The organism is Fictibacillus nanhaiensis (assembly GCF_023715445.1).
In the GTDB taxonomy this organism is placed as follows: domain Bacteria; phylum Bacillota; class Bacilli; order Bacillales; family Fictibacillaceae; genus Fictibacillus; species Fictibacillus nanhaiensis_D.
The window spans coordinates 115,344-346,029 of the sequence record NZ_JAMBOD010000001.1 but is presented as its reverse complement, the minus strand read 5'-3'; the positions used below and the strand labels follow the sequence as shown (position 1 = coordinate 346,029).

Below are 230,686 nucleotides of genomic sequence, written 5' to 3'. Positions count from 1 at the left end.
AATCATCGAATAAATGATAAATGAGATCTTTTCTTGGGCTACCACTTACCTATTAGTAAATTAATATTTGGATGTAAAAAAAATACAACATGTCGGAAACAACGCAAAAAGGGGATAATCATTTTTTAATAATAAAACCCCTTGCTTTAGAAAGGGGCTTTTTGGTTTGTTTTTACTTTTCATCTCTTCTTCTTAATCCGAGTAATCCTGCTAATCCGATTAACCCTATCCATCCTAAATCCATATCATTATCCTCTTGGTCATTCGTAGCAGCAACATTTCTTGGGACATTATTAGTATCAGTAAAGTTATCATCATTATCTGCTGCATCTCTTACAGTATTATCGCCTGCTAAATTGTCATTATTATTTTCAGCATTATTCCCTACATTACATCCGAATAATAACCCTAAAGAAAGGATAATTGCTGAAATCATTGTTAGTTTCGTTCTTTTCATGGGAAACCTCCTTATATTTATATAACAAATAATCTCCCAAAAATGCCTTTTTTATACAAGCTTTTTTGGATTTTTTGTTTTAGTTAATGCCATAATAATGGAGGTCAGAATCATTTTGTATTCCTTTATCGAAGGGGGGTGTTAGTGTGAATGGAAATATGGGAAGGATTTTACCAATTGTAGCTTCTGTAGGAGTCGGTATAGCTGCATATCAAATGATGAGCCGTAATGGTGGAAATATGAGTAAGATGCTGCCTATTGCTTCAAACATGATGGGTATGACCGGGACATCTGGCCTTACTGATCAAAATCAGCAACAACAAAATCAATAAGAAAAACCCTCTTCTTTATGAACTGTCACCCGAATATTGGACACTTTTAAAAAAGTACCTTGTTCGGGTTTTTGTGTTCTTGTGCATCAAATCAAACGAGGAGTACGGGGATTAAAAATGTCCAACAGCAAAACCAATAGATCCACTCTAATATGAGCTGCCAAGTCAGGGAGCTTTTTTAAAATTAAGGGGCAGGGGTCTTATCTTTATTGCTCTCATATTACTAGCCTCTTTGGTTTTAGTTGACTATAACCTAAAGTAATCAAAAATCGGATACTTGTTGGGAATAGGGAAACGCTTTATGATATGCCTCCCAAAGACTTATGAAGATAAATAATAGGTTCGGAAATTGATTTTCGTTTTTTCGAACCTTTACACGTATTTTTTACCAAATAATACACACAATAAATCCAGTTGTAATTAGCTGTGTGTGCTATTTACACCCTTTGAAATCATGTAAAAAGTGGGTGCTTTTATTGCAATATTCACCTAGAGTTTATCACGCCTTAGTTCGACCTAAATTGATTACAAAAATATATATTGAGCAAAATATTCAACGACACTTTGACTTTTCGAACAAAACCGTATTGGATTTTGGATCTGGAACAGGGGCAAATTGTACCTTGTTTTCACCGGATCATTATTTGGGGATAGATCCAGATCAGAAGAGAATTGATTTTGCCCAACGAATGTATCCCTCACACCGTTTTCAGGCTTTTATCGGAAATAAACTTCCGGCAAAAAATTGTAGCTTTGATGTTATCTTAATCATTGCTGTCCTCCATCATATTTCACCGGATGCCATCCCAGATTATGTAAAGGAGTTTAGAAGAGTATTAAAACCAGATGGAAAAATAATTATCATTGAACCGTGTTTGTTTAAAAAGTCGCCTTTATGTAATTGGTTCATGCAGTGGTATGATGCAGGTGATTACATTCGAAGGGAAGAGGATTATTTGAATTACTTCGCTAAAGAAAATTTTAAATGCAACGTGTTGAAACGATTTAAAAAATGTTTTTTATATAATGAGTTATATTTTACAGCCCTTCCTTAATTGGCGAGCTTAAAACTGTGAACGTAATCTTCAGATGCGAATGCGGAGCAAGCTTATTTTATGAAAATTGTGGAGTAATGAAAAATACTGAGAATTGCTCTTATTTAATATAGGGATTCCCGTAACGATAATATTTCCTAAACCTTCTTTTTTAAGTAATTACGCTCTAGATCTTTTTAGATATGTCTTAGTCTGATCTAGTATGTATAAACGAGATATTTACTGTTCATATTAAGGGCAATATATTTGTGGTAGGAGTGATTAATTATGATAAAAGGATCTATTCTTATATTGGAATTTTTCTTTTTTTCTGTAATTTTTAACTGATTATTAGCTGAAATTAATACCATGAAGGTTATTGAAATAACAATAAATATAATTTTACTGAGAAAGGTGTCCTAAAAGTTATGATTGGGATGATACAAGGGATTATTACAACAATATCCAATATGATCACGGCATTGATTGAATTTGAATACGAAGAGGCTTTAGAAGAAATGGAGAGAGAGAATTAATGTTTAAAACAAAACCCCTTATTTCAACTGATGAAATAAGGGGTTTTTTACTTTCCAAGTTTATCACTTTACATGTAATGCACATGGTTCTATTCTAATTCGGACTGGAGTTTGTCCCATCATCTCCCCATCCCCATGGATCATCAATGGAGTTGGCGAGTGAATTTCTATTTCTTTTCCTTTCATAATCTTAACAGAAGGAGACGATATATGCATTCCTTTAAAAACTAATGGAAAAATACGTAAAAATTCAAACTTAGTCATTCCTTGAACAATACATATATCAAATAAACCATCGTTACTTTTTGCCTTCGGGCATATAATCATTCCTCCACCATAAAAAGGTAAATTAGCAACCGCGATCAGCCACACCTTTTGGAAGTTATAAAGTTTATTATCAATAACTATGGAGAGGTCTGTTGGGCTATATTGGAATAATACCTTCATTGCACTAATAATGTATGACAAATGACCCATCCGGACAAGATTAAATATTTTTTTTTGAATAGAATTATTTACTACATGAGCTACTTTCCCATCGAATCCAATTCCTGTCACTGTACCAAAGTACGTGGAGTCAATTAATCCAATATCGATCATTTGCGGTTCATCGTTTAAAATCCGGTCCAAAGCTTTATCAGGATTCAATGATATACCAAGTCCTCGAGAAAAATCATTTCCTGAACCAGCAGGTATGATTCCTAAAGGAATATTGTTCCCAATCAATCCGTTTATCACTTCATGGATGGTTCCATCACCGCCGACAACTACGATTACATTTACTTTTTCCTTGCTTATCAGTTCCTGAACGATTGATGTCGCATGTTTTGGTTTTTGAGTAAAACGAACACAGTAATTTACGTTCTTTTCCTGCAGCCTTTTTTCAATTTGATTCCAAACTCTTAGGGCTCTTCCATTACCCGAAATTTTATTAACGATAAAACAATTCAAAAACCTCACCTATCCATTAATTAATAACAAAATTATAGCCTTCCTTACAACTGAATATACATCTATTTATGGGACGTTTAAGTAGAGCTAAAAACATTAAAATGTTGCGGTAAAACATTAAAATCCAAGCTGCTTACATGTGCTTGATCTCCATCCAGATTGAGCGCGAGGGACTCTGGCATCTCGAAGCAACCTGAATGTATTTTCGTATGTTGGATCATGGATGGATTGTCTGTAATGTTTAGTATTGTTGCAAATAAAGAAAAAAACAGGTGTAGTCGATTGGTTTTTTTACAGGTAAGAAGATGGAAATTGCCATCGCTATTTGAAGTATTCTTGATTAGTTGCTCGAAAGGACCGACTGAGTTCCCATTCATGATCAAAAAAAACGAGAGATCTGAAATTGTTTCATGAGGGGAGACATTAATTGAAATCGTATCTAATTGTTTTGTTAAAAAGAGTGTTTTTAGAAAATAAAACCCATATGCCCATTCCCCGAATAGGGATTTTAATGAGGGAGAAGTATTATAAGTAATATCCGAAAGCCAACCCCCTGCAGCGATATTAGAGAAATAGCGATTACCAATCTTACCGATATCAATTGATTTAGTTTTACATCTTTCTATAATGGCCAGATTTTGATCTATATTGTTAGTCATACCTATGTATTTTGCAAATTCATTACTCGTCCCGAACGGAAATACTCCTACAGTCGGTCTGTATTCTTCTTCCGCCAAATATTGAATGGATTGGTTTACCGTTCCGTCACCTCCCGCAATAAAGATTGCATCCCATCTGTTTTGACACGCTCTTTTAATTGGGTTATTACTATTATCGAACATCCTCTCTTCATAAATCGTTATTTGATAACCGATGTCTGAAAGCTTTTTCAGTAACATTGGGAATGCTTTATGGGTTGTTTTTCTCCCGCAATAGGGGTTGTAAATCATTAAAGCCTGTTTGTTCTTGTTACTCATCATTAAAACTCCTGTTATAAATTTAGTCTTCCACTTCGATTAAGGCGTTGTTTAGGTGAACGCTCTCCAGATCAATGACAGTAAATCGAAACCCTTACCCAATGAAAAAGTGATATAGCATCGTTAACGATTCTTCTAGATTACATGTTTACTAATCAATTTATTCTTCTCCATTCAATAGGATTTCCACATTTATCAAAAACATGAATAGTAAGGAAATTTTTAGGAAAGATTATATTTGTAAATTGTTAAAGGAAATAGGTGATAAGTGTTGAGAGTTTTGCAATTCAATTATAAGTTGCCCCGATATATCTTCACCAAAATGGCAGGGAAATTTTTCCCATCTGTTCATTGGAATTCAAGTTTCTCCTGTTTACAATTTATGGAACGTTCGGAGCCTGATCTTCCGAATGAAAATTGGGTTAAAGTTAAGGTGAAATATGGCGGCATTTGCGGGAGTGATCTTAATCTCCTGTTTTTAAATGATAGCCCTGCTACCTCTCCATTCGTTTCTTTTCCCTTTACGATCGGCCATGAAATTGTAGGGGAAATTATGGAAGCGGGTTTACAAGCTAATGAGTTTAATAAGGGAGATCGAGTTGTCATAGATCCTATTTTATCGTGTGAATCGAGAGGTATTGAAAAACCTTGCCCACCATGCATGAAAGGGAATTTTAGTCTGTGTGTTAACAAAGCGAATGGGGATTTGTCTCCGGGCTTGTTAATAGGTGCCTGTCGTGACACCGGTGGCGGATGGAGTTCGTATATTGTGGCTCATAAAAGCCAGATTTTTAGACTACCTAATGAAGTAAATGATCTCAATGGTGTAATGGTAGAGCCTTTTAGTTGTGCATTACATTGCGTTTTAAGAAATCCTCCTAATAAGGACGATACTGTTCTTGTTATTGGAAGCGGAGTGATTGGTCTATGCGTTATTGCCGCTATTAGAGCGTTAGAAATTCCTTGTAAAATTGTTGCTTTGGTTAAGCATAAAACGCAAGCTGAGTTAGCCTCTAAATATGGAGCAGATAAAATAATACTGCTTCAAAAATCATCATATGTGGATGAACTTGCAAAATCTCTTAATGCACAGGTACTAAAACCACTTTTTGGTTCTGAGGTAATACAAGGAGGAGCAGATATAGTATATGAATGTGTCGGAAAAACACGAAGTATAAACGATGCCCTTCGTTTTACTAAAAATGGGGGGAGAGTCGTTTTACTAGGTCTGGCTGGCATTATGAACGGAATAGATTGGACAACCGTATGGCTTAATGAGTTAGAGGTGAAAGGAAGCTTTGCATACAGTACAGAGCGATATAATGGGAAAACCACACGGACATTTAATATAGCCATTGAATTAATGCGTCTAGGAAAAGTCGATTTATCACCATTGGTAACTCACCAATTTCCAATAGAGGATTATCAAAATGCGCTTAATACCGCTTCAAATAAAAAATATCGTGGTGCGATTAAAGTTGTTTTTGAACCTAACAGACAATATAAAAAGAAGACTGGAGGAATACATAAATGAAGAACTTTACAATATCTAGTTTTGAAAAAAGTCCTTTCTTGTCGTGGTATACCGATGGGTTAAAGGAAAAGTTCACAACGGAAGGATACGAGTATTGCGATGAAACAATCGATGATATCAGGATTGTATTTAATGTAATTACACAAGAAAAGCCTCGTCCGTTCCGTAGAAAAGCTCAAGCGACTTTTGTAGTTTCTATACTAGAGTTTAATAAGGAACCGGAAAATGTTTTTGAGACTGCTTATCCATATCTTATTAGAACTTTAGCAAACCATTTAATCTTTATTGTAAATAATGAAGAAAAAACAGATGTATATTTTATTACTCCTGAACAGGGATTTTATAAATTAAGCTATCAAAAAGAACAACAGGAGGAATTTTTCAATAAGATTTATCAAAGGTTAGAACCGGTAGCCTCAGCTCAGTTAGTTATTGACAATCATTTTATAGATGATCTAGATCAAAACTTATGGAACGGAAACAATATCACACAAAAGATGTTCATTGCAGGAAAAAAATTGGACGAAATGAACTTGTTGCCAGCACCTTTTCCACTTGAAAAGTATTTGTCATCCCGTGATATGCGTCAGTTAAAAAAGTTATACGGAATAGGTGGGCTCAGTTATGGGAATCTAAGCAGCCGACATGATGAAAAAACCTTTTGGATGAGTGCGAGTGGTGTCAACAAAGCTAATATGCGAGTAGTTGGCCAAGATATATTATATATCAATGGGTTTAATCCGGAAAAAAATGCAATGGAAATAAAGGTTCCTCCACGTATTTCTCCAAAAAGAGCGTCAGTTGATGCGATTGAACATTGGATGATTTATAAAGAACATCCTAAAGTTGGAGCAATTGTCCATATTCATGCATGGATAGATGGCGTAAAAGCAACCGAAATTAACTACCCTTGCGGCACGATTCAATTAGCGGAAACAGTGGCAGACCTCGTACGAAATGCTGATGATCCATCAAGGGCAATAATCGGACTTAAGAATCACGGTCTAACGATTACAGGCCGTAATTTGGATGATATATTTGACCGAATCGATGGACAGGTCATGTCTCAGGTACCAAGTGCATAAGAAAATTCATGTAAAAATTGTAAGTTAGGAGTAAAAATATGGAAAATATGATCGAACCGATCGATAGGGTTGTAATCGCTCTTGGTCCTATCCAAATTTACTGGTACGGTGTAATTATCATGTCAGGTGCCTTTATTGGTCTGTTGATCGCTACCCGTGAAAGCGAACGACTTTATCTGCCAAGAGAAACATTTGTTGATCTTGTCTTTTTTGCGATTCCTATATCAATCATCTTTGCCCGTGTTTATTACGTGATTTTTAAATGGGAATATTATTCTGCTCACCCCAATCAGATACTTGCAATCTGGGAAGGCGGACTGGCTATGCACGGCGTTCTAATAGGGGCGATATTAACGATAATAGTGTTTGCGAAGGTTCGGGAAATTTCGTTCTGGAAAATTACTGACATTCTAGCGCCTAGCCTGATCCTGGGTCAGGCAATTGGGCGCTGGGGAAATTTTATCAATCAGGAAGCCCATGGGGGACCGGTATCGCGGGGATTTCTCGAAGACCTGTTTCTGCCTGAATTTATTATAAACCAGATGTATATAGAAGGAACTTATTATCATCCGACGTTTTTATATGAGTCTCTTTGGAACTTTGGCGGATTTATCGTGTTGATGTCACTTCGACGAACTAATTTAAGACGTGGTGAGTTGTTTTTAACATACATCATCTACTACTCGTTTGGTCGTTTCTTTATAGAAGGAATGAGAACTGATAGCTTAATGCTTACGGAAAATTTGAGGATAGCTCAAGTCATTTCTATCGTATTAATCCTAGTAGCGATCCAGATAATCTGGTACCGTCGAAAGAAAGGTTATGCCAATATACGCTACTTAGACAATGGTATGTAAAAAATAGAGGCAAGTTTGGTTTACACCTAAGCATAGGGTTAATCCCGATTGTTTTCACTTATTCTTCTGTAGTGATTCAACTCAAATAAATGTCTTTTTCAATTGCAATTCTTACGGCACCAAAATAAAAATTTTTATCAATACTATGAACATCTCTTTAGAAAATTACCATAGTTCAATATACCAACCTGTGAAGTTGTATGAAACCCGTTATTATTTCTAATACTCTAAGTAAAAAACTTCTCAATAGGAGTGAAAAAGTGATTAAAAATAAAAGTAAAAGCACAAGAATTCACCTTTTTTTGCTACTAGTTGTTACCGCTGTTTTTATATGGTCTGTTATCAAACCAACAGGAGGATACTCGTCTTGGGCAACAGAGGCTATTCCTGCTATTGTCGGGATAATTATCGTTATTGTAACTTACAATAAATTTCGCCTCACAACACTTTCTTATATGATTATTTTAATTCTAACGATTGTTATGTTGGTCGGTGGTCATTACACATACACAAGGGTACCCATTTTTAATTGGATAAAAGATAATTTTGATTTAAACCGAAATCACTATGATCGATTTGGCCATCTCTTAAAAGGGATGATTACAATTGTGATAAGGGAAATATTATTGCGTAAAACTCAACTAACCAAAGGATCTTGGCTTTTTTCCATTGTTATTAGTATTTCACTTGCAATCGCTGCAATGTACGAAATCATTGAATTTTTATTTGTGAAAATAACACAGGGAGGAAAAACAGCTGAAAATTTTTTAGGTATGCAAGGCGATCAATGGGATTCACAATGGGATATGTTACTAGCACTAATTGGATCGATTCTTGCATTGATATTCCTTTCAAAACTACACGACAGATTCTTAAAGAACGAAATCAACAAAAAATGAATAAATTTGCGTTTTTCTTTTTTATTACATTTTCATAGTAAGGTTCTATTAAGGAGTATGGTCCTACAAGCTACAACACTTTAGTGGTAAAAACATTAACCAACACCTTGTATCGTCCATTCAAAAGTCGGTCTACTAAACCCAGTGTCAGCATTTCCAAAATCATTTTATTTCTTACATACCGTACTAAATGTTGGTTACATTAAAAATAAGTGGAGGTGAAGAAAATGGAAGATAAAAAAGATAAAATTCAGGAAAACGTACGAACACAGCTCGGTGGCATGGGTCTATATGGCACAACCAGCAATGAGGAAGTAGCAGGTTACCGGGCATCGGGAGATATTGAAAATGCCGGTCAGCTCGATAAGGGGTTTCAAAAAGAACCGGGTAATGAGGGTGAAACTGCATCTTTCTCTATTAAACAGCAAAAGGAAAATGAGTAATAAGGTAACTTGCTTTCTAATTGCTCTTTAGTGCGTTTCTCTCAAAGCTTTAGGGTATATATAAATGTTCTTCTTTATTGTATAGGCATCTAACTGTAGCATCTTTTTTTATACTCTCATAAAGTTGTTTTGTTTACTCCGTTTCATAAATTACTGATTCCGTCCATGGGAAGAAAAAGTCCATATCAGGGTGGACGATGAGCATACGTTAGAGATCGGTCTAGCACCTGTATTTGGTTTAATATAAACACTCAAAGATGTGTTGGCAAATAGGGAGTACTTAGCGAATAAGGATAGTGATGAGGTTCAAAAAAGGATTATTGAAAAAAGAGCAATCGAAAAATCGGCTGCTCTTTTTTTGTAGTTCAAGTTTAATTTACTCTTCAGCCATCAATTCTAATCTCGTAACTCCTTTGCCCTTATTCTTCATTTTTAGTAACACCATCCTTCCAATTTCAGTTGTTTCCTTTACATGCGTCCCGCCGCACGCTTGTTCGTCAATGTCACCGATTTTCACAAGGCGGATCTCTTTAACCGATTCAGGAATCAGGTTAACGACTGTTTTAATAGAGCCTGAAATGGATTCGGCTACATCTCTTGGAACTAGTCTTACAGATACAGGATGATTGTGTTCAACTTCCTCGTTCGCTTCCTCTATCATTTTTTCAATTTCTTCAGTCTTTAACTCCGTAATATTCGTTAAGTCAATACGTGCGCGATCTTGATAGATCTGGTTACCTGTGCAAAGGGATTCAAAGTGTTTAAAACATACAGAGCCTAATACGTGAAGCATCGAATGATGACGCATCAGGCCTTTTCTCCGTTTCCAGTCTATTTCTGCTGAGACTGGCCCAATCGAAAGTCCTGAAGAATCGTTTACATAATGTATGATCTCTCCTTGTTCTTTCTTAACTCTTAAAACCTCAGCAGTTGTATCACCTTGAATCAGCCAACCGATATCATGCTCCTGGCCGCCGCCAGTAGGATAAAAAACTGTTTGATCAAGAACTACTTTTTCATCAATAATACTAACAATCTGTGCTTCGCATCTTGTTTGGTAACTATCACTTAAATAAAGTTCCCTTGTCAATCAAATCATCCTCTCTATCAAGTTAAGCTTTATGACCCAATTATAGACAAAATGAATAAAAATTACAAAAAATTTTAAAAATTACAAAAAATTGTTGAAATGTCTGAAAATTATGACATAATTAAATTATTCAAATAAAAAAGGAGGATGAATGAATGCCTATAGAAGAAAAAATTAAGAGTCTCGGAATTTCTTGGCCACAACAGATTCCCCAGCCAATGGCAAATTATGTGACAGTTCGTAGGAGTGGAAATCTCTTATTTCTTTCAGGTGCAGGTCCTTTTGTGAATGGTAAAGCGGTCTATGTTGGTAGAGTCGGAAATGAAATCTCTACTGAAGACGCCTACGATGCAGCTAGAATTTGCGCTATCAATCTATTAAGCGTTATTCAAGGAGAGGTTGGGAGCCTAGATAACATCAAACTAGTTAAACTATTAGGTTTTGTGAGTAGTGCTGATGATTATTATCAACAACCAGAAGTGATAAACGGAGCATCAGATTTCCTTGTAGAAGTTCTCGGGGAGAATGGGAAGCATGCCCGTTCTGCTATCGGGACGAGCGTGTTGCCTTTCAACATTCCAGTCGAAATCGAGCTGATAGCAGAAATAAAAGAATAGGAGGTTATCTTATGTTTGTTACGTTAAAACAAATCGAACAAGCTAGAGCAAATCTCAGAGGTATTATTATTCCAACTCCATTGCTCGATTCAAGAACTTTTTCAAGCCTCTCCGGAAATGAAATCTATCTAAAAACGGAGAACCTTCAAAAGACGGGATCCTTTAAGATACGCGGAGCTTATAACAAAATGGCCAGTCTGACAGAGGCAGAACAAGCTAGGGGAGTAGTTGCTTTTTCGGCAGGGAACCATGGAGCGGGAACAGCGTATGCAGCTAAAGCCTTGGGAATCAGCGCAACTGTCGTCATGCCTGAAAATCCGGTTTTAAGCAAAAAAAATGCGATCCTGCATTATGGAGCAAAAACGATTGAACATGGCACAACATCAATAGACGTACATAAAAAAGCATTGCAGATTCAAGAAGATGAAGGACGTGTGATGATCCATCCTTATGATGATGAATTTATCATTGCGGGACAAGGCACGATTGGATTAGAAATTTTCGAAGATTTACCGGATATTGATGCGATAGTTATCCCCGTAAGCGGAGGCGGTCTTATTTCTGGAATTGCGGCTGCGTTAAAAGAATTAAAACCAACCGTTAAGGTTATCGGGGTTAATACAGAAGGTGCAACCGCAATGTATACATCCCTTCAGCATAACTGCCCAGTTGAGATAGAAAAGGTAAATACCATTGCTGATGGTTTGATGTGTAAGAAACCTGGTGAACTCACCTTTGCTCATACGCAACGCTATGTGGATGACCTTGTATTAGTTTCAGAGAAAGAAATTGCAGATTGTGTTTCAGTGCTTGCTGAACGAGCCAAGCTGGTTGTTGAGCCATCAGGTGCGGCCGCACTCGCCGCAATTATAAACGGACACATCCATTTACGTAATAAAAAGGTAGCTGTTATGGTCTCCGGTGGAAATATCAGTTTTGAACTCTATCAGAAACTAATAAGAGAGTATAACGAGCGAAATTATAAAACAAGTGAGGGTGTTAAATAATGTATAAATTAACGAACATCCGAATTTTAACGTGTAATGGAGAAGAAATCGAGGTTGGCGAAGTCCTTTTTAACGAGGATGTCATTATCGATGTGGGTAAGCAGGTAAGTATGGAAGATCCTAAAATTAAAATAATTGATGGTTCGGGCATGACCGTGCTGCCGGGATTGATTGATTCTCACGTTCATTTAGGTATGGATGCTTCACCAGATCCATTTGCAAGTATGAAAGATGAAGGACCAGTAGAAATTGCTTTAAAAGCGGTCCAGCAAGGGCATGAGTTTTTAAAAGCAGGAATTACATCAGTTCGTAACCTTGGAACGAGAGATAATGTAGATATTTCTTATAGAGATAGCGTAGAAGCAGGTCAAATCGAGGGACCGAGGGTATTTGCAGCTGGACGGCCTATCGTTATGACAGGTGGCCATGGTCATGTGATGGCTATTGAGGCAGACGGATGTGATGAAGCAAGAAAAGCAGCTCGTACACAGCTTAAAGCAGGTGCGGACCTGTTAAAAGTCATGGCGACTGGGGGTGTATTAACCAAAGGAAATGAACCGGGAGCCACACAGTTTACTGAAGAAGAGATGCGTTGTATTTGTCAGGAAGCCGCTAATGTTTCAAAAACGACGGCTGCTCATACAATTGGAACAGAAGGAATAAAAAACGCCATCAGAGCTGGTGTAACAACGATTGAACATGCGTATCTTCTTGATGAAGAAGCTGTCGATCTTATGTTGCAAAAGGGAACATTCCTGGTACCAACTCTTTTAGCTCCTCGTTTAATTTTAGATAAAGACGGTGCGGTACCTAAATACATGATCGGTAAGGTAAAAAAGATTATTGATGATCACAAAGTAAGTTTTCAGATGGCTTATCAAAACGGAGTGCCTATTGCAGCAGGTACTGATGCAGGAACACCTTTTAATGTTCCAGGTCTACTTGTAGATGAACTCCAGCTGATGGTTGAATACGGGATGAAGCCGCATGAAGCTCTTTACTCTGCTACCTTTGGAGCAGCCAAAGCTGTAAGAATGGAAGGTGAAATAGGTTCAATTGACATTGGGAAAGCCGCTGACCTCATAATTGTAAATGGTAATCCGATTGAAGATATAGAACAGCTTCGTCACCCAGTATATGTATTTTCAAGAGGACGTCTTGTGCACGAAAAAACCTCTCACATTAATACACACCACGAATTGAAAGTATAGTACATCTTCTAAGTTTTCTTACCTTTTTTCACCTTCAATACAAAGCTTAAAAACATTAAAAAATATAACAAACAAACCTTACCCTTGGCTTGTACAATTCAACCATAAAAGGAGTGAGAAAAATGAAGCAATCCTATTCTATTGAACAGGTGAGGAGCAAGTTTCCTGCTTTAAACAGATTAGATGCAGAGAAACCTGTCATTTATTTTGATGGGCCTGGTGGAACTCAGATGGCCGAACATGCTATAGAATCCATGTATCGATACATCACGAACGGGATGGCAAATCTTCATGGAACTTTTTATACGAGTGTTGATACGGATAAAGTCATGGACGAAGCGCGGCAGGCTGTAGCAGACCTTCTTGGATGCGCGGCAAATGAAGTTGCGTTTGGTGCAAACATGACAACCCTAGCCTTTTCTATTGCTAGAAGTCTTACTAGTTTTATAGAAAAGGGAGACGAAATAGTTGTTACAGAACTTGATCACAGGGCAAATGTTGACCCATGGCTGACTCTTGCAAGAGATAAAGGCGCAATTGTTAAATATATTGAACTCGATGAGAAGTCTTATACCTTAAAAATGGACCAGTTGGATGAAGTGATTACATCTAGAACGAAACTAGTAGCTGTCGGGTTATCGTCTAACGTTACTGGAACGGTAACGGATGTAAGTGCAATAGTACAGAGGGCAAAAGAAGTGAACTCGCTTGTTGTAATCGATGGGGTTCATGCTGTTCCCCATTTGCCCATTGATTTCTATGAATTAGGCTGTGACATTCTACTTTGTTCAGCCTACAAATTCTTTGGTCCACATGTTGGCCTCGCGGTAATAGAGCAATCGCTTTTTGAAAAGCTTCAAGTCTATAAATTAGAACCAGCACCGGTTAATACTCCTTATAAATTGGAGACTGGAACACAAAACCATGAGGGAATAGCTGCCGTAATTGGTGCTATTACATTTATAGAAGAACTTGGCCATGGTGAGTCCAGGCGTGAAAGAATTTTGTCTGGGATGAGCTTTATTGAAAAGTATGAGAATGAGCTTTCAAATGATATTGAAAACTTTTTGAGTAATTTATCTGAAGTTCAATTATATCGGGCACCTACAGGTAGGAGAACACCAACCTTTGCATTTACCATCAAAGATCAGAATTCTAGAGAGGTAACAGAGTGGCTAGCCAAAAAATACAACATGTGTGTAGCCGATGGTGATTTCTATGCATCTACGATGGCGGAAAAGTTCAACGTATATGCAAGTAGCGGCTGGATTCGGATTGGACTAGCTCCGTACAACACGATAGAAGAGGTTCAACTGTTTAAAAAAGGTTTACAAGCGTTTATCGAACAGCATAAAAAAAACGCAATAGTTTAAGGAAGACTATCAACTAAGATAAAGAGAAAAACGGGGGCAAAATCATATGAAACAAGTAGTTACAGACATTCCTTCTGCATTGGAAAATTATCTTCTCATCGCAGAAGGAATAGCTAAAACATTTGGAAGCTATTGTGAGGTGGTGGTACATGACTTAAGGAACGTTTCCTCATCAATCGTTGCTATTTACAACGGACATGTAACTGGCAGAGAGGTCGGATCACCTGTTACCGATCTTGGACTGACTTTTCTTCGAAAGAGAAAAAACGAAAACCTACTATTAAATTATCCGAACAATGGAATCAAAGGTAAAAAAATCAAGTCCACATCGGTCATGATCCGAGATGAAGAAGGAGTAGTCATTGGCTGTCTCTGTATTAACATCGATATCACACTTCTTTCGATGGCAGGAGCCATCATAAATGACTTAATGCATGTAGAAGAAAAGAATGAAGAGGAATCGTTTCCGATTAACGTAAGTGATTTAGAGAATCAGATCATTGAAAAGGCTACTCGGCAAATCGGAAAACCTATTTCTTTAATGGACAAGAATGAACGAATGGAATTTATACACATGCTGGACGAAATGGGTCTATTCCTCATTAAGGGAACTATCCAAAACATAGCCAAACTATTAGACGTATCAAAATTCACCATTTATAACTATCTTGAAAAAAAACCTTAAAATTAGGGAGGGGATTCTTTTGGAGGCACCTAGATTGCAAGTTGAGAAGAAGCCAAAGAAGGGACTATTTTATCGGTTGTTAGATTGGGTAGAAATAAACGGAAACAAGTTACCTGACGTTTTAACCTTATTCGTTATTTTTACTGCAATCATTTTGGTTGTCTCTATGATTGCTGGTCTTTCTGGATGGAGTGCAATCAATCCCGCAACTAAGGAAAAAATAGTGGCTATTAACTTATTAAATGAAGAAGGAATCAAACGTATCCTCTCTGAGATGGTAAAAAACTTTGTTAACTTTCCTCCGCTAGGCCTTGTACTTGTGGTCATGCTTGGAGTAGGACTTGCGGAATCTACAGGTCTCATTTCAGCGTTTATGAGAAAAGTCGTTTTATCAGCTCCAAGTAAATTGATCCTACCGATCATTGTATTGATCGGGATTGTCGGAAATGCTGCAGCTGATGCAGCTTTAATCGTGCTACCCCCTGTTGCAGCAATGATCTTTCTCGCATTAAAAAGAAACCCGATCGCCGGGCTCTGTGCTGCTTATGCTGCTGTTGCAGGTGGATTCAGCGCCAACCTAATAATTAATCTACTTGATGCTATGCTTGCTGGTTTTACTGAATCCAGTGCACAAATCATAGATCCTGCCTACAAAGCAAACCCTGCTATGAACTATTACTTCCTGTTTGCCTCAACATTTGTTCTATTACCGGTAGCCGTATTTGTAACAACAAAAATCGTTGAACCTCGTCTAGGAACTTACAACAGTCAACAGGCATTAGATGAAGAAGGTAAGACGGAACTTACTACAGTGGAAAAAAGAGGACTAAGATGGGCCGCAATCTCGCTTGGGATTTTTGTAGCGATCATACTCGCTGTGACTGTTCCGTCAAACGCTATGCTCCGCCATCCTGAAACGGATTCTATCATTGTATCACCGTTCATGGATTCTCTCGTACCCATCATGTTTTTGTTCTTCTTTATCCCAGCCCTCGCGTATGGTGTTGGAGCAAAAACAATAAAATCTGACAAGGATGTGGCAGAACAACTCAGCAAAGCCATGTCAGGGATGGGATACTACATCGTCTTAGCTTTTATTGCTGCTCAAATGATCACCTATTTTGCCTGGAGCAATCTGGGTTCCATTATCGCCATTAAGGGTGCAGAGGCACTACAGTCGATAGGAATGGTAGGTTTACCGCTTTTAATTTGTTTCATACTCTTTACAGCCCTGGTTAATTTACTAATTGCAAGTTCATCGGCAAAATGGGCGATTTTAGGGCCTGTTTTTGTTCCGATGTTTATGATTCTAGGCTATAGTCCTGCATTTACACAGATCGCATACCGAATTGGCGACTCTATCACCAATACCATAACACCAATGCTCGCATACTTTGCCATATTGTTATCCTTTGCCAAAAAGTTTGATAAAAATATGGGGGTCGGCACATTAATCTCATCCCTACTTCCATATACCATCGCGTTCGGAATTTTCTGGATCGTACTGTTCTCCATCTGGTACCTATTAGGGCTACCATTGGGGCCAGGTGCGTATATCAAATTGTAAACGAACTGCTTCAAAGGAGGTATGGGATGAAGACAAAAATAAAAAATGTTCACCTGTTTGACGGGATGAAGCTTCATAAAGATAAAACGACGATAATATTTGACGAAAAAGAAATTCTAGCTATCGGTGATGTGAATAGTCTGTCAGTGGATATGGAGATCGACGGGGAAGGATTAACTTGTCTTCCTGGTTTAATGGACTGTCATGTTCACCTGACGATGGACGGAGTCGCAGATCCATTCTGTGAACTCATATCTGATTCTGAAGCGGATGGTTCTTTTAGGGCCGTCCGTAATGCTCAAAATCAGCTTTATTCTGGGGTCATCACCGTCCGGAACGTTGGAGCCAATCATAATATTGACATTGCCCTAAGAAATGCCATTGAAAAAGGGATAATTGAAGGACCCAGGATACTAGCTAGTGGAAAGCCGATCGTTATGACAGGAGGTCACGGTTATCCTATGGCTATTGAAGCAGATGGTGTAGACGAAGTAAGAAAAGCTGCCAGAACACAGTTAAAAGCTGGTGCAGATTTGCTGAAGTTAATGGCCACAGGCGGTGTGATGACAGATGGTGTTGATCCGAATTCACCACAATTAAGCGAAGAAGAACTCCGTTGTGCTTGTACAGAAGCTTCCAATGCAGGAAAAACGACAGCTGCCCACGCACAAGGTCTTGCAGGAATAAAAAATGCCATTCGGGCCGGAATCACGACAATAGAACATGGGATTTACTTAGATGATGAAGCGATTGAAATGATGGTCGAAAAAGGGACCTATCTAGTTCCAACACTTGCAGCTCCCTATTTTATCGACAAACATGGATTAGAAGAAGGGGTTCCTGTTCATGCCGTAAAAAAGAATCAGGAAGTAATGGAACACCATAAACAAAGCTTCCGCAGAGCAATCGAAGCAGGTGTAAAAATAGTTGCTGGAACAGACGCCGGAACACCATTTAATCGACATGGAGACTTTCCAACAGAGCTAGAACTGATGGTGGAGTATGGAATGAGTCCGATAGAGGCGTTTCGTTCTGCGACCATTATTCCAGCACAAGCTATGAAAATTTCAGATAAAACAGGCTCATTAGAAGAATGCAAACTTGCTGATCTTGTACTCGTTAAAGGAAACCCCTTTGAAAATATGTCTGACGTTAGAAATGTCGTTTATGTATTTAAGGAAGGTAAGTGTGTCCTATCCAGTAATAAAAAAATCCTAACATTCCATTAAAGGAGTTGAGAATTATGGAAAAACTGTTTTCATTACTGAAACAAAACTACGATGAAATGGTAGGGATTCGGAGGCATCTCCATCAAAATCCCGAGCTTTCTTTTGAAGAGGTGGAAACACCAAAGTATATTGCCGCGTACCATGAGAGGTTAGGGCATGAGGTTCGGACAGGCGTTGGGGGAAGAGGCGTTGTTGCCACATTAAGAGGCAGTAAACCTGGTAAAACTGTAGCACTTAGGGCGGATTTTGACGCACTTCCTATCCAGGAAGAAAATGAGGTTCCGTACAAATCCAAAATAGATGGAGTAATGCATGCGTGTGGTCATGATGGACATACTGCGACATTGCTAGTTTTAGCAAAAGTACTGAATCAAATGAGAGAAGAACTGGAAGGGACGATCGTTTTCATCCATCAACATGCTGAAGAACTTGCTCCGGGTGGTGCAATTGCAATGGTAGAGGATGGTTGTCTGGATGGTGTAGACGTTATCTTCGGTACACACCTTTGGGCGACCAGCCCAGTAGGGGAAATTGGATATAGAACCGGTCCCACCCTAGCAGCGGCCGACCGTTTTCACATTACGGTAAAGGGTAAGGGAGGCCATGGGGCGCAGCCTCATCTTACAAAGGATAGCGTTGTAATTGCTTCGCAACTCGTCGTGAACTTACAGCAAATCGTAAGCCGCCGTGTTGATCCCCTTGATTCAGCAGTAATCTCTATCGGTTCTTTTGAAGCTAAGAATGCCTTTAACGTCATTGCGGATACGGTGGAACTAACAGGGACGGTTAGAACATTCAGGGAAGAAGTTAGAACTAAGGTTGAAAGTGAAATAAAAAGGGTTACCAAGGGAACTTGCCTCGCTGCAGATGCTGAATTCTCTTATCAGTTCATAAGGGGGTATCCACCAATGGTGAATCATAAAGAAGAGACTGAATTTGTAGCTAAACTTGCACCTGCTGTTCCTGGCGTAACGGAAACACTGGAAATGCAGCCACAAATGGGCGGCGAGGATTTTGCTTATTACCTTGAAAAAGTGCCGGGAACCTTCTTTATATCCGGTGCAAAGATTGCAGCACGTGAAGAGACATTCCCTCATCATCATCCTAAGTTCGATATAGATGAAAAGGGATTGTTGATCGCAGCAAACGTCCTGGGAGCATCAACTTTAACTTATTTGAAAAATGGAGGAGTCCGTATTCCTGATAAGGAAAAAGCGGGGTTAGTTTAATTCTGTTTTTATGATAAGCAACTGAGATATAGATGTAGTACAAAATTAAACATTGGAGGAAGTCAAAATGAAAACCCATGAATACTTGCTTGAACAGATGAACTGGCCAACGGTTAAAGAAAAAATTGAAGCTGGGATGGATACAGTAATTGTTTGTACAGCATCCGTTGAGCAACATGGTTATCACTTATCTGAACTGACGGATACAGTTATCGGTCAGGCAACGGGGCTTCTTGTAGCAGAAAAGCTAGGTAACGCATTGGTTGCCCCAGTTATTCGTCCAGGCCTGTCAGAACACCATATTCCAATGGCCGGAAGTTTAACGCTTCGTCCAGAAATATACCGTGGGATAATAGAGGATTATGTAACAAGCTATAAAAAACACGGCTTTAAAAAGGTTATTATTTTCTCCTCTCATGGAGGAAACTTTACTGAAAATGAGAAGATCGTTAAGAACCTTCGAGAGATGCATCCTGAGGTGCAATTTAGCAGTGGATTGACTTTAAGGCAGTTGCTTGATCTCATGGCACAATTTGAGAAGAAGTATGGACTAGTTGAAGGAAGCACCGGGCACGGAGGAGCAATGGAAACATCTGTAATGCTTCATATTGCCCCTGAACAAGTGGAGATGGACAAAGCAACACCAGGATATATCGGCCAAATGACTGATGACGTTTTAGATAACTTGTTTAGAAATGGAATAGTCGGTATTACAGAAGTTGGTATTTTAGGCGATCCGAGGCAGGCAAAAGCAGAATGGGGAGAATACTTCTTAGAGCTTTTATCTGACGAAATCGTAAAAGTGGTTCATCAAGATTTTTATAGTTTTTCATAAGAAGGATTGTTATGTAGCGAGTATAGAACATGCTATTCTATATTCGCTATTTGATTTTAAAAGAGCTTTATTCATTAGATCATAATAAGCGGAATGAAAACTACCAGCCGAACATGAATGATGGGAAGGATCCGATCATGTTCGAGATGACCTTCGATAAAAAAGAACCATTGATTATAAGTTCTCCATTTATTACGACAAACTCAACTTTTACTTCTACCCAGATGCAACGAATCTGATAGATAAGAATAACCACCTTTTTAACTAAGTATGCATCCATTTGATAATCAGGCTATAGGAGTTGTAGAAAATTTCTCGTTAGAGGGAAATTATTCTATAGTGAGAGCAACATTATATTGAAGTTAATAAATGTTAATTGGTTATGAAATAGCACAAGGGCGATTCTCATGAAATACATCGATACGATTCTTTCTTAAAGAAGGAGAAGTGCACTTTTTTATTGAAGTAGATGTCAGTTGTTAAAGTAAGGTTTGATTAAAAAAGGGTTAAGGGGAAAATGATTCAATGATAAGGAAATTAAGCAATGGTGATAAAGAAAATTTGTATCATCTACTAAAACAAAAACCTTCCGAAAATCTATTCATTCTGTGGGGAATCAAAGCATTTGGGTTTGATAATGAGTTACAAACATTATGGGGAGATTATAATGAATCCAATGAATTAAGAGGGATCCTTTACAAGTATAAGGATAAATATGCTCCTTTTGGTATTGGTGATTTTGACATTGAGGGATTCGTTTCCATTATCTCGAAAGATAAAAATGCCAATACTCTAGTTGGTATTGAAAGTATAGCAGATAAAGTAAAACGCTACTTGGTGAAACCCGTAAAAAACAGCCGTAGTTACTTATATGCCGAACTGAAAAGTACTGAGCCAAGAAACTTTCAAAAGAATGCAGAGGTCTCTCTGGCTACTGAAACAGATGTTAACAAATTAGTTGTGTTATATAAGAAAGTGCCAGAGTTTGAAGGAGATAATCATAATCCAGAAGTAATTGCCCAAAACATCACAAAAGGTTGGTCCAGAAATTACGTTATTGAAAGCGATGGCGAATACGTATCATCCGCTTCAACGGTTTGTGAAAATAGTCTCTCCGCGATGATTTCTGCTGTATGTACATTAACATCTCATAAGAAAAAAAGGTACGCTACTAAATGCTTGGAGAATTTAATTTTCGATCTTCAAATGGAAGGAAAAACACTTTGTCTTTTTTATGATAATGAAGAGGCAGGAAGAATATATAAACGATTAGGATTTAAAGATATAGAAAAATGGAATGTATCTACTTTATAATTTTATCTTCTTCAACAAAATCGGGTGCGTTAATCTAAAAAAGGATTAATGCTCTTTTTTATTGAATTTATTTAACAAACGCAGAAAACTCGTTGAAGAAGGATTTTGTAATTTTTGATAAGTTGTAGCTCGGTATCTTATATGTGGAAAGGATAAAATAAGATGAAACAAATGTTAGATACAATAAATTCATTTTGTCTTCACTCTATTTATTTTTATCGTCTTATGGAAAGTAATGGCTGTATTATGGGAAGCTTTGGTGCCGTGGAATTACAAAACTGACCTATTAGGATTTTTTGTAGTAATACCATTACTAATAACAGCGGCATTTATTTTATCAAGCTTGTCTTTTAAAGTCATAAAGGGATCTAAATGATATCAGTTTTTTAAAGTACTTATTGTATTATCGGGTGCATTTCTTAAAGATGAGAATTGCATAACTATTTTATGAATGAATAAATCATTAAAACTGGAGGTTAAACGTATGCCAAAGGTTGGCGTATTTGCAGCAATTTTTGATGAAAATGGAAGAATATTATTAACTAAAATAAAGTACGGGTCAGGGAATTGGACAATACCAGGTGGGCATCTTGAAAAGAATGAATCACCAATAGAAGGAGTAAAAAGAGAAGTTTACGAAGAGACAGGCTATATCGTTGAAATTAACAATTTAATATCCGTTTATTCATCTCCTTCGAAGGATGATTTAGTTCTTCTCTTCAAAGTAGCTATAGTTGGTCAAGACAGTTTGGAACCGAATAACGAAATCGAAAAGATTGCGTTTTTTGAAAGAACAGAATTACCATCACAACTTCACCCTTGGAATATCAAAAGGATTAAAGATGCCTTTAATAATGTAACAAGTAACATACATATTTTTAACTAGTAGGATTTACTCCACAATCGGGTGTGATTGCCGTATAAGACGACCGCAGTTAAAATTACTCAAGAAAAGTAGCAGGATAGTTGAAGAAGGATTTTTATATGAATTGGAAGAATCGTTGCTATATTAAGTAATAAATTTACAGGGGTGACTTTATGAAAATTAGACTTATAAAGGCGATAGAAGAAGATGCAAAAGATATTTTTGATATACAAGTTAAAGCATTCAAACCTTTATTAGAAGTATATAAGGATTACGACACTAATCCTGCTAATGAAAATATTGAGAGGGTAATTACAAGGATAAATAGACCTGATGGTGCATTCTATAAAATTCACATTGATGATGTCTTGGTAGGTGCTATTTGCGTTTTTTGGAAAGAGCAAACACAATTGTGGATAAGCCCTATGTTTATTTTACCTGAACACCAAGGGAAAGGAATTGCTCAGAAAGCAATAACTTTAGTCGAGGAACTTTTCCCACACGCTACTTCTTGGGAATTAAGAACAATTTCAGAAGAAAAACGTAACTGTTATTTATATGAGAAATTGGGATACAAAGCAACAGTTGAAAAACGAATTTTAAATGAAAATACTACACTTGTCCATTATAAAAAAGTTTGCTAAAACTTATTCAAATAACGGGTACATTTCTGTAGGAAGAAATGTGCCTTTTTTTATATTAAGGACCAGTTAGTAGAATAAGACTTGCAAGATGTGATCCTTCTAATTTATTGTTGTTATACTTTAATTGAGGAGTGGTTACATGATACTGGAAGCTGTTATGCTACAAGTTAAACAAGGGATGGAAGAAGAATATGAAGCAGCCTTTTGTAAGGCTTCTAAGTTTATTTCATCAATGAAAGGTTACATATCTCACGAACTACAACGAATTGTGGAATAAAGATTTTTATGGGAAATGGGGGTAAGAAAAAATGTCTAAAATAGTTCTTAAAAAGATTAACTCTGAAAACTGGCGAGAAGCTCTTGGACTTTCCGTGTATGTTGATCAACAAAAATTTGTTGCAGCTGTTACACCGCCTGTTGCTATTGCTCTAGCTAAAGCCTACATTAGACCAGATGGTAAAATAATCGACCCCTATGGGATTTACAATCAAAACATAATGATTGGTTTTTTTAATCTGCATTTTACACCTGATAGTAAAGAAGACTATTGGATATTCCATTTTTTTATCGATAAAAAGTTTCAAAGAAATGGGTTGGGTTCTGACTCCATAAAAGAATTGATTAGGCATCTTAAGCATACTCACCCTTCATGCAATCGACTTCGATTAACTGTTCACCCTGAAAACGTAGCAGGAAAGGTATTTTATAGTAAACTTGGATTTATCGATGATAACACCCTTACATTTGGCGAACCAACATATTCCATAGACATTTAAATTGAAAATAGGAGATGGTTGTTTAGCGAACGGGTGCCTTTCTTTAATAAAAGGGAATAAATTTTCATACTTTCCTTTATTTTTTACAAAGGAAAATCGTTATTTAAAACGAAAGGTAATTACAGGCTATTACAATGAATAATGGGGGAAAACTATGAAGGTCCTTATATTAGGAGGTACTCGTTTTCTGGGAAAAGCTTTGGTAGAAGAAGCATTAAAAAGAGGGCATGAAATCACTTTATTTATTCGCGGCACAAATAAAAATACGTTTCCTGAGGTAGAGCAGCTAATCGGCAATAGGGATAATGATGTAACACAGCTGGAAAACCGGAAATGGGAAGTTGTAATGGATACATGCGGATTTGCTCCTCATCAAATTAAAAAAATCGCAGCTGTACTTGGGGATAACATCGAACATTATACATACATCTCAAGCATCTCTGTTTATAAAGATTGATTCCGCTCAATATTGCGGAAGACTATCATTTACAATCAATGCCGCCGGAAAATATATTGAAAGACGTTGAGGAAGGGAAAATTTCTCCTTATGAGTTTTACGGCGCGTTGAAAAAACTATGTGAAGCAGAGGCGGAGAAGCATTGGCCAGGGCGTGTTTTGCAGATAAGAGCTGGGGTACTCGTCGGACCATTTGACTATTCGGATCGGCTATCATACTGGTTACAGCGTGTAATACAAGGCGGAAAAATATTGGTTCCGGGACGTTCAGATCGTCCTGTTCAATTGATTGACGTAAAAGATATCGCAACATGGGCCTTCGATATGGCGGAAACCAGAAAAGCAGGTACCTTCAATGTAACAGGACCGGATTATGAATTGACTATAGAAGAGCTATTGAACACCTGTAAAGCTGTCACGAACGGTAATGCCGAATTTGTATGGGCAGATGAACAATTTGTATTGAATCATAAAATACAACCATGGAACGAAATGCCATTTTGGATTCCTGAACACTTTCCGTTAGAAGGAGAATCAGAGCCATGGAAAGGTGCTTCTTTCTTTTGTGTAGAAAAAGCTGTTAACGCTGGTCTTTCCTTCCGGCCGCTTGAAGAAACTATAAATGATGTATATCAATGGGAGAAAACGAGACAGGATTCAGAACGAACAAAGGGGATATCGAGAGAAAGAGAGCAGGAGCTGCTAGAGACTTGGTCCCAAAAAGAGAAAAAGGAGACATTGTAATTAGGTTATTATGGGTGATTCCTCCATGCCAATCAAACCAAGGAAAATTTATATACTTAATCATATAATCTTCAACGATCGGATGCATTTCTTTAAGAAAGGAATGTGCTCTTTTTTATTGAACTAATAAAGGCCTGGCACTTAGTTTAAAAAAAGGAGATAACTATGTTAACGAAACAACAACTTCAAGATATAAAAAAACTACAAAAAGAATGCGAGACTCATGATAATTTACAGCTGAAACTTAACTGGGATATGCTAGAGAACCGCGAATCTTATCAACTAGACTTTCTTCATTATGAAAAAGACGAACTTGTCGCGTTTTTAGGTTTGTATCCTTTTGGATCTACAGTCGAAGTTTGCGGCATGGTGAAACCAAGTGAACGACGGAAGGGATACTTCCATCTGTTGTTCCAAAAAGGAATGGAAACAACTAAACAAAGCCAATACAAAAAAATCTTATTGAATACACCAGCGGGATCAAATGCAGCAAAAGATTTTTTGTATAAACTAGGTGCTAATTATACATTTTCAGAACATCAAATGGTGTGGCAAGAAAAATCCTTAGAACCAGTAGAGGGTCTAACACTTCGACAAGCAAAAGTAGATGATTTAGACATGCGTATACGTTTATCCGTTGAAGTATTCGGAATGACCCAAGAAGATGCCCAATCGATTGAACGTTCGTTCGACAAAGAGGGAAACACCGATAGGTTAATGATCGATGTTAACGGAAAAACAGTAGGGAAAATTCGTGTGTCACGAAAAGATGGGCAAGCTTGGATATATGGGTTTTCCATTTTACCAGAGCATCAAGGTAAAGGAATCGGTAGGAAAGTGTTACGCCGAGTGATAAAAGATCAACGTTCAGCTGGGCATTCGGTACACCTAGAAGTTGAAACGAAAAATGACCATGCCCTTGGATTATATAAAGCAGTAGGATTCAAAGTTGTACACTCACAGGATTATTATACGTATTTACTTAAAACAAGTAAGCCTGATGCAGAGAAGTTTTGATAGATAATCTTCTGATGTAAAAGAATAAGACTTTTCTTCATCTTCAAATTAGGTGCATTTCTTCAAAAAGGAGAGCTGCACCTTTTAATTTAATACAGGGCAGGTTAATGGATTAAATTCTCAAGATTCTTTATTATTAAAACTAGGAAAAAATTGGGGGGCTTAGAAATGATAATTAAAAATTAATAGGAATATGGATTAATAGAATTAATAATGTTCAAGCATATTCCTATTTCTTAAACCAAAAGAAAATTTTTTTAATATGGATAAATCGGAGGAATAGCTATGAACAAAAAATTACAAGAGATAGTAAAAGATATTTCAAATAAGGTTAATTTTTCAGGTTCAGTTTTTGTGGAAGATAAGGATAATCATTTATTATTCAATGAAAACTTTGGCTATGCTAATCGTTCAGAACAGATAGAAAATATTTCATCGACTCGTTATGGTATTGCATCCGGCTGTAAACTCTTCACTGCCATAGCAATATGCCAACTGGTGGAAAAAGGTAAAGTTTCTTTTGATTCTAAATTGAGTGATTGCATGAAACATCATTTTAAGCACTTTGATGAGAGGGTAACAATCCATCATCTGCTGACTCATACCTCGGGAATACCAGATTACTTTGATGAGGAAGTTATGGAAGACTATGAGGAGTTATGGGTAAATCATCCAATGTATCATATTAGAAAATTAAGTGATTTCTTACCTTTGTTTCAAAATCAACCTATGAAATCCCAAGTAGGTGAGAGGTTTCACTACAATAATGCGGGTTATATTCTGTTAGGGTTAATTGTTGAACAGTTAACTGGAATGGCTTTCTCTGATTACGTTCAAGAACATATTTTTGGTAAAGCGAATATGACAGAATCCGGATATTTTTCATTTGATGCGCTCCCTTCTAATACTGCATTAGGCTATATAGACAACCCAGATGGGACTTGGAAAACAAATATCTATTCTTTACCTGTAAAAGGTGGTTCTGACGGTGGTGCATTTGTGACAGTAAAAGATTTGGCTAAGTTATGGTATTCACTTATAAATAATCAACTTATAAATGAAACCTACACAAATGAACTTTTATCGCCTCATACACACGTCAATGTAAGTGGTTACTATGGGTATGGTATATGGATTAAGAAAAACGAAGATAGGAGTGTCTTAAAATATCATATAATGGGTTATGATCCTGGAGTTAGCTTTCATTCGGCTTATTATCCTGATCTATCCATAAAAGTTGTTGTTTGTTCTAATAAGTCCACTGGAGCATTTGATATAATGAGTGGGATAGAAGAAGAATTGACAAAAACAAGACTTTATAAATAAAAAACTTGAAGAACCTTGCTTTTACCGCAAGGTTCTTTTTTCTATTGAGCAAAATTGAGAGAAGTGCCTTTTTTTTAAGTAAAAGACTACTTGCTTGAACACATGAACTGGCCAACGGTTAAAGAAAAAATTGAAGCTGGATGGATACAGTAATTATTTGTACAGCATCCGAAAGAGAAGGACTTAAAAAGAAATTGAATACCAAACTTCAAAGAAGAAATTAACCGACGTGGATTAAAACCTGTTATTAATTAATGTATTGGTCACCTTTCTCCCCCTAGGAAGGTGGCCATCTTACTTTATTAATAAAAAATAATACAAAAACTAAAAAGTAAACTGATATAACAGCATTTTGGCATAATTTATAAATAAAAAAGTAAAATTTGTGTCCATACACAAGGTAAAAGAATTAATTAACATCCAAAAAATGTAAAGACCCTTCTTTTTTATTTTTTAAGTGATTCCGATCAAGGGAATCATTAAAGTCAAAACGAACTTGGTATTAATCTGTTGTTCATCGTGTCTCTGCATTCCGGTTCTTATTACATCATATTTGACGAAGGGCATCATGTTTTTGATTATTTCGCTATTACCACTCATTATTTGATAAGTAGCCTATCAACTCCGGTTGAAGCGATAACCTGTAAGATTTTATTCATGTTTGTTTCAACATCACCCCCTTAAAAAATTCAGTTCCTCCCTGCCTTATTAATTTTCTAAAACAAAATGAACTATTTAAGGTGATTATAACTAAAACATGCGTACAATGTTCCTCTAGCCCTATCAATTTTTAACGGAATATTTTTAATATAATCAGGAGAGGATAACATTAATTGTCAGATACTACTCTTAAAACGGGAAGCTGCTACTAATGTTTACGAGGTGTGCATTTTGAAAAAATGGTTCGATCGAAAAATTAAGGGTAATCAAAAATCATCATCTGATGAGGAAACGGTATCTTTTCAAGGTCTAATTAAAAAATGCAGGGAATCTAAGGATTTTATAACGTTTCAACAAGGTGACAACTTTCCTTTTATCATTTCCTATTTTAAAACTCTTGTAAATCCTGATTTTGTGCATCGAGAAGTTTTAGACCCCATATCCAAGTATCCCATAAACACGTTAGATGAATTAAAAAATTTGCTTCCAGTAGAAAGTATTGTTATTACAAAGGATGTTAAACAAATACAAGACAAGCTGCTTACTGGATTTATACTCATTCAAGAAAAGAAGGATCCTTCAATGTGCGCCCTTGTTCCAGCGGTGGCGATTGAAAAACGTCAGATCTCAATCCCTGAGACTGAGTTTAGTGTGGTTGGACCAAAAGAGGCTTTCGTTGAGAACTTGGATATAAACCTAAACATGGTCCGCAAACGCATCCCAATTCCTGATTTACACATTAAGGAAATAATCGTTGGAAAGTTATCCAAGACACGTGTATCTGTTATGTATATCCATGGTATTGCTAACGAGGAGAATATAAAAACCGTCATCCAGCGTATTAGGGATATTGAGTTTGATCAATTAATCGATGCCTCCTTCATCACTCAAATGATGACAGATAATCAACATTCTCCCTTTCCTCAACTGATAGATACAGAAAGACCAGACCGGGTAGCTAGTGTACTATCAGAAGGAAAGATAGCTATTTTTGTGGATGGGTCCCCTCAAGTTTTAACTGGCCCAACTACTTTACCTGAGTTCTTTTCTGCATTTGAGGATTATTTTCTTACTTGGCATCTTGCCTCTGCTTTCCGGATTATTCGTTTGGGCGCCGTTATGTTTTCGGTCTTATCGACACCACTTTATGTTGCTATTTTGACTTACCATTATGAGATGATTCCAAAGGATTTATTGAGCCCTTTGATTGCTTCAAGAAGCGGCATTCCATTCCCTCCGATTCTAGAGGCCATCATTCTCGAAGTGACGATTGAATTGCTTAGGGAAGCAGGAGCCAGACTTCCTACAAAAGTCGGTCAGACCATCGGTATCGTAGGAGGTATCGTTATCGGAACAGCCGCTGTAGAGGCTGGATTAACAAGTAATGTATTGTTGATAATTGTAGCATTAGCTGCATTAGCTTCTTTCACAACTCCAGTCTATCAAATGAGTAACTCCATTCGATTAATCCGCTTTCCATTTATTTTAAGTGCCCAAATTTTAGGTATGTTAGGCGTAATGGTATGCTTAGGATTCTTTTTCTCTCATTTATTAAAACTTACATCCTTAGGTAGGCCCTATATCGCACCAATCTATCCTCTGAGAATCATGGATTTAAAAGACTCCCTTTTTAGGTTGCCTCTAGATAGACAGGGGAATAGGCCGATGCAGCTCAGAACTGGCGATCCAAATCGTTTTAATTCAAAAAGGGCCGAATTGAAACGGAAAGCTAAAGTTGATATAGAAGATTGATCGATATAGGAAGGTGAACAAAATGCTGCCACTACCAAAAGAACATAGACAGGTATCACCTTACTTTACTTTTTATTTAATACATTCTATGCAAAAAGGAGTGTCTATTCTAGGTTTTGAGCGATATATCATGAAAGATGCCGGATATGACTCCTGGATTTCCATTATTATCTCTGGACTATCGATCAACCTCCTTTTATGGATATCATATTCCATACTAAATAAAGGAAAGAATGACATAGTAGCCATCCATGCGAATCTATTCGGAAAATGGATCGGCGGTGTATTAAGTTTATATTTTATTGTGTATTTTCTACTTATGGTTACCACATCTTTAAGAACCTATATTGAAGTTATCCAAATCTGGATGTTTTCAAATGTACATACTTGGTATTTAGCAATAATTTTTTTGTTATTAGCCTATTCCTTTACGGTAGGGGGGTTCCGAGTAATAACAGGAATCTGTTTTTTTTCTGTAATCATAGGAATTATTCTCGTGTTCTTGGTGTGGTTTCCGTTAAAGGAAGCGGAGGATTTCACAAACATATTACCTATTCTAGGTCACGCCACGTTCAAAGATTTATTGGTTGCTTCTAAAACGATGTCATTAGGTTACTTGGGCTTTGAAGTTCTGTTTATGTATTATCCGTTTATAAAACAGCCTGAGAGATCTCAAAAATGGGCTCACTTTGGAGTATTGTATTCCATTTTTCTGTATCTGCTTACTGCAGTGGTAGCTTTTTCCTATTACAGTGAAGAGCAGTTAGCCCGTACGATCTGGTCAACGTTAACTCTTTGGAAGATTGTTGATTTACCTTTTGTGGAACGTTTTGAGTATGCTGGTATCTCTATTTGGTTATTCATCGTCATTTCTGATATCTGTTTAGGGTTATGGGCAGCAAGCCGCGGACTGAAACAACTATTTTCAATAAAACAGAAACAATGGTTAGTCATCATCATACTTATTACATTTATTGCCACTATACAGTTTACTGACAGGAAAGAAGTTGACTTGTTAAACATGTTCACTAATGAAATAGGGTTTTATACCATTTATGTTTATATTCCAATCTTGTACATTCTTCAAACCATCATATATAAAGTAAGGAAGAAACGTTATGGGAATTAAATGGTCACTTATTTTCATCCTTTTTTTGTTTACTACCGGCTGTTACACTAAACCTCGTGTACTAGAAGATATTCAGCTAATTACGGCTATCGGCTATGATTATGTAAGCAAAGATAAGATAAAGGGTATAGCAAACATTCCAATTACTCCATTGGCCGAAGATATTCCACCAAAAAATGAAGTCATATCAGGAGAAGGACACACAAGTAAAAATATTCGGCAAATCCTTCAGGCAAAATCACCCAGACCTTTACTAAGCGGAAGGACAGAAGTCGTTCTATTTAATAAGAAAGTTGCACAACAAGGAGTGATTGAAGTAATTGACGGATTGGAGAGGGACCCATCAATAGGTAGGGATATATATCTTGGTGTTGTGAACGGAAATGTGGAGGAAATGTTAAAAGAACAATATTCCGTATCAGAATTTAGTTCTAAATATATTTCGGAGTTGCTTAAACAGAACATGGACAAAAATATACCAAAAACAAATTTTCATCATTTTCTTTATTATTTTTATGGGAAAGGTATGGATCCATATATGCCAATCCTGCAAAAAAAGGAGAAATTTATCAATATTAAGGGTATAGCTCTGTTCAAGGAGGATAAATTCGTCGACTCCATCTCCCTTAAGCAAAGCTTTATCATGAAAATGTTGAGTGAAGGTTTTCAAGATGGGACTTATGAAACAAAATTACCGGATGGGAAGTTTGTGACGGTTCAAAATATGGCTTCAAAAGTAAAATACACCATTCTTGAAAATAACGGAAATCCAAGAATAAACATTTACATTCGCATCAATGGAAAAGTGAATGAAGCTCAGCGTATATCTACGATAGAAGGAAATGTTATCAATATGATTGAGAACCATGTTTCATCTTCATTGACAAAAGAAGGAAAAATATTACTCGAACATTTTCAAAACCTTCAAATTGATCCACTAGGCTTAGGTCATAAAGCATCCAATCAAATAAGGCACTTTGATATTAAAGAATGGGAGGACAAGTATCAGCAAATACCTATTCATGTAAAAATAAGAGTGAAAATTTCCAATACGGGGATTATAGACTAAAAAGATTAAAAAAAACGGTTCATTAGAAATGCTGATAATTATCTTATTTATTTTCATCTGTAATAATTTGATTAGTTTTTTTGGGCCGCCCTCTTTGCTGTTGAAGGGGGGAAACATAACCCGAACATAGATTACATAATTCTTCAATCGAAAAGGTGATGCATCTACATCAAGTCAGCATCACCTTTTTTCCATTTCTGATACATTTGAATTTCTTCTTTTTTCCTAAGGCTGTTTTCGTATAGATTGTTGTTTTCTTGACCAAGCGTTTTTTAACCTTTTCTAGCAAGTTATACTTACACTAAAATTCAAGATTTTTTTGAGATTAATAGATTGTGTTTTTCTATATGAAATTCCTCTTCGGTAAGGTAGCCCTGTTCTTTTAATTTTGCTAGTTTTTCGAGTTGATCAGCGTTATTTGTGTTAGACATTCTAGATTCTGGAGTAATCAAAACCAAGATTTGATTTTGACCTGTACGCTCAAGTATACGGTATCCTTGATCTGCGGCTGTTGCAATCCCCTTATGGTTTGGTTTGCAATAACTACCTGCCTTGCATGTACCGTCATCCCGAACTAGTAGTTTTCCTAGTAGACCAACCGCCACCCATTCGGGTCTTTTGGACCGTGGAATATATTCCTTAGACGCGTCCCATTTAGGGTTCAATACCGGCCTAAGCTCTATCCGTTGCGGCACGATCAAATTGCCTCCAGCATCTGATGTTGAAGGAACGGTTATCGTTTCGTACAAAATTTCTCCCCATTCCGAAGTTAAGAACTTGTGCTTCCATCTTAACTCTCCGCTATCGGCCAAGAAAGCCGGCTTTGCACTTGTGATTCCTAATATATAATCGTCTTGACCGTTCGCTATGCGCACCTTATTCGTTTCCAACGTGACGAAGTAGCCGAAATCGATCGTATTCCCATCTGTAGTTTCGAACATTTCTGCATAATCTGCTGCCGGGGTGGTTACCGTTCCATCAATTTTGATGTTGCCGTTGCTTAATATTTTTGCGGCCAAACCGGGAGTCGAGGCATCCGTGCCATTAGCAAGATACCACGAATACGGCAGCTCGTTTGCAGCACCGAATTGACCCATGACATGAACCCCTTCCAAAAAGTTTGCATCCGTCGATTGCCCCTCCGTGTGGGAGAAAAATCCTGATGCAACCGTGTTTACTCCCTCCGCGTGAGAAGTAAATCCGCTGGCAATGTTAAGCGCGCCTTCGGCATGAGAGTTTTGACCAAGCGCTTGAGTCTGATTTCCTTCTGCATGGGAAAGATCGCCAGAAGCAACAGTGCGCTGCCCCTCCGCATGGGCAAAAATGCCGCTGGCTACTGTCAAGTTTCCTTCCGCGTGAGAAGCTCTTCCACTGGCTTCCGTCTGGTCGCCTTCTGCATGCGAAGATTCTCCTAGAGCCATCGTTCCCTGTCCTTCCGCATGAGAAACGAGGCCAGTAGCGGCCGTATTTTCGCCCTCTGCATGGGACGCAATGCCCGCGGCTATCGTCAGATTTCCTTCCGCATGAGAGGCAAATCCACTCGCTATCGTGCTGGCTCCTTCGGAATGGGAATATAAGCCGGTTGCTTTTGTTTGTCCTCCTTCTGCATGAGAGGCGGGGGCATTAGCCTCTGTGCCATATCCCTCGGCATGTGAAGCAGACCCATTCGCTGTTGACTGGAAACCTTCAGAATGGGATGCTCCTTCATTGGCTTGGGTTTGGTTTCCCTCGGCATGAGAGGCAAATCCACTCGCTATCGTACTGGCTCCTTCGGCATGGGAATATAAGCCGTTTGTTTTTGTTTGTCCACCTTCGGCATGAGAGGCGGCGGAATTAGCTTGTGTGCCATATCCCTCGGCATGTGAAGCAGACCCATTCGCCGTTGACTGGAAACCTTCAGAATGGGATGCTCCTTCATTGGCTTGTGTTTGGTTCCCCTCGGCATGAGAGGCAAATCCACTCGCTATCGTGTTGGATCCTTCGGCTTCTGAGCAAGCTCCAATTGGATTTTGATTACATCCGTTTGACATTTTTAATCTCTTCCTTTTTAAATTTATAAGATAAATAAAAACTCGTTTGTTACGAGTTCTACCATTTAAATGAATAAACGTAAACAACGCCTCTTAAATTTCATGTTATTTTACCTCTACTACCACGAATAGAGAGAAGCCAATTAAACATAAAATGAGTACCTTGCCCTAGCTTGGAAATAACCAAGAATCACTAGAGTACAGTAAAATTGCAAAATCAGATGATCGTTGTTTATAATAGTCTGTTATCCGCCATTCAGTAGTAGGAAAGTTTCCTATTAATTAAGTTATGTTTAAATAAAACATTGGTATAGACAAACTCATCAGCTTAAAGGGTTCTAGTGTAAGAATCTAAGATACTCAGACATGCTATTACTAAGGGAGTTTCCAAGTTTTTCATTACTTTATCTTTAATAACAGTCAGTTAGAAGAGAAATTTGGATTTAATTGAAGCATATTAATTAACGAAAATTTCACAAAAAAGAAATTGTTGGGAGTGATTATTGATTTTAAGGATGAGAATTAAATTTATGCATCATTGAGTGCATTTCTTCAAAAAGGAGGTATGATATGGGTTGCCTTTTAGTCAAGAACAGAGTACAAAATAAAAAGCACCCCAAGGGATGCTAATAACTACACACGTTGTATTTCTTTAAATATTTTAGTTTCACAAAAGTCAATCCCTTGTGCTGTAATCTTAATTAATAAACTTTGGTTAAGTCTTTTTACTTTAATTAATCCTTTTTGATCAAGATAATCGTAAGCAAGGTTTTCCCCAGGAGCTTTTTTTAATTCATCACTGTTAGTTCGATATTCACTACCAATATTAGTAAAGTGATAATCATACAAATCGAACAATATTTTTTCTCTTAGTGCAATTCGTTCTTCTATAGTTTCTATCAAATCATTTCCCCCTTTCACCAATTAAATTCAACTAAAGGAAACAATTACCTTTAAATAAGTCTTGAATAAAGTGTAGCAATAACTAAAAACCAAATAATTTTATAGAAAGCGTAGTTTAGCAGTAGGACACTCAGCATCGCTTTTTTTTAATGAATAATTTATTTAAGTCACAATGTGAAGCATATATGATGCTGTATCTTTTATATTTCAAACATTACCATTTGACAATGCCGAATCATTTCTTGTAATAGGTCATGATCTCTAAGGACAGTCCAAGATATTTCATAATCCCCTGTACTTTCCTTAGCCCTACCTCGATAGTTTTTCTTACCATCTGAAGCAATATAAACATCCCAGATCCAACTTTTTGTAACTTTATCATCTTCGCACGTATCTATTTCAATTAAGTAATGGCTCTCTACTGGATATACTCTATGTGCCAAAGTTCCACCTCCTTCCGCCTTACTAATTTAGGCAACAGGAACAATTTCCTGTAAACAAAAATAGCAACCAATTCAGCTGCCGTTTTAAATGGTTTGCTTTATATCATATTAGCAACTTATAAACAAAATGCCCTGCTTTATTCTGCCATTTTCTGCCGCCTTTTGAGCTAATGGGTTCATTACTTTAAGATCAACTGCCATTGTTCATTTTTTTCTCTAGAATATGGCAGCATCCCTGTAATAGTCATTTCATAATCTGGTGCATTTCTTCAATAAGAAGAAATGCTGTAAATAAAGGTCAAAACTAATAATTATATGGTAAAATATAGTAAAAATGAAGGGTTATGGTTAATGAAAAAAATCCTTGCAATCCTTTTTATCTTTTTATTAACTGCCTGTAATGGGAATGATGCAGTAGATCAATTAAAAGAAAATCACCCAGAAATAAAAGAAGTGGCAGAAAAATTTCCTAAAAGTATTCAAAAAAATTAGCGGCTCCTACTGTATTGCCCTTTGAACCAAAAAACGTTGTTTTAACTTATGCTGGTGATATGCCAGGTAACCCAAAGAGAGATATTATTCATACTGAATTTATTTATGGAGATGGAGTAGGAGTTAATCTTCACATCACCAGTTATCATAATAAAAATACTACTTGGTCAACTGATGATAAAGAAATGAAAACCGTTAAGTTAAAGGACGGCACTAAGGCCTTGATAGAGCGTGATGCCGAATATGTTAATTCGGTGGAAAAAAGGTGGGATTTATTACTCGATTATGCTAATAAAATCGCCAAAAATTCAGAATGAATATACGATTAATGACGTTCTTAAAACTGCTAATTCAATAGAGTATTAATATAGAATAAAAAGGGAGAACTTCAACAATCGGGTGCGATTTTGGAAGAAGCTTTAGAGAAGTTTGTTTAACTAAAGGGTGGGCGGTATGAAAAAGCTGATAATTTTATTTTGTATTTTAGGATTATTTTTGATCGGATGTAACATTTCAGAGGAATTTGAACAGACACCATCTCATCCTCTGTTCTCGAGTGATAAGAATTATTATTCACTTCTGGTGGTCAATGAAGCAGGTAGATATGATCTTGGTCATGAATGGAAAGAAAAAAATAAAATCAATAATGTCAAAACAATTCACGGCAGAAGCTCATTAGATGATACTAATAATGATTATAAATTTCTTGAGTTAGAAAATTCCCCTGCATTTGTTCTATTCGGTACTAACGATATTGTATTCAAAACCTACAACGAAAACGAGTTAATAGAGTTTCTAAAAACTCAAGATCCTAAGTGATTTTTTATTCTGCAATCGGGTGCATTTCTTCAAGAAGGAGAAGTGCATTTATTATTAAAGTAAAGATAGATAGGTTGAGAAGGGGACTGAATGAAATGTCTTACCATATTAGGGTACGAGCTGGTGCGGTAATTATTGATAACAATAAAATTTTATTAACTGAATATAACGACCCAAAAAGAGGAGTAGTTTATGATTTACCTGCAGGCGGAATTGAACCAAATGAATCAATAGTTGAAGCAGTAATAAGAGAAGCAAAAGAAGAAGCAAGTATAGATATAGAGGTAGGTCCATTAGCCTTTGTATATGAGTATGCACCCCATCTTAACTCGGAAAAGTTCGGAAATACTCACACCTTGGTTATGATGTTTGATTGCACCCTGAAAAGGGGTTCTATTCCTAAGCTACCTCTTAAACCAGATCCTAACCAAACTGGTGTTAAGTGGTTCCCGATATCCGAGTTAGAAAATGTGCAGCTTTACGCCAATATTGGTAAGCAAATAAAGGATTATACATTAAAAAAAAGAAATATTGAATTACTAGAAGAACATAAATTACTGGTAGGCATTACTTAAAATGAAAAAATATTCATAAACTAGTGAGCGGCATAATTGTATTTAAGTTATTCCACAAACGAGTGCAGAATTCCAAGGGAAACTTAAAACTTATATGCAACGTAAAAATATGAACAATATGTAATTTTAATAATTGTGAGTTCTATTCAACAATCGGGTGCTTATCTGTAATGGAAAGTGCTTTTTTTAATTTATAATTGATAGTCAAAATACCTTTTTAAACTAGCTTTTCCTTTACTAGTAATTTTAACAGCCCGAGTAGAAGGAATATGAGTGATCCATTGATTATCAAAAAAATGACTAGCCAGTGCACTCCCGAGTGTACCTGCTAAGTGGTGCTGTCTTTCACTCCAATCTAAGCAAACTCGTGAAAATGAGCGTCGTTTCTTTCTTAATAAAGACAAGTTTAATCCTAAATCAGAAAAAAATAGTTTTCCACTTTCTGTCACTTCAAACTGTTCCTCAGTTTTTATCAAGTATCCATTTTTGACCATAGATTCTGTTAAACCTACTCCTAATTTTCCAGCTAAATGATCATAACAAGTTCTAGCTTTACATAATGCTGTTGTTTGTACATTTTGTTTAAATGATCTTATTTCAATCGGCCGTGAGATGGTGAGGAAAGACTCTAATAATTGTGCGACCTCTTGATTCGCCAAATGATAATAATGAAAACGTCCATGTTTTTCCATCTTAATCACTTTGCTTTTACTTAGTTTGGTCAAATGAAAACTGGCAGTTTGAGGTTTGATTTTTGCTAGGAGAGCCAATTCACTAGCTGTATGAAATCTGCCATCTAAAAGGCTGATTAATATTTCTGCTCTGGATGGATCGGCTAATAGAGAAGCTATTTCTGCGATATTAGGATTTCCATTCATAAATAATTCACCTCTTTATTTGTATTCCATATTTCGATGATACTTTAAATATCTGGGATATACAATGAACACATAAAGGAATTATTAATCCTCGAATAAAAGGAGAAAAGGAATTATGGAAATTAGTCAAAATGCAGGTGGATCACATGAATAAATATATTTTTGGATTATTAGTAATAGTAACAACGGCGTTAATGGGATCTTCGTTTGCTATAGGGAAAATGGGATTAGTCTATTCATCGCCTCTTTTATTGGCAGCATATCGATTCTCACTAGCTGGGGTGATAATGGCATTAATTGTAAGGATACTAAAGAGAGCTCATCCTAAAACAACTATTTCGTGGATCAGGATATTTATTATTGGTTTTTTTCAAACAACAGGGGTTATGGGCTGTATTTTCATGAGTTTAAGAACCATCACGGCAGGTGAATCTTCTATTCTCACTTTTTTGAATCCTCTATTGGTAGTAGTTTTAGGTACGGTATTTTTAAAAATAAAATATAATAATATTCAGTGGTTGGGTGTTATTTTAGGTTTTGTAGGTGTATTTATTACAATGGGTGGTCATCTGGAATTAAGAATAGGTACATTATTTGGATTTGTCTCAGCAATATCTTGGGCTGTCGGGACAATACTTGCAAAAACGTGGGGACAACAATTTGACACATGGGTCTTAACCGCTTATCAAATGCTATTTGGGGGCTTAGTCCTTTTTGGTTGCAGTTTTCTTTTTGAAAATCCAGCTTTAATTTTCACTTTTAATTTTTTGTTCATTCTATTATGGCTGGTTATTATGTCCTCTATAGTCCAGTTTGCTGTTTGGTACTATCTCTTACAAAAAGGTGACCCAGGCAGGACAAGTGCTTATTTATTTTTAGCTCCGTTTTTTGGTGTTGTTTCGGGTTGGCTCATACTCGAGGAGCGCTTAGAGTCGTACATAATACTTGGTGGGTTGTTTATCGTTGGGGGTATTCTTTTAGTTAACGGAAATTTCTATAGAAAAAGATCTGTAAAAGATAATATTACTTTTTAAGTTGTCTTGTTGTTTTTAGGTTAAATTTCATCCTGCATTTCCATAGAACTCTCTAACACGAGCCAAGTCGGTTGTAATGAGTTATTCCACATCCATAAAAGGTCTTGTCACCGAAGTTGGCGGACTGATGACCCACGGAGCGGTTATTGCACGTGAAAATGGCTTACCAGCAGTTGTCGGGAGGGAAATGCTACCAAACTGATAAGAGACGGGCAACGAATTCGCGTGCATGGAACAGAAGGGTATATCGAAATATTGTAATTGCTGAATACCTTACAGTATAAAAAGCGTCCCATTGGGGCGTTTTTTTATTGATATGAGGAATTTGACAAGACAAAAAAACTGTCAGTCACAGAACAGTGCAATATTATAACTGCTCTATTAAGCGGGGATCGATCCAAAACATACCACTATTATTATAACCAAGTAGTATTCAATACAGGGATTCGGTATTATTTATTCGATGTTGTTTCAAAGGTAGAGGACGGTATTGCACTTGCAAAAGAACAACTGCAAACTCAGCGTGGATTACGCCATCTCGCGAAGTGGAAAAATAGTATCTTAATAGCTGATCAATCTAATTAATAAGGCTAGCTGTTGTTTCTAAAATGGGAATAGCAGCTAGTTTTGTTGTTTTATCCAGGTTAACATATGTAGTTGATGATCTTTATTAAGATAATCATCGGCAGTTATATTTTTTAATAAAAGACGCTTTTCTTGGTCCGATAGAGTTGATTGCTTAATAAGTGTTCTTGCCTCAAATAGAAAATCCAGGTAATTTTCATAACTGTCATCAAAATAGTGTTCTAAGTGTTTTTTTATTTTCTTAGCAAGGATAGGACTTGCCCCATTTGTTGATATGGCGATCGATAATTTTCCACGTCTTAGTTGGATAGGAAATTGGACATTTCCAAGTTCAGCATCAGCCGCTGCATTAACTAATGCCTGTTTAGGGGCAGAGTGGACGACTGTTTGGTTTACTTCTTGGTTATTGGTTGCAACGATGATCAAAAAAGCATCGTTAAGATCTTCAGGGGAGCACTTCTTTTGTTTCCATTGAATTCGTTTTTGTTTATATAGTTCTTCAATCGCAGTTGTTACCTCAGGACTAACCACAACAATGAACACACTTGCTTCCAGAAGAGAAGCTATTCGCCGTTGGGCAACTTTACCGCCGCCCACAATAACCACTTTCTTTCCTGTTAGATCTATCATAAGAGGAATCGAAACCATATTTTGAACACCTCAGTCATTGGGTCAGTTTCTTTAGCGAAAGAAATGAAACATACGAATATTGTATAGTTTAGATTTATTGTCTTCAATGTTTGAGACCAAGTACTTGAGAATTATTTACTATGAAGATGATGATAACACAAAAAAATTTTTAGAAAAAATGCAAAAAATGCGAATTCTTTAAAGTGTTTACCATTTGCAGCGTGGCTATTGTGGACTCAATAGGGTCTGAAATTTTTAATATTGATAATCGATAATTAATAAGGGTCTTCTATTATTCTACGAACATCCCAGACAGCCCTTCTTTTTGAATAAGGCCTATTTTTCAACGGGCATTTTTCCATCTATTTTGCAAGAATGGAATATAATAAACGGAAAAGGAGGATTGCAATATGGAGAAAAGAGTTCAGTTTGACTTTGAAATTGAATTTACCAATGGTGGAGGAATTCAAGGACAGGAATTCCGATTGGATATCGAGGGAGACCAAATATCTTACCAAGAGCTCGCTGACTATATCGTCCAAGATATGAGATTGCTGATGGTCGGCAAGGTTAGAATACTGAACAAACAGATTATTACAGAAAAACATAAACGCAGTCCCATCCATAAACAGTCGGAGAAAGAGACCTATTTAGATTTAAGCCATACGATCGAAAATTGCCTCGTCACTTATAAAGGGTTGCCTGCTCCCATTATTTGCGATTATTTAAGCAGAGAAGAATCAAGGAAACGATATCAAGAAGGTACTGAGTTTCAGATCGGCAAAATTGAAATGGTTACCAACACCGGTACTTATTTGGATTGTCCTTATCATCGATACAGCGATGGCAAGGATCTGTCACAAATGAATCTATCAAACTTTGTGGATCTAGACGGAATTGTAATCCGTGTTAACCATAGAAAGACGCTTGCGGTTGATGCTGAGTTTTTCAAAGATAAAGAAATCAGAGGCAGAGCTGTTCTTGTGAATACAGGCTGGGATGAGCATTGGAACAGTGAGTCGTATTTTGAAAATCACCCTTATCTGACGGAAGCTGCCGCACAATATCTCATCGATTGCGGTGTAAAACTAGTAGGCATCGACTCTATGAACATAGACGATACAAAGGGGAAAGCAAGACCCGTTCATTCGCTGCTTCTTGGTAAAGAAATACCGATCGTTGAGCATTTATGCAGCCTTCGCCTGCTTCCAGATGAAGGCTTTACCTTCACAGCCCTCCCGCCGAAGTTTAAAGGAGTAGGTACGTTTACGGTGAGGGCAATGGCCAAGATCCTATAAATTATTCTTATAGTAATTGAACTAAAGTAGCAGGATTGTGTGATAAGAAACTTACCAACAAGTGAAAGTCAAATTCATTTTGGAGGGATCGACATGAACCAAAACAACGCAATAAACAAAATCGCAACCCAAGTAGGTGAACGCGAGATTGTAATCACACGTGTATTTGATGCTCCACGCGATCTTGTGTTTGATGCTTGGACGAAAGAGGAGCACCTGTCGAAGTGGTGGGGACCTCGAGGTTTTACGACGACTTTTCAAAAGTTTGATATGAAACCGGGCGGTACATGGCAGTTTATCATGCACGGTCCTGATGGCGTTGATTATCCCAACACCAACGTCTTTATCGAGGTCGTTAAACCCGAGCGAATCGTCATCAAACATGCTGTGTTTCCCTATTTTTTGGCGACAGCAGTCTTTGAAAATCTGGATGGTAAGACTAAACTCACTTATAGCACAGTTTTTGAAGAAAATGCCGCTGTATTCGATAAGGTGAAAACATATGCCGTCCCAGGTGCCGAACAGACCATGGATCGTCTTGAGGAGCATCTGGCAAGTATGTCTTAAAAAACCAAAAGTATTTATCCGGTTATACTGTTTCACGTCATCATAAACTCGGGGATGGCTTTTTATAGTTGGATTATTTGAACTGCTGGAAAAACATTTTAACAATCGGGTGCTAGAGTTAAAGATCGCAAGCTGTTATTAAAGCAGCAGGTTACTTAGTTACTATTACATTTACAGAAATGAAAGAGTCTTGATGTTTGTTCTTGAACTAAAGGGAGCAATTGCAGTATAAGTTATCGTACTTTAATTATTCCAGAAAAAATGGCAGCATTCCAATAATGAGTTATTCCACAAGCGGGTGGTTTATGAAAACACCACAGTCTTCTTAATAATATTAAGGAATTACCCTTTTTATATATTCCTATATAACCTTGATTGCTTCATCTATAATAAGTGGTAAAAAGTAAGGGAGCTTTTAATATGAAAGATCAAATTGACGAACTTACACTACTATTATTGTATTTAACATCGTTTACAGATGATTATAGTTTAGGAGAAGGAAAGAGGAGTTGGAAAGGATATCCTTTTGAATCTTTGAATGAATTAAATAAGAATAAGTACATTGATGGAAGCAAACGCTCAAAATCTGTTCATTTAACTGAGGATGGTATTAAACAAGCTCAAGAACTGATGAAGAAATATAATATAGTAGAAAATAAATGAAAAAACTATCATGACCCCATAAATGGCAGCATTCTTGTAATGAGTTATTCTACAATCGGGTGCATTTCTTCAAGTTGGAGAAATGTTTTTTTAAGGAATTTTCTCCTGTAACAAAATGCTTTTAAGTGAATAAGATGGTATTGAAAAAGATTTATGGATTTTTTTCATTACCTGCAGACTATATCCATTTAGGTTGTTAAATCCCATTTATAATAAAATTATTACAAAAAATTGGGACGAGTTTTAATAAGTTGATATCAATTAGAGTGTGAAAGAAGAAAGATAAAGTCACGATAATGAATTTGTACCCTATTATTAAATTATTGGAAGAAATTTTTTTAAACTTCGAGGGTTTTCACACATTATCATTTAAATATTATGATGCACTTTAATGACAAAACATTTGATACTAATTGAATAGTCTTATAGGAATTTATTTATTGAAAGGGCTTATTTATGGGTTCAAAACGAAAGTTATGTCAAGAATTTGCAAGAATATTAAAAGGAGAAGGATCTATTACTCCAGAAGGGGTATGCTTGGTACAAAGATTCCGTAATATCGATTTTTGTATTCTTGGACGTGAAACGCAATCACCGCTAGTTAACCCACAATTCTTTACATTTGAAGGTTTAGATAGACGTGGTAATGCATTAAATTTAGGAGAAACTGTTCTTTTGGAAGAAGAAGTTAATCCATTGTTAACTGAACTCCGAAAAAGGGATATTATAGTTACATCAGTTCATAATCACTGGTTATTTGAAGAACCACGAGCAATGTATATGCATTTTGAATCAGTGGAACCGCCATTAGATTTTGCTAGGAAAGTAAGAGCGTCATTTAAAAAGGCATTATGTATCTAGGCTTTTATATCAGGAGAATATTCTCCTGATATTTTTTATGCGCGTTAAATGATTCGATATGAATCGTTATAAATCGTAACTAACTTTTTAAAAAGTATAGAGTGTCAAGGCCGGTTATAACTTCACCAAAATGTCCGGTTTAAAAATCCCCAGAAGGAGTTCTTACGAACCCTTCTGTTTTTCTTTCTGTAACTTCTTTTCTTTCATCCGGTAACTTTCTCCGTTTAAGTTAAATATGCGTGAGTGATGTAAGAGTCGATCTAACATGGCAGTCGCAATAACTGGGTCCCCGATGATATCCCCCCATTCACCAAATGATTTGTTGGATGTAAGAATTATTGATCCTCTTTCGTAACGCCGTGCAATCACTTGAAACAAGTAATGAGCACTTTGATTATCAAGTTTCATATAACCCATCTCGTCAATAATTAGCAGGCTTGGTTTTACAAAAGACCGAAGCTTCTTTTCTAGCTTTTGATCAAGGTCTGCTTTCCTCAATTGAGATACAAGATCATGAGCTGAAATAAAATATGTTTTGTATCCATGAGAAATCGCATGTAGCCCGATTGAAACGGCTAGATGTGTTTTTCCAATTCCGGGTGGGCCTAAGAAGATAGGATTCTCATGGTTCTTTAAGAAAGACAAAGTCATTAATTCCTTTACTCGCCGTTCATCAATAGAGGGCTGAACCGTAAAATCAAATTCATCTAGTGTTTTTCGGAACGGAAGTTTCGAAAGCTTAATAAGTGTTTTAGTTGTTCTTTGATGTCTTTCAATGACTTCTGCCTCTAAAAGGCTGAAGAGAAACGAAGAATATGGTACATTATTTTTAGCTGCTTGATCGGCAATCGCTGACCATTGTTCAGCGATGACAGACAAGTTAAGCTTTCGGCAATACTCATTCATGTTTTCGTTCATGATTCACCTCTCACGAGGTCGTCATAAACGGAAAGAGAACGAGTGTTAACCGGTATTGTGGGAACAGAATGCGGGGCGGCAACCACGGCACTCTGTTTCTTTTTTATTTGGTCTGCTAAAGAAATAACAGATGCAGATGTTTGTATGGCCGTAATTTCTTCTCCTTGATAATAAAAACGCATCACTCCTGATAGCGATTCTTTCACTAGAATTTCTTTTACTGCAAATTCTTTTGGAAGCAGCCATTTATGACCTTTATAAGACAATGTACTATCAAAATGTGTTTTCCGATAAACACGATAACTTGTATCATAATCAAGCTTTTGAAGAGAACCCAGCTTTTCTTCAGACCAACGCTCTTGTGGTGAAATCGCGGTTGTATCATTCTTTTTACGATTGCCAATCCGGTCTAACCAACGTTCTACCTGACAATTTAAATCTTCGATTGAATCAAAAGTGGTTCCGACATAAAAATTGTTCGTTATATACTGAATGGCTCGTTCCACCTTTCCTTTCGTTTTAGCCCGATAGGGCCTACAAGCTTTTGGAATAAAATCGTAGTAAGCTGCGAACTCGGCAAACCTAGCATTCCATTTCACAAGTCCTTGGTCTCGTCCATCTGTTACTGTGCGCATATTATCAAACAGCACTTTCTGAGGAACACCGCCGAAATATTTAAAGCTATTCATCAAACACTGTAGGACATGCTCTTGATCTTGTGATATTGTAAACTCCGCATATTTCATTCTGGAATAGCCTAGTGTTGCGACAAACATGGACAGCTTAATTCGTTCACCACCGAGAATGATTTCCCCAATCTCTTTCCAGTCCACTTGCATTTGTTCACCTGGTAACGTTTCATAACGTACCGAATACTTTTTTCTCTCCTTATCTCTAAAGGGTTTTATGTAGTCCTTCAAAATAGTCTTTCCGCCGGTATATCCTAACTGTCTAATTTCGTCTAATAAACGTTCACCATTATAAACACCATCCTCCAACATTCTTTGATGAAGATACTCTTTATAAGGATCTAGTTTGCTTTTTGACTTTTTGCGTTTTTGCTTCGAAGGAGCTGCAGAGGCGTTTACGTACTTCCTCACTGTTCCACGATCAAGCTCTAGTTCTCTAGCAATTGATGAAATAGACATTCCTCTTTTAAACATATCTTTGATCATAAAAAAATCCCCTCTGGTAATCATGAACCATAGCTCCTCTCAAACCTATGGTTCTATTTTAGATGGGGATTTTTATTCGGCTATATTGGTGATTTTAACATCGGCTTTAACATAGAGATACTTATTTTATTTTTAGGTATCTTTACATAAAAAGAAAATCAAGCTATTACTATTTTTAAATTAAAGGGTGGAATCTTATGATGAGTTATTCCACAAACGGGTGCGATGGTTGAATAAGTATGATCTGTAATTTCAGTTACAATTCCACCCACCAAACCACCCACATTTTACCCAAGAAAGTATCAACATTGATATATTTTAATACAAACATAAATTTTAAAAATATTGATTTTAAAGGGTTCTAGCACATATTTTTGCTTAAAAAACACGTGGTATATGTTTAGAACTCAAGTTCATCCTAGGGACATGATAATACAAGAGAACTATTTACACTAATGGACTTATCTAACTTCGTTTAACAAGATTGATTTGAGTTATAAGATTGACAGGATAAAAGTCACCCATTTTATAATACTAATTTCTTGTAATACTGAATTAGCCCCAACAACGGCCAAATATAATCATAACTATGATAACGAATATAAAACGATCCAGGCAGACCGGCTCCGGTTGGGTAGTTGGTTTTTTTATCGTTCATCAGCCATTCAGCTGCTCGTTCCATTTTAGGTGTTGGCTGATCAGAAATAGTGTTCAGTGTATTTAATGCCCACGCTGTTTGAGAAGGAGTAGTTTCCTTCAACCCTATAAATCTTCTCTTTTTGTCACTCTCACATGATTCTCCCCAACCGCCATCTTCATTTTGCACACTTAATAACCACTGTTTTGCTTTTTGGATTCTTTTGTTCTGAGGATTAACCCCACATGCCATCAATCCTGTAACTGCTGCCCATGTTCCATACAAATAACATACACCCCAGCGGCCATACCAAGAACCATCTTGCTCCTGATTCGCCCATAGCCAGTTCACTCCTTTTTTTACAGAAGGATGATCCTGCTTCAGCCCGTGAAACTTACCTAGGAACTCTAACGTTCTTCCTGTTAAGTCAGGAGTTGATGGATCAATCAAGGCATCTTTCGCATGTTTTATGGGGAGACTGCCAATCAAGTAACGATTCGTGTTTTTCTCAAAAGCAGCCCATCCGCCATCATCGTTCTGCATGGATAGAAGCCAGGAAAGTCCGCGTTCATAACTTGATTGATAGAGAGAATGAGAGTGATAGAGATGTGCCATTGTTCGAAGGGCTGCTTGTGTATCATCAATATCTGGGTGGATGGTGTTGCCTGCTGAGAATCCCCAGCCGCCAGGTGCAACATGTGGATTATGAACAGACCAATCTCCGTATCTTGTATGTTGCTGTGTTAATAGAAACTGTGCTCCTTTTACAATAGAGGGATTATTGATTGGTACTCCTGCTTCAAGCAACGTATATAAAATAAGGGATGTGTCCCAAGTGGTGGAAGGGGAATTCTGCAGATGCAGTGTTCCATCGACATCACAAAACATTTTTATCAAGCCATTTAACGCATTTTGGATAACGGTTGAATGACGATCATACCCTGATGTAAGAAGACCATAGATCATATAGATGGTCGTCAAGCTGTAGCTTAACAGCGTACCGTCGGGTTCAGTGTGTTTTTTGATATAAGATAATATATTTTCTTTCTTTGTATGAAGATAGGAATCCCTAATGTTTAAGATGGAAAATAGGTTCACCCAGTCATCTAACTGTGAACCATCTTCTCCATCGATGTGAAAGTAACTGATATCTGGCGTGTATTTTGAAGTTAGCTTTCTCTTGTCATTTAACATTAATAATACAGGGGCAAAATGTGCTCTTGCATAGCTGCTGATATCATATTGGTTTATGGGTGCAGTTAGTGGCAGTGAAAAAAGGATAGCGGGATCTATTGGAACATCAGGCCACTCGTACAATCCGTTCATCGCAAGAAAGACCTTATTAATAAGATCCGCTTCTTTTAATCCGCCATTTTTTATAATAAATGGTTTCGCTGATTTAAGCCTTTCATCATTTGGTTTAAAATATTGGGAATAGAGAAGAGCAGTATACGCTTGTATCGTTGCTGAAAGGTTAGCAGGTTCCTCGTCAGGATAAACACGCCACAGTCCGTCTTCTGATTGTTGTGAAAGGATGCGTTCCGTAAATTGCTTAATCAGCTTTTCGTTTCTATATTCTATGGTCCTTAATAGTATGAGCATATACGCATCCGTAATCAGTGAGTTTTCAAAGCAAAAACGCCATGTTCCATCCGGTTTTTGCAGGGAGAGCAGTTCATTGCACCGTCTATTGATTTCGTTTCCAAGTTTCCGCATGTCCATATCGATCACCGCACTTTATCCATAGTGATTACAGTGTATGAAGATAAATGGTTATCCTATGAACAGGGAAGGTGAATCGCTGTTATTTTTAATAAAATAACGTTAAAATCTCTGTAACAGTAAAGTTTTTGTCATTGGAGGAATGTATGTTGAGCAAGAAAGAAGTTGCAACATTTGCTGGCGGTTGTTTTTGGTGTATGGTTAAACCATTTGATGAGCTGCCTGGCATTCACGGCATCGTATCTGGTTACACAGGTGGACATGTAGAGAATCCAACTTACGAACAAATCAAAACGGGTGAAACAGGACACCGTGAAGCGGTTCAGATTACGTATGATCCTGATGTTTTCCCGTATCAAAAGTTATTAGATTTATATTGGCCGCAAATTGATCCGACAGATGATGAGGGACAGTTTATCGACAGAGGGAGCCAGTACCGCACAGCCATCTTTTATCATACTGAGGAACAAAAGGAATTAGCTGAAAAATCACGTCAGAAGGTAGAAGAGAGTGGCCGTTTTAACAAACCGATCGTAACAGAGATCTTGCCAGCAAGTGATTTTTATATGGCGGAAGAGTATCACCAGGATTTCTATAAAAAGAATCCGAAAGCTTATAAAGAAGAACGTGTGACTTCGGGTAGAGACAAGTTTATAAACGAAAACTGGAAAGATAGATAATTTATTTACGATAATTATATTATGTTAACTCATAAATAGAGACTTGTTTTTAAGTCTCTTTTTTAATGCAAAAAGATGATACCGTAAACTTACAATAAAAACCTAAAGAGGTGACAACAATTAAAACTTATATAGCTTTGTTAAGAGAGATTAACATTGGCGGCCACAATAAGATTAAGATGGATGAACTGAGGCAAATGTGTGAGAGTTTGGGATACGAAAGTGTAACTACGTACATACAGAGTGGAAGCATCATATTTCAATCCAACAAGAATGCTGAAGAAATCGGAAGACAAATTGAGAAAGAGATTGAAGTTGTATTTGGATTTATTGTAACTGTAGTATTGAGGACCTTAGACGACTTTCAACAAATCATCAATAATTGTCCATATGATCCAAATGGTTTTAAAGAAGGAGAAAGCCTGCATGTGTCATTTTTATCTGAAGCTCCTCCATCAGAAAAGGTTCAACAGTTGGAGAATTATGATGGTGGTGTAAACGTGTTTTATCTAAATGATAAAGATCTTTTTTTATATTTAAGACAAAGCATTCGGCATTCTAAGTTAGCTGTCATGGGAGGCACCTTTTTTAATTAAGTTAAAGTTAAGTTCAATAAGAAAAGAAATAAAAATGATTAAGCGAACAGTATATGAGCATGTATTAAAACTTACAAACCCCTGACACCCTGGTGTTAGGGGTTTTCTTTTACCCTAGAATGTTAATTAAATTGTTTACGAACACGGGTTAAATTCTTTTTGATCTCTGTTTTTGTTAAGATTCAAATCGGACATGTCAGCTTAATTGATAACATCAGGGGAGATGGGGATTTAATCTGGAATATAACCTTTTTCCACCAAGTAATTTACTATCTGGTCAACGGATTCTTTTATTGACTGTTTATCGGATTCGATGATTATTTCCGGCTTATCGGGTTCTTCATATGGAGATGATATACCTGTGAAACCAGGAATTTCCCCAGCTTTCGCTTTTTTATAAAGTCCTTTTGGATCGCGCTTTTCGCACTCATCAAGGGAACATTTTATATATACTTCAATAAATTCTTCTCCTTCGAGAAGACTTCTAGCAATTTTTCGATCTTGACGAAAAGGGGAGATAAAAGCTGTAATTACAATCATGCCTGCGTCTACAAAGAGTTTTGAGATTTCTCCGATTCTCCGAATATTTTCTTTTCGATCTCCCGGACTAAAGCCAAGATCTTGATTGATACCATGGCGAATATTGTCTCCATCCAATAAATAAGTCCTCAAACCTTTCTCATAAAGGCTTTTTTCAACAGCGTTTGCTATCGTAGATTTACCTGCACCAGAAAGACCAGTGAACCAAAGTACTGCACTTTTATGACGGTTTAACTTTCTTCTTTCATCTTTCGTCACAGCAGTACGATGCCAAATAATGTTTATATGAGGTCCCACTATTTTTATCTCCTTTTTATTTATTTTGTAAAGACAATTTCATGCCTTTAATCAGCACGTCCGCGACTTCAGGCCGACTAAACTCAGGAGGTGGTGCCTCTCCATTCCTCAGCATTTCCCTTACTTTTGTACCAGAAAGAATTACCTGGTCATTGATACTATGAGGGCATGTTTTTGTTGAAGCCATATTTCCGCATTTCGTGCAAAAAAAACTGTGTTCAAAAAATAACGGGATAATTCCTAATTCTTCTTTGGTAAAATTATTAAAAATAAGTTGAGAATCGTAAGTTCCATAGAAATTGCCAACCCCAGCATGATCCCTGCCAACTATAAAATGTGTACAACCATAATTTTTTCGTACTATGGCGTGAAAGACCGCTTCTCTTGGACCTGCGTAACGCATTGCTGCAGGAAACACCACAAGAAGTACTCGCTCCTTTGGATAATAATTCTTAAGTAAGACTTGGTAGCTTTCCATCCGAATATCAGCAGGAATGTCATCTGCCTTTGTTTCGCCGACAAGAGGGTTAAGTAATAGTCCATCAACAATTTCCAGAGCTGATTTTTGAATGTATTCATGTGCACGATGAACGGGATTCCGTGTTTGAAAGCCGACAATTGTATTCCAGCCCAGCATCTTAAAGGATTTCCTCGTTTCTTCTGGATCGTGGTAAAATTCAATAAATTCCTTCTTTGTTGGGCGTTTTACAAGTGTAATGGGTCCAGCAATGTAAATTTCTGGCCGTTGCCAGAGTTTTTTCACACCAGGGTGAGCGAGATCTGTTGTTTGATATACTTTCTCAGCCTCCACTTGTTTATTAGGACGATATTTTTCTTCTACTGTCAATATTCCATATACGGTTCCTCCATGAACAAGTTTTACTTTCTCGCCTTCGATTAGGGCAGAGGCTTTACATTCTGAGACAGGAAGCGTTATTGGAATACTCCATACGTGACCAGTACATAACCGCATTTCATTTAATACACATTGGTAATCTTTTTCTCCAAGAAAGCCTGTAATTGGACTGTAGGCACCAATTGCAATTAATTCAAGATCGGATAAAGCGAAAAGGTCCATCTCGATTTCGTTTTCAATCGATGAAAAATCATAGTCTGTGTTCACCTGGTTAACCAATGTCCCTCCATGAGGCTCATTCATGATAACAGCACTCCTTATTTGTTTGGTGAATTGAGGTGCAAACCGCACTCGGTTTTAATCAACCCGGTCCATCGTCCTGAGCGTAGATCACTTCCATCATTAACAGGCAGTGTACAATGCTTGCAACCAATGCTTGGGTATCCTTGTTTGTGCAGAGAATTGTATGGTAATTGGTGCAGCATGATATAGTCCCATACTTCTTCCCAACTCCAATGAATAAGCGGACAGATTTTAATTGATAAAAATCGATCATCTTTATTGATAAATTGCATGTTTGCGCGAGTCGGTGATTGATCTTTTCTTAAACCGGTCATCCAAGCTTTTTTACTAGATAATACGTTCCCGAGCGGTTGGATTTTTCGAATATTGCAGCATAAATCCGGATTCATCTTCCATAATGCATCCCCGTGTTTAGCTGTTTGCTCATCAAGCGAAAGTGAAGGTTGAATCAATTCAATACGGAGAGCGGGATACTTTTGTTTCACACGTTCAATTAATTCATACGTTTCTTTGAAATGAACTTTTGTATCTAGAAAGATAACGTTTGCATCAGGCTTTACTTTGCTTATTAGGTCAAGGAGAACAATCCCTTCTGCACCAAAACTGCAGGCATAGACTAATTCACTTTTAAAGGTTTGAAATGCCCATTTAATAATATCTAATGAGTCACTTCCTCTGAGAGTGTTATTTATTCTTGCGTAGTCTTTATCCATAAGATTTTTGTATGAAAATTCAGTCATACTCATCCCTCCTTTTTTTATTAGTAATACTGGATAATTATTCTCGGTTTTTATTATATTAAAGGTACATTCCTTAGGTTCCACCATAAGCTTGTAAGCTTCATAATAGAGATAAGATTCGGACCAATAATAAGGCAAGATAAAAAAATGCTAGGGGAACAAAAAATCGAAGCGGATAGATACCTCTTCGATTTTTCTTTATTTTCAGGTTATAAAAGTTTGAAACCACTGAAGAGAATTACCAGTGCGACAGCGGCACGTAGTGGTTTTGTCTTTACTTTGGCAGACAAAGTACTACCAATTATTACACCAGGTATCGAGCCTGTCAGCAGGTTTATTACAAGTGGATAATCGATATTGCCGGCGGATAAATAGAGCATGCCAGCCACTGTAACTAACAAAAATGCATGTGCAATGTCTGTACCAACCAACTCCGAGCCCTTTAATTGGTACAGGTAAAGCATCGCGACTGCAAACAAAGAGCCAGATCCAATGGAAGTAAGCCCTACAATAAACCCAAATAATATACCGATCAAAATAGTAAGTCCTTTTTTTTGTTTAATTGGTGTTAATTGAATACGGTTTGGCCTTAACTTATTATCGAAAAATATCCGAACAATGATCGATAAGGAAACTAAAATCAGAACATACCCGAGTGCATTTTTTATGATTTGATCTTGATTTAGAAAACTGTCATTAAAGTGATTCAGCAGGCCGATAGCTATAGCGGCACTAGGAATACTGCCAATAGCAAGGTATTTCACTAATTTGAAATTAATCGTCTTTTGTCTCCAATGCTGAATGGCGCCAAAAAATTTAGTAATCGAATTGTAAACGAGATCAGTACCTACTGCAATTGACGGATTAATTCCTGCAACGATCAAAATAGGAGTCAAAAGAGCAGCTCCTCCTACCCCTGTTAAACCTACCAAAAAACCAACGAAAAACCCCATTATTATCATATCTATACTCATCATTCCCAACTCACTTACTTTTGTTTTTAATATCTTGTGCGGTTTTCTTTTACCAAAAGGGAGAATCAAGATTGGAACATAAAGTTGCTCACTTCAGGGGATTACAGTATTGATACTATGCCTAATCATTGAAAAGGGTGTATACATACACGGGGTGATGGAAGAAGGGGGGAGAAATTGATAAGAAAGGGAAGTATACATGAGTGATATGGCACTTACATTGGTTTTGTATTTTTTATGCTTTATATAGCCACTATAAGTACTATTAAGGATTTTAATACGACGGACGTTTACATTCCTGAAAGGAGTTTTTAATTTTGATATTCTTACAACCAGAGTTTTGCAATTCACAAGGAGAAATCATAAACATTGTTGACACCAACGGGAAAGCTGTAGGGTACATTGCCTACATGTATAAAGGTGAAAATGACCTTTATATCATGGGTCAGTTGGATAATGAAGGAGAAAAGCAGAATTTTATTGATGTCACATCAAAATTTATTGACGGTCTAAAAAAATCCATTCTTGGAAACGGGGAGAAAGAGCCGAATTTATTTCTCCATCTTGGCGGAGAGGTAATTGCTATGGATAACGGAGAAGAAGAAAACAGTTAATATAGATATGGATAGAACCTCTTAATTCGGTTATGCATACGATGTTTCGTAGACAATTACCCATAGGGAGGGACTATTTTGTGAACTATCCCCAAAACGACTGGCATCCACATCTTATTGATCCATCAGGAGAAAGGGCAAATAGATCAGAAGAACTTGGTTTAACGATGTTAATTGATAAAGGAATAAGTATAGGTTTATTTGAAGAAATCCTACAGCTTGCAGGTCAATATATTGATTATATAAAACTCGGTTTTGGAACAACCATGCTGTATCCAATGGAACTATTACAAAAAAAAATTCGGTTGGCCAAAAAAGCGAATGTAATCGTATATCCTGGTGGAACATTATTTGAAATAGCTTTTCATAAGGGTTTAATAAAAGAGTATTTCTCTTTTTTGAAAAAAGTTGGGTTTGATCATATTGAAATTTCAGACGGTACGATCGATATGCCTTCAAGCAAACGGCGAAAGTGTATTCTCGAGGCTGTTAATCAAGGGTTTACTGTCATAACCGAACACGGTAAAAAAGCAACTGGCAGTCAAATTGAAGTGAAAGAATTAAAGCGGACTCTTTATTCCGATCTTGAATGTGGTGCTTCTTACATGATTGTGGAAGGAAGGGAATCGGGTGAAGATGTGGGTATCTATAATAGCAAAGGAATAATTGATAAAGAATTTCTTCATGAAATCGAAAAAATGATTCCCATGCATATGAGAAACTATCTGATATGGGAAGCTCCGCAAAAACAACAACAAAACGATTTAATTCATTTTTGGGGAAGAAACGTAAATTTGGGGAATATCCATTTTGAAGACGCCTTTAATCTTGAATGCTTAAGAAGGGGGCTTAGATTCGATACTTTCTTAACAGACAGACCCGGATCTATTTTACAGACTGATTAATTAGTTATGAAAACTGGAGGAGAAATGCACTCCAGTTTTTTTAATGATAGACAGTCCCATCCCATCGATAATAATCCAATTTGTCCATATCCAGCAATGCTCCTATGCCCATTCCATCTGGTATGGTTACCGTACCGTTAGTTGGCTTAACCGAAAGAAGTGAAGTAAACGGATTATCCATCACATCCCATTCAACAGGCTCGATATTGTCATTATCCATTTTACTCCATGGAGGCAGGCAAGCTTGGACTAATAGAGCATATAGTCTTGAAAGTGGACCGTCAAATGTATGAGGGGAGCTCTGTATGCCAAAAGCCCGGGATAGATGAATGGTTTCTCGATATCCATCTATTGGCGGTTGATTTTAGATTTTCTCCCCCTGCGACCCGAATTGACAAATTGGTACGTAATAGTCTATAGTCTTCCAACCGGTCCATCGGTATTGGTTCCTCGATCCATAACATATTTGGCCACTTCCTAAAATAACGATCCCATTCACGTGCTGTTGCAGCATCATAACTTTGATTCGCATCAAGTGCAAGTTGAACTTTTTCTTCCAACATGCTCTGGACTGATTGGATGTGAGCCAAATCCACCTGCAGCCTTTTTCCGCCAATTTTAACCTTTATCTTATTAAATCCACTGCATATCGCTTGATCAATTAATTTCAAAGAATGGTTTATCCAGTCTTCCTTTTCCGTATATGATTGAAATGAAGCATAGACGGGAATCGAATCTCTCAGCTTCCCTCCCCATAGATCGCAAACCGAAAGCCCTGCTGATTTTGCAACAATTTCTGTAAGTGCCATGCTGATTCCAGAGGCCGATCTTTTGTTCCATTTTTTTATAGTGGTTACAATCTGAATCCTGTCTGTCGCTTTTTTCCCTAGCAGATAGGGAATGATACGATCATGAAACCCCTTTTCTAGCGTTGGCAGCCAATCGGCACATTCTCCCCATCCTTCTATTCCAGAATCTGTCGTAATTTTAAATAAAAAACATGAACGATATTTTTTATATCCGTTTGCATCACCATATGGAACAGGAAGTTTATACAGCAACGGAAAGGTTTCTACATTTTTAATTTTCAAATGAGTTGCCTGCCTTTCTTCATTTACACAAACATAGTCGGTAAGAACCACATTTTCATGTATTTATTTAGGGGACAATCGAATAAAAGAGCTAAAAAGTATAAAGGACCATTCTTAATGGAGTAAATTTTTTTATGTAATCAAAATTAGGTTGTGAAAAAAATTAGCATGTATTCATTGTTTTGAATCAAAAAATGAGTTAAAGGAAAAGGTAATTAAGAAAATGAAAATTAATTTGGAGGAAGTAAAATGAAAAAACAGGGAACTGTTGCCATGATTGCTATAGCTTTTATACCAATGGTAATGGTACTAGGAAATTCTATGCTGGTCCCAGTACTTCCCACCATGAAAACAAAATTGGATTTATCTCAATTTCAAGTAAGCCTAATCATTACGGTGTTTTCTCTAGCTGCAGGTTTGATCATTCCTTTAGTTGGATATTTATCCGATCGATTTGGTCGTAAGTGGATCATTGTTGGTTCACTTGTGATTTATGGAATCGGGGGAATCGTTTCAGGATTATCAGCTTGGTTAATGGATAATTCCTACATGATGATTCTATTGGGACGGATTATTCAAGGAATTGGAGCAGCGGGTACGGCACCGATTGCTATGGCTCTGATCGGCGATTTATATTCAGGGGCGCAAGAAAGTAAAGCCCTTGGTATCATCGAGTCTTCCAACGGGGTAGGAAAGATCTTATCGCCGATTATTGGATCTGCCATCGCTCTTATTACGTGGTTTGCGGTATTTTTCACCTTTCCAATTCTTTGTTTTGCAACGGCTATCTTTATTTGGTTTGGTGTGAAGGAAAAGAAAAAAGAGAAAGGAAAAGCTCTTCCTGAATATCTCGGGGCGTTGAAGCAGATATTCATAGATAAAGGGAAATGGCTGATTCCTGCATTTTTTGTAGGTTCAGTAGGCTTATTTATTCTTTTTGGTGTTTTATTTTATATGTCAGATATTTTGGAACAGAGATTTAAAATTGACGGTATTATTAAAGGGTGTATTCTAGCCATTCCATTATTGGGAATGGTGGTCACAGCTTATATTACCGGTTCTAAAATAAAACAGAACAAACCATTAATCCGCAAGTTAATGGTCATAGGATTATTTATATTAACAGGGTCAATGATCGTTGTATCTTTCTTTCAACAAATATATCTTTTGATTGGTCTTTTAACTTTGGGCAGTGTTGGAACAGGTCTATTGCTGCCTTGTTTAAACACAATGATTACTGGAGCCGTTGAAAAAGCAGAAAGAGGTATGATCACCTCTCTATATGGAAGTGTTCGTTTTCTTGGTGTAGCTTTCGGACCGCCTCTGTTTAGTTGGTTAATGAGCATTTCACATAAGACAGTTTTTTTAACCATGGCTGCTTTAAGCTTGGTCACCTTAATTTTAGCCTTTATTTTAATTAGACCAGAAAAGAGTAATGGAAGTAAAACAGAAAAAAAGCAACAATTGGGAACTTTATTTAAAAAAAGAGAGAAAGTGCCAACTTCCTGACACTAGAAAATTTTTGATACTACGTAAATTATTTTCATTAATAAAGCGGTAATTGCGGCTGCCATTAGAGGGCCGACCGGAATTCCACGCAAAAAGACAATCCCGATGATGGAACCGACTACCAGTCCGACAACCATATGTGGTTCAACACGAAGCATTTCCAATCCTTTCCCGTTCATATAAGTAGCAAGCGCTCCTCCTGCCAGGGCGACAGCTCCTGAAAGTGTAGTAAGGAGGAGTAAAATATCTTTCCCGCTAATCTTTCCGCTTGCAAATGGTACTAAAACAGAAATTGTTAAAAACAAAAGGCCTAGCTCTAATCCCCGCCTTTCCAACATTGGAAAGAAACGTTCCAGTGAAGACAGTTTCAACACCATCAAGAAGCTAGCAGCTGTGGCAATTATCGGTGAGCGGCCGACTAAACCTATGATTATAAGAATTACAAGTGATAATTCACCTGAAGACATATTCAATGATATTCAACCCCTGTCCAATTTCTACTCTAAAGGTTTATGTGTCCGACAATGAAAGTATTCTATTTCCTTTCAATATAGGAACAATTTGAGATATGTCTGTCTGGCCGCAATATCGAATATCTTCTTCAAATTGGTTCTGAAGCAGCCTTTTACCGGTAGTGGTTGTAAAAAGGAGTTGAGGCAATTTATTTGCAAGCTGAAGAAAGCTGGCTTCCATTGCATCTGAAAAATCACAGGTTACGATGGAAGATGCCTGTTTTTTTACTAAATGAATCATCATGCCGGCTGCAAGTCCATCCTCAAAAGAAAATTCATTTCGTGTCCCTGCACAATAAATTGTAATATCACTATTTTGAACCAATGCTTCTTTTATACAAGCGGATGCATTGAGAAAACAACCAATTAACAGCCTGTCTGCTTGAGCAGCTTTTTCCATTGCTTGAGTACCATTTGTAGTTAATAAAACAAGATGTTTTCCTGTATGTTTTTTTGTCTTAAGAATTGTAGGTGAATTATTGTAGTCGAATCCTTTAATTTTTTTACAATGCCATTCCCCTGCTAAAATAGTATTTAAAGAGCGTAAAGCAAGTGCCTCCTCGGCCTTCTTAACAGGGATAATGGATTTGATGCCGGAGTCAAAAGCTGCAACGATTGTACTTGATGCTCTTAGTACATCAATTACGATCACCGTCCGACCTTTTACATGTTCAGGTTTGATCTCTCCAACTGTTGATATCGTTTTAACTTGCATACGCAAATTCCTCTCCTTTAAGACTCTTAAGGTTAAGAACTAATGTTTACATACTCTACAAAAAATTAGACGTGCAAGTCCTTTTTAGAATATATTCGGTTATAACTATTTAAAAACCCTTATTTTAGTTCTCGAAGAAATAGATAAAAAAATTTGTCCTATAAGAGGATTTGTTAAACGTTGATAGATATTTTACAAATTATTGAATGGATAGGAATTGATGAATGCTTTTAAGCATTTTGTTTAAACTACTAACTATTAAATAAAAAAATGTAGGTGTGATTATGCCAGGGAAAGAGTTTTTAGCTGCATCGGATTTAAACATTATTATTACAGCGATCCTCATTGGAACTTTCGCTCGTATAATAACTTTAAAAGAGGATTTCCGCCAGTATCCAAGTTATCCAAATGGCTATTTAATTCATTTAATAACTGGATTTGTTTCTGCGTCATTAGGATCAGTAGCTCTTCCCGCACTGTTAAGTAAAAACTTTATAGCAGTAACCTTTTTATCATTAGCTATCCAGCAATTCCGAGATGTTCGTAAAATGGAAAAAGAAAGTTTGATGGACTTAGAAGAAACGGAATATACATACAGAGGAAAAGCTTATATTGATGGCATCGCTAAAACATTCGAAGCAAGAAATTATTTTTCATTAGTAGTAGCCTTAGTTACATCTATAACAATCAAAATTGTCCCATTTAAAGGATGGGTTGGAATAATAATAGGGATTGCAGTCGGTCTTCTGTTACTGTTTTTGTTAGTTAGAATATCAAAAGGAAAAACAATTGGTGATATTGCTCAAGTTAAAACCGGTAAAATTGAAGTTAAGGGATCTGAACTTTTTGTAGATGGAATGTTTATCACTAATCAATTGGGAAGTGACCAAGCACAAAAGCTATTTAAAGAAGAAGGAATGGCGGTTGTAATTACTCCAAATGAAAATCATTTTCGTATCAACCTAGAAAACTTTGGTCAACGTCAAGCAGTTCTTTTTGAAGCAACTAGAACGTTGGGTTTAAAACGTTATCATTTTACAAGGAGAGACTTTGAAAATGGAAAAGTAGTCGTTGCTCTTGTCCCCATAAAAAAAGATATGGATGCTTTCATTGAAGTTGTAAAAAAATGTCCATTACTAGAAAGTGTCAAAAAGCCAAATTCCGTCATGAAAACAAATCTGAAAGGAAGATAAAAATATGGGAAGAGAGTCAAAGATAAATCCAAAATATGACATTCTTGCTGTTATTACGCTTAATAAGGATCGTGTTCTTTCCGGAAAACCTCTTACATTATTAGCACAGAACGAAGAGGAGCAAAAGGAAATGACAGCTGATATTGCAAAAGCATTAAAAGCGGAAATCGTCAGAATGAAAACAAATGACTTTCTTATCATTAGAGAATAGGCAAGAGAATAACAAAAAAGTAAAAAGTGGGTGCTTTTATTACAATATTCACCTAGAATTTATCACGCATTAGTTCCACCTAAATTAATAACAAAAATATATATTGAGCAAAATATTCTACAACACTTTGATTTTTGGACAAAACCGTACTGGAACGTGTAATGTTCAGATGCTGTTCCTTTTTCTTAACATAGAGCAAGCCGTTATTTTCAACAAGAGCATACTGCACTTCATCTAATGAGAAGATATCTTTTTGCCGAAGCTGTTGATTTAAATAATCAAGCGTGTGCCGCATCTTTTTCATGTTGTGCTCTAAAATTTTTCCGTTTTCGATGACGACAGTTGGATCGCCCGCAACAAGCTTTCGGGCTTTTTTGCTTTTCAAAGAAATAAAGGCAGATATGTAGATAAGGAACACGAAAATCGTCAATACAATAAAAATATAGCGGGTTTCAATTTCGATAGCGAAAGCAAGGTTTGCAGTGACCGAACCAAGCGTAACAAAAGCAATTAAATCAAAAATTGTCATCCTGGAGACCGTATGCTTGCCAAGAATTCTTGCGGCTATAAAAAGAGAAGAAAAGACGATGATTGACCTCATAACCACTTCAACATACGGATTCAAAAATATCACATCCATAACAGACTAGGTAAGATCTCTATTATACTTTTTGTCCAATTCGCTTACTATTTAGACGTTGTAATATACATTGACAAAGTGAAAAGACAACGTTCAGAATAAAGCTTGAGCGCCGTAAATATTTATTTATTTTTCTTATACTGATTCAACACATGGACCATGCCTTCTTCGATCAGTTCGTTTGCGGGGCGATCCAGTTTTTTTGCTAAAAGCTTAATCTCTTTATAGAGAGATTGGCTAAGTGTTGTATTCACATTTTTGCGGTCAGGGTTTTTTGAACGTATTTGACTTGTGTACATTTTTTTACCTCCACTAGTATTAAGGAGTTGATTTCTTTTGGAAAATGCCTTACTACACGGTGTTATTTTAGCGTTTGGACTTATATTGCCGTTAGGGGTACAGAATGTTTTTATTTTTAACCAAGGAGCACAGCAGCCAAACTTTTTGCGCAGTATACCAGCTGTTGCTACTGCAGGAGTGTGTGATACTCTATTAATCCTTTTAGCGGTCTCAGGTGTATCTGCATTGATTTCTACATTACATTCTCTAAAACTAGCGATCATGGTTGCCGGTATTCTGTTTTTATTGTATATGGGGTGGACCATCTGGTCTAGCAAAACTCATACACAAGCTTCGACAGAAAGTATGACGCCGAAAAAGCAGGTGATGTTTGCTGCTACAGTTTCTTTGTTAAACCCGCATGCCATTTTAGATACAATTGGTGTGATCGGAACTAGTTCAATTGTTTATACAGGAACGGAAAAGCTGGTCTTTACGTTATCATGTATCTCAGTGTCATGGATTTGGTTTCTAGGTCTTACCCTGACTGGGAGATTAGTAGGGAAAATAGACACTGCAGGTAAGGTGCAGAATCTGATCAACAAAGTGTCTGCCTTGATTATATGGTTCATAACCCTCTACCTATTTTTTGTTACGTTTAAGGTTTTTTAGTCTATTTAGCATGGTCATAAATGATAGGTATAAACCTTACTGCTTATTTTTACAAGATAAGCCGAATTGTTAAATCCTTCCTTTGACTCTATGTTTATTTTTAGAATTTTGAAATAATTTACATAGAAACTCACTAATTTAATGGGAGGTACTTATGAACAGAAAATTTGTCTTAAGCGTTGGTTTAGCTGCAGCTCTAACTCTTGGAAGCCTCGGGTCACTCGTTTTAGCTCATGATGAACTAGGATCAGACATCATAGAAAAGGGAACAGGTCCTGGTTATGAAGCCATTGAATCAACCATTGAAGGGTCCGAGAGTTTTAATTGGAAAGAGGTCGCGGCCGTTCAAATTAAGGAAAAAGACGGCAAACTGAATAGTACAGCAGACGTTTATGTACATAAAGGCTTTGCATACACGGGAACACATACAAAAAGCGGCGGTGAAGGCGGTGTACGTGTATGGGATTTGAAAGATCCAGCAAACCCGAAAGAAGTAGCAGCATTTGCTGATGATATTCCGGGAACTTGGCAGGAAAAAGTAATCGTAAAACGTGTAAACACATCACATTTTAAAGGTGACCTTGCTGTTGTCAGTGTTCAGCAGCTGGATACCCACAATCCTGATTCTGTCGGGGGGTTCCTTCTTTATGATGTAACAAATCCATACCAGCCTAAAAAGCTAGGATTTTGGGCTCTCGACAAGAAGGTAAGAGGAACACATGAACTATATTTAACGGTACAAGGCGGCAAGCCGCTTGTTCTGACTGCTAATCCATATGCTGATTATTACACGCATGGTGAAGAAAAGGACTTTCAGCTTGTTGATGTAAGTAATCCTGCAGATCCAAAAACCCTTTATCAGTTTGATCCACGGTCATTGCCTGAGGTGCCGGAGGACTTTGACGGTTATAACTGGACAGATGAACATGGTAAGAACAGAGCTGTTTTCAATCACAGCACAATGGCTGATGTAAATGGTACAACAGCTTATCTGTCATTTTGGGATCTTGGAACCATTGTTTTAGACATCAATCATCCTGAGAATCCAACATATTTAGGCAGAACAAAGTTTGCAGATTATCAGCAAGGTTCTGCTCACTCAGCAGCTCTTGCTAAAGGCGGTAATGTGCTGATTGAAACACGTGAAGTGTATAATCCGACAAAAGAAGGCTATGAACAGGCTTATGGGTACACACGTATTTTTGATATAAAGGACAAGACAAACCCTAAGTTATTAAGTGAGTTTAGAACAGAGCTTGTAGATGATGTTCAGTATGGATTAACTTTTGCAAACACGGTTCATGATCCGAAGGTACAAGGTAATACACTCTACCTTTCTCACTATGGCGGTGGTGTCCGCTCTGTTGATATCTCAGACCCTAGCAACCCCGTAGAGATCGGGAAGTATATCCCAGAAAGATCAAACATCTGGGGTGTTGATGTAGCTGGTGACTATGTATACGCATCAGATATGGGGACTGGATTGAAAGTTCTTCAGCAAATGGATGGGGAAGAATAGAGTTATTTGAATAGAAAGAAACAATAAACCCTAAAAGTGAGACTTGAGAAAAAACACCTTTTATGCCGTATAGTTAAACGCTATACATAAGAGGTGTTTTTTATGGGGAAAAGAGTGCAATACCCTAGGGAAGTTAAGTAGGAAGTTTTAAAAATGAGAAGTGTGGCTACAAATCTGCCAAGTGATTCCGAAGTTGAATATAGAATAGATCTCAAAGTTCAACTTGGAAGAGATGGTCCAAAAAGACGAAACTATTCTATCTTTGTCGAAAAATAATGAAAATAATTCATTTATTATGTTATATTATGAGTAAAACTAATATAAAGAGGGATGAATTTGTCGATAGGCAAATATGAAATATATCATACAGTAGTAGAACTTGGTAGCTTAACAAAAGCAAGTGAATCGTTAAATATATCCCAATCTGGAGTAAGTCATGCCATTTCCAGCTTGGAAAAAGAGCTGGGACTTTCCTTATTAACACGTAACAAAGCAGGTATCAGGCTAACCGTAAACGGTGAACGAATGTTGTTATATATTAGGGAGATTCTATATTTAAACGAAAAAATGCTTCAGGAGGCTGGGGAAATAAGAGGACTAGAAATAGGGACTGTTAGGATCGGTACATTTTCATCAATTTCTGTTGAATGGCTTCCCGGAATATTGAAAAAATTCATGGATCAATATCCGCATATAAAAGTAGACGTTGTGGAGGGGAAACAGGAGGAAATCTCTATGTGGATTTCTCAGGGGATTGTAGATTTCGGTTTTTTACTGCTGCCTGCTGCAGATATGGAGGTTCTCCATTTAAAGCGAGAAGCGTTTAGCTGTGTTGTGCCGGAAACCCACCATCTTGGTGCTGAAAATTCTATAAAGCCAAATGCACTGAAGGATGAGAAGTTGATTCTTCAAAATTCTACCCTTAAAATCATACATAATATTTTGAAATCAAATAAAATTTATCCAGAAATTGCTTTTCATTTGGATGATGAACAGGCTGTTATCTCGATGGTAAAAAACTCCCTTGGTGTAGCCATCCTGCCAGACATCGCTTTACATAATCTTCCTAATGGGTTAAAAAAAATACCCCTTTCAGATGATCGAGCAATATCCTCTATCGGTATTGGTTCGATGTCCTTTAAAAATCTTTCGCCAGCTGCCGAAAAATTTATAGCAGTATCGACCTTATGGTTAAACGAACATTTCACATGATTCAGGTAATTATGACCTTTTCATATCATATATATTACAACTCAAGTGAATTTGGTATTTATTGGAAGGGAAAAAACAGGTGGATAAGAAATAAATGAAAACTCATAAAATTTAATGAGAAGAGATGGCACATTGGACAAGAATATTAGATGTTATTTTGAAAAATTGAATGCTGCAGATCGGAAAGTTCAATATGAAACTTATAATCACAGGTAATTTGGGCTTATGAGGTAAGAGATGTTATAATCACATAAATTCTTCTCCTCATCACATAATTTAACATTATTTTACATTTGGTGAAGCTCAGAGCATAAACGAATATGCTCTGAGCTTCTTTCATTGTTATAGCCCACTAGGAGAAAGTGCGATCGCTTTTAATGCATGGTCAAGATCATAAATAAGATCGTCTACTGTCTCAATACCGATTGACAGACGGATTAATTCAGGTGAAACTCCTGATTTTCTTTGTTCTTCCTCTGATAATTGCTGATGCGTTGTGCTCGCAGGATGGATGATCAATGACTTAGAATCTCCTACGTTAGCCAGGTGAGAGAAGATGCTCACATTTTCGATTAATTTTTTGCCTTCTTCTACGCCGCCTTTAACACCGAACGTAAGAATGGCTCCAGCTCCTTTAGGCAGGTATTTTTGTGCAAGCTCATAATATGGACTGCTAGGAAGTCCTGCATAGTTTACCCAGTCCACAGAAGGGTGACTTTCCAAGAACTGTGCTACCTTAAGGGTATTTTCTACGTGTCTTTCCAAGCGCAGTGATAATGTTTCTAAACCTTGAATAAACAGGAATGCGTTGAACGGTGCGATCGATGATCCCAAATCACGAAGCAGCTGGACACGAGCTTTTAAAATATAAGCTAGCGGGCCGAATGCTTCTGTATACACGATTCCTTTGTAGCTTGGATCTGGTTCCGTTAAACCTGGGAACTTACCGTTGTTCCAGTCGAATTTACCAGAATCAATAATAACACCACCAACAGATGTACCATGACCGCCTATAAATTTGGTTGCGGAGTGAACAACGATATCAGCGCCATGTTCGATTGGGCGGCAAAGGTAAGGAGTTGCAAGTGTATTATCAACAATAAGGGGAACTCCCGCTTCATGAGCAATATCAGCAATAGCTGAAATGTCTGCTACATCAATCTTTGGATTCCCGATTGTTTCAACGTAAACCGCTTTTGTTTTTTCCGTAATCGCATCTTTAAACGATTGGAGATTATCGATGTCAGCAAACTGTGTTTGAATCCCGAGTTTTGGTAAAGTGACAGAGAAGAGATTGTATGTTCCGCCATATAGAGAAGTGGAGGCAACGATTTCATCACCTGAACCTGCAATATTGAAAATGGCATTTGTAATCGCTGCTTGACCTGATGCCAGAGCAAGTGCTCCCACACCGCCTTCTAACTTAGCGATGGTCTGTTCAAATGCATCTTGTGTAGGGTTCATCAAACGTGTGTAGATGTTCCCGAATTCTTTTAAGGCAAAAAGGTTTGCAGCATGTTCAGTACTGTTAAACTGGTACGAAGTAGTTTGATAAATTGGAACGGCACGTGCTCCAGTTGCGGGATCAACCTTTTGTCCTTCATGCAATGAAATCGTCTCAAACCCGTATTGTCTTTCTTGGCTTCTTTCGTTTTGTTCGCTCATTTTCAAATCTCTCCTCAACGTTTAAATTTTTTGTCATCCAATATGAATTTCAGATCAACTTATCCATTAAAGAAAACTTGGCTGACAATCCTTTTGCGTCAGCTTTAGTTGCACGTATACTATCGACCTAAACTTGTTGCGAAGTCGAAAATCATCGTGCTCTGATAGTGCAAAAAAGACCTCTTCCAAAAGAAGAGGTCCCGATGATTTCACACGATCGAAGTCTCATCTTTCAGAACGTTAGCTGTTCTGCTGAAATTAGCACCATGCATCTCTGCTGGTTGCCGGGCTTCATAGGGTCAGTCCCTCCGCCTCTCTGGATAAGAAGATTGAATATTGAATTAAGGATTATAATACATAGCTTGTAATCAATAGTCAACTGAATTTTTTAAAAATTTCGGATTTTTATTTTCGGCATCACTTTTTTCCGGATAGCTTTTTACTGTATAGATGATACCTACTGCCCAAAATGCTGCAAGAACAAAATAAATGGAAAACATAACGTTTGATGACAAACCAATAGTCAAAAGCAGCGTCCTCGTATTGGTTATGATGATGAGTCCTCCAACTAAAACCCCTAGAACGTGTGAAGGAATCAATCGGACGAGCCATGCCGCAATGGGAGCTGCAACAATACCGCCAGCCATCAATGCACCAACCCAAAGCCATTCGATTTGCTCCCAGCCTAGTGAAATAAAAAATCCAACCGAAGCTGAAACGGCTACGGCAAATTCACTTGTATCCACAGATCCTATGACTTTTCTAGTTTTCATATCCTTTGTCATAAGGACAGGTGTTGTTACAGGACCCCAACCGCCGCCGCCTGTAGCATCCAGAAATCCTGCCAGTAGACCAAGAGGCATAAGCTGTTTATTTGTAAAAGATTTTTCAGCGGGTGCCTTCTTTTTTTCTCCGAGTTTATAGAGAAAACGATACAAAATATAGATTCCAAGAATAATAAGAAATAGAGAAACATATGGCTTCACAATATCTCCGGGAAGGCTGCTTAAGAAACAAGCTCCCAAAAAAGCACCGATCGAACCAGGCAGAATTAAGCGGAGAACCACCTGTCGATCAACGTTTCCAAACTTAATATGGGAAACTCCGGATGCGGCTGTCGTCACAACTTCAGCAAGGTGGACGGAGGCGGATGCAGCTGCAGGCGCAATCCCTGCAACTAAGAGCAGAGAAGTCGAAGTGACTCCATATGCCATTCCGAGTGAGCCGTCGATCAGCTGTGCCATGAGTCCAATAAGCGCTAGTACTATTAACTTTTTCATCAAATTCCTCCTCAAAATAAAAAGGCCCTTAACAAGTCGTGTTAAGAGCCTTCGGTTTTTCCGATCAGCGATACGGATGAAATTTTAGTTATTACTATATGTTCCAAAAAGACAAATTGTCAACTGCTGGTTTAAATTTTTCAGAAAAAAATAAAAATAAAAAAATTAGGGCTTGATATCCTTTTCAGATGTGATATGATTTTTAAAAATTAAACTCTTATCCAGAGTGGTGAAGGGATCTGGCCCGATGAAACCCGGCAACCTGCGATTCGTAAGGTGCTAACTCCAGCAGAATGTTTTTACATTTTGGAAGATAAGGTAATACGTTTACCTCCACTATCTTTCCGAAATGGGAAGGTTTTTTTATTTTTTTTAGAGATAATTTTAAAAGAGGGAGGCCAGTGGAGTGGCGAACGAAAACAGTGATAACGATTTTCTTCCTCAGCTTCAAAAAATGCTGAGCAACATCAAATTTGGATCCATAACTTTAATCGTGCAAGATGGAAAAGTCATTCAACTTGAAAAAAACGAGAAGGTAAGAATTAAATAGCGCTGACTAGAAAACTAGAGGCGGTTTTAACGAATAGGGCTTGTTCCTAAAACGTTAAAGCCGCTTTTTTGTACTATCAGAAATATAACTTGTTAGGAGCAAGGTGAGAATCGACGGTGTTACAAGTTAAAGTCGATAGTATAAGTGCACTAGGCTAATGCATATACGTCAACCAAGTTTTCTTTTATTGGCGAAAAGGAGGTAACAGATTGCTGACCTATGAAACGTGGGATAACAAAATTCGAGAGTTTAATAGTGATAACCCCACAAAAGGCGCATTAGATGTCCTGAAATGGGCTTATGAAACGTATGGCGACGAGCTCGTATATGCGTGCAGCTTTGGGATCGAAGGAAGTGTTTTGGTTGATCTTGTTTCCCAAGTAAAACCAGATGCTCAAGTAGTCTTTTTAGATACACAGCTGCATTTTCAGGAAACATATGACGTGATTGAAGCTGCAAAGAACAGGTATCCACCATTGCGAATCAAGTTGAAGACCCCGGATTTAACACTTGAGGAACAGGCAAGAAAGCATGGCGAAGGACTGTGGAAGGTGAATTCGAATCTGTGCTGCAGCATCAGAAAAATAATTCCATTAGAAGAAGAGCTTGGCGGCGTAAAAGCCTGGCTTTCAGGATTACGCCGTGAACAGTCGCCTACAAGGCAAAACACGCAGTTTATTAACAAAGATGAGCGTTTCCAAAGTATTAAAATTTGCCCGCTCATTCACTGGACGTGGAAAGACATTTGGCGATATGCCCATAAACATAATCTGCCGTATAACATACTGCACGACAACGGTTATCCAAGTATCGGCTGTGAACCTTGCACACAAGCAGCTATTAACTCAGATGATCTTCGTTCCGGCCGCTGGTCAGGAACTGGAAAACTTGAATGCGGCCTTCATGAAGGCTAAGAACAAATAGGAGGAGAGAAACGATATGACATCTATAAAGCCACACGGAGGAACATTAATCAATCAGTTTTACCCAGATACACCTTATGATCACATTCAAAAAGAAATAGAGCTTGATGCAACAGCACTTAGTGATCTTGAATTAATTGCCATCGGAGCATACAGTCCCTTAACCGGCTTTTTAAACCAAGCAGACTATCAATCGGTTGTAGATCATATTAGGCTGAGTGATGGAACGGTTTGGAGCCTCCCGATCACCTTGCCAGTGACTCATGTAACAGCACAATCTCTAAGTACAGGAGAAGAAGTTCGGCTAACGTATAAGGGCGAGACATACGGAATCTTACAGGTTGGCGATATCTATTTTCCTGATAAGCAAAGTGAAGCAGAGAAAGTCTATAAAACTTCTGACATAGAGCATCCAGGTGTGAAAAAGCTGCTTGAGCGTCCGACGGTTTATGTTGGCGGAGACATAACACTCGTTAAACGGCAGGAAAAGAAATCATTTAAAGACTATCACCTTGATCCGAGTGAAACCAGAAAGAAGTTTAGCAGTTTAGGATGGAAAACAATTGTCGGTTTTCAAACGAGAAATCCCGTTCACCGTGCCCATGAATATATTCAAAAAACAGCGCTTGAGACGGTTGATGGTCTCTTTTTAAACCCGCTTGTCGGGGAGACAAAATCTGATGATATACCAGCAGATGTCCGGATGGAAAGCTATCACGTCCTTCTAGAAAACTATTATCCGAGTGACCGTGTATTCCTTGCTGTATTTCCTGCAGCCATGCGCTATGCAGGACCGCGCGAAGCCATTTTCCATGCACTTGTGAGAAAGAACTTCGGCTGCACACATTTTATTGTTGGCCGGGATCATGCAGGTGTAGGCAATTATTACGGGACGTATGAAGCTCAGGAGATCTTTTCACAGTTTACAGCAGATGAGATCGGGATAATTACACTTTTCTTTGAGCACAGCTTTTATTGCAGCGAATGTGAAGCCATGGCTTCTTCTAAAACGTGTCCGCACCCGAGTGAACATCATGTCATTTTGTCTGGAACAAAGGTACGGGAACTTCTAAGGAAAGGGGAATTGCCCCCAAGTACATTCAGCCGTAAAGAAGTAGTTGAAGTGTTGATAAGAGGGTTGAGAAACCATGAAGAAAAAACAGAAGAAGGAGATACAAATGAGCAAACAGCACAATATCGTCTGGCACGATAGTTCCATTACGAAAGAAGATCGGCGAAAGCAAAACAATCATTCGAGCTTTGTTCTTTGGTTCACAGGACTGTCGGGATCAGGAAAATCCACTATAGCCAATGCACTTGCAAAAGAACTCTATGAAAGGAACATCCGAAATTATGTGCTCGATGGGGACAACATCCGAAATGGATTGAACCGTGATCTATCTTTTTCAGATGAAGACCGGACAGAAAACATCCGCAGGATTTCAGAAGTTTCCAAACTGTTTGTTGATAACGGAACGGTGGTTCTGACAGCCTTCATCTCTCCATTTTTACAGGATCGTGAGAAGGCAAAAGAAATTGTTTCAGAAGAAGAATTCATTGAGATTTTTGTATCCTGTCCCATTGAAGAATGTGAAAAGCGGGATCCGAAAGGACTGTACAGCAAAGCACGCAAAGGAGAGATTCCTGATTTCACTGGAATCGATTCCCCATACGAGGAACCGGTATCACCAGCTCTTACCATCCATACAAACGATCAAAGTATTTCTGAGTGTGTAGATGTGATTTTAACCTATTTGCAAAGCAGAAATCTGATTTAAGAAAAGGAGACGAAAACGAATGGCATATGAAAAAGCGTGGGCAGATAATCCAAAGATCAATAAAACCGAACAGAAAAAGCTTGTCAAAGATGGTCTGAAAATATTTGAAGATATCCCTCATTACGCCAAAAATGGCTTCGACTCCATTCCAAAAGAGGAGTGGGACAGTTTTAAGTGGGCAGGTCTGTACCTCCAGCGTCCGAAAGAAGACGGCTACTTTATGATGAGGGTGAATGTTCCATCTGGCATTTTAAGCTACGAGCAAGTAAAAACTCTTGCTTTAATTTGTAAAGATTACGGAAGAGGCGTATTTGATATTACAACCCGTCAGGCGATCCAGTTTCATTGGCTGACCATTGAACAAATTCCGGATATTTTCCAGAGACTAGAAGCCGTCGGGTTATCAAGTGCAGGAGCTTGCGGCGATATTACACGTAACATCATGGGAAATCCCATTGCAGGCATAGATCCGCATGAACTGTTTGATACCTCAGAGATTGTAAAAGAAGTGTATGAGTTCTTTCAGCATAATGAAGATTTCTCAAACCTTCCTAGAAAATACAAAATGTCAATCAGTTCTAACGTAAATAACAGTGCACATGCAGAGATAAATTGTGTTGCTTTTACTCCAGCATATAAAGAAGCTGATGATCAAGAGATTCCAGGCTTTCACATCAAGATTGGAGGCGGTTTATCATCTAGACCGTTCTTAGCACAACCGCTCGATGTATTTATCGAACCGTATCAAGTAAAAGAAGCGGCGATTGCCATTACTACTATTTTCCGTGATTACGGCTACAGGGAAAAACGCCATCTTGCGCGTCTTAAATTCTTGATGGCAGACTGGGGTCCAGAAAAATTCAAAGAGAAGCTCTTAGAATATACAGGACCGCTCCCTTCAAAGGGCAGAGATGCACTTCAAGGCTGGAACGGCGGTTACTTCTATGGTGTTCACCCTCAAAAACAAAAAGGATTAAGCTATATTGGCTTTAATGTACCTGTCGGACGATTAAATGCGGATGAAGTGCTTAAGCTTGCGGAAATTGCTAAGAACCACGGGAATGGTGAAATCCGAACGGTTAATTCTCAAAATCTAATCATTCCTAACGTGAAACACGAAAACGTTGAGCCGCTGCTGCAAGAAGATATCTTTAAACGAATCACGACTCAGCCTCTTTCATTTATCGGGCATTCAATTTCCTGCACTGGCATTGAATACTGCAACTTGGCACTCGTTGAAACAAAAGAAAGAATGCGCGATATTGCTGAAAACCTGGATCAGCGGATCAAGCTTGATGTTCCAGTAAGGATCCATATGGTTGGCTGCCCAAATTCTTGCGGACAGCGTCAGATCGCAGATATCGGCCTGCAAGGCGTACTGTTAAAAACAAAAGAAAAAAAGATGGTGCAAGCCTTTGAGATCTATGTTGGCGGAACACTTGATGATGGCGGTAAATTTAATGAAAAACTAAAAGGAAAGTTTCATGCTGATCTTCTTGATGAAGTTCTGGTTCGTTTTCTGAATCATTTTAAAGAAACGAAGCTTCCGCTAGAAACATTTTTCAATTATATCAACAGAGTTGGTCTTGAACCGCTTCAAATAGAGCTGGATCAAATCTCGGAACAATTAGAAGAAAAAGTTTCGTAAAAGGAGGTCATTCTATGTATTTATACCGTTTTGAAGTGATCTTAAATTCAGAGGTTATACCCGTGGTAATAGCCGCTTCAGAGGATGAACAGGCATTTCAACTGGTAGATGTTGAGCTTGAGAAGTATTTCTTAAAACAGCCTGATGTTGAGGAGATTTCACTTTACGAAAAGAAAAAAATCCGCAGCGGAAACGGGTTTGTACTACATGAACGGGAAACCATACTAAATCCTTAAGGAGTGATAATAATGGGAAAAGTATATCTTGTCGGAGCCGGTCCTGGTGATCCAGGGTTAATTACTGTAAAGGGCTTACGCTGCATACAGGAAGCAGACGTGATTTTATATGATCGATTAGTTAATAAAGAGCTTTTATCTCATGCAAGACCAGAATGCGACCTTATCTATTGCGGCAAACTGCCAAACTACCATTCAATGAAACAAGAAACGATCAACAGCTTTTTAGTAAAACATGCGCAAAAAGGCAAAACCGTAACACGTCTTAAAGGAGGAGATCCGTTCGTGTTCGGAAGAGGCGGAGAGGAAGCAGAAACCCTTTCAAAGAGCCGTATTTCATTTGAGGTAATTCCTGGCATAACTTCAGGAATAGCTGCACCTGCCTACGCCGGTATTCCGGTTACACATCGAAACATCGCTTCAAGTTACGCGATTGTCACTGGCCACAGAAAAAAGGGCGAAGAAGAGGAGTTGAAATGGGACAGCTTAGCAAAGGGTATTGATACGTTAGCTATCTACATGGGGGTTGGCAACCTTCCGTATATCTGTGAACAGCTGACGAAACACGGAAAAAGCAAAGACACTCCTGTCGCCCTTGTCCAATGGGGATCGTTAGAAAATCAGCGAACCGTAACGGGTACATTAGAAACCATTGAAGGAATTATATTTCGTGAAGGAATTGAAAATCCAAGCATGATTGTTGTTGGAGAAGTGGTGCGTCTACGGGATGAACTTAAATGGTTTGAACAGCTGCATGAAGAACCGGCTAAACTTGCTGCCATAAGCGGGGCGTTTTAGATGAAAGCATTGCTTTTTATCTGTCATGGCACACGGCTTCAAAAAGGGCGGATCGAAGCAGAACACTTCGTGAAGCAATGCATGGCTTCAGTTGATGTACCGATAAAAGAGATCTGTTTTTTAGAGCTAGCTGAACCGTCCATTTCACAAGGATTTAAAGCATGTATACAAAAAGGGGCAACGAGCATCTCTGTTGTTCCCGTGTTTTTATTGTCAGCCAATCATGTGAAAATAGACATACCAAAAGAACTTCAACTTTTGCAGAGCCAGCATCCTGAAATTGAAGTCATAAAAGGCCGCGCTTTCGGTGTACATGAAGCCATTTCCCACCTATTGTGGGAAAAGATCACGAAACGAGTTGCTAGTTTAAGTGAAAACACAAACATCTTGCTGGTTGGAAGAGGAAGCACAGATCCCGATGTAAAGCGGGATCTAGAGAAAATTGCATCTAATCTTCAGCAGCATTATGGCATCCCAAGTATCCAAGCTTGTTTTCTTACCGGTGCAGCTCCAAGCTTTGAAGAAGCACTCTGGAACAGCCAAAAATCATACGATCAAGTAATTGTTGTCCCTTATCTTTTGTTTTCAGGCCTTTTAATAAATGGAATGAAACTAACGATTAAACGGTATCTAGAGCAGTCTGCGCAAGATGTCGCACTATGCGATACACTCGGACTTCATCCTATCTTAAAAGACGTATTACTGACTCGTATAAAAGAAACACTCCACACAAAAGAATTTGCGATATTTTAAAAAAGTGAGGGATTTTATGTACCCCATACATGTAGACCTATTCGGGACGTATATAAACAGGCATTAAAGAACAGAACAGAACGTAAACTAGTTATGGAACCAATAATTGAATAAAACCCTTATCAAGAGAGGTTGAGGGAGCGGCCCTATGAAACCTCAGCAACCAGCAGCGTAAAGCTGAAAAGGTGCTAATTCCTGCGAGTTCATCCACGGACTTGTGAAGATAAGAAGACAAAACGCTGAAAAAAGTCTTCTTTATAGAAGGCTTTTTCTTTTTAATAAGGAGGCTATTATGACCATAGTAAGTGACTTAATGCAAAACAAAATACTGATCGGCGACGGTGCAATGGGAACTTTGCTATATTCCTATGGTTCTGACTTCTGTTATGAGGAACTGAATCTATCGCAGCCTGAACAGATCTATAATATCCACCTGGCTTACTTGGATGCCGGTGCTGATATTATTCAAACAAATACGTATGCAGCAAGCTATTCAAAACTCGAAAGATATGGCCTCCAAGATCAAGTAAAAGAGATCAACACAGCAGCTGTTCAAATTGCGAGAAAAGCTGCAAAGAACGAATATGTTGTGGGAACCATTGGGGGAATCCGCGGTATTAAACCTAACAGCATCTCACTTGATGAAATAAAGCGCAGTTTTCGTGAACAGCTTTATTGCTTACTCATGGAAAACGTAGATGGCATCCAGCTTGAAACCTATTATGATCTTGAAGAATTAGAGACCGTTTTAGAGATTGCAAGAAAAGAAACTTCACTGCCTATCATTGCTCAAGTCTCTCTTCAGGAAACCGGATTTATGCAGGACCGCACCCCCATTTCAGAAGCTTTGTTACGATTGGAGGAAATTGGGGCAGATGTTGTCGGATTAAACTGCCGCTTAGGACCGTATCACATGCTGATGACGTTAGAGGAAGTGCCGATACCAAAACGTGCCTTTCTGTCCGCTTTTCCTAATGCTTCACTGCCTTCCTATTCAGATGGAAAGTTTCAATATGAGAGTGATGCGGATTATTTTAAAGAATGTGCTCACTTATTCAGACAACAAGGTGTCCGGCTATTAGGAGGCTGCTGCGGCACGACGCCTGCCCATATCAGGGCTTTTTCCAGTGAACTGAAAAACTTAGAACCCGTGACAGAGAAAGAAGTAAAACAAAGAAAAAGAGAGATTATTATTCCATCAGCTTCAAAATCTAAATATGTTCCACTTAGTGAAGAAGTAAAAAAGAAACAATCGATCATTGTTGAATTAGATCCGCCTCGCAAGTTAGATACATCGCGCTTTATGGAAGGGGCAAAAGCATTAAAAGAAGCAGGAATAGACGCATTAACTCTTGCTGATAATTCACTTGCATCCCCAAGAGTGTGCAATTCAGCATTGGGGTCCATTGTGCAGTCACAATTGAACCTCCGCCCACTTGTTCATATTACGTGTCGTGACAGAAACTTAATTGGCCTTCAGTCACATTTGATGGGTCTTCATACACATGGAATACGCGAAATACTTGCTGTAACTGGTGATCCGGCAAGTGTCGGAGATTTCCCGGGAGCTTCGTCTGTATACGATGTAACGTCATTTGAACTGATCAAGCTGATTAAGCAATTCAATCATGGGTTATCGTTATCGGGGAAAGAACTAGGTGAGAAAACATCGTTTAATGTTGGAGCAGCTTTTAACCCGAACATCCGGTCCATTGATAAGGCCGTTGAACGGTTAGAGAAGAAGATCGAATATGGTGCAGATTATTTTATTAGCCAGCCCGTGTTTTCAGAAGAAAAGCTTCTTGAGACGTTTGAGGCAACCAAGCATCTGGATAAACCGATCTATATCGGCATCATGCCGTTAACTTCTTCACGAAATGCTGAATTTCTGCACCATGAAGTACCAGGAATTAAACTTTCAGACTCCGTTCGTGACCGTATGAGCAAATTTAAAGACGATCCAAAACAAGCATGCAAAGAAGGACTAGCGATATCAAAGTCACTGCTGGATGCTGCTATGGATCTTTTTAACGGTATTTATCTTATCACACCATTTATGCGTTACGAACTAACAGCTGAACTAGCACAATATGCACGCGCCAACGACCCGTCGTTATTAGTCAGGAGGTCACAGAATGCATAAACCATTAATTGCAGAACAGCTGAAAAAGAAAATATTAATCATGGATGGCGCCATGGGGACGATGCTCCAGGATGCTGAACTTACACCAGAAGATTTTGGCGGTGAGGAATACGACGGGTGTAACGAGTATTTAAATGTGACAGCACCTTCTGTTATTGAATCCATTCACATAACATATTTAAAAGCTGGCGCAGATATTATTGAAACGAATACCTTTGGCGGAACCAATCTAGTACTAGATGAGTATAATCTTGGTGCACAGGCTTACGAGATTAATAAGCTTGGAGCCGAGATTGCAAGAAAAGCAACTGATGCCATATCTACTAATGAATGGCCGCGGTATGTAGCTGGCTCAATGGGACCCACAACGAAAACGCTTAGTGTAACTGGCGGAACAACGTTTGATGCGTTACGGGAAGCGTATGCAGAACAAGCAAGAGGACTTATCGATGGCGGTGCAGATCTTTTACTAATAGAAACCAGCCAGGATATGCTGAATGTAAAAGCCGGATTCTTGGGGATCGAGCAAGCTATTGAGCAGACAGGAAAAAGAATTCCCCTCATGGTTTCAGGAACGATTGAACCAATGGGAACAACACTTGCCGGCCAATCCATTGAAGCATTTTATATTTCGCTAAAACATATGAAACCATTGTCTGTTGGGTTAAACTGTGCGACTGGTCCTGAATTCATGCAAGATCATATCCGTTCCCTTTCTGATCTATCGACAACTGCAGTAAGCTGCTACCCGAATGCAGGTCTGCCGGATGAAGAAGGAAATTATCACGAGACACCTGAATCACTTGCAGCTAAACTATCTGGATTTGCAGAGAAAGGCTGGCTGAATATTGTGGGAGGCTGCTGCGGTACAACACCAGATCATATAGAAGCGCTTGCAAACGTAATGAAGAATTATTCACCTCGTTCGCTACAAACGAATGAGACGCACATGGTATCAGGAATAGAACCCTTTATTTATGATGACCCGACTTTACGGCCTATCATGGTAGGAGAGCGGACAAATGTAATTGGCTCACGAAAATTTAAGAGGCTTATTGCGGACAAGAAGTTTGAGGAAGCAGCTGAAATCGCAAGAGCTCAAGTAAAAGGCGGCGCACATGTACTGGATGTCTGTTTGGCTGATCCAGATCGCGATGAATTAAACGATATGGAAGAGTTTATGAAGGAAGCGGTTAAGAAAGTAAAGATTCCTTTTGTAATCGACTCTACCGACGAAGCCGTCTTAGAACTTGCCTTAAAATACTCACAAGGAAAAGCCATCATCAATTCTATTAACCTTGAAGACGGTGAGGAACGCTTTGAAAAGGTGATTCCGCTTTTACATAAATATGGAGCGGCCATAGTTGTAGGTACCATTGATGAAAAAGGAATGGGTGTGTCCGCAGAACGAAAGCTTGAAATTGCAAAAAGATCGTATGAGCTCCTAGTGGAAAAGTATAACGTTTCACCTTCTGATATCATATTTGACCCGCTCGTGTTTCCTGTAGGAACCGGTGATGAGCAGTATATCGGATCAGCGAACGCAACGGTCGAAGGAATCCAGCTCATTAAAGAAACTTTCCCGGAATGTCTCACGATTTTAGGAGTCAGCAACGTGTCATTCGGACTGCCTCCTGTTGGGCGTGAAGTACTGAATGCCGTGTATCTCTATCACTGCACACAAGCGGGACTAGATTATGCCATTGTTAATACAGAGAAACTCGAACGCTTTGCTTCCATCTCTAAAGATGAGATCGGCATGGCAGAAAATCTATTATTTAAAACAACAGATGAGGCATTGGCAGTCTTTACGGAATTTTATCGAGGAAAAAAGAAAGAAACAAAATCGCAGCTTCCTGACATGACGCTAGAAAAGCGGCTGCAATATTACATTTTAGAAGGTACGAAAGAAGGGTTAATCCCTGATTTAGAATTGGCGTTAAAACAGTATCCAGCACCTCTAAAAATTATAAACGGACCACTTATGGATGGCATGAAGGAAGTAGGAAGACTCTTTAACGAAAATCAGCTTATCGTTGCTGAAGTCCTTCAAAGTGCAGAAGTAATGAAAGCTTCCGTTTCCTTTTTAGAGCCATACATGGAGAGCGACGATACCTCATCGACGAAAGGAAAGGTTCTCCTTGCAACCGTTAAAGGCGATGTTCATGATATAGGAAAAAACTTGGTAGACATCATCTTAAGCAACAACGGATTCCAAGTTATAGATTTAGGAATTAAAGTCACACCGCTGGAATTGATTGAAGCTGTAAAGAAAAACAAGCCTGATATTATCGGGCTGTCCGGGTTGCTTGTTAAATCCGCTCAGCAAATGGTACTAACTGCTCATGACATGCGTGAAGCAAGCATTTCGACACCCATCTTAGTTGGAGGAGCCGCTTTATCGAGGAAATTTACGGATACGAAAATCTCTAAGGAATACGAAGGTATGGTACTGTATGCGAAAGATGCTATGGAAGGACTTTCACTAGCGAATCAGCTTCAATCGCCTGAAGATCACGATAAGCTTTCAACCGAATTTAATGAAAGAAAGAAATCAATAGCGCTGGATTCAGGCAGTTTTGATGGCGGTTCGGCTGCCGTAGCTACAGCAGTTAAAGTAAGATCAAAAGTATCTCAAATCGCTCCAGTATTTATTCCAAAAGATACAAAAAGGCATATCTTAAGAAATTATTCACTTTCACACATCCAGCCGTACATCAATTTACAGATGCTTTTAGGTCACCACCTTGGCATCAAAGGTAAAATATCCAGGCTATTAGATGAAAAAGACGAAAAAACACTTCAGATCAAATCGGTTGTGGATACTTTACTAAGTGAGGCAAAAGAAAAAGACTTAATCAATCCGTCGGCGATGTATCAGTTCTTTCCTGCTCAATCAGATGATGACAGTGTCCTTATATATGATCCTATAGACCATAAAACGGTAATAGAGCGATTTGATTTTCCAAGACAAAGTAAAGAGCCTTATCTTTGTATAGCGGATTACCTTAAGTCCAAAGAGAGCGGGGAAATGGATTATGTCGGATTCTTTTCTGTCACTGCAGGAACTGGTATACGTGAACTCGCTGCTGATATGAAGGAGCAAGGACGTTTCTTAGAAAGTCATGCACTGCAGGCTTTAGCGCTTGAAACAGCAGAAGGTTTTGCAGAGCTTGTTCATCAGCAGATGCGTGATCGCTGGGGATTTCCTGACTCTGTAGATTTTTCAATGCGTGAACGGTTTTCCGCACGGTACCAGGGGCAACGTTTTTCATTTGGCTATCCAGCATGTCCAGAACTTGAAGATCAGCAAAAGTTATTTAAACTGATTCAACCTGAAGATATCGGTATACAACTAACAGATGGCTGCATGATGGAACCAGAAGCCTCTGTGTCTGCTATCGTATTTGCGCATCCAGAAGCGAGATATTTCAACGTCTTAAGTTAGTGGGATAAAAGCGAAAAGCACCTTCACAGGGTGCTTTTTTGTATTTTAAAATAATTAAATACTTGTTTTTTGGAAGAAAGCTTCATGAGCTGTTCTAGGTTCTGCAAACCATTCAGCTATTGAATCAGCTTGTTCTTGACTCGCGACACCGCTTAATAACAATTGAACAACATGCTCTGGAAGTGGCTGAGTCATTGCGTTTGTCCATTCAGTAACTTCTTTAACATATGTTTTTGTTCTATTCCAATATGTTTCTCCTAGGCTTTCATCCCATTTGTCATGCTTAAAATCAATCAGTGTTTCATATAGCTTTTCTGCACAATAGGATGAGAGATTACTGCCCTGACCAGTGATAGGATCATTAAGAAATACACTGTCACCGCATCCTACAACGATTTTCTTATTATAAGTTATATAAGGGATACGAATTTCCGGCTTAATTGCAACTTGAAGGAAGGCATTTTGATCAGTCAAAGCGAATTTCTCAATATCCATTCGTGTGTGTATATCAGGGAAAAATGTTTGAACAGATTGTTTCATTTGCTCTGTGAATTCAATTGAATCCTTAACTCCTTTAAACATATCTAAATCTTTATTTGGCACAGCCATAATGAAAAGGATCGTGACAGGACCTTGTTCTGTAATAGCAGGTATTTCAAACATTTCGCCGATTTCAGGAAGTACTGTTACATTTACACCTAGCGGGTCATTAGGTTTAATACCAAAAAAGTAACCTACAAAACATTTTCTTTGGGGTAAATCAAAAGGAGAAAGTTCTTTTTCTAAAGGGAAAGGGAAGAGAGGACCTGATTTTCCTATACAGTCAATCACTAGATCATAATCATTTATTAACTTCTCTAAGTCGTCAGTGGTTACTTTTAACTGATGAAAAGTAACTCCTTTCGATTCAAGATCGTCCATACACATGGAAAAGTAGAGGCGCTGATCTACAGACAATGCATCTTCTTTTAACATGCCAGTAAATAATTTTTGAGTCCCAATTGTTATATGAATGCTTTTTAGTGGATTACTATCATCCCATTTTGGCAATTGGAATCGGCTTTCTCGTGACCTTGTTGGACCAAAATGAACTTGTGTAGACATAACCCGACCTGCTCGAATTTTTTCCGCCGAACTAGCGTGTATAACCGTAACATCGAATCTTCCTTGAGTGCATAAGCAAGCTGCAAACCAGATGTACCACTTCCAACAATACATATTTGCTTTTTCAATATTAATCGCTCCTAACACTAAAGTTATTTGACGCTTTTTAGTCTAATTTTAAAACTGTTTATTGTAAATGCGACGAATTATGTAAAATGACTATAGGTAAATCAACACCTTATTTTAAAGAAAGAAGGTAAGCGGTTATGATGAAACAGACAGAGCATGATCTTCTGCATTTAATATCTTGTGGAAAAGGAAAATATGGCGTTTCGATATATCATTTCGAAACAGAAGAAGAGTTTGTACATAATCCAGATGAAGAATTCTATGCGGCAAGCATTATCAAAATCCCCATCATGGCAGCTGTATTTGCACAAGTGAACGAGGGAAAACGTTCATTATCTGATAAAATTCAAGTACGTTCAGAAGATATCGTGTCAGGTGACGGTATTTTAAAGAATCTAACGCCAGGAACGGAATGGACGATTTATGATCTAGTGGTACTGATGATCATTGAAAGTGATAATACAGCCACAAATCTTTTAATCGATATGGTTGGATTAGAGAACATTCAGCTATACATGACAGTTTGGGGTTTTAAACAAAGCCAGTTTCGCCATAAACTGCAGATTAAACCATCGAGGAAACATAATGAATCAAATTTAATAACAGCAAAGGAAATGAATCATTTTCTTAGGAATGTTGCTATGGGTAATATTGTTTCTATGAGTACATGCCGTAAAATGATAGAAATTATGAAACAACAAAAAATGAATGATTTGCTGCCAAGGCTTCTTCCTGAAAACAACGGAATGATCGGAGTGATTCCGATTTGGGAAATGGCTCATAAAACGGGGTATATACCCGGTGTTGAGCATAATGTGGGATTGCTTTATTTGCCCGGGCAAACCTTTGCTATATCAGTTTTAAGTAAAAACGTACCTAATCGATATGAGCCAAAACGTATCATGGGGGAACTAGGATTTTTGCTGTATGAAAGAGCTATCAAATAAGGTATATAAATAAGAAAATACACTTTAACATATGGTACTATCTTTTATAAGAATATAAGAGTCTTACGTTCTTGCTGGCATTAATTAAAAGATGCCGCCAAGCATAATACATACGGATAGGTAACATAGGAGGCTATCATGCCAAAAACCAAGTACGTAGAAATTTATGATGATTTAAAACAGAAAATCGAACAGAATATCTATGAGTATCAGCAATTGCTTCCTTCAGAGAATACACTCGTGAAGGAGTATGAATGCTCGCGGAATACGGTACGGAGAGCAATCGGGAATCTTGTGAATGAAGGGTATGTGCAAACAAAGCATGGGCAGGGAGCCCGCGTGATTTATCAGGATTTCAAACAGAATGAATACATGTTTGGGGAGACGGAAACGTTCAAGCAGTTTGCCCTCCGAAATCAAAAAAAGCACCAGACGAAGGTTGTCGTGTTTGAGGAATTGACTGTGGATGAGGCGATTCATAAACATACCATGCTTCCGATCGGGGTAGAAGTGTATCATCTGCAACGTATCCGTTATCTTGAAGAAAATCCGGTGATCATGGACTATAACTATTTCCGAAAGGATATCGTGAAGGGGCTGACGGTCGATATCGCGGAGGATTCAATCTATGAATTTCTTGAAAAACAATTGAACCAAAGAGCGGTTACGGCAAAAAGAAAAATGGTCGTAGAAAGAACAACGGAAGTGGACGAAAAATACTTAAAGTTAGATGGATTTAATAGCGTAGTGGTTGTAACAAGCCACATCTTTAATGGTGACGGGGTGATGTTCGAGCACACCCAATCCAGGCATACGCCAGGGAATTTTGTCTTTTTTGATCAGACACAAAGGAAATAGAAAAAGTGTACGAGAACCGGTCTCGTACACTTTTTTTGATTAATAAGCTAGTTTTGCTGCTAAATGGATAAATACACTAGACGTCCACGTATGGGCCAGGTCCCGTAAACCCTCACCGGTTTCTGCGTGGAAATTTTCCGCGAAGCCCCCGTGCTTGCAAAGCTCGAGGAATTTCTCAGTTACTTCAGTTGCTAATTGTTGTTCTCCGCATTCTTCAAATGCTTCTACAAACAGGAGGGTGGTAGGAGCCCAAATCGGTCCTCTCCAGTAGGCATCCTCTTCATAAAGAGGACTGTCGATCGCTTCTGAAGCAATTCCCCATTTTGTTAAATACCGGTCGCTGCTTAGAGTATGGATGATTTTTTTTCGAGTAGGATCTGGCAGTTTGTTTGCCAGAATGATAGATACCAGTGGCAGACAGCCTTGACTCTGAATCACTTTGCCGTCTCTAGTAAAACGGGCTACAGGGAGGTCATCAATCAGGAAGTACTCGCAGAATTTCTGTGTGTATCGATTGGCTTCCTTTTCCCAGTACGTCTTATCTTGCCCACGATCCAATTTACCAGCCACCACCGCAAGCATGTCCATCGATTTAATCAGGAATGCTGTCAAATCCGGCGAATCGATGATATTAGCATCTCTGAACACAGTGCTGTTGTCCTGTCCGGAATCATTTCCGTGATGGTATTCGCAAATGCCGTCACCATTGAAATCCTTGTATTGAAGATAGAAATCAACATGCCTCTTAATTTGAGAGTAAATCGTTTCCAATTGTTCGGTAGACAACGTCATTTTTTCCATCATTTTTAACACGAATAAGCCTTGTACAGGAGGTTTGGAGAAATTCCAGCGGATGGTCGAATCACTGATGGATCCGGGTATTTGTCCTTTTTCGTCCTGGTGATCGAATAAAAGCTGGATTTGATCCCATGCAAGCTTATCATCAACGCCAGCTAGTGACAATCCGTTAAAAGCATTGTCCCAGCTCCATACGCCCGGGAAATTGGCGTTAGACATATACAAGGCTTTTCTTTTCAAGAGACCTTGTTCATTCACGATACAGGACCAGTTAAGATAAGCGGCTTCTCTCAAGGTCTGCTGGTATCTTTCCGGAACGACAGGCTGCTTTGATAAGAATTCAAGGAAATGATTCGTGCTTTTACGCAGAGCGTTTTCAAACGAGTATTCTCTTCTTTCCGGAACAGCCCCGTGTGTAGGGACATCTTCGATGACACACAGGAAGTCTTGTTTCCCTTTATTTTGGGTAATGTGTATACTGGACAGATTATCGGCCTTATTCGTACTGCCTGTCGTGTCCATGAATACATTCTGCTGCAGGCTGACTGAGCCGTTGGGTGCAAAGATCATATACTTGGTGAGATTCTTGTAGCTGTTGACGAGGCAGAATTCTTCACCGGTATTTCCTAATAGATAGTTATACTCAAAGTTAAAGACCGGCTGGGTATCGAGGGTAAGCCCCACGTTTTCTCCGCTGCCTTTTACAAAAATTCTCTCTGCATCTTCAAAACAAAGGTGTAAATCCCCGCCATCGAACGTAAGCGAGATCTGAAATTCATCAGCTTTATAGGTGTAGTTAACAGGAGTCCCGTTCACTGTAGGGATGATCTTGAGCGCATTCTGATGCTGCTTGGATTTACCCCGTACAGAATTGATATAGATCCCGTTTTTCTCAGGGATTTCGCTCTCTTGGTATGTGAGGGCCATATAGGAACCAAAGTGGCTCATCGGCGTGATTCTTATATCCAAATTCAACACTCCTTTTCACAATTTTCTTGACAACTATTCATAACAATCTATACTGTACTATAACGAACTTGTTTAAACAAGTTAGAAAAAAATGAAAGCGATTAAATAAGGAGGTCATGAAGGTGGGTTTTAAAGAGAATGTTTCTGACATTATAAAAAATATCGGAGGCTCGGAAAACGTCAGTAATGCATCGCATTGTGTGACGAGACTCCGCTTGTTGTTAGTTGATGAGAGTTTGGTAGACAAAGATGCTTTAGAGGAAAATGAATTAGTTAAAGGTACGTTTTCCGTGAGTGGTCAGTTTCAAGTGATTATAGGTCCCGGTACCGTTGATAAAGTATACAAAGAGTTTGTAAAACAGACTGGAGCAGATGAAGTTTCGAAAGATGAGATGAAAAAGATTTCGGCTGAAAAGGGGAATGTCCTGCAAAAGGGTGTCCGGGTCTTAGCGGATATCTTCATTCCGATCCTGCCGGCGATCGTTGCTGCCGGGTTACTGTTAGGATTAAATAACATGCTTGCAAATCCTGGGATCTTTTATGATGAAAAATCACTGCTCGATGTACACACGGGTTGGACAGGCTTTGCTGAATTTATCAATGTCATTGCGAACACAGCGTTTACGTTCCTGCCTGTGCTTATCGCCTGGTCTGCTGCAAAGAAATTCGGAGGAAGCCCATTATTGGGTATCGTGCTGGGTCTATTATTAGTGCATCCTTCGTTAATGTCTGCATATGCGTATGCAGAGAATCCAGGGGATGTTGAGTATTGGAGCTTATTTGGCTGGGACATTGCGAGGATCGGTTACCAAGGACAAGTTCTTCCTGTTATTTTTGCCACATGGATCTTAACTTGGTCTGAAAAGCAATTAAAGCGATTCATTCCAGATAATCTACAAATGCTATTTTTGGCACCGCTTGCATTGGTTTTCGCGGGGCTTTTGACTTTCGGAGTTATAGGACCCATTACGATGGCAGGTTCAAACTGGATTACAGACGGGATTCTTTATCTGTTTGAAGTATCTCCTGCATTTGCCGGCGGCGTGTATGGACTTATCTCAGGACCGCTTGTTATCACAGGAATGCACCACATTTTCTTAGGTGTAAATCTGCAAATGGCCGGTACACTTGGCTACGTCACTTTATGGCCAATCGGGGAAACGGTTACACTTGCTCAGGGTGCTGCAGCATTGACGATGTTCTTTATCCTAAAGCAAAACCAAAAATTAAGAGGTGTTTCATTAACTGCGACGCTATCTGCATGGCTCGGGGTAACTGAACCAGCTATTTACGGGATCAACCTCCGCTTCAGATATCCGTTCATCGCCGTAATGGTAGGAAGTGCAATCGGTAGTGCTTACCTGGCGGCTCAAGGAGTGAAAGCAACATCTGTAGGAGTAGGTGGGATATTATCATTCCTATCGGTTTATCCAGAACACTGGAGCTTCTACTTCATTGGAATGGCCATCACATTTATCATTACCGTTGGATTAACGTTCGGATTCTTTAAAAGCAATTTATTTAAAGTGAGTAAAACAGTAGATAAGAAGTCTGAGGTTAAGGCAGATGCTTCGGTAAAATCCGAGAAAGCATCATTACAGTCGTAGGACGGTATATTTTAAAATAATAAGAGCAGAAACTTGCCCACTTAAAGAACCCTTATAAAAATAGGGGTTCTTTGTTTACGAGGAAATTTTCGGAACGATTCCGATTTGAATAGTGCATAAAACAGGTAATTTATCAGGTGATGTATTTAATGTAGGGTTTGTAGCATGGTTGAGTTTTATGTTAATAGAGAACTGATCGCAGCTCTTATTCAAGGGAATGACTTTGGAAGTTCAAAGAATAAATGCATTTAAATAAATAAAAACTTCTGTTGCGGGCTACAGTTCAGGCAACAGAAGTTTTTATATTAGTATATATTAGCTTTTATTAACAAACAGAGTCATTTGATTTCGGGTTTTTTAATCCGAATAGAGGACGGATGAATAAGGCTAAGAAGGTTCCTGCCATAGCCATGATTCCCCAAACCCAGCCGTGAAGACTGAATGAAGCAATTCCACTGAAATAGGCACCGATGTTACAGCCAAATGCCAAGCGTGCACCATAACCCATCAACAATCCACCGATAATAGAAGCCCCAGCAATACCTGGTTTGATTTTTCCTGGTTTAAATGTTCCTTGGAAAGCAGCAGATATAAATGCACCTAAAATAATTCCAAAGTTCATTACGCTCGTCGCATCGGTTAGCACGCTTTTTGATAAAGCATCACCTTTGCTGCCTGCGAAATAACCCCAGCTTGATACATCAACTCCAGTTGCCATTAATGCTTTTGAGCCCCAGAGAGCAAATGCTGAAGTAATGCCCCAAGGACTTCCTTTAACAGCTAAAGTTAAAGCGTTCAGCAACGCTAAAACAATTGCTGCTGTAAACAGTGGCCATGAACCACGCAATACCTTTTTCCAACCAACAGTAGTTGGCAGAGGTTTCATCATTGGCGGATTTTTCTTTTTAGCAATTTGTAGAGTGATCCAATAGACCAAACCAAACAATGCAAACTGAAATACCCATGCACCCAGGTAACCAAATCCAGGAATCTGGTTAAATGCGATAGGTGGAAGGGAAGGTAACCCCATCCAAAACGTGAAGTGATATGCACCAATCACTGAACCCACTATAAATGAAATCAAGGTTAGAATCATTGATGACGATCCGCCACCTAAAGAATACAGCGTTCCAGAGGCACAGCCGTTTCCAAGCTGCATGCCGATTCCGAAGAGAAAAGCACCAAATAAAATGCTGATTCCTACTGGAGACACGTTTCCTTCAGGGGCTGCTCCTGTAAAACTAAATCCTGTACTTAAAATTACGGCAAACAATGTAGATGCAACTGCAAGCATTACCATATGTGCTTGAAGCCCTTGAACATTACCAACGGATACTAGCCGGCGAAATGCTGAAGTAAAACCAAATCGAGCATATAGCAACGCATTTCCAAGCAAAATACCAATAATAAAAAGAATTCCCTGAGTCCAATTAGCTGTATTAACGATTAAAAATAATAATAGCAATGCCGCGAGAATTCCTAATGTAGCCCATGGCTTTTGCAAAGGACTTAATTCAGTGACAACCGTAGTAGGCTGGTGTTTCCGTTGTGTAGAGATCTGTGTATTAACTGATGAATGCGCCAAACTAACCCTCCTAATCCTATAAATATTATCGGAATTAAAAAGCATTATACTACGAATGGTATTCAAAATAAAGGATATAGGTGCATGTTTTTTTGCGGTAAATTAATAAGTTTTGATTTAAGCGCTGACAAAGGATTGGAACAGTTTAAATATATTTGAAGAATCAAAAAGATAAATAAAAAAATGAAAAATCAAGAAATGCAGATATAAATTTAATTTAAATACAAATCATATAGAAGTCTAAATTCCAGCTAAGATATTTGATTACGGATGATAAATAAAAATAGATTTCACAATTAGATACAATATGAATTGAAATTCACGACAAATTTCATTTCGTCTCACTATCCTAAGTAATCTTTGGTTTTGAGATATCCTTTATTTTATTTTACATAGCTTCCGAGAATATATATTATGTTAACTAAAAAGAAACACAATTTCTTAATCTTAATTGACATATCTTTACCTCCTCCTCCGCAAGTCTAAAAGGGCGACCTTGGGAAGGTCTTGAAGATCCTTATGAGGTCGCCAAAAATTAGATTTTTGTGTTTTTCTTTTTCGCACGATTAGCAAGTTCGGATACAGGTTCTTTGCTGAATTCAACATCAGGGCTCATGCCCTGTGGATTTACACTCGATGCCTTTCGACCCTTTCCAGTGCTCTTTTTTGCCATATTTTTCACCCCCTGTATCTATAGGATTTGCCATAGAGTATATTTATATTTTACATAATTCTGTCTGCCTATATTTCAAAATATTGGATCCCATATCTCCTTCGATACTTTTTTATTCCTTCCTTATTTAATTTGAATAACAAAGATTATTTCTGGTTACATTCCCTTTACTTCCATAAAAAAAGTGCACTTCTCCTTCGTAAAGAGAAATGCACGCCAAAATAAAATGATTGTCTCCTATTTTTGACCAATCGCTTCATTGGCCTCTTGATATTTCTGATTAGCTAATTTATTCATCTCAGAGATATAGTCTTCAATCTTTATTTCACCTTCTACAGAAGCTTCCAGAATGCCATGAATATTAGCATTTGGAGTATCCTTAACTTTCACCCCTGTAGGAGCTTCCCATCTCGAGTGTACATATCCAGGAACTGCTTTTACTGGTTCGATAACGGCATTTTCTATGTTTTCATATGCAGTACGTATTCCGGGAAGATCTTGAATTTCAAAGTAAGCATCCAGTACATCTTTATCGGTAGTAACGGGTACACCATTTAATACTTTGCCTTCTTCTGTAGCAATGTCTATACGTTTCAAGTATCCTTCTTTTCCAAAAGTCATCCACTTTGTAAACAAATAGGCTTCTTCTGCATGTTTAGTCGTTTTTGAGATTCCCATATAATCATTCGCCACAACAGTTCTCCCACCAGGAATACCAATAAAATCATAATCAAAATCAAGATTCTCCTCGTAGGAAGAGAGTGCCCATGTTCCATCCCATATTAACCCCAAGCCGCCGGAGGCCCAAACTTCACCAGGGTGAGTTCCATTAAAGTTGCTTTTTTGTTCGTCTGTTAAAGATTCATAGGAATGATTATTCGTAACAATGTTCTTAGCTACATTCAAGCCATTAATGAATTCAGTGCTGTCTAAGTGATATCCTTCCTCAGTGTATGTATACCAACCGAGGGTTTCACTTACTGCAGCCGGATACCAGTCAAGAATAGCTAATGGATTATTGAGGCCCACCTGTCCTTTACTGATATTCGTAATGTTTTTAACAGAATCAACAAACTCATCAATACTTACACCATTTTCTGGCACATCTAAATTCGCTTCGTTGAATAAATCTTTGTTGACATAATACCCCAAGAACTGTTGTCCTGCTGGTAATGCGTAAATCGTATCTCCGTAAGTTGCAGATTCTCGAACCACTTCAGGTACTTTTGCAAAATCTTCATCATCCCTTGCTAGATCGGTAACATCTAATAGCCAGTCATTTGCTATACCTGGAGGAATCTGTGAAAGCATAAACACATCAGGCATCTCATTTGCACTTGCAGCAGCTGCTAATCCATCGTTCCATTTATCGTTTGGGATCGACTCCACAATCTTTACTTTAATGTTCGGATATTTTTTTTCAAATTCTTTAATCATCAACCTCTCGATGTTTTGTTCTTCTTTAGTACCTAAACCCCAGCTTGCAAAAGAAATGGTAACTTTTTCGGTGTCTCCATCATCGCCTTTTTTACCTTCATTTGATCCATTGCAACCGAAAAGCATCACGATTACCAAAAGTGCCAGTAAAGACATTAATCGTTTCATCAACTACACCTCATTTCGTTATCAACTCTTTTATCCATTAGCCAAACCCTCATGCTCCAGGTTGTAATCGTTTACAATTTCTTGTTGATAAGATAGATTCCTAGGTTTTAACACTTGAGATTTTGAATGAGCCATAACTTCTTCAGCCGTTACCTCTCTCTCTAAGTGATCTGACAAATAAATCCCTTCACTGATCAGCATGGTCTGAAGAGCAATTTCTGCTGTTGGCAACAAATCAACCCTGCCCTGAAGTGCCGCGATCCAATGATGTTGAGAAGAATCATAGGCATCTGTATTTTCTCTCAGTTGATGCCATCTATAGTCCGCTCCCCCTAGATCAAAGGCTGCGTCCATATCCATATCGCCGATAGTTGTATGGTAGCTTAATGGCGTATTTTCCCCATTCACCTGTCCATGAAAAGAGATTCCGCCTTTATTTCCAACCATACTGCTGCCTCCAAAGCCGTTCAGATGGATCGCCCACGATTCAATAATGTCGAGTGTGAGTCCACCTTCAAACCTTACGAAGCCTAAACCAAGTTCTTCTACATTAAATCCACTGATCTCTCTGCGTTTTTCATCCATATCCATTTCCTGATACGTTTTACCCGTGATGGTCTTCACTTTCGGTAAATTCATCAGATATAACAGTTGAGAAATACGATATACGCCCATGTCAAAAAGTGCTCCGCCGGAAGCGATTTCCTTTTGATTGAAATCTTTCGTTCCGTATCCGTCTACGAAAGGTCTTCCGCGACGTCTGAATCCTGTGGAACGAGCATGATACAATTTCCCCAGCTTCCCTTCATCAATTAAAACTTTAGCTGCTTTCGTTTCTAAAGCGTAAAGGAAGCTCAATTGAATATGCAGTTTTTTCCCGCATTCTTTTGCTGTATCTACCATCCGCTTACCGTCCAAGTACGAACCGGCGATCGGTTTTTCACAGTACACGTGTTTACCAGCCTGCAATGCAGCAATGGTAATCGGTGCATGAAGGTTATTATGCAGGCAGACATCGACCGCATCAATATCTTCTCGTTGGAGCATCTCGCGGAAATCTGTGTAAGTATCGGGAATGTTGTATTTCTCAGCAACCTGTTTCAGTTCGACTTCGTCAATATCACATGCCGCCACTACTTCTGCGCCGTCCAATTTTGCATATTCATCTAAATGAACTTTGCCTATGATTCCAACACCAATGATCCCAATCCGAATTTTTTTCATACGGTTATACCCCAACTTCTTTCAGCTTGTTTGTTTGCATGTTTTTCCATGTGTTACGTGCTGTTGCTAGCTGCCATGCGACTTGGCTGTGTTCATTTACTCCCGAGTGATGTTCGATCCCAAGGTATCCTTGGTAGCCGACATCCTGCAAGATCTTCAGTTTGTCTTCACAATCCGGAATCACCCATGCAGCTAAATGGGTATGAAACGCATATTTCGCACAAAGGCGATCCCCATTTTCTTTGTCTACGTCCCAATTATCAAAATGCAGAAGAATTCCGAAAGAAGGATGATCGACTGCCTCGTAAACTTTTTTAATATTTTCAGGTACCCTGGAAGCTCCCCAATGATTTTCGGGACCGATCTTAAAACCGCAATCATGCGCAATTTTTGCATATTCTTGATAGCGTTTCACTGTATATTCAAATTGTTCTTCCGTCATCTCCAGATCTCTTCCGCCCATATCGATACGAACGGTACGAGCCCCCAGTATTTCTGCAGCACGCAAATTTTTCAGTGCATTTTGATACCACTTCTCCTTGGCTTCTGGGTTGGGATCCCATACTTCAGCACAATCCACGCACAGGTTAGCAAGATCCATTTCCTTTTCATCCATCGCTTCTTTTACTTTTTTCAAGTAATCCACATCAAAACTGGTTAGCATCATATTCCAAATATCTGCAGAGTTAAGATGATACCGATATTTAACACTTTCCAGATAACCAAAGACATCCATTTTCCCTTGATTCATTAATCCGTTGAATGAATACGAAGCAACTGTATATTTCATGTAACCCCTCCAAATTTAGTGATACTTCATCGCATGATCATGTTTGGATAATTCATTACTAATAGTGTAAATATTTCAGGAACAAATCTTTTCTCTAAACGTTCAAATCAGTAAAATGTACAACTAAACCCTTATATTCATCAGCCTCTCTTTCTATTAAACATTAGCATTTTTCTGATTATTTTGATAATATCAGGAGAAAGGTGATCGTGGAATATACAAAACCGTTCAGATTTGTATATTTCACCAATAAAATTTAAAAAGAGGATGAAATGATGAATATTCAAGGGGTTTATCATGATGTCAATCCAAAATGGAGCATCGGAAAAGATCGAGGGTGTGCTACGCTCGTTTATGTATCTCAAGGGAAAGTCATTTATTGGATTAATGAAGAATACGTGGAATTGGAAAAAGGAGAAATACTTTATATCCCTTCTAGCATTGATCGCGCGTGGGAAAACCATCCAGAGGAATCGCACCAAAAATATACAGTTGTGTTTCTGTGGGAGGATCGATCTCTGGAAAACACGTTGCACTTTACAAAGCATAACGAGATTTACCGGTATAAGACGTCCAATTCCCCTTATTATGAACAACGATTTTCAACACTCTTTACCCAGTTATTGTGGAAGAAACCCTATTTTGAACTAATGTCCAAATATGTCTTATCCGAACTGTTAACCCAAATTGCTCAAGAGTCCTCTGAACAAAGGGCTTCTCCGGCCAAAGAACGGATCGCACGGGAGATTCAGAAATATCTTTTGCATAATTTCCGAAGTAACGTAACGATTGAAGAATTGGCTGCATTAGCAGGTGTAACGCCAAATTACGTATCCGTATTATTTAAAGAAGTAGTTGGGAACACCCCCATCCAGTACTTGCATCAAATCCGGATCAATTCGGCTCTAAATCTACTAAAAAACACGCAGATGTCTATTAGCGAAATAGCAGAATACCTTGGATACTGTGACCAATCTTATTTTAATAGAATGTTTAAAAAATGGATGGGAGTAGCACCGAGCCATATTGTTTAAAAACGAAAAATATCCAACACAGATAATACCCGGTGAGTCATTTCCCTTAAGGTTACTTTTGTATGTTTACATCAGTTGGAAATCAGTTAAAAAAAACGCATGACATTTTTTTGTGTCATGCGTTTTTGATAAGTCGAGATGTATTATTTCCGCTTTTCAAAGTTATCGTTTAACATCTTACATATTTGCGTTTGAAACCAAGCTTCCCTTTATCTACTTCCTTTTGAATACTTTCGGAAGCGAGTAGGAAACTGCTTTTTTTCTTGTCCCGTTTGACTTCTACTTTGCCTACTGCCTTTGCGGTCTCGACCGCCTTATCATGGAGCGGCAAATATGAAACCCCCACTGTGTATATAAAATTATTCATAGCTGATTTTGTTCGATCAGGAGAATCGTGAATCGTTTTTTGCACCTGATCAAGCATACTGGCAATCTTGCTTGCGTTAAATTCAACATCCGGACGATTACCCAAAAGCCAGCAGTAGCAACTCCAGCCCGCTGACATTCTCAGCTCTTCACCGCTAGCGATCCATTTATCGGCAACGACTTGTGCAATATCTGTTTCAGCTAAAGTAACTGCAACCACAAAATCGGACAACATGTAAAAATATGCCGTATCCATCCAACGCTCAAAATCCGCCTCAGTCATTGCTTTTGGGTCCGCAATTATGCCAGCAAAGTACATTGCGTCGTAGTTGCCTGTCGCGTAAAGCTGCTCAGCCAAAGGTTGATTTTTTTTGATTTTCTTGGCGATTGGCTTCATATGGCCTGTAGCCACGCCAAAAAGCGGCTCGTGCGCGCCATTGGATTCGTAAATTTTCTTAGTTCGTTCCTTGCCGAGAGCTTCAAGCTCTTGCATAACCATTTGTACATTCATGTTTCTACACTTCCTTCTTTACGGACGCTATTCATCATAAGTTTAACCCATTATACTAATTTCATAAAATAGATCTCCTATTATTCCCAACGGTTAATCCTATCAGACTATATACATTGAATAATCTACTTCACCTGAAATATGTTTTAAGCCATTTTCGCATAATTCCATGGCCATTAAATTCTCTTCTGAAGGGGGTGTATTATTCTTGGATGCATATATGCCAAATTCTGTTGAAGTTCTAAAACCAAAGCGTCGATAAAAACGAAAATCACCCTCAACAATAACTCCTTTAAATCCAAGATCAGCAGCAAATTTCAAACCTTCTTTTAACATATGTTCTCCAACCCCCTTACGCTGTCTATGAATGGCCACTGAAACAGGGGAAAGCATTAACACTTCATTTTCAAAATTTTTACTAATCGGGAATTTCGAAAGGACAAAATGACCAATAATCTCCCCTTCTTCCTCTACTACTAAATCTAGCTCTGGAATATAATATTGGTTATCTCTGATTTTTTTTAGCCAAGCCTTTTCAAATTCTCCATCAGAATAACTAGTGTTTTTAAATACTTCATATACTAAAACCTCAGTATCATCATATTCTCCTTTTTTTGCAGCTCTTATTTTCATTCCTATTCCTCCAATGAATGAAGAAAGCAATAGCTTTTCTTCTTAAGTAAACCTACACTTTACTTCAATAAAAAGATGCACTTCTCTTCTTCAAGAAATGCACCCAATTGTTCTGAATTTGAATTTTATTGGATTCTTTACCTATGCTTTATTGGAAGTTTCGCTGTATTTTTTAAAATTGTCCAGAAACGCCTGCCAGCCTGCTTCCTGCATTTCAACGGGATTGGTAGCTTCTGCTTCAAATGTCTCAATTACTCTAGTGTCGTTTTCTTGGGTTATAAAAGAAATCGTAACTTTTCTTCCATCATCAAGAGTGTAAGAAATAAACTCGTTTATTCTTACATCATCATAAACTCCGCCAAAATCAAATCCAAAGCTACCATCCTTAGCTTCCATTCTCGTAAGAAATCTCCCGCCAACCCTTAAATCATTTTCGGCATTTGGCGCATGCCAATCATCCGAAGCAAAACTCCACTTTGTTATATGCTGTGGCTCTGTCCAATATTTCCAAACTTCTGCAACCGGTTTATGAACTGTGGTTTCTACTGTTAGGGTTACTTTATTACTTGTCTCCATGTAAATGATCCACCTCTCAATAATATTATTTTTACTAGATTTCTATGGAAAAACGGGCGAATGCTCCTGGGTGTCATGTTAAAATTATTTATTCGAATTGCATATATGAATCAATCCTCCTCTCCTGCTAACTAACCTACCGTTTACTTCAAGAAAGAAGTGCACTTCTCCTTCTTGAAGAAATGCACGCTATTTTCAAGAAAAGTGTACCTTTCAGCAAAAATCCAAAGGGTACACTTTTGTGTGCAGTATTTTTCTACTCATGGACTAATCATTTAATCCCTTTCCATCTAGAATTTCCTGCAAATATTTTCAACCCTTGACTCTCGAGTCTTAGATTGTTTAGGTTTAGAAAAATAAAGAATGTAAGCTCGTTGCCGTCCCGGCGTCAATGCTTCAAAAGCAGTTTTCAAGTTAGGGATTTCATCGAATTTATTTTGAAGTTCTTCAGGAACTATGAATTCTGTATGCTTTTTTAAATCCACTTTCAAACCGGCCTTTTCAACTTCAATGGCTTCATGAATATAGTCTTTCAAGATAGATTCCATCTCAACGATTTCTTGAACATTGGTGAACCGAATCTGGCGTGCCGCCTGAACATAGTAATGCCAATATGATGTATAAAAATCCGTATTTTCAAAGGAAGATGTGGCAGGTAAAACAATGTCTGCGTATCTTGCCGTTTCTGTTAAAAATAAATCATGGACGACAGTAAACAGGTCCTCCCGTTTCAATCCTCTTCGTACTTTATTGCCAGCTGGCGCAACAACGGCTGGATTAGTGCCATATACATAGAGCGATTTTACTGGGGGATCTAGATTCATCAAGGCTTCTCCCAATAGATTCATATTAATCATCCGCGTTTTTTTATTTTTTAACAAATCAGGCCGCTGTAAATTAGCCGTATGGTGTGCCAGGTAAGCAGAATTCCCTTTGATTGCCCCTCCTCCTTTTACTAGCCATTGTCCTGTTAGAGCGGGAAGGCAGGAAATCGTTCTCACAAACATACCGCCATTGTCGTGATGCTGCGGACCATTTCCAATCCGAATAAACGCAGGTGAAGTTTTACCATACATCCTAGCAAGTTGAACAATATCCTCCACCGGTATGCCAGTAATGCCCGATACGGTAACAGGGTCATACTGCACAACATGTTCACTCAGCTCTTCATGACCAACTGTATATTTCTCCAGAAATGAGGAATCCACCATGTTCTCGGCAAATAAAATATGCATCAGTCCTAAAGCCAGAGCGGAATCAGTCCCCGGTAAAATGGGAATAAACCAGTCTGCTAATCTAGCAGTTTTGTTTTTATGGACATCAATCACAATGATTTTAGCCCCATTTTGTTTCCGGGCTTGTTGGGCAAGGGCTACTTGGTGCATGTTGGTACTTACAGCATTAATCCCCCAAAAAATAAACAGCTTAGTGTGGATGGTATCCTCAGGATCGGTTCCATAACTGCCGCCCATTGTATATTTATAACCGACAGCTCCGGCTGAATTACAGATACTCCTGTCGAGCTGAGAGGCTCCTAAACGATTGAAGAAGCGGCGGTCCATACCTTCAGCACTGAGGTTTCCCATATTTCCATAAAAGCTGTAGGGAAGAATACTTTCCGCTCCATCACTTTGTAGCAGTTCCTTCCAGCGGGTGGTAATCGTTCTAATAGCTTCCTTCCAGCTTATTCGGATAAATTCCCCTTCTCCTTTCGTACCAATACGCTTCATAGGATATTTTAGCCGCTTTTCATCATTGAGTCGCTCAGTCATATTTCGAACCTTGTTGCAAATAAACCCCTTAGTGACCGGATGATTTAAGTCACCCTCGACCTTGATAATTTTTCCGTTCTTTTTATGAAGGAGCAACCCGCATTGATCCGGGCAGTCAAGTGAACAAACTGAAGGGAAAATACCATTTGGACTATCCACAAAAGAGTGCATAGTCTATCTCCTTTCCATTGAGGCAGCAAATAATTCCATATTTCATAATTTTACTGACTCCCTAATTTGAGGTAAATCCTTATTCCACAATCTTTCTACTTTTCTAAAGTAAACGGAGAACATCCACTTTATCCTGCAATCGCACCCGTTTGTGGAATAACTCATTATAAGAATGTTGCCCTTTAACTAAGTAAAGAACAGTTGCTAAAGCCTTTTAATGTTCAATTCTTACGACCTATTGCAGAAGATCAACAATATTAATAAGATTAACACAATTGCTTTAACTTTTTTCTATTCTTTATTCCTCTAACTTGTACCAAACCTTTTAGCTGCTCTGACACGAGCACGCTCAGCTTCGACCTCACGATTGCGAGGTTCTGCACTGGTTTCCAGAGTGTCTAATAAATTCTTAGTAATCATTGCTACTTCATTGACTGCGTGATTAAACGCATCCTCGTTCGCCTTTGAAGGCTTGTTATAGCCCGTTATCTTTCTGACGTACTGAATAGCTGCTGCATGAATCTCTTCATCGGTAGCTGGTGGGTCGAAATTAAATAATGTTTTAATGTTTCGGCACATAAATTTCTCCTTTTTGTTTTCTTATCCTGCATTCCATTCCACAAGGAATCCTTACAATCCTTTTCTATAAAGGAATTCTAATTTTTTTAGAAGCAGAAAGTGTTCTAAACTACAACAAAGATGTTAATTTAAATGCTCCTGGTTGATAGTCTTAAAACCCATAGAATAAGTAATAAAGACGCTTTTCCTATTTCAGAAATGCATCCGTTTGCTTAAAATAAGGAGTTCCAATGAAATTAAATTATCTTATGTAAGGTTAGCCACTTTTCAAATTGTTTTACTCCGAAATCATAATTAAGGTCCTTGTCGTGGATCGAAAAAATCTTTGTTCCAATTCCCTTTAATGTTAATTCATTTTCTTGGGTAGTATTTTTAATCCCATATTGTTTAAAATCAAAGAAGATATCCCATACATCTTCTGATAGTCTCTTGTACGCAACAGACTCATAATCTAAGTTATTTTCGTAATAACCTAAATGCAGATGATATTTATCGTCATATACTATTTCCATTTAGTACCACTTTCATTAACCCTTCCTTGTTCTACTAAAGCACCCGTTTTGTTGAACAAGCAAACTGTTCCTTGATACTGAATATAATCGGTTTCTGAATTATTCTAACTTTTGATAATTCCATAAACCCAGTTGTCCTTTTGCTGGAATTGGATTATCCAAGACATTCACATTAGATAATAACCAACCATATCTACCTTTATTAAAATCACCAAGTTGATATTCATTTCCTGAAGCAATGTGATATTCATTACCTAATACAGCCGAAATTCCTTTATCTTCACTAACCTCAAAGCAACCTTCGAGATTACAAGTAGCAAGTATCATTCCTGTTGGTAAGTCGTCTAAGATGACTATTCCGTGTTTATTCAATGTTTGTACTATGTGTACTCTTTTAGAAGCAGAACGGTCTATTTTCTTGCTTGAATGTATAGCTAAACTCCCTTTATACTTTGTTCTCCAAGACCTAGTTTCAAACTTCTTTTCACCAAGAACAATAAGCGTCGCCCAGGGTTGTATAATTGAAATTACTTTCACAAAAAATCCCTCCCTCCCCTACGTCTGGAAGTATAACAACTTATACTTGTTTTTCTTCTTCAAGTATCCTGCTACGTTTGTTTAATAAGTTCCATAAGAAAAAGCGTTAATCCTTCTTAGATCAACGCACCCTTTGATGGAATGAGATTTAAATGTCGCGTACAGTTATATAAAGAACAATCCCATTTGTCTTCTATATTACTTAAAATAGTAATTGATGTATTATCAATATAAGTCTGCTGGAATTTCTGAGGAAGTAACTTTTGTAAGGTTAATCCGATTAAAGCACCGTGGCTGACTACCAATATTCGTTTACCTTTATATGTACAAACTATATCTTTTAAAAAGTCTATTCCTCTGTTAGATACGTCTTCAAAGTTTTCCATTCCAAGTTCTAAATTACGCCATTCCCTACCCCACTGTTTGACTCTTTGTTCTTCCGTAGTGCCTTCAATCTCCCCGCAATTTATTTCTCTTACCCTTTCATCAATATGACTAATGGGCAAGCCTATTTTACTTCCAATAATTTTCGCAGTTTCAAATGCCCTAGATAAGTCACTCGTAATAATCATATCCCACTGTTCTTCAAGAGATAGCCTATCTCCGATGTTTGTGGCTTGTTTTCTGCCAATCTCATTTAAAGGAATATCACTTACTCCTTGAGCCTTACCTAAGGAGTTCCATTCAGTTATTCCGTGCCGAATTAGTCCTATGGTAGTCATTCTCCCACTCTTTTCTTAATATCTAGTTCTTCAGCTATCCTGCTACGTTTGTTCAATAAGTTCCATAAAAATGGCGTTAATCCGACCCGATTGTTGAAGAAGTATGAATTAGTACCATTCTTAATTCGATATTAGCTGGTTTTGTTGAAGAAGAAAGCTGCCAAACATACAGCTTCCTATTGTTTATCAATTTTTCACCAGAATATTAGCTTGAAACCAAGCTCTGAGCTTTTCGGCAAACACTAAACGTTCAGTGGGTTCACTTAAACTCCCATGAGTCAGGTAAAGATTATCCTCGAAATATCTTGGGTATACATGCAGGTGGTAATGCCAAACATCCTGACTTCCACCTGGCTCATTATGCTGCCTTGTTGAAATCCCATCACATTTATAACACTCTTTAAGTGCGAAGGATACTTGCTGGGATAACTTATGTATTCTAGTGGCTATCTCTATAGGTAAATCGAATATATTTTCATAATGGGTTCGGTATAATTATCACATGACCTTTATTATTCGGCCACCATAATGTTGCAATAAAAGCCGTTACGTAATCGTCCTTATATATAATGTCTTTCTGCTTAGTCTGAACTAACTTATTTTCTTGATCCTCTTTCCCTTTAACAGCTAAACAAAAAGGACATGTGTAATTAGATGGCATATGTTTATACACTTTTTTTCTCTCCTAAAAGTAGATTCTTAATAAGCTTTCGACAGTAGATAGCAACCTTCTTTTATAAGAACTATTAATTCTAAGGAAAGAGAACATCCCCTTCTTAAAAAGATGCACCAGTTAGTTCAACAAAACTTCATAGCATTTTGCTAAATACTTTTAAGAATCCTTTATATAAAAAGATTTTAAAATGAGAAACTGTTATTGAATCTTTTACAATTATATCTTTATGTTTTAAAAAACTTTTAATTTGTTTTCTTCTATTCGGAATCATTAGCAAAGGTAAATTGTTAGGGTTAAACCACTCCACTTTTTCTGTTTCAGGTCCATCCTTTATTGGCGAACCGCCTATTACTTCTCCTAAGAATAAATGTTGCATATCGTCGTATTGAGGTTGATAATATTCTCCTATTTTTCGATTAATCGAAATAATATACCCAGTTTCCTCTTCCGTTTCTCTTATAGCACAATTTTCTAACGGTTCTTCCTTTTCACATGTTCCGCCAGGTAAATCCCAGATTGGATAATCTTTTCTCTTTGCTAATAATATATGACCATCTTTATTGATAACTACCGTAAAACAGCCCGACGTTTTTGCCATAATAGTTATTTCTCCTTTAAACTGTATACCGCAAATAAAATAAAATCTGATAAACTATGTTCTTAACATGTATTTATTAATAATATATTGTGCCTTTTCTACTAAATTAGGTGGAAGATCGTTTAAAGAGAAGAATTTCAAATGTAAGCTCTCCCATCTTTGATAACTAACTCTCCATTTATGGATGAAGTAGTATAAACCGCAGTAATGCCAAATATTTCATCACCATTAGGATATTTGTGGCATTCTTTTTCTCCAGATAAAATGTCAATAAAATTTAAGTCACTAGCCCATAATCCTGTCTCTTCATACAACTCTCTCGCAGCTGTTTCTTCTAAAGTTTCTCCAAACTCCATAACTCCTCCTGGGAAACCCCACTTATTAATATCGGACCGCTGTTGGAGTAACACTTTTCTCTTGTCGTTAATCACAACAACAGTTGCTCCAGCTACCATAAGGGGTTGAGTACCGATAAGCTTTCTCATGTTTTTATGTATTCACCCATAAAATACTCCTTCATTTAATAAATTCTCTTTATAAAATACCATATTTGCCCATTTTAATATATATGTGTTATTCCACAATCTGGCCCATTTGTTGAGTAAACACTGCTTAATACCATTTATTTCGTAACACAATCTTTGTGTCTAAAGAAAAGACACTTAACTTTTAACAGTTAAGCGTCCGATAGATGGGAACCATGACAAATTATTTTGGGGAAAAATAACGGTTAATACATTTGTCTTCAAAAACTTTTTATTAGTTCGTAGCACCTTGTTTAATTTTCAAGCTCATTTCTTGAGGAACGGATCTTTTTATAAATAATGAAACTATCCATGCGATGACCACTAGTCCAAACGCGAGTAAGAATGCGCTTTTCATTCCAGTAATCATCGCTAGAATTTGTAATGTAGCCCCATCTTCCTTAATCAGCGTATTTTCCATAAAACGAGTAGAACTATTGGTCATGATTGATACAAGCAATGCCGTACCGACAGCACCAGCTACCTGCTGAAGCGTACTGATTATAGCCGTTCCGTGGGGATATAACGGTGGCGGCAGTTGATTCAAAGCGTTGGTCATAATCGGCATCATGACCATTGAAATTCCTAACATTAACAGCGTATTGAAAATCATAATCTTGATATATGGTGTCGTCAATGTGATGAATGCAAATTGCCATAACGTATTTGCGACCAATCCTAATCCAATAAGTGCAAGCCACTTGGCACCAAATTTATCAAATAAGCGGCCAGTAATCGGCGACATGATCCCCATGACAATACCGCCTGGCAACATGACCAATCCTGCTTCCAACGGACTGTACCCTAACGCATTTTGGAGAAAAATCGGCAATAACATCATGGCTGAAAACATCGCCATCATGATAATCATCATGATTAATGTTGACATTCTAAAAATGTTGTATTTAAACGTCCTTAAATCTAGTAAAGGTTGTGTAATCGCTAATTGCCTCCAGGTAAACAGCACTAAAGATACAATCCCGATTGCAATGGGAAGTAAAACATCATTGTTCGACCAGCCCCCATGTCCTTCACCAGAACTGCTGAATCCGTACACAATTCCTCCGAAACCTAATGTTGAAAGTAGAAGCGAGATCAGATCAATTTTCGGATTAGTCGTCTCCGTAACGTTTTTAAGTTTTGTATAGGCAAATACAATAACAAACAGTGCAATCGGCAGAACTCCGTAAAAGAGAACACGCCAGCTGAAATGCTCTACAATGATCCCTGATAAAGTGGGTCCAATCGCGGGGGCAAACGTAATGACAATGCCAATTGTCCCCATCGCCGAACCTCTTTTTTCAAAAGGAACGATAGAAAATACCACATTTGTTAATAGAGGAAAGAGCAGTCCGGTACCCGCCGCTTGAAGCAGCCTTCCGATTAATAGCACCTCAATCCCTGGAGCAATAGCTGCTACAAATGTCCCCATGGTAAACAAGAACATTGCTCCGAGAAATAAGCTTCTTGTTGTAAACCGCTGAATAAGATAAGCAGTGACCGGTATCAGAACACCAATCACAAGCAGGTACCCAGTAGTTAGCCATTGGGCGGTACTCGGTGTAATTCCGAAGTCATCCATAATTTTTGACAATGCTACGTTGAGTAGCGTTTCATTTAAAATGGCTACAAACACACCTAGAATCATAATCATAACCAACAAAAAGTTGCCTCTGTTCCCGAATGTCCCACCATTTTGAGTCGATTCATCTTGATTTTTCAATTTTTTCTCCCTTCGTTCAAATGGTGTGCAATTTCTCTTGCAGCCCTTTGAAAATAGATTTACTAATTACTTTGTCTACAATTGAAATGCAACTTTTTACTGAGTTAGTGAAGCATAAAACAAGCATAAACAGAACAAACATTCGCATTAATACTACCATATTCATAAAGAATCTGCCACTTTTATAGAAAGAATTAATTCTGGTACAAAATTCACAAAAAAGCCCACCTTTTGAAGAAGATATTTTTCACTTATCCTCTAGGTTACCTAAAAACGGCATTTTAAAAACTGCTCAGCTTTTAAGCATTTTACTCCACAATATGGCCCGTTTATGAAATAAAAAAGAGAGCTGCTATCAGCCCTCTGAATCTTCAACAATCTCACCCGATTGTTGAATTAGAGTTAAATCATTTTTTATCGTCCTTTTGCACATCTTTTATTGTTTTCGCCATTGCACAAACAATGATGACAAATACAACAAAACCGAAAAATAATATGCTTATTATCATTTCAGACATTTTTTCACCTCTTAGCTTTAGGAAAAAGCTGCAGATAATGTAGAGATAAAATCATTTAACCAAGCTACACAAGATAAAGCTATTCGCTATGCTAGAACCTGTTATGATCATCTCGCTGGTCAGTTAGGTGTAAAAATTACAGATTCTTTACTCCCTTACTAAATGAACCGCTATATCCTTCCCTTTCAAAGAACTGATGAGCTCTTTGACGTGTTGAATTACTCAGAAGCATAATCCTATGACAATCTATTGTTTTACAATAATCCTCAACATATTGTAAAAGTTTTTGACCAACATTCCTACTTCGAAAATTTTCGTGAACAATTATATTCTCGACTACTCCAAACGGTCTTATGCCGTGCAATGCCTGTAAACATATGTTTAGTGTAAGGGTTCCTATTATTTCTCCTTCTTCCTCATATACAAGCAAAAAGTTGTAATGGTCCCGTCTTATTTTATCAATTTGTTCTTCAAGAACATTCATTTTCTTACTATTTGGTACTAACATTTTATAGAGTTTTAAAATTTGAGCTTTATCAGTTCTTTTTGCTTCACGAATCAATTTGAATAACCTCCTTTTTGGTTTTATCAGGATATTGATTACTTATTACGACATTTGCTTTAGGTATTCATCTCATTATAATTAAAGGAGTATTTATTCCTCGGAATCTAAAAGTTAAACACTCCCTCCTTTGTTCAATAAAAAGATGCATTTCTCCTTCTTGAAGAAATGCACCCGATCGTTGAATAATCCTCTATTTTTTCCCTTGTTGATCCATCAGCTAGTGTTCTCTGTTTTTCCTTACTTTTTAGATGGCAGATTTATCGTAAAGCATGTTCCTTTATTTAACTCGCTCTTAATCATAATTTGTCCGCCCATTTGCTTCACGATTTGATGGCATACGGTTAACCCTAGGCCAGTTCCTTTTTCCTTTGTTGAGTAATACGGGCTGCCTAGTTTTTTCATTTGGTTTTCTGTCATACCTACACCGTTATCTTTAATTAGAATGGATACGAAGCCATTGGAATTTTTTGCAGCCGATATCCAGATTTCCCCTTCGCTTTTAATCGCTTCAATCGCATTTTTGATGATGTTAATTAACACTTGTTGAATTTCTAGTTTGAGCCCCTCGATTTCGAGAGATGATTCCACCTGCTGTGTAATATGAATGCTGTTCAGAATGGCGTACGAATGCATCACATCAATCGATTGTTGAATGACGGAAGTTAAATCAATGGTTTCATATTGATCGGTTTGCGGCTTTGCGAGAGCTAAATATTGATTAATGATTTCCTGTGCCCGGTCTAATTCCTCAATCGAGATACTAATGTACAAATGCTGTTCTTGGGTTAAATTTTCTTTTTGCATTAATTGCATAAACCCCCGGACAGATGTCATCGGATTACGGATTTCATGTGCAACCGAAGCAGCCAGCTGGCTGACGACATTCATTTTTTCCGTTCGGATCAGCTCTTGTTTCATTTCAATTTGCTCATTCATGTTTTCAATTAAATATACAATTGCAATCAAGGTTGCCAAAACAATAAGAGAAGAGCTTAGTTCAAAAAAGGTTTGCCGATGGTCTCCTTTTAACTGAAGAAAGATCCCTCTTGTGATCGGAATCATCATGTAAAAAAAGCTGATCAGTATGACTTTACCTTTTATTCGATACCGGTGAAACATATTGGTTACAGGGAGTAACAATAGACAAAACACTGTATAATTGCCTAATAGGATCAACATCCTCTGGTCTGTAAAGTAACCGGTTACAAGCAGTGCCAAAAAGGCTGCGAATCCCGCCCTTTTGCCTCCGTATAAAAAGGATAGGATGATAGCGACTGCTTTAAAGTCATACTTATAGATTTCGGAATAAAGGACTGGCTGGCTCATTGTAAAAACTAAAATAATCAGCATGAACAGAAAAAATTTCGAACGAATTTTTTTCCGTTTCTCTTCTCTTTCTTTAAAAAAGACTTGATAGATAAGGATTGTAAAAAGAATGAAGACCACGTGCAAGCACATGCTTTGGATAGACTCCCACATACCGTTCCCTACTTCCTAGTTTTACATGCCTATCAAGATTTTCGACAAAATTTAGAAATATCCTTGTCCATAAAACTAAAATTATAGGTATTTATATCTATTATTTTGTATGTTAGTCTTTTTTTGAAAACTTGGCGGACACCGTGCCTTTTCGTAGCCCTAGTTGCACTATAATTTAATATTTTTATCATCACTTCTATACCAAGGATAATGTCGTTGCAAGAGATAACAATCTTCCGTACATTTACATATTATCATCATGTTTTTTGAGGTATTGATCATTTAAGGGTTATCGAAGGGTAATCTTTAAAAAACTACAAAATTTCCTTATCCAATTGAGTAGAGGCTGCCCTCTACTTAATCTTTATACCAAAATTTATTTGGTTTTTCCTATGATAACCAGATCAACTTTTGCTTCCGTCTTTATATTCAAGTCTGGATAAACCTCACGCCATTTCATCTCTTTCCATTTATCATATGATAGGTGATTTCGTATCATCCTGCCTATTCCTATAGGGTCTGCCTGATGTATTTGCATTTTGTGGAACAGCTTTTTTGCATGAATATTTAAATAATTTTCAACCTGTTTTTCTAGTCTTTTTTGATTCTCTGGATCGCTTAAATCCATTGTTCCTGTATATTCAAGTACACTTCCTTTTAAATCTAACGACAATTCGACTCTCATATCCTGGCTATTCTTTATGTTAACTTTAACATCATTGTTAGAGTTAATACCACTTAACATAAGCTGACTATTTTCTCCTGATTCTCTATCCTTAATACTCAAGATTAAACCGCCATTTTTGATGTCTCCACTTAAATAATTTAAGATTTGTGTTTCTCTTAATGATAAACATTTTACATATTGATCATCTTTAAAAATCCCTGCTCCTCTAAGTTGAATAATTCGATCATCATAAGAAAAAACTGGCAAAACGGGGTCGATGCCATCGTCATAATAATCTCGAAAAAACCGAAATTTACTAGTATTTAAAATTTTATTTTCAGCTCCTACTTTTTCTAAGAACGTATAAAGATATTCTGCATTATCTGGAACATCTGGCATCTGCGTAGTAAGGAGTTTATCTCCTTTTCCCTGTACAAGAACAAATTTAGAGCGCGTTCCGACTTCTGGATCCCTTGTAAAATTGTCAACGAAATGAATAAGCCCTTTTTTTGCTAATTCCTCCCCAAAGAGAATTGTACCTTGCCCACCAACGAGCTTTAAATTTGTTAAATTTTGAAGTTTAAAGAAAGAGTCTTTAGTTGATTTTCCATTAACTGTTAGAGTCTTCGTATCAAACATTCCTTCTTTAGAAACAGTTGGAAAAAGAACCGTTGTTTTTATTGGATATTGGTCATTTTCCGACACATCAAAAGAAACAGATTGAAGGATGGCTAATTCCTCAATAATATTTTCGTCCCCACACCCTGCCAACAAAAAACACATTACGATCAATACACCAATTCTAATTTGCATCACTGTTCCCTCTGTTCATCAGGTTTTGAAAATATAGGATGCATAACACAAAGAGTGGTAATAACCAAGCTATACCAATGGCAAAATAACTAATTCGATCTAACCACTTTTCGACATCAAACAACGTTTCGGGAATTAACGAAATGAAAATACCAACAGTCAATATGATGAGCATCCAGTAATTTGGTTTAAGCCGAGAATTAATATTTCTACAAATTTGTTGAGCTCCCCAGTAATATATCACGATGGTTAATATCACCCTGAAGGCTAAAAAGGAAAAAATGAGGTTTTCAACTCTTGCAAGGAATGGTATCTCTATATATTCAAGCATCGTAATTACTGGGTAAATATCATTTAATAATTGATTGAAGCTAAAAAAGCCATAGCCTAAAAAGGTAATTATGCAATAGATAGACATGTTCATTAAATTTCCAATAAAAATTGACTTAGTCCATTTCTTTTCAACCATATGGAAAAACAGGATGGAAATCTCAAAGCCTAAAAAAGCTGAATATACATGAACTGATCCTATCATGAAATCTGTATTACCCTTAAGATAGAAAGTGGTAAAACGGGTGAAATCAAATTCGGGAATAAGATAAATGAATAAAAAGATCATCCATATCGTTAAGATAAAAAATAGCACTGATGCCTTCGATATATGGTAGATTCCTCCTTTTAATAAGAGAAAACAAAGATATGTAATTAATACAATAAAAAGCGTGACAGGAACTCCAGGAAAAAAAAACATTTTTATTATGAGGATGTACATCTTCATCACCATGCTTGCCATCCCGATCCAGGTCCCAATAATAAACAAATAAACAGGAAGCATTACCCATTTGGGTATCATTGTCTCAATAATTTCGAAGATTGATTTTCCTTTTCCCATCTTATAAATTATTGCAATTAACATAATATTTATGTTAACCAGTACATAAATGAAAATCAGTCCTAGCCAACCATTTGTTCCGTAAGATTCTGCGGTTAGTCTTGGTAAACTAAACAAGACAATTTGATTTTGTATCATATAGATTAGAATTGATATCTGAATTGAATGAAGTCGCTCTTTCATGGTAGGGTACCACCTATTAATTTTCTCTTTCACCTTCGTTTTGCAACTTCTTAGATAGTACTGGCTGTTTTTTTATCTTATAAAATGGTCCTCTCACAATACTATCTAACCAATCTTTGAAAAAGGTTGGTGAAATCGGCATTAAATAAGGTGAATTTAAATTTGTTAGCCCTGATAAGTGAATGGATAATAGACCTAACGTAAACACAATTCCTATATTTCCTAAAAAACCTGCCATAATGATAAACAAAAAACGTACCATTCTTATAGAAGAACTCATAATATAGTTTGGGACAACGAAAGAAGCAATGGCAGAAACAGCTACTACAATAATTAAGATGTTACTGGTAATACCCGCCTCAACCGCAGCTTGGCCAATAACAATACCACCTACAATTCCGATTGTTTGACCGATCTTAGTAGGCAGTCTTGCACCAGCCTCTCTTAATAGTTCAATAACTAATTCTAAAAATATGGCTTCAATAAGAGGCGGGAAAGGTACTTTACTCCGAGATTGCATAATACTTTGAAGTAAGGATTGTGGGACCATTTCGTAATGATACGTAGTAATAGAAACATAAAAGGCTGTGAATACAAGCGTTAATATTAAGGCTATGTATCTCAGAATCCTTAATCCAGTTCCAAGGATCCAACGCTGATTATAGTCATCAGGTGACTTAAAAAAATCAAAAAAACTAGAAGGTGTACAAAAAATGTTAGGACTATCATCAACAAGTCCAATTATTTTTCCGTCATATAGCTTTGCCACAGCTACATCTGGCCTTTCAGTAGTATAAAATTGAGGAAATGGAGAATTTGGATGATCATCTAGTATTTGAATCAATACATTAGAATCAGTTATGGAATCAATCTTAATTGCTTGAATTCTTTTTTTTAGATCATTAACTGAATGAGGATCTGCAATACCCTCAATATAGATCAAGAGAACTTTTGTTTTTGAAATCTCCCCAACAGATAATTTGACCATTCTTAAACGAGAACTTCTAACTCTCCTTCTAATTAAGGAAACGTTTGTTTTTATGGCTTCATTAAAGGAATCATGGGGTCCATTGATCACAGTTTCAGTTGCCGACTCTGTAATGGATCGTTCCTCTAATCCTGACACATTAATTAGATATGCATCCTGTCCAACGAACATTGCTACATAACCATCTAATAAGCCATTTATTATTTCCTGTTGACTATATACAGGCTTACACAGTGACTGCTGGAAAAACTCTTCAAGATTATTTACTGACGTTTTTCTTAATGGTGCTAGTATTTCCCATTCCAATTTTTGGGAATCCACTAATGAATCAAAATAAATAATGTGAATATGCTCCTGAAAAAATGAACGCTGGACCAGATCAAAACTGTCCTCTATTTCTGCAAGTGTTTTTTGATAAGAAGCTTTTTCATAGCTTTGCAATTTCAGGGCAGAATGTTGATTGACATCTTCTGTATCATTTGATAAGAACATCTTTTTGACAATTGTCCGAAAGAGACCCATTCCAGTACCTTCTTTATAACTAATTTATTTTGTATTCTTTACTGGTTCTTCCACAATTAATCGGATATCTGATACTTTTACATAATTCGGTAATAATTTTTGTAGAATGCAGAAGATGGATGGAGTATTTTGATTGTTAAGGGAACCACCCGATTATGGTATAATTCATCACACGACTACTCTCATAATCCTATTATCCCGAACATGCGTTCTAGCATGTTATTTTAAGCACTAAATCCTTTCCATAAAATTAAAAGCGCCTCAATTGAGACGCTTTAAACGCGAGTAAAAAGAAAACCATTAACTCATCTGTTGTTTGTTACTCTCACTGTACTGTTTCCTTTTTCATAATAAAAAAGAGCCAAATTTTTGGCTCTCTTTGCATTTAATTTAAATCAATCTTATAAATGCCAAATCCTTTAGCATCAACCTTATTCAAGTAAGTAATTTTACCGTCTTCCGTTACATAGTTTTGGCCGTTCGGTGAAGAAACAAATGTTATGTTTGTATCTCCCTCGATTGGTGCAAGCGACCAGTTGTTATCAGCAGTCGGAGTAATCTCTTTTACTTCTGAAATATAGTCCATTAAAATTTGACGGTTTTCATCTGCAGAATCAACGACATATTCACTGCCCTTTACTCCTGGAAAGTTTCCTCCGCCTCCAGCACGGTAGTTATTTGTTACGACAATGAAATCTTGATCAGGATCAACCAGTTGTCCATTATAAGTAAGGTTAATAATACGATTGCTGCCTGGGTTTTTCAAGGCACCCGTTGTATCGTATCTAGCTGGTTGTGTTACATCAATTTGATAGTTGACTCCATCAATAACATCAAAGTTATATACGGCAAATGAAGGATTAAGCAGCTCTTGTTCTGAAGTCTTACTAGGATCAATTTGATTAAACTTACCTGCAGACATTTCAAGCCATTCTTTTACTACTGAACCTTTCACTTTAATAGCTTTCAGGGTATTGTCATAAAGGTATAAATCGCCGGCACTTCTGATTGTCAGGTCACCTTTTTGAATTTCAGTATATTCATCTACGCCGTTTCTTCCCGCTTTAAAAGGAGCACCGACTGAAAGAATTGGAAGATCTTTATACTCTGGTTTGTTTAGCGAAATGTACTTTTCAACATACCATTTCTGAGCATTTGTTACGACTTGTACGGATGGATCATCTTGTACAAGTGCAAAAAAGCTGTGAATGTCATCTGTTGTGGTCCCAATAGGTGTATTTACGTATTTGATTGTTTTTTCATGAACTGCCGTTACAGCTTCTGAAACTTCTTCATCGGCTTGAACTTTCTCTACGTTTCTTACAGACGATTGTGAAGATGTTACTTCCCACTTACCTTTAACTTTTTCTAGCGTTAAGTCGATCAATCCTAGTGAACCTCCGCCATATCCAGCTTGAACAGCTGGAACGCCGTTAATCGTACCTTTTTTGTTATCTACACCTGGAAGTACTTTCCCGCTTGAATCCTTAAATAATGCATCTAGGCTCTTTTCATCTGCAGCAGGAAACACTTTATGTGTATGTGAGAACGTAATGGCGTCTATACCTTTTACCTTACTTAGCCCGTATACGACATCTTCTGTGTTCGCACTGCTTCCATTAAAACCAGAGTGAGCTTGAGCGATAATGATATCCGTTCTCTCTTCTTTCATTTGAGGAATGAACTTTTCTGCAGATTCAATAATGCTTTTTGTGATTACTTCTCCCTCAAGGTGAGATTTATCCCATTCATTAATCTGTGGAGGAACAAAACCAATATAACCAATCTTGATTACTTTTGTTTTCCCGCTTTCATCAGTTACTTTTTTATTTACAATTTTGTATGGCGTATATTTGTTTACATCGTTTGTCGGATCATTGTCATGGTCATCAACATAAACATTAGCGTTTACAAACGGAAAGTTAGCATCGTCGTAAGTTTCATCTAAATAGTCCAGACCATAGTTGAATTCATGATTTCCTAGAGTAGCCATATCATAGTCCATTAGGTTCATTGCAGCAATTGCTGGGTGAACTTCCCCATCTTTAAGGGGTTCAATCTTTGCTTTATATGTACCAAGCGGTGTACCTTGAATAAGGTCTCCGTTATCTACTAAAACACTATTCTTGCTATACTTTAATTCCTCACGCGCTTGTTTTACAAGAGTAGCTGTCTTAGCAAGTCCTACTTTTTCTAAAGTTACGTTTTTATAATAATCAAAGTTAAGGAGATTTGTATGAATGTCTGTAGTTTCCATGATGCGAAGGTTTACTGTTGATGTATGTTGAACTGGCTTTTTTGCTAATACATTCTCGGCTAATGATACCGATATCAGACTTAAAGCTAATGAGATAGATACAATCTTTTTATGATTTTTATTCATAATCTCTAACCCCTTTTTATGATTTGAGTCTGAATCTTCAGACCCAAAGTAATAATACCATTTCACCTTTCTTACTAATATCATCCAATTTTACTATCAATTGTATTTCTACTTCATTTTAACGATGAAAAAAGTCCTGAATACAAGGACTTTTTAAATCTAATAATTATGTATTTTCTATTCTTATATTTTGCATGGACTTGCCCCATTTTGCCAGGGATTCTAAGGAAGGTATTAGGTCTTCTCCCGCTTTCGTTAGTGAATATTCTACTCTCGGTGGAATCTCCATGTACTGCTTACGCACAACTAATCCTTGATTCTCCATTTCTTTTAAGGATGAAGACAATACCATATTGGTTATGCCATCTACTCTTCGTTTCAATTCGTTATAGCGCAGCGTTTTGTCTTGCCATAATGCCCAAATAATAGGTAACCGCCATTTGCTGCCGATTAAGGTTAATGCAAATGTGAGCGGGCAATCTTCTTTTCTTCCATACTTCGTTACTTCACTATTCATGGAACTCCCCTTTTACTCAGTTTTTACTGACTTACTCATAAATTACTGCATACTTGTTTTCGTTTTATAATGTAATAAAATTATACCGTAAATACTTTTGGTTGAGGCGGTTTAAATACAAAGGAGTGAACAGGATGAATTTGCAATTTGAAATCGTACCTGATGATAGGATCGGATGCTGCAGAGATCTTTGTAATGAACTTATGGTTTTTCAAAAATCCAAAGCATACATAAAACCTGAACTGTTTGACAGCATGAATTTTAATACACGTTTGGTACCGTCCGTTCAGAAAGCTATTCACAATTATATAGTAGTTGTTAAAGATAAGGATGAGATAGTAGCTTATGTATATTCCAATATTTCTCCAAAAGAAACGTATTCCAACGAGTTCGCTACCTTTTTTGATATGTCTTCTGTAAGTAAAGACAATGTTGGCTGCCTATCACAGTTCTATATTAAAGAGGGTTATCGTCAATATGGGATTGGTTCGAAGCTTTTTACCATGTCGATGGAGTGGCTTAATGGATTTACTGATGTTGAAGATTACTTCATTTATGTATCCAATGGGAATATTGATGCGTTAGAATTCTATAAACATAAAGGATTCAATGTCAGTCATGATATATTAGATGGTTTCATTACGGTTTTACGCAACAAAAAGTTATGAAATAATTTGGGAGCATTTAAAATGGCGTACTGCTGCACAAAGTACGCCTTATATAGTTTGCTTATGGTATATTATTCATTAACACTGTTCCTTTTACGATAAAAAGGAATATATATAATGAAGGAGGTTGTTATTATGGCTAAGACAAAAGCAAAGAAATTAAGAGAAAAAAGAATTCGTGAAGGTAAACGTAATCCAAGTGCCGATCGAAGTACTTTCGCTGATTCAGAAATGTACAAATGGATGGCTGCAAGGAGAACCAAAACAAAAAAGGATAAATTGAATCAAGTCAAACACAAAGAACGGTTATCAGGAGCTGGATACAGCGTTGGTAGTGACCGTTCTTTTTTATTTGTCTAAAATACATAAACTTCTTTTTTTCCTTCTCTTCCCTATTTCCTTGTTGACCTGAAAAAATCGCTTCTTCTTAAAATCTTCCATTAATAGGTTTATGCCGTTACAAGCCTTCCTTTTTTTACATAAGGATAACTACTTGATAAAAACAGAAAGGCGATTCTATGAAAATTCTTTTTCTTGAAAGTCATCCTATGTGGATTTACGGTTTACCTAATGGTTTGAAGGAGATTGGACACACGGTCATTATTTCAGGTCCTGTAAGCAAAGAGAATATTTTAGATATGATCTCTAAATATAAACCTGATTTGATTCTCTCAATGGGTTGGACACCAGAACATTCAAGGGAGAAACAACCTTGGATACGTGATGCCGCTAGATCAGCTAATATACCATTGGTGTACTGGTCTACAGAGGACCCGCTTCACACCAAAAATTTCACTTTACCGTTAATAATTACAATGCAGCCTGATTTTGTGTTTACGGTCACTCCATCTCTGTTTGAAACTTATGAGAAATTAGGGATAAAAGCAGCACACCTGGATTTTGGATATCATCCAGTCGTTCATTACAATACCGAACCCTACAGTAAATACAGCGCAAATATTGCAGTAGTTGCAAATGCTTATCCTGAATTTCTAGAGAAAAATCCTGATGTTTTCCGTTCTGAGTCATTTAAAAATTTGATATTGCCTCTAGTAAAGGAAAATATTAGAGTTGATTTTTGGGGGAAACATTGGGAAAGGTTAGGTGATCAATTAGGTGTACCTATCCCTTCTGATTGGATTCATGGATATCTTAACTACAAAAAAGCTCGTAAAGTATATAGTTCATCCAAAATTGTTATTGGTCTGCAAAATTGTACAGACCAATTATCTCAGAGAACATTTGAAGTGCTCGGTTCAGGGGGTTGTTTACTGACATCTGACACAGAAGCTGTTCGAGAAAAGTTTGTATCAGGCCGGGACTTAATCGTATCTTCCTCACCAAAGGAAACAATTGAAAAAATAAAATATTATTTAAAAAACCTTAAACAAAGAGAAATTATTAGAAGGAATGGGATGACTGCAATAAAACCACACTCCTATTATTATAGAGCGAAAGAAATGATTAATGTGTTGATTGACAGAGGCATTATAAGCGCTCAATCAGCTTCAGAGGGTAAAGGAGAGCTGATTAATTACACAGATGTACTTGAGAAAAAATACAATCTTCATTATGTAAATCTGGGAGATACATTGGGTCAGATATCAGTAAAGTATGAAATCCCTTTGAAAAAGATAATGAAGATTAATAAGTTTACGTCAGATAGAATTTATGCAGGACAAATTATAAAAATTAGTAAAAAGTAAGAACAGACCATTATACGGTCTGTTCTTTTTATTTGAGTATAAAACGATGTTAACTACAATTTCTTTATTTTCATTTTAAGCAGATTTTGATTATTAATTATTCCTGGATCATGAGGGGAATATTTTAAAGCAATTTCATTATGTTTATAAGCCTTTGTAAAATCCCCCATTTTGTAGTAACAAACCGATAGTTTTAAATGTGGAAGCCAAGTCCATGAGGGTACATGGTAAAATCCCATACAACTTTTATCCCAACTAAGCTTAGAAGCATATTCGTACCAATAGATAGCCTTATTCATCTGATTTTTTTCCATGTATAAGTTCCCCAGTCTACAGCAAAGGTCTGCACGAGGATTATCATAGTCAAATGATTTATAGAGCGTGGCTATTTCTTTTTTTTCCTCACCTAAATGATGATAACAATCGGCCAGTTTTCCACAAGAGATAATTTTATCTTCCTTCCATCCTTCTTTGTTGTTTAGAAATAAGGTGTAGTAGAAAATAGCCTTATGAAAATTTTTATGACGGCAAAGTTCATTTGCATAGTAAAAGAGATCTCTAGGCGAAAATGCTTCTCCCTTTTCTAATTGTTTCTCATAAATTAATAGATTTCGTTTAGTGTTGTCAGTTCGGTTTTTTAAATGATGAATATTAATATTACTATGCAACACAGGACCATTTACTTCTAAATATTCATGAACAGCACCACTCCATTTAAACTTACACCTGGATTTAACTAATCTATTTCTTTTGATTATGAATGAAGGATAATCAAATTTATCCCGATTCACTAAATAGTTCATTAAAACAGAATTAATTGATGGATTTAGACTTGTTTTTAGCTGCTTTAACAGCTTCCTGTTTTGTTCATCTACAACATCGTCAGCATCCAGCCACATTGTATACTGTTTTGTAGCTAATTCAAAAGAGTAATTACGGGCAGCACTAAAATTATCCACCCATTTATAATCATATATTTTATCCGTAAATTGACTAGCTATTTCCTTAGTTTGATCAACAGAACCTGTATCCACTATTATTATCTCATCCATTAAGTCGTGTATTGAAGTTAAGCATCTAGCGATGGAATTCTCTTCATTTTTTACAATCATACATAAACTTATGGTGATCAAGCACGATACTCCTTTCAAATATTAATCAATACGTGTAAGAGTCATTGTGAGACTAGAATTATTTGAGGCAAAACATAATTCTTTGGCAGGCTAAGTTTAGGATTACCCTTTAAAACAAATGCTGGTTTGATATTAGTTTCTTCGAATAAATCTTCTAATGAAACGTTTCTAGGAATTTCGGATGATTCGTCTTCTACACGAGATATATTATCTCCGGTTGGCACATATATCCCATAATACTCATAGTCCCCTGTAGGTATATAACCGCCCGTATATACATAATCCCCGGTTGGTACATAATAGCCGTCTTGTTCATTATTTTCAGTTGGCACATATGCTCCGGTTGGCATATAATCCCCCGTGGGAACATAAACGTCATACAATTGATAGTCTCCAGTTGGCTCGTAGCCACCGGTCGGAATGTAATTACCAGTTGGATTATAATTTCTTTTGATTTCTGCTTTCTTCTCTTTCTTATTTTTCTTACTAACCACTTATTCACTTCCTAAATCATTGAGCTTGTTTACATTATTAACATATGAGATTAATAAAAAATTGTGTCGTAAAAATTTGTAGAGTACAAGGATTATTACATTCGCTCATCGTGTTGATTAAATAAAAAAACGTCCCTTTAATAGGAACGTTTAATCACAATTTATACGGTTTGTTGTGAGTTTACAGTTTCTCTACTGCTTTTTTGAATTTGAGGAACTGTAATTTTTTTAGTTCTTGCGTTAAACAGCAGATTCAGTACAATGGCCATTAAGCTGCCTGATACAATGCCGTTCTCTGTTAGAATTTGAACACTTGCTGGAAGCTTGCTGAACAGTTCTGGTTCCACTGTTACCCCTAACCCCATGCCTACAGAACAAGCGATGATCAGTAGGTTTTCTTGCTTAGCAAGGTTTACTTCACTCAGCATTTTAATTCCGGAGGCAAATACCATTCCAAACATAGCAACCATTGCACCACCCATTACTGGTGTTGGAATAAGTGTTGTCAGTGCAGCGACCTTTGGTATAAAACCTAAAAACACGAGCATTCCGCCTGCAACATAGATCACTTGTTTTGTTTTTACACCAGATAACTGGACGAGTCCGACATTCTGCGAATAGGTTGTATATGGAAAAGCGTTAAATATTCCACCAAGGATTATGGCAAGACCTTCCCCTCGGTAGCCTTTAGTTAAGTCCTTTGGTGTTAAATCCCGATCACAAATCTTACCGAGCGCCATAAATACACCTGTAGATTCTATTAAACTTACGATCGCAACAAGGATCATTGTTATAATTGCGCTGATTTCAAATGTAGGTACTCCAAAATAGAATGGTTTAGGCATGTGCACCCATGATGCTTCCATTACCGGAGCAAAATCTACTAAGCCGATAGCAGCGGCGACAATAGTACCGCCGATCAAGCCGATTAGAATAGACACAGCACGAATAAATCCTTTTGAAAACCGGTAAAGCAGCAGGATGAACCCTAGAACCCCAAAGGAAAGAAGAAGATTTTGAGGTGATCCAAAGTTTTGACTCCCGGCTCCGCCTGCCATGTCTTTGATAGCGACTGGAATTAATGTGATCCCGATAATTGTTACGACGGAACCTGTTACGATTGGCGGAAACAGTTTAAGAATCTTACCGAATGCACCGGCAAACAGTACGACGAACAGTCCTGCTGCAATGATTGCCCCGTAGATTGCACCCATCCCATATTGTCCGCCGATTGCAATCATAGGTCCTACTGCTGTAAATGTACAGCCCAGAACAACAGGCAACCCAACTCCAAAGAAGCGGTTATTCCAGACCTGCAGAAGTGTTGCTAGACCACATGTTAATAGATCGATCGCAACTAAATAAGAAAGCTGTTCTGGTGACAGTTTAAGTGCACCGCCTACAATGAGCGGAACAATAATTGCACCGGCATACATAGCGAGAACATGCTGTATTCCAAGTGAAAACACTTTTCCTTTTTTCATGATGACAATACCTCACTTTTTAGAAATGTGATACCTTCAGGGCTCATCTCGCTGATTCTTGCGATAGATTCGACCCTGTAGCCTTTATCTATAAGCTTTTGTCGTCCATCCTGGAATGACTTCTCAATCACAATACCGAACCCGCAGATATGTGCTCCTGCTTTGTTTACTAGCTCAGCAAGTCCGAGAGCCGCTTCTCCATGAGCTAAGAAATCATCAATGATTAATACTCTTTCACCCGCTTGAAGGAACTTGCTTGCAGCTGAAATCTCATTTTCAACTTGTTTCGTGAAAGAATAAACTTTTGAAGTGAGCAGACCGTCTGTTAACGTTAACGATTTCTTTTTACGTGCGAACACAACTGGAACGTCCAATTCCAGACCAGCAAAAACAGCTGGAGCTATCCCAGAAGATTCAATTGTTAAAATTTTTGTTATCTTTTCCGTTTTATAACGGTTCGCAATCTCACACCCGATTTGTTGCATGAACAAAGGGTCAATCTGATGGTTTAAAAAGGAATCAACCTTTAACACAGTTGGAGATAATATAACTCCCTCTTCACATATTTTCTTTTCTAAAAAATTCATGGGTTCCACCTCTTTGTCAAATATGAAAAACAAAAAAACGGAGGACGCTTCTCTCAATATGAGTGAAGCAATCCTCCGGTATATAAACGGAATAAAAACAACCCAATCCACCCTTTGAAAAAAGAATGTTGGAAATGTTTGCGTCACTCGTAGTCAAACCCATTTACGGGGGCTTGGTAGAAACTTGCAGGCCCTATCCCTGCGATTATACGAGCTTATGAAGTTAAACCAAATTATACGGCAAACATATATAAAAGGGAACCCTTTATTTGTCTATTTAAAATTAGAATGCTTTTTGATTGTGTCAAACACTCTCTTTCCTATGAGCGCATATCCCTTTTCATTAGGATGCAGATTATCTGCGAAAAAGTCATTTTTGTTTTTATGAATAAATAGGTCATTTGTATGGATAAAAGCTGCGTTTTCATGATCTTTCGTAACTTGAATGGTTGCCTGATTCCACTCTACTACAGCTTTATTTACTGTATTCATATCGCTATGTTTTACCTTTGGATTATAAATACCTAAAATATAAATGGTTTTGGATGGATTCTTTTCCTGGACCTTTTTAATAATTTGTTCTAAATTGTCTTTATAAATTTCTTGATTTGTTTGCAGCTCTTCCTTATCAAACTTGGTAAAACGATCTGTACTTTTAATAAAGTCATTCGTTCCAATATTAATTAGGATAAAATCAGAGTTTTTTGCTGTTTCAACGATTTCTTTATTCTTTAATCTTTTAAGTAAGTTAGTGCTCGTGTCGTTTGGCACACCATAATCATTTACTACGAGTCTTTTTCCTGTTTCATTTTCATATCTATCTTGTACATCACCGATATAGCCATTATCGTTTATATCTCCTAAACCGTATGCTAATGAATCTCCGAGTGCTGTTACTTCCGTTTCATCTTTACTAAAGGATTTAACTAATAGAGCACCAACTAATAATACACTTAAACAAACCACAAAAATGACAGAGGTCTTCTTCAAGGATCTTCCACCGACTTTCTTGTTGATATTCTAAGTATGCTTCAGACGGGTAAATTTTTTTGACCATCCTAACACTATTTTGTAATCATACCTTTTTTACGTGGATTTAAAACAAAAAAGAACCTTTGCAAGAAAGGTTCACCTTCACAACAATCACAGGTAGAATAAAAAAACAGCTGAAGAATTTTCTTCAGCTGTAAAAAATTTTTGGTTCAACTTATTGGTTCAACTGTTTAGATACTAAGTTTGCAACCAGGATATACCTCTCTGGTGATGAACCTATAAAGTCAAACGGGTAACACGTTGATACAGTTAGAGTTGCACGGGGTTTTGGTACAATCACGGTTCTGTCATTTTGGTCGACGATCCGGACGTTTTTTACTTTGTACGTAAACGTTCCTGCTTCTGTTTCAACTACTAATAAGTCACCTTTCCCAACTTCTCCGAGTTTACGAAACACGGTGTCCCTGTGCCCGGATAATACGGAATTGTCATTTTCACCAGGCAAAACGCTTTTTGAATAGTGTCCTACCCCTTTTTTCAACTCTTCTTCGTCAGTTCCATGAAAAATAGGAAGTGATGCCCCTAACTTAGGGATGATAAGTTCTCCTATATTTTCACCTGCTTTAGGACGAACAGGGTACAAAACCTCATTCATTCTTTCTAGATTCTTTTCATTAATAGCAGGTTTAGATTGATAATCATCTGATTTTACCTGCTCAGTTTTAAAAATTAGATAGCCTTTAACAAACTTATAGGCATTTGTGGTGCTAAACCATATTCCAAATAAGATAAATACAACAGAGAATGTAAGAAGAATGAACCGAAATTTGCTTCTTTTGTTTTCTGTATTTTTCATTATCTAGATGCCTTTTACTCGGAAACGTCTGTATAAAAGCATTCCAACTACTGCAATTACTGCACCAGCGAGAGTATTACCGACGTGATTAGTTGCTGTTTTTGGAAGTTCTCCGCCTTTGATTGTTTTTACTGGCGGTTTAGCTGCTGTTGGTAATTCAGTAACAATTTTCTCTGCTTCTTGGATGTCTTTTCCTGTTTCTTGAATAAGTTCAGATCCAAACATTTCTGCTGTTAATCGTAGATCAGCAAGCAATTCTCCGTTTGTGTTATAGATCTCCATAACTAAGTCATTGCCGTTTGTTGAGTCCATTGTCATTAATGTTTCTAATGAAACGGGCTGCTTCACACCATCAACAACAAGGTAATATTTTGTTTCAATTTGCAAGAGCTGTTTCATTTCTGTAAAAATAGCAAGCATCTCCGCAATCTGTTCAGCAGATAGTTCATCAGCTGTTTCAAACTCTTCAAAAGCCATCATTCTCTCGCCTAACTGCATCATACTGTCAAGAAAAGCTGGATCTTCCCAATTTAATGTTTCAAAATGTGCAAAAAGCTTTTCCATCTCTTCATCAGTTAGATCAATTTCAGTAAAAAGATCTGCAAATTCATCTTCAATATAATCATCACCATTAATATAAAAATCAACAGCCCATTGAAGATCTTCAATGTACTCATAATTTTCAATTGAATCATCATTTTTCTTTAATAATTCTTCTAGTGCTTCTACTGATTCGAGGCCATACTCTTCAAGAAGCTGCTGAAGATTTTCATCATCAATTGGTGTTCCTACCCACCCGTTTAAATAAAAATCAACAGATGATTGAAGATCTTCATTAAATACGAAGTAAGGACTGTCTAGAACATCTTGTCCTTCTTCAATGTCACCCCATTCAATGAGTAATTCGTTTAATTCTTCTCGGCTTAAATCAAATTTCTTTAAAACAGATTGTACGCCCTCTTCAGAAAGAGGTACGCCAAGTTCATCCACAGAATTAAAATCTTCTAAGTACCATTCTTTACTTTCAATAAAATCGATAAAATCTTGTTTTTCCCAGCCGATCTCTTCTAAGTATGCTTCAAATTCTTGATCATTTGGCTCGATAGCTAAAGCTGAAACTGGTAAAATTCCTAAGCTTAGACTAAGAGCTAATAGCAATGTGATTAAGTGTTTCATCCCTGACCCCCAAAGGTAAAATAGTATAATTTCTAGAAAATTATACTTCCGAAATTTTGTTTTGAATACAGGTTTTATTTCCCAATATCTATATGAGTTAGATAAATGTACCTTTTTTAATTTACCTTCAAATAATTATATTTGTTCACGATTTCTTCATTGTAAAAAAATGATATCTTGTATAGGATATAAGTAACTTCTTTTAATTTAGTGAATATAAAATCTTTGAGGTGAACAATGGGTAAACAAAAAAAGAAAAATACGAACATAAAAATGACTAAGAAAAAAACTAGCTCTTCACATGTTTGGCTTTTTTTGATAATAGGAATAGTTACTATTGGACTTGCTGTATTCATGTTAACGGGCAACTTCAATAAAGATTCCGGTCAAAGTGAGCTTTCCTATAAGAATCAGCCCTATTTAGGGGAAGACGATGCACCTGTCAGTATTATAGAGTTCGGCGATTATAAATGTCCGATCTGCAAAGACTTTAACGAATCTTTCTTTCCTCTGATCGATCAGGAACTTATTCAGACTGGTAAAGTTAAGTTTTATTTTTTAAACTATCCATTTATAAGTGTTGATTCAGAAAGATCAGCCCTATATGGTGAAACGGTTTATAAAGAAATAGGAAACGATACGTTTTGGAAGTTTCATAAACTGCTTTATGAAAAGCAGCCTGAGGATCAAAGTCAAGAGCGTAAAGATGTCTTTACTGAGAAGTTCTTAGAAGATACATTAAAAGAAGTAACGAGTGATGAAAACGTTAAAAAGGTAAGCGGTAAATATAAAGCTAATGCAAGTGAAAAAGCAGTTGAAACCGACGAGGCTCTTGTGAATGACTTAGGAGTCACTGGCACACCTACACTTTTTGTTAACGGGAAAAAATTTGAAGGAAATACATTCGGTGATCTGCAAAAAATGGTTGAGGAAGCTGCAAAGGAGAATAAAGGTGATAAGTAAACCTTTATTGTTTGCCTGGTTATCTGCAATAGCTGCATCTTTGGGAAGTCTGTATTTTAGTGAAGTGCTGCAATTTATTCCGTGTACCTTATGCTGGTATCAGCGTATCCTTATGTATCCGATGATCATTCTCTTAGGGATTGCCTTTTACCACCAAGATGATAAAATCACTCGCTACGTGCTGCCGATTTCTATTCTCGGGATTATTATTTCTGGTTATCACTATGCTCTTCAAAAAATTCCTGCACTGAAAGCTTTTGAAATGTGTGCTTCAGGGGTGCCATGTTCTGGAGAATATATTAACTGGCTTGGTTTTATTACGATCCCGCTGCTCTCATTCATAGCTTTTGTTATCATTACAATGTGCATGTTATTGATCAGGAAGCAACCAAATTAAAAGGTTGCTTCTTTTTTTGTATAGAAAAAGCAGACCATTTTTCTTCATGGTCTGCTTCTTATTACTCGCCTAAATCAACATTGTGATAGACTTGCTGAACATCTTCAAGATCCTCTAATGCATCGATAAGCTTTTCAAATTGTACTTGTGCATCTACAGGTAGTGTCATTTCATTTTGGGCAAGCATCGTAAGCTCTGCTACCGTAAATTCAGTTACGCCAGCATTTTTAAATGCCTCTTGGACAGCATGAAATTGATCTGGTTCTGCATAAACAATAACCGTTTCGTCTTCTTCAATGACATCACGTACATCTAAATCAGCTTCCATCAATAATTCAAGTACTTCATCAGCAGTTTTACCTTCAAGTCCGATCACTGCTGTTGCATCAAACATATAAGCAACTGCGCCAGAGACTCCCATGTTCCCTCCGTTTTTATTAAATGCTGAACGGACTTCTGCTACCGTTCGGTTAACATTATTGGTTAGCGTATCAACGATTACCATAGAACCACTTGGTCCGAACCCTTCATAGCGAAGCTCGTCATAGTTTTCTTCTGAGCCGCCTTTTGCTTTTTCAATAGCACGGTCAATGATTGTCTTCGGTACACTATATGTTTTTGCACGTTCAAGTACTACTTTTAAAGACTGATTTGATTCTGGATCAGGTTCACCCTGTTTTGCAGCTACATAAATCTCGCGTCCGAATTTAGCATAAATACGACTTGTATTTGCGTCTTTTGATGCCTTTTTCTCTTTAATGTTATTCCACTTTCGACCCATTCTTTTCACTCTCTTTCAACTTTGAATCTATAACCGTTATTATACATGAAACGTATTCGGTGTTACGAATTTTATAACTAAATAAAAAGCAATCTCTGCTTAAAGGAGATTGCTTTGATTTCATTTAAATTCGATATCTATAAATTCTTTCTGGTCTGCCGACACCTCCATACGTGATATCTGCTGATACTTTTTCTTCAGAGACTAAGTATTCTAAATATCTTCTCGCGGTTGTACGGCTTGCTCCGATCAGCTGCCCGAGGTCTTCTGCTGTGTAACCAATATTGTTTTTGGTCAGAATAGATATGACTTTTTCTAAAGTAATACGGTCAATACCTTTTGGCAGATATGTTGTTTCACTCTCTGTTTTTTCTCTTTTTAATATGGAATCAATTATGTTTTGGTTTACTTCACTAGAAGCAGCTAGTTGCTGAATAGATAACTTATATTCATTAAAATTAAGTAAAGTCTCTTTGAATCTTTGAAAGATAACGGGTTTTACGATGTAATCAAAAATACCATCATCTAATGCATTTTTTAAAGTTTCAACTTCTGTTGCTGCGGTCACCATAATTACTTCGATTCCACGAAATTCACTCCGTATCCACCTTAATAGGTCCAAACCATTCATATCAGGAAAATAGATATCTAAAATAACCAAATCAGGTTTAAGTATGGTTATTTGTTCTTTAGCTTCTTCTTCATTAAGAGCAATGCCGCAAACTGAAAAACCATCAACCTTTTCAATGAATTTTCGGTTGATCTCGGCAATTCGAATGTCATCTTCAACAATAAATACTTCCCAGGAACGCATGATGTTGTATACCTCTATTCTTTCGGGATAATAACTGTGAAAAGGGTAGTATTTGATTTTGTTCTTTCATAGAAAAGTTCACCATTTAACTGTTCCACTGACTGTTTAATTAAATATAAACCATAGCCGCGGTCTTTCCCTTTTGTCGAGTATCCCTTTTGGTATAACTTATTAGCGATAGAGAACGGAATTCCTTCCCCATTATCTTCAACTTCTATTAAAAGCTGTTTTCCTGTATCTGATAGACAAATCTTAACTTCACTTTCATAGCCATTTTTTTTAACAGCAGCTTCCATTGCATTATCTACTAGATTTCCGATTATGGTTATAAGTAATTGTCTGTCTGCTGTTTCAGGAATATCTTTAAATGTACTGGCGGGATCAATTAGAAAAGTGACTTTAAGCTCTTTTGAACGATTGAATTTACCGATTAACAAACCTCCAATATAGGGGTCAGAAATTTGTTTCATAATAAACTGAGTAAAGTTCCTTTGTACATTTGATTCTTTTGTTATTACATCGAGAGCTTCCTGATAAGAGCCCAACTGAATTAATCCGGAAATTAAATACAATTTATTTGAGAATTCATGAGTCTGTGCCCGAAGCCCTTCACTGTATCCTTTTACTTGTGCTAATTCTTCATTTAGTCTATACAGTTCGTTTTTGTTCCTGAAAGTTGCAACTGCACCCAATACATTGCCGTTGTAATCCATTATAGGAACTCTATTTGCTACAACGTTGCTTTTTCCGAGTTTCATTTGCTCATCAAACTCACTCTTGCCTGTTGAAATGACGTCTATTAATCTTGAGTTTGGTATGGTTTTTAAAATATTCGTTCCTATTAAATTCGCTGTATCCATTTCAAGCATTTCCAGAGCGGTATGATTAACCATGGTTATATCACCGTCACGGTTAATGGCAATTACACCTTCTCTAATGGCTTCAAGAATAGCACTTTTTTCTTTGTATAACAATCCGATCTCTTTTGGTTCCAAACCATGTGTTGCTCTTTTTACTCCTTTTGCGATTAATGTGGATCCAATAATCCCTATTAGAAGAGTGAATATCCCAATAAGTAAAATCTTTAATTTATACGGCCAGATAATTTCATTTATACTGGTTGTCAAGAAACCAACTGAAACTAATCCAATGATTTCCTTATTATCGTTTATTATGGGAGATTTACCTCTAACAGCTGGACCAAGAGAGCCGATCGCCTCCGTAATGCTAGGTTCTCCCGACAACGCAATTTCGTTATCCCCGCCTACCATCTTTTTCCCAATGCGTTTTGGAATGGGATGTGAATACCGGATTCCATCCTTATTCCCAACAACGACATACTGTGCACCTGTTTTCTTCCTAATTTCCTCAGCATAAGGCTGTATCCATTGTGAAGGATCTTCTTTTTCGAATGCTTCTATTACGAATGGATTGCTGCTTACCGTATTCGCAACACTCAGCGCTCTTTTCCCAATCTGGTCCTTTATTGTATCCACGAACATGACTTGGAAAAGAACGGCCAAAAGAACTACCACTAGAAAGATGAGGGAGCAGCTGATGGCGATTAATTTTGTTTGAAGTTTCATAGTTTCCCCCTGAAAATAGAAAAGACTTTCTCAAATTAGAAAGTCTTCTCTTCCATGCTTGTATTATCCTTCTACATTAATAACAACATTTTTTCCCTTTAACCGGAGTAAGAAAGGTACTAATATCCATAATACAGAACAAACAAGAAAAATCGCTGAGAGAGGGTTCTCAATAAATACCATGAAATCTCCATTAGATGTAGTTAGTGCGCGTCTCATGTTATTTTCGATCATTGGTCCTAAAACAAGTCCAAGTACAAGTGGTGCAAGCGGATAATCGTTTTTCGCTAAAAGATAGCCTGCTAATCCAAAGCCAATCAGTAAATAAAGATCAAAAGTTGTTACTTGAACGGCATAAACTCCGAAAACAGATATAGCAATAATAATTGGCAGTAGATATTTTGGAGGTGTTTCAATTATCTTTGCAAATACTTTAACGAGAGGCATGTTTAAAATTAATAGCATCAAATTCCCTATAAACATACTCGCAATAAGTCCCCAAGCTACATCAGGATGGTCACTGAATAATAACGGACCAGGCTGTACATTGTACATGATAAGTGCACCCATAAGGATAGCGGTTGTACCCGATCCGGGAATGCCAAGAGTTAATAGTGGAATCATAGCTCCGCCTGAAGCTGCGTTGTTAGCCGACTCAGGTGCTGCAACTCCTGCAATTGCACCTTTCCCAAATTTCTTTGGATTTTTGCTCAATTTCTTTTCTGCAATATAAGAAAAGAAAGAAGCTAACGTTGCTCCTGCACCAGGCAGGACACCAATGAAAAAACCAAGAATCGATCCACGAGCAATAGGTCCTGCACTCTCTTTGAAATCTGTTCTAGAAGGAATGACTCTCCCGACTTTCGCAACTCTTTCTTGGTCATCTTCTTTATGAAGTATGGTTTTGAAAACTTCCCCTAGTGCAAACAAACCGACGGCGACTGTTAAAAATTCCAGACCTCCAAAAAGCACAGGAATCTCATACGTAAAACGAGCGACCCCAGAAACGGCATCGATACCAATCGTAGCCAGAAGCAGTCCTGTCACAGTCATCATCCAAGCTTTTGTGATTGATCCCCCTGCAAGACCACTAACAGCAGCCAAGCCTAAGAGCATAAGGGAAAAATATTCTGCCGGTCCGAACTTTAATGCCATTTCAGAAAGAGGATTTGCGAGCAATGCCAATCCGATAATTGATACAATTCCTGCTGCAAAGGAACCGATGGCTGCAATCGAGAGCGCTGCTCCTGCACGGCCTTGTTTTGCCATTTGATACCCGTCGAGTGTTGTTACAACGGACGAAGACTCACCTGGTGTATTAAGCAGTATGGAAGTAGTTGAACCTCCATACATAGCTCCATAATACACACCAGCTAATAGAATAATAGAACTCGTAGCTGCTGCTGATGGTTCCATTCCGCTCGTTAACGTTGCGGTAACAGGTATGAGCAGAGCCACACCGCTCATCGGACCAATACCAGGCAGCACTCCGACTGCTGTTCCAATTAAAACACCAATAAAGGCAAAGAATAAGTTTTCAGGTTGTATAGCTGTTTGAAAACCTTGCATTAGAAAATCCATAACGCCCATACCTTTTCCTCCTAACTAAACCATACAGGCAGCCCTGGCAAAGAGCCTTTTAATACGACAACAAATAAGTAGTAAACACAGAATGAAAAAGCAGCTGCAATCAAGCTGTTTTTAATCCAGCTTCCCTTTTCCATAGCCTGAAATGAAACCAAAAGAAAAACGAATGTACTGATCAGATAGCCGATCGTTTCTATGAAAGCAGCATATAAAAGACTAGCAGTCAGGATAATTAAAAAACGTTTCATCATTAATTTTTCACGTGTATTGTTTTTGTTTTGAGCGGTTTTGAATGACTCAATAAACAGTTTTACACTTAATAGGATAAGAATAAGTCCTAGTAAAAAGGGAAAAACATTCGGACCTACTTCACTGCCATATGCACTATTGGCAATATTCCTGCTTTCAAATAAAAAAGTGGCTCCAATTAAAGCGAATAATACACTCGCATAACGGTCAAAACTCCCTGTTTGCATTAAATCAACTCCTTTGTAGCACAGCATTTAATAAAAATGGAGAAGTAGTTTTACTCCTCCATTTGCAGACTATTTGTTCATCCCTAATGACTTTAATAGATCTTCAACTTGTTTTTCCTGTTCTTCTAAAAATGAAGTAAACTCTTCGGCATCTTTAAATTCTGATTCCCAGCCGTTTCGTTCAAGCTCTGCTTGCCATTCTTTGCTTTCATCAAGGTCTTTCAGTGTCTTAGTCCAAAAATCTTTTGCGCTATCAGACATTTCCTTTGGTCCAAAGATACCTCTCCAGATGGTGAAATCAGCGTCAATTCCTTCTTCTTTAAAAGTTGGGACGTCAGCTAAGTCACCTTTTAATCTTTCCGTTGCAGAAACGCCAAGTACTTTAACTTTTCCGGCTTTTAAAAATTCTCCAACTGCTGAAGCATCAGTTGCGATGTAATCTGCATTTCCGCCTAGTAATGCGGCGATCGCTTCGCCCCCACCATCATAGGAAACGTATTTTACTGATTTTGGATCGACTCCTGATTTATAAGCAGGAAGAACAGCCACAAGGTGGTCCATTGATCCAGGAGCAGATCCGCCTGCTGCAGTTACTGATTTTGGATCTTTTTTCACAGCTTCCATCAGTTCTTTTAAACTGTTATATTTTGAATCTTCTTTTACTACGATCGCTCCAAAATCCTTCGTTAATTGAGCAAGCGGCGTAGTGTTTTTATAGCCATATGGACTGTTTCCTTCTTTCTTAAGGTTATTGATTAATATTGGAGGTGAATTAACATACAGTTTATAGTCATCCTTTTTATGCTGTGTAGCGTATTCAGCTAGATAAACGGCTCCACCACCTCCTGGTTTGTTTTCAACTGTCATGGTTTGGTCAACTAGTTTTGTTTCCCCAAGCACTTTAGTTAGTGACCGAGCAGTCAAATCCCATCCACCTCCGGCACCAGATGGAGCGACGACTGCAATTGACTTTTTGGGATAATCTGAATCACCTGTTTTGCTGCTTGATCCGGATGTACTGCATGCTGCGAGTGATGGTATTAACAGACCGGCTAACAGCCAATTTTTCCAGTTTCCTTTTTTCATATGTATCCTCCTTTTTGGTAGCGCTTTCATTTAATCTTTTTATAATCCTAACACGCAAATTTTCAAAAAGAAGTTTAACCAAATAATGAACTTTTTGTTCATAAAGTTCATGGGAATTATGAAAGACCTCTGATAAAAATTCAGAGGTCTAAGCTATTTTCATATTTTATTTTTTAATATTTCTTCCGTAAAAAATCTCATCGATTTCTGATTGAATACGCTCTGTTATTTCATTGATACTTTTTGAATCTAATGTATTTTTTGTGTAACCGAATAGATAATTATTTAAATCAAATTCCTTTAAACGGCATTTTGTGTGGAAGATATTCTCCTGATAAATATTAGTGTCTATCATGTCATACATATTTTTGATATCATCCGAAAGATAATTCTGAATGGAATTAATATCATGATCGATAAACAGTTTGTGACCTTTAATGTCTCTCGTAAAACCTCTTACACGATAATCCATCGTAACAATGTCGGTATCAAAAGAATTGATAAGATGGTTTAAGGCTTTAAGCGGAGATATTTCTCCACACGTTGAAACATCGATATCTGCCCTGAAGGTACTAATCCCTTCTTCTGGATGAAATTCTGGGTAGGTATGAACGGTCAAATGACTTTTATCTAACTGCATCACCACCGATTCAGGCATCGCAGTTGCTGAATCATCATACGAATCTGTAGGCACCTCAACTACAGGTCCTTCCGAAACAAGAAGTGTAACGCTCGCCCCTTGAGGGACATAGTCTTGTTTCGCTACATTTAAGACATGCGCGCCAATCGTATCTGAAACGGTCTGAAGTATATTTGTCAATCTCTCAGCGTTATATTGTTCGTCGATATATTCTATATAAGCTTCCCGTTCTTCCCTTGTTTTCGTATAACAAACATCATACATATTAAAACTTAATGACTTTGTCAGGTTATTGAAACCATGTAAAGTAATTCGTTGATCTGGTGAGATTGTCATAGTGATTGATTCCCCTTATGATTTTCAATATTTTAAAAGTAAATATATTTATGATACCCATTAACTTAGGTTGAAAAACGGTAGATATAATTCCCCTCTATACAAAAGAGGACAAACCGCTGATGGTTCATCCTCCATTAAGACATTTATGCTAGATGATTTTATTAAAAATTTCGTTAAGCCATATTGGATCTTCTTGTATAGAAAGTTTATCACAGAGAGATCTGTGCAATCTCTTGAATTCAGGAATGATTGAATGTAATACCGACAAAATTTGAGTTGGGGTTCGATCACTATTCCAGCTTTCCAATCGAGATATTTGCCATTCTTCGAAGTGACTTCTTTTTCCTTCGTATGTAGACCATACCCCCATTTGATTGGGAAGCCTGTCTTTCTCCATATCCCATCCGGCAGCAATAGACCACCTGAGCATATTAAGAGAACTTAAAGCGTAATACAACTCTCCCCGTTTTATTCTTCTGTACACTTCATGTATGTGAGCAAAAAACTTGCCGCGCCAGATTTCAAATTCTTCTTCACTTAATTGATAGGTTAATTTCTGAGAGGCTTTCCAGACACTATTGACAATGTTATATGGATCATAAACAATTTTTGTTTCTTGTTTTAAGTATAAGGAGGGTATTAAATGTTCTTTCATATAATAAAAGGAATCAACTTTAACAAAATCAATATAATGAGCTACTGAATGTGCTGCCCATGGGAAATCCTCGTAAAAGAGAACTTCTCCCCACCTTTTTGCGCGTTCCTTTTTGTTGATTCTATACTCTTCAAAGTGTTCATCATTTACTACAATTCGAAGATCCAAGTCTGAAAAAAGATCTGCATTTCCCTTTGCAATGGAACCTCCATAAAAGAACGCAAGCACATTTGGATCATTTGATAAGTCTTTAAAAATAGCTTCACTCCGTTTTTGCAATACTAACGGAAGATTTAAATCTCTTTTCTCATACTTAACTCCAAATCCCACACATAATGTCGACAACTCCTTCATTTCTTCTCTTCCTTAGGTTTTATTCAATAAAAGGCTCTTATTTCCTTTTCTGCTTCTATTACTAAAAGAAAATATCATTTACTTTATAATCAAAACGGCAATCCAGCAGTACAAGCAGGAAAAAATTAAAGCTTTTATAGAAAAAATAAGGACTCATAAAAAAGAAGCTGGAGTGAGTGAACTCCAGCTTCTTCTTTTTTATGATTTTTGTAATTCAGTTTGCACCATTGGTGTTTTTTTCATAAGAGGTACCATGGTTAAGATACCAACTGCAAAAAGAAGCGCAGCTCCTTCAAACATGAAGATTAATGAGAATGTTTCTTTGAGCCAGCCGCTGATAGACATTGTAAGTACCATTGCTCCCATAAATAAAGGATTAAGTATACCATTTACACGTCCGATGAATTTTGATTCGGTTCCTTGCAAAATTAGTGTATTGATACCAATATGAATGCATGGCATAAACAAGCCGCTAATGAATTCTGCAGTAAGAGTAAGCCAGAATTCTGTAGAAATACCCATAATGAAAAATCCTAAAGAACTTGCTCCCAACCCTAAAGACAGTAAAATTTGAGGCTTTATTTTACTTGCCATCCCTATTGTTAAGCCCCCACCAAGAATCATCCCCGTTCCGAATGCTGCCATCAGCCATTGAAGCTGTTCTTTTGGAAGTCCTAACTGCTCAGTCACTAAAAAAACAGTTAGCGGCTGTGTTAAACCTAATGCCAGACCAGCTACAGCAAAACACGCACCAAGTAAGGTTAACGTCCGTTTGCTTAACACATAACTAAAACCTTCCTTCATTTCATGCCAGATGGAAGATTTCTCTTCTTGCCTTTCAACCTCTTCATCTGGAGGCAATAAAGTTAGAATAACAGCCGATAAGATAAAAGCTACTCCCATAATACCTATTGCGGCATTTATGCCAAATTGCTGATACACATACGTACCTATGATTGGTCCAAGAATCATAAATACTGCAAACAGCGTCTGATACAAGGACATTCCCAGTTGAACCATCTCTTCTGGTACATGAATCTTAAACAGTTTCATTCCTGATGGCTGTGAAAACTGTGACAAAATAGATGAAACTAGGGTCGCAAAAAAGATGATCTTCCAGCTTCCGAACAATAAAGTCAGTAAAACAGCAAAGATGGAAACTGCACTCAGCAAGTCACACCATATCATTGTTTTTTTCGGTTTCCATCGATCAGCAAATGTACCTCCTAAAAAAGAGAATAAAAAGATCGGTGCAAATTCTGCAACAGAGATCAATGATACAGCGATTGGATTCTCATTCGTTTTCTCAATTACATACAAAAGAATGGAGTAGTTACGAACCCAAATACCAATTTGAAGAAAAAATACTGAAAATAATATAGTCCGTATAACCTTATTCTTAAAAAGCATACCCATGGTAATTTTGGGTTTTACCTGTTCCCCGCTCAAAATAATTCCCCCTAAAAACTAATTAACTATCCATTGTTATTTCCATTCTCCAAACCATTGATTCCATTTCTTTTTGATCATATCTTTCAACGGCGGTGACTCCATTCCTTTTTGCTTCTTAAACTCATTAAAACTAGCAAAACCGATAAGCAGAATGCCAGTTAAGAGCAAATACACCCACCATGGCATATTGCCCCAATACGGTCTCGTTTGAATTAAGACATTTAGGAGCAAAACGATCATGCCTGTAAAAAAATAGCTTATTTGTCTGGAGATAAAACCATAGATAATACTTATAAATGAAAGTGTACCAAGAATGATCGCATCCATTACTTGATAGCTTTGCATGGCATCAATCATTAATAGGGCTGCAATGATTCCGAGTATTGAAGATTGAACGGAGTTTGCTGTCTTTTCAGGTACTCTCCATGTTTTTCTTGTAATCACATAACTTAAGAGAATCCAAGGCAGCACGTTCAGCTCAGTTTGGATCAATACAGGGATTTCGAATTGATTGATGAAAGAATAATAGGCAAACAAGACGAAAAAGCATGATATGGTTTGCAGCACATTTTTTCCCAACGTGATTTCTGATAATCTTTTAGACTGCACATAAAAAAGGATTGCAAGTAATGAAAGTCCTGCTGTTGATAGGATTCCTTGTGAATAATTAAACCCTGCAGCCACATAAATAATTCCGAATACAGCAAACAAATCGACATTATACTTATGCGTTTTGGTGTATAGCTTGTTATAATATAGCATTCCGGCCACAGAAATAAGGAATCCAGCTATAAACCAAATGAATGCTTTTATTTCTGATTGAACCCTATAAACCAAGAACAGCTCTTCCAGATCAATCATTAAATAAATGAGAAGCACAGCCGAGGCATATTTCCAGTATCCTTTCAAAGATTGATAGAAAAGAATAAAACCGATAAGCAATCCTGCGTGAATGAATAAGTATGGCCGGTTTATTCCCCAGTTTAAAATATATTCACCCAGGAAAAACAGTGAAAATGGAACTGTATATATAATAATTCTGTCTTTCCAATGCGGCTTTAAAAGGAAATATAACCCTGCAAGTATCACACTAAATATAACTGGTCCTTCATTTGTGAGCCATTCGAAAATAAAATAATGAAAAGCTATAGCAAGCATTGTTAATCCTGCATAGAAGTGGAATCTAATTTCATATTCCTTAAACGCACGAAGCATATACATTCCATAAAGGATAGCTATACATACATATGGCAGTACTGCTTGAGATACTAAAATTGAAAAACCAATGGTTAAAAACAAGAAAAAGTGAGATACAGCTTTAACTGGATATTCACTTTTGGCATCAAAGCGTTTTAAGAACTCTCCGCTTACAAATAATACGTAAGCTATTCCTATAAAAATATAAGGCGAACTTTTATCTGTTAACGAGAACCCAAATAAGTCTGCAGTATAAAATATAGAAAAAAATAATCCGAACTGAATTCCTGAATATCCAGCTTTTACTTTAAAGTGCTGTGTGGCGAACCATAATGATACTATCAAAAGAAGTGAAGATAACAGTTTAACCCAAGTAAAGCTACCATCGAAAGAAGCAACTAAGAAATTAACAATGGCAGAAATAGTCGCAATTGAAATAAAAGCAACGGAAAGTATCTCTACATTCCTTTTCCAAATATGCAAACCAAGTAATACGATGCTTCCTAAAGTCATGGATAAAGAAAGTTTCGGCTCCTGCAAAAATGCCATACCTGTATAAAACAACGCACTAAAAATAAAAACGGAAGCCAACCACGCAGAAATTCGTTTATTTTCCCCTTTTTCAATCATCAAATGTCGAAGCGCCAAACCTGTCAGAATCAAGGATATAATACTTGCCTGTAAGGAACGTTCGGTTAAAGAGGTTATTAAAAAGCTTAAAAGTATACCCCCTCCCCCAACGAACAGACTGGACCTGTGCAGCGGTTTAAGACATTGCCCGATTCCATAAGACAAAGCGGCAGATATCCCAATTGCTAAGCCCAAATATTCTCTATAGGAGATCCCCATTAAGTGATACATTTCCATAAATGTACAGACTAAATAAAAAGGTGCCAAGTATTTAAAAAACGAAAATAAAGTCAGATAACATAAATAAATAAAATTACCAGCAAGAACTAAGTAACCTAATAAAAGCCAAACGCTTCCCTCTCCTGCAGATAATAAAACTCCGTTAACTGTAATAAATAAGAAGGCCAATACAGAAATTGCTCCATTTGCCAATTGATAATAAGTATTCAAGCGTTTATCTGAAAACTTCCCAATGATTAATAAAACAATTGGAATCATGACAACTAACAATAAACTGTAATCTGTCAAAACAGAATGCTGTACGAGCTGGAATAATCCATACGTAATGAATCCAATAAATAATAGCTCGTATTCTTTTCTCTGATTAACCATCCTCATAGCCAAATAAAGAATGGCTGTCAGGATAATATTGAAGCTTTGATAAAACTGATTATCAAATAAAACAAGGATTAAAACAGTTGATAGAATCAGGTTTGCTTGGATAAAGACGGGTAAGGTTTTAAGAAATATATTTTGCTGTTTTGATCGATTTACCTGATAAAGAGCAATATATCCGGCATTCCCAAATGCGTAAGCAAAATAAAAAGCATGCTTTGTTAAACCGACAGCTAATAATACATAGGCATACCCTATTGAACCGGCTATAAAAGTAAACCAGCTAAACAGCTTTGACTGAAAATAGAGGCCAAACCAAAAATAGACCGCAACACACAGAACGGTTGAAAGTACCCCCAGAACATATCTTCCTTCCCCATAAAAACTGAGCCAGCTGCCGAATAATTCGAAATACCCAGCAGACAGAATGGTTATAGGGATGAATAACGCAAATAAAACAAAAAATGTAAAAGCTGTTTTTCTTATCTTCAGCACTTTTTCAGAAAGTGCTCCCAATCCTCCGAACAAAATAGCGATTCCGCCAACAAGCATCGTTTTAGTAAGTGAACTGAATACTTCCCAATTACTTGTTGCAAGTGTTAAACCCCCTAATAAAAGAAGGATGACTCCAGCCGCCATTAATGATGTAATGTTCCGTTCTCTTTTCTGTTCAGGTGTTAATTCAATTTTAGGCTTCGGCTGAGCTAAAGATTTTATTTGTTTTGGCTGGATTATTTCTTGTTTTACTGGTTCAGCTTTTATCAATGTTTTCTTTACTTTCCGATCATCTACATATCTGTGATACCCTTCGATTACTGTCAGGTAGTCTTTTTCTTTTAAATACCCGCCTTTTTTCAGCTCATTTAAGTCCCTTACAAATCTGAGCTCATCCATTATGTATCCCCCCTATTAACACCTCTGTTGAATGTATGTATGAAAAAGAAAAGAGATAACACCGGTTATCTCCTCTGAATTATCAATCGCGATAGTAATAATTTTACAGTAATTGAAAAATGGTGTCACTATATACTATTTTAATTTCCTGTAATGATTTTGAATTTATGAGGTTTTGTGAATACTGTTAGGGTTTAGTTACAGAAATAGGAGGCGAATAAATGGAGCGGATTTATTCAATAGACTTTATCAAGTTTTTTGCCATACTTGCTGTGGTCGTTTTACATATATTTCCGTTAGATGGTTTTACTGGCTATTTTATTATTGATAATATTGCCAGGTTCGCTGTACCCTTTTTCTTTGCTGCTTCGGGTTATTTTTTTGCACAAAAAATGATACAAAAGAATGCCTCGTTTATCTATCTAAAAAGCTATGTAATTAAGTTGATGAAGATCTATTTTGTTTGGCTGATCTTTTATACGATTTATGATGTTCTTTTTGTTTTTCTTAAGGGAAATGAGGTTCAGGAAAGTCTAATTAAATACTTTGATAAATTTACGTTATTAAACTTATTATATTACGGCAAAGGAACTAGCGGCTATCAGCTATGGTTCTTAACCGCATTAATATGGAGCACTGTCATCATTTATGTATTCTTTAGAATGAAAAAAATAAATCTGCTATTCGCCATAAGCATCGTCCTAAACTTACTCGGTCTTTTAGGTCAGGCATATACAATGTTCTTCGACTTACCAGTAAGTACTACACGTGATGCTCTCTTCTTTGGTTTGTTTTATACAACATTAGGAGTAAGCTTTGCTGTTAACAAGCATTTTAATAAACTAAGAAAAATAAGCGGTATAACCTATCTCGGTTTAGCGATTATCTGTTCCTTAATTCAAGTAATGGAAGGATATCTCTTAGACAAAGTTTTGGACGGCAGTCATGGTGAATACTTTTTCTCAACGATTCTGGTTACTGCTTTTCTATTCTTCTTTGCCCTGAATAATAAAAAGATCGGCAAAGGATTGTGGATTACAAAAGTGGGCGGGAACGCGCTTGGCATCTATATTATCCATGTGTTTTTCTTGGACCTGATTAATAACGCACTAAAATATTTAGATGTAAAACAGCTGCTAACTGAGAATTTCATCTGGAATGTTTTTTATACTATTTTTATTTTCATTATTTCGTATTATACTTATCATTTTCTTCAACAAATGAAATCGGAAATAAAGGAATGACCAGTAAAGCATAAGTTGACTTCATAACTCTCACCTCTTCCCCTTCCCGACATATTCTGTATTACATTACGAAAGGGCTAAATACCCATTTCACAGGGGAGGTATTTAAATGGGCGTTGAACTTACAGCGCTGCATTGGATTTATGTAGTTTTTATTGGTGTAATTATAGGTTTTATGGTTAAGAGACGGGATACAACACTGATCTGCATCGTTGGTATCTTTTTAATTGCAATCACTGCTACCGGCTCTTTAAGCGGTTCCATAAGCAGTATATTTAATAGTTTCATTTATGCCATTACCGAGCTTCTCCCTACTATCCTCGTAATATCCATTATTGTTGCCATGAGCAGAACGTTAACTACAACAGGCATTAATGACGTAATGATCTCACCATTTTCAAAGCTTATTCGAACGCCAGCCCTTGCTTATTGGACGATTGGAATATTGATGATGGTGATTTCCTGGTTTTTCTGGCCGTCTCCTGCTGTTGCCTTAATGGGTGCTGTTCTGCTTCCTGTCGCCATCCGCGTAGGTTTGCCGGCACTTGGTGTTGCAATGGCTATGAACCTATTTGGTCATGGTATTGCGTTATCTGGTGACTTTATTATTCAAGCCGCACCTAAATTAACAGCTGATGCAGCAGGACTTCCGGTTAGTGAAGTAATCAGTGCCAGCATTCCGCTTGTTTTTGTGATGGGGTTAGTAACGACAGTAGCAGCTTTCTATTTTTTAAGAAGAGATTTAAAATCTGGTAAGCTTACTGCTTCAACGGGAGTAACAGATGAGTCAGTAAAAGAATCGCCTTCTGAACACAAAGTGAATCTTCTTACAAACAGTCAAAAGCGATTCTTTGCTCTATTGATCCCTATTATGTTTGCACTGGATGTTGCGGCAATGTCTATTCTGAAGCTTCAGGGCGGAGATGCAACTGCATTAATTGGTGGTACTTCTGTATTTATACTTTTACTGATCACAATGGTCAGCCATAAAAATAAAGGGCTTGAAAAAACAACTTCTTATATGATTGATGGCTTTCAGTTTGGATTCAAAGTTTTTGGTCCTGTCATACCGATTGCCGCATTCTTTTATTTAGGTGATTCTGGCTTTACCAAAATTATTGGTGAGTTCTTGCCAAAGACATCACATGGTATAGTAAATGATTTAGGCTTGGCTTTGGCTTCAGTCGTTCCTTTAAGCAAAGAGATTGGAGCTGTTACTTTAACAGCTGTGGGTGCGATTACTGGTCTTGATGGCTCAGGATTCTCAGGAATTTCACTGGCTGGTTCTGTTGCAAATATCTTTGGTACGGCAATCGGTGCGGGAGCGGCTACTCTTACAGCGTTAGGTCAGATTGCTGCAATTTGGGTTGGTGGAGGAACTTTGGTGCCATGGGCATTAATTCCTGCGGCTGCAATTTGCGGTGTAGATCCCTTTGAGCTAGCAAGAAGAAACTTAAAGCCCGTGACTATCGGTTTAGTTGTTACAACCATTGTAGCCATCTTTTTAATTTGATAAGAAGAGGAGTGCAGTTAATCTCTGCACTCCTTCTTTGTATAATCATGTATATTTCATTAATTCCTTGCGGGCAAATTCAAAGAAATTCAGTGTATCTTCCTTTGTTTGAAAACCTGCTTGTGCAGTTTTGTCATTTCCTCCACCTTTTCCATCAAAAGTTCCCAAGTTTTCTTTCAAAAACTTACCGCATGAAACGGTTTTTGTTCCGTTATGAACCACAATTGTCTTATTTTCCAAAGCTGAAGCAAATAAAATAAACAAATTATGTTCATGTGCCATCTTAATAGCGAGATCTTTTAATTCATCAAACGGCTTGTCCTCAAAGACATAAGAAAGAAAATCATCTTCTTTCTTTAAAAGAAGATCTTTTGCAAGGAAAGAGTAATTTTCTTCCCTCATCTTTACTAATTCCGTTTCAAGCTTTTTCTTTTCCTCTTCCCATTTTTCAAGACGATCCAGGACTTGGCTTCGTCCAGTGTTAAATTTTGCAGAAATTTTGCCTAAAATTTGCTGGCTTTCATTAATATGCTGAAGGGCACGAGTTCCGCATTTGAAATACAGCCTTACAATACCTTTTTGCTTTTCGGTTTTAAATAATTTAATAATTCCAATCTCACCGGTTCTTGAAACATGAGTACCACCGCAAGCATTATATTCAATACCTTCAATCTCCACGATTCTAATATCCTCTGTTACCTTTGGCATTTTAAGCAGAGGAAGCTCTTTTACTTCTTCTTTGGTTACAAAAAAGGTATGTATGTTTCTGTTATTATAGATTTCTTCGTTTACCGTTTGTTCAATGTTGTTCAATTGCATTTGACTAAGTTCAGGAATCTCAAGATCAATGGTTACATAATCCTGGCCAAGATGAAAGCTCACTGTCTTAGCATCGAATAATGAATAACATACCGCTGACAATAAATGTTGTCCGCTGTGATGCTGCATGTGATCGAATCTTCTTTTCCAGTTTAATGTACAGGAAGCTTTTGAAGTTTCGGGAAGCCTCTCAATCTTATGCACAACTACTCCATCTTCAGTAAAGACATCCAAAACATCAATTCCGTTTATCGTTCCCCTGTCATTAGGCTGTCCACCGCCCGTTGGATAGAAAGCAGTCTTCTCTAAAATGACATAATATTGCTTTTCCTTAATAAACGAATCCTTTATTTTCGTTTCCCATTCCTTTGTATAGGGTGAAGTATAGTATATTTTTTCTGTCATGAATAACCCATCCTCTTCTAAGTCTCTATAATCAGTGTAAACCATCTGGATTAGAAAATAAAAAAAGAGATAACAAATCGTTATCCCTTTTTATGAGTATCCGCTATAACTCTTACTGTTTCATGCCTGTAAAAATGTGAATGGCGTCTCTTAAAAATTCTGCTGTTCCGGGCTGTTCTTTATCATAATAAGCCGTAAATCTTTTATCATCTACATACATTTGTGCAAGCCCTGCATGTGCCTCCTTGCTGTATTCACTCCAGTAATAGGTCAGCCATTGTTTATGCAGATCAGCTGCTTTTTGAGCGAGATCGCTTGATGGGTCACCTGTTTTGTACGCTTCTGCAAGAACAGAATGTAATTCTTCCGCAAGTCTTGTTACTTCATCATGTTGTTCCTGAGTCATATTTAAAACTTTCTGGTTAGAATTGTTTATGGCGTTATCCCCATATTTTTTACGGATTTCTTTGCCGTATTTTTGCTCATTATCTTCCACCATTTTTTGCTTGAAACCTTCAAATTTCTCTTTATCAGTCATCGTAATTCTCCCTTCGTTAGAAGCAATCGTCATTTCCACATTGGCGATTAACCTGTCTAACTGTGATCGTTTGTCGAGGAGCTGTTCACGGTGTTCGCTTAGAGCTTTTGCAGCATTAAAAGAAGGAGAGTTTACTAAATCTTTTATTTTGTCTAAATGGAGCCCTAGTTCTTTGTAAAATAAGATCTGCTGAAGTTTATCGACTTCTGCCTGTCCATAGATGCGATATCCGGATGAGTTGATTCTTGCCGGCTTAAGAATTCCAATCTCATCATAATAACGCAATGTTCTGGTACTGACTCCAGCCAGCATGCCCAGCTTTTGTACGGTATATTCCATGTGATCACCTCCTGACAATTTCACTCTACACCTTTACGCTGCGTAAAGGTCAATAGTTATTTGTATTAAAAATTAAAAAACACTTTGATCTTCTCAAAGTGTTTTAGTTATCAGTCTTTATTTTGTATTTAATTTTGGTTCGTAAACAAGCATTGAAGAGTTGTCATCATCCGGTATAGCATATAATTGTAATGCTTGATCTGTATTTTCTACATATACAGGATTACGTGTAACGGTATGTCCCTGGGTTGAAAAAAGTGAAATTGGGAGTTCGTGTTCAATTTTCATTGTTTTCTTATTTAATAAAGCTAGTCCGCCTAATTCATATTTTGCTGATTCGGTTCCAGGCTGCGGAAGTTCTGTGATTCCGCTGCAAGTCATATTCTCTTTCCCTGCATCTTCGCAATCCTGATAATCGATGAAGTGACTTGGATTCTTGGTTTTGCTTACTACTTTCCCTTTTTGGTCAAACTCGTAAAATGTTCTTGAACCCCAGCTAACAGCCTTGAGGTTTCCTTTATTACCGTCCCGTAAAATTCCACCGATATGATCATCCGTTCTAAACATTTCCTGCGATTTCATCGTTTCAGGATCCACTTTATAAATGATGGATTCACTGTCTGGTCGATATTCGGCAACGGATACCCAAATAGACTCTCCATCGAAAGCAATGCCTCCAGGATGGTACATATTCCCTTCCCCAAGTTCAATATCTTTTAAAAGCTTCCCTTCATGATTGAAAACGAAAAGGTGGCCGACTCCTTTCCCTGGAGTTCGGTCATAACCGTCACGAGGCTGCTCATATTTTACAGGTTTTTCAATGATTTCGACAGAAGACATGTAGAATAAATCTCCTATTTTTGTCATGCCTTGTGGATGGTAGGTGTTAAACTCTAAATCAATCTTTTCCTTCTCTTCCCAAGCTGTATTACGGGAAAGCTGCTTAAATTTTTCTTCAAATTGTTTTCCGTCTGAACTTGATTGTAGAACATCTGGATTTGCAAATGCTGTGGTAACTGATCCAATAGTAGCAGCAGCGGCTAGTGTAAGCATTATTTTTTTCATTAATATCCTCCTCAGATTCTTAAAGCCTCTTGATGTATCTTCTTTACCTTACTAAACTGTTATTAAGCCAAAGTAAAAGGACCTTTGTAATTATGTAAAAAAACAATTACATATTCCGTATACGATTTAATTTGGAAAATAAAAACCACCCGTGAGAACGGGTGGTTTTCTCTGCGGCTGGAAGCCTTTGTTACTGGCCATGCCCTAAAGGGCTTCTGAAGGGTTCGCCAGGTGCACTACTTCTACGGGCCAGACCTCAAAGGCCTCCTGGTTACTTCCGTTGTTTTTTCTTTACCTCTTCGCCTGTGAATGGATCAATATATTCCATCATGCTTATTTGTTCTGCGACTACATCATCTTGAATTTGATTTCGAATATATTCTTCTATCACTTTTTTGTTTCTGCCTACTGTATCTACATAAAAACCGGTACACCAAAATTTTCGGTTCCCATATCGATATTTTAGGTTGGCATGACGATCAAATATCATTAAACTACTTTTTCCTTTTAGATATCCTACGAATGCAGACACACTTAGTTTCGGTGGAATGCTGACTAACATATGTACATGATCCCGACAAGCTGTTGCTTCAATGATTTCTACACCTTTTCTCTCACACAGTGTCCGTAAAATTTCTCCTATGTCTTTCTTGATCTTTCCATATATCACTTGCCTTCTATACTTTGGTGCGAATACGATGTGATACTTACAATTCCATTTTGTGTGTGCTAAACTATTTATGTCTTTTGACAATGAAAACTCCTCCGATGCTGGAATATTGGTTGGCGAACCAAAATTATTTTAGCATCTCGGAAGAGTTTTTTTTAATACCTCGCTGTAAGCTTTTTGGAACCCTAGGCCGAGCCTAGGGTTTTCAATTTTATAAATAAAAAAACCATTGTAATTTCTACAATGGTTTACCAAAACAGATTTGTAATTAGGACATTTTAAACCTTTTTTTAGTTTTTACTGAAGCTATAATGGCAATTAGCATTCCTCCCGCCGTATCTGCGATCAAATCGATCATCGTATCAAAATTGCCTCCGCCCTGTAACGTCATGGATAAGAATTGATCCATACTGAACTCATAGATTTCCCAGACCACTCCTCCAAAAACCGAAAACGAGAGAACGAAAAGAAATACAAGCCAGTATGAAATATCCCTTCTTGCATGCTGATGCGTCATACGTTCAAAAAGAGCGATTCCCACAAACGCCAATAAAGCTCCGCTTAAAAGATGTAAAAAGGTATCCCACCAGCCAAGGTGATAAAAACCTAAGATCGAACCTAAATACTGTGAGGCTAAAAGAAAAGCAAAATAAGAAAGCATAATTGGCATATTAAATTTGATCTTTGTAAAAAGAATTAAACATAATGGCACGAGTCCACAAAAGATTCCACCGAAAGCTACCTGATAACTATGTGTTTCGCCTTTTGTGAAATAATAAAAACAAAGGTAAGCCATAAAAACGGTATATGCGATACTTAAAATCAGAAGGAACTTTCGTTTCATAGTATGGTCACCTCAACGTTTAAAAACAAAATATTTTTGCCCTGTATAATTAGCTGCCGTATATAAACAAGAACCTAATAGTACAGATACTTCTTTATTAGTAAGAACTTCAAGACTTATATGATGAAATGCAGCGGTTATGATTTGATCACTTAGGCTATAAGCTCCCATATAAGAAATCAGAATAACTGATAAAAAGCGGATACTGCTGCCTCCGACCGAAGCCTTACTTTGAAATGTGAAATTCCGATTCAAAATATAACTAACTGCAGCACCTACCACATTGCCTATAAATGTTGCTGGCCAATAGCCTGTATGAAATCCGTTCATTAGTATAAAAATGACTGAAAGCCCAATACACGTATTGATGACTCCAACTATAATGAATTTGAAAAAAGGATTAGTTGGTTTCAGGAAGTTTTCGAAGGTTGAGATTATATGATTCATCTTTTGCTCTCTGCGTATTTTTTAATTGAAGAGTTTTTGGAAAATTATTCGAGTCTGTTTCAACGATGTATTTAGGACGCCGCTTGGATTCTTTGTAGATTTTTCCGATATATTCACCAATTAAACCGATGCCAATAAGCTGAAGTCCTCCGATTAGCCAAATGGATGTAATAAGTGATGTCCACCCAGTCTCGGTATTTCCGATAAACTTTAAGGCTAAAAAATACACACCAAACAATAAGCTTACAAAAAAAGAAATCAGCCCTGTCAGGAGCACAAAACGGATAGGAGTTACAGAAAAAGAAGTGATGCCGTCAAAGGCAAAATACAGCATCTTTTTAAGCGGGTACTTTGTTTCTCCAGCTAATCTTTCCTTCCGGTCATAAAAGACAGAGGATGTTTTAAATCCGATAAGAGGAACGATCCCTCTTAAAAACATATTCACTTCATCAAACTTTTCCAACTCCATTAAAGCCCTCTTACTCATCAAACGAAAATCTGCATGATTATAAACCAGATTTACGCCCATTTTGTTCATGAACTTATAATAGTATTCCGCTGTATTCCGTTTAAAAAATGTATCGCAGTCCCTTTTTTTTCTAACGCCATAGACAATGTCACAGCCTTTATTGAACTGTTCAATAAATTGAGGTATTACAGTAATATCATCTTGTAGATCAGCATCAATCGATAAAACACAGTCAGAAGTTTCTTTTGCTGAAAATAGTCCGGCAAGCAAAGCGTTTTGATGACCGACATTGCCAGAAAGCTTTAAACCTCTTACATTTTCATTTCTTAAACTTTCTTTATGAATAATGGTCCATGTTTGATCCCTGCTGCCATCATCAACAAATAATAGCTTGCTTTCATCCGAAATAAGTTCTTCTGATATCATTCTTTTCAGCAGAACATGCAATGTATCGATCGTAATTGGCAATACTTCTTCTTCGTTGTAGCACGGAACAACAATTGTTAAAACGGGCTGTTTCATGTAAGTACCTCCTGGCTGTTTACATTGCTTTGTATAAATAGATTTTCCATGCGGATGTACCGGATTCAAAAACGTTTTCTAACTGCAATTTTATTTCAGATGCATTTTCTATAGGCAGAGCCGAAAAAATATATTCTCCGCCAAGCTGTTTAAATGGTTCCATATTTAACTCCAGATTATTTAACGTTTTCTTGGAATTCTTTTTAAACATATAATGCTTGCCTAGCTGGTCTGTAAAAATATAACAGCGTCCTCCCCACTCATCATAGTAGGTGCGCAGCCGTTTGTTCTTTGCTAATTCTTTATCCATTATTTCCCGAAAGGCGTATTTGTATGTTAATGGATAGAAATTATTGTAAGTATCTAGCGTGTAAAATCCATTATATTGGGCGATAGCGGGATGTATCCCAATGCTTGCAACCCGATAGCTGCTTAAGGGACGATCAATATGTTGTTTTATATTCTCAAAAAGTTCTTCAGCATAGAATTCTTTCACTGTTGGCTTTTTCCGATAGATAATCTCGTCATTAAACAAAAACAACAATATAATTTGGCTGAGTAGAAAGTATGGAACGGTATTTTTTAGTGTTTTATTATCGTCCCAGATAATTTTAAGACCCAAAGCAAAGCCCATATAAATCACTAAAGGACGTAAGAAGTGAAATCTCGCAAAATTAAAGGTATCCATAAAATGAAATCTTTCAGTTAATGGAAGCCAGCCTTTATAAAACCAAAATGCATACCAAGCGGATAAACCGAAATTAAGCGCAAATAAAAAAACAAATACTTTCTCCTGCTTCCAAAGTCTTTTACAAATGACTACGATTAAAGCAAGAATGGTAACCAGCAGAATAAACAAACCATGTACAGTCATGACATGAGTATGGCCGAGGACAAAGTTTTTAAATGTAAGCCTGGTTACCCACCAGAATGGCAGTCTTGCGTGAAAATATTCATCTCTTGTATTTGGTTCTTCGTCAAAGATAAATGAATAGACTAAACGATATTCAACGATAAGAAATATAGATGTCATAATTGCGATTGAAAGAAAGAAACGCCAATTCCATCCTTTACCTCGAATAACATCTGTAAGCCAAAAAACACCTATTGCAAATAAAAAGAAGAAAAAACCTAAAACAAAACTTGAGTAAAGTGGCAACAGAGCAAGAACAAGATAATTCTTCCAACCTCTTTCGCCTTTCCGAATATTCAAGAATGCCCATAATGCTAAAGGCATCCCAAGAGTGCTGAGCATCCCTGATGGCCAAAAAGGGGTCAGTGCAAATGCGAGCGCAGTTCCAATGGTAATCAGAACATATTTTTTGTCGCTTAAGAAATGTTTTTTTAACAACAAATACATACCTAAAAATGCAAAAAGCCGTGTTATAGTCTGGCTTAACGCATAAGCAGTCATTGTAGGAAAAATAGAGTGAAGCCAGACAATACCGCTAAATTCTGTTCCAAGTGCGTTCCTGGGAAGTCCGTTAATTATCTGAGGAATGGTAGAGTTCACCCCGCCAAACAATTGTCCGCTTTCTTTAAGAACTTTATACCAAGCGAGATTCGAGTCCAGGTTATCATGAACCCGGATATGTGCGTTTTCCCCAAAAATAAACAAAGGAGATAAATATAGAAGGATAATTAAGAATGCAATATATATCAGTTTTTGTTCACTAACAGCAAAACTTTTAAAAGACAATACGAACACCCCATCATTCAAATAGAGTCGTTAATAAGGGTTAACATAAAAAAATTAATGTATACCCTTTACATGGCCAATAAAAAAAGACACTTTAAAAGTGCCTGGAAAATTAAGGGTTATTCATTTTTTATTCCGCCGTTATTCCAAAAAGCCTGAATGGCTTGCCTTAAAAGTAAAGCATTGTCCTCTGCTCTAGTCGGTATAGCTACTGCCCAGCCAGCCGTTTCAGAAGCTGCATTCAACTTTAACTTTTCCTTCGATTGTAATGGAGAATAAAACTCAATGTGAAAACGATAAAAGCTTTCAACATTTTCAGAGTTGCTTGGCCTGCCATGAATACCCATCATATATGGGAATGTCCTGTTAAATAAATGATCCATACCTCCGATTACTTCTTGGAGAATATCACCTAAAGCTGTTTTCTCTTCTTCGGTAAAATCAGTTAAAGCCGTTTTATTCTCTTTACTTACTACAAATAGACCAAAAGGAGTATCAGTAAAAAACGGAATAAATGCAATAAAATAATCATTTTCTAATATTACCCTTTGACCAAATCGTTTCTCTTCATTAATCATGTCATCAAACATATTTCGTCCTGTTTTTAGAAAATAACTTTTACAGTTATCTAATTCAACCCTTACTTTTTGAGGAATAAAAGGATAAGCATAAATCTGCCCATGAGGATGAGTAATTGTAACACCGACTTCTTCCCCTCTGTTCTCAAAAATCATTACATATTTGTGATTCAGATCTTTATCTAGTTTATCAAACGTTTTTGTCCAAAGATCTATCACTCGTTTCATTTGTGTTCTTGTAAGGTCAGGAATTGTAGCATGATGATCTGGAGCGTACAGAATGACCTCACACCTGCCTAAAGCTTCTCTTGTTTTATACAAGCCTCCACCTACCTCTTCTGGTTCCGGAGGTTCAGCTCTAAGCACAGGATAATCATTGTGGAAAACATGAACATCATATTGATCGGGTACTTTCCCTGATCCTGGACAGAAAGGACAATCATCTTTAGGTAAATAAGGCCTGAATTGTCTTTTTGCGGATACCATTACCCAGCTATCCAAAAGCGGATTGTAACGTAGTTCAGCCAACTGGATCCCCCCTCAAGGATTTTTTCTTAGGTGTTTGTACGAATAAACGGTATCCATGATCAGCTTGATTTATTTATTGAAAATTGGTCTCTAAATCATTTTATTAAAAGTACTTCAAGAACATGAATGATTTCCTTTACTTAGCTTTTATTTGGTTTTACTAGGTATTTGCACACTTTTTTTCATATTTAATACAATTAAAATTGTATGATAAAGAATATAGTTTTATAAAAATCTGCATGAGATTTACGATCCCATGCCTTTTTGGAGGAACCTATATGAAACAGCATTTTAATCCAAAGGTTATCATTCTTTTATTTGCTGTGGCAGCGTTGATATTCAGTAACCATTTATTAAAGACAAGCGGAACAATTTCGGTGATTATGTTTTTAAGCGGCTTCGTTCTAATCTTTTTGGGAACATGGAAACTGCTTTATCCATCTAAAACAAATAAAAGCTGGCAAAATCGTTTACTCCTACTTTTTCTGGGGCTGTTCATTGTGTTTCTTTCGATGTGGCTGCCAGGTCTATTATGGCTTTTTTAATTTATGTCTTTAATAAAAGCGATTAAACGGTTGGCTTCTTTAAATCCTACAGAAGTGTGGAAATAATAACTAGAGTCATTGTCTAGTTCAATGTCGGAGCCAATTTGAGTGCACCCTTTTTCTTTAAGCCACCTTTCGCCTTCTTTTAGTAGTTTTTGTGAAATACCCATCCTTCTAAAATCGGGAGAAACATATATACCTTCCACAAAGCCTGTTGGACTTGATTCTGCACCTTCAACATAATCGCTTCTGATTGAAATATGGATAAAGGCTTTTGGTTCATCGTGTACTAAGTAAAGGAATAACTTATTTTTGGCTGAATATATAAGTTCTGAAAACTCCCTTTTTAACTCGTTAAAATCATTTTTGGGCCATAAGTCTATACCCATTTTAGTTAATGGATCAAGATACAGTTCTTTTGCTTCAACTATTGATACCATACATACCCCTCTTATCTTTTATTTTCTCTCTTTACATTCGACAAAAAGAATAAAATCCTTCTCCTAAAAATAATATGAATCTTCAAAGTTTCTTTTTTCATTTCTTTCCTTTATAGTCTAATTAATTCATAGGCTTAATTCTGGAAAAGAGGGAAATACATGCGATATGGACTTAAGATTTTCTTTTTTGTAATGGGTTTATGCATTTTCAGTTATGGAATTGCTATGGCTATCCAGGTAAAGGATTTAGGCGTTAGCCCATGGGATGTTTTAAATATTGGATTACATGAAAAGTTCAATTTTACGATTGGAACTTGGAACATTATCGTAGGATTCGTTTTAATATCTGTAACAATAAATATAAATAAGAAATACATAAACATAGGTACTTTTTTGAATGCTGTTTTAGTTGGAGTGCTGGTGGATATTTTTTTATTCTTTCAATTGCTGCCGAGTTCTTCAGGCCTTCCATTTGATGTGTTCCTGTTATTTATGGGAATCGTTTTGATGGGTATTGGTGGTGGAATGTATTCTGCAGCTGGAATAGGTGCAGGACCAAGGGATGGATTTATGCTGTCCATTTCTGAAAAAACGGGAATTTCTATCAGCAAAGTCAGAATTATAATGGAATGCTTTGTGTTGTTAATAGGTTTATTAATTGGAGGACCTGTTTTCTTATTTACTTTTATTTACACTTTCATTCAAAGTCCAATTTTCCAGGCGTCCTTTCATTGGTGTTCGAGAATGCTTGATCACATGATAGAATCTTTTTATGAGAAAAAGAAAGCAGCTAGTTGAAGGTTTTCAGCTAACAGTTTGGTTCTATATTGTGCTACAATATAGTAAGCAAGCCTAAAAAAAATAGTAACAAAAGAAGGTTTTGTTGTGAAATTTATGCAGGATCATCAAAATAATCGCATTCTTCAAATGTCGGCTGCACTTTTTTTCGCATTCATTGGAGGTTGCATTTTTTCCATCTTCCACGTTCCCATTCCTTGGTTATTAGGTTCGATGTCAGGAGTATTAATTGCTTCTCATTTTACAATGATTCAATTGTACTGGCCGATATCAATCAGAAATACCGCATTAATTATTGTCGGTTATTCAATCGGGCTATCTTTTACAAAAGATACGCTTATAACCATGACATTACACCTGCCATCCATGGCATTTATGACCATACTCCTTTTAATGATCTGTACAGCAATGGCTTTTATCATTTCCCGTCTTACAAAAATTAATTTTCCTACTGCTTTGACTAGCAGCATTCCTGGTGGGTTGTCTCAAATTATTACGTTTGCTGAAGAAACGAAGGGTATTGATATTACCACTGTTACTTTTTTTCAAGTTATCAGGGTAATCATGATCATCTTTTTCGTTCCATTTCTTCTTTTTAGTCCCTTGTTCTCCAGGGCTGGATTAGAAAATTCCCCTTTTATTATCAGCAGTACTGCACAACAATCTTTTTTCCCTCAAATTATTTTATTTGCTATATTTTCCGTCCTAGTGGCTTTTATAGGAAAAAAGATAAAATTGCCAACTGCCTATCTATTAGGACCGATTCTAGGTATAGCGATACTAAACATCTATGGTATTCCAGGACCTCCGCTACCTTCTGTTGTTCTTGATATCTCTCAATTTATGATCGGAGGATATATCGGTTTACTATTAAAACCAGAAAAAATAAAACATAAAGCCAGAATCATTCCTGTTGCTTTATTCAGCAGTATACTGCTCGTTTGTATTTCTCTTGGATTAAGCTTTGTGCTTGTTTGGCAGTTTCACTTTTCTTCAATAACAAGTTTTCTAAGTCTTGCTCCTGGTGGTGCAGATCAAATGGGTATAATAGGTCATGAGTTAGATGCTGATGTTTCCATGATTACCGGGTATCAATTATTTAGAATTCTATTTATCTTTTTTGCTGTACCCCCCCTATTAAAATTAATATTGGGAATCAGTATGAAGAAAAAAGAGTTAAAAAACAAGTGATAGTTCACAGTATTAAACACTCAAAAATCCCCCATGCTTACATATTGCATGGGGGATTTTTATAAATTACTTTCTGATTCTCACAACTTGTCCTCGATTTGTATATAACATCTCTTCAACAGCTATTTTTATTAAAGATTGTGGTGATCCGCCCCCAGTAAATATGTATGTCTGTTCTGCTACTTTTGGATCTACTAAAAAAACAGATTTAAATCCAAATGAAGGTACTCCGCCGACTGGAAATCCAGTTCGTTCTAAAATCTCTAATGGGTTTGCAAGTCTAGGCCGTGTTGTATTTAAAGCTTTTTTCTTATGTTCATTTTTTATTGTATTCCCCGGACTCAAATGGTTGCTATCACATTAATTTTTCTTAAGATTAACTTGTTTCCAAATGTCAGCCAGTTGATCACCTATTTTGTTGATTATGTCGTTAGTTGTGAAGTAGTGCATATGAGATAAAGGTGTCCAGCTGGTGATGATATTTCCGCAATTAAGTTCAATATCACATGAAACTGCTTTGTCATATGCATGATTGAGAGGTTTAAGAGGATAACCGAAAACATCATCCTTGTCATACATATTTACCCATTTTCCATCCTTTAGACCCGGATAATATCTTTCTAGGTTAGGTGAGGGTACATGTATGGGAACATCAAAATCAGCATATCTAAGGCTCCAGAGTGCAAGAGGACTTCCTAATGAATAAAATCCTGCAAGCGTGTCTCCATTTTCAAGTGGTGTTTCAGCAATATTCTGTTTGACTGTTTCAGGAATTCTGTCAGGTATGTATTGTAGATCATAAAAATAATTGCTTGTAATGACAGATCCTAAACTATGGGCAACAACAAATAAAGGTGCATCTGAACCAGCTTTTTCACCCAGTTTTTTAAGTCCTTTTGCGTATACTTCATGAACTTTTATATAATTCGGATTTTGGTAGGCTGAAGGCTGATACGCTATGGCGTCACCAAAAAAATGAATAACAAAATGCCGGAGCTTTGCAAAATCTAATTCTGCTGCAAAAGAGAGCTTTTTCCACATCTCATTTTCACTTTCGTTAAACACACTTCCCCAATAAATTGGCTGAATGATAATTTCTGTCTCTGGAACTGGTAAATATGGTTTGAGATTTTGAGAAAAGCGCTTTACCAGTTCTTCTGAAAAAATATCAGAGAAATCTTCCTGTTGGTTTCCTATGCCATGCAATACTGCTACAGCCATTTTTTTTCTCAAGTTGATCACATCCCTTTTCTAATTTTTAGTAAATATGCTTCAGAAAGTATAGGTTACGCAAGAACATCACTATAGGCAGATTGTTAGGATATCTTATATGGCAAACAAAGGACTTTATAGGTGCTCAAGATGACATTTGGGATGCACAATGGGATATGGCTCTTACTTTATTAGGTACTATTATTGCTCTTGTTTTATTATACAGATGGCATTACCGATTTATTAAAGACTTAAAAGATAAAGACTGGTCTTAAATAATTCTCATTCTTTTTATATTTGGTAAAGATGTCACAAATCCTCTTAAAAAGACCCTTCCCTCTTTCTATAAATTTTAGGCTTTTGTTTAATAATAGAACGAGGTGAAAATATGAAAAAATTACTTTCAGTTTTTAGTACGTTTTTTGCAGGCTTCTTGCTTTATTCAGCATGGGCGGGATATATAGAGGAAGAGTTCAAAATTACAGAATACAAGGGTTATATTGTAAATAAATTTCAGTCTGAACAGGTGTCAGACATGGGCACAGTCTACATTACGAATCAAAATTATCAGATTGTATTCTCTACGGGCCAGTCTCTGGCAGTACCCTTGTCTATCTATCAAAAAGTGAATAAAGGAGAATATAAGGTTTTGCTTGAACAAAATAATCATATTACTGTTTCAAAATAAAAAGCACACTCGATTAACAATAGGAGTGTGCTTTATTCTTTAATATCTAACATCAGATACAGGAAAAAAGGGAAAGTTTATTGCAAAGAGATAAGCTAAACTTATTGATAATATAAAATAACCAATAAATAGAAGGTCATAATGTGAAAACCCTACCTGATAATAAAAAGTTCTTTCATTCGATGAATTAAATCTTTTGGATTCCATGGCGACTGCAATTCGAAAAGCTCTTCTTATACTTTGTGAAAGTAAAGGAATCGGCAGAGATTTAATACTTTTTAGTAAGCTGTTCATCCCCTTTTGTGTCTGAACTCCTCTTACTTTATGTGCATCACGAATTGTTTGTAATTCCTCAATCATAATTGGAATCAGCCGAATTGCAGCCATAAAACTATAGGCGTATTTTGGCTGCAGTTTAAGCTGCTGCATCAGAGAATAAAAAAGCTGAACGGGTTTCGTTGTTAAAGCAAATAATAATCCCATCATCGCAAATGTCAGTGCCCTTAATCCTAGATGTAAACCACGATACAAGCTTTCCTCTGTAATGTGCAAAATGCCCCACTTATAAAGTGTGGTTTCTCCTTTACCAAAAAGAATCATTGATGCTGCAGTTGATAAAAAGATTAATAAGAAGGGCAGCAAAAAAAGTAAAATATGTTTATATGGATGACCTGTACAAAAAATAAACAATATAGAAACGGATAATGTAAAGGTAATCATAAAATTAAAATGATGAATGGTAATGGCAAATACAAATAAAAAAGAGATTGTTAATAGTTTTAAAGATGGGTTTATTTTATGCAGCCAGTTTTCTTTAAATGCTGTATTCATACGCTTTTTCCTCTACTTTTTTCTTCGTCTCATTCTTCTTCCGATCGCTTATTACCCGTCCTTCTTTTACTTCCCATACTCTTGTTGCAAAATGCTGTACAATATTTAAATCATGAGTAACCATAATAATAATTGTTCCTTTTTGCCTCTCACTTTCTATCAATTCAAGCAGCTTAAATGTATTTTGTGCATCTTGTCCAAAGGTAGGCTCATCAAGTAACAACAGCTTTGGATTTTGTATAAAAGCTGTGGCCACACTCAATCGCCGTTTTTCACCTAGAGACAAATGATAAGGATGTTGATGTTGTTTATCGTGCAGTCCGAATATGGTTAATAGATCATTGGCCTTTTTATGAAAGTATTCATTGTTTATTTCTTTTCCGCCTTTTAATTCATAAGTAATCTCTTCAAATACACTATTTGTTATAAATTGGTATTCTGGATTTTGAAAAACTAAATAAGCTTTTCTCTGCAAATCAGCTAACTTCTTTATTGATTGCTCATTGATTTGATAATCACCTGATGTTTTAATCAATTGCATCAGTGACAATAACAAAGTACTTTTTCCTGCTCCATTCTGGCCATTGACAGCAATCCATTCACCTGAATGAATTAAAGCTTCTTCTAAGGAAATCTTAACTTCTTTTTTACGGTATCCGTGGAAATTCTTCAAATGAACCTCATTGTCATTCCGCAAGGAGACCGTTTTTTGGTTGTTCTCTCTTTTGAAATCCTCCCATGCACCTGGATACCAAATTCCATATTTTTTAAGTTCTTCTTTATAATTAGAAAAAATGTATGTCATATTACCATCCGCAAGTAATTCCCCATCTGGTGTAAAAATGATAACTCGATCAACAAAATCAATAATCTGTTCGATTTTATGTTCAACAATAATGATTGTCTTATCTCTTGAAATGTTTTTAACAGTATTCCAAATTTGTTCAGTACCCTCTTCATCAATTAATGCAGTTGGTTCATCGAGGAAAATTACATCAGGGTTTAATGCCAATACAGAAGCTATCGCTAAACGCTGTTTCATACCACCAGAAAGTGCTTGAATACTCGTATGAATATCTTCAAGCTGAAGACCCACCATATCTAAAAGTTCGTTTATTCTTTCGGGCATTTCCTCTCTTGGTACTTGAAGATTTTCTAATACGAAAGCAATTTCTTCATCAACAAACGGCATACAAAATTGTGAATCAGGATCCTGAAATACAAATCCCCATGAATTGGGGATTTGTATGTTCTCACTTTTGATAGGAATATCAATTGAATAAGGAATCAAGCCGGATAATACTTGAATAAGAGTGGATTTCCCGCATCCTGATGGACCCAATAATAACACTTTTTCTCCTTTTTTAAATGACAGAGTCAAATCCTTAAATAATAATCCTTTTTCATCTGGGAACTTTAATCTCAACTTGTTAACCGATGTTATATACGCCATGAACAAACACCTCTTTTATTGATTCAAAGCCTCGTGATCTTTTTGGGATGAAGAGCGGACAAGCTTAGTAACCCCTGTTGCCTCCAGTGCTTTAACGATAGCAACTGCCAGCACTCCTGTGAATAGAATAGAACCTATAAATCTGAATCCAATATAGAGGATTAGGTTCCATGTTGATAGATCTCCAACATATCCTTTGTAGAAATCCAAGATTAAAGATCCAATGCAAGAACTTATACCTGCAATGGAAACAACTAGCAAGTCAAAACGTTTATACCTGAATGCCATTAATACGAGTTCAGCAAATAAACCTTGGACTAAGCCGTAAAATAAGACCTCAAGGCCAAATTCTGATCCCATTAAAAATTCTCCCGATGAAGCTGCAATTTCTGCAAGGAGAGCAATTCCAGGTTTGCGGATGATTAAGAAAGCCACTGTTGCAGCAATAAACCACATCCCGTAGATTAATTGATCAAGGTGAAGACCTAATGGTTTGACTGCATAATATAAGGGTCCCCATATTTTATAAAGGATTCCAAAACCAATCGAAATTACAATAGTCACTAAAATATCAGTTAACTTTAATCCTTTAAACATTTTCAGTTCTCCTTTTACTGCTTAATAAACGCGTATCTGAAATTGGCCATTTTTCTAATGTATAAGCCATTTCCCAAAAAAGATATTCATACTGGCAGCTAAGTAAAAAATGCTGTGTCATTTTCTTTCTTTCTGCATCACTTGCTTTCGCTGCTAAGTCATCTAAACGATTAATTTGTTCTTGAACGAGCTGACCGAACCATTCTCCTCCATAAGCCGCTATCCATTCTTGATAAACAGGCTCTGCTGGGGTTTTACCTTCAAATCTTTCTCCGATTTCATGATAAATCCAATAGCATGGCAGAATAGCAGCAATAATTTCTCCTAAACTTCCAGTATCTGAAACTCGATACAAGTGTGAAGTATAATTATAAGCAGTAGGTGCAGGCTCAAATGCAGCCAATTCTTCTTCCGTGATATAGAGCTGTTTAATAAACTTTTCATGAAGCGCTAACTCTGCTTCATTGGTGCCTTGTGCATGAGCAGCCATTCTCGAAGTTGTATATAGATCTTCTGCTCTTGCGGCACCTATTGCTTGAATTCTTGCAAAATGAGATAAGTAATAGGAATCTTGCAAAACATAATATTTAAAATTCTCTAAAGGCAGATCCCCGTTTGCAATTCCTTTAACAAAAGGATGTTCAAGATTAGCTTCCCAGATGGAGTCAGCTTTTTTACGTAATTCTTTTGTGAATGAAATCATGTTATTCCTCCTAAAGGTTTGTTTTTTACCAACAAAAAAACCACTTTCAGCAATGGAAAGTGGTTGTTTAGAAAACATTAGTTTATGAATAATAGTTTCCGTCACACCACTTCCCTACGCTGGCATAATCCAGATCAGGTTCTAAGAGTCTCAAAGTTACACTTCGATCTCAGCCTTATAAAGGCTCCCCTAGCGGTTTCGTTAAATTATTTAGTTGGTATCATGTTTTCAATAATAACAGCCTGCATTAGATTGTCAACTGGCTGATAATAAAAAGATGGATTCCTCCATCTTTTTTCATTAAAACTTATTTGCTCATTGCTTCTGTCAGTACAGGAACAATCTGCTTTTTACGAGAAACTACACCTTTTAATACAGCTGTATTGTTTTCAAGCTTTACGTTATATGCGTCCTCAACAGATTGTGCTCTTTTTCCAAGTGCAAGAGCTGTTGAGTCGTTTGTAAGAATGTCCGTTACTACGAACATGAATAAATCTAATTCTTTCTTATCGATTACTTTGGAGATTGCTTCTTCTAGTTCATCTTGATGTTTTAACACGTCGCTTGCATCTACTGTATTTACTTGTGCAACTTCCACTTTGCTTGCACCAATATTAAATTCTTTGGCATCAAGTGAAATAAGCTCCTCTATCGACTTATCGCTTAAGTCTGCTCCAGCTTTTAGCATATCAAGACCATATACTTCGGCATCAACGCCAGCGATTTCAGCTAACTCACGTGCTGCATCAACATCCTCTTCTGTACAAGTTGGTGATTTGAATAAAAGAGAATCCGAAATAATTGCAGAAAGCATTAATCCAGCAATATTATTTTCGATTTTTATTCCTTTTTCTTTATAGATCTTGTTTAATATAGTAGCTGTACATCCAACAGGTTCAGCACGGTAATATAAAGGATCACTTGTTTCAAAGTTTGCGATACGGTGATGATCGATAACTTCTAAAACACGCACTTTATCGATATCATTTGCACTTTGCTGACGTTCGTTATGATCGACTAAGATTACAGAGTTCGTTTCATCAGACACAGTTTCAACCAAGCGAGGAAGTTCTGCTTTGAAATAGTCAAGCGCATATTTCGTTTCACCATTTATCTCTCCTAATCGAACTGCCTCAACATTTTGTCCAAGTTTGGTTTTTAGATCTGCATATACAATTGCAGATGTAATTGTGTCAGTATCAGGATTTTTATGACCAAAAATAAGTACTTTTTCCATGCTTCTACTCCTTATTTTAAAAATAGAATATTTTCATAGCCAGCCTTATTTTATCATAGAATAAGGCTTATGGCGTTTAGAGTTTATTGTAGCATGGAAAAAAGTCTTAAGGCAAAACCGTGCTGCCCATTAGGTATTTATCCACCTCGCGGGCACAATCTCGTCCTTCCTGGATTGCCCATACGATCAGGCTTTGACCTCGTCTGGAATCTCCAGCAGCAAATATACCATCTACATTTGTTTTATAATCTCCATGTTTCGCATCAATTTTATTGTTTTTAGCTTCTACACCGAACTTCTTTAATACAGGATGCTCTGTGCCTTCAAAACCGATAGCGACAAATACAAGGTCTACAGGCCATACTTTTTCAGTGCCTGGGATTTCTTCAAATGAGAGATTTCCGTTTTCATCTGAGGTTCTCTTCATTTGAATGGTATGAAGTTCTTTTAAATTTCCGTTCTCATCAGCAACTAATTTTTTTGTTTGAACAGAATATTCTCTGGGATCAGAACCAAATTGAGCTGTTGCTTCCTCATAAGCATAATCCATTGTAAAAATATATGGCTGTTCTGGCCACATGTTTGCGGAGCTTCTTACATCCGGTAACTTCGGGTGTTTACCGAACTGAAAAACACTTTTGCATTTTTGACGTAATGCAGTTGCGACACAGTCCGCCCCTGTATCACCTCCGCCAATAACAATAACGTTCTTATCTTTTGCATCGATTAAAGGCTCATTAACTTCATCATTTAACAAACGTTTAGTAGATTGAGTCAGATATTTCATGGCAAAGTGAACCCCGTTTGCTTCCCTGCCTTCAAGATTCAAGTCCCTTTGTTTTTGGGCACCTGTGCAAAGAATGACTGAATCAAACTCAGCTTTAAGCTCTTCTGGCATAACGTCTTTACCAATTTCGGTATTAAGGACAAAATCAATTCCTTCTTGCCTTAATAGTGTGATTCTGCGCTGTACTATATCTTTATCAAGCTTCATGTTTGGAATACCGTATGTGAGAAGACCTCCAGCACGGTTATCTCTTTCAAAAATTGTTACAGAATGTCCTGCTTGATTTAATTGATCTGCAGCTGCAAGTCCAGCTGGTCCGGACCCTACAATCGCAATTCTTTTTCCTGTACGTTTTTTAGGAATTCTAGGCTTGATCCAACCATTTTCAAAGCCTTTATCGATAATTGCCCGTTCAATATTTTTAATGGTAACAGCTGGTCCGGCCAATTCAACTGTACAAGATCCTTCGCAAGGGGCCGGACAAACACGACCAGTAAATTCAGGGAAATTGTTTGTTTTTAAAAGTCTGTCTAGTGCCTCTTTCCACTTTCCGCGGTATACAAGATCATTCCATTCAGGAATAAGATTGTTGATGGGACAGCCAGATGCTGCCCCATTGATTTCAATCCCGATATGACAAAATGGCGTACCGCAATCCATACATCTCGCACTTTGTCTCTTTAACATATCTTCCGGCTGTTTTTCGGTATATTCTTTCCAATCCTTTAGACGGTGGAGAGGTTTTCTCTCTATGGTTTCTTCTCGCGGGAATTCCAAAAATCCAGTTGGTTTACCCATGATTCATCTCTCCTTTCATCTGATGATTACTTAAGAATTAATTTCGTTGGGCCAGGACTTCCTGCTGGTTTTTTAGCAGTTGACCTTGCTTCAAATGCATTCATAATAGCATCTTGATCTGTTAAACCAGCTTGTTTCTCATCATTAATCCTTTTGATCATTTCTTTATAATCTTTCGGAATGACTTTAACAAAGTGTGATTGTGCTGTCTTCCAGTTTTCAAGGATCACTGCAGCTTTGCCGCTTTGTGTATAAGCAAAGTGATTTAAAACTAATTGCTTAACTGACTCGGTTTCTTCATGATCGACTAATCTTTCAAACTCGATTCCTTCTTTGTTGCAAAGTCTCTTAAATAAAAGAGGCTGATGTGTATAAATATATGCGATTCCTCCACTCATTCCAGCTGCAAAGTTTTTGCCGATATCACCTAATACAACAACTTTCCCGCCAGTCATATACTCACAGCCATGATCTCCAATACCTTCAACAACAATGTTTGCACCACTGTTTCTAACAGCAAATCTTTCTCCAGCTAAGCCATTAATATAAGCTTCGCCGCTAGTCGCGCCATAGAAAGCAACGTTTCCTACAATCACATTATCATCTGCAAGGTATTCCGCTGTTTTTGGCGGAGCAACAACCATCTTTCCGCCTGAGAGTCCTTTTCCGAAATAGTCATTGCTGTCACCATTCAAATATAGACTCATACCGCGTGGTACAAATGCACCAAAGCTCTGTCCTGCAGATCCAGTAAAATTAAGAGTAACTGTGTCCTCAGGTAATCCTTCTTCTCCAAAACGCTTAGTTATTTCACTGCCTGCTATCGTACCGACTACGCGGTTCGTATTTTTTATTGGAAGATTTAGAGTTACAGATTTTTGTTGTTCAAGCGCTGGACTTAGAAATGGAAGTATTTCTTGCATATCAAGTGATTGATCAATTTTGTGATTTTGAGCATGCTGGCAAGTTCGAACACCTTCAGGCTGATAAAGAAGTTTGGTAAGATCTAAGTGTTTTGCCTTCCAGTGACTCTTTGCATGTTCACCAACCGTTAATACGTCTGTACGTCCAACCAGTTCATCCATCGATCTAAAACCAAGCTGTGCCATGATTTCACGAATCTCTTCTGCAACAAACATCATGTAGTTCACTACATGATCGGGATCACCCATGAATTTCTTTCTTAGCTCTGGATTTTGTGTTGCGACTCCTACAGGACAAGTATCCAGATGGCAAGCACGCATCATTACACAGCCTAAAACAACAAGCGGAGCTGTAGCGAATCCGTATTCCTCAGCACCTAATAGAGCTGCCAGAACAACATCTTTTCCTGTCATTAACTTACCATCAGTTTCTAGCGTTACACGTTCACGAAGTCCATTCAGCATCAGCGTTTGATGAGTTTCAGCAAGACCAAGCTCCCATGGAAGTCCTGTATGCTTAATACTCGTTTTTGGTGATGCACCTGTTCCTCCATCATAGCCGCTGATTACAATGACATCAGCCGCGCCTTTTGCCACGCCTGCAGCAATCGTACCAACACCTGATTTTGCAACAAGTTTTACACTGATTCTTGCATCTCGGTTTGCATTTTTCAGGTCATGAATCAATTGAGCCATATCTTCAATGGAATAGATATCATGATGCGGCGGTGGTGATATAAGACCGACACCTGGTGTGGAACCACGTACATCAGCTACCCATGGATAAACTTTATTTCCAGGAAGCTGGCCTCCTTCACCAGGTTTAGCTCCTTGAGCCATCTTAATCTGAAGCTCATCAGCATTAACTAAATAATGGCTTTTTACACCGAACCTTCCTGATGCAACTTGTTTGATGCTGCTTCTTCTGTTGTTTCCATTCGCATCCGGAATAAACCTGTCTGGATGTTCTCCGCCTTCACCGCTGTTGCTTTTCCCACCTAAACGATTCATAGCAATTGCAAGGGACTCATGTGCTTCTGCACTTAATGATCCGAATGACATCGCTCCTGTCTTAAATCGTTTAACGATTGATTGGACCGGTTCAACTTCTTCAAGAGGAATACTTTTTGTTTCTGTTTTGAACGAGAACAGATTTCTTAAGAAGGTTGTTCGCTCATCATCAGCCAATTTTGAAAAAGTTTTAAATAAGGAATAATCATTCTTACGGCATGCCCATTGTAGAGTATGAATCGTTTTAGGGTTAAACGCATGATGTTCGCCTGTATGCCTCCACTGAAAATCACTGCCGGAATCTAAAGTGTCTTCAATAGAATCCATGAACCCTTCTTGATGCCTTAACTGTGCTTCTTTTTGAATCACATCTAATGTAATTCCATCAATTTGAGTCGCTGTGGCAGGAAAGTATCGATCGACAACTTCTTTCCCAATACCGACGGCTTCAAATATTTGAGCACCTCGATAGCTCTGTACCGTGGAAATACCCATTTTTGACATGACTTTTACAATACCGTCCGTTACACCTTTTTTATATTTTTTGATCGTTTCTTGAAGTGAGAGCTTTATATGTCCTTCATCAATTGCCTCTTCAAATGTTTTGTAGGTTAAATACGGATAAATGGCATCTGCGCCATATCCAATTAAAGCAGCAAAATGATGTACTTCTCTTACTTCACCAGCTTCAACGATAAGACTTACTTTTGTGCGCAAGCCCTTCTGAACAAGATAGTGGTGCAATGAGCTTACAGCAAGCAGAACTGGAATTGGTGTTCGAGATTGATTCATTTCTCGGTCGGATAAAATGAGAAGACATGTGCCATCAGAAATTGCATCTTCAGCTTTTTGATGAAAATCCGTTAGATCACTTTCTAAATCTTCTGAAAAAAGTGTGTGCAGAATTGCTGGTTTAAAGTCGGAAATAGTGTTGTTTTTTATCTGATTAAACTCATTCGTTGTCAGAACTGGAGAATCCAACTGAATTCTGCGGGCGTTCTGTGGACCAGGGTGAAGCAGATTACCTTCACCGCCAAGCAGTGTCATCGTTGAAGTTACCACTTTTTCCCGTATTGCATCGATTGGCGGGTTCGTAACTTGTGCGAATAGTTGTTTAAAATAATTAAACAAAGATTGCGGTCTATCGGATAAAACAGCAAGTGGTGTATCATTCCCCATCGACCCAATGGGGTCTTTGCCTTCCGTAATAACAGGAATCAAATATTTGTGGATATCTTCATACGTATAACCAAAAGCCTTTTGTTTCCTTCTGATATCATTTAAATGAACAGCAGGTTCTTCACCGTTATCATCTAATTGGACCAGACCGTTTGTCAGCCACTCTTCATAAGGATGTTCATTTGACATTTCAGCCTTAATCTCATTATCAGTTATGATGCGTCCTTCTTCTAAATCAATAAGGAGCATACGGCCAGGACTTAAGCGTTCCTTGTAAAGTACGTTTTCTTCTTCAATTTCAATAACTCCAACTTCTGAAGAAAAGATAATATAGTCATCCTTCGTTACGTAATACCTTGCAGGACGCAGACCGTTTCTGTCGAGAATCGCACCAATCTGTTTTCCATCTGTAAATGAAATCGCAGTAGGACCGTCCCATGGTTCCATTAAACAGCTGTGATATTCATAAAAAGCACGACGCTCTTGTTCTAAATGCGGATTCTCACTCCAAGGTTCTGGAATCAGCATCATAGCAGTATGTGACGGTTTTCTTCCAGCCAGCACAAAAAACTCAAAAGCTTGATCTAAGATAGAAGAATCGCTTCCATCTGCATCTAATATCGGGAGCAGCTTGTTGATATCTTCGCCAAATGCTTCAGAAACAAACTGCTTTTCACGTGCTTTCATCCAATTCATATTGCCCTGCAAAGTATTAATCTCACCATTGTGAATCAGGTAACGGTTTGGATGAGCACGCTCCCACGTAGGAAATGTATTTGTGCTAAAACGGGAATGCACTAAAGCGAAAGGGGACACAAAATCCTCGTCCTGCAAGTCCAGATAAAAAGTATCCACCTGTTCAGGTGTCAATAGCCCCTTATAAACAATAGTTTGAGAAGACAGACTCGCAAAATATGTCTGCAAACCATTCTCTCTTGCCCAATGTTCTGCTTGTTTACGAATTATAAAGAGTTTCCGTTCAAAGATTAGCTCCTCAGTAATAGATTCTTCACAGGCAATAAAGACTTGTTTTATCACAGGACAGGTTTTTTGCGCTTTTTTTCCAATAGAATCACTGTTAGTTGGAACAGTTCTCCAGCCTAATAAGGTTTGTCCTTCTTGATTAATAAAATAATTAATTTGATTTTCAAGTTTCATTTGAGCTTCATTATCATTTGGGAAAAAGATCATACCAACACCATATCTGCCATTCGAAGGCAAATGAAAATTCGTAACCTTTTTAAAGAATTGGTGAGGCAGTTTAGTCATTAAGCCCGCTCCATCACCAGTCAGCGGGTCGCTTCCCTGTCCTCCGCGGTGATCAAGCTGGCATAGCATATGAAGTCCTTGTTTTACTATTTGATGGGTAGCATGCCCTTTTAGATGAGCGTATAGACCAATTCCACAAGCATCATGTTCGAATTTAGGATTATATAAACCTTGTGGTTCTGGAAATTGACTGTAGGTCATCGTTTACTCCCCCTTTACGTAATCAACTAAATGTTCAAAACTTTCTTTCATTAAGTTTAGAGTTTATAATTAATCGAAACAATATATAATTTAGATTAAAACAATCTCAAATTGAGAATGATTGGTTGTGGTAATGTTATGGAGATTCGTCAATTGCACTATTTTATTGAAGTAGCAGAACGTGAACACGTGTCAGAAGCGGCACTTGCTTTGCATGTAGCTCAATCTGCAGTAAGCCGTCAAATTGCAAATTTAGAATCCGAATTAGGTGTAGAGCTCTTTGAACGAGAAGGAAGAAATATTAAATTGTCACCTGTGGGACGCTTGTTTTTAACCCATGCAAAGACTGCATTGAAAGCAATTGAACACGCTAAAAAGCAGATAGATGAGTATTTAGACCCTGAAAGAGGTACGATTAAAATCGGGTTTCCGACTAGTCTCGCGGGTCACCTGCTCCCTACTGTTGTATCTGCATTTAAAAGAGAGCATCCGAATATTGCTTTTCATTTAAGGCAAGGATCATATCGGTTTTTAACGGAAAGTGTTAAAAACGGTGACATCGATTTGGCTTTCCTTGGTCCTGTCCCAACAAATGATCCTGATTTGGAAGGTTATATCTTGTTTACTGAAAAGATTTCAGCCTTACTGCCAGAGCAGCATTCTTTATCTGAAAAAAGAAGCCTTTTATTAAGTGATCTGAGAAATGATGACTTTGTTCTATTTCCGGATGGGTACATTTTACGTGAAGTTGTAGTGAATGCTTGTAAAGAATCAGGCTTCATACCCAGGATTGCTTGTGAAGGTGAAGATCTTGATGCTATAAAAGGCTTAGTCACAGCTGGTATGGGTGTAACACTTTTACCCGATAGTTCTTTTTACGAAACTAAACCGCGATTTACGGTGAAAATTCCGATAGAGATACCGGATGTTAAACGAACGGTTGGAATCATTACTCCCCGCGGACGTGAACTGGCACCTGCTGAACAAGTTTTTTATGAATTCGTGATTAAGTTCTTTTCTGTGTTGGAGCAGTATCAATAAACATTGTTAGTTGATATTAGGATGAGGGTAATTGAGAGCAGCTAGTAATCGAAATTTGTCGAGGATTGTAGACTCGTCGATAAAGTGCCAAAACTTTTGGATTCATGGCTAATATTTTTGGATTCGGAACCAAAACTCGTGGATTAATGGCTGTTTTTTGTGGAATTACGGTTAACTAGGCTACTTTTCAATGTTTTTCCTCTCTTCAAGGCACCGCTAAACCAAAGAAATCGGATTGGTGTCCGCCAATCGACATGTTTAACCTCTTTTTTAAAAAAAAAATGACCCAAACCATGAACAATTTGGGTCATTCTCTTATTATTTCAACCTGCAGCTTGTGTGTTATTGTTCGCTCTTCTAATGTTGCGGATGTTAATACGAATCAATAGAGATATGGCTAGAGCTACAACAAATGCCCCTGTAAAAATATAGAGTGTTAAAGAATAGCTGTTCGTTGTTTCCCGAATCCATGATACGACAAGTGGACCAACTAGGCCTGCACCAGCCCAGGCAGTTAATATATATCCGTGAATGGCACCTAGCTGTTTTGTTCCGAAGAGATCACCAATATAAGCTGGGATTGAAGCGAATCCGCCGCCATAACACGTTAAAATGATATATACCAACAGCTGGAAGAACATTGCATTCGTTACGTTCGGCAAAAGCAGGAACGCCACTGTCTGCACTGCGAAAAATGTTGTATATACATTTGGCCTTCCGATATAGTCTGAAACTGAAGCCCATCCTATTCGTCCAAATCCATTGAATAATCCCATGATACCAACCATTGTTGCCGCTGCACCAGCGCTTAGTCCTGCGATATCCTGTGCCATTGGAGAAGCTACGGATATAACCGCGATTCCGCAAGTTACATTGATGAAGAGCATTGCCCAAAGCGCCCAAAAGCGAATCGTTTTTACGGCTTCATTTGCTGTCAGCTGGGCAAGATCTTTCGTTTGTTTTTCTTCTTTTTTATCCCTTTCATCAATCCCCTCTGGCTGCCAATCTTTTGGAGGAGGAGCAAGATAAAGAGAAGATAGAAACATTATTCCAAAATATACAGCTCCTAAAAGATAAAAAGTATTAGAGATTCCTATACCTGTTATTAATTTTGCAATAACCGGACTCGCAATTAGCGAAGCGAATCCGAACCCCATGATAGCTAAACCTGTAGCTAGTCCTCTTCTGTCCGGAAACCATTTTACTAGTGAGGAAACGGGTGTAATATAGCCGATTCCAAGACCGATCCCGCCCAATGCTCCATAGAAAAAGTAAAGCATGTACAATGAACCAATACTGTCTGCAAAACCTGCACCTATGAGTCCCGCTCCGAAACACGCTGAAGCTATTAATCCTGATATACGCGGACCATACCGTTCTACAAAATGTCCCATAAACGCAGCTGATAACCCTAAAAACAAGATTGCAATACTAAAAGTTAATGAGATTTCACTTAGTCCCCAATCATGTTTTTCCCGGAGTGGATTTGTAAACACACTCCAGGAATAGACTGAACCAATTGATATGTGTATACCAACAGCAGCAGCTGCAATCAACCAGCGGTTCTTTACTTTTTTAGCCATTTCTTTTCTCCTTTACCCATTTTTACTCCATTGTTTTATCTTTAGTTTGGTTAGCACGTTTTTCTGGAGTATCTTGAGTTGTCTTTTCATAAGGTTCGGTTTCTTGTCCCATTCCTTTTAAAAATTGCATCAGGGTGGTGATGGCTCTGTTAACTTCTGGGTCTTTTATAGATTTTACAAGATCTAAATATCCTGTTTTTTCATCAGTGTCTTTATATTCGGCAACTCTGGCTATTCCTGCGTCAATCTTTAATAAGAAAGGTTCAAGCTGTCTCACGTTGATCATTCCGAGCGTTCCCAGCAGCAACAGTAGATTCTTCATGGTGTTCGTGTTCTCAGGTTTGTCCATTGCTTTAACGGCAACATCTAATACTTTGTCACCTTGGCCAAATAACCCGTTTAACAGCGAGAGAATCCCTTTTTCCTGCATATGATTCATAATCTCGAGCGTTTGCAAGATCGCTTTCTTATTTTTAATCAAAGCATCCTCAACTTCACTCAAATCATTCTTACGCTGTTCTTCCTCCGGCACGGTCAATCTATAAACTTTCTTAATCGCCTTAGCCATGTTGCTTTCGCTCCTTTTTCACGACATCTCCAGGGAAAATATAGTCTTTTCTGGCCCATTTCTTTTCGACAGCTACTCCTATTTGCGGCTGCGGGTTACCGTATCTGAAATTCGTTCTTGGAAGCGGGTTTACACCTTCTGCTTGTAAGATCTCTAGCTTAGCACTTGTTTCTTTATAAGCTGGCGTATCCGTATCTTTGTCTGAGTAGCTGCTCGTTAGTAAATTAATCGCGGCTTCGCCATTATCGTTCATCGGTAAATAGACTTCTTTGCCCTTCACTCGATCTGTGATCAAACACTTTACTTTAACACTTCCATATGGAGAGGATAAGCGTACAAGAGTTCCATCTTTAATACCTCTTTCTTTTGCAAGTTCATGTGAGATTTCCAGAAATACGTTAGGCGTTTTAGAGGTTATTCCTTCCGACTTATACGTCATGTTTCCTTCATGGAAGTGTTCTAAGATTCTGCCGTTGTTTACGTGTATATCGTATTCTTCACCAAATTCTTTCGGTTCTGTCCAGTCAACAGGAAATAATCTTGCTTTCCGATCATCAAAAGGAAAACCATCTAAAAATAGAATGGGTGTATCTGTTCCATCAGGTGCAACAGGCCATTGAAGACTTTTGTATCCTTCTAATCTTTCATAAGAAACACCAGCGAACAGCGGTGCTAATTGTGCAGCTTCATCCATAATGTCACTAGGATGCGTGTAATTCCATCCAGCTCCAAGACGGTTTGCGATTTCCTGTATAATCTGCCAATCAGGTTTTGAATCTCCTAATGGTTCGAGAACTTGATATAACCGTTGTATTCTTCGCTCTGTATTTGTGAAGGTTCCTTCTTTTTCAAGACTTGGGCTTGCTGGCAATACAACATCTGCAAACTCAGCCGTTCTGGTGAAGAAAATATCCTGAACAACAAAGAAATCCAATTTTTCATAAGCTGCATGGACATGGTTAATGTTAGAATCCACGATACCCATGTCTTCCCCTTTTAGGTACATAGCCTTAACATAGCCCTCATGTATGCCAGCCACCATCTCGTGATTGTTGAGTCCTGGTTCTTCCGGTATTTTCACTCCCCAAACATTTTCATATTTTGCTCTTACCTTTTCATCTGAAACTTTTTCATAAGAAGGCAGGCGATCCGGCATGCTTCCAAAATCACTTGCACCTTGTACATTGTTATGGCCTCTAAGAGGATAAGATCCTACACCTGGTCTTCCGTAATTCCCGGTGACAAGCAGCAAATTTGAAATAGCAGTACTTGTATCGCTGCCACCCGTATGCTGTGTAACTCCCATTGCCCAAAGAATACAAACACTCTTTGATAGGTGGATCGTTTCTGCAATTTTGATTAGCTCCTCTTGTGAAAGTCCTGTTGCCTTCTCAGCATATTCCAATGTGAACTTTTCAAGATTCTGTTTGAATTCTTCTAATCCATTCACTTGCTTGTCTAAAAATTCCTTATCCTCCCAGCCCTGGTCCAGAATATATTTTGTTACTGCAGAAAGCCAGACTAAATCAGAACCTGCCCGCGGGTGAACAAACAGATCTGCACGATCTGCCATTTCATGTTTTCGAAGGTCTGCAACAATCAGTTTCTGTCCATTTAATTTTTGAGACCGTTTAACACGTGTTGCTAAAACGGGATGAGATTCAGACGTGTTGGAACCAATCACGATAACAAGCTCTGACTTTTCTATATCTTTAATGGTTCCGGAGTCTCCACCGTGGCCAACTGTTCGGAATAATCCCATCGTTGCAGGAGTCTGACAGTACCGTGAGCAATTATCGATGTTATTGGTTCCGATAACTCCTCGTGCCAGTTTTTGCATTAAATATGACTCTTCGTTCGTACATTTAGACGAACTGATAAAGCTTAAAGCTTGTGAACCATGTTTTTCTTTTATATCTGTAAACTTAGAGGCTATCAGGTTTAACGCTTCATCCCAAGTGGCTTCTCTGAATGCATCTCCTTCACGAATCAATGGTTTTGTTAACCGTTCTTCGCTGTTCACATAATCCCAGCCGAATTTTCCTTTAATACAAGTGGATATCCCGTTTGCAGGAGCTTGGATTTGTGGATCCACTTTTAAAATCTCTCTGCCTTTTGTCCACACATCAAAACTGCAGCCCACTCCGCAATACGTACAAACCGTTTTCGTCTTTTTAATCCGTTGTTCACGCATTGCAGCTTCCATATCTGAAATGGCTAAAATAGAGCCGTACCCTGTTTCTACGCTCTTCGTGATTTCGATCATCGGACGTAAAGTTTCCCGGTTAATTCCGGTCATGTAGCCAGCTTCGCCTAACATCCCTTTCTCCATCAACGCATTGCATGGACAGACGGTTGAGCAATGTCCGCAAGAAACACAAGAAGATTCGTTAATCGGAACATCTTTATCCCAAATTACCCGAGGCCGTTCACGATCCCAGTCGATTGAAAGAGTTTCGGTTACTTGGACATCCTGACACGCTTCAACACAGCGTCCGCACAATATGCATTGATCGGGATCATATCTGTAAAAAGGGTTTGAGTTATCCTCCTTATAGGGTTTATGGTCAAAAGGGATGCTTTGATGGTTTATTTTCATCTCTTTAACAGTGTTATGTACTTCACATCCGCCATTGTTATAATCACAAACCGTACAATAGAGTTCGTGGTTAAAAAGAATCCTGTCCATTCCTATAACCTGGGCTTCTCTTACCTCATCTGATTTGGTATCAACTTCGTCTCCTTCATTTACTTTTGTAGAACAGGCCCTTACAAACTCTCCATTAACCTTTACGATACATGTATCACACGTTTCAAGTGGTCCTAGACTGGGGTGGTAGCAAACATGCGGTACTTGGTCCGGGCTCTCTGAAAGCAGGTTTAAGATGGTTTGGTCCTTATTCGCTTTTAATTCTGATCCATTAATATTAATAGAAAAAAAATCTGACAAAACAATTTCACCCTTTCTTTTAAAAATTAACTTACAAAAAATTCAGTCATCTAAAAATGCCGTTTCCCTATTCTTTATCTCCTTAAACAAATATAAATATTCGAATTGTGCTTAAGAATAGCTCTAAAAAAAGACACCCAATAATGAGTGTCAATAATCGATCAACCATCTAAATCAATCTCAATTAAGTCATATGAAGTTACAATGCCTAGTGGCCTTTCATTTTCACTTCCATTAAGTGTAATTATGATTGCTTCGAGTTTCTTCCCTTCTTTATGGAACGTCTCGAAAATCTCTTCCGCCTTAAATATACTTGAGGTTTTTGAAATGAAAGCTACTAGCTGATTTTCCTTATTATTCGTTATATCTGATATTTTTGCATTGTTTAAATCAATAACTTGATCTGCTAGGCGGTCAGTAAGCCAATTTAATATATATGTTGCTGTCAGAAGCCAAAGATACTCCCCTTTTTCATTATAAACCGGGAAGCGTGAATATGATGTTTCTCTGATACAGCTTAGAACATCGGCAAGACGATCACTTTCTTTAAAATGATGAACTTCTTTTGTTGCGATACTTAATGCTGTTTCAGGCTTTTGAAAATAACCCGCAATCTTTTCTATACGTTCAACAATATCTAAATGTGGCTCAGCGATATAATAATCATGATCAACTTTTTCGTGAACAATTGCATTTCGCAGCTTTGCGAACTGGCATAGCTCATTATAAAATGACCTGATAAGAGAATGCTTATTCATTCCGACTTCCACCAGATTTTTAAACCGGTCATCTGTAGTATCATTTACTTTATCCATAAGACATTTGTGTATCTGATTGAATGCAATCTCAAAGCGTTCGGATAACCCGTTTTCTTTATTTGATTTTAAATGAGTCACGGTCATTTTCAACCTCTCCTTATTTCATGCACTACACCCTACTTACCCTATAACAGCCCGGTGGTAAACAAAAACGAATCCGGTTCTGGATTCGTTTACTCAGCTATTCTTTTTCAGCAAATGCTGGCACCGGATCGAAAAATGTGTTCCAGTCTGTTCTTAACATTTCTCCAGTATTTAATAGACAGTAATCTAAATTTTTTATTATTTCATGTTTATCATAATCAATCCCAAGAAAAACAAGTTCAATGATCCTGTCGCCGTATGTGTCATCCCAATAATGATTTTCTGCTTTTTCTGATATATCAATAATTTAAATAAAAAAAAGATGCCTATCTCATTGATAAACATCTTTTCTTAAAAATCTTTCCATTCAATTTTTCCGCATTTATTTTCATGATCTAGCTCAACTTCAAAATCATGTTTTTCATAAAAGTGAATAAGACGGTCTACATGATCCCAATCTCTCTTGGCAATGTCACCCTTTATTAAAGGTATATTGTTGTCAACGGCAGTTTCTTTTAAATATTCCATACAAATGGAACCATATCCTTTATTGGCAGGTCCTTTTATATCTCCAATATGCAAAGTGTTCTCATTCATATATACTGCATCAATTGCAAAGTCCCAGCCATAATATCTGGACTCACAATCGTTAAGCATGATCTTGCATTGATCCATTTCTTCTGTTTTATATACAATAACAAGATTATCATCTTTTGTTTGATTTACACCGATGACATCGTAGTCTTTTGCAATTTGTTTCATATCGTTCTGCAATCGAAGAATCTGAAATTCGAGTTCATCACGATCAAGCTTATGTTCTTGTTCTTTTTCATGCTCTAATAATAACATAATCATTCCCCCCTTTACTGTATAGCCGAAACAAACACACAGTTTTCCATTTTACTAGAGGAACGGGGGTTTATCAAATGTAAACTTTTACCTCCTTTATAAAGGATTTGAAGAAATCACATAGAATTCGGTTTGTCTTTTTGTCAGATAAGACATTTTATCTTTAAAGCAGACAGATTCTTCGAGATAAACAGGAATATCCTTATTCCATTCAGGGATGAATGATCTTATATTAAATTCTAAAGCATAACAGGTATTGTTTTGAATAGGCAATTCCCCTCTTATCGGAATGGGTTCCTGTTTATCATACAAACCCATTATAGGACCTGCACCATGGCAATGGTATCCTATGGGATGTGAATACAGCATAGCTTGAATTTCATTTTTTGCAGCTTTCTTCAGAACTTCTTCAAATAGCTCATTGCCGGTAATTCCAGTTCTGATCGTTTGAGAAAAGATATCTTCAAAATGGTTAGCAACGCGTAAAGCCATTTTCAGGCCATCCGGAATATCCTGTTCATAAGGATGGAGAACATAGGCAAGCTGCTGGGTATCTGTGCAAAGTCCTAAATATTCTATTCCAAAATCAAGGTGTACGATGTCTCCATGTAATATCACCCCTTCTATCCGGTCAGCAGATGAATCTTTTCTTTGTATATCGACCGTTGGATAAAAGGATGTTTTTATTCCAAGATCTAATACTTTCTGACGGACCCAATCAACTACGTCGCGTGTAGTTGTTATTCCAGGGATAATTACGTCATTGGATAAAGCTTGTTTTACAATATTTCTTGTTATCTTGGCTAGTTCTTTGTAGGAATACAATTCAGAATCTGTCCGTAATTGCATCCAATCCAGTGCTAATGTTTCCGATGAAATAAGGTTAGCTGAGTGCTCATTGCCAAGAAAAGAGGTCAAACTTTGATAAAAGGAATGGCTTAATCCATCACAAAATGAAAAATGAGAAGAATAATTAATGGCTATTTTTTCGGGGTTATATGTATCCATTATTCTTCTGAGTACATCGAAGGGCTCCTCTCCTTTTCTAACGGTGCAGCACATATAAAAAGGTTCAAATAGTTTATTGGAAGAAATCACGAACCTTTTTATTTTATTGGTGTTTCTCTCTCTTAAAAAAACAAAGATTGTTAAGCGTCTGGAACTGTCTATTGAAGAAGGAAATAAAGTGATGGCTGCCGGATCTTCATGATATTCCCTTCCAATGGTAATCCAGGAATCGACGCCATGTTTAATCATTAAAACAGGCAGTAAATTCTCCAGTCTGTTATACAGCCATTCGTCAGTTACTTTCCCTCTTTCTGCAAGCGGTATTATCGTGAAGGTATCTTCATTCGTTTCTATCGTCATGAATTTTTGTGCCCCCTTACATCTTTTCTCTATTATCTTCTATCTTCTCCCTTTCGTGTCAAAAGTCCTTTGTGGTCTTGTTTCATTACTTATTGCATAAGAATAGATGGACAACGTGTACAAGGAGATGCACCAAGATATGAATATTTTTTTTCGAGGAGTGTTGCTGCTTGCCGCAGCTGCACTTGTGGGTGAAAGTTTAGAATTAATAATCAATATGATACTTGCACGTAAGTTGGGCGAACTTGGCTTGGGACATTACATGTCTATATTTCCAACGGTAATATTAATCATCATTATTGCAAGTCTTGAACTACCGATTTCCATTTCGAAATTTGTAGCAGAAAAAGAAGAAAAACAGCATTACAGCATGTTAAAACACGCAACAAAGTTAACGTTGTTACTAACAGCAGCAATGATTATCATCGCAATATTTGTTTTGCCCTTTATACCTGTGTTTAATAGCTACCATCCCCTTGTCAGATGGCTGATGGTGCTATTGATTCCCCTTATCTCACTAACCTCAATTGCAAGAGGTTTTTTTATGGGGAAGCAGCAGATGGGAAAATTGGCATTTTCAAATTTGTTTCGTAAACTGGCACAACTAATATTGTTGGTTGGGATTTATCAATTGTTTTCATTTGATCGAGAAACTGCAATACTGGTTGCATTAGCAACATTCGTTGGCAGTGAATTAGTCGTGTTCATCTATCTGTTTACAGCCTATTTGCTGCAATACAGAAAAATGAGGTCTCATACGAACCAATTGTTAAGTGCTGGAGAAGTAACAAAAAGCCTTATGGCAGTAACCATTCCAACAACCGGATTGAGGCTGTTTCATGCTGTAACAAATGCTGTTCAGCCGTTTTTGATAAAATACTCACTGTCTCTTACAGGCATATCAGATGTTGCAGCCACAGAACAGTTTGGACTTCTGGCTGGTGTGGCGATTTCAATTGGATTCTTTCCGGCATTTATAGCACACTCTTTATTAGTCGTATTAATTCCTACTGTCTCTGAGGCAACTGCAAAGAAAGATATCGATAAATTAAAGATGCTGCTTATGAAAGTGATGAGTATTACAGCTGCCTATGGATTTCCTGCCATCGTTATTTTTCTTATCTTTTCTGAAAAATTAACGATTATGTTTTTTCATTCTTTATCAGCTGCAGCTTATTTGGAACTATTATGGCCGAGCTTTTTGTTTACGTTCTTTTTAATCCCTCTTCAGGCGTATTTGATTGGATTAGGATTAATAATGACAGCGTTTATACAATCCGTTTGGTCTACGATTGTTTCATTTTCTCTTATGTACGTGCTAGGTTCGCAGCCATCCTTAGGAATGCACGGAATCATTATTGGAATGAATGCGGGTTCCGTTCTATTGATGCTGCTTCACTATTTTTCTGTATGCAGAGCCATTGGCATCACAACATGGTTAAGTACCAGAAACAATTTTCAGGATTAAAAAAAGCATCTGTAAGAGGTATGTTTCTTTTTACAGATGCTTTTTTATCATACTTTCAGTTGTGAATGCGAAAGAACTGCAAGATAGTTATAATGGTCTTTTTCTTGTTTTACAAATTCCCATTGATTTGGAATGCGGGATATTAGAAATTCTAGCTGTGACTGAGTAAGGTTTAATGCCATCCAAGAATCACCAAGGATGAAATCTTCATTTTCCTTAAATGCAAATCGTGTCTGTATTAGATTTAGTAATCCTCTAATTGTAATGAACTTAAAGGAATATCCCGTTTGTATGGCTTGAACAACATTTCCCCAATTTTCATCTGCGTATTGAAAGAAATTTAACCAGCTGGTTTCTTCTTTCCCAATATGATTTAATGCTTTCATATTTTTATTTCGAATAACATCAATTAAAAGATCTCCATCAACTCCGCCAGCAACAGCAGCTTCAATTAATAAACCAACAGGCATCGGCAATTTTACCATCTTCACAACTCCCCCAATTATTTAATAAATGATGTTCTCATTGGCTGCAGGATATTCATTGCGCTAGATATGCTTGCACTTCATTTGACATGATTGTAACCTCCTAAATCATATATAGCCAATTGAGAGATTGATTATGAGAAAAAGGCAATCCTTATTAGGACTGCCCTTCTTACAAACTTAATTGCTGAATGCTTGAGTTCCTATTTCAGCTTCCCGTTTAAATAAGCGGCTGTATACTCCATTTTCTGATTCTAAGAGCGTTTCATGTCTGCCTTGTTCAATCATTTTGCCGTTTTCGATTACGATAATGTGATTAGCTGCTAAAACGGTAGACAAGCGGTGCGAGATTATAAATACGGTTTGTTTTGATTTTCTCTTGTTAATCGCTTCATTCACTTGTACTTCTGTAATTGGATCAAGTGCAGAACTCGCTTCGTCTAATACGAGAATTGCAGCATCTTTTACTAGTGCTCTTGCTAAAGACAACCTTTGTTTTTGACCGCCAGATAATAAACTTCCCCGTTCTCCCACCAATGTGTTTAAGCCATCAGGCAATGACTGGATAAATTCACCTAAACCGCTGTCATGAATGGCACTTAACAATTCTTCATCAGTCGCCTCAGGTTTTGCTATACGTAAATTATCGGCTAGAGATCCGTTGCGGAGCTGTACGTCCTGCGAAACGATGGCTATCTGTGAACGCAGCCATCCTGCATCAATAGAAGAAATATCAATGCCGTCTATATAGATAGAACCGCTGTCTGGATCATAAAGACGCAGCAATAAATCAATGATGGTAGACTTCCCAGATCCGCTTGGTCCAACTAAAGCAACTGCTTCCCCGGGCTGAACTGAAAATGAAAGTCCCTTAAGAACTTGTTCGTCTTTTTCCGGGTATCCGAAAGCAACTTCACTTAATTCAATAGATCCATCCAAAGCTGGCAAAATAATACCTTTTTCTGTTTCAGCACTTGAAATCTTTTCACTCAGTAAAATTTCAGATCGGTCCAAAGCCGGACCTGTTCGCCTGACTGACAGCCAGTTTCTAAGCATCCGCTGCATCTCATTTGCTGCAATAGCAACAAGGCCAGCAGCTGTCAGCATCTCACCAGTTGTTAATCTATTGTTCCAGATTAAATAGGCGCTTAAACCGTAAACGACTGCTAATCCCAGACCGTTATAGCTGCCTATAATAACAATGGATTGCATGCGGGCTTTTAATTCATTACGAGATTCCTTAATAAAAGATTTTCGAATCTCGGCAACACTTTTTACTTCTCCTTCAGAAACTCCTAGAACTCTCGAAAGATGAATTCCCGTAACAGATTCACGAAGTCTTTCAAGATATCGGGAGGCCTCTTTTCTTGCATTCGCTGAAGACTGGCGTGTTCTTTGTCCGACTGCATTTGATGTTAAGTAGAATATTACACCTAGTACAACCGAAGTTATCATGAGGTAAGGGTGAATCCAAAGCAGCACGATACTGTAAAGAATTACTCCCTGTACCGATGCCATAAAAGTTGAACCTTCCCATGCAAGGAAATTGTGCAAAGTATCTGGATCGTCCGAAACCCTCGCCATCATTTCTCCTGATTGATTGTTTTGATAAAAAGAAAACGGTAGAATCTGAAGGTGTTTAAAGAGTCTGAGTTTTTGCCAGTTCGTAACTGTCTTTGCTACTTGGTGACAAAAATATTCATCAATTACCATCAAGATTAAATCAGCAACAGCTGCAAAAATAAGAAGCCACATTAATCCCCATAGCAGTTTATTTGACTCGCCTGGCAAAATTGTATCAACAAGCCACCCTAGCGCAAGAGTTGGAATTAGCGCAGAAAATACCTGGCTGACCGCGATAACAAAAGCATCAGCAAACACCCAATTTTTATGAGGTTTTAAAAAGGCAAGAACGCGTCTGCCATCCCGGTTTTTTTGCTTAGCGGCTATTTGGCTCATATCGCTCTCTCCTTTTCTAATTCACTATATTGGGCCATATAAAGTTCATAATATTGGCCTCTCCTTGCAAGAAGTTCTTCATGAGTCCCTTCTTCAGCAACGATACCCTTATCTAAGAGCAATATTTTGTCTGCATCTCTTACTGTAATTAGACGATGAGCGATCGTAATTGTCGTACGGCCGGGAATAAGTGTTTCCAAAGCTGCCTGGACACGTTCTTCTGTTTCTCCATCTAATGAAGAAGTCGCTTCATCAAAAATCAATAGTGCAGGATGTCTTAAGATAGCTCTTGCTAGTGCAACACGCTGTCTTTGACCGCCAGAAAGTTTCAGTCCGCGCTCACCTACAATGGTTTCATATCCTTCAGGCAGTGCAGCAATAAATTCTGTAAGTCCTGATGCAGCACATGCAGCGTCTAAATCTTCCTGAGATGCATCTTTTCTTCCATATAAAAGATTCATACGAAGAGTATTATTTAATAGGAAAGTTTCCTGTGACACAACTCCAACTTGCTGGCGGAAGGAATTTCGGTTGTAAGCAAACAAATTTCGCTGATCAATTTCAATCGTTCCTGTCTCCGGTTCATAGAGGCCAAGAAGCAATTGAATGAGAGTTGATTTTCCGCCGCCGCTTGTACCGACGATTCCAATATGCTCTCCAGCCTTCATGTTCAAAGAAACCCCTTTTAGCACGTATTCATCATTGCCGGGATAGCGGAACCATAGATTTTTGACATCAATATCGCCGCGAATTGGCTGCATCTTTGGCAGGTTTTCTTCATGTTCAACCGGAAGATCAAAATATTCATAGATTCGTTGAAGAGCTGGTATAGCTTGCTGAATGATCAGTGCATTTTCAGCGAGTGATCGTATCGGAAAAAACATAGTAGGAATAAAGCCTAGACAAGCTACCAATGTACCCACTGATATTGTGTTGTTCCATACTGCCAAACCGCCAACCAGCATTACAACACCTGGTGTCGCGATATTAAACAAGTTTCCCAAACGCCAATTCACTTTACCAATTAATGCAGCACGAATTGAATAGTTTTTCCATTCTGTCAGTTTTTTCTCTTGTGTATGTATTTCACGTTCTTGGGTTTGGAAAGTACGAACTAATCTGGTAGATTCAATGCTCTCTTGAAGGTGATGGTAGATGTCAGCACGCATATCGCGCTGTACTGCACTCATTTTTCTCATCGTATTTCCAAGTTTAAATGAAGGGTACAGATAAATAGCGAATACACAGAACATGACGATTGCTACTGGCCAATAAAGAGCAAAAACTGCTATAAAGGCAGCTACAGCACTAACAACCTGCTGAACGAATCGTGGAATAACGGTATTATTCAAATTCTGAACCGCTTCAACATCATGTGTTAACCGATAAAGCATATCCCCGCGAGGTGTTGTAGTAAAGAATGACATCGGAGTCCTGTGCAGTCGTCCAAAAGCCCTCATCTGCATATCGGTTATGACATCCAGTCCAATCTGAACCTGAATGAATTCTTGCAAAGATTCAAAGATTATTTTAAATAAAAATGCAAATAGTACTCCTGCAACAAGCCATCCGATTAAATCGGTCATTTTGTTTGGAAGTACTTCATCTACTAGCTTCCCGGCTAATATGGGAGGTATTACTGTAAAAACTCCTCCGACTAATGAGCAGGCAAAAGCAAGCAGCAGCCCTCTCCAATAAGGCTTAAAATGCTTAAGTGTCTCTTTTAAAAGTTTCATATTTAGTTCCCCCTCTCGCTCCCTAAGCACTTTATTTTATACCATTTTCTAAAAATTATCATTATTTTTACTTGTTATTTTTTTCAATATAAGAAAAATATATGAAGTCAAATAGAAGAAATATGAAATGAAAAAAGACTGGAGGAATGAACCTTCAGTCTTTAAGAAAATTATGTGTTAATTCGTTTCAGAGGTTGAATTGCAGGTCCCTCTACAACAGCACCATCGTAAGTAAATCGTGAGCCATGACAAGGACAATCCCAAGTTCTATCACCGCTGTTCCATTCTACTTCGCAGCCTAAATGTGTACACGTTGTATCAACTACATGCAGTTCTCCATTTGAATCCCGGTATGCTCCGCAACGTTTTCCGTCAAATGTTACTGCCCCGCCTTCATCCTTATTAAGGCTTCGTGGATGTTTTGCCGGTTTTTCCAGCTTTCCAGAAACAAAATGTTTAGCGACGTCCGAATTCTCTTTCACAAACTGCTTGATGTCAGAAGGATCTGCCTGGAACCGCTGCGGTTTATAAAGATCTGCGAATTCGTTCTCTTTATCCAAAATATAATCACAAATAATATGTGCTGCAAGTGTTCCTGTAGTCATACCCCATTTTCTAAACCCGGTAGCTACAAAAATATTATCATGCTTATGCGTTAATTTTCCGATAAAAGGAACTTTATCGAGAGTGATCAGATCTTGAGCTGACCAGCGATACAACACTCTATCCAGATTAAGTGATTTTTTTGCTTCTTTTAATAACGCTTCATAATGCTGATGAGTTGGTATCCCTTGCCCTGTCTGATGACTTTCTCCTCCTAAAAGGACAATGCGTTCCCCGTCTTGCAGAATCGATCTGTATGACCGGACAGTGTCGTCCACACTTAAATACATGCCGTCAGGAAATTTGTCCTTTGTTTTTACAGCTAAGACATAAGAACGATCTGCCATCATCCTTGTAAAATAGAAGCCCATTCCATCAAAGAAAGGAAAATGCGTACAGCAAGCAACGAAGTTTGCCTTTACCTCATGTCCACTTTCAGTTTTTACAACTGCTTTTTTATCTTCTTTATCTTCCTGTATATCAGACGCTGTTGTCTTCTCATATATTTTGACACCAAGCTGATCAAGTTCCTTTAACAATGCAATCAAATATTTAACAGGGTGAAAATGAGCCTGGTTTCTCATCACAAGTGCTTTTTTGTATGGAATATCAAATGGCATTTTATCAGCAAATTCACCGTCTATTTCAAGCTGTTCATATGCTTGTGCTTCTTTCTCAAGCTTTTTTATCCCTTGTTCGGTATTTGCATAGAGATAAGCATCATGTGGTTCATAATTACAGTGGATAGCATTTTCTTTAATAAAATCTCTTATAAATTGTCCAGCAGCTTCATTAGAGCGATAGTACTTTATTGCTCGTTCTAAACCTAAATGGGAAATAAGACGATCATAGATGACTCCATGCTGAGATGTAATCTTTGCAGTAGTATGACCGGATGTTCCATTCACAACCTTTCCAGCTTCAAGCAGAATGACTTGCAATCCTGCCTTAGCAAGCAAATATGCTGTTGTTATTCCAGTAATCCCCCCACCAACTACAACTACTTCAGATTGATTATTTTCGTTCAATGAAGGGTATTTTGGCAGATCAACATTCTCTCTCCATAATGGTTCAGGATATTGCGGCAATAGATTTTCTGAATGATTCACAAAGTACCTCCTACTATTACACAGTATTTTTACCCATTATTCCCCATATGGTACAGTCACAATCAAAAAACAGAAAAACAGGCTGAAAAATTCAGCCTGTTTCCGTTTTACAAAATGGGACGTTTTTCTAATGCATAATCATAGTTTCCTATATAACGATCGATTTTGCCCTGTTCTAACCAAATCGTCCTGTCAAATAGTTTATTCATAAAATATCGGTCATGGGTTACTGCCAAGATTGTACCTTCAAATTCTTCTAAAGCTGTTTCTAATGCTTCACGTGATTCAATGTCCAGATGATTGGTAGGTTCATCTAGGATTAGGAAGTTGAATCCCTCGTAAACAAGCTGGGCAAGCCTTAACCGCGTTTTTTCACCTCCGCTTAAGTCACCAGCTTTTTTATATACAGAAGGACCGTAGAATAAAAACTTAGCCAATTGATGCCTTGCTTCGCCTTCTTCCATTTCTACCTTTTCCCTGAATATATCTAGAACCGTCAGATTTGGATCAGTTTCGAGTCCTTTTTGTGATAAATACCCGATAGAAACTGATGACCCAAGCTTAACATTTCCACCATCATAGTCGTCTTTTTGCAGACTGTTTATGAGAGTGGTTTTTCCTGAGCCGTTCTTGCCGATTAACGCAATCTTCTCACCATATCTTACTTGCAAATCAATATTGTCCAATATCGTTCGGCCTTTGATGGTCTTGCTAACTTGATCTAAAACGACAACATCCTGGCCGCTTCTTTTATTCACATTAAATTCAAACGCTGCTTTCTTACGTTCAAGCTGTGGCCGTTTCATATTTTGAATGCGAGCTAGTGCTTTCTCCATACTTCTTGCTCTCCGGAAGAACTTCTCATTTCCGGAACGTGCTCCCCAGTCACGTAATTGCTTGATAGACTCTTTAATTTTTCGCACTTTTTTTTGCTGCTCTTGGTACTTTTCAAATTCTAGTAAAAGATTATTTTCTTTTTCTTTCACAAATCCAGAATAGGAGTGAGGATAAGTCTTGCATTCTCCTTCTTCTATATCAATGGTCTTAGTCGTCACCTTATCCAAAAAATATCGGTCATGACTGATTACTAAAACAGCGCCTTTGTATTTTTGTAAATAGTTTTCCAGCCAGTTCATCGTTTCTATATCAAGGTGGTTTGTCGGTTCATCCAATAAAAGCAGTTCTGGTTCTTGAAGCAAGAGACAAGCTAACCCTACTTTCGTCTGTTCCCCGCCGCTAATATGCTTGAATAAATGATTCGTAAGATGGGATATACCCAGTCCTATCAGAACCCCATTTATTTTTGATTCTATTGCATAGCCGCCTAAACTCTCGAATTGTTCCTGAAGCTTATATAATTTGTTTACGTTCTTTTCAAGCCGATGTCCTTGACCAGGATCAATTAATTGGCGATTTACTTCTTCAATTTTCAGTTCAATTTCTTTTATCTCTTCAAAAGTGGCAGATATAACCTCGTAAACCGTGGAATCAGCGTTAAATTCAGCAAGCTGTGCAAGATAGCCAATGGTGGCATTCTTTTTAATGAAAATTGCCCCTGAGTCGGCATGATCCAAACTGCTCACCAGTTTGAATAAAGTTGTTTTTCCCGATCCGTTTTGTCCGACGATACCAACTCTGTCATTCTCATATATTTCAAAAGATATATTTTTAAGAATCTCATTACCGCCGTACATTTTTTTCACATTTTGAACAGTGCATATAATCATTGTTTTTCTCCTTTATTATTGAAATGCCACTGTCCTTTTTCAACAAAAAAACCATGAGCAAATAGTACCTGCCCATGGTTTGAATTTTCTTATCATAGAAAAAGGATAGGGTAAGGTTACTTATAGATGTACAATATTTGTATAGCTTGATTTGGACAGACTCCACCAATTACGAAAAAGCACGTAAGTTATCGAACGTGAAACCACCAGCCAGCTAAACATTTGTACACCTTTAAGCATTCCTTACACCTCCTTTAATTGAATTAACAAAATATGTCTACCTTAATTATATGCCAAAATTTTCAATTGTGCAAATCAGGAAAAAAGTTGCAGTCTTTCTTCGGAAATGCAGGTATATTGTAATTTATAGCGAATTAGGTTTAAATATTTATATAATTCTGAAAAGGGTGTGTCTTATGAAAGTTAAATCTAACTACCTTGCAAAATCAAAAGTAACGTATGTAACAGAAAATATGTCTATAAGTGAAGCCCGTTTTACAATCATTCAATCTGGTTACCGCTGTATACCGGTATTAGATGAAAAAGAAGAAAAATTTGTGGGCTTGCTTTTTAAAGAGACTACATCCGATTACATTATTGACAATGTTGGCTCTGTGAAAGATAACGTTAACCGAGTTGTGGAAGAAAAAGATGCATTTATTCATGAAAACACGGCTTATTTTAAAGTGCTGTTCTCGATCCGCCGACTCCCTTTTATGGCTGTGGTGGATGATGATCATCATTTCTTGGGTATTATTACACATTCAAAAGTAATGGATATTTTAGAAGATTCATATGGAATTAAAAATGGCGGCTACTCACTGACTGTTTCAACAACAGAAGGTAAAGGATCGCTTAGAAAACTTTTCACAGCCATCCATGAAGAATACAATATCGAGGGTGTTTTTACACAAGATGCTGGAAAACAATTTTTACGCCGCGTTGTTATCACGCTTAATAAAAGTGTTTCACGCAAAGAAATCGACGAACTGGTTCACCGTGTAGAAGCGAATGGATTTAAAGTAGCTGATATTGAAGATCTGCGAAGTTATGCAAAAGTGTAATACTTAAAAATAGAAATACGTTCCCCGCTGTCAGGGAACGTATTTTTTTGCTTTATTTTACTTCTTGCGGTATAGATAATCCGAGACCTTTGGCTACTCGCATGCCATAGTCTGGATCTGCTTTATAAAAATGCTGAATTTGTCGCAGCTTTATTTCATCATGTTCGACCGGCTTCATTGCACCCACGATCGTTTCGATAAGACGTGAACGTTCTTCATCACTTAACAAACGATAGAGATCTCCTGGTTGTGTAAAGTGGTCATGTTGATCATAGCCTGCACTATCAGCAACACCTGTAACTGGGAATGCAGATGGTTTATTTTCTGGAGATTCTTTTGGTCCTCCGAAACTGTTAGGCTCGTAGTAGACGGAACCGCCTCCATTGTTATCAAAACGCATTTGGCCGTCACGCTGATAGTTACTCACTTCATTTCGCGGACGATTAATAGGAAGTGCCTGATGGTTTGCTCCAACTCTGTATCGATGGGCATCATGATAGGCAAAAAGACGGCCTTGTAGCATTTTATCAGGAGAAACGTCAATTCCAGGTACTAGCGTGCCTGGTGAGAAGGTAGCTTGTTCAACTTCCGCAAAATAATTTTCCGGGTTTTTGTTTAATACCATGCGACCCACTTCAATTAAAGGATAGTCTTTTTGAGACCACACTTTTGTCACATCAAACGGATCAAAACGGTAAGTATTTGCATCTTCTAAAGGCATGATCTGCACATAAAGTTTCCATGCAGGAAAATCACCTTTTTCGATTGCATTGAAAAGATCTTCTGTATGATAATCAGGATTTTCTCCAGCAAGTTTAGCAGCAACTTCGTTAGATAGATTCTTTACACCTTGCTCTGTCTTAAAGTGGTATTTAACCCAAACTCCATCTCCTTCTGCATTTACCCATTTAAATGTGTGGCTGCCGAATCCATGCATATGTCGGAATGTTGCAGGAATACCCCGGTCAGACATGAGAATGGTTACTTGATGAAGAGATTCAGGAGATAATGACCAGAAATCCCAAACCGCGTTTGGATTTTTTAAATGTGTTTGTGGATGGCGCTTTTGTGTATGAATAAAGTCTGGGAATTTAATCGCATCACGAATGAAGAATACTGGAGTGTTGTTTCCTACTAGGTCATAATTGCCCTCTTCTGTATAAAACTTAACAGCAAATCCCCTTGGATCACGTACTGTATCCGCAGATCCATTCTCACCTGCCACGGTAGAAAAGCGGACAAATAGCGGAGTGCGTTTTCCAACCTCTGATAAAAAGTTTGCTTTTGTATACTTTTTCACGTCATTCGTTACTTCGAAATATCCGTGTGCACCAGCGCCTTTTGCATGTACCACTCTTTCTGGAACACGCTCCCTGTTAAAATGAGCCAGTTTTTCTAATAGATGAACATCCTGAATTAAAGTCGGTCCTCTTGATCCTGCGGTCATTGAATTCTGGTTGTCCCCTACAGGTGCACCCCAGCTGGTTGTAAGACGATTATTTCCATTACTCACACTAAATCACCTCATTAAATTATTTTATTATCACACTTCTAATGATATCACTTCTCAATGGATAATCAATACTTTTTTATAATAATTCTAATATGAAAAATGTTATAATCTGTCGAATGGTGCTTTAACCATGAGAAAAGCCAGCATCATCATGATGCTGGCTTAATTAAAAGATTTTAGTTTGATAAGCGTTCTAGCTGGTTATAAAATGTTGGGTAGGAAACAGCTATTGCTTCACTATTTGAAAGTGTTGTTTCTCCTTCTGCTATACAGGAAGCTATACTTAGCATCATTCCTATACGATGATCTCCATGGCTTTGAACGGGAGCTCCTTTTAACATTGTTTGACCATTAATAATCATTCCATCTTCTGTAGCTTCTATATCTGCACCCATTTTTTTAAGTTCGTTTACAACAGTTTCGATTCTGTCCGTTTCCTTCACTCGTAATTCTTGTGCATCCTGGATGATGGTCTGACCTTCTGCTTGGGTTGCAGCTAGTGCAATAATTGGAATCTCATCGATTAGCCTTGGAATGAGGTCTCCTTTTATAACTGTCCCTTTTAAAGAGGAAGTCTTTATAACAAGATCACCAAACGGTTCAGAAACTTCATCATTCATATTTTGATAGGAAATTTCGGCTCCCATCTGATTCAGAACATCTAATATTCCAGTACGTGTTGGATTTAGTCCAACTTTTTGTAAGGTAATCGTGCTATTTGGAACAATAGCTCCAGCTACTAAGAAAAACGCTGCAGACGAAATGTCACCAGGAACTTCAATATGTGTTCCCTTAAGCTCTTGCCCCCCGTGAATGGAAACAGTCAATCCTTCACATTCAACCTTAGCGCCAAAGGCTTCGAGCATCCTTTCCGTATGATCTCTTGATTTAAGAGGTTCTGTTACAGAAGTCGTTCCATCCCCTTTTAAACCAGCGAGTATGATTGCTGACTTAACTTGGGCACTCGCGATCGGAGAATGATAGTGAAACCCTTTTGTTTTTCCGCCTTTTACTTGAAGCGGGACTTTATTGCCTGACTCATTGCCTTCAATTTCTGCCCCCATTTGTTTCAATGGCTGTGTAACACGGTTCATCGGTCTTTTTGCAATTGATTCGTCTCCAGTGAGTACAGATGTGAACGGAGTATTTGCTAAAATTCCGAGCATAAGCCGAATTGTTGTCCCCGAGTTTCCGACATACAAATCTTCTGTTGGCGGTTTCAACCCTGAGATGCCTTTTCCGTTTACTGTTACCTGCTCATTATCTTGTTCTATGTTTACACCTAGCTTTTTAAAACATGAGATGGTGCTTAAACAGTCTTCACCTGTCAGAAAGCCATTTATCGTTGTCTTTCCTTCTGCAATCGATCCAAACATAACAGCCCTATGAGAGATAGATTTGTCTCCTGGCACTTTGATCGTCCCATTTAAGCTTTGAATAGGCGTTAACTGTTTTCCCATTTTAAAAGTGCCTCCTTTATAACGTGATTTGTGTTAAATAGTTTTCTTTCTGCAATAATTCTTGAGCTTTGTCACGGTCATCTTCGTTTTGAAAACTTAAGCGCAGTACTCCATTCAGGCCTTCTCTCACTTCTAAAATGGTTATATTGATAATGCTGATTCGTGAATTTCCTAATAATGTTGTTACTTTAGATAAAGCACCAACCGTGTCTTTAATATCAACATAGAGATCAGAAAAAGGCTGAATGGCTCCTTTGGAACGGACAGGCAATTCGTCACGAAAGGATTTTGCCCCATTAAAGTAATCATATAGCTGACTCCGATCACCTTTTTCTACAAACATGATTACTTGTTCCATCTCTTCTTTCCATTCGTTTAAAAGTGCAAGAAGATTTGTTTTGTTCTGGCTGACAATATCGCTCCACATTTTTGGAGAACTTGACGCAATTCGTGTGATATCGCGAAATCCACCTGCGGCTAATTGCTGGATCAAAGGATTATCTTTCGCATGATTTTGTGCGAGTCTAACAAGGCTGGAAGCAATTAAATGCGGGAAATGGCTTACGATTCCTGTAAGAAAGTCGTGTTCGTTCGGCTCAACCACTAAAAATTTTGCGTGGGTTCCTTTTAACCAGTTCTTCGCTTCTTCAATTTCCGTTTCTGATGTGATTGAATTTGGAGTTAAAATATAAAATGCATTTTCAAATAAATGCGGTTTTGAACTTTCTACCCCTGTTTTATGAGACCCAGCCATCGGATGGCCCCCAATAAAAACGATTCCGTTTTTGGCGAGTTCTTCGGCTTTTTTCATTATGGTGTTTTTTGTACTTCCTACATCCATAACAAGTGCCTTAATCGCAGGTTGTATGGAAGCAAGCATATCCATTACTTTTAACGTTGCTTCCACCGGTGTTGCGATAATGATAAGGTCAGCTTCTGCTGCATCTTTTTCCAAATCGCTAGTAACCCTGTCAATAACTCCCAGCATTATGGCAGTCTCACAATTAGCAGCATGGACATCATACCCGGAGATAATGGCTTCATGTTCATTTTTTATCGTTAATGCGATTGATCCGCCAATTAATCCTGCTCCTATCAGTAAGACATTTTTCATGTAATTTCCCCTTCTCTAATTCTCGGATAAAAAAACTGCTAGCCTGTCTTCTAGTTCTTCTGCTTGATATGAGGCTAGATAAGGGTGGCCAATGTCCTCTAATAGCACCATTTGTATCGTTCCTGCGGCAGCTTTCTTATCTTTTTTCATACGATTTATAAGAGAGTGTACGGACAGACCATCTGGAATCGGTGCGTAACCTAATTCTTGGAGCCAACTCTTAAGTTCTTTTCCGAGCTGGACGGTAACCTTTTTAAGAGATAAAGCGAAAAGCATGCCATGGGCAACAGCTTCTCCATGCGTAATACCCTTGTATTGAAGTTCTCCTTCTATTGCGTGTCCAAGAGTATGTCCAAAGTTTAAGAAAGCTCTAATGCCTTTTTCCCGTTCATCCTGTGTAACGACTTCGTTCTTTATCTCGATCCCCTTGGTTAGAGAATGCAAAAGATATTCTCCTTTTAAGTCATTTAAGGATTTTATATTTTCACGTAAATACTGGTAAAAGCTCTGATCGGCAATAAGAGAATGCTTGATCACTTCAGCAAAGCCTGATAATACTTCGTTTTTAGGCAAACTTGACAAAAATTCAATTGAGTAGATTACAGCTTCAGGCTGGTGGAAAACGCCTATCATATTTTTTCCTTCGGGATGATTGATTCCTGTTTTCCCGCCTACTGCACTATCATGAGCCAGAATGGTAGTTGGTATTTGAATGAAGCGGATACCTCTCATATAAGTACCTGCAACAAAACCTGAGATATCCCCGATCATGCCGCCACCAAGTGCAAGTATGACGGAGGTCCGGTCAAGCCCTTTCTCTAACGCAAAGCTTTGACAGGCATAATAGTTTTCAAAAGATTTCTGATCGTCCCCGGCTTTCATTTGAAAGACTTCGCAGGGAAATGAATCGCCTATTTCATTTTTAATAGTCTTTAAATAAAGCTCTCCTGCATTTTCGTCGGTAATGATTAGAAGATTTTTAGGTTTTGGCGTTAATGATTCCAGAACGGAAGATAATTGAGAAACTGCATGTTCACCTACATAAACGGGATAGTTTTTAGAAGGTGTAGTAATCGTGATCTCCTTCATTTAAAACACCCTTGCACGTTCTTGGTGCTGAACAATATTTTTCTTGATGATTTCCATGTTGTCCTGGCCGAATTGCTGAACGAGTGCACTTGCCAGTTCCCACGCCACCACGGATTCAGCTACTACACTTGCAGCAGGTACTGCACAGCTGTCAGAGCGCTCTATGCTGGCAGCAAAAGCTTCTTTCGTTTCAATATCAACACTTTGAAGGGGTTTGTATAACGTCGGGATAGGCTTCATTACTCCGCGAACAACAACAGGCATTCCAGTTGTCATTCCGCCTTCAAACCCGCCTGCATTATTCGTTTTTCGTGTGTATCCTTTTTCAATATCCCATTGGATTTCGTCATGTACTTCACTGCCTGGTTTTCTTGCTGCTTCAAAACCAATGCCGATCTCAGCACCTTTAAATGCATTAATGCTCATGATTGCTGCAGCGAGCTTTGCATCAAGCTTGTTATCATAATGTGTGTAGCTTCCTACTGCAACTGGCATTCCATCTGCGATCACTTCTACTATGCCGCCGATTGAGTCTCCATTTTCTTTGGCATGGTCAATAGCTTCCATCATCATTTTTTCTGCCGTTTCGTCTAAACATCTGACAGGTGATGCTTCTGTTTTCTCGCGAAGCTCAGCCAGCGTATCGTACGTTGTTTGTTCCGCTTTAACCCCGCCGATTTCAAGCACATGCCCGCCGACTTCTACACCTAGCTCTTTTAGTATTTTTTTTGCTACGGCTCCTGCAGCAACACGTACAGTTGTTTCCCGTGCAGAAGATCTTTCTAACACATTTCTCATGTCTCTATGGTTGTATTTGATCGCACCGTTCAAGTCTGCGTGTCCTGGTCGAGGTCTTGAAATAACACGCTTCACTTCCGCATTTTCGTCTTCAAGAGGGTCAGCGCCCATTATTTTTGTCCAATGGGTGTAATCTTTGTTTACAACTACTAATGTGATCGGTGAACCAAGTGTTACCCCATGACGGACGCCGCTGAGAATTTGCACTTGGTCTTTTTCAATTTGCATTCTGCGACCCCTGCCGTGTCCTTTTTGTCTTCTTGCGAGCTCTTCATTTATGTCTTCAGCTAAAAGAGGCAAACCTGCTGGGACACCTTCAATAATTGTTGTTAGTTGTGGGCCATGTGATTCTCCGGCTGTTAAATATCTCATTTCATCATTCCTCCTGTTAGCTTTTTGAATGTACAAAAAAATCCCTGCTAATTAAGCAGGGACGAATTAATCGCGATACCACCCTGACAGCAAAGCACAAGCTCTGCCACCTTCATTGACATAACGGAATTTCCGGCTTTTAAAAAAAGCAGCTCAAGAATTGTAATTCATGAAAGGTTATGTACTGATTCTCACCACCATCAGCTCTCTAAAACAGGGAACCTTTTCACTACTCATGTTCTTTCATAGCGTTTGAAATATAAAGTTATAGACAGTTTTAACACGTTGAAGCGCTGTTGTAAAGAAAATTCTTTCATTTTTCTTAAAATTTACATTACCTTCATCTAATAGTCAACAACGGCTAAAATGAGGCGAAAAATAAAATTTTATTTTTTTTTGAATAAGTACTTGACTTTCTTCTGAAATCCCTTTAAAGTTACAAACAATACTTTATGAGACACACGCTTTAAAGCGCGAAAGTGTCCGATGTGATTATGATAATAAAAAGCCTATTAGCGGCCGCGATATAGGAAATGATGGAGAATTTAAAAACTGGGGAGGAACCGCCGATGTCAAACGAATTAGAAGTTTTACGCAAACAAGTTGATGAGATTTCATTAAAGATTTTAGAACTCTTAAATGAGCGTGGCAATGTTGCCCAAAAGATTGGCAAGTTAAAAGAAATGCAAGGTGTAAAGCGTTTCGATCCTGTAAGAGAGAGAAGTTTATTAGATTTAATTGCTTCTCATAACGATGGACCTTTCGAGACCTCTACTCTGCAGCATATCTTCAAGCAAATCTTCAAGGCTAGTCTGGAGCTGCAAAAAGATGATAATAGAAAAGCGCTGCTAGTATCCCGTAAAAAGAAGCCGGAGGATACAGTTGTAAATGTTAAAGGTGAAAAGATTGGTGACGGTAACCCTCATTTCATCATGGGACCTTGTGCTGTAGAAAGTTATGAACAAGTGAAACAAGTTGCGGAGGTTATCGCTGAAAAAGGATTAACGCTTATACGCGGCGGTGCGTTCAAGCCGCGTACTTCCCCATACGATTTCCAAGGTCTTGGTCTTGAAGGTCTAAAAATCTTGCGTAAAGCTGCTGACGAACATCAGCTTGCGGTCGTTAGTGAAATCTTAAACCCAAATGACATTGAAATGGCACTGGATTACGTAGATGTTATCCAAATCGGTGCGCGTAACATGCAAAACTTTGACTTATTAAAAGCTGCAGGTTCCGTTAATAAACCTGTTCTCCTCAAGCGAGGTTTAGCCGCAACAATCGAAGAATTCATGTACGCTGCTGAATACATCTTAGCTCAAGGAAACAGCCAAGTTATACTGTGTGAGCGAGGCATTCGTACCTATGAGCGTGCGACGCGAAATACACTGGATATCTCTGCGGTACCGATTTTAAAGAAAGAAACTCACTTGCCCGTTGTTGTGGATGTAACCCATTCTACAGGACGTAAAGATCTTCTCTTGCCTGCAGCTAAAGCAGCAATGGCGATCGGTGCAGATGCGGTTATGGCTGAAGTTCACCCTGACCCTGCCGTAGCATTATCAGACTCAGCACAGCAAATGAACATCCCTGAGTTCCATGAATTCATGGACGCCTTATTAAATAAGAAAAAAGAAAAAGTACATTCATAAAATTATAGTTAAAGCCTGGCTCTTTGAGTCAGGCTTTTCTTATGTGTTACCCTACAAAATACTCTTTGTAGTAACCGCCGATTTTGCCGGTGTTGTCGATCACAAAATAAAATTCTTCTGTTTCATTTTTCAGTTCGTACATCTTCCCGCCTGTTAAAGCTCTGTCAACCATGTACTTTTCAGCATTTGTGTGAACACATTTAATCTCTCGTATTGTCGGTCTTTTTGCCCAATCCAAGTGAATCATGCAGTATCTCTCCTTGTCATATAGATGCAGCAATTAGTTTTTATCTTCTATAAATGATAATCTCCCTGCATGATTTATGTCAAATCATCTTGCGTTGCGTCAAGTTGCTTCCCTAGTCTTTCTTTATTTTAATCGTTAAAATAATAAGGAATATTATCATCACAGAAATGGAGTAAAAACCATGAAAGCATTAGTATTTGAAAAGTTTGGCGGTCCAGACGTTTTAGGTTATCGTGAAATAAACGATCCCGTAATTGGCCCAAATGAAATCCTGCTGGAAATGAAAGCAATCGGCTTAAACTTTGCAGATGTATATAGAAGAAAAGGTAATTATCATTTAGTGGGACAGCCTCCATACATACTAGGTTATGAAGGTGCAGGAATCGTAAAAAGTGTTGGAAGCAATGTACGTGGAGTTCTGGTCGGCGACCGGATTGGATTTGCAGATGTCCCAGCCGCAAATGCCGAATTAGTTGCTGTACCAAAAGATAAGGCGATCCCCATCCCAGATGGCGTTACCTTTGAATCGACTGCCTCTCTCCTCTTGCAAGGTCTTACTGCTCACTACTTAACGAAGGACAGCTTTTCTATTAAAAAAGGTGACCTCGCATTGGTTCATGCAGCTGCAGGCGGTGTTGGGCAGTTATTGATTCAAATTATTAAACTGCTAGGCGGAACTGTTATCGGTTTAACTTCCTCTGATGAAAAACGCCAAAATGCTTTAACTGCAGGTGCAGATTCGGTATTTTTGTATAGTGAAAATTGGAAAGAACAAGTTATGAATATAACATCTAAAAAGGGTGTGGATGTTGTCTATGATTCTGTAGGTTCCACTTTAATGGATAGTTTTGAAGTGACTAGTATCGGCGGGACTGTTGTATTTTTTGGAATGGCCGGAGGAGATCCGGTGAAAGTAGATCCTCGAATGCTGATGGATACATCAAAAACCTTAACAGGCGGAGACTTGTGGAACGTACTGAGTTCACATGAAGAACGAGTTATCCGCTCGAGAGAATTGTTTCAATGGATTGAAGATGGAAAAGTGAAAATATCCGAAACAGTATTTCCTTTAAGAGAAGGTAAAAAAGCACATGAGTTTATTGAAAGCAGAAAAAGCACTGGTAAGATTTTATTGATTCCTTAAGTAAGTGAAAAATGGCGGCTGGATTGGCCGTCATTTTTGTATGATTAATTGCATGTTGCAAGTTGTTATCCGATCGATAGTTGCATATTACAATCTATTATATTTGTAATATGCAATTATTAAATATTTTCTATAATAAGTAAAATTTATCCCATTTTTTTCTGTACTTTAAGATCTTATTACTTTGGAAATGGAAGTGTGTATATGGCAGCTTTACGTGAACCTATTGGTTTTAGGTTCATTGAATGAAGGAGTTTTTTTACGGAAGAACGAGATTCTATGTTTAGAAAATCTCTTATATCTCTATTTTTCACTTGAGGATTAAATAATAGAGCATAATCTTGTAAGGCTTTTTCATGTGCATCGTTAGATTCCTCTGAACAATTTAAACAAACCCAGGTCCTTTTTATTCTAATCATAGGGGGGGTGTTGCATTTGGGACAAAAAACACCAGTCAGTATTTCTTCTCTTTTAATATTGTAGTTTTTTAATATATCAGGGTTATGTGGTGTATCTTCTCTAATTAAGTACTTAGTTAATCTTTTAAGATCTTTCTTTAGTAATACATTCTCTTGCTGAGTAGAAACATATCCATATATTTTATTTACTAAGGTGTTTCCACGAATAATTTTTTGTGATTTTTTTCCGTACTTAGGAGAAATTCTAATGTATGATTTGGGGTTTGTAATTGCTACGAGGGTGTGAAGCGGAATTTCTGGAAATTTATTTAATCTTAACCACTTTGCGAATTGTACTTTTTGCAATGCCACCTGATTTATAGGGTCTGAAAAAGTTTCATCTACTCCATCTCTAGTTCTTATAATTTGATCAAATTGATGGTCAAAATACAAATTACCTATTAGGTTTTTAACCTCAATAAGTACACAAAATTGAGAGTGTACAATCAAAGTGTCAATTTGAAAATAAAATTGTTCATTGCTCGATTGAGGCAGTCTTAAATCATGAAAAATATGATAGTCATCTTCATTTAGATCCTTCATATAAAAATCTAGTGACATCTCACCTTTAAAACCAGCATTATATTTTGCAAAGTCGCTTTCTATAAACTGCATTTTTGAGTGGTTTTGTACGATTCGTTCATTTAATACTTCTAGTTTCATTAGTTTTAACGGTTTTGTTCTTTTCTTTGCAATCAAATAATCACCTCTTCCTTTTATATCAACAAAATACAATTCAAGATTAGTGCTGTAATATCCTTCAAAGTAATGAATATATTTTTATGGTCCTTTAATCAAATTTATGATCCTTCAAATTTTTTTATGATCCTCCAAAAAGATTTAAGGTCCTTCAAAATTATTTATGATCCCTCAATTTATTTTATAGATTTTTCGACAAATCAACCTGAATTCACCATTGAATTATATTAAAAAAAGTAACTTCGCCCATGCGAAGTTTCCTCTCTAATTTCATCAAATATGACCTTGGCGACCGCCAAGTTTCCATATACAAAAAAACCACCCCCAGCAACAGCTAAAGGTGGCCTCAATTATCATATTATCCTTCTAAAAGCAATGACTCTGGATCTTCTAGAAGCTGTTTAACTGTAGTAAGGAAGCTTACTGCTTCTTTTCCATCTACGATACGGTGATCGTAAGAAAGTGCGATGTACATCATCGGACGGTTTTCCATGCGCTCTTTATCGATTGCAACTGGTCTCCATTGGATTGTGTGCATTCCCAGGATACCCACTTGAGGAGCATTCAAAATTGGTGTAGAAAGCATCGATCCGAAAATACCGCCGTTTGTAATCGTGAACGAACCGCCTTGAAGGTCTTCTAATGACAACTTCTTGGTGCGTGCCTTCTCAGCTAAGTTTCCGATTTCTTTCTCGATGCCAGCAAAGCTTAGACGATCAGCGTTACGGACAACCGGTACAACTAGTCCTTCTTCAGCACCAACTGCAATACCGATATCGTAGAACTTCTTAAGAACCATTTCATCGCCTTGGATTTCAGCGTTGATCGCAGGGAATTTCTTCAATGCGCCAACTACAGCTTTTGTGAAGAATGACATGTAGCCTAGCTTCACGCCGTTTTGCTCATAGAACTTGTCCTTGCGGCGTGCGCGGACTTCGTTGATCGCAGTCATATCTACTTCGTTAAAAGTAGTTAGCATAGCTGCCGTTTGCTGTGCTTCAACCAGACGTTTAGCGATCGTTTGACGTCTGCGGGACATCTTTACGCGTTCAACTGGCTTCTCAGGATTCACAGGTTCAGCAGCTTTAGGCTGCTGTTGTTGTTGAGCAACTGGTTTTGAAGTGGTAGCTCCCTTTTCAGCGCTACCTCCTTCTGCATGTCGTTTCACATCTTCAGTGCGAACTCGTCCAAGCGGATCGCGCGAACTAACTTCAGAGAGGTCAATCCCTTTTTCTCTAGCAAGCTTGCGGGCTGCAGGAGATGCGATTGGGCGATCAGTCGCTTTAACTTCTTCTTCTTGCTCTGCAGCTTTTTCAGAAGACTGCTCTTGCTTTTGAGCCGGTTCAGTTTTTTCTTCTGTAGCTGGCTTTTCCTCTTGTTTAGACTCAGTTTCTGCAGCAGATGCATCACCTTCAACAATAGAAGCAATTACATCTCCAACTGAAACGGTATCGCCAGGCTCAACTTTAATATTTTTTAAGATGCCGTCACGTTCAGCACTAATTTCGATGTTAACTTTGTCTGTTTCTAATTCAACGATGTCTTCACCTTTAACGACTGTGTCGCCTTCTTTTTTAAGCCATTGTGCAACCGTACCTTCTGAAATAGATTCGGCTAATTCCGGAACTTTAACGTCAAACATGTTCACGGCCTCCCTCTCGCGATTGAATGTCTAGTGCTAATGATGTTTGGATGATTTGTTCTTGTTCTTTTTTATAGATGTCTGGTTCCCCGCCAGCTGTACTTGAACGCTCTTGTCTTCCGATGTAAGAAACATGTGCTCCTTTAGGTGCAACAGCACGGAGTTTTGGTTCGATGTATAGCCATGAACCCATGTTCTTCGGTTCTTCTTGAACCCAGATCAAGTCTTCTATATTTGGATACTCGTTAAGAAGAGCTGTCATTTCTTCTTCTGGGAACGGATAGATTTGTTCAACGCGGACAATATGCATTTCTGTTCTTGCTACCTGATCCTGTTCAAGTGCTTTTTCTAAATCAATCGCAATCTTACCAGAACATAGCAGGATTTTTTTCACTTTCTCTTTATCTTTACCAAGACCTGGCTGTTCAAGCAACGGCATGAAATGATCGCTCTCGAAAGCTTCCGGTAAAGAAGCAACTTTTGTATCGCGAAGCAAGCTCTTTGGCGTCATAACAACTAACGGACGAACTTCATCCATTGTTAGAAGCTTCGCCTGGCGTCTTAACAAATGGAAGTATTGAGAAGCAGTAGTTACGTTCGCTACTGTCCAGTTGTTTTCAGCTCCCAGCTGCAAGAAACGCTCTAAACGTGCACTCGAATGCTCTGGTCCTTGACCTTCATAGCCATGAGGCAGAAGCATAACCATACCAGACTTTTGCCCCCATTTCGCACGGCCTGCAGATAGGAACTGATCGAAAAGTACTTGTGCTACGTTAGCGAAATCTCCATATTGAGCTTCCCAGATCACTAATGTTTCTGGTGCAAACACGTTATACCCGTATTCAAATCCTACTACGGATGATTCAGACAGTGGACTGTTATGAATCGCGAATGAAACATCGATATCATCCATTCCGTGCAGCGGTGAGAATTTCTTTCCGCTTTCGCTGTCATTAAGAACGAGATGTCTTTGAGCGAATGTTCCGCGCTCAGAGTCCTGACCCGTAATTCGGATTGGTGTTCCGTCTTTTAGAATAGAAGCGAACGCAAGAGATTCAGCCATTCCCCAATCAATCTTTTCTCCTTGGAATGCTTTGCGTCTGCGCTCAAGTATACGTTTGATTTTAGGATATACATTAAAGTCAGCTGGCCACTTTAACATATTTTCCGTCAGCTCTTGTAGTTCTGTTACCGAAATTGTGGTATCGATATCAGGAAGTGCTTTCGATAAGGGATCCGGAAGTCTAGTGTCTTCCAGTTTGAATTTTTCTTTACGGCCATGTACTTTTTCGTACTCTGTTTGATGTTTTGTTAAAACTTCATCTTCGATAGCTTTTACATCTTCTTCGGACAGAACGCCTTCTTTAACTAGCTGCTTTGCATAAACATCACGAACAGTTGGATGGCTGTTTACTTGTTTATACAATTTAGGCTGTGTTGCAGATGGATCATCCATTTCGTTATGACCAAAGCGGCGGTAACCGATCAGATCAATCAAAACGTCTTTTTGGAACTTTTTACGGTACTCATAAGCCAGATGAACGGCTGCCATACAAGCTTCCGGATCATCAGCATTTACGTGAATAATCGGAATCTCAAATCCTTTTGCAAGGTCACTCGCATATTTTGTAGAACGGGAATCTCCGCTATCTGTTGTAAAACCAACAAGGTTGTTTGCAATGATATGGAGTGTTCCCCCTGTTTGATAGCCTCTGAGACGGCTTAAGTTCAATGTTTCAGCTACGATTCCCTCACCTGGGAAAGCAGCATCACCATGAATTAAAATGGCAAATGCTTTTGACGTATCTTGAACAGGATACCCTTTGCTGTCACGCGTTTCTTGTGCAGCTCTTGTGTATCCTTCAACTACTGGATCAACATATTCCAAGTGACTTGGGTTATTAGCCAGAGAAATCTTAATCTTGTGTGTTTGATCCGTTTCTACTGTTCGGCTTGCACCTAAATGGTACTTTACATCACCTGTCCAGCCAAAGTTAATTCCTCGAGATCCTTCTGAAGGAATCAGCTCTTTGTTTGGAGAATGATGAAATTCAGAGAAAATTAATTCATAAGGTTTGCCAAGCACATGAGCAAGAACATTCAGACGTCCTCTGTGTGCCATACCGATCAATGCATGCTCAGCACCGTCGAGGCAGCCTTCTTTGGCAGCTTCATCGAGCATAGGAACAAGCATATCTACGCCTTCGATAGAAAAACGCTTCTGACCGACAAACGTTTTATGAAGGAATTTTTCAAAACCTTCAACTTCAGATAAACGATATAAAAGATTTTTCTTATCTTCAGCTGATAAAATAGGATAATGCTGGCTAGTTTCTACCATCGTGTTCAGCCATTGACGTTCTTCAGTTTCATGAACGTGGCTGAATTCATAAGCGATTGTTTTCGTATAGACTTCCTGAAGCATTTGAATCGCTTGCCAGCCGTCTTTTACAGATGCTGGAGCCTCTTTCCAAATAAAGGAAGGTGGTATCGCTTTCAAATCTTCAATTGTTAAATTAAATTCTTTTGGGTCAATATGGTGGTTGTCTTTAGGAAACTCTCCAACTGGATATAGATTAGCTGCCAAGTGACCGTAAGTACGGATGTTTTCAGCCAGTTTTAGTGCAGCTGCTAATTTCTCTAAATCCATTCCATCAAAATTCTGTCCAGTACGTTCGCTTGTTGCAGAACCCTCACTTGGAGGACCCCAAGCTTCAAATTTTTCTTTGAAAGAACTGTCAACAGATTCCGGATCCACACTATATTGATCATATAGTTCAAGGACGTATGCCATGTTTGGACCACTTAGTCCTTGCCAAGGATTTTCTGATTTGGAACGTTGATGACTCATCTTTTGTTCCCTCCTGCTTCCCTTTGTAAGTATTGTGCTGATGCTGTTAACAGGTGATTCATCATTTCTCGCCATTGGTTTTCCCTATTTAAAGCGCTCTCAAACAATGAATGAAAAGAACCTTATCATTGATAAGGTTTCAACTGTAACAATGGTCATTGCCATTATACTATATTTTCGCAGAAAGTGAATTTTGTTTTTTACGATTCATAAGATAATTTGCCCATTTCGTTTTACTTATAGTAAATATAAGGAGTGCAACCCAGATCAAGGTAAAAGAAAGCAGATGAATTTGAGTAAAGGTTTCATGATATAAAAAGACACCCAAGAGCAACATGATTGTAGGTGCAATATACTGCAGGAATCCTGTCATCGTCATCGTAATACGCTTAACCCCCTGTGCGAACAAAACGAGCGGCAATGCCGTTACAAGTCCGGCTCCCCATAAAAGTACTGTTGTGGAAATGCCCCCTGTAATAAAAGAACCTGTTCCGTTCCATTGAAGAAATACTAAATAAACAAAAGCGACCGGTACAACAAACATCGTTTCTAACGTTAAGCCTGTCAAGGAATCGAAGCTTCCCAGTTTTTTTGCAAGTCCATACAGTCCAAAAGACAGAGCCAGGAAAATGGCCACCCAGGGGAATTTTCCATATTGCCATGTTAATAGTAAAACACCACAAGCCGCAATAACAAAAGATACGATCTGCCACTTGTTTAATCTTTCTTTTAAAACAACCATGCCTAATATTACGTTTACCAGCGGATTGATATAATATCCTAAACTAGCCTCTACGACATGATCGTTATTAACGGCCCAAATATACATAAGCCAGTTTCCGCTAATTAATATTGAAGCAATGAAAACAGAGAAGAATTGTTTTTTATTTGAGAAAAGAATCTTAATATCTCTGTTAAGATGATTTTTTCTTTTTAAAAGAAACAAAACAGCAAGCATTAATACAAAAGACCAAAATATGCGATGAGCTAATATTTCTCCTGAACCTGCTAGATCCAGTGGTTTCCAATAAAGGGGAAGGAAACCCCAGATCAGATAAGCTAAAGCAGCGTACCAGACTCCTTTAGTTTGTTCGGTATATGTTTTCATGAACACTCCTCGATTCCAGATGATATAAGGTTATAAGATTATATAACGGAATCGTAAGGATTTGCCAGAAAGTAAACTCAGGAATAAAAATTTTTAAAAAAGAACACTTTCTTCTATATAATATTGTTTTCCTATTTTTTGTTACACTGAAGCTACATACGTTCAGGAGTCTGAATGCCTAGTAAACGCAAGCCTTCTTTTAAGACAAGCAGAATAGAAGTACATAAAGCAAGCCTTTCTGGAGTCTGACTGCTGTTTAGGATTTTAACACTGCCATAATAATGGTTGAATCTATGTGAGAGCTTTAAAACATATTTCGATATTATAGAAGGTTCTTTACGTACGAACGCATTTTGAACGGCAGAAGGAAACTCGTTTAATACTGAAATTAGTTCCCAGCTTTCTTCTTCAATAGAACATACATCTGGCAGCTGCCCATTAAAGTTCCCTTTATCTAATAAAGTTTGGATTCTGGCTGCTGTATATTGAACATATGGTCCGGTATCCCCTTCAAACTTAAGCATTTGCTCGAGCGAGAATTCCACATCATTGCCTTTTTCATTTTTTAAGTCATGAAAGATTACCGCACCTACCCCTACTTGACGTGCAACTTCATTTACTTCCAATAATGATGGATTTTTTTCGATGATGTTATTTTCAGCAAGATGAATGGCATCCATTAAGACACTTTCAAGTAAAACGGTTCTTCCTTTTCGTGTACTCATCTTTTTTCCGTTCTGTAAAATGAGACCGAACGGAACGTGATGCATGTCAATTGCCCACTTATAGCCCATTTTGTTTAGAACACGTTTCACTTGCTCAAAATGCAATGATTGTTCATGACCCACAATATAAAAAGCTTGATCAAAGTCGTATGTTTCCTTTCTATAAATGGCTGCTGTAAGGTCACGTGTTGCATAAAGTGTTGCTCCATCCGTTTTTTTGATCAAACATGGAGGAATGTCTTCTCCAACATTTACGATTTGTGCACCTTCAGACTGTTCAAGAAGATTTTTTTCCTTAAGTTTTTTAACAGTATCCTCCATTTTATCGTTGAAGAAAGCTTCTCCATTGTAAGAATCGAACCCGACTCCAAGCAGATGATAAATCTTCTGAAATGCTTTTATTGAAACGTCTTTGAACCACACCCATAACTCAGTTGCTTGTGGATCTCCATCCTCTAATTGTTTGAACCATTTTCTACCCTCATCAATTAAAGATGGATCCTTTTCTGATTCTTCATGAAATCGGACATAAAGGGCGGTTAGCTCAGGAATTGGATTTTCTTTCACTTTTTCTTCGCTTCCCCACTTTAAGTATGCTGCAATTAATTTTCCAAACTGTGTTCCCCAGTCACCGATATAGTTAATCTTGACCGTTTCATATCCGCATTTCTCACTGATTGCCGCTAACGATGAACCGATTACGGTAGATCTTAGATGCCCCATTGAAAATGGTTTTGCGATATTAGGAGAAGAAAGATCAAATACAATGGTTTTTCCTTTCCCAAAAAACTGGGAGCCATAATTCTCTTTTTCTTTTAATATTTTTAGTATCAGTTGACTAGCAAAAGATTTTTTGTTTAAAAATACATTCACATAGCCCCCTGCAGCTTCTGCCTTCTCAAAAAGTTCAGGAAGGGTGCCGGCTGATAATCTATTCGCGATCTCTGATGGTGAAGTTTTATAGACTTTGGCTAATTGAAAACAAGGAAATGCCAAATCACCCTGATGCAATTGTTTTGGTTTTTCGATTAGAACTTCAATTTGTTCGGTGTTAAAATCGTTGCCAATCTGGCTGTGAAGATAAGCTGTAAATTCTTTTTTCTCGTTCATGGTTTTCCCTCCTAAATAAAAAAAACCGCCTCTTCTAATAAATAGAAGAGACGGATATGACCGCGGTACCACTCTTGTTGCCTTAAAAAGGCCACTTAATCTTTTAACGGGACGTCCCGGTTTGCCCTACAAAAATTTCAAGCAAACATTTCCAAAGTGCGCTTCGTCAGAAAGTTGTACCAGGCTTCCACCGCCCCCGGCTCGCTATAACATTCTATTCAGACTACTCTCTTTTTCATAAATGTTCTGTTCTTTAGTTTTAGATATTATATGAGGTGAAAGTATAAAAGTCAACTTATTCCATTTCGTCCAAGTCCAAATAATCTCTCATCCTTTTAATATATCTTTTTAGCCGGAACAACGTTTCTGTTCTTAAGTATTTAGATGTGAAGGCAGAGGAAATTGCCTGGATGGAAACGAAAACACCATGTTCATTAACTCTTACTGGAATGATGCCGGTAAAAATCGTCTCACCGCTGCTCTTATATAGAAGTTCTGCAGATACTAAAACTACTTTTTCATCGGAGTGTTCTCCAGGCTTAACCGATTCAACTTCAAATAAAAATTGAACGCTCATAGTTGCTCCTTTAAGTTTGTGTCAGTATTTATATGATATAATGCATTAGCTCTATTTGTCAGTTAAAACAACAAAGGAAGTATGCAAATGTTTCAAACACACACATTAAAAGAGAAATACAAACAGTTTTTATTCCTCGTAATCCCTGTTCTTATCACTCAGCTAGGTTTGTATGCGATGAATTTTTTTGACACGATTATGAGTGGTCACGCTGGAGCTAAGCAGCTTGCGGGGGTTGCAATAGGAACAAGTCTTTGGGTTCCAATCTTTACTGGATTAAACGGAATCTTAATGGCACTTACTCCGATCGTTTCGCAGCTCATTGGTGCAAAGAACACGAAGAATGTCCCTAAAGCAGTTATGCAGGCTGTATACTTATCTGTAATTATTTCATTTATGGTTATCATCCTTGGTTCTTTTATCTTAAATCCTATTTTAGGGGCAATGTCATTAGAGAATGAAGTAGAGCGTGTTGCGAAAGGATATCTGGTTGCTTTGTCCTTCGGTATTTTGCCGTTATTTTTGTACGGAGCGCTTCGATCATTCATCGATGCTTTAGGCCAGACTAGAATTACGATGTTCGTTACATTGCTTGCTCTCCCGGTAAATGCTTTCTTCAATTATTTACTTATCTTTGGTAAAGCTGGATTTCCTGAACTTGGCGGTATTGGTGCTGGTATAGCTTCCACCATTACGTATTGGATTTCCGCCATTATTACGATTTTCATTGTGATGAAGATGAATCAATTTAGAGGCTATAACCTTTTCAAAACTTTTTATAAGCCTTCCCTTTCAGCATGGAAAGAGCAGTTAAAAATCGGTATACCGATAGGACTTGCCATCTTTTTTGAAGTAAGTATCTTTGCGGCTGTTACTTTATTAATGAGTGATTTTAATACGATTACGATCGCAGCTCATCAAGCAGCTCTCAATTTTGCTTCATTTCTTTATATGCTTCCATTAAGTATTTCATTTGCTCTCACAATTGCTGTTGGCTTTGAAGTGGGAGGAAAAAGGTATAAAGATGCTGCACAATATAGCTATATAGGGATTTTTACCGCACTTGGGTTTGCATTAATATTATCAGGCCTTCTTATTACGTTTGACGAACAAGTTGCGCGAATCTACTCAAATGAACCTGAAGTCATAAAACTTACTACTTCTTTTTTATGGTTTGCCGTGTTTTTCCAGCTGGCAGATGCTGTAGGTGCTCCTATACAAGGTGCTTTAAGAGGATATAAGGATGTAAATGTCACGTTTATGCTTTCTTTTGTCTCCTATTGGGTTCTTGGTCTGCCAGTCGGCTACTATTTAGCCAATTTTACTTCCTTCGGTGCTTATGGCTATTGGATCGGTCTGATTTCAGGGTTATCAGCAGGAGCAATCATTTTATTTATCCGTTTAAAATTCCTTCAATCCCATGCTTTTTCCATTCAAAAGCAAAAATAAACCAGCCCTTCGGCTGGTTTATTTATTATCAAAAAGAGATAAGTACTCCCCATAACCTTTTTCTTTTAATTGGTCTTTCGGAATGAAGCGAAGCGAAGCTGAATTAATGCAATAACGCAATCCCCCTCTGTCCCTCGGCCCATCAGTAAAGACATGTCCAAGGTGAGAATCCGCTTCTTTACTTCTTACTTCTGTACGGATCATTCCATGCGATAGATCTTCTTTTTCTTCAACCATAGAAGAACGGACAGGTTTCGTAAAACTTGGCCATCCGCAACTGCTGTCAAACTTATCAAGTGAACTAAAAAGAGGTTCCCCAGAAACGATATCTACGTATAAACCGTCTTCTTTGTGATCCCAAAATTCATTTTGAAACGGCGGTTCTGTAGCATCATTTTGTGTAACGTTATACTGCATAGGGTTTAAAGTGCTAAGAATTTCTTCTTTCTTCTCCTTATCATCCCAGTGCGTTTTGATAAAGTGGTCACGGCCAGAACCTTGTCTGTATCTTTTATAGTGGAAAGGGTTCTTCTTGTGATATTCCTGATGATATTCTTCAGCCTTATAAAAGGTCTTGGCTGGTAAGATCAAGGTTGCTATCGGTTTATTAAAGCGTCCGCTTTCCTGCAAATTTTGTTTTGATTGTTCTGCAATTTGTTTTTGTTTTTCATCGTGATAAAAAATGGCCGTACGATAAGAATCACCACGATCATAAAACTGCCCGCCAGCATCCGTAGGGTCGATTTGCTTCCAGAAGACTGATACTATTTTTTCGTAAGAAATAATTGAAGGGTCAAAAGTGATTTGAACCGCTTCGAAATGCCCTGTCGTTTCACTGCAGACTTCTTTATAAGTTGGATTTTCTGTGTGTCCGCCTGTATATCCAGATTCAACTTTAATTATGCCTGGCCATTCGTCAAAGGGTGTTACCATGCACCAGAAGCAGCCTCCGGCAAAAGTGGCAATCTCATACTCCTTCATGAAATCAAACTCCTTTATACATATTTTGTTCCATCATATAAGAATGTGAATAAAAAGCATAGAAAAAGGCTTTTTTGATTTGCATTCTATCCTTTTTTTACGATAGGTCCAGTGGTTACAGGATTCTTTATCGGAGCTGGGGGTTTATGTTTCTTTTGTTTTTGGGTATTTTTTAAAAAGTAATAAAGTCCTGAAAGTACTATTGCTCCACCAAGACACTGTGCAATGTTTAATGTTTCATTCAATAAAAGATACGCAAGTAAACTCGCTCCAACTGGCTCTCCTAAAATAGCCATTGAAATAGTTGCTGCTGTAACGTATTTTAAAAGCCAATTAAAAAGAACATGTCCAAAAACAGTTGGAACAATTGCAAGCAATAGAAATATACCCCAATCCTTGCCGGAATATCCTGTCATCGGAATAAGAAGTAATGTATTATAAATAGCAAAAACAATAACAGCCGTTAAAAATACTGTAAAACTGTATAGAGCAGCGGGTATAGTTTTAAGAAGCTTTTGGCCAATTAGCATATGTATAGCAACAACAATCGTGCCCAAGATGGACAAAATATCACCTTGGATATGTTGAGGTGAGATCCCGATGTCTCCCCATCCGATCATGACAGCCCCTATTATTGCCACGACCATTCCAACAATGGCCGGCTTAGTTGTTTTTTCACGAAAAGCGATGAAGGCACCTGCCATTACAAATACGGGCTGCAAAGATAGCAATATTGTAGAACTGGCTACTGTTGTTAGCTTTAAAGAACCCATCCAGAACAAAAAATGCAATGCTAAAAAAGTACCAGATAATATGAGCAAGGTCCACTCTATTCCCGATATATGTTTTAGTGTTCTACCATGTTTTAAAACAAAGGGCAGCATAAGAATTAATGTAAATAACAGCCGGTACATCCCTTGAACAGAAACCGGGGCATCAGACCATTTAACAAAAATGGATGAAAAAGAAATGGCAATGATCCCTACAATTAATGGAATAACAACTGGTGTTTTAAGCGTATCAGTTTTCAAATCGTCACCCTGCACTTTCTAGGCATATTTATGTTAATATCTTTAAATATATAATTTTTTGAGAAGGAGGATAAAAGTGAAAAAAAGATATATTGTATCCTTACTTCTTCTTTTGCTAATAACCGGAACAGTATGGTGGTATTACTATCCTCAATATAAAATAAATCAGATAAAGGAAGCATCGGTCATTGTAAATAATAATGATAAAAAATCCAAGCAGGTCACTTATCTGGATTATTTAAAAGACAGCCCAAAATCCTCATTTAACCATCTTGTGCTTGGAGATTCTGTTGCACAAGGAAGAGGCTCTGATGAAGGCGGATTTGTACAAAAAGTGAACACTAATCTGGAAAGCTTAACAGCCAAGACATTCGTACTTGAAAACCAAGGGATATCCGGCTCAACAAGCCAAGGTTTATTAAACCAGCTGCAAATTCCAGCGGTACAGCAATCTGTCAAAAAAGCAGACATCATCACTATTAATATTGGAGGCAATGACCTCGTTCAAATAGCAAAAGAAGAAGGACCATTAAAAGCAATTCAAAGATATGACGAAGTAAAAAGTAATTATGAAAAAAATCTTGCAGAAATATTTGAATTAATCCGTTCACACAATCCTGATGCTATATTGGTTTTAAATGAATTATATAATGTTGTAAACGCTGAGAAAAATTATTATCCAGCTACAGAGAAATTATTGAATGACTGGAACTTGATTGCTTACGAAACGGCTCTTTCACATAAACCGGCGATTGTTGTTCCAGTGAGTGATGCTCTACAAACAGAAGATATGAATAAGTGGCTTTATGATTCTATTCATCCAAATGATGAAGGTTACGAAAGGATTGCAGAAAAAACAATTACTGCTTTTCAAAACCATTCCTATAAACGAGCTGAATAATTACTTGGTTCTAGTCCCATTGTGTACAATTCATTTATATCTCCATTCCACCGTCTGATTTGGGGAAGAAAATAGAAAGTAGTTGCGTTATCCAGGTTATCTAATGTTCTGTCCGGGTCATATATTAAAAGATGTTTTTGGCTTCCGATGGCAATTCCCATCTCAGTATGACATCCTTTTCCTCCGGGCAGAATGACGATAACCACATCTGCATTTAGTACCCCTTCATACTCTTTTATACCGATATCTGTTAGTGCAACAATCGTTTGTGCTCTTATATTCTGAGTCCAATCATACGTTCGTTCCCATCCCAGCTGTATTTCAATATCTTGTGCTACTTTTTGAACAAGCTCCTTGTTTTGAAAACCTGAAGCCATATAAAATTTCATTTTTCCTTCACCCCTTAATAGAAAACGCTTTACTGTAAAAATCATATTACAATCCTGTAATATTGAACAGATAAACTTGCATCTTAATGTGAACATGTTAACATAGTACTTTATAAACAATAGTTAAATTTTTGAAAGAGGGGTTGCATGTTAAAATACAGAAACATTTCTTTTATTGGTGCAGGATCAATGGCGGAGGCAATGATATCCGGCCTTATTAATAAAGCTGGTATTTCGCCTGAAAGGATTACTGCAGCTAATCATTCTAATACTGAAAGAAGAACTGAACTTATTAACAAATACAATATTCAGGCTGTATCGTTTAATGAGCTTTCATTAAAGATTACAGATGTGATTATTCTTGCGGTAAAACCAAAACAAGCAGAAGAAGTTCTGCAACTATTAAAACCGAAATTACAAGACCATCAAGTGCTTCTATCTGTGCTTGCTGGAATCTCTACAGGTTTTATTGAAGAAATTATCAGCAAACACCTCGCTGTCATCCGTGTTATGCCTAACACATCAAGTATGATTGGTGAATCTATAACAGGAATCAGTGCAGGAAAGTTTGTAAAAAAAGAAGATTTGGATTTAGCTCAAGAATTATCTAAAGCAATTGGAAAAGTTAAAATCATCTCTGAAAAACATATGGATGTTTTCACAGGGATTGCGGGAAGCGGACCGGCTTATTTTTACTATCTATTAGAGCATATGGAAGATGTAGCTGTTGAAAAAGGTCTCGACCGGGAGATGGCGCGTGACATTGCAGCTCAAACCTTATATGGGGCTAGCAAGATGGTTATGGAGTCAGATGATTCTCCTGCAGAACTGCGTAAGAAGGTTACTTCTCCGAACGGTACTACCGCAGCTGGTCTTGATGCTCTTGATGAAAATGGCGGAGGAAAAGCAATAGAAGCAGCGGTAGAAAATGCTGCTGAAAGATCTAAAACATTACGTAAAGAGTTTGAAAAAATACCCGTACTCTAATATAAAAGATAAGCGCACAAAGCTTTTACAATAGCTTTGTGCGTTTTTTATTTTTGATTTGATTTGCCATGTAAAAATTGGACCGGGCGTTTTAATCAGTTCCTACTATGGTTGATGTCCCTTTTTATATAGTTGAATATATATATATTGAAACTATTTTGAGGTGATTTTTTTTGAAAGAGAAATCTGTAAGAATGTTCCCCTATGGAGGTTATGATCCTTTTTCGACTCCTTCGTCAAAGGTATTCTCACAAAGCCAAAACATACCTGACAGACCTCCTTATGCACCAGCAGCACCAGCTTCTATGCAGCAGCAATATACACAAGGATTTGCTCAGCCATTTATGCCAATGATGCCGCCAATGATGCCGCCGGGACTTGTTCCCCATCCTATGATGCAAGGCATGCCGTTTAATCAGCAGCAAGGCGGTCAGAACTCTGCAATGTTTCCTAACACACAAGGTTCTGGACTAAACTTCAGCAAAGTAATGGGTGGAGCAAACCAATTTATGGGTCTTGCCCAGCAGATGGGAAACATCTTTTCTTTATTTAAATAGACGCCTTTCTTTAAGGCTTCTATTTTTTTTGATTAAAAGGTATAAATGCTTCAAAAGGTTAATAACACAAAAAAGCACCCCCACGTACAAGGGTACTTCTTCATTATTTTGTTGCTACTCCACCAGATAATAAGAATTTCATGGCTTCTTCTGGTTTTACATCTAGAATTTTAACTCTGTCTTTTGGAACTAAAAATGTAAATCCTGCAATTTGAAAAGTCTGTGGTATATAAACAGCAACATGGTCGGCCAATTCGTCCCCCAAACTGGTTAACTCTTCAGTTGTTATGAACCCGATGCTTTTCATATTAAGTTCTGGATATTCGATGAGGACCACTGTTGAAAATGATCGTTTTTCACCAAATAGAGAGTGTATCGTGTCCTTAATCACCGTATAGACTGTTTTTACAAATGGTGTTTTTTCAAGAACGCGGTCAATCAGTTTAAATATCTTTCCAGAAATATATTGAGTAGACATCCAGCCTAACACTGTGATTAAAATAATTGTGGTTACAAGACCGATACCGGGTATATAGTCTTCCTTTAGAACATCCTTTAATAAATTTCCGAGGATGCTGTCCAAGAATCTAAAAATTTTATAGATAATATATACAGCTAGAACGATAGGAAGAATCGTTAATAAGCCATTAATAAAATATTTCAGCAAAGTTTTCATTATTTCCTCTAGAGTTAAGTTTAAGATTTCAGGGTTGAAGTACTTTTTTCTATTTGTTTCTTAAAATGCTTTTGAAATTCTGTTGTCACAGGTCCGATTTTATAAGTTTGTTCTTGTTCACCCTTAAGTTTAACAACAGGAGTAACTTCCATAGTTGTACTTGTAATAAAGACTTCATCTGCCTCTTTCAATTCATCTACAGTGAAAGACTCTTCAAGTACCGGAACGTGAAGCTGTTCAGCAATTTTTAGTACAATCTGCCGGGTAATCCCATTTAAAATAAGATTCGTTGCAGGATGTGTTTTCAGTGTACCGTCTTTAACTATAAATACGTTTGATGATGAACCTTCAGTAACAACTCCATCTCTATGCTGAATTGCTTCTTGACAGTCAAAATCAGCAGCTTCTCTCTTTGCCATAACATTTCCGAGTAAATTTAAACTTTTTATATCACAGCGAAGCCAGCGGATATCTTTTGTTAAGTACGTTTGTATACCCTTAGACTGAGATTGTGCAATAGAATCTAAAGAAACTGATTTTGCAAACCCAGTAACTACACTTTGCATGTTGCGTTCATATAAGTGATTACGAGGGGCAACTCCCCTTGTCATTTGAATATAGACCATACCGTTTACAACATTGTTCTTCGTGATTAATTCTTCAGTAAGGTGTTTGAATGTCGGAATATCATAGGGAATCGCAAGCTCTAATTTTTTTGCACTTTGCACAAAACGGTCAAAGTGCTCATCAAATGCAAATGGCTTGCTGTCATATACAAACACGACTTCATAGATGCCATCGCCAAACAAGTAACCTCTATCTTCAACATCTACGGGTATTGAACCATTCTTTATGATCTGATCATGATATAAAACGTATGAATTTTCCATGATTTAACCACCTCTTATATATTATATGTATGTTAATGAGCTTTCATCTACTTTAAATGAAAAAGTGACTCCCTTCAAGAGTCACTTCAATACTTTTTTATTATTTATTCTATAGATCCGCCTGCTTGTTCATACCTTGCCATAAATTCTTGTTTAAATTGATTTGTTATAGCCAAGTCATGAATCCACAATGCATTTTCATCATTAACATCATTTCCGTTCGTGCTCCAGTTAGTAGAACCTGTAATCACTAGAGGGTCACTGGATGTATCAGCATCAATAATAAAATATTTATGGTGAAGTTTTCTTGATTCCTTATCCATATATACCGGTGCTGGGTTCTTCCAGCGGGTATTGGGATTGTTTGTGCTCGTTTGGGAAGCAGTTCTACCCGTCATATCAACTGATGCTGACCACCACATACTCCAGAATGAATCGTCAAATACCCCTTTTATATCAAAACCAGTAAGTGTACCTTCCATATCATTTGATGACCCTTCCCATTTCACTTTAAGTGTATCGACAAGGGATTGATCAGACCAGGCAAAGATACTGAAATACGTATTTTGATGAGCTGATGATTCAATGGTTTCGTTCATTTTTGGTACTGCATTATCTCCTGGAGAAAAATAGACTTCTATCACCTTTTCTCCAACTATAACCTGGTGTGGCGTATTATCTGATTTACGAGAGCCGAAGTTGGAAACAGTTGCATTTGGTGTCAAACTTGTACTTCCCCACATTTCATCAAACTCCGTTTTATAAATGTCTGATAGTTCACTTGAATGCAACTCAATAGAATGATTGGAGTTTCCATCTAATATTCCTGCTGCTCTATTTTCGTCAGTGCCATAAAGGCCAGTTGTTGTAAAGTTCCAGCTTCCTGTAAATACCCATTTTCTATCGATTATCAAAAATTTATTATGCATTTGATCATCAGGTGAATAATAGGAGTTAGAACTTTTTGATTCTCCATCAACCAGCATATATCCGGTTTGACTGTTGCTCCCCACTTCCACTGTTTGCTGAGAGAAATCTTGATAGCCGGTTTGAGGAAGGTTATATTCTGTTCGTTTTGCTGTATCTTCAACTGCAAAAACAATAGAATCTGAAAAAATATGAACATCATCTGAGGTGTTTACTTTTCCGTCTTTTCCTCTAGATAATTTTTCTAAATATAGTTTCATAAGCTCATATCTAGCATCATGCTCAGGATCACTTAATGGTTTGGCATCCGCGATCATTCGAACTGTAACCCCTGATGCAGCTTTTTCAATCAACGCATTTACTACGTTAGGAAGATTTATCTCATATGTAGCAATATCAATCGATTCTGTTGCTTCGTTTATTCGGTTCAACAGCCTGTTTTCTAAGTTCACGTTATAATTTGCTGTATTACCTGGTGTTGCAAATTGTGTTAATGCACTTTTATTAAAATAAACGTTTATTGCTCCCGCTACATTGCTTACATTATTTATATGTTCTGTCTGACCGTTTGACGTACTGCTTACTGTTCCGGGCGTACCGAATCCAGTATCATACCCTGCTGTTGCTGTTTGCCAATTCAGAGGATCATCGCCGCTTGCAGATGTGCTTTTCCTTTCCATAGTTGCTCTTGATGCGGAATCACCTGCATACCATTTTGAAATGGTATCACTTATTTGATTTGATGAATTAACAAGTTCTAATATCTCACCTGTATTTGAAAGAGCACCTGTGAAAATCTGATAAGCAGCAATTCCAGGAACTGTAGTATCATCCGTTCTTTCCAGCAAGTATGTATCTCCAGGACTAATGGAACCACTAAGTTGAATAGATGGAGTTCCATCTGATGCTCTAAGCGTCCAGCCATCCAGTTGTATAACTTGATTTGTAGGATTGTAAAGTTCAATCCACTCGTCATTCGCATCAGCAGTTGTCCCCATCCAAGCTATTTCAGTAATAACTGGACCTTGGACTGTTCCTGCTGCCTCAGCTCCTGAATCTAGCGGTGATTGTACAGAAAGAACGGAAGACATAATAACGAATGCAGATAAACATTTTTTCCAGTTCATATATCAAACCCCTTTTTTGCTAAGATTTTGTAAAACCAAAAAAATCATAGCACAGGAATTGATAAGAGTTATCTAAGATTTTCAATTGTAAAGAAAATTGCTCCTAAAGAACTTTTTATATAAAAGTTTCTTATATGATTATAAGTATAATGACCTACTGACTTTGCATGTTATATACTATTTTCTTATAAATAAAGGTTCTTTTCTAAAAGATTGTTGCTTCTGGGGGGATTTTTGTGCTTCCAGCGGCATGTTGATTGGAGTGTAAGGTGCGAGACTCCTGCGGGATTAGCGTGCCAACCACCTGAGAATACTTCTCGCAAGGCATGCGACGAGGAAGCCCGCTTCGGTAGAATTTTCTTGCAGACGCAGGAGCACAAATTCTTCCTTGAATACGAGTCTTTACCCATCTTCCTCCAAAGCTCACCTTACCCTCCGCGGAAAGCGAGCATCCTGAAACGGAGATCAACTACTTTCAAAAAACAACAATGAATACGAAAACAGCCTAAATAAAAAACCGCACCCCCCATTGTTAGTTGTGTCTAACGATTGGGGTGCAGTTCAAAATGGCGGTTTTATTGTTTCACTGTCTTAACAACTTTATTGTCTTTCACAGTTACCAAATAAAATTCATTATCCATTTCAATAAGAAAATCTTCATCATATTGTTCCTTTAGTTCTTCTTCGATTTTAAATGGCTTATTAAAATGAGCATCTATTACATTTAAGCGTTCTTTTCGTGTATTCTCACGATTAATCGAATCAAAAACAAAATAAGCTAAAAATACAATCCCTGTGATCATAATGATTTTTGCTGTTTTACTCAAAATATGAATCTCCTTCCCCTTTTCTCCAAAAACAAGTATAACCTAAATATGTCCAAACAAAAACACCTGGCTTGTTAACCAGGTGCGTAAATTTATTTCCACCAAGTATCATGAATTGAAGCTGGGAGGTTACGCTTATGCATTGTCTGAAGGAATCGTTTTTCGATTTTTTCTTTTGAAGATGTTGTAATATCTTTTCCTTCCAAATAATCATCAATCTCTTCATATGTTACGCCTAATGCTGTTTCATCAGGTATAAGTGGTTTGTCATCTTCAAGATCTGCTGTTGGGACCTTTAAATAAAGTCGTTCATCTGCTCCTAAATGTTTTAACAAAGCTCTGCCTTGTCTTTTATTAAGACCGAATAATGGAACAATATCACATGCTCCATCCCCATGCTTTGTAAAAAATCCTGTGATAGCTTCTGCTGCATGATCTGTTCCGATAACAAGGCATTGATAAGCACCTGCGATATCATATTGAACTTTCATTCTTTCGCGTGCTTTCGTATTCCCTTTTAGAAAATTAGAAAGATCTTTTTCTGTTGCTTCTTTAAAATTTTGAACTGATGCGTCTACTGCGGGCTTTATGTTAACTGTAAGAGAAACATGCGGCTTAATAAATTTTAAAGCACGCTGTGCATCCTCTTCGTCTTTTTGAACACCATATGGGAGCCGTACAGCAACAAATTGATACTGCTCATCAGTCTCTTCACGAAGCTGTTCCATTGCAATCTGAGCTAATTTTCCAGCGAGCGTTGAATCCTGACCGCCGCTAATGCCCAACACATAACCTTTCATCCCAGTTTTTTTCACATAATCTTTAAGAAATTGGATTCGTGCATTAATCTCTTCTTTTACATCTATTTCAGGTTTAACCAGCAACTCTTCGATCACTTTTTGCTGCAATTCCAATTAGATCGCCACCTTTAAAATGTACTTGTTCTTTCATTTCCACAAGTCATGTGTTTTTAATCAAGCTTATAATCTTTTTCTAACTGATATAGGCATTGCAATGACCGTTCTGCCCATTCACTATTTTCTTCTTTAAGTTTTTCTATGTAATCGTATAAAGCCTTTTTTAAAGAATCCTTATATAATGGCAGAATCCCGTCATATTCTTTAATTGTATGAACAGGCATCCATGCTCTTTCACCTTCGCTTAATGCTCTTCGTTCTTGGAAGAATGGGACATCGGCATTCTTAGGATTATGCAGATCGCCTTGCCAAGGATGAGTGATGACGGCTAGGACTTTGACAAGAATCATTTGGTTCCGTTCATCTTCTGCTTCGCCTATATATTGCCCTGTTTTGTAGCTGGCAAGTACTAGGTTTTTATATTCTGTCATTCTTTCGCCTCCATCATTTCAATTTCTTTAGAAACAGCATAAGCAAGATCTTCATTTCCAAACAAAGATAAAACCTGCAGAAGCATCTCATTGGAAATAGGTTCTGCTTCTTCATGTGTAACAGTTTGTTCGAGCATATGCATAACGTACTCATTATTCGCTTGTCCCGGATATGCATTTAAATAAACAGCTTTTGGATCTAATCCGTTATTTACACACCATTGGGCATAAATGATAATCATCATTCCCTCATCTTTTTGATAATTACTGATCACTCTTTCAGAAATTTCATTTGCGCGGTTCACTAATATTCCACCCCTTTGGTATTAGTCGTTAAAGTTTACTTTAAAACAGGCAAAAAGAAAAAGCCAGTATATTTACTGGCTTATCTTTAAAGGGTTTGTTGTTCTTTACGTTCTGTTTCATAACGGTTGCGAGGATGTTCTAAACATTCTTTAGTGCATGAACGCTTATGTTTAACTTCACAATCCGTACAGCAAACGTGCTGTTTGTTACATTCTGGGTTTGCACAGTTTACGTATCGATCTTCTGTTGTTCCGCAATAATAACATTTAGAAACAACAACATCTTCTTCAGTACGATTAACTGGAACTGAGATGCGTTCGTCAAAAACATAACATTTGCCATCCCAGAATCGTCCTTGTACTTCAGGATCTTTTCCGTAAGTTACAATACCGCCTTCAAGCTGTGAAACATCTTTGAATCCTTCTTTTAACAGGAAGCCAGAGAACTTTTCGCAACGGATTCCTCCTGTACAATATGTTAAAACTTTCTTATCTTTAAATTCGCTTAAGTTTTCACGGACCCACTTAGGAAAATCACGTGAAGCCTTTACATCCGGTCTTATAGCACCTCTGAAATGGCCGATTTCATATTCATAATCATTACGTCCATCGATTACGATAACATCTTCGTCTTGAAGTGCTTCGTAGAACTCTTTAGGTGACAAGCGTTTACCAGATAACTGATTCGGGTCAACATCATCTTCAAAACGCCAAGTAACAAGCTCTTTCTTATGACGAACGAACATTTTTTTAAATGTATGTTCTTCTACTTCATCTATTTTAAAGACAATATCAGCAAAGCGTGGATCTGCTTTTAGATGGTCCATATAGATTTGTGTTTGTTCAAAAGTACCTGAAACTGTTCCGTTGATTCCTTCCGGCGCGACAATAATGCGGCCTAAAAGTCCTAAATCCTTACAAAACTTTAAATGTTCATCCTTAAAGCTTTCAGGATCATCAATCGGTACATACTTGTAATACAATAGTACTCTCATTTTTTCTGACATAATTAATCACCAACCTGCAACGTTAGTTTTTTTATGACGCCAAATAAAAAACCACCGGTCCCAATTACCTAATCCCCGTGGTGAGTACCGGAAAAACCGATAATCATTTATTCAATTGGAATGTGGCGCGCCCACCAGGATTCGAACCCAGAATACGAGAGCCGAAATCTCGTGTGATATCCATTTCACTATAGGCGCTAATTACCGTCACGAGTTATATCATAAACAATAAACGGAAATAAAACAAGCCTTTTTTACAACATTTAAATAACAGAGTCTTAATTTACTAATTTTAACGGAATGATTTTTTCTTCTGCACTTTCATAAACCGTTATTAATGGTTCATCTGGATGCCATTTGAAAATGCCTTTTTCTCCATCTAATATTGCTGGAAAATGAAGAGTTGATGAAAATGCATCTTCAAACCAAACACCATGAGAAAGAATATTGGAGATGAAAATTTCAGCTTCTAATTCCATATACTGAATTCTTTTTTCCCATTCTATTTTTTCCTCAGCATTTAAGTGTGGTTCTACCTGTTGAAACGATTCATACCATAAATCGAATTCTCTTTGCAGGTTATATAAAGAATCAAACTCCTTTGAGAGAACAGGCAGTAATTGATTCGCTTCTTCTAATGTATAACGCTTCATAACACATACTCCTTCTTATTCTTGTGAGTATTATAACAAATGAAGGTGAACATGCACACCAAAAATGGCCAGAAGAAAACCTTTTGGGTTTCCCAAAAGGCTAAATGGTAAGACACATTTCTTTTTTTGGATTCTTTAAGTCTAAATAAAAATCCCTGACGGTTTGATCTTCAAGCAGTTCTGGAAAATCTCTTCTATACTCTGAGCTGACCAGGATCTGTTCTACAAGTTCTGCTGAACCTTTTCTAAGTAGCAAGCGTAATGTTAACCATTTGTCCCTTTTGGATTTCAAGTGAAATTTCGTTATAAAAAGCATAATTCTATCATCACATGTAAACGTTTTTTCCTTTTCTTTTCGTAAATTAATATGAGACACCGTTTTCATAGAAAACACCCTCCTTTGATTTGCGAGCTCTTAATACCATTATTATTCAGTTTTTTCTGAAATATACTTGTCCAAGCAAGAAATCTAGCTTTTTTATGGACGGGTATTAATAGAACAGACAACATTTGCCTCTATACTTTTTATTTGATTAAATAATCTTATAAAGCAAATAACTAGGAGCTGTGTTTAATGAATAAACTTGAAAAAGAAATTGTGCTGGGTAATTTTCAGTCTATACTTTCAGAATCTGGTACATGGAAAATGGGAGGCTTTCCTCTTCCGGATGGATCTTTCCATGAATTTAGAGAACCGGAAGCAGTTGTAATTGTAAGAAACGACCAACTATATGTCCGAGTAAATCCTTTTACCAAATCCCACCCTTCTGTTCAGTTTTTAGATAATGCAAAACACATGTATTACTCGAATGAATCGATAAAAGTTCCAGAAGAAGGAAATTTATCTTTCCGATGGAAAATGCGTTCCCGACCTATCGGTACAACTCCTGGTGATTTATATGATGGATTTGTTTCTGTAAACTTATTGGATTTTACAACAGGTGCAGCGCTGGATTTCTTTGCTGGTAATGACCAATTTTCAAGCGTGTATGCTGTACTGCCTTTCCCAGGTGTTACCGTACCAGAAACGAAGAAAACAAAATATTTTTGTATCTTTAAAGAAGAATCCGACTTTTATAGTAGAGATTGGAACGAGTATCAAATCACCTACAACCGTGCCGCTGATGAAGTAATCTTCATAGTAAATGGCGAAGAAGTGCGAAGGGAAAGGAATGTTCCGATTAAGTTTAATGAATTTACTGTCGCACTTGGTTTGATGACAGAAAAAGATTTGTCGCCTGATGGAAGTACTTCACTTCATGGTCAAGGTATAATCGGTGAATGGTCACCTATGAAAGTCTTCATTGAAAATTGATACAATCATTCGGGTAAATTCCGTAAAGGTCTGCATGATGCGGGTCTTTTTTTATGTATTCTAGTAATAATATGAAAATTCCTTTTTTTGCGACAGTTTTATATAATAAGTATTGAGTAAATAAGAGAGGAAGTTGCAAAATGTCACAAATAAACCTGTTGCAAATTGAAGAAATGACGCTGGAACAGTTACATACTTATTTGGAAAAGGGAGAATTGACGTCATTTGATCTGGTGAAATATTATTTGTTCCGTATTGCGAAGTATGATAAATCCGGTCCTTCTATCAATTCGGTATTAGAGGTAAATCCTGAGGCTCTCTTTATAGCTCGAAATATGGATGCTGAACGAAAGAACGGAAAAGTCCGCGGACCTTTACATGGTGTACCCGTCCTTATTAAAGACAACATCGATACAGCAGACCAAATGCATACAAGTGCAGGTTCATTAGCACTTCAAAATCATTATGCCAAGAAAGATGCTTTTATCGTGGAGAAACTTAGAGATGCTGGTGCGGTTATTCTTGGAAAAGCAAATATGACAGAATGGGCAAACTTTATGGCTTATGATATGCCGAATGGTTTTAGTTCCAGAGGTGGTCAAGTTTTAAATGCTTATGGACCTGGAGTTCTCGACGTAAGTGGTTCAAGTTCAGGATCTGCAGCAGCGGTTGCTTGTAATTTTACAATGCTGGCAGTAGGAACTGAAACATCAGGCTCTATCTTATGTCCTGCTGGAAACAACAATATTGTTGGAATTAAGCCCACGGTAGGTCTTGTATCCAGAACTGGAATAATCCCTATTTCTATCAGTCAGGATACTGCTGGTCCAATGGCGAGAAATGTAAAAGATGCTGCAGTTTTGCTTGAGGTTTTATCAGGTTATGACTTTTTTGATTCTGCCACTCATTGTTCACCTTCTGACCTCTCTTATACGGATGGACTGGCAAATTCTTCATTAAAAGGCAAACGAATCGGTGTAGCTTATGAATTTTGTATCAGAGATTTAAATGAAATACAAAAGTCGGTGTTTGACCAGGCTCTATCTGATATTAAACAAGAAGGAGCAGAGATTATTTATTTGGAACAAATCTCTCCATTAGAAAAAGAAGGATTAGATTATAACGTTTTGCTGCATGAATTTAAATCTGGAATCAATAATTACTTAAAGACTGTATCCCCTGATCTAAAATTACAGACGTTATCAGATATCATTGCATATAACGAAAAACATAAAGAGGATTGTCTAAAACATAATCAAGAATTATTGATTGAAAGTGATCAGACTGATGGAACATTTACAAGTCCTGTTTATTTAGAGTCCAGATTGAATGATATTGAGAATACACAAAATAACGGAATCGATTTAGCCATAAATGAAAATAAACTCGATGCACTTATTAGCCCAAATGATGTATGGTATGGAATTCCTGCAAAAGCCGGCTATCCTTCTATTTCAATTCCATCAGGATTTGACGATAATGGATTACCGCTTAGTGTTGTCTTAACTGGTGAAGCCTTCTCTGAAAAAAGACTAATAGAGATAGCTTATGCTTACGAACAATTAAGTCAAAAACGCAAGCCGATCGTGATGAAATGATAACCGGGGTCATCCCCCGTTTTTTTTCTTAATTATATAATTCTTTTCAATGCAGTAATAGCTTGATCGATATCTTGTGAACTTACATCGTAATGAGTCGTCAGCCTGATTAAACCTTCTCCAAATGATACAGCAAGAACTCCTTCTTTTTTTAGGTCATTTAAAAATTCTTCGTTGGATTTCTTCGTCTCTTCAATATTTACTATTACGATATTGGTGTCTGGTCTATTTAATAAAGAAAGTCCTCCAATATCTTCTATAGCATCTGCCAGTCTCGATGCTTTTTCATGGTCTTCAGATAATCGTTCTACCATTTCAGTTAAAGATATGATGCCGCTGGCAGCAAGGAATCCTGCTTGTCTCATACCGCCGCCAAGTCGTTTTCTCCATTTTCGCGCTCTTTTAATAAACTCCTTGTTTCCTGCGATAAGTGAACCTACAGGTGAACCTAATCCCTTTGATAAACAAACTTGTACGGAATCACAGTATTGTGTATATTCTTGTACCTGTTTGTCCGAAGCAACAGCAGCATTGAATAAACGTGCACCATCGATATGTACAGGTATTGATGCTTGTTGCGCAATTTTGTAGATGGCTCTCATGTTATCTGAGGAAACGATCGAGCCTCCAGAACGATTATGTGTGTTTTCAATACAGATTAAAGAAGTATCAGGAAAATGGATGTCTTGTGAACGGATTGCATTTCTGACATCAGATGGGTTCATCTCTCCCTTTATCCCGTTTATAGTCCGTGGCTGTACACCGGCTAAAGCAGATATTGCTGCACCTTCGTAAAAGAAAATATGAGATTCGGACTCTACAATGATTTCATCTCCTGGTGAACAATAAGACAGAACTGCTAATTGATTCCCTTGTGTACCGCTAGTAACAAATAATGCATTTTCTTTGCCGAGCATATCAGCTGCCAGCTCTTCTAATCTGTTAATCGTGGGATCTTCACCGTATACATCATCCCCTACTGTTGCTTCATAAATGGCTTCCCGCATTCTTTGTGTCGGCTGTGTCAATGTATCGCTTCTTAAGTCAATCATTCTATCACCTCTAATTTATTTAAAATTTTTCAATGACTCCATATAAAAAGCTTGCATTACGCTGAATTATATTGAAACCAAGCTCTTTAAATTTACTGCTGTTTCTGCTATCTTTCATCACAACCCGCTGGGATGCAACTCTCAAAGCTTCCTCAATGATTTTGTTTGTTATGACACGATAATCAGCACTTCCTTTTAAACCTTGTATTCCAGGTGATTGCACAGTCGATTCAAACATTGGATCGAAGTATACTACATCATAATGATTATCCTCAGTCTTTTTTAAGAATTCATAATGATCACCATGAATCACTTCAATACGCTTCATTGCGTCGTTCATTTCTAGCAGATTGCTTTCCCAAACCTTTAAGCCGCTTTTTACAACAAATGATATGGCTATACTGCTTTCTATTCCTGTAACTCTTCCATTTTCACCGGTTACCAGACTTGCAACTATGGAATCGGAACCTAATCCAAGTGTACAATCAAGAACAGTCATATCTTTTCTTAATTTTGCAGCTTCAACAAATGGATCTCTCTCCCCTCTTAGAAGTTGTTTTACCCTAAACATAGATGAATTAGGGTGAAAGAAAAAAGGTGAGCTCCTGTCTTTTGGATGGAAGGATATTTTATCGACTCCAATCATCAAAACATCGTCATTATATCGTTCAATGATTGAAGCAATCGAATAGCTACCTCTATCAATAAAGGGACTTTCTAATGAAAAGGCCACTTGTTTTGCTTTATCTTGTATTCTGGCTGCATTCTTACCTGCTGTCGTAATGATCATATGGCACACCCTGTCTGAAAAATATTGCCTTAACAGATAACGAATTGTTTGCATATCACTTGGAACAAACCTAAAATATGGGAAGATATATACAAGGAGGCTCCATCATGAAAAAAAGCTCCCCCTTCTTAATTTTGGGAAGAATTACATACCGATTCCGTATTATAATTATAGCATTTTGGATCCTGACTACCATTCTATTAGGATTTTATGCAGTTAAACTTCCTTCCATCTTAAATGGAAGCGGTTTTGAGATGGATGGGTCTTTTTCAAAAGTTGAGAATACCCTTCAAGATAAGTTTAATCAGCCTAAGTCGTCCGTCATGTTAGTTTTTGATTCAAAAAAGTATAACACTGATGATGATAAGTATAAACAGTATGTAGATCATACACTAAAATCCGTAAGGGATGTTGAAGATGCTGTAGGTGTTCAAAGTCCTTATGATGCACCTGATAAAATGATTAAAGACCATGTGGCTTTCGCTTCCATCCGTTTTGATAAAAGTTTCAATGATTTAAAAGAATCTATTGAACAGATAAGAGAAAAACTGCCCAAAGATGGTGATGTTTCTGTTTCATTAACAGGCGGTCCTGTTATTGCAGAGGATATGAATACAGCAAGCCAACAGGATTTAGCCAGAGCGGAAGCTATTGGAATTCCAGCTGCCCTTATAATACTGCTGCTGGCATTTGGAGGTCTTGTTGCCGCTGGACTGCCGATTATTATCGGATTAATTAGTGTAGCAAGTTCTCTTGGACTTTTATACTTCTACGGATTAGAAGCTAATGTAAGTATCTTTCTGTTGAATGTTGTACCAATGATTGGATTGGCATTAGGAATTGATTTTGCGCTGCTCCTCGTGAACCGCTTTAGAGAAGAACTAGCTCAAGGTGTTGAAAAAGCGACAGTTATCTCGGTGCAAACAGCGGGAAGATCTATCGCCTTTTCAGGCTTATGTGTGTTTTTAGGATTATCAGGAATGCTACTTATCGATATCGATATCTTTAAAACTGTAGCGATAGGCGGAATGGTTGTTGTCGTTTTATCTGTATTAAATGCTGTGACATTCCTGCCTGCTCTGCTTGCTGTTCTTGGTGCTCGTGTAAACGCATTAAGAATTTTTAGACCAAGAGAAAATCAACGGTCTGTATGGCATTCTTTTGCATCCTTTGTTATGAAACGTCCCGTAATGATGACACTATTTGCAGCCCTTTTACTTGGTTTTTCGGTTACACCTGTTCAGGATATGAAACTTTCAATTCCAGAAGCAGAAGCTTTACCGCCGGATTATGAATCCAGAACGGCATTTGAAAAGTTCGAAAAGACTTTTGGTGAGGACGAGCTTTACCCAGTTTTAATCGTTGCTGAGTCTGAAAAGTCATATTTACAGGATAAAAATGCCATGAAATCTTTAGATCAGTTAGTTAAAGATCTTCAGGATGAAAAAGAGGTTGCAAAAACTGAATCAATTTTTGATTATACAAATCAGTTAAACAGTACTGAACTATTCCAAGTACTACAGACAGAGCAAGGAAAACAACGATTATCTCCTGTTTTAGAACCTTTCATAAATGATCAAACCGCTGTCATTCGCACATATCTATCGGTTGATGTAACTGGTGATACAGCAAAACAGTTTGTCAAGGAATGGGAAAAGAAATATGAAGGTCTTTCTTTAACGATTGGCGGAACAACAAAGTTTAATCAAGAAATTTTTGATGAAATTATTGAAAAAGCACCTTACGGATTAGCTGTTGTACTTGCTGCTACTTTTTTCATACTTATGATTGCATTCAGGTCTGTTTTTATACCGCTAAAAGCAATACTTATGAACATGCTAAGTTTAGCAGCCACTTTCGGTATTCTTGTATGGATCTTCCAAAGCGGAACAATCATGGAACCTGTTGAGATCGGCTTAATGATTCCTGTATTTACTTTTGGTATTGTTTTTGGATTAAGTATGGACTATGAGGTGTTCTTGATCTCAAGAATACAAGAAATATATGAAGAAACCGCCGACAATGATAAAGCTACATTACACGGTTTGACTTCCACATCAAAGATCATTACATCTGCAGCGGCTATCATGATAGTAATCACAGGTTCTTTTGCATTTACAGATGTGATGCCAGTTAAACAGATTGGAATTGCAATAGCTTTAGCTATTTTTATTGATGCAACTATAGTCAGGATGATACTTGTGCCTTCCCTTATGAAGCTGCTGGGACATTGGAACTGGTGGCTGCCTTATTCAAAACGAAATATTAAACAGCGCGGCACCCTGCTTTAAGGGTGCCGTTTTTCACACTATCATTAACGAATAAGGCTTGTTGCCAACCGGGCTTTCTTTAAACAATAGTGGGAAATTAAAACAATATGTCCTATAATAAGAATTAGCTAGTTTTATATTCAGAGGTGTTTATATGATTGAAACAGTAATTATTATTCTTCTTTCCTATTTACTAGGCTCTATCCCCTTTGCACTCTTAGTAGGAAAACTGGGTTATGGAATTGACATTCGCCAGCATGGAAGCGGAAATTTAGGTGGAACGAATACATTTCGAACCTTAGGGAAAAAAGCAGGATTCATTGTATCTGCTGCAGATGTTTTGAAGGGAACGCTGGCAGCCAGCTTGCCCGTTTTGTTAAATGCAGACCTTCATCCATTGGTTGCAGGAATCCCTGCTGTTATTGGGCACTGTTATCCGGTATTCGCAAAATTTAAGGGCGGAAAAGCGGTTGCGACTTCTGGCGGAGTATTATTGTTTGCAGAGCCGTTGTTATTTCTATTAGTCCTGCTTACATTCTTTTTATCTTTATACATAAGTAAATATGTATCACTTTCTTCGATCATGGCCGGTATAGCTTCGGTAGTGTTAAGTCTTTTTCTGGCCGATACTATTACAACATATATCTTGATGGGGTTTACCATCTTTTTATTGTACAGACATAGACAAAATATAGTCAGAATCGCTAAGAAAACAGAACCAAAAGTTAAATGGATTTAATGACCGTTCTAAAAACAGAACGGTTTTTTCTTATGTTTTTTTAAAAATAGGCTCTTCTCCTAAAAAAGTACAGGCGATTTCATTAAAAACTCCGCATTTGTCCGTGTCGGTTTAGGTGTTTCGGTCATATGGTGTAATGTGACGTTGACCTATACTTAAATTTTGGAGGGACTGAAATGGAAAATAAGAAAATGAATATTCCTTATGGTGACAATATGAATATCGGTATGAAACCAATAGCTAACATGCCAATTCATGGTGGTTATGGCGGTGGCTATGACCATGGTCATGGATATGGCTGCGGTTTCCTAATTATTGTTGTACTTTTCATACTATTGATCATTATCGGTGCTACTGCTTTTCATGGTAAAGACGACTTTTGTGACAGAGATGAGTCTTCATCATCCCATTAATGTCATTATTTTATAAAAAAAGAGAGAAGCGGATTCGCTTCTCTTTTTTCGTTACTGCTAAAAAATCATTTGTTAGTATTTAATTGTGTTTAATATTACTAATTTTTTAACAATGTTCATCATAAGCTCCCAGTAGGTTTTCAAGAATTTCCTCTGGGGCATGATTTTCAATATTGTGTCTGTGGATAAAATGTACAACTTTTCCATCTTTCAAAAGTGCCATTGAAGGAGAAGATGGAGGAATATCACCAAAGAATTCTCTCATCTGAGCAGTTGCTTCTTTATCTTGTCCTGCAAATACAGTCACAAATTGTTCCGGTTTAACAGAGTGATTTTGAGACGCAATAGCTACTGGACGAGCCAGTCCTGCCGCACAGCCGCATACCGAGTTAATGACTACAAGAGCAGTTCCTTCTGTTTCTTGCATAAAATAATTAACTTCTTCTGGTGTCTTTAATTCTTCAAAACCAGCACGAGTTAATTCATCTCTCATGGGCTGTGCCATTTGTTTCATATATTCTTCATAGGCATTCATAAGTATTCCTCCTGAAAACGAATCATTTACATACAATGTTATTATAACGTAAACAAGCCTTTTTTTTAACTGTTTCTGCTTAACTCATGTATCATGGAATTTTCTATAATGGTTACTTTTCGGTTGTCAGTATCAGAATCTGCTTTAATCATAGCTATAGCAACACGGCTGGCTTCAATCGGCTGATATTTTTTAGGGTAGATAATAGGCAGTACTTTATAAACCTTTTCAGCAACCCTTTCTCCAAATCTTATTTCTTCACGGTGTCCAATTAATAATGAAGGTCTTATTAAAATGACACTTGGGAGATTCAGCGAAATGATTTGAGTTTCTAACTCTCCTTTAACTCTGTTGTAAAAGAATGATGAGTGTAATTCAGCCCCCATTGCAGATATGACGGAAACTTTTCGTACGGATAACTTTTTCGCTAATTTAGCAAGCTTTACAGGAATGTTAAGGTCAATTTCTTTAAACGCTTCTTTTGTTTGCGCCTTTTTCATCGTTGTACCGATACAGATGAACATACTGTCAGCTTGAATGTTTTCGATGTGATACTCTGAACTGTTAAAATTAAAAAGAATTTCTTTTACCTTTGGATGGTTGATTTCAGACTTTTTTCTGACAAGCAGAATTACCTCTTCATACGAGGAGTCGTCAAGTAGCAGTTTAACAGCTTCACTTCCAACCAGACCGCTTGATCCTGCGACGATAACTGTTTTTTTATTCATATCTATGATCCCTTCTGATTTGAAAAAAATATATTAATAATTTTAGACAGGCTGGTGCTTATTGTGGAACATACTTATTTTATCACTGGTTATCCAGGCTTTATAGCTACAAAACTCTTAACAGACCTTCGCGAAAAGTATCCTTCCTCTCAATTTTATTTACTTATTCTAAAGAAAGAAAGAGAACTTGCTGAAACGAAGATTGGTGATAATGATAATATTTTTCTCGTAGAGGGAGATATCACTAAAAAAGGTCTTGGCATACCTGAATGCTTAAGAAGCGAAATATCTGATAAGGTTACCCATTGTATACATCTTGCAGCTTTGTATGATTTAACAGCAGCTTTTACTCCTTCTTATTCTTGTAATGTGTTAGGAACAGAACACATAATTGAGTTCGTAAAAGTTTGCAAGAATCTTAAACGATTTTGTTATTACAGCACCGCATATGTATCAGGAAACGAAAAAGGACTAATATTAGAATCTAGTTTGTGTGAACCAGCTGGTTTTCGAAATTATTATGAGCAAACCAAACATGAAGCCGAACGAAGAGTGCGTATGTATATGAATGAACTGCCGATCACTATTATAAGGCCAGGGATTATTGTTGGTGATTCAATTACAGGTGAAACAATAAAATTTGATGGGCCTTACTTTATGATGCAATTTTTAAGTAAGCTGTCTGCTCTTCCCATCCCATATATTGGACGTACTGCTTCAAAGATCCACCTTGTTCCAGTAGACTTTATTGTGAAGGCATCTGTTTTTTTGTTGCACGATCTCAGAGGAGAATCAAAAACGTATCATCTTTTAAGTCCATCTTCACCAAAAATTCATGATGCGTATACATTAATTTGCAAGGAGCTTATTGGTAAAAATCCAAACTGGTATCTTCCAAAATTCATTGCAGATCGAATGCTATCCGTAGCTTTTATTTCAAGATGGCTGGGTGTGCCAAGAGAAACACTTTCTTACTTTTCTCATGAAGCAGAATACGATACCACCAATTTAGTGCAGGATCTTAAAGGTACGGGTATTGCATGTCCTCCTTTCGAGGAATATGTTCCAGCTATTGTCCGTTATTACAAAGAATATGCTGCTGACGCCACACTTAAAAGATATTAAATAAAAATTTGAGGAGATGCCCCGTTTTGAGACATCTCCTTCTTTTATACAAGACTATTGTTTTTACTGACAACTAATGCCCCTAGAGTATTCTTAAAATGTGACAGCGCCCATTCATGTCCCGGCTGACTGAAGCTTTGGACAGCATCCTCGTGGATCACGATTGAAAATCCTTTATTGTAAGCATCAACAGCAGTATGTAAGACACATATATCCGTGCATACTCCTGTCAGATGTACTTCTTGTATGTTTCTCTCTCTTAGCTTCATTTCAAGATTAGTTCCTGCAAAAGCACTGTATCTCGTTTTATCCAGCCATAGCATATTCCTTTCGGATTTAGCCATATTTTCAATATAGACATCCTTCAGCTTTCCAAATAGATCTCTCCCCTCGGTATTTCTGATATTATGAGGATGGAACAATTTGCTCTCTGGATGATAGGGATCATTTTCATCATGCACGTCAACTGCAAATACAACATAATCCTCATTATTAATAAATTCTTTAGTAATCGCAGAAATTCGTTCTTCTATCTCCTGACCTGGTTTTCCGCATGTTAGTTTACCTTCCTCCGCCACAAAATCATTTGTATAGTCAATAACAACTAAAGCCTTCATATAATCCTCCTATTAATCAAGTGTTTCAATTTCAACACTTCGTATCCCATGAATTTTTTTTACATCGTCATACAAGTCTGTTGTATACCTCTTCTCATAGATAGAAGCAGCCATTTCCATTTTTCGATTATCATTCTCCAGGTCCTTTATTCTTACATTGACGATTCTTACATTTAGTTCATTAATCTGTTTCATAACCTCACTCATATTTGTTTGTGGCTCTACGATCAGCTTTAATTTTACATCGATTTGCCTTAATGCTTTCGGTCCAATCCACTTCATAACTAATGGTATTAATTCTACACTGATTAAAATTAATAATGCACCAGCGGCCGCCTCTTTATAAAACCCTGCACCTGCTGCAATTCCTAAACCTGAAGCTCCCCAAATCATTGCTGCCGTAGTTAAGCCGGAAATTACATCATTGCTCCTTCTTAATATGACGCCTGCACCAAGAAAACCGATACCACTCACGATTTGAGCTGCAAGACGCATAGGATCCATAACGGTTTGTCCTGATACGGTAGAGAATTGTTCTGCTGACTCAATACTTACAATTGTGAGCAAACAACTGCTTATTGAGATGACAAGGCTGGTTTTTAGTCCGACTGGCTTGTTTTTTAATTCGCGTTCAATACCGATAATTAATCCGAAAAATGCGGAAATTCCTAGTTTCACTAAGACAACACTCATGATGTATGCACCTCTTCTCTGTTTTTGCCCTTATTTAATAATACGCAAACTACATCATATATTCCTTCTAAACAATAAGTAAGTTGTTTGATTGAAATGAAAAAGGAATTAAGTTTATAATAAGTAATGCTACAAATATCTGAAAATAAAAATTATTCAGAAAGGGGGCCGGCGGATTAATCGTTCTACCCTATATGAATAAAGGAGGAAGTTCTTTTGTTACCTAAAAAACAGCAAAATTATGAGCAACCAAGGTATAGTGAAGTTGTGCAATCCGCTTATTTTAAACAGCTAATGGAAGAGAAAAAACGTTTTATCTTGCCTATGACCTTGTTTTTTTTACTGTTTTATTTCAGTCTTCCCATCCTTACCGCGTACACCGATGTATTGAACAACAAGGCTATCGGTGATATTTCGTGGGCATGGATCTTTGCCTTTGCCCAATTTATTATGACTTGGGCACTATGTATGATCTATACCAAAAGAGCAAAACGATTTGATGAACTTGCAGAAAAAGTTATTAATGAAATGGACAAGGAGGTTTCCTCATGAATGGCACAGCATTTTCCTTGTTTTTAGCAATCGTCGCCCTCACCCTTGTTATTACATATTTTGCTTCGAAAAAGACGAAAACAACTAGTGATTTTTATACTGCCGATGGCGGTCTGACTGGAATGCAAAATGGACTGGCCATTGCTGGTGATTACATGTCTGCCGCTTCATTCTTAGGTATTGCCGGATCTATTGCATTGGCTGGTTTTGATGGTTTCTTTTATAGTATTGGTTTTCTTGTAGCTTATCTAGTTGTGTTGTACTTAGTTGCCGAACCGCTTAGAAATTTAGGAAAATATACGATGGCAGATATGATCGCTGCTAGATTTAATGATAAAAAAGTCCGGGGTGTTGCCGCATTAAATACCATGGCTATTTCCACGTTTTACATGGTTGCACAGCTTGTAGGTGCAGGTGCCCTTATAAAATTACTGCTTGGAATTGATTACATCTATTCGGTTTTAATCGTTGGAGTGCTTATGACGGTTTATGTTGTTTTTGGAGGTATGACAGCTACCTCATGGGTTCAGATTGTAAAAGCAGTACTTTTAATGATTGGGACATTTATCATTTCTGTTATGGTATTCGCGAAGTTTGGGTTCAGTTTTACAGAAATGTTCAGTCAGGTCAAAGCCGCTACTCCGTTAGGTGAATCATTCTTAAATCCAGGTAATAAGTTTAAAGATCCGCTTGATACCATTTCTTTAAACTTAGCACTCGTTTTAGGAACTGCTGGTCTTCCGCATATCTTAATCCGTTTCTTCACTGTTAAAGATGCACCAACCGCAAGAAAGTCTGTGGTATATGCGACGTGGTTAATTGGTGCATTTTACATTATGACAATCTTTTTAGGTTTCGGTGCCGCAGCTTTTGTTGGTCAAGATAACATTGTAGCTGCAAATGCCGCTGGTAATATGGCAGCACCTCTTCTGGCTCAGGTTTTAGGTGGAGAATTCTTATTCGCATTCGTTTCTGCTGTTGCATTCGCTACAATCCTTGCTGTAGTTGCCGGTCTTGTTTTATCAGCCGCATCAGCTTTTGCCCATGATTTTTATACACACATCGTTAGAAAAGGAAATGCTACAGAAAAGGAACAGATGAAAGCAGCGAAATGGGCATCAGTAGGTGTTGCGATATTATCCATCATTTTAGCTTTATTCGCACAAAAATTAAACGTTGCCTTTTTAGTATCTCTTGCATTCGCAGTCGCGGCCAGCGCAAATCTGCCAATCATCCTATTAACGATTTTTTGGAAGCGTTTTAACACGGCAGGTGCTGTATCAGGAATGCTGGTTGGGTTATTAAGTTCTCTTATTCTTGTAGCACTGTCACCAAGTGTGTGGTCTCCAGTTGAGGGTGCTGCCATTTTAACCGGAGAAGCTATCTTTCCTCTAGCAAATCCTGGGATTATTTCAATTCCTCTTGGTTTCTTAGGTGCTATTTTAGGAACGATATTTTCTAAACCATCTGATGCAGACAAGTTTAATGAAATATTAGTAAAAGCTAACACAGGATCTGGTCTGCGTAAAGGTGCATAATGATATGAAAAAACCGGCTATTCATCAGCCGGTTTTTCTCTTGTAGTTGTATCCGCTTTTTTCGGAACGAGCGGATAGAACAAAATGCCTGACGCAAGAAGTATAACCCCAAATAAGAATGTTTTGATATCTGCCGTACCTGCATATATGACCCAGATTGAATAAACAGCTGCAAGTCCGGCAATGATGCCGTCCGTTGTTCTTTTGCTGCTTGCTTCTTCATACGTCTCCCCTTTTATAACAATCTTCAGTTGATAGAGGGATGCGACGATATATGGTACTAAAAAGGCAAGAGTCGCTATGAAAATCATAAAATCAAAAGCTTGAGCCATCGATTGTGAAACGACAGAGAATAAAAAGAGTTGTGTACATAAGTTAGTAACCCATAAAGAAAAAACAGGAGCTCCTTTTTTATTTTCCTTTAAAAAAGCCGGAATAAACATCCTTTGCTGTGCAGCCTGGAAAGGCACCTCAGCGGAAAGAAGAACCCAGCCAATTGTCGCTCCTATTAAAGAGATAACTCCCAACAATGCCATAATCATGCTGCCTGAAGGGCCAATCGCAACCATCAAAGCATCCACCAGCGGTTTTTGCGATAAAACCAGCTCATTTTGCGGTAAAGCTCCCATTACTAAAAGAGTAATACTTAAATAAAGCGCGAGTGCAATTAATAGACCTAATATCGTTGCTTTTTTAACATCACTTTTCTTCTTGGCCCGGGTCGAAAATACAACCGCAGATTCCACTCCGACAAAAGCCCAGAGAGTTGCAATGGCTGCATTATTGATCTGGCTTAAGAACCCACTTGCCACTCCGCCTTCCCCTTCGACCGGTTCATAAAAAGGAACAAGATTACTGCTTTGAAAGGCGTACAAACAAGCTAGAAGAAATAATAAAAATCCTAAAACTTTTGCTGCTGTTGCAACAAAATTTACCTTTCCAGCCCCTTCGATTCCATTCAAAATTAAATAATGAACACCCCAAAGCAAAACGGTACAAACAATAAAAGTGATTACACCGCCAGTTGTTACGGTTGTTCCAACTATTGTAAACCATGCATTTGAGCTTGTCATCACTGGGAAAAAAGTAGATAAATAACTTGCGAACGTCGTTATAATGGCAACATTACCAGACCAGTTTGCCACCCAATACCCCCAGCTTACAAGATATCCGCTTAACAATGAGGATTGGCTATTTTCGTTAAATAATGCTTTCGCATAGTTTTGAGGACCGCCATTAAGCTCCGGTTTTCTTAATGATAAATTTCCAAAAACCAAAGCAGTCATAAGTACACCGAGACCAGTTATTACCCACGCGGATATTACACCTGCGGGACTAGCTACTTCAGCTAAAGATCTTGGAAGCATAAATATTCCGGATCCTACCATATTACCAACTACGAGTGCGGTTAAGACCCAAAAACCTAAATTTCTATTCAATGGAATACCACCTTTCAGTCAGTAATTATTTTATCCCATGAACGAAACGTCAATCCAAGGTAATTTCAAATTAGAAAAGGATGTCCCATAAGAGACATCCTTTTTGAAATTAAATCTGAAGATAGGTTTTTCCATTTTCCTGTATAATTTTTTCTTCTTTCATGAGCTTTCCAAGCGCCCGCTTAAATGATGC

At 37.6% G+C, this 230,686-nt stretch carries 214 protein-coding genes, 1 tRNA gene, 9 pseudogenes, 5 riboswitches and 2 other annotated features (1 of these 231 running past the window's edge); of the genes and pseudogenes, 92 read left to right on the top strand and 132 right to left on the bottom strand.

Going from position 1 to position 230,686, the window contains the following annotated elements:
* Positions 1 to 172: 172 nt before the first annotated feature.
* Positions 173 to 457 (bottom strand): WGxxGxxG family protein, encoded by a 285-nt coding sequence (locus M3196_RS22075; RefSeq protein WP_338082918.1) that lies wholly within the window; start codon positions 455 to 457, stop codon positions 173 to 175.
* A 146-nt stretch (positions 458 to 603) separates the two neighbouring features.
* Between M3196_RS22075 and M3196_RS01795 the strand changes: the two genes are divergently transcribed.
* Together M3196_RS01795 and M3196_RS01790 are read left to right on the top strand one after the other, a co-directional pair.
* Positions 604 to 789, top strand: a complete 186-nt coding sequence (locus M3196_RS01795; protein WP_251320542.1) for a DUF3918 family protein — start codon at positions 604 to 606, stop codon at positions 787 to 789.
* Positions 790 to 1,256: 467 nt separating this feature from the next.
* Positions 1,257 to 1,844, top strand: coding sequence for a class I SAM-dependent methyltransferase (locus M3196_RS01790; RefSeq protein WP_251320541.1), 588 nt, complete (start codon positions 1,257 to 1,259; stop codon positions 1,842 to 1,844).
* Positions 1,845 to 2,422: 578 nt separating this feature from the next.
* Here M3196_RS01790 and M3196_RS01785 read toward each other — a convergent pair.
* Entirely contained in the window at positions 2,423 to 3,319 is an 897-nt protein-coding gene (locus M3196_RS01785; RefSeq protein ID WP_425310965.1) for a diacylglycerol/lipid kinase family protein, read from the bottom strand.
* A 68-nt stretch (positions 3,320 to 3,387) separates the two neighbouring features.
* On the bottom strand, positions 3,388 to 4,287 hold the full coding sequence (locus M3196_RS01780; RefSeq protein ID WP_251320539.1) for a YegS/Rv2252/BmrU family lipid kinase: 900 nt from the start codon (positions 4,285 to 4,287) through the stop codon (positions 3,388 to 3,390).
* Between the two features lie 271 nt (positions 4,288 to 4,558).
* Here M3196_RS01780 and M3196_RS01775 point away from each other — a divergent pair, with 271 nt between their 5' ends.
* From M3196_RS01775 to M3196_RS01755, 5 genes are all read left to right on the top strand, one after another.
* Positions 4,559 to 5,821: a zinc-dependent alcohol dehydrogenase gene (locus M3196_RS01775; RefSeq protein WP_251320538.1), complete on the top strand. Its 1,263-nt coding sequence runs from the start codon at positions 4,559 to 4,561 to the stop codon at positions 5,819 to 5,821.
* On the top strand, positions 5,818 to 6,906 hold the full coding sequence (locus M3196_RS01770) for a class II aldolase/adducin family protein (protein ID WP_251320537.1): 1,089 nt from the start codon (positions 5,818 to 5,820) through the stop codon (positions 6,904 to 6,906). Before M3196_RS01775 ends, M3196_RS01770 begins: the two co-directional genes overlap by 4 nt.
* A 38-nt stretch (positions 6,907 to 6,944) precedes the next feature.
* The gene (gene lgt / locus M3196_RS01765) at positions 6,945 to 7,763 is read left to right on the top strand and encodes a prolipoprotein diacylglyceryl transferase (RefSeq protein WP_251320536.1); all 819 of its coding nucleotides are present in this window, start codon (positions 6,945 to 6,947) and stop codon (positions 7,761 to 7,763) included.
* 260 nt (positions 7,764 to 8,023) lie between these two features.
* Entirely contained in the window at positions 8,024 to 8,662 is a 639-nt protein-coding gene (locus M3196_RS01760; RefSeq protein WP_251320535.1) for a DUF2238 domain-containing protein, read from the top strand.
* A 227-nt stretch (positions 8,663 to 8,889) separates the two neighbouring features.
* Positions 8,890 to 9,105 carry a hypothetical protein gene (locus M3196_RS01755; RefSeq protein ID WP_251320534.1) on the top strand — a complete coding sequence of 72 codons (216 nt, stop codon included), beginning with the start codon at positions 8,890 to 8,892 and terminating at the stop codon, positions 9,103 to 9,105.
* A gap of 376 nt (positions 9,106 to 9,481) precedes the next feature.
* Here M3196_RS01755 and M3196_RS01750 read toward each other — a convergent pair whose 3' ends face one another.
* On the bottom strand, positions 9,482 to 10,195 hold the full coding sequence (locus M3196_RS01750; RefSeq protein WP_251320533.1) for an alanyl-tRNA editing protein: 714 nt from the start codon (positions 10,193 to 10,195) through the stop codon (positions 9,482 to 9,484).
* 155 nt (positions 10,196 to 10,350) lie between these two features.
* Here M3196_RS01750 and M3196_RS01745 point away from each other — a divergent pair, with 155 nt between their 5' ends.
* From M3196_RS01745 to M3196_RS01645, 21 genes and pseudogenes are all read left to right on the top strand, one after another.
* Entirely contained in the window at positions 10,351 to 10,812 is a 462-nt protein-coding gene (locus tag M3196_RS01745; protein ID WP_251320532.1) for a RidA family protein, read from the top strand.
* 11 nt (positions 10,813 to 10,823) lie between these two features.
* Positions 10,824 to 11,819 (top strand): threonine ammonia-lyase, encoded by a 996-nt coding sequence (gene ilvA / locus M3196_RS01740; protein ID WP_251320531.1) that lies wholly within the window; start codon positions 10,824 to 10,826, stop codon positions 11,817 to 11,819.
* Complete coding sequence (locus M3196_RS01735) at positions 11,819 to 13,030, top strand: metal-dependent hydrolase family protein (RefSeq protein WP_251320530.1); 1,212 nt, start codon at positions 11,819 to 11,821, stop codon at positions 13,028 to 13,030. Before ilvA ends, M3196_RS01735 begins: the two co-directional genes overlap by 1 nt.
* A 122-nt stretch (positions 13,031 to 13,152) precedes the next feature.
* Positions 13,153 to 14,403, top strand: a complete 1,251-nt coding sequence (locus M3196_RS01730) for a cysteine desulfurase-like protein (protein WP_251320529.1) — start codon at positions 13,153 to 13,155, stop codon at positions 14,401 to 14,403.
* 46 nt (positions 14,404 to 14,449) lie between these two features.
* Positions 14,450 to 15,088: a helix-turn-helix transcriptional regulator gene (locus M3196_RS01725; RefSeq protein WP_251320528.1), complete on the top strand. Its 639-nt coding sequence runs from the start codon at positions 14,450 to 14,452 to the stop codon at positions 15,086 to 15,088.
* Between the two features lie 19 nt (positions 15,089 to 15,107).
* Positions 15,108 to 16,655 carry an AbgT family transporter gene (locus M3196_RS01720; RefSeq protein ID WP_251320527.1) on the top strand — a complete coding sequence of 516 codons (1,548 nt, stop codon included), beginning with the start codon at positions 15,108 to 15,110 and terminating at the stop codon, positions 16,653 to 16,655.
* A gap of 26 nt (positions 16,656 to 16,681) precedes the next feature.
* Positions 16,682 to 17,884, top strand: coding sequence for a metal-dependent hydrolase family protein (locus M3196_RS01715; RefSeq protein ID WP_251320526.1), 1,203 nt, complete (start codon positions 16,682 to 16,684; stop codon positions 17,882 to 17,884).
* 14 nt (positions 17,885 to 17,898) lie between these two features.
* A complete protein-coding gene (locus M3196_RS01710; RefSeq protein WP_251320525.1) occupies positions 17,899 to 19,113 on the top strand; it encodes a M20 metallopeptidase family protein in 1,215 nt (404 codons plus the stop codon).
* Between the two features lie 67 nt (positions 19,114 to 19,180).
* On the top strand, positions 19,181 to 19,948 hold the full coding sequence (locus M3196_RS01705; protein ID WP_251320524.1) for a creatininase family protein: 768 nt from the start codon (positions 19,181 to 19,183) through the stop codon (positions 19,946 to 19,948).
* A 29-nt stretch (positions 19,949 to 19,977) separates the two neighbouring features.
* Positions 19,978 to 20,187, top strand: a complete 210-nt coding sequence (locus M3196_RS01700; protein ID WP_251320523.1) for a hypothetical protein — start codon at positions 19,978 to 19,980, stop codon at positions 20,185 to 20,187.
* Positions 20,188 to 20,473: 286 nt separating this feature from the next.
* Positions 20,474 to 21,262: a GNAT family N-acetyltransferase gene (locus tag M3196_RS01695; protein WP_251320522.1), complete on the top strand. Its 789-nt coding sequence runs from the start codon at positions 20,474 to 20,476 to the stop codon at positions 21,260 to 21,262.
* Positions 21,263 to 21,746: 484 nt separating this feature from the next.
* The gene (locus M3196_RS01690; RefSeq protein WP_251320521.1) at positions 21,747 to 22,148 is read left to right on the top strand and encodes an NUDIX hydrolase; all 402 of its coding nucleotides are present in this window, start codon (positions 21,747 to 21,749) and stop codon (positions 22,146 to 22,148) included.
* 152 nt (positions 22,149 to 22,300) lie between these two features.
* On the top strand, positions 22,301 to 22,771 hold the full coding sequence (locus M3196_RS01685) for a GNAT family N-acetyltransferase (RefSeq protein WP_251320520.1): 471 nt from the start codon (positions 22,301 to 22,303) through the stop codon (positions 22,769 to 22,771).
* Between the two features lie 139 nt (positions 22,772 to 22,910).
* Positions 22,911 to 23,045, top strand: a pseudogene (locus M3196_RS01680) (antibiotic biosynthesis monooxygenase family protein); the annotation flags it as partial.
* Positions 23,046 to 23,079: 34 nt separating this feature from the next.
* The gene (locus M3196_RS01675; protein WP_251320519.1) at positions 23,080 to 23,547 is read left to right on the top strand and encodes a GNAT family N-acetyltransferase; all 468 of its coding nucleotides are present in this window, start codon (positions 23,080 to 23,082) and stop codon (positions 23,545 to 23,547) included.
* A 154-nt stretch (positions 23,548 to 23,701) separates the two neighbouring features.
* Positions 23,702 to 24,747: pseudogene (locus M3196_RS01670) on the top strand (NAD-dependent epimerase/dehydratase family protein).
* A gap of 165 nt (positions 24,748 to 24,912) precedes the next feature.
* Positions 24,913 to 25,764, top strand: a complete 852-nt coding sequence (locus M3196_RS01665) for a GNAT family N-acetyltransferase (RefSeq protein ID WP_251320518.1) — start codon at positions 24,913 to 24,915, stop codon at positions 25,762 to 25,764.
* Positions 25,765 to 26,049: 285 nt separating this feature from the next.
* On the top strand, positions 26,050 to 27,090 hold the full coding sequence (locus tag M3196_RS01660; protein ID WP_251320517.1) for a serine hydrolase domain-containing protein: 1,041 nt from the start codon (positions 26,050 to 26,052) through the stop codon (positions 27,088 to 27,090).
* A gap of 891 nt (positions 27,091 to 27,981) precedes the next feature.
* Complete coding sequence (locus tag M3196_RS01655) at positions 27,982 to 29,502, top strand: spore germination protein (RefSeq protein ID WP_276531197.1); 1,521 nt, start codon at positions 27,982 to 27,984, stop codon at positions 29,500 to 29,502.
* A 22-nt stretch (positions 29,503 to 29,524) separates the two neighbouring features.
* Positions 29,525 to 30,631, top strand: a complete 1,107-nt coding sequence (locus tag M3196_RS01650; RefSeq protein WP_251320516.1) for a GerAB/ArcD/ProY family transporter — start codon at positions 29,525 to 29,527, stop codon at positions 30,629 to 30,631.
* The gene (locus tag M3196_RS01645) at positions 30,621 to 31,700 is read left to right on the top strand and encodes a Ger(x)C family spore germination protein (RefSeq protein ID WP_251320515.1); all 1,080 of its coding nucleotides are present in this window, start codon (positions 30,621 to 30,623) and stop codon (positions 31,698 to 31,700) included. The genes M3196_RS01650 and M3196_RS01645 overlap by 11 nt, the downstream gene beginning before the upstream one ends.
* 308 nt (positions 31,701 to 32,008) lie before the next feature.
* Here the strand turns inward: M3196_RS01645 and M3196_RS01640 are convergent, their stop codons facing one another.
* The 3 genes from M3196_RS01640 to M3196_RS01630 all read right to left on the bottom strand — a co-directional run bounded on the left by M3196_RS01640 (position 32,009) and on the right by M3196_RS01630 (position 35,076).
* A complete protein-coding gene (locus tag M3196_RS01640; RefSeq protein ID WP_251320514.1) occupies positions 32,009 to 33,730 on the bottom strand; it encodes a peptidase G2 autoproteolytic cleavage domain-containing protein in 1,722 nt (573 codons plus the stop codon).
* 633 nt (positions 33,731 to 34,363) lie between these two features.
* Positions 34,364 to 34,633 carry a hypothetical protein gene (locus M3196_RS01635; RefSeq protein WP_251320513.1) on the bottom strand — a complete coding sequence of 90 codons (270 nt, stop codon included), beginning with the start codon at positions 34,631 to 34,633 and terminating at the stop codon, positions 34,364 to 34,366.
* Between the two features lie 200 nt (positions 34,634 to 34,833).
* Positions 34,834 to 35,076, bottom strand: coding sequence for a hypothetical protein (locus tag M3196_RS01630; RefSeq protein WP_251320512.1), 243 nt, complete (start codon positions 35,074 to 35,076; stop codon positions 34,834 to 34,836).
* Positions 35,077 to 35,427: 351 nt separating this feature from the next.
* On the opposite strand from M3196_RS01630, the gene M3196_RS01625 reads away from it, so the two are divergent.
* The 4 genes from M3196_RS01625 to M3196_RS01610 all read left to right on the top strand — a co-directional run bounded on the left by M3196_RS01625 (position 35,428) and on the right by M3196_RS01610 (position 36,962).
* Positions 35,428 to 35,568, top strand: a complete 141-nt coding sequence (locus M3196_RS01625) for a hypothetical protein (RefSeq protein ID WP_251320511.1) — start codon at positions 35,428 to 35,430, stop codon at positions 35,566 to 35,568.
* Positions 35,569 to 35,582: 14 nt separating this feature from the next.
* Positions 35,583 to 35,885 carry a hypothetical protein gene (locus M3196_RS01620; RefSeq protein ID WP_251320510.1) on the top strand — a complete coding sequence of 101 codons (303 nt, stop codon included), beginning with the start codon at positions 35,583 to 35,585 and terminating at the stop codon, positions 35,883 to 35,885.
* A gap of 136 nt (positions 35,886 to 36,021) precedes the next feature.
* Positions 36,022 to 36,387, top strand: coding sequence for a hypothetical protein (locus M3196_RS01615; protein ID WP_251320509.1), 366 nt, complete (start codon positions 36,022 to 36,024; stop codon positions 36,385 to 36,387).
* Between the two features lie 95 nt (positions 36,388 to 36,482).
* Positions 36,483 to 36,962 carry an NUDIX domain-containing protein gene (locus tag M3196_RS01610; protein WP_251320508.1) on the top strand — a complete coding sequence of 160 codons (480 nt, stop codon included), beginning with the start codon at positions 36,483 to 36,485 and terminating at the stop codon, positions 36,960 to 36,962.
* Between the two features lie 191 nt (positions 36,963 to 37,153).
* Here M3196_RS01610 and M3196_RS01605 read toward each other — a convergent pair whose 3' ends face one another.
* Positions 37,154 to 37,840: an ArsR/SmtB family transcription factor gene (locus M3196_RS01605; RefSeq protein ID WP_251320507.1), complete on the bottom strand. Its 687-nt coding sequence runs from the start codon at positions 37,838 to 37,840 to the stop codon at positions 37,154 to 37,156.
* A 146-nt stretch (positions 37,841 to 37,986) separates the two neighbouring features.
* Here M3196_RS01605 and M3196_RS01600 point away from each other — a divergent pair, with 146 nt between their 5' ends.
* Positions 37,987 to 38,874, top strand: a complete 888-nt coding sequence (locus tag M3196_RS01600) for a DMT family transporter (RefSeq protein ID WP_251320506.1) — start codon at positions 37,987 to 37,989, stop codon at positions 38,872 to 38,874.
* Positions 38,875 to 38,965: 91 nt separating this feature from the next.
* Positions 38,966 to 39,135, top strand: a pseudogene (locus M3196_RS01595) (PEP-utilizing enzyme); the annotation flags it as partial.
* Positions 39,136 to 39,495: 360 nt separating this feature from the next.
* Here M3196_RS01595 and M3196_RS01590 read toward each other — a convergent pair.
* A complete protein-coding gene (locus M3196_RS01590) occupies positions 39,496 to 40,107 on the bottom strand; it encodes an NAD(P)-binding protein (RefSeq protein WP_251320505.1) in 612 nt (203 codons plus the stop codon).
* A 392-nt stretch (positions 40,108 to 40,499) separates the two neighbouring features.
* On the opposite strand from M3196_RS01590, the pseudogene M3196_RS22070 reads away from it, so the two are divergent.
* From M3196_RS22070 to M3196_RS01570, 5 genes and pseudogenes are all read left to right on the top strand, one after another.
* Positions 40,500 to 40,712, top strand: a pseudogene (locus M3196_RS22070) (cyclase); the annotation flags it as partial.
* A complete protein-coding gene (locus tag M3196_RS01585; RefSeq protein WP_338082934.1) occupies positions 40,710 to 41,387 on the top strand; it encodes a cyclase family protein in 678 nt (225 codons plus the stop codon). The pseudogene M3196_RS22070 and the gene M3196_RS01585, both read left to right, overlap by 3 nt.
* 93 nt (positions 41,388 to 41,480) lie before the next feature.
* A complete protein-coding gene (locus M3196_RS01580; protein ID WP_251320503.1) occupies positions 41,481 to 41,954 on the top strand; it encodes an SRPBCC family protein in 474 nt (157 codons plus the stop codon).
* Positions 41,955 to 42,374: 420 nt separating this feature from the next.
* Positions 42,375 to 42,617: a DUF6429 family protein gene (locus M3196_RS01575; protein WP_251320502.1), complete on the top strand. Its 243-nt coding sequence runs from the start codon at positions 42,375 to 42,377 to the stop codon at positions 42,615 to 42,617.
* A 456-nt stretch (positions 42,618 to 43,073) separates the two neighbouring features.
* The gene (locus M3196_RS01570) at positions 43,074 to 43,478 is read left to right on the top strand and encodes a DUF1259 domain-containing protein (protein WP_251320501.1); all 405 of its coding nucleotides are present in this window, start codon (positions 43,074 to 43,076) and stop codon (positions 43,476 to 43,478) included.
* Positions 43,479 to 43,640: 162 nt separating this feature from the next.
* Here the strand turns inward: M3196_RS01570 and istB are convergent, their stop codons facing one another.
* From istB to M3196_RS01555, 3 genes are all read right to left on the bottom strand, one after another.
* Entirely contained in the window at positions 43,641 to 44,396 is a 756-nt protein-coding gene (gene istB, locus M3196_RS01565) for an IS21-like element helper ATPase IstB (RefSeq protein ID WP_251320500.1), read from the bottom strand.
* Complete coding sequence (gene istA / locus M3196_RS01560; RefSeq protein WP_251320499.1) at positions 44,393 to 45,595, bottom strand: IS21 family transposase; 1,203 nt, start codon at positions 45,593 to 45,595, stop codon at positions 44,393 to 44,395. The genes istB and istA overlap by 4 nt, the downstream gene beginning before the upstream one ends.
* Positions 45,596 to 46,097: 502 nt before the next feature.
* Positions 46,098 to 47,930 (bottom strand): terpene cyclase/mutase family protein, encoded by a 1,833-nt coding sequence (locus M3196_RS01555; RefSeq protein ID WP_251320498.1) that lies wholly within the window; start codon positions 47,928 to 47,930, stop codon positions 46,098 to 46,100.
* Positions 47,931 to 48,076: 146 nt separating this feature from the next.
* On the opposite strand from M3196_RS01555, the gene msrA (M3196_RS01550) reads away from it, so the two are divergent.
* Positions 48,077 to 48,610 carry a peptide-methionine (S)-S-oxide reductase MsrA gene (msrA, locus tag M3196_RS01550; RefSeq protein ID WP_251320497.1) on the top strand — a complete coding sequence of 178 codons (534 nt, stop codon included), beginning with the start codon at positions 48,077 to 48,079 and terminating at the stop codon, positions 48,608 to 48,610.
* A 110-nt stretch (positions 48,611 to 48,720) separates the two neighbouring features.
* A complete protein-coding gene (locus M3196_RS01545) occupies positions 48,721 to 49,206 on the top strand; it encodes a DUF1697 domain-containing protein (RefSeq protein ID WP_251320496.1) in 486 nt (161 codons plus the stop codon).
* Positions 49,207 to 49,437: 231 nt separating this feature from the next.
* Here M3196_RS01545 and cysC (M3196_RS01540) read toward each other — a convergent pair whose 3' ends face one another.
* The 4 genes from cysC (M3196_RS01540) to M3196_RS01525 all read right to left on the bottom strand — a co-directional run bounded on the left by cysC (M3196_RS01540) (position 49,438) and on the right by M3196_RS01525 (position 52,916).
* Positions 49,438 to 50,043: an adenylyl-sulfate kinase gene (gene cysC, locus M3196_RS01540; RefSeq protein ID WP_251320495.1), complete on the bottom strand. Its 606-nt coding sequence runs from the start codon at positions 50,041 to 50,043 to the stop codon at positions 49,438 to 49,440.
* 16 nt (positions 50,044 to 50,059) lie between these two features.
* A complete protein-coding gene (sat, locus tag M3196_RS01535; RefSeq protein WP_251320494.1) occupies positions 50,060 to 51,202 on the bottom strand; it encodes a sulfate adenylyltransferase in 1,143 nt (380 codons plus the stop codon).
* 14 nt (positions 51,203 to 51,216) lie between these two features.
* On the bottom strand, positions 51,217 to 51,942 hold the full coding sequence (locus M3196_RS01530; protein ID WP_276531195.1) for a phosphoadenylyl-sulfate reductase: 726 nt from the start codon (positions 51,940 to 51,942) through the stop codon (positions 51,217 to 51,219).
* Positions 51,943 to 52,151: 209 nt separating this feature from the next.
* Positions 52,152 to 52,916: a sulfite exporter TauE/SafE family protein gene (locus M3196_RS01525; RefSeq protein WP_251321697.1), complete on the bottom strand. Its 765-nt coding sequence runs from the start codon at positions 52,914 to 52,916 to the stop codon at positions 52,152 to 52,154.
* Positions 52,917 to 53,233: 317 nt separating this feature from the next.
* Between M3196_RS01525 and M3196_RS01520 the strand changes: the two genes are divergently transcribed.
* Complete coding sequence (locus tag M3196_RS01520) at positions 53,234 to 53,530, top strand: hypothetical protein (protein ID WP_251320493.1); 297 nt, start codon at positions 53,234 to 53,236, stop codon at positions 53,528 to 53,530.
* 80 nt (positions 53,531 to 53,610) lie between these two features.
* Positions 53,611 to 54,435 (top strand): phosphosulfolactate synthase, encoded by an 825-nt coding sequence (locus M3196_RS01515; RefSeq protein WP_251320492.1) that lies wholly within the window; start codon positions 53,611 to 53,613, stop codon positions 54,433 to 54,435.
* Between the two features lie 40 nt (positions 54,436 to 54,475).
* On the opposite strand, the pseudogene M3196_RS01510 reads toward M3196_RS01515, so the two are convergent.
* Positions 54,476 to 55,526, bottom strand: a pseudogene (locus tag M3196_RS01510) (mandelate racemase/muconate lactonizing enzyme family protein).
* A gap of 249 nt (positions 55,527 to 55,775) precedes the next feature.
* On the opposite strand from M3196_RS01510, the gene M3196_RS01505 reads away from it, so the two are divergent.
* Entirely contained in the window at positions 55,776 to 57,035 is a 1,260-nt protein-coding gene (locus tag M3196_RS01505) for an MFS transporter (protein ID WP_251320491.1), read from the top strand.
* Between the two features lie 2 nt (positions 57,036 to 57,037).
* On the opposite strand, the gene M3196_RS01500 is transcribed toward M3196_RS01505, so the two are convergent.
* Together M3196_RS01500 and M3196_RS01495 are read right to left on the bottom strand one after the other, a co-directional pair.
* On the bottom strand, positions 57,038 to 57,502 hold the full coding sequence (locus tag M3196_RS01500; RefSeq protein ID WP_251321696.1) for a DUF441 domain-containing protein: 465 nt from the start codon (positions 57,500 to 57,502) through the stop codon (positions 57,038 to 57,040).
* A 43-nt stretch (positions 57,503 to 57,545) separates the two neighbouring features.
* Complete coding sequence (locus M3196_RS01495; protein ID WP_251320490.1) at positions 57,546 to 58,262, bottom strand: 2-phosphosulfolactate phosphatase; 717 nt, start codon at positions 58,260 to 58,262, stop codon at positions 57,546 to 57,548.
* 284 nt (positions 58,263 to 58,546) lie between these two features.
* On the opposite strand from M3196_RS01495, the gene M3196_RS01490 reads away from it, so the two are divergent.
* Together M3196_RS01490 and M3196_RS01485 are read left to right on the top strand one after the other, a co-directional pair.
* Positions 58,547 to 59,455, top strand: a complete 909-nt coding sequence (locus M3196_RS01490) for a YIEGIA family protein (protein ID WP_251320489.1) — start codon at positions 58,547 to 58,549, stop codon at positions 59,453 to 59,455.
* A 4-nt stretch (positions 59,456 to 59,459) separates the two neighbouring features.
* Positions 59,460 to 59,666 (top strand): capping complex subunit for YIEGIA, encoded by a 207-nt coding sequence (locus tag M3196_RS01485; protein WP_251320488.1) that lies wholly within the window; start codon positions 59,460 to 59,462, stop codon positions 59,664 to 59,666.
* A gap of 79 nt (positions 59,667 to 59,745) precedes the next feature.
* Here the strand turns inward: M3196_RS01485 and M3196_RS01480 are convergent, their stop codons facing one another.
* Both M3196_RS01480 and M3196_RS01475 read right to left on the bottom strand, forming a co-directional pair.
* Complete coding sequence (locus M3196_RS01480) at positions 59,746 to 60,291, bottom strand: DUF421 domain-containing protein (RefSeq protein WP_251320487.1); 546 nt, start codon at positions 60,289 to 60,291, stop codon at positions 59,746 to 59,748.
* Between the two features lie 137 nt (positions 60,292 to 60,428).
* Positions 60,429 to 60,605 carry a hypothetical protein gene (locus M3196_RS01475; protein WP_251320486.1) on the bottom strand — a complete coding sequence of 59 codons (177 nt, stop codon included), beginning with the start codon at positions 60,603 to 60,605 and terminating at the stop codon, positions 60,429 to 60,431.
* A 37-nt stretch (positions 60,606 to 60,642) separates the two neighbouring features.
* Here M3196_RS01475 and M3196_RS01470 point away from each other — a divergent pair, with 37 nt between their 5' ends.
* From M3196_RS01470 to M3196_RS01460, 3 genes are all read left to right on the top strand, one after another.
* Positions 60,643 to 61,257: a LysE/ArgO family amino acid transporter gene (locus M3196_RS01470; RefSeq protein ID WP_251320485.1), complete on the top strand. Its 615-nt coding sequence runs from the start codon at positions 60,643 to 60,645 to the stop codon at positions 61,255 to 61,257.
* Between the two features lie 154 nt (positions 61,258 to 61,411).
* On the top strand, positions 61,412 to 62,776 hold the full coding sequence (locus tag M3196_RS01465) for an LVIVD repeat-containing protein (RefSeq protein ID WP_251320484.1): 1,365 nt from the start codon (positions 61,412 to 61,414) through the stop codon (positions 62,774 to 62,776).
* A 336-nt stretch (positions 62,777 to 63,112) separates the two neighbouring features.
* Positions 63,113 to 63,988: a LysR family transcriptional regulator gene (locus M3196_RS01460; RefSeq protein ID WP_251320483.1), complete on the top strand. Its 876-nt coding sequence runs from the start codon at positions 63,113 to 63,115 to the stop codon at positions 63,986 to 63,988.
* A gap of 342 nt (positions 63,989 to 64,330) precedes the next feature.
* Here M3196_RS01460 and M3196_RS01455 read toward each other — a convergent pair whose 3' ends face one another.
* Both M3196_RS01455 and M3196_RS01450 read right to left on the bottom strand, forming a co-directional pair.
* Entirely contained in the window at positions 64,331 to 65,653 is a 1,323-nt protein-coding gene (locus M3196_RS01455; protein ID WP_251320482.1) for a homocysteine synthase, read from the bottom strand.
* Positions 65,654 to 65,875: 222 nt separating this feature from the next.
* A riboswitch (SAM riboswitch) is annotated at positions 65,876 to 65,980 on the bottom strand.
* A gap of 41 nt (positions 65,981 to 66,021) precedes the next feature.
* Positions 66,022 to 66,933, bottom strand: coding sequence for a sulfite exporter TauE/SafE family protein (locus tag M3196_RS01450; protein WP_251320481.1), 912 nt, complete (start codon positions 66,931 to 66,933; stop codon positions 66,022 to 66,024).
* 214 nt (positions 66,934 to 67,147) lie between these two features.
* A riboswitch (SAM riboswitch) is annotated at positions 67,148 to 67,253 on the top strand.
* Between the two features lie 86 nt (positions 67,254 to 67,339).
* Here M3196_RS01450 and M3196_RS01445 point away from each other — a divergent pair.
* The 10 genes from M3196_RS01445 to metH all read left to right on the top strand — a co-directional run bounded on the left by M3196_RS01445 (position 67,340) and on the right by metH (position 79,210).
* Positions 67,340 to 67,483, top strand: coding sequence for a DUF2292 domain-containing protein (locus M3196_RS01445; RefSeq protein WP_251320480.1), 144 nt, complete (start codon positions 67,340 to 67,342; stop codon positions 67,481 to 67,483).
* 209 nt (positions 67,484 to 67,692) lie between these two features.
* On the top strand, positions 67,693 to 68,397 hold the full coding sequence (locus tag M3196_RS01440) for a phosphoadenylyl-sulfate reductase (RefSeq protein ID WP_251320479.1): 705 nt from the start codon (positions 67,693 to 67,695) through the stop codon (positions 68,395 to 68,397).
* Positions 68,398 to 68,422: 25 nt separating this feature from the next.
* Entirely contained in the window at positions 68,423 to 69,619 is a 1,197-nt protein-coding gene (gene sat, locus M3196_RS01435; protein WP_251320478.1) for a sulfate adenylyltransferase, read from the top strand.
* Complete coding sequence (cysC, locus tag M3196_RS01430; RefSeq protein WP_251320477.1) at positions 69,585 to 70,184, top strand: adenylyl-sulfate kinase; 600 nt, start codon at positions 69,585 to 69,587, stop codon at positions 70,182 to 70,184. The genes sat (M3196_RS01435) and cysC (M3196_RS01430) overlap by 35 nt, the downstream gene beginning before the upstream one ends.
* 19 nt (positions 70,185 to 70,203) lie before the next feature.
* Positions 70,204 to 71,832: a nitrite/sulfite reductase gene (locus tag M3196_RS01425; protein ID WP_251320476.1), complete on the top strand. Its 1,629-nt coding sequence runs from the start codon at positions 70,204 to 70,206 to the stop codon at positions 71,830 to 71,832.
* A gap of 14 nt (positions 71,833 to 71,846) precedes the next feature.
* Positions 71,847 to 72,068, top strand: a complete 222-nt coding sequence (locus M3196_RS01420) for a DUF3906 family protein (RefSeq protein ID WP_251320475.1) — start codon at positions 71,847 to 71,849, stop codon at positions 72,066 to 72,068.
* Between the two features lie 12 nt (positions 72,069 to 72,080).
* On the top strand, positions 72,081 to 72,866 hold the full coding sequence (cobA, locus tag M3196_RS01415) for a uroporphyrinogen-III C-methyltransferase (protein ID WP_251320474.1): 786 nt from the start codon (positions 72,081 to 72,083) through the stop codon (positions 72,864 to 72,866).
* Positions 72,867 to 73,619 carry a sirohydrochlorin chelatase gene (locus M3196_RS01410; protein WP_251320473.1) on the top strand — a complete coding sequence of 251 codons (753 nt, stop codon included), beginning with the start codon at positions 72,867 to 72,869 and terminating at the stop codon, positions 73,617 to 73,619. It abuts the gene before it with no gap.
* Between the two features lie 116 nt (positions 73,620 to 73,735).
* A riboswitch (SAM riboswitch) is annotated at positions 73,736 to 73,849 on the top strand.
* A 62-nt stretch (positions 73,850 to 73,911) separates the two neighbouring features.
* Positions 73,912 to 75,762, top strand: coding sequence for a bifunctional homocysteine S-methyltransferase/methylenetetrahydrofolate reductase (locus M3196_RS01405; RefSeq protein ID WP_251320472.1), 1,851 nt, complete (start codon positions 73,912 to 73,914; stop codon positions 75,760 to 75,762).
* Positions 75,755 to 79,210, top strand: a complete 3,456-nt coding sequence (metH, locus tag M3196_RS01400) for a methionine synthase (protein ID WP_251320471.1) — start codon at positions 75,755 to 75,757, stop codon at positions 79,208 to 79,210. The genes M3196_RS01405 and metH overlap by 8 nt, the downstream gene beginning before the upstream one ends.
* A 54-nt stretch (positions 79,211 to 79,264) precedes the next feature.
* Here the strand turns inward: metH and M3196_RS01395 are convergent, their stop codons facing one another.
* Entirely contained in the window at positions 79,265 to 80,314 is a 1,050-nt protein-coding gene (locus M3196_RS01395; protein WP_251320470.1) for a styrene monooxygenase/indole monooxygenase family protein, read from the bottom strand.
* Positions 80,315 to 80,580: 266 nt separating this feature from the next.
* Between M3196_RS01395 and M3196_RS01390 the strand changes: the two genes are divergently transcribed.
* Complete coding sequence (locus tag M3196_RS01390; protein ID WP_251320469.1) at positions 80,581 to 81,390, top strand: serine hydrolase; 810 nt, start codon at positions 80,581 to 80,583, stop codon at positions 81,388 to 81,390.
* Between the two features lie 138 nt (positions 81,391 to 81,528).
* Positions 81,529 to 82,248, top strand: a complete 720-nt coding sequence (locus tag M3196_RS01385; RefSeq protein ID WP_251320468.1) for a UTRA domain-containing protein — start codon at positions 81,529 to 81,531, stop codon at positions 82,246 to 82,248.
* A gap of 39 nt (positions 82,249 to 82,287) precedes the next feature.
* Here M3196_RS01385 and M3196_RS01380 read toward each other — a convergent pair whose 3' ends face one another.
* A complete protein-coding gene (locus tag M3196_RS01380) occupies positions 82,288 to 84,015 on the bottom strand; it encodes an amylo-alpha-1,6-glucosidase (RefSeq protein WP_251320467.1) in 1,728 nt (575 codons plus the stop codon).
* A gap of 122 nt (positions 84,016 to 84,137) precedes the next feature.
* Between M3196_RS01380 and M3196_RS01375 the strand changes: the two genes are divergently transcribed.
* Positions 84,138 to 85,622, top strand: coding sequence for a PTS transporter subunit EIIC (locus M3196_RS01375; protein ID WP_425310964.1), 1,485 nt, complete (start codon positions 84,138 to 84,140; stop codon positions 85,620 to 85,622).
* 325 nt (positions 85,623 to 85,947) lie between these two features.
* Here M3196_RS01375 and M3196_RS01370 read toward each other — a convergent pair whose 3' ends face one another.
* The 5 genes from M3196_RS01370 to M3196_RS01350 form a co-directional block, all read right to left on the bottom strand.
* The gene (locus M3196_RS01370) at positions 85,948 to 87,207 is read right to left on the bottom strand and encodes a YeeE/YedE family protein (RefSeq protein ID WP_251320465.1); all 1,260 of its coding nucleotides are present in this window, start codon (positions 87,205 to 87,207) and stop codon (positions 85,948 to 85,950) included.
* 535 nt (positions 87,208 to 87,742) lie between these two features.
* A complete protein-coding gene (sspL, locus tag M3196_RS01365) occupies positions 87,743 to 87,880 on the bottom strand; it encodes a small, acid-soluble spore protein L (protein WP_066292290.1) in 138 nt (45 codons plus the stop codon).
* 237 nt (positions 87,881 to 88,117) lie between these two features.
* Entirely contained in the window at positions 88,118 to 89,485 is a 1,368-nt protein-coding gene (locus tag M3196_RS01360) for an ABC transporter substrate-binding protein (RefSeq protein WP_251320464.1), read from the bottom strand.
* Between the two features lie 30 nt (positions 89,486 to 89,515).
* The gene (locus M3196_RS01355; protein ID WP_251320463.1) at positions 89,516 to 90,709 is read right to left on the bottom strand and encodes a Gfo/Idh/MocA family protein; all 1,194 of its coding nucleotides are present in this window, start codon (positions 90,707 to 90,709) and stop codon (positions 89,516 to 89,518) included.
* 4 nt (positions 90,710 to 90,713) lie between these two features.
* Positions 90,714 to 91,499 (bottom strand): sugar phosphate isomerase/epimerase family protein, encoded by a 786-nt coding sequence (locus M3196_RS01350; protein WP_251320462.1) that lies wholly within the window; start codon positions 91,497 to 91,499, stop codon positions 90,714 to 90,716.
* A gap of 272 nt (positions 91,500 to 91,771) precedes the next feature.
* On the opposite strand from M3196_RS01350, the gene M3196_RS01345 reads away from it, so the two are divergent.
* Positions 91,772 to 92,533: a helix-turn-helix domain-containing protein gene (locus tag M3196_RS01345; RefSeq protein ID WP_251320461.1), complete on the top strand. Its 762-nt coding sequence runs from the start codon at positions 91,772 to 91,774 to the stop codon at positions 92,531 to 92,533.
* A 169-nt stretch (positions 92,534 to 92,702) separates the two neighbouring features.
* Here M3196_RS01345 and M3196_RS01340 read toward each other — a convergent pair whose 3' ends face one another.
* From M3196_RS01340 to M3196_RS01280, 14 genes and pseudogenes are all read right to left on the bottom strand, one after another.
* Positions 92,703 to 93,410, bottom strand: coding sequence for a DNA alkylation repair protein (locus tag M3196_RS01340; RefSeq protein ID WP_251320460.1), 708 nt, complete (start codon positions 93,408 to 93,410; stop codon positions 92,703 to 92,705).
* A gap of 102 nt (positions 93,411 to 93,512) precedes the next feature.
* The gene (locus M3196_RS01335) at positions 93,513 to 94,043 is read right to left on the bottom strand and encodes a GNAT family N-acetyltransferase (RefSeq protein ID WP_251320459.1); all 531 of its coding nucleotides are present in this window, start codon (positions 94,041 to 94,043) and stop codon (positions 93,513 to 93,515) included.
* Between the two features lie 141 nt (positions 94,044 to 94,184).
* Entirely contained in the window at positions 94,185 to 94,619 is a 435-nt protein-coding gene (locus M3196_RS01330; protein WP_251320458.1) for an SRPBCC family protein, read from the bottom strand.
* A gap of 290 nt (positions 94,620 to 94,909) precedes the next feature.
* Positions 94,910 to 95,071 (bottom strand): annotated as a pseudogene (locus M3196_RS22165) (YdeI/OmpD-associated family protein); the annotation flags it as partial.
* Positions 95,072 to 95,197: 126 nt separating this feature from the next.
* Positions 95,198 to 96,562, bottom strand: a pseudogene (locus M3196_RS01325) (molybdopterin-dependent oxidoreductase); the annotation flags it as partial.
* A gap of 306 nt (positions 96,563 to 96,868) precedes the next feature.
* Positions 96,869 to 97,141, bottom strand: coding sequence for a DUF2277 domain-containing protein (locus M3196_RS01320; RefSeq protein ID WP_251320456.1), 273 nt, complete (start codon positions 97,139 to 97,141; stop codon positions 96,869 to 96,871).
* 236 nt (positions 97,142 to 97,377) lie between these two features.
* Positions 97,378 to 97,653 carry a DUF3986 family protein gene (locus tag M3196_RS01315; protein ID WP_251320455.1) on the bottom strand — a complete coding sequence of 92 codons (276 nt, stop codon included), beginning with the start codon at positions 97,651 to 97,653 and terminating at the stop codon, positions 97,378 to 97,380.
* A 99-nt stretch (positions 97,654 to 97,752) separates the two neighbouring features.
* Positions 97,753 to 98,190 (bottom strand): ASCH domain-containing protein, encoded by a 438-nt coding sequence (locus M3196_RS01310; protein ID WP_251320454.1) that lies wholly within the window; start codon positions 98,188 to 98,190, stop codon positions 97,753 to 97,755.
* A 116-nt stretch (positions 98,191 to 98,306) separates the two neighbouring features.
* Positions 98,307 to 98,912 carry a histidine phosphatase family protein gene (locus tag M3196_RS01305; protein ID WP_251320453.1) on the bottom strand — a complete coding sequence of 202 codons (606 nt, stop codon included), beginning with the start codon at positions 98,910 to 98,912 and terminating at the stop codon, positions 98,307 to 98,309.
* A gap of 186 nt (positions 98,913 to 99,098) precedes the next feature.
* Positions 99,099 to 99,350 carry an HIT family protein gene (locus tag M3196_RS01300; RefSeq protein ID WP_251321695.1) on the bottom strand — a complete coding sequence of 84 codons (252 nt, stop codon included), beginning with the start codon at positions 99,348 to 99,350 and terminating at the stop codon, positions 99,099 to 99,101.
* Between the two features lie 37 nt (positions 99,351 to 99,387).
* Positions 99,388 to 99,585 (bottom strand): hypothetical protein, encoded by a 198-nt coding sequence (locus M3196_RS01295; protein WP_251320452.1) that lies wholly within the window; start codon positions 99,583 to 99,585, stop codon positions 99,388 to 99,390.
* A 136-nt stretch (positions 99,586 to 99,721) separates the two neighbouring features.
* Positions 99,722 to 100,186, bottom strand: coding sequence for an NUDIX hydrolase (locus tag M3196_RS01290; protein WP_251320451.1), 465 nt, complete (start codon positions 100,184 to 100,186; stop codon positions 99,722 to 99,724).
* Between the two features lie 137 nt (positions 100,187 to 100,323).
* Positions 100,324 to 100,641, bottom strand: coding sequence for an NUDIX domain-containing protein (locus M3196_RS01285; protein ID WP_251321694.1), 318 nt, complete (start codon positions 100,639 to 100,641; stop codon positions 100,324 to 100,326).
* A gap of 304 nt (positions 100,642 to 100,945) precedes the next feature.
* On the bottom strand, positions 100,946 to 102,364 hold the full coding sequence (locus M3196_RS01280) for a DHA2 family efflux MFS transporter permease subunit (RefSeq protein ID WP_425310982.1): 1,419 nt from the start codon (positions 102,362 to 102,364) through the stop codon (positions 100,946 to 100,948).
* 626 nt (positions 102,365 to 102,990) lie between these two features.
* On the opposite strand from M3196_RS01280, the pseudogene M3196_RS01275 reads away from it, so the two are divergent.
* Positions 102,991 to 103,104 (top strand): annotated as a pseudogene (locus M3196_RS01275) (transcriptional regulator); the annotation flags it as partial.
* On the opposite strand, the gene M3196_RS01270 reads toward M3196_RS01275, so the two are convergent.
* The 7 genes and pseudogenes from M3196_RS01270 to M3196_RS01240 form a co-directional block, all read right to left on the bottom strand.
* Positions 103,088 to 103,513, bottom strand: coding sequence for a GNAT family N-acetyltransferase (locus M3196_RS01270; protein WP_276531191.1), 426 nt, complete (start codon positions 103,511 to 103,513; stop codon positions 103,088 to 103,090). The pseudogene M3196_RS01275 and the gene M3196_RS01270 sit on opposite strands and share 17 nt — an antisense overlap.
* A 240-nt stretch (positions 103,514 to 103,753) precedes the next feature.
* Positions 103,754 to 104,974 (bottom strand): ATP-binding protein, encoded by a 1,221-nt coding sequence (locus tag M3196_RS01265; protein ID WP_251320449.1) that lies wholly within the window; start codon positions 104,972 to 104,974, stop codon positions 103,754 to 103,756.
* 397 nt (positions 104,975 to 105,371) lie between these two features.
* Positions 105,372 to 106,475 carry a Ger(x)C family spore germination protein gene (locus M3196_RS01260; protein ID WP_251320448.1) on the bottom strand — a complete coding sequence of 368 codons (1,104 nt, stop codon included), beginning with the start codon at positions 106,473 to 106,475 and terminating at the stop codon, positions 105,372 to 105,374.
* Positions 106,465 to 107,550 (bottom strand): GerAB/ArcD/ProY family transporter, encoded by a 1,086-nt coding sequence (locus M3196_RS01255; protein ID WP_251320447.1) that lies wholly within the window; start codon positions 107,548 to 107,550, stop codon positions 106,465 to 106,467. Before M3196_RS01255 ends, M3196_RS01260 begins: the two co-directional genes overlap by 11 nt.
* Positions 107,551 to 107,566: 16 nt before the next feature.
* Positions 107,567 to 109,060, bottom strand: a complete 1,494-nt coding sequence (locus M3196_RS01250) for a spore germination protein (protein WP_251320446.1) — start codon at positions 109,058 to 109,060, stop codon at positions 107,567 to 107,569.
* Between the two features lie 388 nt (positions 109,061 to 109,448).
* Positions 109,449 to 111,443 (bottom strand): annotated as a pseudogene (locus tag M3196_RS01245) (bifunctional 2',3'-cyclic-nucleotide 2'-phosphodiesterase/3'-nucleotidase); the annotation flags it as partial.
* A gap of 166 nt (positions 111,444 to 111,609) precedes the next feature.
* Positions 111,610 to 111,960 (bottom strand): winged helix-turn-helix transcriptional regulator, encoded by a 351-nt coding sequence (locus tag M3196_RS01240; protein ID WP_251320444.1) that lies wholly within the window; start codon positions 111,958 to 111,960, stop codon positions 111,610 to 111,612.
* A gap of 134 nt (positions 111,961 to 112,094) precedes the next feature.
* On the opposite strand from M3196_RS01240, the gene M3196_RS01235 reads away from it, so the two are divergent.
* The 3 genes from M3196_RS01235 to M3196_RS01225 all read left to right on the top strand — a co-directional run bounded on the left by M3196_RS01235 (position 112,095) and on the right by M3196_RS01225 (position 114,334).
* Positions 112,095 to 112,628: a GNAT family N-acetyltransferase gene (locus M3196_RS01235; RefSeq protein ID WP_251320443.1), complete on the top strand. Its 534-nt coding sequence runs from the start codon at positions 112,095 to 112,097 to the stop codon at positions 112,626 to 112,628.
* Between the two features lie 135 nt (positions 112,629 to 112,763).
* Complete coding sequence (locus M3196_RS01230; RefSeq protein WP_251320442.1) at positions 112,764 to 112,988, top strand: hypothetical protein; 225 nt, start codon at positions 112,764 to 112,766, stop codon at positions 112,986 to 112,988.
* A 158-nt stretch (positions 112,989 to 113,146) separates the two neighbouring features.
* On the top strand, positions 113,147 to 114,334 hold the full coding sequence (locus M3196_RS01225) for a glycosyltransferase family protein (RefSeq protein ID WP_251320441.1): 1,188 nt from the start codon (positions 113,147 to 113,149) through the stop codon (positions 114,332 to 114,334).
* A 53-nt stretch (positions 114,335 to 114,387) separates the two neighbouring features.
* Here M3196_RS01225 and M3196_RS01220 read toward each other — a convergent pair whose 3' ends face one another.
* The 7 genes from M3196_RS01220 to M3196_RS01190 form a co-directional block, all read right to left on the bottom strand.
* On the bottom strand, positions 114,388 to 115,467 hold the full coding sequence (locus M3196_RS01220) for a tetratricopeptide repeat-containing glycosyltransferase family 2 protein (protein ID WP_251320440.1): 1,080 nt from the start codon (positions 115,465 to 115,467) through the stop codon (positions 114,388 to 114,390).
* A gap of 41 nt (positions 115,468 to 115,508) precedes the next feature.
* Positions 115,509 to 115,961: a hypothetical protein gene (locus M3196_RS01215; protein WP_251320439.1), complete on the bottom strand. Its 453-nt coding sequence runs from the start codon at positions 115,959 to 115,961 to the stop codon at positions 115,509 to 115,511.
* Between the two features lie 161 nt (positions 115,962 to 116,122).
* On the bottom strand, positions 116,123 to 117,445 hold the full coding sequence (locus M3196_RS01210; RefSeq protein WP_251320438.1) for a nucleobase:cation symporter-2 family protein: 1,323 nt from the start codon (positions 117,443 to 117,445) through the stop codon (positions 116,123 to 116,125).
* Positions 117,442 to 118,032: a xanthine phosphoribosyltransferase gene (locus M3196_RS01205; protein WP_251320437.1), complete on the bottom strand. Its 591-nt coding sequence runs from the start codon at positions 118,030 to 118,032 to the stop codon at positions 117,442 to 117,444. Before M3196_RS01205 ends, M3196_RS01210 begins: the two co-directional genes overlap by 4 nt.
* 130 nt (positions 118,033 to 118,162) lie before the next feature.
* A riboswitch (purine riboswitch) is annotated at positions 118,163 to 118,265 on the bottom strand.
* A 40-nt stretch (positions 118,266 to 118,305) separates the two neighbouring features.
* On the bottom strand, positions 118,306 to 119,022 hold the full coding sequence (locus M3196_RS01200) for a GDSL-type esterase/lipase family protein (RefSeq protein WP_251320436.1): 717 nt from the start codon (positions 119,020 to 119,022) through the stop codon (positions 118,306 to 118,308).
* A gap of 217 nt (positions 119,023 to 119,239) precedes the next feature.
* Positions 119,240 to 119,881, bottom strand: a complete 642-nt coding sequence (locus M3196_RS01195; RefSeq protein WP_251320435.1) for a class D sortase — start codon at positions 119,879 to 119,881, stop codon at positions 119,240 to 119,242.
* Positions 119,882 to 119,884: 3 nt separating this feature from the next.
* Entirely contained in the window at positions 119,885 to 121,057 is a 1,173-nt protein-coding gene (locus tag M3196_RS01190) for a processed acidic surface protein (RefSeq protein ID WP_251320434.1), read from the bottom strand.
* Positions 121,058 to 121,294: 237 nt separating this feature from the next.
* Here M3196_RS01190 and M3196_RS01185 point away from each other — a divergent pair, with 237 nt between their 5' ends.
* Both M3196_RS01185 and M3196_RS01180 read left to right on the top strand, forming a co-directional pair.
* Complete coding sequence (locus tag M3196_RS01185) at positions 121,295 to 122,020, top strand: DsbA family protein (protein WP_251320433.1); 726 nt, start codon at positions 121,295 to 121,297, stop codon at positions 122,018 to 122,020.
* Positions 122,013 to 122,417, top strand: coding sequence for a disulfide oxidoreductase (locus M3196_RS01180; RefSeq protein WP_251321692.1), 405 nt, complete (start codon positions 122,013 to 122,015; stop codon positions 122,415 to 122,417). Before M3196_RS01185 ends, M3196_RS01180 begins: the two co-directional genes overlap by 8 nt.
* Before the next feature lie 61 nt (positions 122,418 to 122,478).
* On the opposite strand, the gene M3196_RS01175 is transcribed toward M3196_RS01180, so the two are convergent.
* The 10 genes from M3196_RS01175 to M3196_RS01130 all read right to left on the bottom strand — a co-directional run bounded on the left by M3196_RS01175 (position 122,479) and on the right by M3196_RS01130 (position 135,523).
* Entirely contained in the window at positions 122,479 to 123,198 is a 720-nt protein-coding gene (locus M3196_RS01175) for a YebC/PmpR family DNA-binding transcriptional regulator (RefSeq protein WP_251320432.1), read from the bottom strand.
* 124 nt (positions 123,199 to 123,322) lie between these two features.
* A complete protein-coding gene (locus tag M3196_RS01170; protein WP_251320431.1) occupies positions 123,323 to 124,012 on the bottom strand; it encodes a response regulator in 690 nt (229 codons plus the stop codon).
* 14 nt (positions 124,013 to 124,026) lie between these two features.
* Positions 124,027 to 125,598 carry an ATP-binding protein gene (locus M3196_RS01165; RefSeq protein WP_251320430.1) on the bottom strand — a complete coding sequence of 524 codons (1,572 nt, stop codon included), beginning with the start codon at positions 125,596 to 125,598 and terminating at the stop codon, positions 124,027 to 124,029.
* A gap of 63 nt (positions 125,599 to 125,661) precedes the next feature.
* Entirely contained in the window at positions 125,662 to 127,188 is a 1,527-nt protein-coding gene (locus M3196_RS01160; protein ID WP_251320429.1) for a tripartite tricarboxylate transporter permease, read from the bottom strand.
* A gap of 11 nt (positions 127,189 to 127,199) precedes the next feature.
* On the bottom strand, positions 127,200 to 127,661 hold the full coding sequence (locus tag M3196_RS01155) for a tripartite tricarboxylate transporter TctB family protein (RefSeq protein ID WP_251320428.1): 462 nt from the start codon (positions 127,659 to 127,661) through the stop codon (positions 127,200 to 127,202).
* Between the two features lie 69 nt (positions 127,662 to 127,730).
* Positions 127,731 to 128,747, bottom strand: coding sequence for a tripartite tricarboxylate transporter substrate binding protein (locus M3196_RS01150; protein WP_251320427.1), 1,017 nt, complete (start codon positions 128,745 to 128,747; stop codon positions 127,731 to 127,733).
* A 166-nt stretch (positions 128,748 to 128,913) separates the two neighbouring features.
* Entirely contained in the window at positions 128,914 to 129,723 is an 810-nt protein-coding gene (speD, locus tag M3196_RS01145; protein ID WP_251320426.1) for an adenosylmethionine decarboxylase, read from the bottom strand.
* 151 nt (positions 129,724 to 129,874) lie between these two features.
* Entirely contained in the window at positions 129,875 to 130,735 is an 861-nt protein-coding gene (locus M3196_RS01140; protein WP_251320425.1) for an aminoglycoside 6-adenylyltransferase, read from the bottom strand.
* 198 nt (positions 130,736 to 130,933) lie between these two features.
* Positions 130,934 to 132,151, bottom strand: coding sequence for an MFS transporter (locus M3196_RS01135; protein WP_251321691.1), 1,218 nt, complete (start codon positions 132,149 to 132,151; stop codon positions 130,934 to 130,936).
* Between the two features lie 69 nt (positions 132,152 to 132,220).
* Entirely contained in the window at positions 132,221 to 135,523 is a 3,303-nt protein-coding gene (locus M3196_RS01130) for a DUF2157 domain-containing protein (protein WP_251320424.1), read from the bottom strand.
* A 221-nt stretch (positions 135,524 to 135,744) separates the two neighbouring features.
* Here M3196_RS01130 and M3196_RS01125 point away from each other — a divergent pair, with 221 nt between their 5' ends.
* Positions 135,745 to 136,767 carry an acyltransferase gene (locus M3196_RS01125; protein WP_251320423.1) on the top strand — a complete coding sequence of 341 codons (1,023 nt, stop codon included), beginning with the start codon at positions 135,745 to 135,747 and terminating at the stop codon, positions 136,765 to 136,767.
* 109 nt (positions 136,768 to 136,876) lie between these two features.
* Positions 136,877 to 138,280 (top strand): hypothetical protein, encoded by a 1,404-nt coding sequence (locus M3196_RS01120; protein WP_251320422.1) that lies wholly within the window; start codon positions 136,877 to 136,879, stop codon positions 138,278 to 138,280.
* A 45-nt stretch (positions 138,281 to 138,325) separates the two neighbouring features.
* Here M3196_RS01120 and M3196_RS01115 read toward each other — a convergent pair whose 3' ends face one another.
* The 9 genes from M3196_RS01115 to galT form a co-directional block, all read right to left on the bottom strand.
* The gene (locus tag M3196_RS01115; RefSeq protein WP_251320421.1) at positions 138,326 to 139,504 is read right to left on the bottom strand and encodes an alanyl-tRNA editing protein; all 1,179 of its coding nucleotides are present in this window, start codon (positions 139,502 to 139,504) and stop codon (positions 138,326 to 138,328) included.
* Between the two features lie 112 nt (positions 139,505 to 139,616).
* Positions 139,617 to 140,381, bottom strand: coding sequence for a MerR family transcriptional regulator (locus tag M3196_RS01110; RefSeq protein WP_251320420.1), 765 nt, complete (start codon positions 140,379 to 140,381; stop codon positions 139,617 to 139,619).
* A 117-nt stretch (positions 140,382 to 140,498) separates the two neighbouring features.
* The gene (locus tag M3196_RS01105; protein ID WP_251320419.1) at positions 140,499 to 141,446 is read right to left on the bottom strand and encodes a DUF6454 family protein; all 948 of its coding nucleotides are present in this window, start codon (positions 141,444 to 141,446) and stop codon (positions 140,499 to 140,501) included.
* A gap of 271 nt (positions 141,447 to 141,717) precedes the next feature.
* The gene (gene tnpA / locus M3196_RS01100; protein WP_251320418.1) at positions 141,718 to 142,200 is read right to left on the bottom strand and encodes an IS200/IS605 family transposase; all 483 of its coding nucleotides are present in this window, start codon (positions 142,198 to 142,200) and stop codon (positions 141,718 to 141,720) included.
* A 184-nt stretch (positions 142,201 to 142,384) separates the two neighbouring features.
* Positions 142,385 to 142,960 carry a hypothetical protein gene (locus M3196_RS01095; RefSeq protein WP_251320417.1) on the bottom strand — a complete coding sequence of 192 codons (576 nt, stop codon included), beginning with the start codon at positions 142,958 to 142,960 and terminating at the stop codon, positions 142,385 to 142,387.
* Between the two features lie 12 nt (positions 142,961 to 142,972).
* Entirely contained in the window at positions 142,973 to 143,407 is a 435-nt protein-coding gene (locus tag M3196_RS01090) for a GtrA family protein (protein ID WP_251320416.1), read from the bottom strand.
* Positions 143,361 to 144,398: a glycosyltransferase gene (locus tag M3196_RS01085; RefSeq protein ID WP_251320415.1), complete on the bottom strand. Its 1,038-nt coding sequence runs from the start codon at positions 144,396 to 144,398 to the stop codon at positions 143,361 to 143,363. The genes M3196_RS01090 and M3196_RS01085 overlap by 47 nt, the downstream gene beginning before the upstream one ends.
* Before the next feature lie 19 nt (positions 144,399 to 144,417).
* Positions 144,418 to 146,097, bottom strand: coding sequence for a DUF6044 family protein (locus tag M3196_RS01080; protein WP_251320414.1), 1,680 nt, complete (start codon positions 146,095 to 146,097; stop codon positions 144,418 to 144,420).
* Positions 146,098 to 146,216: 119 nt separating this feature from the next.
* A complete protein-coding gene (gene galT, locus M3196_RS01075; protein ID WP_251320413.1) occupies positions 146,217 to 147,203 on the bottom strand; it encodes a galactose-1-phosphate uridylyltransferase in 987 nt (328 codons plus the stop codon).
* A gap of 278 nt (positions 147,204 to 147,481) precedes the next feature.
* Between galT and M3196_RS01070 the strand changes: the two genes are divergently transcribed.
* Entirely contained in the window at positions 147,482 to 147,748 is a 267-nt protein-coding gene (locus M3196_RS01070) for a hypothetical protein (protein WP_251320412.1), read from the top strand.
* Here the strand turns inward: M3196_RS01070 and aac(6') are convergent.
* Positions 147,745 to 148,188: an aminoglycoside 6'-N-acetyltransferase gene (aac(6'), locus tag M3196_RS01065; protein ID WP_251320411.1), complete on the bottom strand. Its 444-nt coding sequence runs from the start codon at positions 148,186 to 148,188 to the stop codon at positions 147,745 to 147,747. The genes M3196_RS01070 and aac(6') overlap by 4 nt on opposite strands.
* Before the next feature lie 159 nt (positions 148,189 to 148,347).
* Here aac(6') and M3196_RS01060 point away from each other — a divergent pair, with 159 nt between their 5' ends.
* Positions 148,348 to 148,986 carry a YczE/YyaS/YitT family protein gene (locus tag M3196_RS01060; RefSeq protein WP_251320410.1) on the top strand — a complete coding sequence of 213 codons (639 nt, stop codon included), beginning with the start codon at positions 148,348 to 148,350 and terminating at the stop codon, positions 148,984 to 148,986.
* 96 nt (positions 148,987 to 149,082) lie between these two features.
* Positions 149,083 to 150,177 carry an AbrB family transcriptional regulator gene (locus M3196_RS01055; protein WP_251321690.1) on the top strand — a complete coding sequence of 365 codons (1,095 nt, stop codon included), beginning with the start codon at positions 149,083 to 149,085 and terminating at the stop codon, positions 150,175 to 150,177.
* Positions 150,178 to 150,243: 66 nt separating this feature from the next.
* On the opposite strand, the gene M3196_RS01050 is transcribed toward M3196_RS01055, so the two are convergent.
* Positions 150,244 to 150,522: an aminoacyl-tRNA deacylase gene (locus M3196_RS01050; RefSeq protein WP_251320409.1), complete on the bottom strand. Its 279-nt coding sequence runs from the start codon at positions 150,520 to 150,522 to the stop codon at positions 150,244 to 150,246.
* A 15-nt stretch (positions 150,523 to 150,537) separates the two neighbouring features.
* Positions 150,538 to 151,410: a chemotaxis protein gene (locus tag M3196_RS01045; protein ID WP_251320408.1), complete on the bottom strand. Its 873-nt coding sequence runs from the start codon at positions 151,408 to 151,410 to the stop codon at positions 150,538 to 150,540.
* Between the two features lie 367 nt (positions 151,411 to 151,777).
* Between M3196_RS01045 and M3196_RS01035 the strand changes: the two genes are divergently transcribed.
* Positions 151,778 to 152,077: a hypothetical protein gene (locus tag M3196_RS01035; RefSeq protein WP_251320407.1), complete on the top strand. Its 300-nt coding sequence runs from the start codon at positions 151,778 to 151,780 to the stop codon at positions 152,075 to 152,077.
* Positions 152,078 to 152,116: 39 nt separating this feature from the next.
* Here the strand turns inward: M3196_RS01035 and M3196_RS01030 are convergent, their stop codons facing one another.
* The 7 genes from M3196_RS01030 to gltB all read right to left on the bottom strand — a co-directional run bounded on the left by M3196_RS01030 (position 152,117) and on the right by gltB (position 163,066).
* Positions 152,117 to 152,908, bottom strand: coding sequence for an energy-coupling factor transporter transmembrane component T family protein (locus tag M3196_RS01030; RefSeq protein WP_251320406.1), 792 nt, complete (start codon positions 152,906 to 152,908; stop codon positions 152,117 to 152,119).
* Positions 152,892 to 154,361 carry an ABC transporter ATP-binding protein gene (locus M3196_RS01025; protein ID WP_251320405.1) on the bottom strand — a complete coding sequence of 490 codons (1,470 nt, stop codon included), beginning with the start codon at positions 154,359 to 154,361 and terminating at the stop codon, positions 152,892 to 152,894. The genes M3196_RS01030 and M3196_RS01025 overlap by 17 nt, the downstream gene beginning before the upstream one ends.
* Positions 154,362 to 154,376: 15 nt before the next feature.
* Entirely contained in the window at positions 154,377 to 154,958 is a 582-nt protein-coding gene (locus M3196_RS01020; protein WP_251320404.1) for an ECF transporter S component, read from the bottom strand.
* Entirely contained in the window at positions 154,951 to 155,658 is a 708-nt protein-coding gene (tenA, locus tag M3196_RS01015; protein ID WP_251321689.1) for a thiaminase II, read from the bottom strand. Before tenA ends, M3196_RS01020 begins: the two co-directional genes overlap by 8 nt.
* Positions 155,659 to 155,755: 97 nt before the next feature.
* Positions 155,756 to 155,862, bottom strand: a riboswitch (TPP riboswitch).
* Between the two features lie 106 nt (positions 155,863 to 155,968).
* Positions 155,969 to 156,898, bottom strand: coding sequence for a manganese-dependent inorganic pyrophosphatase (locus M3196_RS01010; protein ID WP_251320403.1), 930 nt, complete (start codon positions 156,896 to 156,898; stop codon positions 155,969 to 155,971).
* A gap of 106 nt (positions 156,899 to 157,004) precedes the next feature.
* Positions 157,005 to 158,483, bottom strand: coding sequence for a glutamate synthase subunit beta (locus tag M3196_RS01005; protein WP_251320402.1), 1,479 nt, complete (start codon positions 158,481 to 158,483; stop codon positions 157,005 to 157,007).
* A gap of 26 nt (positions 158,484 to 158,509) precedes the next feature.
* Positions 158,510 to 163,066 carry a glutamate synthase large subunit gene (gene gltB / locus M3196_RS01000; RefSeq protein WP_251320401.1) on the bottom strand — a complete coding sequence of 1,519 codons (4,557 nt, stop codon included), beginning with the start codon at positions 163,064 to 163,066 and terminating at the stop codon, positions 158,510 to 158,512.
* Between the two features lie 138 nt (positions 163,067 to 163,204).
* On the opposite strand from gltB, the gene M3196_RS00995 reads away from it, so the two are divergent.
* The gene (locus M3196_RS00995; RefSeq protein ID WP_251320400.1) at positions 163,205 to 164,107 is read left to right on the top strand and encodes a LysR family transcriptional regulator; all 903 of its coding nucleotides are present in this window, start codon (positions 163,205 to 163,207) and stop codon (positions 164,105 to 164,107) included.
* A 323-nt stretch (positions 164,108 to 164,430) separates the two neighbouring features.
* On the opposite strand, the gene M3196_RS00990 is transcribed toward M3196_RS00995, so the two are convergent.
* The 6 genes from M3196_RS00990 to M3196_RS00960 all read right to left on the bottom strand — a co-directional run bounded on the left by M3196_RS00990 (position 164,431) and on the right by M3196_RS00960 (position 172,327).
* Positions 164,431 to 165,690, bottom strand: coding sequence for an L-lactate MFS transporter (locus tag M3196_RS00990; protein ID WP_251320399.1), 1,260 nt, complete (start codon positions 165,688 to 165,690; stop codon positions 164,431 to 164,433).
* A 22-nt stretch (positions 165,691 to 165,712) separates the two neighbouring features.
* A complete protein-coding gene (locus M3196_RS00985) occupies positions 165,713 to 166,258 on the bottom strand; it encodes a DUF1641 domain-containing protein (protein WP_251320398.1) in 546 nt (181 codons plus the stop codon).
* A complete protein-coding gene (gene fdhF / locus M3196_RS00980) occupies positions 166,251 to 169,208 on the bottom strand; it encodes a formate dehydrogenase subunit alpha (RefSeq protein WP_251320397.1) in 2,958 nt (985 codons plus the stop codon). The genes M3196_RS00985 and fdhF overlap by 8 nt, the downstream gene beginning before the upstream one ends.
* A 161-nt stretch (positions 169,209 to 169,369) precedes the next feature.
* Positions 169,370 to 170,110 (bottom strand): CBS domain-containing protein, encoded by a 741-nt coding sequence (locus M3196_RS00975; RefSeq protein ID WP_251320396.1) that lies wholly within the window; start codon positions 170,108 to 170,110, stop codon positions 169,370 to 169,372.
* Between the two features lie 351 nt (positions 170,111 to 170,461).
* Positions 170,462 to 170,959: a hypothetical protein gene (locus M3196_RS00965; RefSeq protein WP_425310963.1), complete on the bottom strand. Its 498-nt coding sequence runs from the start codon at positions 170,957 to 170,959 to the stop codon at positions 170,462 to 170,464.
* A 96-nt stretch (positions 170,960 to 171,055) separates the two neighbouring features.
* Positions 171,056 to 172,327 (bottom strand): M24 family metallopeptidase, encoded by a 1,272-nt coding sequence (locus M3196_RS00960; protein ID WP_251320394.1) that lies wholly within the window; start codon positions 172,325 to 172,327, stop codon positions 171,056 to 171,058.
* A gap of 139 nt (positions 172,328 to 172,466) precedes the next feature.
* Here M3196_RS00960 and M3196_RS00955 point away from each other — a divergent pair, with 139 nt between their 5' ends.
* On the top strand, positions 172,467 to 173,795 hold the full coding sequence (locus tag M3196_RS00955; RefSeq protein ID WP_251320393.1) for an oligosaccharide flippase family protein: 1,329 nt from the start codon (positions 172,467 to 172,469) through the stop codon (positions 173,793 to 173,795).
* A 47-nt stretch (positions 173,796 to 173,842) separates the two neighbouring features.
* Here M3196_RS00955 and M3196_RS00950 read toward each other — a convergent pair whose 3' ends face one another.
* The 5 genes from M3196_RS00950 to abc-f form a co-directional block, all read right to left on the bottom strand.
* Positions 173,843 to 174,280 carry a hypothetical protein gene (locus M3196_RS00950; protein WP_251320392.1) on the bottom strand — a complete coding sequence of 146 codons (438 nt, stop codon included), beginning with the start codon at positions 174,278 to 174,280 and terminating at the stop codon, positions 173,843 to 173,845.
* Between the two features lie 180 nt (positions 174,281 to 174,460).
* Positions 174,461 to 176,239, bottom strand: a complete 1,779-nt coding sequence (locus M3196_RS00945; protein ID WP_251320391.1) for an ABC transporter ATP-binding protein — start codon at positions 176,237 to 176,239, stop codon at positions 174,461 to 174,463.
* Positions 176,236 to 177,975 carry an ABC transporter ATP-binding protein gene (locus tag M3196_RS00940; protein WP_251320390.1) on the bottom strand — a complete coding sequence of 580 codons (1,740 nt, stop codon included), beginning with the start codon at positions 177,973 to 177,975 and terminating at the stop codon, positions 176,236 to 176,238. Before M3196_RS00940 ends, M3196_RS00945 begins: the two co-directional genes overlap by 4 nt.
* A 170-nt stretch (positions 177,976 to 178,145) precedes the next feature.
* On the bottom strand, positions 178,146 to 179,687 hold the full coding sequence (locus tag M3196_RS00935) for an FAD-dependent oxidoreductase (RefSeq protein ID WP_425310962.1): 1,542 nt from the start codon (positions 179,685 to 179,687) through the stop codon (positions 178,146 to 178,148).
* A 107-nt stretch (positions 179,688 to 179,794) separates the two neighbouring features.
* The gene (gene abc-f, locus M3196_RS00930) at positions 179,795 to 181,414 is read right to left on the bottom strand and encodes a ribosomal protection-like ABC-F family protein (RefSeq protein WP_251320389.1); all 1,620 of its coding nucleotides are present in this window, start codon (positions 181,412 to 181,414) and stop codon (positions 179,795 to 179,797) included.
* 416 nt (positions 181,415 to 181,830) lie between these two features.
* On the opposite strand from abc-f, the gene cbpA reads away from it, so the two are divergent.
* Positions 181,831 to 182,478, top strand: a complete 648-nt coding sequence (gene cbpA, locus M3196_RS00925) for a cyclic di-AMP binding protein CbpA (RefSeq protein ID WP_251320388.1) — start codon at positions 181,831 to 181,833, stop codon at positions 182,476 to 182,478.
* 52 nt (positions 182,479 to 182,530) lie between these two features.
* Here cbpA and katA read toward each other — a convergent pair whose 3' ends face one another.
* The 5 genes from katA to aroC all read right to left on the bottom strand — a co-directional run bounded on the left by katA (position 182,531) and on the right by aroC (position 188,824).
* A complete protein-coding gene (gene katA, locus M3196_RS00920) occupies positions 182,531 to 183,991 on the bottom strand; it encodes a catalase KatA (protein ID WP_338082916.1) in 1,461 nt (486 codons plus the stop codon).
* 176 nt (positions 183,992 to 184,167) lie between these two features.
* Positions 184,168 to 185,451, bottom strand: coding sequence for a 3-phosphoshikimate 1-carboxyvinyltransferase (gene aroA / locus M3196_RS00915; protein WP_251320387.1), 1,284 nt, complete (start codon positions 185,449 to 185,451; stop codon positions 184,168 to 184,170).
* A 16-nt stretch (positions 185,452 to 185,467) separates the two neighbouring features.
* Positions 185,468 to 186,565 carry a prephenate dehydrogenase gene (locus M3196_RS00910; protein ID WP_251320386.1) on the bottom strand — a complete coding sequence of 366 codons (1,098 nt, stop codon included), beginning with the start codon at positions 186,563 to 186,565 and terminating at the stop codon, positions 185,468 to 185,470.
* Positions 186,566 to 186,580: 15 nt separating this feature from the next.
* Positions 186,581 to 187,654, bottom strand: coding sequence for a 3-dehydroquinate synthase (gene aroB, locus M3196_RS00905; RefSeq protein ID WP_251320385.1), 1,074 nt, complete (start codon positions 187,652 to 187,654; stop codon positions 186,581 to 186,583).
* Positions 187,655 to 188,824: a chorismate synthase gene (gene aroC, locus M3196_RS00900; RefSeq protein WP_251320384.1), complete on the bottom strand. Its 1,170-nt coding sequence runs from the start codon at positions 188,822 to 188,824 to the stop codon at positions 187,655 to 187,657.
* A 54-nt stretch (positions 188,825 to 188,878) separates the two neighbouring features.
* Positions 188,879 to 189,080: a binding site (T-box leader), on the bottom strand.
* Between the two features lie 313 nt (positions 189,081 to 189,393).
* Here aroC and M3196_RS00895 point away from each other — a divergent pair.
* Positions 189,394 to 190,473 carry a bifunctional 3-deoxy-7-phosphoheptulonate synthase/chorismate mutase gene (locus tag M3196_RS00895; RefSeq protein WP_251320383.1) on the top strand — a complete coding sequence of 360 codons (1,080 nt, stop codon included), beginning with the start codon at positions 189,394 to 189,396 and terminating at the stop codon, positions 190,471 to 190,473.
* Between the two features lie 46 nt (positions 190,474 to 190,519).
* Here the strand turns inward: M3196_RS00895 and M3196_RS00890 are convergent, their stop codons facing one another.
* Positions 190,520 to 190,720 carry a DUF6501 family protein gene (locus M3196_RS00890; RefSeq protein ID WP_251320382.1) on the bottom strand — a complete coding sequence of 67 codons (201 nt, stop codon included), beginning with the start codon at positions 190,718 to 190,720 and terminating at the stop codon, positions 190,520 to 190,522.
* 181 nt (positions 190,721 to 190,901) lie between these two features.
* On the opposite strand from M3196_RS00890, the gene M3196_RS00885 reads away from it, so the two are divergent.
* Positions 190,902 to 191,864 carry a quinone oxidoreductase family protein gene (locus tag M3196_RS00885; protein ID WP_251320381.1) on the top strand — a complete coding sequence of 321 codons (963 nt, stop codon included), beginning with the start codon at positions 190,902 to 190,904 and terminating at the stop codon, positions 191,862 to 191,864.
* 179 nt (positions 191,865 to 192,043) lie between these two features.
* Here M3196_RS00885 and M3196_RS00880 read toward each other — a convergent pair whose 3' ends face one another.
* The 6 genes from M3196_RS00880 to M3196_RS00855 all read right to left on the bottom strand — a co-directional run bounded on the left by M3196_RS00880 (position 192,044) and on the right by M3196_RS00855 (position 201,034).
* The gene (locus M3196_RS00880; RefSeq protein ID WP_251320380.1) at positions 192,044 to 193,021 is read right to left on the bottom strand and encodes a nuclease-related domain-containing protein; all 978 of its coding nucleotides are present in this window, start codon (positions 193,019 to 193,021) and stop codon (positions 192,044 to 192,046) included.
* Positions 193,022 to 193,379: 358 nt separating this feature from the next.
* Positions 193,380 to 194,663, bottom strand: coding sequence for a 2-oxoglutarate dehydrogenase complex dihydrolipoyllysine-residue succinyltransferase (gene odhB, locus M3196_RS00875; RefSeq protein WP_251320379.1), 1,284 nt, complete (start codon positions 194,661 to 194,663; stop codon positions 193,380 to 193,382).
* Positions 194,656 to 197,514: a 2-oxoglutarate dehydrogenase E1 component gene (locus tag M3196_RS00870; RefSeq protein ID WP_251320378.1), complete on the bottom strand. Its 2,859-nt coding sequence runs from the start codon at positions 197,512 to 197,514 to the stop codon at positions 194,656 to 194,658. Before M3196_RS00870 ends, odhB begins: the two co-directional genes overlap by 8 nt.
* A gap of 169 nt (positions 197,515 to 197,683) precedes the next feature.
* Positions 197,684 to 198,622 carry an EamA family transporter RarD gene (rarD, locus tag M3196_RS00865; protein WP_251320377.1) on the bottom strand — a complete coding sequence of 313 codons (939 nt, stop codon included), beginning with the start codon at positions 198,620 to 198,622 and terminating at the stop codon, positions 197,684 to 197,686.
* 152 nt (positions 198,623 to 198,774) lie between these two features.
* Complete coding sequence (argS, locus tag M3196_RS00860) at positions 198,775 to 200,457, bottom strand: arginine--tRNA ligase (protein ID WP_251320376.1); 1,683 nt, start codon at positions 200,455 to 200,457, stop codon at positions 198,775 to 198,777.
* A gap of 43 nt (positions 200,458 to 200,500) precedes the next feature.
* Positions 200,501 to 200,705: a binding site (T-box leader), on the bottom strand.
* 47 nt (positions 200,706 to 200,752) lie between these two features.
* Entirely contained in the window at positions 200,753 to 201,034 is a 282-nt protein-coding gene (locus M3196_RS00855; protein WP_251320375.1) for a hypothetical protein, read from the bottom strand.
* Between the two features lie 87 nt (positions 201,035 to 201,121).
* On the opposite strand from M3196_RS00855, the gene M3196_RS00850 reads away from it, so the two are divergent.
* Positions 201,122 to 202,483: an MATE family efflux transporter gene (locus M3196_RS00850; protein ID WP_251320374.1), complete on the top strand. Its 1,362-nt coding sequence runs from the start codon at positions 201,122 to 201,124 to the stop codon at positions 202,481 to 202,483.
* An 18-nt stretch (positions 202,484 to 202,501) separates the two neighbouring features.
* On the opposite strand, the gene msrA (M3196_RS00845) is transcribed toward M3196_RS00850, so the two are convergent.
* Positions 202,502 to 203,464 (bottom strand): peptide-methionine (S)-S-oxide reductase MsrA, encoded by a 963-nt coding sequence (msrA, locus tag M3196_RS00845; RefSeq protein ID WP_251320373.1) that lies wholly within the window; start codon positions 203,462 to 203,464, stop codon positions 202,502 to 202,504.
* Positions 203,465 to 203,550: 86 nt separating this feature from the next.
* Positions 203,551 to 204,495, bottom strand: coding sequence for a DMT family transporter (locus M3196_RS00840; protein ID WP_251320372.1), 945 nt, complete (start codon positions 204,493 to 204,495; stop codon positions 203,551 to 203,553).
* Between the two features lie 76 nt (positions 204,496 to 204,571).
* On the opposite strand from M3196_RS00840, the gene M3196_RS00835 reads away from it, so the two are divergent.
* Positions 204,572 to 205,396: a GDSL-type esterase/lipase family protein gene (locus tag M3196_RS00835; protein ID WP_251320371.1), complete on the top strand. Its 825-nt coding sequence runs from the start codon at positions 204,572 to 204,574 to the stop codon at positions 205,394 to 205,396.
* Here the strand turns inward: M3196_RS00835 and M3196_RS00830 are convergent.
* Positions 205,378 to 205,785, bottom strand: coding sequence for a group-specific protein (locus M3196_RS00830; protein ID WP_251320370.1), 408 nt, complete (start codon positions 205,783 to 205,785; stop codon positions 205,378 to 205,380). The genes M3196_RS00835 and M3196_RS00830 overlap by 19 nt on opposite strands.
* Before the next feature lie 147 nt (positions 205,786 to 205,932).
* Here M3196_RS00830 and proC point away from each other — a divergent pair, with 147 nt between their 5' ends.
* Together proC and M3196_RS00820 are read left to right on the top strand one after the other, a co-directional pair.
* The gene (gene proC, locus M3196_RS00825; protein ID WP_251320369.1) at positions 205,933 to 206,772 is read left to right on the top strand and encodes a pyrroline-5-carboxylate reductase; all 840 of its coding nucleotides are present in this window, start codon (positions 205,933 to 205,935) and stop codon (positions 206,770 to 206,772) included.
* Between the two features lie 173 nt (positions 206,773 to 206,945).
* On the top strand, positions 206,946 to 207,329 hold the full coding sequence (locus M3196_RS00820; RefSeq protein ID WP_251320368.1) for a hypothetical protein: 384 nt from the start codon (positions 206,946 to 206,948) through the stop codon (positions 207,327 to 207,329).
* A 103-nt stretch (positions 207,330 to 207,432) separates the two neighbouring features.
* Here M3196_RS00820 and M3196_RS00815 read toward each other — a convergent pair whose 3' ends face one another.
* The 11 genes from M3196_RS00815 to M3196_RS00765 all read right to left on the bottom strand — a co-directional run bounded on the left by M3196_RS00815 (position 207,433) and on the right by M3196_RS00765 (position 215,474).
* Positions 207,433 to 208,005 (bottom strand): DUF502 domain-containing protein, encoded by a 573-nt coding sequence (locus M3196_RS00815; RefSeq protein ID WP_251320367.1) that lies wholly within the window; start codon positions 208,003 to 208,005, stop codon positions 207,433 to 207,435.
* Between the two features lie 20 nt (positions 208,006 to 208,025).
* Positions 208,026 to 208,895, bottom strand: coding sequence for a D-amino-acid transaminase (gene dat, locus M3196_RS00810; protein WP_251320366.1), 870 nt, complete (start codon positions 208,893 to 208,895; stop codon positions 208,026 to 208,028).
* A gap of 104 nt (positions 208,896 to 208,999) precedes the next feature.
* Complete coding sequence (locus tag M3196_RS00805) at positions 209,000 to 210,949, bottom strand: phospholipase D-like domain-containing protein (protein WP_251320365.1); 1,950 nt, start codon at positions 210,947 to 210,949, stop codon at positions 209,000 to 209,002.
* 575 nt (positions 210,950 to 211,524) lie between these two features.
* Positions 211,525 to 211,776, bottom strand: coding sequence for a hypothetical protein (locus tag M3196_RS00800; RefSeq protein WP_251320364.1), 252 nt, complete (start codon positions 211,774 to 211,776; stop codon positions 211,525 to 211,527).
* Between the two features lie 92 nt (positions 211,777 to 211,868).
* The gene (gene nadE, locus M3196_RS00795) at positions 211,869 to 212,684 is read right to left on the bottom strand and encodes an ammonia-dependent NAD(+) synthetase (RefSeq protein ID WP_251321685.1); all 816 of its coding nucleotides are present in this window, start codon (positions 212,682 to 212,684) and stop codon (positions 211,869 to 211,871) included.
* A gap of 62 nt (positions 212,685 to 212,746) precedes the next feature.
* On the bottom strand, positions 212,747 to 213,124 hold the full coding sequence (locus M3196_RS00790) for a kinase-associated lipoprotein B (RefSeq protein ID WP_251320363.1): 378 nt from the start codon (positions 213,122 to 213,124) through the stop codon (positions 212,747 to 212,749).
* Complete coding sequence (locus tag M3196_RS00785) at positions 213,121 to 213,429, bottom strand: hypothetical protein (RefSeq protein ID WP_251320362.1); 309 nt, start codon at positions 213,427 to 213,429, stop codon at positions 213,121 to 213,123. Before M3196_RS00785 ends, M3196_RS00790 begins: the two co-directional genes overlap by 4 nt.
* 86 nt (positions 213,430 to 213,515) lie before the next feature.
* Complete coding sequence (locus tag M3196_RS00780; RefSeq protein WP_251320361.1) at positions 213,516 to 214,436, bottom strand: rhodanese-related sulfurtransferase; 921 nt, start codon at positions 214,434 to 214,436, stop codon at positions 213,516 to 213,518.
* 123 nt (positions 214,437 to 214,559) lie between these two features.
* Positions 214,560 to 214,634 (bottom strand) — tRNA-Arg (locus M3196_RS00775).
* 80 nt (positions 214,635 to 214,714) lie between these two features.
* On the bottom strand, positions 214,715 to 215,089 hold the full coding sequence (locus M3196_RS00770; protein ID WP_251320360.1) for a DUF2203 domain-containing protein: 375 nt from the start codon (positions 215,087 to 215,089) through the stop codon (positions 214,715 to 214,717).
* A gap of 100 nt (positions 215,090 to 215,189) precedes the next feature.
* Positions 215,190 to 215,474 (bottom strand): hypothetical protein, encoded by a 285-nt coding sequence (locus M3196_RS00765; protein ID WP_251320359.1) that lies wholly within the window; start codon positions 215,472 to 215,474, stop codon positions 215,190 to 215,192.
* 189 nt (positions 215,475 to 215,663) lie between these two features.
* Between M3196_RS00765 and M3196_RS00760 the strand changes: the two genes are divergently transcribed.
* Together M3196_RS00760 and M3196_RS00755 are read left to right on the top strand one after the other, a co-directional pair.
* Positions 215,664 to 216,404, top strand: a complete 741-nt coding sequence (locus M3196_RS00760; protein WP_251320358.1) for a DUF6081 family protein — start codon at positions 215,664 to 215,666, stop codon at positions 216,402 to 216,404.
* A 140-nt stretch (positions 216,405 to 216,544) separates the two neighbouring features.
* Complete coding sequence (locus tag M3196_RS00755) at positions 216,545 to 218,002, top strand: amidase family protein (RefSeq protein ID WP_251320357.1); 1,458 nt, start codon at positions 216,545 to 216,547, stop codon at positions 218,000 to 218,002.
* A gap of 32 nt (positions 218,003 to 218,034) precedes the next feature.
* Here the strand turns inward: M3196_RS00755 and ltaE are convergent, their stop codons facing one another.
* Both ltaE and M3196_RS00745 read right to left on the bottom strand, forming a co-directional pair.
* Positions 218,035 to 219,054, bottom strand: a complete 1,020-nt coding sequence (gene ltaE, locus M3196_RS00750; RefSeq protein WP_251320356.1) for a low-specificity L-threonine aldolase — start codon at positions 219,052 to 219,054, stop codon at positions 218,035 to 218,037.
* A 19-nt stretch (positions 219,055 to 219,073) separates the two neighbouring features.
* Positions 219,074 to 219,844, bottom strand: a complete 771-nt coding sequence (locus tag M3196_RS00745) for a class I SAM-dependent methyltransferase (RefSeq protein WP_251320355.1) — start codon at positions 219,842 to 219,844, stop codon at positions 219,074 to 219,076.
* Positions 219,845 to 219,951: 107 nt separating this feature from the next.
* Between M3196_RS00745 and M3196_RS00740 the strand changes: the two genes are divergently transcribed.
* From M3196_RS00740 to M3196_RS00730, 3 genes are all read left to right on the top strand, one after another.
* On the top strand, positions 219,952 to 222,135 hold the full coding sequence (locus M3196_RS00740; protein WP_251320354.1) for an MMPL family transporter: 2,184 nt from the start codon (positions 219,952 to 219,954) through the stop codon (positions 222,133 to 222,135).
* Between the two features lie 133 nt (positions 222,136 to 222,268).
* On the top strand, positions 222,269 to 222,853 hold the full coding sequence (plsY, locus tag M3196_RS00735) for a glycerol-3-phosphate 1-O-acyltransferase PlsY (RefSeq protein WP_251320353.1): 585 nt from the start codon (positions 222,269 to 222,271) through the stop codon (positions 222,851 to 222,853).
* 227 nt (positions 222,854 to 223,080) lie between these two features.
* Positions 223,081 to 223,266 (top strand): YjcZ family sporulation protein, encoded by a 186-nt coding sequence (locus tag M3196_RS00730; RefSeq protein ID WP_425310981.1) that lies wholly within the window; start codon positions 223,081 to 223,083, stop codon positions 223,264 to 223,266.
* 106 nt (positions 223,267 to 223,372) lie between these two features.
* Here the strand turns inward: M3196_RS00730 and M3196_RS00725 are convergent, their stop codons facing one another.
* Both M3196_RS00725 and M3196_RS00720 read right to left on the bottom strand, forming a co-directional pair.
* Positions 223,373 to 223,801: a BrxA/BrxB family bacilliredoxin gene (locus M3196_RS00725; RefSeq protein WP_251320352.1), complete on the bottom strand. Its 429-nt coding sequence runs from the start codon at positions 223,799 to 223,801 to the stop codon at positions 223,373 to 223,375.
* Positions 223,802 to 223,866: 65 nt separating this feature from the next.
* The gene (locus M3196_RS00720; RefSeq protein WP_251320351.1) at positions 223,867 to 224,529 is read right to left on the bottom strand and encodes an NAD(P)H-binding protein; all 663 of its coding nucleotides are present in this window, start codon (positions 224,527 to 224,529) and stop codon (positions 223,867 to 223,869) included.
* A 63-nt stretch (positions 224,530 to 224,592) separates the two neighbouring features.
* Here M3196_RS00720 and M3196_RS00715 point away from each other — a divergent pair, with 63 nt between their 5' ends.
* Positions 224,593 to 225,654, top strand: a complete 1,062-nt coding sequence (locus M3196_RS00715) for an SDR family oxidoreductase (RefSeq protein WP_251320350.1) — start codon at positions 224,593 to 224,595, stop codon at positions 225,652 to 225,654.
* Between the two features lie 44 nt (positions 225,655 to 225,698).
* Here M3196_RS00715 and M3196_RS00710 read toward each other — a convergent pair whose 3' ends face one another.
* Positions 225,699 to 226,271, bottom strand: a complete 573-nt coding sequence (locus M3196_RS00710; RefSeq protein WP_251320349.1) for a cysteine hydrolase family protein — start codon at positions 226,269 to 226,271, stop codon at positions 225,699 to 225,701.
* Positions 226,272 to 226,283: 12 nt separating this feature from the next.
* A complete protein-coding gene (locus tag M3196_RS00705) occupies positions 226,284 to 226,964 on the bottom strand; it encodes an MgtC/SapB family protein (RefSeq protein WP_251320348.1) in 681 nt (226 codons plus the stop codon).
* A gap of 216 nt (positions 226,965 to 227,180) precedes the next feature.
* On the opposite strand from M3196_RS00705, the gene M3196_RS00700 reads away from it, so the two are divergent.
* A complete protein-coding gene (locus M3196_RS00700; protein ID WP_251320347.1) occupies positions 227,181 to 227,516 on the top strand; it encodes a DUF485 domain-containing protein in 336 nt (111 codons plus the stop codon).
* Positions 227,513 to 229,054, top strand: coding sequence for a solute symporter family protein (locus M3196_RS00695; protein WP_251320346.1), 1,542 nt, complete (start codon positions 227,513 to 227,515; stop codon positions 229,052 to 229,054). Before M3196_RS00700 ends, M3196_RS00695 begins: the two co-directional genes overlap by 4 nt.
* Before the next feature lie 17 nt (positions 229,055 to 229,071).
* On the opposite strand, the gene M3196_RS00690 is transcribed toward M3196_RS00695, so the two are convergent.
* Entirely contained in the window at positions 229,072 to 230,499 is a 1,428-nt protein-coding gene (locus tag M3196_RS00690; protein ID WP_338082933.1) for an amino acid permease, read from the bottom strand.
* Between the two features lie 103 nt (positions 230,500 to 230,602).
* Positions 230,603 to 230,686 carry the end of a CvfB family protein gene (locus tag M3196_RS00685; protein WP_251320345.1) on the bottom strand. It continues 777 nt past the right edge of the window, so the window shows 84 of its 861 coding nt (coding positions 778-861); the start codon falls outside the window, past its right edge; it ends in the stop codon at positions 230,603 to 230,605.

What these genes read in the sequence shown, in the direction of transcription:
- M3196_RS22075 (WP_338082918.1), bottom strand. Translation starts at nt 457, where the DNA reads ATGAAAAGAACGAAACTAACAATGATTTCAGCAATTATCCTTTCTTTA.
- M3196_RS01780 (WP_251320539.1), bottom strand. Translation starts at nt 4,287, where the DNA reads ATGAGTAACAAGAACAAACAGGCTTTAATGATTTACAACCCCTATTGC.
- M3196_RS01770 (WP_251320537.1), top strand. Translation starts at nt 5,818, where the DNA reads ATGAAGAACTTTACAATATCTAGTTTTGAAAAAAGTCCTTTCTTGTCG.
- lgt (WP_251320536.1), top strand. Translation starts at nt 6,945, where the DNA reads ATGGAAAATATGATCGAACCGATCGATAGGGTTGTAATCGCTCTTGGT.
- M3196_RS01755 (WP_251320534.1), top strand. Translation starts at nt 8,890, where the DNA reads ATGGAAGATAAAAAAGATAAAATTCAGGAAAACGTACGAACACAGCTC.
- M3196_RS01745 (WP_251320532.1), top strand. Translation starts at nt 10,351, where the DNA reads ATGCCTATAGAAGAAAAAATTAAGAGTCTCGGAATTTCTTGGCCACAA.
- ilvA (WP_251320531.1), top strand. Translation starts at nt 10,824, where the DNA reads ATGTTTGTTACGTTAAAACAAATCGAACAAGCTAGAGCAAATCTCAGA.
- M3196_RS01735 (WP_251320530.1), top strand. Translation starts at nt 11,819, where the DNA reads ATGTATAAATTAACGAACATCCGAATTTTAACGTGTAATGGAGAAGAA.
- M3196_RS01730 (WP_251320529.1), top strand. Translation starts at nt 13,153, where the DNA reads ATGAAGCAATCCTATTCTATTGAACAGGTGAGGAGCAAGTTTCCTGCT.
- M3196_RS01725 (WP_251320528.1), top strand. Translation starts at nt 14,450, where the DNA reads ATGAAACAAGTAGTTACAGACATTCCTTCTGCATTGGAAAATTATCTT.
- M3196_RS01715 (WP_251320526.1), top strand. Translation starts at nt 16,682, where the DNA reads ATGAAGACAAAAATAAAAAATGTTCACCTGTTTGACGGGATGAAGCTT.
- M3196_RS01710 (WP_251320525.1), top strand. Translation starts at nt 17,899, where the DNA reads ATGGAAAAACTGTTTTCATTACTGAAACAAAACTACGATGAAATGGTA.
- M3196_RS01705 (WP_251320524.1), top strand. Translation starts at nt 19,181, where the DNA reads ATGAAAACCCATGAATACTTGCTTGAACAGATGAACTGGCCAACGGTT.
- M3196_RS01700 (WP_251320523.1), top strand. Translation starts at nt 19,978, where the DNA reads ATGCTATTCTATATTCGCTATTTGATTTTAAAAGAGCTTTATTCATTA.
- M3196_RS01695 (WP_251320522.1), top strand. Translation starts at nt 20,474, where the DNA reads ATGATAAGGAAATTAAGCAATGGTGATAAAGAAAATTTGTATCATCTA.
- M3196_RS01690 (WP_251320521.1), top strand. Translation starts at nt 21,747, where the DNA reads ATGCCAAAGGTTGGCGTATTTGCAGCAATTTTTGATGAAAATGGAAGA.
- M3196_RS01685 (WP_251320520.1), top strand. Translation starts at nt 22,301, where the DNA reads ATGAAAATTAGACTTATAAAGGCGATAGAAGAAGATGCAAAAGATATT.
- M3196_RS01675 (WP_251320519.1), top strand. Translation starts at nt 23,080, where the DNA reads ATGTCTAAAATAGTTCTTAAAAAGATTAACTCTGAAAACTGGCGAGAA.
- M3196_RS01665 (WP_251320518.1), top strand. Translation starts at nt 24,913, where the DNA reads ATGTTAACGAAACAACAACTTCAAGATATAAAAAAACTACAAAAAGAA.
- M3196_RS01660 (WP_251320517.1), top strand. Translation starts at nt 26,050, where the DNA reads ATGAACAAAAAATTACAAGAGATAGTAAAAGATATTTCAAATAAGGTT.
- M3196_RS01650 (WP_251320516.1), top strand. Translation starts at nt 29,525, where the DNA reads ATGCTGCCACTACCAAAAGAACATAGACAGGTATCACCTTACTTTACT.
- M3196_RS01645 (WP_251320515.1), top strand. Translation starts at nt 30,621, where the DNA reads ATGGGAATTAAATGGTCACTTATTTTCATCCTTTTTTTGTTTACTACC.
- M3196_RS01640 (WP_251320514.1), bottom strand. Translation starts at nt 33,730, where the DNA reads ATGTCAAACGGATGTAATCAAAATCCAATTGGAGCTTGCTCAGAAGCC.
- M3196_RS01625 (WP_251320511.1), top strand. Translation starts at nt 35,428, where the DNA reads ATGAAAAAAATCCTTGCAATCCTTTTTATCTTTTTATTAACTGCCTGT.
- M3196_RS01615 (WP_251320509.1), top strand. Translation starts at nt 36,022, where the DNA reads ATGAAAAAGCTGATAATTTTATTTTGTATTTTAGGATTATTTTTGATC.
- M3196_RS01610 (WP_251320508.1), top strand. Translation starts at nt 36,483, where the DNA reads ATGTCTTACCATATTAGGGTACGAGCTGGTGCGGTAATTATTGATAAC.
- M3196_RS01605 (WP_251320507.1), bottom strand. Translation starts at nt 37,840, where the DNA reads ATGAATGGAAATCCTAATATCGCAGAAATAGCTTCTCTATTAGCCGAT.
- M3196_RS01600 (WP_251320506.1), top strand. Translation starts at nt 37,987, where the DNA reads ATGAATAAATATATTTTTGGATTATTAGTAATAGTAACAACGGCGTTA.
- M3196_RS01590 (WP_251320505.1), bottom strand. Translation starts at nt 40,107, where the DNA reads ATGGTTTCGATTCCTCTTATGATAGATCTAACAGGAAAGAAAGTGGTT.
- M3196_RS01580 (WP_251320503.1), top strand. Translation starts at nt 41,481, where the DNA reads ATGAACCAAAACAACGCAATAAACAAAATCGCAACCCAAGTAGGTGAA.
- M3196_RS01575 (WP_251320502.1), top strand. Translation starts at nt 42,375, where the DNA reads ATGAAAGATCAAATTGACGAACTTACACTACTATTATTGTATTTAACA.
- M3196_RS01570 (WP_251320501.1), top strand. Translation starts at nt 43,074, where the DNA reads ATGGGTTCAAAACGAAAGTTATGTCAAGAATTTGCAAGAATATTAAAA.
- istB (WP_251320500.1), bottom strand. Translation starts at nt 44,396, where the DNA reads ATGAACGAAAACATGAATGAGTATTGCCGAAAGCTTAACTTGTCTGTC.
- istA (WP_251320499.1), bottom strand. Translation starts at nt 45,595, where the DNA reads ATGATTACCAGAGGGGATTTTTTTATGATCAAAGATATGTTTAAAAGA.
- M3196_RS01555 (WP_251320498.1), bottom strand. Translation starts at nt 47,930, where the DNA reads ATGGACATGCGGAAACTTGGAAACGAAATCAATAGACGGTGCAATGAA.
- msrA (WP_251320497.1), top strand. Translation starts at nt 48,077, where the DNA reads ATGTTGAGCAAGAAAGAAGTTGCAACATTTGCTGGCGGTTGTTTTTGG.
- sat (WP_251320494.1), bottom strand. Translation starts at nt 51,202, where the DNA reads ATGAATGAGCCTCATGGAGGGACATTGGTTAACCAGGTGAACACAGAC.
- M3196_RS01530 (WP_276531195.1), bottom strand. Translation starts at nt 51,942, where the DNA reads ATGACTGAATTTTCATACAAAAATCTTATGGATAAAGACTACGCAAGA.
- M3196_RS01525 (WP_251321697.1), bottom strand. Translation starts at nt 52,916, where the DNA reads ATGAGTATAGATATGATAATAATGGGGTTTTTCGTTGGTTTTTTGGTA.
- M3196_RS01505 (WP_251320491.1), top strand. Translation starts at nt 55,776, where the DNA reads ATGAAAAAACAGGGAACTGTTGCCATGATTGCTATAGCTTTTATACCA.
- M3196_RS01500 (WP_251321696.1), bottom strand. Translation starts at nt 57,502, where the DNA reads ATGTCTTCAGGTGAATTATCACTTGTAATTCTTATAATCATAGGTTTA.
- M3196_RS01495 (WP_251320490.1), bottom strand. Translation starts at nt 58,262, where the DNA reads ATGCAAGTTAAAACGATATCAACAGTTGGAGAGATCAAACCTGAACAT.
- M3196_RS01490 (WP_251320489.1), top strand. Translation starts at nt 58,547, where the DNA reads ATGCCAGGGAAAGAGTTTTTAGCTGCATCGGATTTAAACATTATTATT.
- M3196_RS01485 (WP_251320488.1), top strand. Translation starts at nt 59,460, where the DNA reads ATGGGAAGAGAGTCAAAGATAAATCCAAAATATGACATTCTTGCTGTT.
- M3196_RS01475 (WP_251320486.1), bottom strand. Translation starts at nt 60,605, where the DNA reads ATGTACACAAGTCAAATACGTTCAAAAAACCCTGACCGCAAAAATGTG.
- M3196_RS01465 (WP_251320484.1), top strand. Translation starts at nt 61,412, where the DNA reads ATGAACAGAAAATTTGTCTTAAGCGTTGGTTTAGCTGCAGCTCTAACT.
- M3196_RS01455 (WP_251320482.1), bottom strand. Translation starts at nt 65,653, where the DNA reads ATGAGCGAACAAAACGAAAGAAGCCAAGAAAGACAATACGGGTTTGAG.
- M3196_RS01450 (WP_251320481.1), bottom strand. Translation starts at nt 66,933, where the DNA reads ATGAAAAAGTTAATAGTACTAGCGCTTATTGGACTCATGGCACAGCTG.
- sat (WP_251320478.1), top strand. Translation starts at nt 68,423, where the DNA reads ATGACATCTATAAAGCCACACGGAGGAACATTAATCAATCAGTTTTAC.
- cysC (WP_251320477.1), top strand. Translation starts at nt 69,585, where the DNA reads ATGAGCAAACAGCACAATATCGTCTGGCACGATAGTTCCATTACGAAA.
- M3196_RS01425 (WP_251320476.1), top strand. Translation starts at nt 70,204, where the DNA reads ATGGCATATGAAAAAGCGTGGGCAGATAATCCAAAGATCAATAAAACC.
- M3196_RS01420 (WP_251320475.1), top strand. Translation starts at nt 71,847, where the DNA reads ATGTATTTATACCGTTTTGAAGTGATCTTAAATTCAGAGGTTATACCC.
- cobA (WP_251320474.1), top strand. Translation starts at nt 72,081, where the DNA reads ATGGGAAAAGTATATCTTGTCGGAGCCGGTCCTGGTGATCCAGGGTTA.
- M3196_RS01410 (WP_251320473.1), top strand. Translation starts at nt 72,867, where the DNA reads ATGAAAGCATTGCTTTTTATCTGTCATGGCACACGGCTTCAAAAAGGG.
- M3196_RS01405 (WP_251320472.1), top strand. Translation starts at nt 73,912, where the DNA reads ATGACCATAGTAAGTGACTTAATGCAAAACAAAATACTGATCGGCGAC.
- metH (WP_251320471.1), top strand. Translation starts at nt 75,755, where the DNA reads ATGCATAAACCATTAATTGCAGAACAGCTGAAAAAGAAAATATTAATC.
- M3196_RS01395 (WP_251320470.1), bottom strand. Translation starts at nt 80,314, where the DNA reads ATGTCTACACAAGTTCATTTTGGTCCAACAAGGTCACGAGAAAGCCGA.
- M3196_RS01390 (WP_251320469.1), top strand. Translation starts at nt 80,581, where the DNA reads ATGATGAAACAGACAGAGCATGATCTTCTGCATTTAATATCTTGTGGA.
- M3196_RS01385 (WP_251320468.1), top strand. Translation starts at nt 81,529, where the DNA reads ATGCCAAAAACCAAGTACGTAGAAATTTATGATGATTTAAAACAGAAA.
- sspL (WP_066292290.1), bottom strand. Translation starts at nt 87,880, where the DNA reads ATGGCAAAAAAGAGCACTGGAAAGGGTCGAAAGGCATCGAGTGTAAAT.
- M3196_RS01360 (WP_251320464.1), bottom strand. Translation starts at nt 89,485, where the DNA reads ATGAAACGATTAATGTCTTTACTGGCACTTTTGGTAATCGTGATGCTT.
- M3196_RS01355 (WP_251320463.1), bottom strand. Translation starts at nt 90,709, where the DNA reads ATGAAAAAAATTCGGATTGGGATCATTGGTGTTGGAATCATAGGCAAA.
- M3196_RS01350 (WP_251320462.1), bottom strand. Translation starts at nt 91,499, where the DNA reads ATGAAATATACAGTTGCTTCGTATTCATTCAACGGATTAATGAATCAA.
- M3196_RS01345 (WP_251320461.1), top strand. Translation starts at nt 91,772, where the DNA reads ATGATGAATATTCAAGGGGTTTATCATGATGTCAATCCAAAATGGAGC.
- M3196_RS01340 (WP_251320460.1), bottom strand. Translation starts at nt 93,410, where the DNA reads ATGAATGTACAAATGGTTATGCAAGAGCTTGAAGCTCTCGGCAAGGAA.
- M3196_RS01335 (WP_251320459.1), bottom strand. Translation starts at nt 94,043, where the DNA reads ATGAAAATAAGAGCTGCAAAAAAAGGAGAATATGATGATACTGAGGTT.
- M3196_RS01330 (WP_251320458.1), bottom strand. Translation starts at nt 94,619, where the DNA reads ATGGAGACAAGTAATAAAGTAACCCTAACAGTAGAAACCACAGTTCAT.
- M3196_RS01320 (WP_251320456.1), bottom strand. Translation starts at nt 97,141, where the DNA reads ATGTGCCGAAACATTAAAACATTATTTAATTTCGACCCACCAGCTACC.
- M3196_RS01315 (WP_251320455.1), bottom strand. Translation starts at nt 97,653, where the DNA reads ATGGAAATAGTATATGACGATAAATATCATCTGCATTTAGGTTATTAC.
- M3196_RS01305 (WP_251320453.1), bottom strand. Translation starts at nt 98,912, where the DNA reads ATGACTACCATAGGACTAATTCGGCACGGAATAACTGAATGGAACTCC.
- M3196_RS01290 (WP_251320451.1), bottom strand. Translation starts at nt 100,186, where the DNA reads ATGGCAAAAACGTCGGGCTGTTTTACGGTAGTTATCAATAAAGATGGT.
- M3196_RS01285 (WP_251321694.1), bottom strand. Translation starts at nt 100,641, where the DNA reads ATGGTAGCTGGAGCAACTGTTGTTGTGATTAACGACAAGAGAAAAGTG.
- M3196_RS01280 (WP_425310982.1), bottom strand. Translation starts at nt 102,364, where the DNA reads ATGATTATGATTCTAGGTGTGTTTGTAGCCATTTTAAATGAAACGCTA.
- M3196_RS01265 (WP_251320449.1), bottom strand. Translation starts at nt 104,974, where the DNA reads ATGTGCTTGCACGTGGTCTTCATTCTTTTTACAATCCTTATCTATCAA.
- M3196_RS01260 (WP_251320448.1), bottom strand. Translation starts at nt 106,475, where the DNA reads ATGCAAATTAGAATTGGTGTATTGATCGTAATGTGTTTTTTGTTGGCA.
- M3196_RS01255 (WP_251320447.1), bottom strand. Translation starts at nt 107,550, where the DNA reads ATGAAAGAGCGACTTCATTCAATTCAGATATCAATTCTAATCTATATG.
- M3196_RS01250 (WP_251320446.1), bottom strand. Translation starts at nt 109,060, where the DNA reads ATGGGTCTCTTTCGGACAATTGTCAAAAAGATGTTCTTATCAAATGAT.
- M3196_RS01240 (WP_251320444.1), bottom strand. Translation starts at nt 111,960, where the DNA reads ATGAATAGTGAAGTAACGAAGTATGGAAGAAAAGAAGATTGCCCGCTC.
- M3196_RS01235 (WP_251320443.1), top strand. Translation starts at nt 112,095, where the DNA reads ATGAATTTGCAATTTGAAATCGTACCTGATGATAGGATCGGATGCTGC.
- M3196_RS01230 (WP_251320442.1), top strand. Translation starts at nt 112,764, where the DNA reads ATGGCTAAGACAAAAGCAAAGAAATTAAGAGAAAAAAGAATTCGTGAA.
- M3196_RS01225 (WP_251320441.1), top strand. Translation starts at nt 113,147, where the DNA reads ATGAAAATTCTTTTTCTTGAAAGTCATCCTATGTGGATTTACGGTTTA.
- M3196_RS01210 (WP_251320438.1), bottom strand. Translation starts at nt 117,445, where the DNA reads ATGAAAAAAGGAAAAGTGTTTTCACTTGGAATACAGCATGTTCTCGCT.
- M3196_RS01205 (WP_251320437.1), bottom strand. Translation starts at nt 118,032, where the DNA reads ATGAATTTTTTAGAAAAGAAAATATGTGAAGAGGGAGTTATATTATCT.
- M3196_RS01195 (WP_251320435.1), bottom strand. Translation starts at nt 119,881, where the DNA reads ATGAAAAATACAGAAAACAAAAGAAGCAAATTTCGGTTCATTCTTCTT.
- M3196_RS01190 (WP_251320434.1), bottom strand. Translation starts at nt 121,057, where the DNA reads ATGAAACACTTAATCACATTGCTATTAGCTCTTAGTCTAAGCTTAGGA.
- M3196_RS01185 (WP_251320433.1), top strand. Translation starts at nt 121,295, where the DNA reads ATGGGTAAACAAAAAAAGAAAAATACGAACATAAAAATGACTAAGAAA.
- M3196_RS01175 (WP_251320432.1), bottom strand. Translation starts at nt 123,198, where the DNA reads ATGGGTCGAAAGTGGAATAACATTAAAGAGAAAAAGGCATCAAAAGAC.
- M3196_RS01170 (WP_251320431.1), bottom strand. Translation starts at nt 124,012, where the DNA reads ATGCGTTCCTGGGAAGTATTTATTGTTGAAGATGACATTCGAATTGCC.
- M3196_RS01165 (WP_251320430.1), bottom strand. Translation starts at nt 125,598, where the DNA reads ATGAAACTTCAAACAAAATTAATCGCCATCAGCTGCTCCCTCATCTTT.
- M3196_RS01160 (WP_251320429.1), bottom strand. Translation starts at nt 127,188, where the DNA reads ATGGGCGTTATGGATTTTCTAATGCAAGGTTTTCAAACAGCTATACAA.
- M3196_RS01155 (WP_251320428.1), bottom strand. Translation starts at nt 127,661, where the DNA reads ATGCAAACAGGGAGTTTTGACCGTTATGCGAGTGTATTATTCGCTTTA.
- M3196_RS01150 (WP_251320427.1), bottom strand. Translation starts at nt 128,747, where the DNA reads ATGAAAAAAGGAAACTGGAAAAATTGGCTGTTAGCCGGTCTGTTAATA.
- speD (WP_251320426.1), bottom strand. Translation starts at nt 129,723, where the DNA reads ATGACAATCTCACCAGATCAACGAATTACTTTACATGGTTTCAATAAC.
- M3196_RS01140 (WP_251320425.1), bottom strand. Translation starts at nt 130,735, where the DNA reads ATGAAGGAGTTGTCGACATTATGTGTGGGATTTGGAGTTAAGTATGAG.
- M3196_RS01135 (WP_251321691.1), bottom strand. Translation starts at nt 132,151, where the DNA reads ATGGGTATGCTTTTTAAGAATAAGGTTATACGGACTATATTATTTTCA.
- M3196_RS01130 (WP_251320424.1), bottom strand. Translation starts at nt 135,523, where the DNA reads ATGGATGAGCTCAGATTTGTAAGGGACTTAAATGAGCTGAAAAAAGGC.
- M3196_RS01125 (WP_251320423.1), top strand. Translation starts at nt 135,745, where the DNA reads ATGGAGCGGATTTATTCAATAGACTTTATCAAGTTTTTTGCCATACTT.
- M3196_RS01120 (WP_251320422.1), top strand. Translation starts at nt 136,877, where the DNA reads ATGGGCGTTGAACTTACAGCGCTGCATTGGATTTATGTAGTTTTTATT.
- M3196_RS01115 (WP_251320421.1), bottom strand. Translation starts at nt 139,504, where the DNA reads ATGACAGAAAAAATATACTATACTTCACCCTATACAAAGGAATGGGAA.
- M3196_RS01110 (WP_251320420.1), bottom strand. Translation starts at nt 140,381, where the DNA reads ATGGAATATACCGTACAAAAGCTGGGCATGCTGGCTGGAGTCAGTACC.
- M3196_RS01105 (WP_251320419.1), bottom strand. Translation starts at nt 141,446, where the DNA reads ATGAAAAAAATAATGCTTACACTAGCCGCTGCTGCTACTATTGGATCA.
- M3196_RS01095 (WP_251320417.1), bottom strand. Translation starts at nt 142,960, where the DNA reads ATGAAACGAAAGTTCCTTCTGATTTTAAGTATCGCATATACCGTTTTT.
- M3196_RS01090 (WP_251320416.1), bottom strand. Translation starts at nt 143,407, where the DNA reads ATGAATCATATAATCTCAACCTTCGAAAACTTCCTGAAACCAACTAAT.
- M3196_RS01085 (WP_251320415.1), bottom strand. Translation starts at nt 144,398, where the DNA reads ATGAAACAGCCCGTTTTAACAATTGTTGTTCCGTGCTACAACGAAGAA.
- M3196_RS01070 (WP_251320412.1), top strand. Translation starts at nt 147,482, where the DNA reads ATGAAACAGCATTTTAATCCAAAGGTTATCATTCTTTTATTTGCTGTG.
- M3196_RS01060 (WP_251320410.1), top strand. Translation starts at nt 148,348, where the DNA reads ATGCGATATGGACTTAAGATTTTCTTTTTTGTAATGGGTTTATGCATT.
- M3196_RS01055 (WP_251321690.1), top strand. Translation starts at nt 149,083, where the DNA reads ATGCAGGATCATCAAAATAATCGCATTCTTCAAATGTCGGCTGCACTT.
- M3196_RS01035 (WP_251320407.1), top strand. Translation starts at nt 151,778, where the DNA reads ATGAAAAAATTACTTTCAGTTTTTAGTACGTTTTTTGCAGGCTTCTTG.
- M3196_RS01030 (WP_251320406.1), bottom strand. Translation starts at nt 152,908, where the DNA reads ATGAATACAGCATTTAAAGAAAACTGGCTGCATAAAATAAACCCATCT.
- M3196_RS01025 (WP_251320405.1), bottom strand. Translation starts at nt 154,361, where the DNA reads ATGGCGTATATAACATCGGTTAACAAGTTGAGATTAAAGTTCCCAGAT.
- M3196_RS01020 (WP_251320404.1), bottom strand. Translation starts at nt 154,958, where the DNA reads ATGTTTAAAGGATTAAAGTTAACTGATATTTTAGTGACTATTGTAATT.
- M3196_RS01010 (WP_251320403.1), bottom strand. Translation starts at nt 156,898, where the DNA reads ATGGAAAAAGTACTTATTTTTGGTCATAAAAATCCTGATACTGACACA.
- M3196_RS01005 (WP_251320402.1), bottom strand. Translation starts at nt 158,483, where the DNA reads ATGGGTAAACCAACTGGATTTTTGGAATTCCCGCGAGAAGAAACCATA.
- gltB (WP_251320401.1), bottom strand. Translation starts at nt 163,066, where the DNA reads ATGACCTACAGTCAATTTCCAGAACCACAAGGTTTATATAATCCTAAA.
- M3196_RS00995 (WP_251320400.1), top strand. Translation starts at nt 163,205, where the DNA reads ATGGAGATTCGTCAATTGCACTATTTTATTGAAGTAGCAGAACGTGAA.
- M3196_RS00990 (WP_251320399.1), bottom strand. Translation starts at nt 165,690, where the DNA reads ATGGCTAAAAAAGTAAAGAACCGCTGGTTGATTGCAGCTGCTGCTGTT.
- M3196_RS00985 (WP_251320398.1), bottom strand. Translation starts at nt 166,258, where the DNA reads ATGGCTAAGGCGATTAAGAAAGTTTATAGATTGACCGTGCCGGAGGAA.
- M3196_RS00975 (WP_251320396.1), bottom strand. Translation starts at nt 170,110, where the DNA reads ATGACCGTGACTCATTTAAAATCAAATAAAGAAAACGGGTTATCCGAA.
- M3196_RS00965 (WP_425310963.1), bottom strand. Translation starts at nt 170,959, where the DNA reads ATGTTATTATTAGAGCATGAAAAAGAACAAGAACATAAGCTTGATCGT.
- M3196_RS00960 (WP_251320394.1), bottom strand. Translation starts at nt 172,327, where the DNA reads ATGACGATAGAAACGAATGAAGATACCTTCACGATAATACCGCTTGCA.
- M3196_RS00955 (WP_251320393.1), top strand. Translation starts at nt 172,467, where the DNA reads ATGAATATTTTTTTTCGAGGAGTGTTGCTGCTTGCCGCAGCTGCACTT.
- M3196_RS00950 (WP_251320392.1), bottom strand. Translation starts at nt 174,280, where the DNA reads ATGGTAAAATTGCCGATGCCTGTTGGTTTATTAATTGAAGCTGCTGTT.
- M3196_RS00945 (WP_251320391.1), bottom strand. Translation starts at nt 176,239, where the DNA reads ATGAGCCAAATAGCCGCTAAGCAAAAAAACCGGGATGGCAGACGCGTT.
- M3196_RS00940 (WP_251320390.1), bottom strand. Translation starts at nt 177,975, where the DNA reads ATGAAACTTTTAAAAGAGACACTTAAGCATTTTAAGCCTTATTGGAGA.
- abc-f (WP_251320389.1), bottom strand. Translation starts at nt 181,414, where the DNA reads ATGATTATATGCACTGTTCAAAATGTGAAAAAAATGTACGGCGGTAAT.
- cbpA (WP_251320388.1), top strand. Translation starts at nt 181,831, where the DNA reads ATGAAAGTTAAATCTAACTACCTTGCAAAATCAAAAGTAACGTATGTA.
- aroA (WP_251320387.1), bottom strand. Translation starts at nt 185,451, where the DNA reads ATGGGAAAACAGTTAACGCCTATTCAAAGCTTAAATGGGACGATCAAA.
- M3196_RS00910 (WP_251320386.1), bottom strand. Translation starts at nt 186,565, where the DNA reads ATGAAAAATGTCTTACTGATAGGAGCAGGATTAATTGGCGGATCAATC.
- aroB (WP_251320385.1), bottom strand. Translation starts at nt 187,654, where the DNA reads ATGAAGGAGATCACGATTACTACACCTTCTAAAAACTATCCCGTTTAT.
- aroC (WP_251320384.1), bottom strand. Translation starts at nt 188,824, where the DNA reads ATGAGATATTTAACAGCCGGAGAATCACATGGCCCACAACTAACAACA.
- M3196_RS00895 (WP_251320383.1), top strand. Translation starts at nt 189,394, where the DNA reads ATGTCAAACGAATTAGAAGTTTTACGCAAACAAGTTGATGAGATTTCA.
- M3196_RS00890 (WP_251320382.1), bottom strand. Translation starts at nt 190,720, where the DNA reads ATGATTCACTTGGATTGGGCAAAAAGACCGACAATACGAGAGATTAAA.
- M3196_RS00885 (WP_251320381.1), top strand. Translation starts at nt 190,902, where the DNA reads ATGAAAGCATTAGTATTTGAAAAGTTTGGCGGTCCAGACGTTTTAGGT.
- odhB (WP_251320379.1), bottom strand. Translation starts at nt 194,663, where the DNA reads ATGTTTGACGTTAAAGTTCCGGAATTAGCCGAATCTATTTCAGAAGGT.
- M3196_RS00870 (WP_251320378.1), bottom strand. Translation starts at nt 197,514, where the DNA reads ATGAGTCATCAACGTTCCAAATCAGAAAATCCTTGGCAAGGACTAAGT.
- rarD (WP_251320377.1), bottom strand. Translation starts at nt 198,622, where the DNA reads ATGAAAACATATACCGAACAAACTAAAGGAGTCTGGTACGCTGCTTTA.
- argS (WP_251320376.1), bottom strand. Translation starts at nt 200,457, where the DNA reads ATGAACGAGAAAAAAGAATTTACAGCTTATCTTCACAGCCAGATTGGC.
- M3196_RS00855 (WP_251320375.1), bottom strand. Translation starts at nt 201,034, where the DNA reads ATGAGCGTTCAATTTTTATTTGAAGTTGAATCGGTTAAGCCTGGAGAA.
- M3196_RS00850 (WP_251320374.1), top strand. Translation starts at nt 201,122, where the DNA reads ATGTTTCAAACACACACATTAAAAGAGAAATACAAACAGTTTTTATTC.
- msrA (WP_251320373.1), bottom strand. Translation starts at nt 203,464, where the DNA reads ATGAAGGAGTATGAGATTGCCACTTTTGCCGGAGGCTGCTTCTGGTGC.
- M3196_RS00830 (WP_251320370.1), bottom strand. Translation starts at nt 205,785, where the DNA reads ATGAAATTTTATATGGCTTCAGGTTTTCAAAACAAGGAGCTTGTTCAA.
- proC (WP_251320369.1), top strand. Translation starts at nt 205,933, where the DNA reads ATGTTAAAATACAGAAACATTTCTTTTATTGGTGCAGGATCAATGGCG.
- M3196_RS00815 (WP_251320367.1), bottom strand. Translation starts at nt 208,005, where the DNA reads ATGAAAACTTTGCTGAAATATTTTATTAATGGCTTATTAACGATTCTT.
- dat (WP_251320366.1), bottom strand. Translation starts at nt 208,895, where the DNA reads ATGGAAAATTCATACGTTTTATATCATGATCAGATCATAAAGAATGGT.
- M3196_RS00805 (WP_251320365.1), bottom strand. Translation starts at nt 210,949, where the DNA reads ATGAACTGGAAAAAATGTTTATCTGCATTCGTTATTATGTCTTCCGTT.
- M3196_RS00790 (WP_251320363.1), bottom strand. Translation starts at nt 213,124, where the DNA reads ATGACAGAATATAAAAACCTAGTACTTGCCAGCTACAAAACAGGGCAA.
- M3196_RS00780 (WP_251320361.1), bottom strand. Translation starts at nt 214,436, where the DNA reads ATGTCAGAAAAAATGAGAGTACTATTGTATTACAAGTATGTACCGATT.
- M3196_RS00770 (WP_251320360.1), bottom strand. Translation starts at nt 215,089, where the DNA reads ATGAAGCGTTATACATTAGAAGAAGCGAATCAATTACTGCCTGTTCTC.
- M3196_RS00765 (WP_251320359.1), bottom strand. Translation starts at nt 215,474, where the DNA reads ATGAAAACGGTGTCTCATATTAATTTACGAAAAGAAAAGGAAAAAACG.
- M3196_RS00760 (WP_251320358.1), top strand. Translation starts at nt 215,664, where the DNA reads ATGAATAAACTTGAAAAAGAAATTGTGCTGGGTAATTTTCAGTCTATA.
- M3196_RS00755 (WP_251320357.1), top strand. Translation starts at nt 216,545, where the DNA reads ATGTCACAAATAAACCTGTTGCAAATTGAAGAAATGACGCTGGAACAG.
- ltaE (WP_251320356.1), bottom strand. Translation starts at nt 219,054, where the DNA reads ATGATTGACTTAAGAAGCGATACATTGACACAGCCGACACAAAGAATG.
- M3196_RS00745 (WP_251320355.1), bottom strand. Translation starts at nt 219,844, where the DNA reads ATGATCATTACGACAGCAGGTAAGAATGCAGCCAGAATACAAGATAAA.
- M3196_RS00740 (WP_251320354.1), top strand. Translation starts at nt 219,952, where the DNA reads ATGAAAAAAAGCTCCCCCTTCTTAATTTTGGGAAGAATTACATACCGA.
- plsY (WP_251320353.1), top strand. Translation starts at nt 222,269, where the DNA reads ATGATTGAAACAGTAATTATTATTCTTCTTTCCTATTTACTAGGCTCT.
- M3196_RS00730 (WP_425310981.1), top strand. Translation starts at nt 223,081, where the DNA reads ATGAAACCAATAGCTAACATGCCAATTCATGGTGGTTATGGCGGTGGC.
- M3196_RS00725 (WP_251320352.1), bottom strand. Translation starts at nt 223,801, where the DNA reads ATGAATGCCTATGAAGAATATATGAAACAAATGGCACAGCCCATGAGA.
- M3196_RS00720 (WP_251320351.1), bottom strand. Translation starts at nt 224,529, where the DNA reads ATGAATAAAAAAACAGTTATCGTCGCAGGATCAAGCGGTCTGGTTGGA.
- M3196_RS00710 (WP_251320349.1), bottom strand. Translation starts at nt 226,271, where the DNA reads ATGAAGGCTTTAGTTGTTATTGACTATACAAATGATTTTGTGGCGGAG.
- M3196_RS00705 (WP_251320348.1), bottom strand. Translation starts at nt 226,964, where the DNA reads ATGAGTGTTGTCTTAGTGAAACTAGGAATTTCCGCATTTTTCGGATTA.
- M3196_RS00695 (WP_251320346.1), top strand. Translation starts at nt 227,513, where the DNA reads ATGAATGGCACAGCATTTTCCTTGTTTTTAGCAATCGTCGCCCTCACC.